The organism is Methanosarcina mangrovi (assembly GCF_052057765.1).
Taxonomy (GTDB): domain Archaea; phylum Halobacteriota; class Methanosarcinia; order Methanosarcinales; family Methanosarcinaceae; genus Methanosarcina.
This window is the reverse complement of the sequence record NZ_CP195120.1, coordinates 3054120-3284805: the sequence shown is the minus strand read 5'-3', so window position 1 is coordinate 3284805 and position 230686 is coordinate 3054120. Positions and strand designations below refer to the sequence as shown.

Sequence of the window (230686 nt, the reverse complement as noted above, 5' to 3'; positions counted from 1 at the left end):
AGATATTCTCCATATAGCTCGTTTTATTCATTTTTTATTTTTTTATGCTACACCTGATATGGGTATAAATTAATTGCTACATGTTAAGTTCAAATTATGAAGTAAAATGCATAAATATTAATATTTTGTTAATTATGATGATACATAGTTAGTAGTGTCATAAATAGTAATACGATCTAATATTACAATCTTACCCTGCGAAAGATAACATCAAAAATTGATTTTGAATTACTGAGATGGAAAAGGCAATGTAACATGAAAAAACGTATCAGAATGTTCAGGATAGAGGTAGTCTGATGCCAATTTTACTTGAAGGACAGAAAATGAAAGATAAAGTAGTAGGACAGAAAATGAAAGATAAAATAGTAGAATACTGGAACTTCAGAAGTTCTGATTATCACACAGAATATGCTCACTGTATGGATGAGGAAATGGATGTCTGGAAATCCATTTTTTCTGAAATTCTGCTAACGGATAAAAAAGTCCGTGCAGTGGAAGTTGGAACGGGTCCCGGGATTCTTGCTATCTCTCTTGCTACCATGGGACACGATGTAACAGGTGTTGATTTGTCGGAAAATATGCTTGAAAAAGCAGCTGCAAATGCTCGAGAAAAGGGAGTAAATATCCGGTTAGTGCAGGGAGATGCAGAAAAAATTCCTCTTCAAGACGGAGAGTATGATTTTGTTTTTAGCAAGTATCTTCTCTGGACTTTGCTTCAACCGGATAAATTTCTGGATGAACACTCCCGGTTATTAAAAGACGGGGGTCTTATGATGATAATCGACGGTATGTGGTTCCAGAACCCTGATGGAACAGAGAAGATAGGCAGTCGATTCGCTCGGTTTGAAGAGTTGTATGCCGATGTTAAGCCGAATCTGCCCCTTGCGAAAAACAATACTCCTGAAAGGATAACCAACCTTGTACAGTCTCATGGATTTGAGGTTGTTTCATGGAGGTTTTTGGACGATTACGATGCGTTTTTGGAACGAAACGATCCGTCCGTTCATGCAGCAGCGTATATCCAGCCTCCGCATATGATTCTTGCAAAGAAAAAAGTCAGATCTGATTAAATCTTTCTTAATCTTTTTACCTGGCTCTTCGAAGGTTCGTGTGGGTAAGTTTTTGGCGTGAAGCTTTAGACTTCTATTTTAGACTTATTAATTACTCTGTTTTATTCTGGAGATTAACTTATCCATATGATGCAGCGAAAGCCTGAAGATCAATTTCCGAGCTAAGTAAACAAAAAATTTACTTCAAATTCATAGAACTTTAGCTATACTGCGGTGTGGTGGCAGTAAGTAATTTGATTTACACCCCCTATCAAAAGGAACGAAATATTCTCAGGAAGGGATTTTCATTACTGCAACTATTAACAAAAAAATCACCGGGGCAATAACCGGACATTTTCTCATAGATCTCTATACTCCTATACTTCCGATTATCCTCCCGATCCTGATTGACACGATGGGCCTGTCCTATTTTCTTGCGGGTCTTATTGTCACCGCGTTTAATGTGGTATCCTCAATAACCCAGCCGTTTGTCGGTCTCTACAGCGATAAAACCGGATGGCGTGCAAGTGTTCCGCTTTGCGTTTCAATTGGCAGTCTAGGTATCTGTCTTACCGTTTTCACAAACAATTATTTGCTCCTTCTCATGCTGGTAATGGGAGCTGCAATCGGTCATGCGTTGTTCCATCCATCAGCGATGGACCTGGTTTACCGGTTAAGCCCGCCGGCAAAAAGGGGGATGTACAATTCAATATTCACAACCAGTGGCAGCATCAGCTACTCTATTGGACCTTTTATTGCAGGAGTTTTGATTGAATTTGCCGGTCTTCCGTCGGTAGTATGGATGGTGATTCCGGGTATTATAGGAGCGGCGTGGATTTACCGAAATGATCTCAGATATCTGGATGAAAAAGTTTATGAAAAGCCAGAGAAGAAGGTTATAAGTCATCCGGTGGAGAGAAAAAAATTCTGGTGGATTCCTGCAGGGCTGGTTGTGATAATCTGTTCTCTTCGCGCCTTGGCATATGTAGGACTGATCACCTATCTGCCGACACTTCTAACTCTTGAATCTCAGGAGTTTGATACGGTGACTACATCTCTGATTATAACTATTATGTTGTTTTTTGGAGTTGGGGGTCAGATTGCAGGAGGGTATTTTTCAGATCGTTTCGGGCGTAAACTGATGCTGGTTCTGGGTCTTTTGCTTGCAGTGCCGCTTTTTGCTCTGATTTTTCTTGCTGACGGCTGGCTGATGTACTTTGGGATCATGATGTACTCTTTTTTTGCCTGTTTCTGCTATGTGACATCGGTTACAATGACGCAGGAACTTCTCCCTGGAAACGTCGCTTTCGCATCAGGCCTTATTCTCGGGCTTTGTATGGGTGTTGGAGGAGTGGGAGCCGCGGTTATCGGGTGGGCTGCTGATGTAATGGGTTCGCTCTCTGATGCAATGTTTCTGTTGATTATTCCTACGATATTATGTCCGATTCTTGCATTGTTTGTCCGGTATCCTGCGGGAAATTAAATAAATCATAATTCATAATTTGAAATTCGAGAAGGGCAGCAGACCCGAATCACAGTTTGACAGGGCATCTTTTCGATTTTTTCTATAAAATCATGTATATATAAATCCGAATCCCATTAATTATGCTATGGGAGTGAAGAAACATCTTTTGTGGTTTTTTTTAGTTTTTATTGCATCTGTATTTCTTTTTTCAGCTTATATGCCTCACTATCCGGATGGTATTGTTCAGGCGAATGTGTCCGGCAGTGAAATGAACCAGGCCGGATCGGATCCGGGAATTTCTGCGGAAATCCCGGCTGCAAACCCTCTGAGATTTCCTGTTTCCGGAGCAGCTGAAGCCGGAGGGGATCTGGAGCTTACTATTTATGAACAGGGGTTCGCCATGGTAAAAGAAACACGCGAGGTTGAGCTTGAAAGCGGGGCCAACCGGGTGGAATATACGGACATTGCTTCCGGAATTATCCCTTCCTCGGTTCTGGTCGAAGACCCTGAGGGTGGCGAGGTGACCGTGCTTGAACAGAACTATGAGTATGACCTTGCGAGCAGTTCCGGTTTGCTTGAAAGGTATCTTGGCAGGGAGATTACAGTAACGGGCATAAATGGTGAAGTGTACACAGGCAGGCTGCTCAACCACGAGGGAAAAGGGATCGTCCTGGAGACCGAATCAGGCGAAGTTATGGTACTTCAGGAAGTCTCCGGGATAGAGCTGCGGAACGCTTCCGAACTTTCAACGAAGCCGACTCTTGTCTGGGAAATTTATTCGCCTGCTTCGGGAACTCGCAAACTCCTGACGTCCTACCTGACAGATGGCATAGGCTGGAGCGCAAATTATGTCCTGAAAAGTAACGCCGACGACACCGAAACTGACATCAGGGGCTGGGTGAATATCGACAACAGGGCAGGGATGACCTACGAGAATGCAGTCCTTAAACTCGTTTCCGGAGAAGTAAACCTCGTATCTTCGCCGGTACGGCCCTTGCCTGCTGGTCGTGCCAAAGAAACCGCAGCTGAAGAACAGGCAGCGCCGGCCTTTACGGAAGAAAGCCTTTCCGAATATCATCTCTATACTCTTGACAGCCCGACAACTCTGAAAAACAATCAGGAAAAGCAGATTTCACTTTTCTCCATAGACTCCGTGCCTGTGAAAAAGGAGCTTATCTATGACAGTGCGCTGGGCGAACGGGTCCGGATTTCCCTCACCTTCGAAAACTCAAAGGAAACCGGACCTGGTATGCCTCTTCCGGCAGGGGTCGTAAGAGTTTATAAAGCCGACTCTGCAGGAGAACTCCGGTTCCTCGGGGAGGACGGCATAGGGCATACACCCCTGGGCGAGGAACTGAAAATAACCGTTGGTTCGGCTTTTGACCTTGCAGTCACACGAACCAGGACTGATTACCGGCGCATAAGTGATAACGTGGAAAGGGTAAGCTACGAGATCGAAATTAACAACAGCAAGTCCGAACCACAGGACGTGACTGTCGTTGAACATCTTTATGGGGAATGGAAAATCCTTGAAAACTCAGATGAATATGAAAAAACCGACGCTTTTACCATTGAATTCAGAGTAACGGTCCCTGCAAACGGTACGAAAACCATTACATATACCGCAGAAAATCGTTTTTAACCGGAATCCGATTAGAAGAAACCGAAATTAAGAGGATGGAATAAATCCGAAATAAATTCTAAAGTGAAAGCTGAAGTAAAACTCTGGGGAAAAGAAAAATCCGAAGAAAAAAGCACAGAAGAAAAGCAAAACAGCATATTTTGAAGAATATTCCGGCTGGCTGAAGAAGCCCTCACAGGGATAGCCGCCGGCAAATTCTCAAAAAGTGGATAAGTAAATATTCAGAAATAACGAAGTGAAAAGGAATTGCAAGACCGGGTACAGAGTTTTTCTGTAACCTGGCATTTTTTGCATTTATCCTTCGAGCACGATCTCGATGTTTATGTCTTTTGGGACCTGGATTCTCATGAGCTGGCGGAGTGCTCTTTCATCGGCTGCGATGTCGATGAGCCTCTTGTGTACGCGCATTTCCCAGTGGTCCCAGGTTGCAGTCCCATCACCGCTCGGACTCTTCCTTGTAGGAACGACCAGCTTCTTTGTGGGCAGCGGAACAGGCCCTGAAATGTTTACTCCTGTCCTTTCCGCAATTGACTTTACCTGGTTGCAGACTCCGTCCAGATCCTTGGGGCTGATGCCTGACAATCTTATTCTAGCTTTTTGCATAACCTTTTTTCTCCTTAAAAAATGAAAAAAGGAGAGTGTTATTTCTGCTTAACACTCATGCACATGCCTGCGGCAATTGTCATACCCATGTCACGGATAGCAAATCTGCCGAGCTGTGGAATTTCTTTTACGGGCTCGATAACCATCGGCTTTGTTGGTTTGATGGTAACGATTGCTGCATCGCCGGCCTTAATGAAGGTCGGGTTTTCTTCCTTAACCTGGCCAGTCTTCGGGTCCAGCTTCTTGTCAAGAGAGATCAACTGGCATGCGATCTGGGAGGTGTGGGCGTGGAAAACAGGTGTGTACCCTGCAGTGATAGCGGAGGGGTGCTGGAGAACCACAATCTGTCCTACGAATTCGTCAGCAACCTTTGGCGGGTTGTCAGTATGACCACAGACGTCTCCTCTGCGGACGTCGTTCTTGCCGATACCACGGACGTTCCACCCGATGTTGTCTCCGGGGTATGCCTGTGGAATTTCTTCGTGGTGCATTTCAATGGACTTAACTTCACCGCCGGCTCCGCCGGGCATGAAGACTACCTTGTCGCCCTTCTTCATTACACCGGTTTCAACTCTGCCTACAGGGACAGTTCCGATACCGGAGATTGTGTATGCGTCTTCGACAGGGATTCTGAGAGGGAGAGTGGATGGTTTTTCTGGTTCCTTGAGGTTATTGAGAGTGTCCATCATGGTGGGGCCCTTGTACCAGGGAGTTTTGTCGCTGTGTTTTACAATGTTGTCGCCATAGAATGCAGAGGTAGGAACGAAGGGGATTTCGCTTGGCTTGAACCCGATCATTTTAAGGATACCGGATACCTGCTCAACGACTTCCTTGTATCTGGCTTCACTGTAGTCTACTGCGTCCATCTTGTTGACTGCAACAATAAGCTGGGTGATACCAAGGGTCCTGGAAAGGAAGATATGTTCCTTGGTCTGGGCCATGACACCATCAGGGGCTGCAACGACGAGAACTGCAGCGTCAGCCTGGGAAGCGCCTGTAATCATGTTCTTAACGAAGTCACGGTGGCCTGGGCAGTCCACGACTGTAAAGTAGAATTTGTCTGTGTCGAATCTCTTGTGAGCGATGTCAATTGTGATACCTCTTTCACGCTCTTCCTTAAGAGAGTCCATAACCCATGCGAAGGCGAAAGATTCCTTGCCCTTCTGTTTTGCTTCTTCTCTAAACTTATCGATGATGTGTGGAGCTACAGCTCCTGCATCATACATTAAGCGTCCTACGAATGTTGACTTACCGTGGTCAATGTGACCAATCACTGCTAAATTAAGGTGTGGTTTGTCTGCTGCCATTTATTATTCTCCTTTATAAATTATGGATGAGTTTCAATGCTATATCAGATTATAGTATATTAATATTAGGGCAGATCTCGTAATGATTAGACCTTCTCCGGTCTTCTTTCAACCATTACTTACAATTTTCCCGTTTTGAACTTTATCGGGTCAGCGTAATTTGAATTTCCAGAGGCCTGGACTGTTTTCCCCAATATAGGCATACCTTCTTTTAAATCTTTCCCATTGACTAAACCCTCTGAAGATTTCTAAACTTTTCTCCTTCGAATTCGCAGAGAGTTTTGCCTTGAAGCTTGTGCCTTAAATAGGGAAGAGAAGCGGAAAAATTCCGCTTACATTGAAAGGAAGTCAGAAGCTTTTGGCAGGTCCTTCTTCAGGCCCTTCCTTTCTCTGATCTGGCCAACGATTTCGTTCAGGATGCTTGACGGTACAACGTCAAAGCCTCCGAACTCCGTGCTCCACATTGCACGTCCTTCGGTTGCGGATCTGATCTCTCCGGCAAACCCGAACATTTCAGCCACAGGTACCCTGGACTCGATAATTGCCAGGTCACCCTCAGTGGTCATGTTAAGGATAATTCCGCGGCGGCCCTGAAGTTCTTTTGTTGCACCGCCCATTGTTAGCTGGGGCACCTGGACAAAGACCTTCTGATAGGGCTCGAGCAGGCTGTCTTCTGCCATGAGCATACCTGCCTGAATTGCCTGCCTTGATGCGGGGATGATCTGGGCCGGACCTCTGTGGATTGCGTCTTCGTGGAGTTTTGCATCTACGAGCACACATTTCATGTTTGCTACAGGTTCTCTGGTAAGGGGGCCTGCCCTCATAACTTCTTCAAACCCGTCAAGTACCAGTTCCATTGTTTCGTTGAGGTACTGGATACCTTTGGTCATATCGATGAAGATATTGGAGTTGAAGATGCCGGTAATGCCTTTTGCTTCTTCTTTCTCCATACCGAGGTCGATGAGTTTCTGCCTCCTTTCAAGCTCAGGCATGTTCATGCTGACCTCCCCTTCTTTGATAGCACTGACAATCTCGGTATCAAGGGGCTCGACATAGATATAGAATCTGTTGTGTCTGTTCGGAGACTTTCCTTCAACAGCATCAATCTTCTTCTTGATGGTTTCCCTGTAAACGACAATTGGCTTGCTTGTGGTGATTTCCACGTTCTTGTCCCTTTCGATCCTGTGGGCGATAACTTCGAGGTGAAGTTCTCCCATACCTGCCATCAGGTGTTCCCCGGTCTCCTCGTCCAGAGTAATCTGGAGGGTCGGGTCTTCCTTTGCAACCTGTCTGAGAACCTCAATGAGTTTGGGCAGGTCTTTGGTGTGCTTGGCCTCTACGGCTACAGTGACCACAGGTTCGCTTACGTGCCTGATGCTTTCGAAAGGAGTCATGCCATCAAGAGTAGTTACGGTGGACCCTACGATTGCGTCCTTTAAACCTGTAACTGCGGCAATGTTTCCTGCAGGGATCTTGTCCACTTCAAGCCTTTCCGGGCCCATGAAGATGCCTACCTGCTGAACCCTGCTCTTCTTTGCAGTGCCCGAGGTGTAGACTTCCATACCGCGGGTAAGAGAACCACTGAAAAGCCTGCCTGTTGCGACTTCTCCTGCGTGAGGGTCAACGGAGATGTCCGTTACCATGAATGCGAGGTCTCCCTCTGCATTTGCGCTGGCCATGGACTTTCCGACTTCGGAGCTCTCGTCTCCGTGCCAGATAACCTTTACTCTGCCCTTCTGGGCTTCAAGCGGGTTTGGCAGGAAGTGAATAACCATGTCAAGAACAGCTTCGTGCAGCGGGCACTTTTCTGCCAGGGCCTTCATGTCCTCGGCTTTACAGTAGTCATATACGTCTTTAAAAGAAACCCCGGTCTTCTTCATCATAGGCACGCTGATTGCCCAGTTGTAAAGGGCTGACCCGAAGGCTACAGTACCGGCTGAAGCATCGACTTTCCAGCCTGCCTTGAACTTCTCGGGGTTCATGTTCTTGATGAGCTTGTTCACGTGGTCAATGACCTTTCCGAGGCGGACCTGCATTTCCTGGGAATCGACCTGCAATTCATTGATAAGCCTGTCCACCTTGTTAATGAAAAGTACGGGTCTGACGTGTTCTCTCAGGGCCTGCCTCAGCACGGTCTCGGTCTGGGGCATCGTGCCCTCTACCGCGTCAACTACCACTACCGCACCGTCTACGGCTCTCATGGCACGGGTAACGTCCCCTCCGAAGTCAACGTGTCCGGGGGTGTCGATAAGGTTGATCAGGTAGTCTTCATTATCAAATGTGTGAACCATGGAAACGTTGGAGGCATCGATTGTAATACCTCTTGCCTGTTCCTCTTCATCGGAGTCCATGAACAGCTGTCTGCCGGCAAGTTCCTTGGAAATCATGCCTGCGCCTGCTAACAGGTTGTCCGATAATGTGGTTTTACCGTGGTCAATGTGTGCAACGATTCCGATATTTCTGATCCTCACGGGATCATTCATGAGCGTTGTCACACGCTCGACCATTTTCTTTCTTCGTCCCATGCTAATACCTTTTAAGCGAGATGTGAATGGTTATATATTATTTTTCAAAAGCGGGCGGGCCCGCACAATTAATTAGCGTGCTGCCTTCGCAACTCTTTCCTTTGCATCCTTTCTGTTGATGGAGAAGGATTTGGTATCGCGGTTTGCGGCGCCTATAAGTTCGGTTGCCAGACATTCTGCGACAGAGCGCTTGGATTTGAAGGCTGCGGCATTTGTTCCCATGCTGATGTAGCGCAGGGCAGTGTCAACGCGCCTCTGGGGTGCAGTGTCAACTGCTTTTGGTACGGAGATCCCGCCGTACTTCAGCCTGACCACTTCTTCTCTGGGGCCTGCATTGGCGATGGCATCCACGAGAATCTGGATGGGGTTCTGCTTGGTCTTCCTGTTCACAATGTCGAAAGCTTCTTCAACTGCGCGGAGGGTCACCTGCTTCTTTCCGCTGTTGACTTCCGTCCTCATCAGGTTGTTTGCCAGGCGTTCGACAATCGAGATTTCGGATTTGTTGAACTGCTGCCTTGCATGTTTCCCGCTGCTGTGAGGGACGATTACGGGGGTAAGGCTGACATAGCGCTTAATTCCGAGGTCTTTTACCTCTACTTCCGCTGGGTCCCATTTGCCAAAAATCTTGTACAAAAAAATCATCTCCTGGGCTTTTCCAATCTGCCGATGACCAGCTGGTTCAGGGACACGTTGTTTACGGCAATTACCTTGAAACGTACGCCGGGAATGTCACCCATAGCACCGCCCATGCGGCCTCCGATCCTTTCTACGGTAACTTCATCGTGTTCATCAATGAAGTTTACTGCACCGTCTCCGGGACAGAATGCGGTTACCTGACGCCCGTTTTTAATGAGCTGGATTCTTACGCATTTTCGAATTGCGGAGTTCGGCTGTTTGGCTTCGACTCCTACCTTCTCTAATACAATACCCCGACCCTGCGGTGCACCACCAAGGGGGTCGGCTTTCACGTTCAGTCCAAGAACACGCCTGCCGTAGTATGTATCTTTCCAGCGGGCATCTTTCCTGGTTTGTTTGAGAATATTAGCTGCATATTTTCCTTTAGCCATTGTAAATTTCTCCAGTTAAAATTGATCACAGTTTCCTATTGTGGCATTAAATGCCAGAATTGTCCTTCAACGCCGGATTAATGGATCAACATGAATTAATGGGATATTACTGCAGGATCACGTCTTCTATAGTGTGGTGACGACGGGCAAGCATCTTCACTTTCTCTATGTTCTTGCCGTTGCGACCGATGGCAAGCCCCTTCTCTTTATTGGGTACCTCTACATAAGCTAATCGCTTGCCATTTTTGGTTGTAAGGTTTACTGAACTTACCGATACCGGTCCGAAGGCATTCTTTATAAAGGTAACAGGATCCTCTGAATACTCCACAAGCTCGATGGGTTTGTCCAGGGCTTTTTTGACACGGTTTATATTCTCTCCGTTTTTGCCTATTGCAAGCCCCATATCGCCCTGCTTTACGACATACACGAGCCTCTCCTCTTCCGGGATACAGTCAAGTATCTTGGCTCGAGTCATGTTTTCAAACAATGCAATGTACTGGATGCTTTCTGCAGTAAGTCTTATTTCGCCCAAGACGTTGCAACTCCTTTTATCAAGCTGTAGCTGCCAGGATATCCGATTCCCCTGCATCGAGGATTGCCATGGCTGCAATCGTGAAGGGCTTTCCGCATACAGGGCCGAGTTCTACACTTGTGCCTTCGTACTCCAGGACCGGAATGTTTGTTGCCTGAATTTTCTTTTTAATGTCTTCTGGGCAGTTCGATGCCAGGACTACCATTTTTGCAGAGCCGTTTGCTGCTGCATCCACGGTCCGGTTGGCTCCAACTATTACTTTTCCTGTTTTCACAGCCTTGATAAGAGATTTATCAACATTGATCTTCATTTTCATCAACTCTGTCTCAAATTAGCTCGTCTACTCTGTCTCTTTCTCAATAAAGATTCCAAGCTCGGTGAGTATATGGTACTCTAAATACCTGATGCCTTATATCAATTTTCTGGTTATGAGCCTCGCGGACTCAAGTTTCTGCAGCAGGATCCGATGAAATTCATAAAGGTAATGTATACCTGATGAGAACTGCTGTCCTATAAGGGTATATATTTAAATAATTATAGGTTAAAACCGGAGTTTTTCCCTTTTATGCCTTCATTCTTCCTCTGCTTCAAGCTCTTCAGCTTCAACTTTTTCAACTCTTCTGCTGATCAGGTGCACATCACCCGTGCCCATGCGAATAGGCTGGCCGACAATGATGTTTTCCGTAACACCCTGCAGCTGGTCCACATCTCCGCGCATGCCTGCGTCCAGGAGGTGGTTGACAGTAACTTCGAAAGCTGCACGGGCAAATACACTGGCCTTTTCACCTGAAATTCCATGCCTACCGATCTGTTTTACTTCTCCGTCACAGGTCATGAGGTCTGCCACAAGCATGATGTGCCTGATATCCACAGTCAGACCCTGTTCACGCAGGGTATCCGTGGCTTCCTTTATAATGGCATTTCTTGCAGCCTCGACTCCCAGCACTTCGTAGATTTCATTGATGTTGTTTGTACTGGTTCTGGTCTTGTCCACACCATCGAACTGCAAAACATCCCGCAGAGCTGAGCCTTCAGTATAGAGGGTATACTCTTCACCCTCCTTCCTGACCACCACTCGCTTGATCCCTTCGATACCTTTAAGGGTTACATTGTGGATGCTTTTTGCAAGCTGGAGCAGTTCTCTGTAAGATGGCTCTCCGGGGGTGATGACAATCTGATTATCGATATCAGGGGAGATGCTGACCAGTACGTTCAGTTCTTCGTTGAATTTATCTTTCACCTGGTCTATGGTAATATTCCTGCCTTCCATTGCTTTTTCGTGCAGGTCTATTATAAGCTTCATCTGAGAAAGGTCAGTGGTCACATCGGCGATGTGGTCGATTTTGGTTGCCTCAATCTCCCATGCCAGAGCTCTTGTCTTTTCCCTGTCGTAAGCGTAATCTTCAGGGTGCTCTTTAGAAAGGGCAATTGTCATCATAGGAGTGCTCGGAATCTTCCTTGCATCCACGATTTCAATAAGGCGGGGAAGACCGAGAGTAACGTTAATCTCGGCCACACCGGCATAGTGGAAGGTACGCATCGTCATCTGGGTACCCGGTTCCCCTATGGACTGGGCTGCAACGACGCCCGCAGCATCACAGGGTTCAATGCATGAGGTAGCATATTCTTCCATCATCTTTTCTATGATCTCTTCCATTTCCTTCTTGCTTACCCCGGCTTTGAGAACATCTTCTCTGAGAGTGTTTAAGATGTTTGAAGGAAACGGCAGGTCCTTTATCATGCTGTCTATCGTAGCTTCACTGATACTCATCATGCCACCTCCCTGTTCACCACGGAACGGACAATCCTGTGGATGGTTTCGGGCTTGCTGAAGTCACTCTTAGTCGGGTTGATCCCGTCTTCTCCGTACTTGAACTGAACAAGCACACCTCTGGTGTCCCTGACAGTAAGGTCGTACTGGACTTCAAGGTCCTGAAGGGCGTTGACAAGCCTCCTCTGCAGGTAACCTGACTGCGATGTCCTGACCGCAGTGTCCACAAGCCCTTCTCGACCGCCGATTGCGTGGAAGAAATATTCCGTCGGGTTTAACCCGCTCTTGTAACTCGCCTTGACGAACCCGTGGGCATCCGAGCCCAGGTCCCCTTCCAGGAAGTGGGGGAGAGTCCTGCCTGAGTAGCCTCTGCGAATACGTTCCCCACGCACTGCCTGCTGACCTACGCAGGCTGCCATCTGGGTAAGGTTCAGGATGGAACCTCTGGCTCCTGAGCGGGCCATGATAACTGCCGGGTTTTCAAGCCCCATGTGGCTGTCTGCAATTCCACCGGTCTCGTCTCTGGCTTTTCCGAGCTTCTGCATGATGCTCATCTCGATTGTTTCATCGAGGGTTCTGCCCGGGAGCGGTTCGAGCTCTTTATTTATATAAGATTTGATAAGGTTCTGCACGGCATCTTCAGCTTTACCGAGGACTTCATTGATCTGGATCCTGGCTTCTTTCGGAATGTCTTCGTCAGCTATTCCGAAACTCAGCCCGGTACGCATTATTGCCCTGATTGCAAGCTTGGTCATGTCGTCAACAAAGCGGGCTCCGGCTTCAGGCCCTACTTCCTTGATGATTCTGTCCTGAACTTTTCCTTTGAATGCTCCGATGGCCGCTTCATCTATCGTGCCAGTAATCAGTTCTCCGTTGCGGATTATGACGTAGGCGTCATTCGGACATTCTTCTTTCTTGCAGGTGTCGCAGTGGGAGCAGACCTGGGCTGAGAATTCCATATTAAGGGTTTCAGGCAGGATCTGGCTGAAAATCTGTTTTCCTGTCCAGAAAGGTTTCCCGTTTTCGTCGTGACCTGCCGGTTCTGGCAGGTTGCGTGCGCGGCTTTTCCTCAGGATGTCGTAAGCCTCGTGACTGGAAATATGGTTTTCAAAACGGGTCAGCAGGAAAAGCCCTGATATGTGGTCGTGAATCCCGCCGATAATGGGCCCTCCGAAACGCGGGGAGAGGATGTTTTCCTGAACCTGCATGAGGATCTTTGCCTCGGCTCTCGACTCTTCGGTCTGAAGGGCATGCATGTTCATTTCGTCCCCGTCAAAGTCAGCGTTGTAAGGAGGACAGACTGCAGGGTTCAGCCTGAAGGTTTTGTTAGGCAGAACCTTTACGGAATGAGCCATGATGCTCATCTTGTGCAGAGACGGCTGTCTGTTGAAAAGCACGGTGTCGCCGTCTTTTAACTGTCGTTCCACAACCCAGCCGAATTCAAGTTTTTCGGCAAGGTCGTCCTTATTCATATTGGTTACCTTAATGCGCCTGCCGTCAGCTCTGAGCACATAGTTTGCCCCGGGGTGGATGTCTTCGCCGTTCCTTACATAGACCTTGAGCTGTTCGATGTTCCTCGGGGTTACCACTGCCGGCATTGTCAGGATCTGGGCAATGGGCATGGGGACGCCGACTTCATTTATACTCAGGTTCGGGTCAGGAGAGATAACGGTACGGGCTGAGAAGTTAACACGTTTACCTGACAGGCTTCCTCTGAACCTTCCTTCTTTACCCTTCAAACGCTGGGAAAGGGTCTTGAGAGGCCTGCCTGACCTGTGTCTTGCCGGAGGAATTCCTGAAACCGAGTTGTCAAAGAATGTAGTAACGTGATACTGAAGAAGCTCCCAGAGGTCCTCAATGATAAGCTGGGGAGCGCCTGCTTCCCTGTTTTCCTGGAATCTCTGGTTGATCCTGATGATATCTACCAGCTTGTGGGTCAGGTCGTCTTCACTGCGCTGCCCGGATTCAAGAGTGATCGAAGGGCGCACGGTAACCGGCGGCACGGGCAGGACGGTAAGGATCATCCATTCCGGTCTTGCATTCTTCGGGTCCATCCCGATAACCCTGATGTCCTCATCCGGGATGTTTTCGAAGCGGTCTCTGATCTCTGTAGGGGTCAGTTTCTCGCCGTTTTCCAGGTATTCGCTGGGCTTTTCGAATTTGATTTCGAGCTGTTCCTCGTTACAGTAAGGACAGCTCTTTACCTTGCTGGCTTCTTTGTACACCTCATTGATGAGGTCGTCAGGCATGTGCCCTATTTCTTCAACCGCAAGGAGCTGGTCCAGAAACTGCTGTTTTTGAGCCGGTTCCAGCAGGAGCCTGCTGCATTTTCTGCAGGTTGCCCTGAGAAGTTTTCGAATTACTTTGTTAAAACCTACGTGGACAACAGGGGCAACAAGTTCGATGTGCCCGAAGTGTCCCGGACACTCGCCTGCCCTGCCGGAACAGGTTTTGCAGCGAAGCCCGGGGTCAATTACCCCGAGTTTTGTGTCCATAAGCCCCATGTCAATTGGAAATCCGTCATCATCGTAAGTGTCAGCCGTGATAATAGGTGTTGCACTCATCTTACGGATTTCTTTCGGGGACATTAAGCCGAATTTGATAGAAGCAATTCTCTTTGGAATTGGAGGTACGTTTGCCATATGTCCACCTCACCTTATACCGCATCTTCCAGATTAAGCCTGGGAGCAACCCCGAGGGACTTAATCTCGTCCAGTAACAGCTTGAACGCGTAGCTCATCTCAACAGGGTAGATGTCCGTGTCCGCCCCGCAGGCCGAACAGAAAGAGACGTTCCGCTGCTTGTCGTACGTTGCAATCATTCCGCAGTGCGAGCAGACAAGTTCCACCACTTTGTCAGACTCGTCCAGCAACCTTTCTTTTAAGGACATGGCAGCTCCGTGCCCTACCAGCACGTCACGCTCCATTTCACCGAACCTGAGACCGCCTTCCCTTGCTCGACCTTCAGTCGGCTGGCGGGTGAGCACCTGCACAGGCCCGCGGGACCTGGCATGCATCTTGGAGGTGACCATGTGGTGCAGTTTCTGGTAAAGGATCACACCAACGAAGACATCTGCAGGGATCATCCTGCCTGTTGCCCCGTCATAGAAAACCTCTTTTCCTGTGTGGGCAAAACCGTGCTTTTTCAGAGCTTCTCTAAGGTCGTCTTCGTTTTCTCCTGAGAAGGCTGTTGCATTCACTCTTCTGCCTTCCATGGAACCTACTTTTCCGCCGATCATTTCCAGGACGTGTCCTACAGTCATACGGGAGGGAATTGCGTGCGGGTTAATCATCAGGTCCGGAGTCAGGCCGGATTCCGTAAACGGCATGTCAGCAATAGGGACTTTTAAGCCGATAACGCCTTTTTGCCCGTGTCTGGAAGCGAACTTGTCTCCGATGTCCGGGATCCTCTCATCCCTTACCTTTACTTTCGCAAGGCGGGTTCCGTTAATGGATTCCGTGAGAATGACGGTGTCCACAATCCCCGTTTCGTTGGAACGCATGGTAATAGAGCTTTCTCTCCTCTGTTCAACTGCAATCCCGAAGTCGGAAGGTTCTTCCAGGAACCTCGGAGGGCTCGTCTTTCCTATAAGCACATCGTTGGGACCTACCGGGGTCTCAGGGTTTACAAGCCCGTCGATGTCAAGATTTGCATACGCTTCGGCGCTGCGGGCTCCACGGTATTCGGAGTCGGGAATCTCAAACTTGTCTTCCTGCCCGCCGGGATACCTCCTTTCTTCCCCTTCAAAGGTCCTCAGGAAATGGCTTCTCCCAAGCCCTCTCTCTATCGAACCCTTATTGAAAATCAGAGCGTCTTCAATGTTATACCCTTCATAAGACAGAATTGCGACCACGAAGTTCTGGCCTGCGGGTCTGTCATCAAAACCGATTGCTTCGGAAGTCCTTGTCCTTGTAAGTGCCCTCTGCGGGTAGTGCAATACGTGGGCACGGGTATCGGGTCTTAACTTCTGGTTTGCTGTGGACACTCCGATGCACTGCTTGATCATGGCTGCACCCATGGTGTTACGCGGAGATGCGTTGTGTTCCGGATAAGGAACCATCCCGGTACAGATGCCAAGCATAAGTTCGGGGTCTATTTCCATATGGGTGTGCCTGGGAGTAATGTCCGACTCATAGAGTGCAATGTACGCGTTTTCTTCCTCTTCTGCGTCCAGATACTCCACACAGCCTTCTTTTACCAGGTCTTCATAGGTGATTTCTTTGTTTTTCAGTTTCTGTATATGCTCTTCCGTTACCTTCAGGGCTCCGTTTTCCACAACCACGAGAGGTCTTCTTGCCCTGCCCATATCGGAGTTAATAATTACTTCCCTGGTGTTGTCGTTAAGAGCTATATTGACTTGCCTGGATATGAACCCCTGCCGCCTCATTTTTCGGAGCTCTTCTGCGAGTTCCGCAGGGTTGTCATGGGTCCCGACAAGCTCTCCGTTTATGAATACTTTTGCTTTAGTCATCTGACATCAACCCTCAGTCCCCGAACATTGATCCGGAGTCGTCCATATCTGAATAATCGTAGAAGTCATCGTCTTTGTATTTGGTTTCGATTTCCGGAGTTTCTTCAAACTCTTCAATAATCTCTTCCCCGAACTCGTCGAGCAGGATTTCCTTTATCCTTGCCGGAATTTCGGGCACCCTCACAACTACCTTTTCGACGTTAAGATCATAGAGTATCTTTTTAATGCTCTCGGTTTCCTCTATTCCCGTGGAGAGTTCGACCATTTCGGCAAAGTTTTTCACGAGGCCACAATTGGGACCTTCAGGAGTCTCGGAAGGACAGAGCCGTCCCCATTGAGTTGCGTGCAGGTCACGAGCTTCGAAGTGAGGCTGGGCCCTGGAAAGCGGGGAAATTACACGGCGCAGGTGGGAAAGGGTAGAAATATAATCGTTCCGGTCAAGAAGCTGGGAAACACCCGTCCTTCCTCCTACCCAGTTCCCTGTTGCCAGAGGGTGTTGCAGGCGGTCGGTCAGGACGTCTGCCCTTACGATCGTAGCGACGTTAAGTTCCCTGTTCCTCATGTTTGCACGTTCAAGCTGGTACTTTATGTCCCTTGCAAGCCTGTTAAAGGATACTCTGAAAAGGTCTTCCATCAGGTCGCCTGCGAGTTTCAACCTCTTGTTTGCGTAGTGGTCTTTGTCGTCTTCGGTACGCTTCCCAAGTGCGAGCTCGAAGCAGGACTCAGCCATTCTTGCCAGGAAATGAGCTTTTGAGATCCTGTCTCTCATATCGTTTCCAAGGTGGGGGAAAAGATACCGGTCAATTACGTAGTTTGCTCTTTTTATCTGGTATTCCTTGGCCTGCCCGGCAGCAACCCTCGCCCCGATCTTTTCAATGGCTTCTTCCTGGGTCTCGACTTCGGCTTCTTCAAGGTTTTCCAGCATGAACTTGATGATTTCGGGATCACTTGAAACTGCATTTACTATATCTTCGTCAGTTACTATCCCGAGAGCCCTCATGAGTGTAATAAAGTATACTCTGCCGGATATGGAAGGGAAAGATACTTCAAGCAGGGACTTTCTCCCTCTTTCCACAATTACGAGTGCCCTGTATCCTCTTTTCTGGGAGAAGACCTTTGCGACCTCTATGGAGTCCCCGTAACGTTCTCCGTACTCAACAAGGATTTTGTTGGGGGCAAGGTCTTCAAGGGTCATTACTACCCTTTCAGTGCCGCCGATAATGAAATATCCCCCTGGATCAAGGGGGTCTTCTCCATAGCGAACTTTCTCCGGCTCGCTAAGGCCGAGAAGATTGCAGATCTTGGATTTGACCATGATGGGAAGCTGCCCGATCTTTGCCTCCATTACTTCGGATTCGATCCCTTCTTTTACGACACTCATCTCCAGGTAGAGGGGGCCTGAGTACGAAAGGTTTCTGAGCCTTGCTTCGTTGGGGTAAAGTTTTTCGATTGCCCCGTCCGCCTCCTTTACCACCGGATGCTCTACCCTGATCTTGCCGAGTTTGAGGTAGGTGTCTTCAATATCGGTTTCTATAATCTTCTGTTCATCAATGATCTTTTGCAGCCCGTAATCTATAAACTTGTTAAATGAGTCTATATGGTGCTGCACTATCTTGTCCCGTGTAAAATAAGCCTGCGACAGTATACTGCTTTCTAACGCGATGATAGCACCCTCTTTGCTTTGTTATAATGAAAATCAATAAACGATGATCCTCAGATCTTTATGCAGTCGTTGAATCTTTCCGTACGATGGTGCATGGGATTCGAAAAGATGTTCAGTGAAAAAAATGCGATCATGCAAGCGGTTTAAACTCCCCCCCGCTTACTCGATCACAAGTCTGTAATAATCTGCCTCCCCTGCAGTTTGACTTTTCCTCGTGATTTTCACAACATCTCCGACGACAGCTCCTATTTCTTTACTAACAGGATCCTGCACTTTAATTTTCGGAAGCTGTTCCTTTTCAATTAAATATTTGCTTAAAACAGACTTTAATTCGCCCTCTGAAATTATTTCATGTTTAGGGACTGACTCATGGTCGAGCAGGCTGAATTTTGTCAAATCCTTTCCTCCAAAAATAAAGCATCATAAAAAGACTTGTTAGACATTTCCTGCGGATGGCCTCTCCGCCGGTTGTAATAAGAACATGGCGGGCCCGTAGGGATTTGAACCCTAGGCCGACTGGTTAAAAGCCAGTCGCTCTGCCTGACTGAGCTACGGGCCCGGTTTGTTTATCTCTCAACCTCTGCATTTTGCACCACTGAAGGCTAATTTCTTAGCATGCAACCCTGCTGCCCCGCTGCATCAGGGAGCACCTCTTTCACCGGTGCAACCCTCTAATTATAGCTATACTATTTATAGTTAATGCTCCGTTTGCTTTTTTCCTTCAAAATTCTGAAAATTTTGGCTAAATTTTTTTACGACGTGCCATATTTATACAAATATTTTTTCTCATCTTCCGGAAAGATATATGTACGAGAATTTTCACTTTTTAAAAAGTAAAGTCAAAATCAATTTGTTTCTCCACATGTTCGGGTTATACGGCAACTTTTGCCCCGATTTTAAACCACTCGCCGCTTTCCCGACAGTCACCCTCCAAAACTAAAGTATTTAATCAAACTTAATCTCAATAATCAAACTTAATCTAAATTTCTGAGTTTAAACATTTCTAACAAATGTAAGTAAGGTAAATCCTAACTCCAATGTAAATCCTAACTCCAATGTAAATCCTAACTCCAATGTAAATCCTAACTCTAATGTAAATCCTAACTCCAATCTTTCGATCTTCTGTAAGGGCAAAAATGGATTTAAGTCGCTGGATAGGCTTGATAACTACTACAGAACTGCCAGTTGTGCTTAAGCATAGCAGCCTTGAGAATAAAAATAAAGGGTTATGTATATATTCTCAGGAGATATGCATACTTTTCAGTTAGCTTCGAGCTTATTAGTTTTCCAGCTCCAGCAGACTACATAGAACCCAACATGCCAATACTTATTTTTCAGATAGGTTCTAAGGAGATTATCTATATGGTCCTGGAAAGTAATGATCTTCTAGCCAATGAGACAATAGGTATAATTGGAGCCGGATTTCTTGGAATAACCCTTGCAGAGACATTTATCGAGCATGGAGTTCCCAAAGAAAAGCTTATGATTTCTTACGGAGGAAAGCCTTCGACTTTTGAAAGCATAAAAAAGGCAGGTTTAATTGGAAACATTACAGATAACAAGGTCATATGCCAGAAATCAACAATTATATTTATTGCCGTTAAACCTCAGTCCCTTAAGGAGCTTAAGGGCCTTCCTTTTACAAGCAATTCCCTTGTAGTTTCCTGCATGGCTGGCATTTCGTTAGCTTCACTGGAAGGAGCATTAGGCATTGATGTGTTCAGGATAATGACAAGCGGACCGGATACAATAAAAGGGAAGAAAGGTATTGTAGCAGTTTACCCTCAAAATGACATTTTAACCAATATCCTTTCATTTTTGAACTTAAGGGTTCATGAACTGCAAGATGAGGAAAATATGCATGTTTTTACAGCAGGAGTGTGTCTTCCGGCGGCTCTTCTGATTGCAAATAAAAAAGGGCTAAATATAGAAGATTCAATAAAAACAATTGAGAAAGAATATTGTGATTTTAGAGAGATTTATAACTGGGCTAAAAATGTTTTACCTGTTTTTGATTCTGAGAAGGCCCGGACAAATTATATAGAGCATATGAGTACAGAAGGCGGAATAACTGAAGCAATAGTTAATGGCCTTAACTCTGGAGACACATTTTTGGACTCATTAAGAAAAGGTATTGCAAGGAGCAAAGAAATTTCTACTTTTGCCAGGTTCACATTAACTGGGGACGATAAGAGTAATGATTAAGAGTGTCCAAAATTTTTAGTCTTGCTTTATCAGATTTGAGGAGTTGGACATTACATATCGGGATATCCAAAAGAAATAAGATTAAGGTACGTATCCAAAAGAAATAAGATCAAGGTACGTATCCAAAGGAAATAAGATTAAGGTACGTTAATTTCTCTAAGACAGATTCTTACTGCGTTTCTTTGATTGCGATTTTTATGATGAATTCGGTTCCGCAATTCCTTTTCAATTCCAGTTCACCCTCTAACTGGTCTACCAGAATGCTTACCAGCTGTAGCCCGAGAGTCTCGGTTTGTTCCAGATTAATACTTTCAGGCAGACCTACCCCGTTATCCGAGATTGTCATAACAAAATCGGTGTTCTTATTCTCCTCTTTTGTATTTTCAACTCCGTTATTGTCTACTATATTGCTTCTGTATCCTCCGTTTTCTTCCCTGTAAAGTTTTATTTTGACTACCCCTTCATCCCTGTCTGGAAATGCGTGCTTGAGAGAATTTGAAACGAGTTCGTTAACAATTATTCCTAACGGGACAGCCGTATCCATGTCAAAGAAAGTTTTTTCTTTTATTTCCAGAAGCAAATGGAATTCTGAATCTCCGGTATCGTAACACCTGAAGATATGCTCTAAGAGTTTTTGCATATATGCCGCAAAATTAAGGGTACCGGTCTCACCGGATTCGTATAGCTCTTCATGGATTAAAGCCATGGAAATAACCCGGTTCTGGCTTTCTCTGAATGCCTGCTTGACCCTTTCATCATCAAAATATTCAGCCTGGAGGTCCAGTAATGAAGAAATTACCTGCAGGTTATTCTTTATCCTGTGGTGGATTTCCTTTTTGCGGATTTTTTCCATTTTATTAAGGGACTCTTCCGCCATTTTTCTATCGGTTATGTCATACAACAGGCCCTGGTAAAGTTCTTTATTACCCGGTTCGGAAATATTCTGGGCAATTCCATGAATCCACCTAACTTCTCCGTCTTTTTTCCTGATCCTGTATTCATGCTTGACAGTCATATTGGGGGTATTTTTCATTTTTTGTGCTTTTTCCTGCAGTTCTGAACGGTCTTCAGGTTCCACGATTTCATGCCAGCGAATTTTTCCCGAAAGAAAATCTTCCTTCGTATATCCTGTGAGTTCCTCGATAGCCCCATGCAGAAATATCGGGACGAAATTTCCATCAAGCAGAACACCGATTCCCCTGAAGTTCTGAAGATATGAATGGGTGCGCTCCTCACTTTTTTTTAGTTTTTCCACCGCAAGTTTTTTTTCAGTAACGTCTTTGAGCACTCCAAGAACCCTGTAAGGCAGACCTGTTTCATCCGTAAGGCAAACTTCGCTATCTTCAGCATGGAAATAGGTTCCGTCTTTTTTCCTGAACCTGAATTCTCCCTCGTAGTTTCCTCCTTTTTTCCGGATCTTACACTTTTCCTCCAGTACAAATTCCCGGTCTCCGGGATGAATATAACCGGTCCAGGCTTCAAAGCTGAATTCCTGAAATTCTCGGGGAGAATACCCCGTAACTTCTTCTATATTGCCAGCCCAATTGATTTTATCGGTTTTCAAATCATGATCATATATGAGCTGGCCGGTATGCCCTGTGACGATCCTGTATCTTTCTTCACTTCTCTGAAGTTCTTCTTCTGCTCTTTTTCTTTTGGTTATGTCTCTTGCAATAATTGAAATAGCAGTCAGCTTTTTAAAGTCATTAAGAACCGGAGAAAGAGTTATTGAGACATTTATTATTATTCCGTCCTTCCTTAACCGTGAAGTTTCATAATGGCGGATTCTTTCTCCACGCTTAATCCTTTCAACCAATTCTTTTGTCTCTTCGACTAATAAGGGCGGTGCCAGGACGGATATATGTTTTCCCAGAATTTCCTCCGACGAATAACCGTAAATTCGCTCCGCACCTCTGTTCCAGCTAGTAATAACGCCATCAAGAGACTCAGTCATAATAGCATCGTCTGACGATTCCACTATATTTGCCAGGCCCTGAATTTTATCTTCCGCCTTTTTACGTTCAATAGAATATCGGATAGAACGGTTTAATAATCTGCCATCTACCTGTCCCTTGACCAGATAATCCTGAGCACCGCTTTTTACAGCATCGATTCCGATTCTCTCGTCATTCATGCCTGTTAAGATTATTATGGGGACTCGTGAATTTATTCCGTAAATCTCAAGAAAAGTGTCGACACCATCACTATCCGGCAACCTCAGGTCTGACAGTATAACATCAAAAGGATGCTCTTTAAGAAGGTTCAACCCCTCATTAAGGGTTTCAACGTTTTTGAGTTTATACGGGAAATCGGCGAATTCTTCGAGCATCTCTTCAATTAGATTCGCATCCCCGGGATTATCTTCAAAAAGTAATATTTCAACCTTTTTATCCATACCAAACCGTCCTATCCGGGTTACGTTGATCTTATTTTGGGGGTAACTTCACAACTTCAAGCCAGAAGTCTTCTATGGATTTAATTACCTTTATGAATTGATCAAAGTCGACAGGTTTGGCGATATAGGCATTAGCATGAAGGTTATAAGACCTGAGTATGTCTCCTTCAGCTTTGGAAGTTGTTAAAACCACTACCGGTATATGTTTAAGATTGTCGTCTTCCTTTATTTCTTCAAGAACCTCACGTCCGTCTTTTTTCGGTAAATTCAAATCCAGGAGAATTATATCCGGGTGCGGGGAATCTAAAAACTGTCCTTCACCACGTAAAAAGAGTATTGCCTCTTCTCCGTCCCCTACAACATGAAGATTATTCCGAATTTTTGCATCTTCAAAAACTTCTTCAATTAGTCCGACATCTCCTTCACTATCTTCTACCAAAAGAATTTCGATCGGTTTAGCGATTATCTGTTTTCTCATCTAAAAGACCTTCTGACTGGTAACAGTAAAATACAAATTTTGAACCTTCTTAACCTTTTAGAAATGGCTGGTTAAAGCTTAAATCAGCCTTCAAAATCAAATTTTGACCATGAAACATAGTTTCATGCCGTTTTTTGAAAGTTTATAGGTAAAGTGAAATAAAAGGTTGACCCCTTCTCCAATTCGGATTCTACCCAAATACACCCTCCGTGCCTTTCTATGATTTTTTTACAAATTGAAAGCCCAATTCCTGTTCCCGGATATTCTTCCTTTTTATGCAACCTCTTAAAAACTTCAAAGACTCTCTCCGAATATTTGGGATCAATTCCGATTCCGTTGTCCTGCACTGAAAATAGCCATTGACCCTCCTCTTTTTCTACAGAAATTTGAATTTTCGGCGCCTCTTTACTGCGGAATTTTATTGCGTTGCTGATCAGATTCTGAAATACCTGAGCCAGCTGGGTACCATCTGCCATTATTTCAGGTAAAGGATCATAAGATATGGTAGCTTCATTTTCTTTTATAGCGATTTCTAAATTAGCCAAAACCTGATTCAAAATGAATTCACAATCATTAGGTTCGAATTCTCTGGCTTTGGTGGTTACTCGAGAAAATTCCAGAAGATCATTTATCAGGCTTTGCATACGAGAACCCCCGTCCACAGCGAAGTATATGTACTTATCAGCCTTATCATCAAGTCTGCCCTGATATTTCCTTTGTAAAAGCTGCAAATAACTTACTATCATTCTCAGGGGTTCCTGTAAATCGTGAGAGGATACGTAAGCAAATTGTTCCAATTCCGCATTTGAGCGGGCAAGTTCTGCTAACTTCAGTTCTAACATTTCTTCTGCCTTTTTCCGCTCAGTGATGTCACGGGCCGCAGCAAAAACTCCAATGACATCCCCGGATTCGTCCTTATAAATTGAAGCGTTATATAAAACCTGTGTCACATTCCCATTCCTGTTCTGGATTTCAAGTGCATAATCCAGCACTGCTCCTTCCCTGAACACCTGTTGATATCCTTTTTTTGCTTTTTCCGGCTCGGTGAAATAGTTCGTAAAGTCGGTACCGATAAGTTCTTCCCGTGAATAACCGGTAACCATTTCCGTAGCTTCGTTTACGTCGGTTATTTTTCCATCAGGGCCGATAGTAACCAGAGGGTCCAAACTGGCTTCAAGCAGGCTACGATTATAAATATTTGACAGTCTCAGAGCTTCTTCTGCTTTTTTGCGTTCGGTTATATCTCTGGCAATAGCTGAAAGGGCCACAAGCTTTCCAGAGGCGTCAAAAACCGGAGAAAGAGTTATTGACATATTTACTACTGTACCATTCTTTTTTAACCTTAAAGTTTCGTAGTGACGAATTCCTTCTCCCTGTTTGATCCTTTCAATTAACTGTTTTACTTCTCCTTTAAGATCATCCGGTTCAAGTTTTGATATGTTTTCTCCCAGAATTTCTTCAACTGAATTACCGTAAACACATTCTGCTCCCTTATTCCAGCTGGTAATTTTACCGTCAAGAGACATAGTTATAATGGCATCGTCTGACGATTCAACAGCATTTGCAAGTGTCCTGATTTTTTCTTCTGCTTTTTTCCGCTCCGTAATATCACGTGCAGCTGCAAAAACTCCAATAACCTCGCCAGACTCATCCCGATAAACCGAAGCATTATACAGAACAGGAGTCGTGTGTCCGTCTTCGTGTCGAATTTCCAGCGGATAGTCTCTCACCATCCCTTTCCGGAACACCTGTTGATAACCTTCTTCTGCCTTCCCAGGCTCGGTGAAATAATCCGAAAAATGAGTGCCTATTAACTTATCCCGTGAATAACCGGTGACCAGTTCTGTAGCTTTATTTACGTCAGTAATCTTACCATCAGGGCCGATAGTAACCAGAGGGTCCAGGCTGGCTTCGATCAGGCTGCGGTTATATTTACCTGCAAGTTCCAATGCTTTTTCAGCCCGTTTGCGCTCGGTAACGTCCTGAACTGTTCCCTTCATCTGAACAGGGACATTTTTTCTGTTAAAAACAACCTCCCCCTGTTCGTGTACTATGCACTCCCTTCCATCAGCCCGGATAATCCGATGATCGATACTGTAAGTTTTTCCGTTGAAAGCTTCTTTTACCGTATAATCCACACGGTCCCTGTCTTCCGGGTGCACGTAACTCAAAAATGCATCGTAAGTCGCACCGAATTCCTGAGGACTGCAGCCGAAAATCCGGTAAATTTCATCAGACCAGTATAGTTTATTGCTCACAATATTCCAGTTCCAGTTTCCAAGGTGAGACATTTTTTGAGCTTCAGCAAGCCCTTTTTCACTTTCTCTTAATAATTTGTAAGCTTTCCTGAGCTTAAGGGTTCTTTTTTCAACCAGCTTTTTCAGGTCGTCACGTGCTTCTTTCAATCTGATTTCTGCTTCTTTTATGTCGGTGATGTCACGGGAAATGGCGAGAACGGAAGCAACTTCCCCGTCAACAAACTCGGGCACTATTTGCGTATTGAAATAGTATTTTTTTCCTTGAGGTGACGTATATTCGAATTCCATTGTTTCGGGCTTTCCTGTGGCAAAGACCTTTTCATGGTGTTCTTCCCAAAACTTTATCTGCTCAGGATCTCTTCCGAGTTCACTGTGAGTTTTTCCAATTACTTTTTCCTGGGGGTGACCATAAATTTCCACAGACACCGGATTAACATACAGGTGGCGGTTCTGTCTGTCAAAACGAGCGATCAGGTCAGGAGAATTCTCAGCCAGGGTCCGAAAACGTTTTTCGCTCTTGCGAAGTAATTCATAGGCTTCATTGAGTTCCTCGGATTGGGCCTGCAACTCCTCCGATTGGACCTGGAGATTTTCATATGTCTCACGCAAAGCCCCTTCAGCCCGCTTGCGCTCGATGGCCACCGATACCTGGTCGGCTACGGTTTTCATGAGGGCAAGCTCGTCTCCCGTAAAGTTCTTCCTGCTTCTTGTGCCAAAGGAGAGCGTACCTATCGTTTTCTCTCCTATATGGAGCGGTTGACAGGAATAAGCCTGAATCCTCATCGACCGCACAAGGTCTGCTCTTCTGTCCCCATTATGCTGCACATCCTCGGAAACTATGCGGTAGCCATCACGGGCCACACAACCACAGATAGCTACCCCCTTATCCAGCCATTCGATCTCTTTAGCTGCCTCCGCGCTTATCCCGCCGCAGGCGTTGAGATGAAGCCTTCCCCGTACCTCATCAAAAACGTAGTTAAAGAACACGTCACAGTTCAGGTGTTGCATCACCTTCTCGGCGATGGTCTGGATCGTGGCCTCGGGTTCTTTGCTCGAAAGGAGGAGGGCATTCGCTTCGCTCAGGAGCTCGAAGCGCCTTTCGCTCTCGATTAACGCTTCATTCGCTTCCATAAGTTCTTCAGCCTGAGCTTGTGACTCCTCATTTTGCATCCGGAGCTCTTCGGACTGAGCCTGTAACACCTTCGATTGCACCTGGATGTTCTCATAGGCTTCAAGCAGTGCTTCCTCAGCCTGCTTGCGCTCCGTAATGTCACGGGCGACATGAACACTCCCGATAAGGTTCCTTTTTGAATCATAAAGCGGCGAGACGCTTACTAAAAAACAACCTCCAAGGCAATCCTCACAGACCTCTGTTGTGTGTTCTAGCCCGTCCTGAAGCAACTGTTTGTGAGGACAAAAAGAGGGTGGGCTGTCCGTTCCATGTACCGCGTGATAGCAGGCCAGTCCTGCACACTCTTCCGGGGTCACCCCCAATTTTGCCGCCATGGCCCTGTTTGCACGGACGACCCTGTATTCGGTATCGATTATGGCTATCAGGTCCGGAACGGCATCAAAGGTATATTTCCAATCTTTCGCGGCTTGAAGAGCGGTTTCTTCTGCCCTCTTGCGTTTGGAGCTTTCAATCTGTTCCCATTTTCCTTCCCTTTTAATCAGGGCAAACTGGTGGTTGATGACCACGTCTACTATTTCAGTTGAATTACACTTCTCAAGGCAATAAGTACACAGTGCTATCATCCGGTAGTTACCGATGACCCTGTCTATTTCTTCTTCATAATCAACAAAATCATTCCAGTCCTTTTTTTCCAGCCAGAAAGTGTTCCCTGTCAATCTCAAACCGTCATAGCCGTTGGCCAGGGCTTTATTGAGTTTTTCGATCCACCCGTTCAATATTCTTTCCGAATCGAAAACACCCTCTTCTACATACCAGTGTGTGTAAGGAATAATTTCGATCTGCCCTTTCTCAAGGTAAGTATCAAGGTAGGGAACAGCTCTTCTAAGGGCTTCTTTTGCCTCTTCCACATCCAGAGGTCGGGATGTGACCCACATGCAAAATTCGTTATTTTCCAGCCCTGCCTTAAAGTAGGGAACCAGTACGTCCATTAAATCTTCTTTTGTCCGGTAGAACTGGCAGAAGTGTGTTCCCCAGGGAATATCCCCTATAATACCAATCCCGGACGTCCTTAGTTTTTCTTCCATTGAACACCTCTCCGTTCATTAAAAACAACTTTGAACTTCTTGTTTAGCAGGCTGTGAACAGTTTATCATCTGGGTCAGGAAAATTTTAAAATTCCCTCCCATATCAATGAAGGCATGTCCAACGACCTATTTTTCAGGAAAACAGCGATCTTCCTGGCAAAAAGATCCATTAACTCCTGGGTATGTCCCGAGTCGATTTGCACATTACACGTTATCAGTGTCTACTTTATGACATTTTTTTGATCAAGAATAGGCTGGATATCAACTACTCACTCTCCTTTTTCAACTTCAGGAACCCGAAAGTAAAATATTTGCAGGTTTTCAGGAGTATATCACGGTTCTTTACAGCCGTGATTTTACATAAATTCCGCTTCAACAGAAGTTAATCTAAAGATTGCCTAGAAAATAGAAATTCTGTTCACTATTTAAGCATTTTGAAAAGAAGCCATGTTTCAGTTATGTCTTTTAAAAGAATTGCTGGTTTATTAACTGTCTATATTATTTGTTAACAGTTATTATTTTTTACCCAACATAATTAAAAGTGATGTGTAGCAAACATTCCTGGTTCTCAAAAAAGGAAATTAAGCCCTTATTTACTGCACCCTAAGGTTCGGGAATATTAAAAATTCCCTAAATTATTCCCTGCGGGCTCTATTTTGATTATGTCCCGCACCCTCAGCCGTTCATGTATCATTCCTGTTCGGAAGTGAGTTCTGCAGTTATTTTTCCTTTCCTGATTCATGTGTAAAAAAATTTTCGATGTACGAAGAATTCAAAAATAATTAACCCCTTGAAGAGTCCTCGTTCTTCTTCTCGGTAGTTGCGAACTTCATGATAAATTCAGTTCCCGAACCCTTTTTCAATTCAAGTTCGCCATCCAGCTGGTCTACAAGGGCGGTTATCAACTGGATGCCAAGAGTATCGGAGTTTTCCAGGTTAAAGCCTTCGGGCATGCCCACCCCGTTGTCCGAAACTGCTAATACAAAATTGGTATGCTCATAACCCTCTTCTTTGCTTCCTGGCCTGCTTTTTCCAAATTCTCCGTTCCTTTTCCTGCTCAGTTTTATTTGAATAACTCCTTTGTCTTTGCCCCGGAATGCGTACTTGAGGGAGTTTGAAACAAGTTCGTTCACAATTAATCCCAGCGGGACGGCAGTATCCATATCAAAGAAAATGTTTTCTTCCATGTCCATATTTAAACTGATATCGACATTTCCAAGGGTGTAGGTCTGGAAAAGGTTTTCGACAAGCCTCTGGAGGTACGGCGAAAAATTCAATGTATCGTTTCCCCTGCCTTCGTGCAGCTCCTCATGGATCAGGGCAATGGATATTACTCTGTCCTGGCTTTCCCTGAAAGCTTTCAGGACTTCCGAATCCTCGACATATTCTCTGCCTCCGAACTTTTCAGCCTGGAGGTCAAGCAGGGAAGAAATTACCTGCAGGTTGTTCTTGATCCTGTGGTGAATCTCCTTTTTGCGGGCGATTTCGATGTTTGCAAGGGCTTTCTCTGTCTGTTTCCTTTCCGTAATATCTTTAATTACCCCGAGAATTCTGTTTACATTACCTTTTTTGTCTCTCAGGCAGACCCGGTTATCCTCAAGATAAATATATTCTTCATTCTTTTTTCTAAAACGGTATTCTGTCCTGTAAGCACCTCTGTCAGATCCCGAGTATTTTTTCTGACTTTCCTGAAATTTATTCAGGTCCTCCGGATGAACACGGGAAGTCCAGAAATTCAGGTTAACGCCTCTCAATTCATCAGGAGTAAAGCCTGTAAGCTCTTCGGTATTACCTGCCAGGCCAGCAATGTCTGCCTCAATATCATAATCGTATACAAGCTGTCCTGTCTGTTCGGTTATTATGCGGTATCTCTCTTCACTTAACTCAAGAGCTTTTTCAGTCTTTTTGCGCTCCGTAATGTCCTGAACTATCCCCTTTAATCGAACAGGGATATTCTGCTTATTCAAAATAACTTCGGATTGCTTATGGATCGTGCGTTCTTCCCCGTTAGCCAGGATAATCCTGTGGTCAATGCTGAAAGTTTTTCCATTTATAGCCTTCTTAATGGCATCAACCACATAGTCTCGGTCGTCGGGATGTACATAACTTAAATATTCATTGTAAGATGGTGCTAATTCTTGAGGAGTCCGTTCAAAAATCCGATAAATTTCATCAGACCAGTGTGCTTCATCAGTTACAATATCCCATTCCCACTTCCCGATATGAGCCATTCTTTGAGCTTCAGCAAGCCCTTTTTCGCTTTCTTTCAACGATTTATAAGCCTCTTCGAGTTCTGCTGTGCGTTCTTTAACCAGGTTTTCCAGATTGTCGAGTGTGTCTTTCAGCCTGGCTTCTGCTTCTTTTCTTTCGGTAATATCGGTAAGCATGCTCATAGAGCCGGTAAACTTACCTTCCTTATCAAAAAGAGCTTTAGAATTTACAAGGGCCCATAAAGGCAAGCCATTTTTACGCAGCAGTTTGAATTCGTGGATCTCATTGATACCCTGCCGCCTCTTTTTCATATTCTCCTCGAAAATAGTCTTACCCTCTTCATCGGTAAAATCCCGTACGGATTTGCCAATCATTGCTTCCCGGCTGTATCCTAACATCTCTGTCATTTTTTTATTAACGTAAGTAGTCCTGGCTTCGGAGTCAAGTATCCATTCAAGTATCCATATTCCTTCATTGGCTGTCTCCATGAGGTTGCGGTACTTTTCTTCGCTCTCGCGAAGCGCCTCCTCTACTTTCTTGCGCTCAGTTATGTTAATAAATGCGCCGACGCTGCCTCGCCCACGTCCGTCTGCATCGTGAAGCGGGCTGGCTGACCCGAGAAGTCCCTTCCATTCCCCACTGGGCAACAGTACATCAATTTCCACATTGCGCACATCGATGTCCTTCAGGGCGGCCTGTTGCATGGGCAATTCATCTGCGGTCAACTCGAGACCTTTTCGGAAGAAGCGCCGTGCAGGTGTAATGTTCGCAGAGACGTTTTCTCCGACTTCGGCTTCGTAGAGCTCGTTTGCCATCCGATTGCCAGTGATATTGCGACTCAGCGGGTCGTGCCCGATCCAGATGGCAACAGGCACAGTATCCATTACTGCTGCCAGCTCTTCGGCTCGCTGGCGGGTTTGTTCTTCCAGTTGCTTACGCTCGGTAATGTCCTGGACGATACCTGCCATCCGGCGCACACTTCCGGCAGCATCCACACGGTGCCGTCCGGCTGCCCAAATCCAACGAACCGCACCATCCACACGCAGGATGCGGCATTCGAAACTCCAGTCACTATGCGTGGCCGTGGCCTTGCGGAACTTCTCATCCACCATCTCGCGGTCCTCCGGCAGCACGTGATCAAGGAACATTTCATAGGTCCACTGCGGAAGCAGTTGTTCGTAACCGAAGATACGATCGTGCTCAAGTGACCTGTGGGCGGTATGATCTACCAGGTCGAGATCCCAGGCACCGGTGTGGCTGATTTCGAGCGCGAAGCGCAACAGTTCCTCACCCTCTCTCAATGCCTTTTCAGCCCGTTTACGTTTGGTAATGTCGCGGGCAACATGCACACATCCGGTGAGCTTTCCTCCCGAATCATGTAGTGGTGAGACGCTTACTATGAAATCGCCATCCAGAGAATCTTCCCTAACTTCTTCGGTGTGCTCAAACCCGTCTATAAGCGATTGTCCGTACGGGCAAAAAGAGGGAGGCTCGTCCGTCCCGTGAATGGCACGATAACAGGTCAAACCCACACATTCTTCCGGTGTTATGCCTAATCTCGCCGCCATTGCCCTGTTCGCACGAACAATCCTGTATTCAGTGTCGAGTATGGCTATAAGATCCGGCACGGCATCAAAGGTATATTCCCAATTTTTTGTGGCTTGAAGCGCTATTTCTTCTGCCTTCTTGCGTTTGGAGCTTTCGATCTGCTCCCATTTTCCTTCCCTTTTAATCAGAGCAAACTGGTGGTTTATGACTACATCAATAATCTCGGTTGAGTTGCATTTATCGAGAGAATAAGTACACAGAGCTATTACTCTGTGGTCACCGATAATTCCGTCCACTTCTTCTTCATAATCAATGAAGTCATTCCAGTCCTTTTTTTCCAGCCAGGAGGTATTCCCTGTCAATCTCAGACCTTCATAGCTATTGGCCAGGGCCTGATTGAGTTTTTCGACCCATCCGTTCAATACTCTTTCGGAGTCGAAAACACCCTCATTTATCTCATCTATATAACAGTGAGTGTCGGGAACAATCTCGATCTGTCCTCTCTTCAGATAAGCATCAAGATCAGGGACAGCCTTTCTTAGGGCTTCTTTTGCCTCTTCTGTTTTCAGAGGCTCTGAAGTGACCCACATACAAAGTTCGTTGTTTTCCAGCCCGGCCTTGAAATAAGGGACAAGTATCTCTATCAAGTCTTCTTTTGTCCGGTAGAACTGGCAGAAGTGCGTTCCCCAGGGCACATTCCCAATAACATCAATCCCAGACTTTCTTAGATGTCCTTTCAATTACCTATCTTCTCCGGGCTTATTCCAGTACTATCCTTATTTTCAAGGGTAAGTTCTGCAAATTTATGGCTGGACTTCAAGTGCGTATCTGGCTCTTTTGTTCATGGACTTACGTAGATTTCCTTTCAGTAAAAGTAGTTTTGGATATTTTCAGAAAATACGGAAATTTTATCCGCTAGTCGAATATTTTTATCAAGAATAGGATTACAAATATTCTCCTGGCAAGTATTTTCTTAATAGAGGGCCACCGGCTTGTAAAATGTTACTAAAAGTATTAGTAATTAGCTATTTTTTTATTTTAATTTATAATTCAAGCGCAGTAAATATTAGACCTTTTTCAAAGATGGAAAAGATCTGATATTTACCGCACTGAAAGCTCCGGGGAGTTTAAATATTGCTGAAAATATCTCCTGTGAGCTCTTTTCTAAATTACGTCCCTCACTCCCGGCCACTTATGTAACATTCCTTTTCGGAAGTAAGTTCTGCAGTTATTTTTTTTCCTTCCCGGATTCGCCATATAAACAAATTTTCTATATATGTAAATTCGAAAGAAAGCCTCTCCTTAAGGAGCCTTTTACTTTCTCTCTGTTATTGGAAATCTTATGATAAAGTTGATTCGTATTCTTTAGATGGGGCTTTTTATTCATTCAATAACTATGAAGATATCTGGAACTATTTGAAGGTCAATCCTGCAATATCAAATCCAAATTCGTTTGCAAATTAAGTGTGAGGTAAATATCTGTCAAATTAGAATGGAGGAAATGATGATCTAATTTGATTATCCCATAGGAACGGGAGTTCCTATTTGCAAATATTTATATGTTTGTATATTTATTGAAATAACTGACATCCCACGAAACGGAACAAAAACAGGGGCTGGTGTAAATGTGGAATTGATAAGATTTGATAACGTAAGTTTTTTCTTTGATGGAAATACCACTATTGAAAAGTTTAATCTGAATGTCATGCAGGGAGATAAGATCCCGCTCAAAAGCATATCAGGTGGAATGATATGAACGCAATTGATGAAACAATGAGCATATACCAGATCTTAAGTGAATATCCTTTTTTACTAAAAATATTCAAACAGTATGGAATGGGGAAATTTGAAAACAGGGAAGTTCTTGAAAAACTTGGTCCTTTACTAAAATTGAAAACAGCCCTCTCAATGGTATCGGTGAATGAAGACTCTTTTATTGAGCTCCTGAATCAGGCTGTTTCGGACAGTGAAACAAAAGGAGATTTTACCCTTGCAGATTCCCCGGAACGACAAAAAGAGCTGACCCTTCTTGCCCTGTTACCCTGCGGCATGAAGATGCCCTTTTCCCGTGCATTTGATGACTTTTCAACTGAATACAGCAGACAAATTAATAATGTGCTCCATTCTCTTGTAGAAGGAAATGTCAATCATGAGCTCTCCTATTATGCCTATATCGATCTGGTTACATCGATTGACGAACTCCCGGACATAATTGTCAGTTCCGATATTAACAGCTTCTACCACAAACCCTTCCAGGAGAATTTTCTTAATAAGGAGTATTTTGTAAATCTTAATTCATCCCCCATGAACATCGATTTTGAATCAATCGGTTTTGCCGATCCCCGTGGTCAGTTTACCATGATCTCAGCAAACCTTCTTGTCCTGGTTACAATAGATGAACTCATGGATAATACCAGACCGGAATCCTGGGAAGATCTCTTAAAAGCCGAGTACCGGAACAGGGTTATTATGCGGGGACAGGATGGCTTTTTCTGTAATGGAGTACTTCTCCCGTTTTACCGGATGTACGGGATGGAAGGAATTAAAAAGCTTGCTTCGTCAGTATATACGGGACTCCATCCATCCGAGATGGTCAAAATGATAGACAGCAAAAAAGATGACGTGCCACCCATGTATATCATGCCTTACTTCTTTGCTAAGAAAATTAGAGACAGGTCCCGGATAACAATCACTATACCTTCGGAAGGGGCTATCGTAAGTCCTGTGCAGATGCTGGTTAAAAAAAGTGGAGCCGAACGGGTTAAGGAGATCACGGATTTCCTATGTGGAAAAGAGTTTGGGGAAATCTCTGCCAGAGCCTTTTTCCCGACAACGAACCCTGAAGTTGATAATAAGCTTGGAGGTATCACACTCTATTGGCTGGGCTGGGACTTCCTGATGAATACCGACATAGGACCACTTAAAGAAGAGATTGAAGAGGTTTTTAGTCAGCAGTTCAAGGAGACCGGAGGTGTCATGTGAGGCTTGTTACGGTAGCAGGTCCTCCCTCATCAGGAAAAACCAGCATCATTATCAAGACCATCGAAGAGCTCAGACAGAAGGGTTTTTCAATCGGTGTGGTAAAATTTGACTGCCTCTCGGCTCAGGATGAGGCCCTCTATTCCGCTTACAATATTCCGGTCAAAACCGGGCTCTCCGGAGGGCTCTGTCCTGACCATTTTTTCGTAAGCAATATTGAAGAAGCCCTCAGGTGGGCCAAAGAAAAGAAGTTTGATTTTCTGATTACCGAAAGTGCCGGGCTCTGCAACCGCTGTTCTCCCCATATCAGGGATGTTCTGGCAATTTGTGTTATTGATAACCTGAGTGGGGTCAACACACCTAAAAAAATCGGTCCCATGTTAAAACTTGCAGATATCGTTGTTATTACTAAAGGAGATATTGTCTCCCAGGCAGAGCGTGAGGTCTTTGCATACAGGGTCAAACAGGTTAACCCGAGGGGAATGATAATTCAGATTAATGGGGTTACAGGCCAGGGTAGTTTCTATCTTGCAAAGCTTATGGAAAAAACTTCTACAATTGAAACCCTTCAGGGAGCCACACTCCGATTCACCATGCCCGGAGCCCTATGTTCATACTGTCTCGGAGAGAGAAAAATCGGGGATGACAGGCAGATTGGTGTTTCAAAGCTGGTAAATTTCAGAGGAGAAGAATAAATTGCGGACAGATTTGCTTCACATGACGATAAATGAACTCAGGAAGATGATGCCCTGGATAGAGGATTACTTTTCGGCATTTGCAATTGATCCTGTGCAGTTTGGGAACAAAAAACTGGAAGAGCTGGGTTCGATACCTGGCGAAGATTATTTTATCGAGATGGGAAGCAGCTCTCTTGCCTTTATTGAAGGCTTCTTTCTGTTTATTGAGCAGGCCAGGGCTCTTCAACAGGGAAACGGGTCCGCAGTCGAATCCCTGACCGTGCTCCCGGGACGTAATAAGAGAGGTGAAAAAGAAGCCTTTGCGGTAGAACTAAAAAAGGGTGGGGTGACAGCAATAGTCGGCCCTACAGGGTCAGGCAAGTCACGGCTTCTGGCCGATATCGAATCTCTGGCTCAGGAGGATACCCCCACCGGCCGCAAAATCCTTGTTAATGGCCGGGCTCCGGATGACGAGGAGCGTTTCTCAACCGAGGGGCGTTTTATCGCGCAACTTTCACAGAACATGAACTTTGTTATGGATCTCAGTGTCGAGGAGTTTCTGACCATGCATGCCGAGAGCCGTATGGTCGATGAGGTCTCCCGTATCGTTCAGAAAATATATGATACCGCAAACATTCTGGCAGGAGAACCCTTCAGCAGGGCAACTCCCGTTACGGAGCTCTCGGGGGGGCAATCCCGCGCCCTGATGGTCGCAGATACCGCACTTCTCAGTCCGGCATCTGTCGTCCTGATCGATGAGATTGAGAATGCCGGAGTCGACAAGGTCAGGTCTCTGGAGCTTCTGGTAAGTAATAACAAGATCGTTTTAATCAGTACTCATGACCCTCTTCTGGCTCTGTCGGCAGATCAGAGACTGGTCATTCAAAATGGCGGGATTTCAAAACTTCTAAAAACCACAGCGGATGAGAAAAAGTACCTGGAGAGCCTCGAAAAAATAGACCGCAAACTTACTTCTCTCCGAAATCAGTTGAGAATGGGGGAAGAAATCGACCTTAGAGACCTTCTGGTGTAGCTTGATTTCATCGGGATAACGAATAGTACAAAATTTCCATATTCCTGCTGTCCGATCGCATATAAGGGAATTATCACTAATTAATATTTTTCTTGTGTAATATATATTTAGTCTGAACTTTCAGAGAACTGAGATTTTTGCCTGAATTTTCAATAAAAACAAAAATAAGAGCAATTCCCACCATTCCAAACAAAGATATATGTTTTTCTATCGGATCGGTACTTTCTATTCGATACTTTTATGGGAAACTTCATTTTTTGGTATTTTTGGCAAGCATGAAAGCCAGGGTTTGGATCTTCTTTTTGGCAAATCATAAATATTTGATGACTGTCAAATTCCTCATTCGGAACCTGGTTATCCGGGACTACTGTAAGCAGGGAAAAAAGAGTAATCAAAAATTGGCGAAACAAAGATAAAAATTTACCCTTCAATAATGCGGGGGCTGCCCAGCCAGGTCAAAGGTGACGAAGATCCGGTATCGAGGGATTTCGTGAGTTCGAATTCCACTCCTCGCACTAAGTTTATGGGATATAGGTAAGTCAAAAAAACGCAACGCGTGTAGGAAGATCATGCACAACCCCTTATTTTCAAAAAATTGCCTTAGCTAAAGAGTTTATATCCATAATAATTCTAAATAAAAAAGTCCATTTTTGTACGTTAGTGCAAAGATAATGCATAATCTGCGATTTTTAGAAAGTCACACTAGATTAAGTTAATTTCTATATTTTATTGCCTGTTTAATAAAAGCGGTTTTTTATTTCTGAGAGCATTTATGTAAACATCTGCCTTCTCAAAGGATAGTTTTCCCATGAATTCTGCAAGTTCTCCATAATCTCCATCAACATAGTTACCCCATAATAAAGGAGCTTCCAGTTCAGCTACCACACTGGCAATAGATTCATAATTTTCTTTGCAATAATCATACCAGTCTGAGAACATAACGAACTTAGCCCATCTTGCTACATCTAATTCTGAAACTTCATTTCGCTTGTATTTTTCTAAAACACTTATTACGTGTTCTTTGCAGATAATCACCGAATCGGAATAATCAGGTGAAGCAAATGAATGAACATCAATAACCCTGGATAGCTCTTCAATTGAAATTGATAAATCTCTATATTGTTCAAGCATTTCTATTTCCATTAATTTTCACTCTTCCGAAAGTTCATACTTTTCGATCTCATCAGGTAAGAACACTACAAATCTCGGATTAAAAACATCTTCAGAAAACTCAACTTCATAAGCTTCATTTGGTTTTGTAAAAGCAACAATTATAGTACCAACGTCTCCTCTCCTTTTCTAATGCCTTCTTCAGGTATGTCTTTCTTTGTTCTCACAACTTCCAGTTCTGAAAATTTCACTTTTCCACCCTTATTTCATCTTATGCCAATGTTGCAAAACTGCTTTTTGTAATCCCAATTATCGGGCTTTTGATTCGTAGAAAAACACTCCATTCCTTTCTTTAATCCTGACTTAGAAAGTGCTTTGAAATTAATATTAAAAAAAGACTTAACCATTTTCTAAGCAAAATATTCCGTAGATTCTAGTAATTGCTTAACAATAGCTACACATTCTCCCATATACTTATGTAATTGTCCATAATCGCTGGTTCTTTTTTCATAAAGGAATTCATCCCAATTACAGTTCTTGACAATAACTATTCTGAATGAGCCAGAAGTTGAAAAAGCAGGATACCAGCCAACATCAATAGTATAATGAATATCTTCAAGATCGTAATTAACTTGAAATAAATCCTCATCCAAAAATTGTTCTTCGAGACATTTTCCTGGAACAAATTTTACCGGGTTATAGATATAACTTTTTGATTTGAAATCTACGTCGTCAAACATTAGACCACCAATGCAATACAAAGAACAACAATCACTCACAATTTTGATACTTGTTGTAATCGACCTTTAGAGCTATTCCCACTGCTTCAGGCATATTATCTTCAGCTATGGATTTCTTCATTGCATCTATTTCTTCTTCCCAGTCAGGACCACTTACAGGTTCTAAATAATATATAAATTCAAGTACATTTTCTTTTTGAGGTTGAAGTTCTATTAAACGTTGGTAAACCAGAAACATTAGACTTATTGGCATATCATATCTTTTTTTATCATCTTCAATAATAGTGATTAGCAATTTTGGGTCATCATTTTCTTTCAACTTAACCTTAAAAACTTCACTAATATGTAAATAACATGGCTCCATTCTTTTAACGTCATTTCGGTCTATAAACAATGTATTTACATTGTAAAATCTAAGGAGTCCATCTCTCGCTTGTAAGATATTCATTTTATCAAAAGGCATTAATTTGATAATGTTACAAAGCTGCTTTATGTTATCCCAATTATCAGGTTTTTTGTCAGGTGAAGACCATTTCCATCCATCTTTGATCCATTTGTCACGATATTCTTCGAAATAATAGCCTTCTTCATCAAATCCATATTCAAACCCACAACATGAACATATTTCATAAGATGGAACCTCATCTATATCATAAGGTGGCTCATCCAAGCCATCATAACCACAAACAGGACAGATATTGTAAAGAGTTGTAAAATGTGATTTATGTTTTATATTCATTTTTCAATCTCCATGATGCCGTTTTTACTATTTTATAGTAAAATTTACAATTTCTTCTGATACTGTTTTTCCATTTTACTTTGAAATTTACATTTTTTACATTTTACAGTAAAAGTATACACACATTTTTACTTTTGACTTGAAACCAATGCTTCCCACTTATGTACTCTTTCCAGAACATGAGCATTAAGAGTAAATGGTTTATCACTCTTGGCGTTCTGCTTCATATAATGCAATGTGCCTTTAGAAAACCCTAGTTTCTTCCAATCAACATAAGAAATATTGAGAATCTTTTGCCTTATATCATGAAAATCAATTCTCTCAATTTCATATTCAGGCTTAACAAAGTCCAGTTTTTCTTTTTTGCTAGTGAGATAATGAGCTAACTCTCTTACCTTCAAAAAGATAACGTAACCCCAGGTGCTTTCTTTTCCCTGGTAACTTACTTTTTAATTCAGCATATTGAAAAACTCATTAACAATCTTCCTGGCTCCTGTAGGTTTAAGCCTCAGATTCTAATTTTCAGTCCTTATGAAGTCTTTATTCTCCATAGCTCCACTTTCAATCAGGCTGATAACTGTCAGATCCACAAGGAACCTGAAAGGCTCCTGAAGGTCATACGCTAAGCTGTTCTTGCTTGGTGTCATTTCATGCAAAAGCCTACCTGAGCATACAGACCTACAGAATTAATGGCTCTCAAGCATTCAGATCCAAGCAGAGAATAACCATAATCGGGCATGGCGTTTATAATATCCACAGATCTACAGGTCTTCCGTACCAGTCCATCCCGAAACAAAAACCATATTCCCCCGGAACAGCCTTTGAAACCCCATCCCAGTATTTCCGGGCTAGGTCCCTCTCTACTCCCTATATTCAGCGTTATTCTGAAAACACGATAGTTATTTATGTCATTATGTTCGTTCGAACATAACGGTAAAAGCGTTGAAAGCTAATGGTCTTGCTATGAATGCAAAACGAGCTGATTTATGAAATTATATTGCTTCTGGCCCTGACATCGTGCATAAGCATGTAACCGACAGACCAGCAGTTACACAGGATAAGTAAAACGCTCAGGAAAATCCCGATGGTAGCTGTTGATGATTTCTTATCTCCACGCCTATGGCGGGAATCCCTGGTTGTGACAAGGCTTGACTTCTGTAGTCTACAGCCGGCTCAGATTCATTCATTGAGGGTTGCATGTACACGACAATAAATTGCTTGTAGGGGCGGACTCAATATGAACAGGAAACTTAAAGTTCTTTTCATAGTCATGGTGTTGGTGGCTGCAGTCTTTTTAAGTGGCTGCACGGACAGTGATTCGGCAAAGGAAAGTGATTCAGGTTCTGACGGGATCACGGAAAAAGGAGATCCTGTTACTGATTCTGGCAGCGGATATTCCAGTACTGGCGGTTCTTCACAAACAGGTGGTCCGGACGGTGCGATAGAGATTACTGACATGGCAAAAAGGACGGTGGCAATTCCTGCCCCTGAAAACATCACGAGAGTAAGTTGTCTGCATCCTATTCCCACATATATGACATGGAGATTGGCACCGGAAAAACTGATCAGTACAGATATGGTGTTCAATGCAAACCCTCGGCTGGTACCTGAGGACGCAAATGACACTCTGAATAGCCTGCCTGTCACCGGGGTATATTTCAAAGGTATGAACCAGGAACAGATGCTGGTACTGGATCCTGATGTGATCGTATCCATGACAAAAGATCCGAACCTGTATCAGGAACAGATTGATTATGCAGCACCGGTGGTTGTTATTTCTAAAGACAATCTGACAGACTACGAGCAGTCATTCAGATTAATGGGCGAGGTACTGGGTAATGAGGGAGAAGCAAACGAACTCGCAGATTACTGGAACAATTCTATCAAAAAGGTAACGGATATTACTTCGACGATTCCGGAGGACCAGTATGTGAAAGTTTATTATGCGTCCCATGACGGCCCGCTTTCAACGGTGGGACCGCTTACAGTAATGAGTTCGATAATCGACCTGGCAGGTGGTGTCGATTTGTACGATACGAACGTTTCGCTGACTTCGGCCCAGAAGGTTGATGAGCATCTTGCTGTTAACATCGAGCAGGTCCTCCTCTGGAATCCTGATGTAATTATTACAAAGACGGAAACAGAAAAGAATGCAATTCTAAACGATACCCAGTGGCAATCCGTCAATGCGGTGAAGAACAGCCGTGTATACGCAGCTCCCCGCTGGGAATCACTGGACGGAATTCAGTCAATTATGGGTCTGATGTGGACAGCGGAGAAGCTGCATCCGGATAAAGTAACGTTTGATTTCGATAACGAGACACGTGCGTTCTATTCAGAGTTCTACCTCTACGATAACATAACGGATGAGCAAATCGCGGAGACGGTAGCATGACGGATCAGGAAGTGTCCTGTGAAAAAATACTCCGTAAAGGCATGGATGAGCCTATCGATTACGATGAGGCTCTCTTTCTTTTTAAAGAAACTGAGAATTTTGCAAAAGCACAGGATATGTTCCGGACAGCTTTGGCAGTACGAAATAAAGAGATAGGCAGCATTTTCCGATGGAGCGGGGGAATTGCCTCGGTTCTTCCCTGCAAACTGCAGCCGCTGTGTTCATATTGCCCGTACTGGACCAAGGACACGACTCAGCCCCTGAACATTGATGAAATAAAGATTGGTGTGAAATACATTGAAGAGCAGGGACTGAAGGAATTTCACCTTAGCGGGGGCACAGACCGCCGCTCCGATGGCAGGGACATTGTTGAGATAGTCCGTGCAATCGTTCCCCTTACATCAGCCGACATAACGGTTAATGTCGGGGCTGCCATGTCAGAGGAAAGCATTCTGGAACTGAAACGGCTTGGTGTAAAACGTATCGGGGCATCCTTTGAAACTGTGAATCGTGACCTATTCCGAAAGGTCAAGGCAGGAGACAGTTTCGATGCCAAGGTGAAACTGGCGGAGATGATAAACGATGTAGGGATGGAGTTCGGTACCGGAATGCTTGCCGGGTTGACAACAGGACCTGAACGTTACAAAGATTATGTGGACTTCATGTTCTTTGTCCGCCAGTTCAGGAACCTGAAAAGTGTGTATGTGAGTCGCTTCTTCCCGGTGAGGGGAACACCCATGGAGGAACACCCGCGCTGCTCGACAATGGAAGGTTCCCGCATTATCGCAATCATGCGTCTGGTTCTGAGGGATATCGACATCGGACCAGCGGCGGGATGGAGCTATGATGACATTCCCATGTGGGTCATGGCTGGCGGAGGCAACCGCATTGGCGGTGTGCATATCAATCGTGTGCCGGGCTACAGGAACAACTGGTACCTGCACTCAGCATTGGAATATCGCGATCGTATGGAATATCGTAATACTATCGCTACTGCTTCGAAGCTTCTCAAAGAATCAGGTATTGAAAGAGTCATTTTTTGAGTGATGGCTGTAGCTCCGCATGAACTTCAGGACCTGCCTGAATACAAAGCGGGAAGTATCGAGGAGATGATGCAGATGCCCTGTATTGAAACAACCACTGAACCTAAGGTTTCTGTTTTCAGGGCTATTCTTAGGGTATGTTAATCGTGAAACGAGTAGAAATAGCCGGGCAGGAGAATGCGCATAACTCCAATGACGTTACTTTTAGTAGCAAGGCTAAACACAGGTTATATCCGGGTAAAGCATCGATAAACTTTATTTTGTTCCTGCTGCTGATCGGTGTTCTCATCACAGCCCTCTTCATGGGCAGATACCCTATTGATCCTGTTACTGTTGTAGTCATCGTAGCTGCCGGTATCCTGGAATGGGTCGGGGATACGATAGCAATCATTACCGGTGTAAAGATAGCTTTCTTCTGGTCGATACCTCATACCTGGTCCGCAGTCATGGACACGGTCGTCTGGGATGTGAGATTACCAAGGGCAGTCGCTGTCATCCTCGCAGGGTCCGGGCTTGCGGTTTCAGGTGCCACATATCAGGGTGTCTTCCGCAATCCGCTGGTTTCCGAGTCCATTCTGGGCATATCTGCAGGTGCAGGGGTAGGTGCGGCTCTGGCGATACTGATGGATCAGGGGACCGGTGTAATACAATTGTCAGCCTTCGCTTTCGGACTGCTTGCAGTGGGTATGACCTTTACGATAAGTCGTGTCTATCGCAGCAATCCTACATTGGTGCTCGTGCTGGCAGGAATTATTGTCGGCGGCCTGTTCTCTGCGATGATTTCGCTGCTGAAATTTGTGGCCGATCCTTATAGCAAGCTTCCTGATATCGTCTTCTGGCTTATGGGTTCCTTCGCCAAAGCTTCCAAAACTAATTTTATTCTGGTCATACCGGTCATTTTCATTGCCATGCTGGTAATTGTCCTGCTGCGATGGCATCTTAATGTTATTTCCATGGGGGATGAAGAGGCCAGATCACTGGGAATAGATACCAGACGTCTCCTTCCGGTGGTTATTGTCTGTTCTACTCTACTGACCGCTGCAGCTGTCTGCATCGGAGGGGTAATCGGCTGGGTGGGGCTGATAATACCTCACATTTCCAGAATGTTAGTCGGTCCTGATCATAGGGACATGATAATAGCATCCATATTGTTAGGAGGTTCCTATCTGCTGGCAGTCGATACGGTATGCAGGACACTGACGTCTGTAGAAATACCCATCAGCATAGTCACTTCGTTTCTGGGTGCTCCGATATTTCTATATTTGTTATATAGAGCTAAAAAGACGTGGTCGTGATGTGTGCAAGACTTGAAATAAAAAATGCTACCTTTTCCTATGATGGAAAAAGGAATATCTTTGAGGATCTCTCCTTCTCGGTAGACTCAGGGGATGTGTTTTGTATTCTCGGGCCCAACGGCACAGGCAAATCTACTCTGCTTCGCTGCCTCTGTAACCTGTATCCGCTGAATGCAGGAAATATCTGTATCGATGGAAAGGACATTTCATCGTATGCGCCAAAAAAGCTGGCAAAGAAAATAGGTTTCATTCCTCAGATCCATACTCCTACCTTTCCATATTCCGTACTGCAGGTTGTCATGATGGGGCGAACCCCTCACCTGAATACATTTGCTTCTCCCTCACACAGAGATAGAGAAATTGCGCTTGAAGCCCTCAGGACAGTGAATATCGAACATATCTGGGACAAGCCATACACAGAACTCAGTGGCGGACAAATGCAACTTGTGCTTATGGCCCGTGTGCTTGCCCAGGAGCCTGAGATTCTCCTGCTTGATGAGCCGACTTCTCATCTGGACGTAGGCAACCAGATTTACACAATAAAAATGATAAGAAAACTATCCAAAAAGGGATTAGCACTGGTAATGACCTCACATTTCCCGGACCATACGTTTCTTTCATCCAGCAAAGTTGGTATCATGAAAGATCGGAAGTTTCTGGCAATGGGTCCAGTTGAAGCCGTGGTTACTGAAGAAAACCTTCAGGACGCCTACGGAGTACCGATCAAGATTGTCCGCATAGATGGTGAGATTAAACGCAAAATTGCTGTGCCAGTAGTCAAGGATTAAACACTCCGTTCGAAAAAAGAGTTATATTTTTCCGGCAAAAGAAATAAAGAACAATTAACAATTATCAAAATAATGTACAGTAAATATCGCCCCTGCTATCGATGGAAAGAGCCGATATTCACTGCACTCTAAGGTCAGGAATTTAAAAACTGCTGTAAATTATTCTCTGCTGTTTCTTTTCCGATTACGTCCCGCACTCCCAGCCGCTCATGTAGCATTCCTGCTTGGAAGTGAGTTCGTCAATGCTTATGCCCATCGATTCAAGCTTCAGTTTTGCCACATAGGTATCAAGTCCTCTGGGGACGCTGTGGACTCCGTTCAAAAGGGTGTTTTCGGCAATGTAGCGCACGCAAAGGGCCTGGTTTGCAAAACTCATGTCCATAACTTCGGCAGGGTGTCCGTCGCCTGCAGCCAGGTTTACGAGTCTGCCTTCGGCTATGACGTTAATGCGCCTGTCGCCGATATCATACTCTTTGATATTGTGCCTGACAGTCCTGACGGATTTTGCAAGAGAGGCAAGAGCTTCCATATCGATTTCCACATTGAAATGTCCCGAGTTTGCAAGGACTGCCCCGTCCGGCATGACCTTGAAGTGTTCGGCGGTGAGGATATCACGGTTTCCTGTGGTTGTTACGAAGATCTCTCCTATCCTTGCGGCATCTGCCATTCTCATGACCCTATACCCGTCCATCCTCGCTTCAAGGGCGCGGATGGGGTCTACTTCGGTGACGATTACACTTGCGCCCAGGCCTGCAGCCCGCATCGCAACCCCGCGCCCGCACCAGCCGTAGCCTCCAACAACAACGTTTTTGCCTGCTACAAGGAGGTTTGTGGTCCGGTTAATCCCGTCCCAGGCTGACTGGCCTGTCCCGTAGCGGTTGTCAAAAAGATATTTGGTCATGGCATCGTTTACCGCAATTACCGGCATCTTGAGGGCGCCGTCCTTTTCCATGGCATGAAGCCTGTGAACCCCTGTGGTGGTCTCCTCGCAGCCTCCGAGGATTTTCGGGAGCAGGTCTGTCCTTTCTTTGTGGAGTTTGAATATAAGGTCTGCCCCGTCATCGATTGTGATGTCAGGTTCTATGTCAAGGACTTTATCTATTGCTTCATAGTACTCGCTGGTACAGCACCCGTATCTTGCAAAACAGCTGATATTTTTCCGCGTATCGAGAGCTTTTGCCACGTCGTCCTGTGTGCTCAAGGGGTTGCAGCCCGAAATAGCTACCTGTGCGCCGCCTGCAGCCAGAGTCTCGACAAGGACTGCGGTCTTTGCTTCCACATGAAGGGCCATTCCTACTTTAAGCCCTTTCAGGGGTTTTTCTTTCTCGAACTTCTCCCTGATGATCGCAATTACCGGCATATGATTTCTTGCCCATTCCATTTTCATGTTTCCGGATTCTATAAGTTCTTCTTCGGTCATGATGATCCCGTCATATCAGATAAATGCTTGAATTCTCAGATAAACGCTTGAACTTAACGACTAATAAGCTTGGATTCTCAGTAAACGCCTGAATTAAGTGATTAACAAGGTTAATACTTTGCTTTCTCGAAACCTCACATTGAGTTTACTCAAACTGAACTCTGCTTGCCGGCAGATTGAAGCAAACCTGTGCTTATGTTTGGTTTTCAGGTATTTATTATTCCTGTATGATAATACATCATACGTTACACGGCACGGCCCCGGGGGTTTCAGGCGTTTGCCCTTGCTACAAGCTCTTCGGCAGCCTTTTTGGCTTCTTCGATGACTTTTTCCTCGTCCAGCGCAAGTACCCTGTAATTGTCCATAAGGACTTTTCCGTCCACGATTGTTGTCCTGACATCGCACCCCTTTGCAGAATAGACCAGATGGGACGGGACATCGAAGCAGGGTGTGAGGTGCGGTTTTTTCATGTCCACTATAATTACATCTGCTTTCTTTCCAACCTTCAACATTCCGGTTTCCGTACCAAGGGCTTTTGCCCCGTTAACGGTTGCCATCTCAAGGACCTGGCGAGCCGGAAGGGCAGTCGGGTTGCCTGTGCTTACCTTATGCAGGAGGGCAGCGGTCTTCATTTCTTCAAACAGGTCAAGGTTGTTGTTTGAGGCGCAGCCGTCAGTGCCAAGGGTGACATTCACTCCCCTTTCCAGCATCCTGTATACCGGAGCAATTCCGGATGCCAGTTTCATATTACTTATGGGGTTGTGGGATACGTTAACTCCCCTTTTCCTTAATATCTCTATATCTCCGTCCGAAAGCCACACACAGTGGGCGGCAAGCACATCAGGGCCGAAAAAACCTATGTCTTCAAGCAGGTGTACGGAACATTTCCCGTACCTTTCTTTCATCTCATTCAGCTCGGCTTCGGTTTCCAGGACGTGGATATGGAGGCCTGCTCCGTCCCTGCGGGCTTCTTCCTTTACCTTTGTAAGGAATTCCTCCGAGCAGGTGTTAGGAGCATGGGGACCGTACATGGTTTTTATCCTGCCGTCCGCCGCTCCCTGCCAGGCCCGGACAAAGCGTTTTCCTTCCTTAAGGTCAGCTTCCCCTTTTTCTTCGTTCCAGAGCTCAATTAAGCCGTGGGAAAGGGAAGCCCGAAGTCCGGATTCCTCTACAGCCTTTGCTGTTTCGTCCATATAAAAATACATATCTGCAAAGGACGTTGTTCCGGATTTGATCATTTCCAGGCATGCGAGCAGGCTGCCCTTATATACATCTTCGGCCTTCAACTGGGTTTCGGCCGGCCAGATGTGATTCTCAAGCCATTCCGCAAGCTGGAGGTCGTCGGCATAACCCCGGAAAAGGGTCATTGCTGCATGGGTATGCGTGTTTGCAAGCCCCGGCATTACTACCGAACCCTTTGCATCGATCACGGTGTCGGCATTTTCTTTTGTATTCTCCCCGATCTCCGTGATCTTTCCGTCTTCGATAACAACGGTCCCGTTTTTAAGGTCTCCGGCATCGGGGTCCATCGTTAAAACGTAGGCATTTTTTATGATTATGTCAGCCATATGATCATATCCGTCAGTTTGAACTGCAACTTTATTTGACTGCAATTTTATCGGACTTCAACTTTGTTTAATTCAACTTGTTAGGTGCAACTTTGTTTGTTACATCCTTATTGAACCGCAATTTTTCAGATGCAACTTTATCGGCTACAACCTATTGAACTGCAACTTATCACGTAATGGACTCAAGTTTAAGATGTTATCCTAAAAAAAGTTGTCCTGAGAATTATCCCGAATTTCCTTGAATTCTCCTAAATTCTCCTGAATTTTCCTTTACTTTTCATAAAGTACGAGTCTTTATAAAGTGTGAATCTTTATAAACTGTTTCAGGCTGGTAAGGTGTGGAATTTTTAGGAGCTTGGTTTCAGGATCTCAGAAAAAATCCGGTTTTTGGAGCTTTGTTGGGAACATCAGGTTTTTCTCCTCCAAATCTTTAGCCTAAGTTTTTCTGCCCCATATTCTTAAAATTAGCTACCTGATAGGTTTTTTACTTACAGGTTTTTACTTACAGGTTTTTTATTTGCCGGCTCCGGTTTCCAGGTTCAGAGCTTCAAGGTAGAGGCGCATTATCTTCAGCCTTTCTTCTGCAATCCTCTTTGCCGTAGCGGTATTTAACTTATCGGGGATGGTGAAGGGCTTGTAGTGCATGTATTCGTTAAAGCCTTCGACAGGGTCCCTGACATAGACAGTCTTTTTTGAGCTGCCCTTATCAAGTCCTGTTGTGTGCTTCAGCATTCTGAGAGCCCCCATCGAAAGGATGGACCTGAAAATTCCGATTGCGCCCAGGGCATCAAGCCTATCGGCGTCCTGGAGGATCCTGGCTTCTATTGTTTCCGGGCTTTTTCCCCCGCTGAACCTGTGAGTCAGGATGCAATATGCCACAGCTTCGACAGTCTTTTTTTCAACGCCTGCCCTTCCCAGGAATTCGGTAGCTATTTCCGCACTGTAGATGGCATGGTCTCCCCCTTCTTCATGCTCTTTGATTACCCCTACGTCATGCAGAAGAGCTGCAAGCTGGAGAATGAAAAGGTCTCCTCCTTCTTCTTTCTGGATCTCCCTGCAGAGGGCTTCCACACGGGTTATGTGGGACATATCGTGGGAACTGGGCTCCCCTTCATGAAAAGTAGCCGCAAATTCCCTTGTTTTTTCTATAAGATCCATGTAAGTATCCTGCTTTCAGGTGAGTATCTTGTTTTCAGGTAAGTATCCTGCTTTCAGTATTCTATTTCTGCGGTCAGGGTCTTGAGGTGTTCCTGAATTTCGGAAATAGCTCCGGAAAGGGCTTTTTTGTTCTCGTAAGTGGTTATCAGCTTCACAAGTTCTTCTTTCCTCTCCTTTTTCATTTCCCGCGCGAGTTTTGTCATGTTTTCAAGAGCTCTTGTAAGGTTGTCCACAATTGATATCGTGGCGGTCCTGGAGGTCCGTGAAAGAGGGTTCAGGTCAATTGTTATGACGGTCTTTCCCATCTCTACAAGTTTCTCACAGCGGTCTCCGTCCTCCAGGGGGACGAGCACAACATCTGCCGTATAGATTCCCCTGCTTTCCACAAGCCGTCGGTCGTGGGAGAGTTCAAGGGTTGCGTCCGGGTTTTTTCCAAGCACTTCAGAAGCCCCATTAGCTTTCAGATGTTCTATTATGAGGTGTACCCGGGTTTCGGTCCTGTGGAAGAGGTTTACTTCAATCTTGGCTCCGGTAATGTCTGCCAGAGAAACTACTTTTTCGGGAGCCAGGGCTGCGACGTTCCCATTTACGGAAATAACCGGGTTTTTTGCCAGAAGCAGTGCGGCAACCGCCGCCCTTTCCGCATACAGGGCAGATTCCGTGCTACGCTCGCCTATGAGGTAATCAAAGCTCTCGCCTCTCCCCTGGGCAATAAGCCCCTGGATACTCGTAATTCCCATTTTTACCCCTGCTGCAACCTTTTCACGGGCGAGCAGGGATTCGTACCTCGGATGGTCTTGGGGTATATCGGTCATATCTGTCGCTTACCTTTTTTTATCTGATAATCGTTATCTGATAATTATTACTTAACAATTGTTATCTGGTGCTTTTCATCTGGTCCGGCTGAAAACATTCACAAAATAAAGAACTCCGCCTGAAGCTCAGTCATAAAGTAATCTCGGTACACAGGTACTGATACCGTATTCAAGGACCTGCCCGAATTCCTGAAGGGCTTCGTAGAGCGGGAATTCCTGGCTGTAGGGAGCAATTGCAAAAACCGTATCTCCAAGCATTGCCTGGGAAGCCAGTCCTCCGCTTGCATGTGCAGCCTCAATTACATCCTTTGCCGTACTGCTCATGAGGCCCGTACTGCTGGCAAAGCCTTTTGCCTGGTGCATAAAGTTTTCGAGAGTGGGTTTTTTAAGCAGTTCGGACATCGCAACTTTTCCTGCAGCGTTAATCTTTCCTGCTGTAACCTCGTCTGTCAGGATAGAATCCGTAGAAATCTCTCCGAGTGCAATACCGAAAACTCTGGCTTCGGGGGCCGGGATCCTGTCTATTCTCCCGAATTCGGGTCCTCCGGGCTGCAGCCGGATTACCACTCCACCATTGGACTGGGCAGCAATGTCCCCAAGCCCGCTGCGGTTAACGACTTCAGCTACATGGGCGTATTCGGTCAGGCTTTTTACGGTCTGGTTTAAGGAAAGCACCCTGTTCAGAGCGTAGGCAGCCCCGAGCGCTCCTGCCCCCGAAGCTCCGAACCCGCACCCGACCGGGATTTCCGCCCAGCTCTTTACTTTTACAGGCACATCGGCTAACATCTCTACCACTGTGCGGGTGGTCTTGCCTTCAACCTTCTTTCCATTGAGGAAGATCTCGGTCTTTTCGACGGATTTTCCAACCTTTACTTCGGTCGTAACTCCTCCGTTCAGAACAATTCCACAGCCGGTAGATCCCTTGCGGTGAGGGTCATTATGCTCATGAATCTGGAAAAACCCTGTGATATGCCCTGGAGCGTATGCTTTTGCTGAAAAGTCTGCCCCTTCACTCTCATATGTATACATATAAAACGCCTTTTTGTTGTTCAAGCTAATTTTCAAAGTTCATTTCTGTTTTGTAGGTATTGTGCAGGACAATTTGCAGGACCAGCCGATTGCAGGACCAGCCGATACGGCAGATCAGGCACTGTACCGGATCAGTTAGTTTGTTATCTTCCAATAAACCGGTCAGGTGCTCAGAGCCCCTGTCGTGAATTCAAAATTCCGGTAACCTCCTCAAGGATACAGGTTGCAAGTTTGCGCTTGTTTCCGCTTACATGCCTGTTTTCTCCTTTTCCTAGCAGGTAAAGCTCATTTTCTTCTGTACCCATTCCACCCTTTCCTACGTCGTTTGCTGCAATCATATCGAGTTTTGTTCCTTTTAGGGTTGCAGCTGCCCTTTTAAGGAGTTCTTCTTTCCCGACTCCTGTCTCGGCTTTGAAGCCTATGATCACCAGGTCAGGGTGCTTTTCCCTGCATTCCTTTATCAGTTTTCGAGTGGGTTTCAGTTTAAGCACAAATTCTCCTCCCGATTTGATCTTCTCGGGAGAAGGTTCGGCCGTATAATCCGCAATTGCCGCAGAACTGATCAGGACATCATACCCCTTTTCCAGTTCCGAGAGCACGGCTTCGGTCATTTCCGCAGCGCTTTCGGCAAAGACCTCTTTAATCCCTGCAAGCCCGAGCCTGTCCCTGTGCACAAGGGTCACATCAGCTCCGCTGCGGTAAGCTTCAAGGGCAAGTTCCCTGCCTGTCTTTCCGGAAGCCCGGTTGGTAAGGATACGGATAGGGTCAAGGCTTTCGGCGGTGGAGCCGCCTGTTATGAGCACTTTTCGGTTTTCAAGGCTCCGGTTCCCAAGAGCCCTTTCCACCTCGAGCACTATTTCTTCGTTTGAGGCAATTTTTGCAATGCCTTCTGCGAACTTCGGGCCCACCATGGAAATGCCCCAGCCTTTCAATTTTGCCACATTCTCGACAACTGCCGGGTGCCTGTACATGGACTCGTGCATTGCGGGGACAACCATAAGTGGAATATCGGAACCGAGGGCTGTTGTCGCAAAAGAGGTAACCGTGGTATCATCTATTCCGCATGCGATTTTTCCGATGGTATTCGCTGTTGCCGGGGCTATCAGGAGGAGGTCTGCCCTGCCCTTGAACCCGCAGAACTCCACGTGTTCCACCCTGCCTCCGAGTTCCGTAATCACAGGATTTCCGGTGGCGTAGTGCAGGGCATCAGGGTGCAGGATGTGCTGTGCAGCCTCCGTCATAACTGCATGGACCTCGGCCCCGTTCCGGATCAGTTCCCTTGCAAGTTCGACTACCCTGACCGCTCCGATACTTCCGGTAATACCCAGGACAATCGTTTTTCCGGCAAGGGAAGAACTCTTCTGTCCCTGGATCCAGAGGGTGGGGTGAATTTTTTCAGCCTTTGTCCGGGCAGGATTTTGCCTGTCCGTCCAATCCCTTAACTTTGCTCCATCCGGTCCGTTTTGACCTGAATTTTCAGGTTCCAGCCCGGAAACGTCTGGATTTTTCTGGCCAGGATTCATTTGATCCTCCTGCTTTTGAGACTCCTTCAATGGTTTTTTCATTCAGGCACCGAAATAATCGATAAGAATTATGTATGGAAATGAGCTCTCTTTTTTTAAAAAAAATCCTGAAATCACAGTGACATTAAATATGATATTCTTAAAACTTTCGAAATATAAGGACCGGTAAAATCCAATAGTGGCTCCATTTTGTTAGTAAGTACCACAGGAAATACGGTTTCCACTATCGGGTAGAGCCGGGAGTTTAATTCTCTTCCTGAGTCATAAGTTCCGTATTAATCGTATGATATTTTAACTACTGTTCTCATCATTTCACTACCATTTTCACCGTTCACTACCTTTTTCATTGTTTAATTACCGTTTACCCTATAAATGCCCGGCTGGCCTACAGTGCCGGTACCTTTATTCGCATACTTAATAAGGTATTGCTAATATTATACAGTCAGTTGCTTTTGGGAATTTCTTTTATTGTATGGGAAATTAAGAGAAAGGGCAGGAAGGCAGATGACCGATAACAAAGCTGCAAAAAGAGAAGTTACCGCAGATGGGAAAAAAGGTTTTGGCACCATTATAGGAAAGCTCTCCGGAAAAGAGCGGCTGGAACTTGAGGTTGACAGGCTGAATTCCAGAATAGCCGAACTCGAACTTGCCCTTCGGGGTACAAAAAACCAGCTTGAGAAGAAAGAAACCCTTGCAAGACAGGCAGTTGCGGACAGGCAGGAAGCCGAATCGCGCTTGAACCAGGAACTTGTCCGGACCCAGACCCTTTCTCACGAACTCGAAACCCTGAGGGAGGAGTCCCGGGGCAAGCTGGAGTTCCGCGGGATTGAAACCCTTAGCCCTGCCGCTATCAAAGCTTATCTGTCAAAACTAAGCTCTCTTCATTCCCCTGCAAATGACCTTTTAACCGTTTATCTGCCCTACGGGACTCACCTTTCAGCCGTGCTTCCCGAAAAAACTCTCGACCTCATGGAAGAAGAAACCCGTTCCCTGCTTGACCGGCTTGACCCTGAGACCGGCCTGGTCTTTTTCTACGACCTGCACCGCATGATTTCCGAAGCCATAGTCCCCCCTATTCATGTTTCCCTTCCAGCCTGGCATCTTAAGGACAGTTTTGAAACTTCCCCCCTTGAAGAAATCCTGAACACCGGCTACCGCATGCTTGTCATTGTCCTGCACGCAGGCGAATCCTTCATAGGCTTTGCTCCGGATGCCCGGGCCTTTGACAAAGAAGAGTTCATCAAAAGCAGCGTCAAAGAAAAACACAGCAAAGGGGGCTTTTCCCAGCGCCGTTTCGAACGCCTCCGAGAGGAAGATATTGCCCACCATATGGACAAGTTCTTTGAAACCCTGGATAAAGTCCTTGAGGAAAACTCCCCGATTGACTGCGTTATTATGAGCGGGGACGCCCAGCTCATAAAGGAAGCCCAGAGGCGTTTGCCTCTCAACCTTGAAATCATCGAAAAACCGACTGATATTAAGGTTGAAAAAGCGGGTGGGGAGGAGATTCTCAGAACGGTTTTAAATTCCAGAAGATATCTGCTCTAAGCCTGATTTACCTGATTGAAAGAGGATTTAATCACAAAATCTACCCATATATCCATATTTGCTATACTGAGTTTTTCTTGTTTCGCTATACTGAGCCTTTCTTGTCCCGGCAGAGTTGCACCACCCGAGTTTCGCTTCGGGAGCGAGAGGTCCTTTTCGGTCGCTTCACTCCCTCAAGAGGACTACTTGATGTTTAAAACAATGAACTAAGCTCAAGTAGACTATCTTTGGGAAAAAGTGAGCTTCGCTCAAGCGGACTAACTTAAAAGCAATGGTAAAGTATAGACGCAGGAGAGCGGTCTTTCCAGAAAGAATAGAGAATATTCCAATATCAACGGGAGACTCGTGATTATTTTTGATGATCAGAAACTTGACTTACCATTCCAGCTTGAGATTCGGGTAATTAATTTTAATTTTTGGGGCCAGTTCAAACATAATTTCAAACAATTATTTTCTTACGCGTCTGATCAGATGTGCTTTAACCAGCATACTGGCATCCGTAGGAGATATTGGAATTGGTTCGTCTCTCGTCCATAGTTTATAGGGCATTCCTCCACGGCTTTTAGTACCGCTAATTGAGATATACACATCATCACTGATCCATTTCCCAACTATCTCCTTTTTCTCGGGTCCTCCGTACGACCTGATAACCTCTGAGGGTTCACCGGTTTCAAAATCAGCAGCCCTCATTCTCCATTCCGATTTTACACTTTTCCCGGGTTTTCTTGCATTGTACGTCATAATAACTTCATCTAATTCAATGACTAAACTTGTTCATAAATTCTGTCAATTGATTATATATGAGCAAGTCGTGGGGTGAATATTTTAAGCTTGTATCGGAACTGGCATGCTAAACATTTATATCTACAGGTTAAAAATTTCCTCGAACATATGTTAGAAGACGTCAGTTGTCAAATCCGATTCAGAAGCATTATCGTTTTGTTTATTAGCCTGTAGAAAAAACTGCAAAATTAAGTAGAATGTTTCTATAAGGTCATGAATTAAGTTTTAATTTTTTCGACATATTCTCCGTTGTTTTTTAATAACACGGAGAGCCTATGGCAGTGTACCGAAAGTTCTGTAAAATATGATTGACTCTGTATCCTTTTTCTTCACCACAAAAAAACAGGATGCAGAGTCAATGGTAGATTTATTCTCACTCATAAAAGATTATCTTTTCGATCAGGAAGATGGAATTCGCCAGTTAATTACCTGGTTTTTAAACCTTGTAATGGAGGAGGAAGCCCTCCTCCAGGCTGGTGCAAAACGTTATGAGAGAACTGATTCTCGCAAAGCCAGTAGAAACGGTTACAAACCCCGTACTCTCCTTACCAAGTATGGAGAGCTTGAATTATTAAAGCCTCAATTCCGTGAATTTCCCTTTGAAACAGAGGTTTTTGAGAAATATTCTCGAGTTGAACAGGCCATCTTATCCGCTGTAGCCGAATCTTACTTGCAAGGTGTTTCCACCCGAAGGGTGGATAAGGTTATGACTTCCTTAGGAATTAAGGGAATCTCAGCCTCTTCTGTTTCCAGAATTACAAAAGAGCTTGATGAAAAGGTTTCTGAATTCCTCTCAAAGCCAATAGAACAAGAAATTCCTTATCTGTTTATCGATGCAACCTATTTGAAAGTAAGAGACGGACTTCATTATGAAAATAAAGCTCTCTTTATAGTTGCTGGAATCAGGGATGACGGTTATCGTGAGATTCTTGGAACAAGATTGGCAGATAGTGAAGACTCCCTACTCTGGCAAGATCTATTCGAAGACCTGAAAGAAAGAGGTTTAAGAGGTGTCAAGTTAATTGTTTCTGATGGTCATAAAGGAATACAAAAAGCAGTTAGAGAATCCTTTATTGGATCAAGCTGGCAGATGTGCCATGTACATCTGACAAGACAAGCTCTAAAAAAGGTTCCAAAAAAAAAGCAAAAAGAAGTAGCAGAGAAGATAAAAGAAGCATTGGTAGACCGTCAGAAATACAGCGATTTGATAAGGGAACTGGATAAGATGGGATATAAAGGCGCAGCTGATACCCTTGAAAGGTTTCAGTATGATGTAATGAATTATATGCAGTTTCCAAAGAGTCATTGGAGAAGAATAAGGACAACAAATATCATGGAAAGAACTAACAAGGAGATAAAAAGAAGAAGCAAGGTGGTAGGGGCATTCCCTAACCAGGAATCAGTATTGAGACTGATTGTCTCAATACTGATCGATATTAATGAAGATTGGATCACAGGAAATAAGTATTTAATAATGGAACAGTAATCAAAAAAGAAGACTAAAAGGATATAGAGAGAATTTTACAGAAAAATTGGCACACTGCCGAGCCTATCCGGAAACCGATTAAACGTGAGAAATAAACTTCTTTCATTTTTAAATAACAATAATTATATATTTATTTAACCAATTTATCTTAATTTGATTTAAATTTCCTTCTTCCTTTGAGATCGGTAAATTTAAGATCAGGAAATAAGACTTCTGCGCAAGCTATATCAGCTTTCAGTGCGGGAAGGTAAGCAATGGCAAGAGATAGAAGAGATTATTATTATCATCAGGCAAAAGAGGAAGGGTACCGGTCCAGGGCTTCCTTCAAGCTCAAACAGATTAATGAGAAGCATAATGTTATCAAGCGGGGAGACTCGGTTGTTGATTTAGGTGCGGCTCCGGGGGGATGGCTTCAGGTTGCAAAAGAGCTTTCCGGTGGGAAGGTTCTGGGTGTGGACCTGCAGAGGATAGCTCCGATAGAAGGAGTTGAGACCATAGTGGGCGACATAAACGCTGACTCGACAATCAAGAAGATTATCAAGACGGTCGGAGAAAAAGGGGCAGATGTCGTACTCTGTGATGCAGCCCCCAACCTGTCAGGAAACTGGTCTTACGACCATGCACGGTCAATCGAACTTTCTACCTCAGCCCTTGAGTGTGCAAAGAAGATCCTTAAGCCAAAAGGTAACTTTGTGGTCAAGGTCTTTCAGGGCGACATGTTCAACGATTACCTGGACAAAGTCAGGGATAATTTTGTCCACGTCAAGGCTTATTCCCCGCAGGCCTCAAGGTCGCAGAGTGCGGAGATCTACGTTATCGGGAAAAAGTTCCTTACGGCTCCCCTCAGGAAAGGCGACAAATTCGTTGTAGATATCGAGAATCTAGGTTCAAGCGGAGACGGGGCTGTCCTCATCGAAGGGTTCGTTGTCTTCGTAAAGGACGTTGAAGTCGGAGAAAAGGTCCGTATTAAAATAGCAGATGTCAAACCTAACTTTGCTTTTGCCGATGTTGAAGAAAGGCTTGAAAAGGCTGAAAATCCTGAAAAGTCCGGAAATTCTGAGAAAGCCGAGTAAATCCCTGGAATTGTAAGAATACTTAATAAACCCTTATCGTGAGAATACTTAATAAACCCTCATCGTGAGAATACTTAACAAGTCCTTATCATGAGAATATGAAAAAACCTTATCATCAGAATCTGAATAAACCCCTTAATAAGTACCAGAAATATACCTTGTGAGGAAAGTATATATCTTTAAGGGAAAATCTATATAACAATGGGAAAAGCCTGAGTTTTTTCAAACACGGTGATCCAGTTGATTGATCTTCATACTCACACTATTTTCAGTGACGGGGAACTGCTCCCCAGTGAACTTGTCCGGCGGGCTGTTATCCACGGTTACGAGGCTATTGCAATTACCGACCACGCAGACTATACGAACCTCGAACAGCTTCTTGATGCTGCAAAGAAAGCAAAGTACCTGGAAAATGAATGGGATATCCGAGTCCTGCCCGGAGTCGAGCTGACGCACGTCCCTCCGAGAAAGATTGCTCCCCTGGCAAAGAAAGCAAAAGAGCTGGGTGCAGAAATCGTGGTCGTGCACGGGGAAACCATCTCCGAACCGGTTGCCCCCGGGACAAATGCAGCGTCAGTTGCCTGTGAGTACGTTGATATCCTTGCCCACCCCGGCCTGATCTCAGAGGAAGATGTCAGGACTGCGGCAGAGAATAACGTTTTACTCGAGCTCACTGCAAGGAACGGGCACAACAGGACAAACGGCCACGTTGCCAGGCTTGCCCTCGAATTCGGAGCAACGCTTGTCGTGAACACCGATACCCATGCCCCCGAGAACCTGATCACCGATGAAACCGCCCTGAAAATTGCAATGGGAGCCGGGCTTACCGAATCAAGGGCAAAAGAAGCGTTTAAAGCCTCGAAAAAGAAGGTATCAGAGATAGTCTGAGCTGACGTTTTTATTCCTAAATCTATCATTTTCTATTTTTAAATCTTTTATCTGTTTTTAAATCTTTTATCTGTTCACAGATTGGAATGTAACTACCAATGGCAACAAAACTCCGGGAAAATTGTATCAATAAATCCAGTCCTCATGCCTGACAGGCAACTGATTCAGCTTATCCCTGCAAAATTGCCATTTTGGCATAAACTGGTCCATTAACGAAATAAAGTGAGAATTATGCGTTGGTTCCAGCAGATGTGTCATTTCATGCACGACTGTGTATTCGAGACATTCTTTCGGTTTCTTGGCAAGTTCGGTATTGAGCCTGATGTTACGTGCTTTATGGTTACAGCTTCCCCATTTTGTTTTCATCCGCTGCACAAAGAACCGCTCCACCTTCACCCCCAGCAGCGGTTCCCACCTGGCAATTAGCGGGGGCACAGCTTTCTTGAGCTGTTCGCGATACCAGGCATCAACAATAGCCTGCTTCTTTTCATCATCTGTTCCGGGACGCACTCGCAGGATCATCTTGCTGTGTTTTAATTCGACTGAAGGTGCTTCATCGACTTCGATCACCTTGAGCAAATAGCGCTTTCCCCACACGTAATGGCTTTCAAGGTCAAGGTACTCACGTGGGGTTTCACGTTCCTGTTCCCGGAACTTTTTCTGCTGCTTCCTGATCCAGCCCAGCCTGGAAATGGCAAAAACACGAATAGTATCCATATCCATTCGCAGGGGAGCAGATATTTTGACCCTGCCGTTGGGCGGATACACACTCAGGTGAATGTTTTTGATATCCTTGAGCACTACGTCTACCGTGATATCCCCGAGTTCTATCTGCGTGGTCATCAGTATTCCTTTTGTGCCTTGATGATTATGAAGATACGCTCTACTTCGGCGATGTCATGTAAGATGTCGTACAGGGCTTGCTTGATCGCCCTCTCCCGAGGCTCGACACCGCGCCAGTCATCAGACCGCACTTTCTTTACCGTTTCGTCAATCTTCAGTGCCAGGTTAAGGACCTGATCGCTGGGGGTTATGTATTCACCACTGCTTTCTTTTTCCTGATATTCGGAATATCTTCCGTCGCTTTGCAGGTTGTTGTAGAGCGCCCTCAGCGCAGGTTTTGTCTTAAGTACTTCGAGGATATCGTCTTCATGTCCGGCTTCTACCTGCTTTACCAGGTCAGCAATCCGTTTTAAATATTCTTCATACTCGATAGCTTTAGCCTTCCTGGCAGCTATAATCTCATCCAGCAGAGCAGACATTTTCTCATAGTAGGCCGGGTCGTTCAGGTGTTCTTTGATTATTTTGCTGCGGACATTGTTCTCGATAATCTCTGCGACAGCGTTTCTGTTACCCTTCAATCCGCCGAGCTGGGTTACGATAGCTTTGTCAATGCCTGTTTTTACTATCATTTCAAGCAGAGGCATATCTTCAAAAGAGGAGACTTTTCTGGGCTCGGCTGCCTCTATGTAGGTGTCGATAAGATGACGCATGTCTGCCTCGTAAGCTTTCAGGTCGAGGCTTTCCCCACTGGCCTTACGGATGATCTCGCGGATGTTGAGATAATGCTCCAGCAGCCGCTTTATGCGTGAGATGTCCGAACTGCCGTATCCTGCTTCTTCCAGTTCGTCGGCAATGTTGGCGTAGGCACGAACCAGGGAAGCAGTAGCCTTGTAGAGGGCAGCACGTTGTGTTTCGTGTTCCTGAAGGTCGGTTGGGATTTCAGTATTGCCGCAGAAGTAGTGGATGTGCTCAAGTTCGCCTTTCGGCGGCTCGACAGGTTCGCACAGCAGGGCAAGAGCTTCCAGGGAATTATCAAGGCGTTCCCTGCCTTTTTTCAGGCGGTCATGCATCAAAACATCCGGATCGACACCGCCTGCGCTGCGGTCAAGTTCGGAGGAGTAGACCTGAAGCGCTCCGGTTCCTTTATCGTTGACCAGGTTTTTGAACAGGTCTTTGTAGTCTACAATATATCCGAAAACCTTGTCCTCTCCGTCCAGCCTATTAGTACGGCAGATAGCCTGGAAAAGGCCGTGATCCTTCATTGACTTGTCAATATACAGGTAGGTACAGGGAGGGGCATCAAAGCCGGTAAGCAGCTTGTCCACAACTATAAGCAGCTTCATGTTAGCCGGCTCTCTGGTGAAAAGGGTCTTTGCTTCCTCTTCGTAGGTCTCGGTCTTTGTCATTCCCGGATTGGTTTCGATGTCTTTGAGCAACTCCGTGTAGGTGTTGTAGATGAACTCTTTTTCAGTTTCGGTATTTGCGCCTGTGTCCTCTTTTGTTACGTCCTGAGCCTGCGGGTTGTAAGAGGTTACCACGGCACATTTGCCTTTGAAAGGTGTCTTCCGGAAGAGGGTGAAGTACTTGCAGGCTTCGTAGATGCTTGATGCTACAAGAATGGCATTTCCGCGTTCGCTGGACAGGCGGGGCTGTACGCTGAAATCGAAAACGATGTCATTTACCACCCGGTCCATGCGAGAACGTGAACTGAGCAATTTCTGCATGGTGCCCCAGTGTTTCTTAAGTTCGTCCTTCTGCCAGTCGTTGAGGCCCTTGGTCTTTGCCTCGAACCAGGCATCGATTTTTTGCTCGGAACCAAGACGCTGATCAATGTCACGTGCTTCATAAACTAGGTCGAGGACCACTTTGTCTTCTACTGCCTCGCTGAATTTGTAGGTGTGGATATATCCGCCAAAGACTTCCAGGCTGGTCTGTTTATCTTTCTTGAGCAGTGGCGTGCCGGTAAAACCAATAAAGACCGCATTTGGCATGATCGCCTTCATAGCCCGGTGCAATTTCCCACTCTGGGTGCGGTGGCACTCGTCCACGAAGGCAAAAACCTCGCCAACGGTTTTGCCGTGCTGGGATTCCAGATCCTTTATGAACGCATCAAAATTGTCAACACCCTTGCGCCCGAATTTATGGACCAGGGAACAAAGGAGGCGCGGGTTAGCCTGTCCGAGACAGCTCATCAGTTCTCTGCCGCTAGTGGTGCGTTTGATCTCCTCCCCTGCATCATTGAATATGCCTTTGATCTGTTTGTCCAGCTCGTCGCGGTCGGTGACTATAACCACGCGGGCGTTGGGGTTGTTTTCCAGAATCCATTTGGCAAGCAGCACCATAACAATACTTTTGCCGCTCCCCTGGGTGTGCCAGATGATTCCTCCCCTGTGCTGCCGGACATATTCCTGTGCTGCTTTGATAGCAAAGTACTGGTGAAACCGGGGGAGCTTTTTCACACCGCCGTCAAAGAGCACGAAATCGTGCATCAGCTCTATTAGCCGGTTTTTGTTGCACATCTTGAGCAGGTATTTGTCGAGCTTGAAGCGGCTGTCATCCTCTTCGTCTTCTTTCCACTTGAGGAAATACTTCTCCTGCGTGCCGATAGCGCCATACCTCAAGCCTTCGGAATCATTGCCTGCAAAGATGAATTGTACGGTGCTGAAGAACCATTCGTTAAACTCAGGCTGCTGGTTGGACAGGCTCTGGCGGATGCCGTCCTCTATGCTTACGCGGCTGTTTTTCAGTTCAAGCACGCCGATTGCGATGCCGTTTACATAGAGCACGATGTCGGGACGGCGTTCTCTTTTTCCCCTTAGGGTTACTTCTTCGGCAATTGCAAAATCGTTTTTCTCCGGTTCCTGCCAGTTTATGAGCTGCACGCTATCTGTGACCTTACCGGCTTCGGTCTTCACGGGGACACCGTAGCGCAGCAGGATATAGACTGCCTGGTTGTTGTTGTAGAGGCTGCGGCTGTGGTTGTTCGCTTCGATGTCCAGCTTGTAGAGAGCAACGCCTATCTGGGTGGGGGTGTAGCCGCTTTTTGCCAGGTAGGCTTCGAGCAATCCTTTTTCTATGTTGCTGTTCCCTTCACGGTCAATCCAGTTCCCGAGGTAACGGTAGCCAAGCTCGTCATGAAAAAGAAAGATTATTCGGTCCTGGGTGGCTCTTTCGGGTTTGCCGATTGTCATGAATTGAAACCCTCCACAGGAATGTATTCCTGCTCATCAATTTCATCGCCATGCACATCCCATTCTATCAGAGCTTCAGGCTGCACATCTGCCAGAGTCTGAACCTTCAGAACCTTCTTCAGCTCAAGTCTCAGTTTCTCTTTGCGTTGCTTAAAAAATTCCATAAAATTCTCGAAACCTAACCCGATATCAGTTGGTAAATAGTTGTTTTTGGAAAACGCTGTTCGCTCAGCTTCATCCATTTGCATGAACCACTCTTTAAAAGGTGTTGCGTTTTTACTGTTGTTCTGTCTGCCAGTCATCAGTTGAAGATTGGGCACACAGTCACGGAGGCTCCACCATTCTTGCCATTGCTCCTGAGGTATATCCATCTCTCTAAATTTCTCCTCCGTGAAGCCAGCTGCTGGATGTATATGGTCCTGATGAAAAATCACTTCATTGAAGCGTAATTGGGGGTGAAGCAGTGAAAGAACCCAAAAAGATGCCGGACTTTTCCTGTACAGCAGAAATCTCTCTATATCTTCCTCTGTCACTGCTAGAGACATTTGTTGAGGAAGTTTTATTTTTAAAACCTCTTCAAAGGAGAAGTTTGCGTAGTGTCCTTGGTAAGCAGTTTTTCCTGTTTCTGTTTTTATGTCTTCACGGAAAGCCTTGCGCAGTTCAGTTATCACCTGATCCTGTGCACTACCATAAATACCATTCAACAGTGCATGAATCAAATACTTCTGTATGCCTTCCTTTGATTCTTTGTTGAGGTTACCGCCCTTATAAATATAGTAGGCTATAATAATTGTCGCATTTTGCGATGAAAGAACACTACCATTGAAGCCGAATTCTACGAGCAGATCGACTGTTTTCTCGATGGCTATAGCAATAAGCGACCATTCACTTCTAATCTTTTCTACATTTTCGGATTTGAATGAGTTGACCTTGTAAAGTACTGGTCCGTCGCTTAAAACCAGGCAGCACCTCATTATATACTCATTTCCAAAGTTGAAACCATCTCCCTTCTCGTTGATTCGTTTGAGCAGGTTTTCAATCTGATCCCGTCCATCATCCCACGTTGCTACAATCGTTGAGAAGAGAAGATCTGTCTTGCTTAACACTGTGCCCCCACTGTTCACCCGAACGAAAATCTTTAAAATGTCTTCCAGGTCATCTTTGGCAACTTCAAAGTAGTTGATAAGTTCATCCCTATGTATCCGCCTATGCAGAGTGTCTAACCCACGCTTGATAAGACGTTTATTCTGTAAAATAGCATCTACTTGAGCTTCTTTCTGGCATTGTTTTTGATAATCGTCAACAATTTTGTCAAACTCTGGCTCATTTTTCCATGAGAGGACCTGTCCTACTTTCATCCAGAACATGGGCTCGTCTTTGCTGGAAGTTCCATCTTCGCTTGTCACCTTGCGAGTTACACTGTTTTTTGCTCCTCCCTCAGTCAAAAAGCGGAACTCAAAATTCGTCTCTTCAATTGTTGAGATATTATCTTCTGCATCAATATAATAGGGGAGAGAAAGCAGGTTAAGATAAAGGCACATCTTTTCATAAGCATTCGGATTTGAACTGCGCTTATAAGGAGCCTTTTCGGTATGTGTCCCCATGAGTCCTATATACATGGAACTAAGGCGTTGCTGACCATCCAGAACACCGACAATCTCTTCATGCAAGAACGCTCCCGTCTTACGGCGATTGTAAGGGTTTCTCTCATCGTATTCTTTGAGAAACTCATAAAAAACATAGCTTTCTGCCCTTTCCCTATGCAATCTCCAGAATAAAAATGTTCCAAATGGGTAGTTACGCATCAGAGAATCGAACAGAAGTTCTATCTGGCGCTTACTCCAGACAAATTTCCTTTGGAGAGCAGGCAAATAGATCTTATTCTGATCAATGTCCTCAATTGCCTTTTTGATAGTTGTCTTCTGGTAACTCATATCAATCTAATCCTCCCTGTAAGCAGTTCCTGCATCATGCCCTGCTTGATCTGGCGGGCTTTGGCAAGTTTCTCTTCCAGCGCGGTGATTTCGGAATCCATATCGGAGAGAATGGTGGCAATGGCAATTTGTTCATCGAAGCTTTTGGGTAGTTTGATAAGGACATCCGAAATAGGGCCCAAGTTTATCTTCTTTGGGATTGCAGATTGGAGAGAATTCAATTCAATTTCCTTTTTGAAAGCTGTTGTTTTAGAGTAGTGGCAAATAAATTCTGCAGAATAGCTTTTTCTTATCTTTAGCAATGCTAAGCTAACGTAAAAACTGGCATCCACATTCCAATCAATGAATTTACAATCACCAATAGACCCAATTCTTGTCATCAAGATATCTCCTTTTTCTATCTTGAATGACTTCGTAAGAAAACGGTGCTCATTTTCGGAAATGAATTTGGTATTGGTGAAATCGCCACTTGTGACATTTTCAACGCTGAAGAATGGAATCCCGCATTCTACGTATTTCGGCGTTTGATGAGTACCGTCTCTGATTTCAGCAATATCACCTAAACGCTTCGTTTCCCATTCTCCACTAAACCCCGGCAGCCTTCTCTTCCCAGTCAACAATTCCTGCATGGCGCCCTGTTTGATCTGGCGTTTCTTGGCGATGAGCTGCTCCAGAGATTCTATTAGGGCATCCGCATCGGAGAGCGCTTCAGCGATGGCTTCTTGTTCGGCTTTGGTGGGTAAGACGACCAGAACCCGTGACAAATCTTGTTGGCCGATGTTAGCTCGAACGGCACCTTGCCCACGTGCCATAATTTGCGACCTAATAGCTGGAGAACGTAGAACATAGGATGTAAAAATAGAGTATAAGCTGCTGTCTTTCGGCCTTGCACGAATTACAAATCCTCCAAACACCACAACTTCATTTCCAATGTAGACAGACGTGAGCCCAACTTCCTCTTGGGTCTCAGAAGTTCTGTTGAATAGAATATCTCCTCGCTGAACTGTAAAAGCACTAATCGCCTGTGCCGATAAAGAAATTTTCCCCGGAATTTTGTCCTCTGTGATAGTAGAATGAGTAATAACTTCCAGAACATTGATAAAAGGAATTCCGCTTCCATATGACGATTTATCAGCGTTAACCCCATTCTGGAAGGTGAATAACTCAGCCATAGGCTTCACCTTCCAATCTTCAGGTATAACTCCCACCTCAGTCTGTTTGTAGCCGGGAGGGATATTATCAGATCTGCATTCTGCACTCATGGCCTTTCCTCCTGTTTCGATTCAGGATGAAACAGCTCTGCCTGAGTTTTAATCCCGTCGAATTCGACGGGGTTAATATGGAATCTGGGCAATTGGTCAGCAGACTGCTGACTGATCATATCCTTGGTGAGTATGGAGCAGTAAGTGCAGGTTTGAGAGCCAGAAGCAGTTTCAGCCTTATTCATACCTGCCACTCTCCAATTCTTTCTCTATCTTTTCCAGCTGTGTTTTCAATTCTTCCTTGGACGGCAGGTAGAGCTGGTATTTCGGAGCGAAGATGTTAGCGTTTTTCGGCAGGGTCAGTTCGACCAGTGCTTCATTCTTGCGCCGGCAGAGGATGATGCCGATTGTGGGGAGTTCGTCAGCAGTTTTCACGCATCGGTCAAAGTAGTTCACATACATCTGCATCTGGCCGAGGTCCTGATGGGTGAGCTTGTCCCGCTTCAGGTCTATAAGGACGTAGCAGCGGAGGAGCCGGTTGTAGAAAACGAGGTCAATGTAAAAGTGGTCGTTGTCGAAGGTGAAGCGCTTCTGTCGGCCCTCGAAGAGAAAACCTTTGCCGAGTTCCAGCAGGAAAGTCTCAAGCCTGTCGATGATGGCGGATTCCAGATCGTTCTCAGACCAGCAAGGCTTCTCTTCCAGGTCAAGAAATTCCAGAACAAAAGGGTTTTTGATCAGGTCTGCCGCTTTTTCAACCACAAGCCCCTGTTCGGCAAGCCTGCGGATCTCGTCCCGGTTGCGACTCAGGGCCAGCCGTTCGTAGAGCGAACTCGAAATCTGCCGCTCCAGTTCACGCACACTCCAGTGGTTCTGTGCGGCTTCGATTTCGTAAAAACGGCGTTCATCAGGATTTTCTATTGTCAAAAGAGTCACATAATGGGACCAGCTAAGGGAGAAACGCTTGAGCAAACTTGCCACAATATCCTGCCATCCGTTTGCTTTTATCCCCATGCCTCCGGATACCGCAGACACTGCCTGCGATATTGGCAGGTATCCTTTCGGCAAAAAAGTTTCGCTGTCCGGCCCGGATTCCGCAGACATTGTCTGCGGAATTTGCTTATGCGTCAGGTAGAACTTGCGGCACTGTTCAAGGGACCGGGCCGAAAAGCCTCTACCTAGCTGTTTTCCCAGCTCATCCGATAACCTTTCGATCAGATAAACCCCATATTCAGCCCTGTCGAATCCATTTTGCTCATACTCTACAACATAGCAACCAAAAAGCCAGTTGCGGACCACGAGATGGATATTAACGGAACGGCCCGCCCGCATCTGCATATCCTGATGTGTCTGCGTGCAGAGATTGACAAGTTGTTGAAAACCGTAATTGTTCCCGGTGTTCATAATTTGAACCCCATCCTCTCCAGATGACGGTTTACCTTTGCCTCCAGCCCAGCCACACGGTCAGTCATCTGTGGCATCGGGGTTTCATAGCGTTCGGCCAGTTCCTTCACGCGCTGGGTAAGGGACTGGCTTATCCGGTCCATCTCGCCATGAATGGCTATATCCAGTGAAGAAAGCCATTTATCTTCCACAACCAGCGTTTTGATATCGTCCTCAGTAAGTTTTGGATAATAGTGATGGGCTTTTGAATCGAGTAAAGTCTCAGCATCCTTCAGGCGCTTCTTGAGATTTGCTTCCTCACTGGCAAGTCTCAGCCAATCGTTGAGGACAGCAGCTTCTTCCTTTGCTTCCCTGTCACCTTTTACATCCTTCAAGCGTGCAGTGACATTTACCTTGTTCACCTTATCAAGTTCGGAGAATGCTCCTTCTTCACCACCCTGTTCCTCTTCCAGCTCTGTCATATTGGCAGTGATGCTTTCCAGCTCAGCAGATAGCTTATCGATAGCTTCCTGCTCTTTGGCGAAGTAACGGGCAACAGTAAGGGGCTTGGGCACAAGGTCGCAGGTCCATCCCTTGTCTTTCTCCTTTCCCTTCTTATCCCTCTCGATAATACGGAAAGTCTTTGCTTTCCACCCCTCGTCCGCAATAAGGTAGCAGTCGTCCTGCATCGTCTCAGTCCAGTAGTCCATCAGGTGTTGATAAATATCGTACTGGTTGATGAGCGGCTTATCTGCATAATGGGCAAGCAGGTTTTCGGAAAGCCCTGCTATGATTTCCTTCGGGTAGAAGCCGGGTTCTAATTGCCGGAGCATAGCAGAAGTAGTCGCACGCCAGGCAGCGAAATGTGCATTCATGCCGGCGGTAAAAGCTGCAAACTCGGGGTGCTCGTAAATAGCGGATTTGATAGCTGTCTTGTCAACGGCAAGTTCCAGATAGCCGGGACGAATCTCAGTGAACAGCGCCTGCCTAAGCTGAGGACAGACCTTCCAGTAACGCTCAAGAGCATCAATATCCGCACACGGAATTCCTCCGTGCAGGTGGCCCTCGATGTCCTGAAGGTCTTCAGCCTGCTGGCTGTCGATGTAGCGTGGGAGGTTGAGGTTGAATTCGTTCTTTTCGATCTCCTCAAAACTTACCATCTTCGAGTATTTCGGGACATCAGCCTGCTTTGTGAAAACATCAACGATCTTATGGATATCCTGAGCCCGGAGGCGGTTCTTGGGACCGTCTTTCATGAAACCCGTGCTAGCATCGATCATGAAAATGCCCTTGCGGTTTTGAGCCTCTTCCTTGTCAATGACAATAATACATGCAGGGATGCCGGTACCATAGAAAAGATTGGCTGGAAGACCGATAATTCCCTTAATGTATCCCTTGCGCACAAGGGCACGCCGGATATCGGCTTCGGCATTGCCCCGAAACAAAACACCGTGTGGCAGGATACAGGCTCCTTTGCCTGTACTCTTGAGCGAACGAACAATATGCAGCAGATAAGCATAATCTCCCTGCTTGGCAGGTGGAACTCCAAATGGCTTAAAACGCTCGTAAACATCTTTAAACGGGTCAAGTCCTGTGCTCCATCGCTTGTCGCTGAAGGGAGGATTGGCAACGACATAATTAAAAGTCTTGAGTGTTTCCCCGTCCTTGAACTTGGGATCTGTAAGGGTGTTGCCCTGCACGATAAGAGCTTCAGGGTTGTTGTGCAGGATCATGTTCATGCGGGCGAGACCGGATGTGGTTGAATCTTTTTCCTGGCCGTACAGGGTTATCTTGGTCCTTGCTTCGTCTGCAACCTTCAAAAGCAGCGAACCGGAGCCGCACGTAGGGTCGTAGGCCGTTGTGGAACTTGTGGTATTCGCATACCGAATTCCGAGTATCTGTGCTATAATCCGGCTGACTTCGGCAGGTGTATAGAACTGCCCTTTGCTTTTTCCACTCTCGGTTGCGAAGTGACGCATCAGGTATTCGTAAGCATCACCCAGGATGTCATCGTCTTCGGCGCGATTCTTTGAGAAATCAAGGGCAGGATTTTCAAAAATAGCAATGAGATTAGTGAGCCTGTCCACCTGTTCCTTACCGCTGCCGAGCTTGTTAGCGTCATTGAAGTCCGGCATATCGGACAGTTTGTTGGCGTTGACCAGTGGAGCGATTATTTTCTTGTTAATTTGATCGCCGATATCCGGTTTGCCTTTGAGTGCAACCATATCCCTGAAGCTCGCACCCTGGGGGACGTTAATAGGTGCAAAAGGCATGTCAGCGTATTTGTCACTGATGTATTTGATAAACAATAGGGAGAGTACATAATCCTTGTACTGGCTGGCATCCATTCCGCCGCGAAGTTCATCGCAGCTGGACCAGAGAGAAGAGTAAAGTTCGGATTTTTTAAGAGCCATTTCATACCACCAATGAATGTTTGCTCAGGGACAATCGGCTGAACACGAAATAGAACCTTTCCAGATTGAAAATATTGTTAACGAATTTCAGGTAGTTCGGGACAACACCGGTATTACGTTTCCTGCTTTCTGAGTCCCTTATGCGGGCTGAAATGTGTTTTCCGTTTTGGTTCATGCATTTTCATCTTCTTATTATAGTAACTATCCAACGATCACAGTCAAAAGTAATAAATTTGTTCCTTTATACTTATCAAAATTCGGAGCAACGCTTGTCGTGAACACTGACACCCATGCTCCCGAGAACCTTATTACCGATGAGACCGCCCTGAAAATTGCAATGGGAGCCGGGCTTACCGAATCCGGGGCAAAAGAAGCGTTCAAGCATCTAAAAAGAAAGTAGCAGAGATAGTCTGAGCTTCACTTCGCGTTCTTTTTTCTCTTTTCGTCCCATTTTTTTCTTAGTTTTTCCTGTCTCTATTTTTTCCTATTTTGCGTTTACTCCAGTTTTGAATCAAAGCTAGTAAGTAGCAAAAGTCAGAAGGAATTTTACTTATTGAATTATTATAGAGGCCGTAGTCTGGTTATTTATAGAATGTGTAATTAATCATAAATATAATTCACATTTAAAGAATTGTGATATTATTAATTCTAAATTATCTAATTAAGTGGGTAAGTGAAACAGATAGTATAGTATGTACTACTCTATCTTCGAAAAATAGAGTCTACGTGGGGGAAATAAAGTGAAGAGTAAAACTCTATTCATAGTTTTTACTTTGATATTCCTGGTGGGAGTACCATCTACAGTATCGGCAAGAGATATTATAGTGGGCAACGGAAGTGGATCATATTCTACAATACAGGAAGCTGTAGATGGTGCGGAAGCCGGAGATGTAATTATAATAAAACCTGGAACTTATGTTGAAAACATAAACGTTTCAACAGCAAGGCTAACAATTAAACCGGAAACAAATGACGTGTTTATTGAACCGGCAGACAGCACAAAGACAACTATTCTTCTAAGCAATGTTGGGATAACACTAACCGGTTTTGATATCAATGGTAGTGTTTATGTTAATAACGCGTGGTTAGGTAATAGTGAGTATTATCTAAACAATATGAGCCAGATAACAAGCAACGTTATTGAAAATGGTGGTATTGGCGTAGGATCTGAGAGTTCCGGTATTCTCATATCCGGAAACAAAATCACTGGTGGTACTGGTATAGACGTGGCATGTTGTGGCGATTACAATGAAATAACAAATAATGAAATTTTAAATTGTTCTACAGGAATTTATGTTTATGATGAAAGAAATGTACCGCCTATCAGTGGTAACAAAATAAACAACTGTGATGTCGGAATACATGTTTCTGGCTTATCTTATGATCTCGAAAACAACGAAATCACAAATTGTGGGGTAGGAGTAGTAGCCGGAGAAACCGGTGGTGCAAATTTAATTGGAAATAAAATAATGTACTGCTCAGACTGTGGACTCAAAGTGGTTGGTTCTTTAGAAGCTAAAGGAGCCTATAATAATTATTTCAACAACACAGTGAATGTAAAGTTTGGAGACTTTGAAGACACATATACCTGGAACACCTCCCTCACTGACGGTACAAACATAATTGGCGGATCATATCTTGGAGGTAATTATTGGGCAAAGCCGGATGGAACCGGGTTCTCTCAGACTGCTATTGATGCAAACGGAGATGGTATTGCAAATTCGGCTTATGCAATATCTGAAAAGAACTATGACTACCTGCCACTCACAGCTAAGTATAACTCAGTATTACCTGCTTCCGACTTCACAGCCAACGTAACCTCCGGGACTGCTCCTCTGGTTGTGTTATTTACTGATACCGGCAGTGGCGGAACTCCAACATCCTGGCTCTGGGACTTCGGGGACGGGATTACCTCAAAGCATGCCCGAACGGCTACACACACATTTACGAATTCGGGGGCCTATAATGTCAGTTTGACAGTAACCAACGCTGCAGGCAGTAATAAGGTGAATAAACCAAATTATATTACTGTTACTCCTCCACAGGCCCCGGTAGCGGACTTTTTTTCTCCGGAAGTAAATAGGTTCAGTGTTTTTGGAGATTCGATTCCCATAAATGAAACCGTGTCATTTACCGACAATAGCACGGGGTCACCCACATCCTGGCTCTGGGATTTTGGGGACGGCGCCACTTCAACCGCCCGGAACCCTGAGCATGCATACAGTGCCAGGGGCGGGTATACCGTCAACTTAACGGTAACTAATTCTTTTGGCAGCAATACGACAAGCAAATACGGTTACGTACTCGTCGGGATCATAGACGCACCTGCAATCCCTGCATATTTCTCGTCCGATGTAAGATCCGGAAATGCCCCGCTCACGGTCACATTCGTCGACGACCTGGATGCTGAGTTACCAAATTATCCGATCTGGCGCGAATGGAATTTCGGCGATGGAGTCGTTCAAACTTATGTGGTAGATGATAACGAGTCGGCGACACCATATGCAACGCATGTATACGAAAATCCCGGTAAGTACACCGTAACACTGTACTTGGATAACCGCGGTGGGAACTCTATCATAACGAAATACCATTATATCACGGTCACAGACCCCAACGCGACGGTGACAGATTTCTCTGCGAATGTAAGTTCCGGCCCGGCTCCTTTAGTTGTATTATTTACGGATACCAGTACCGGTCCGGCTCCTAGTTCCTGGCTCTGGGATTTTGGTGACGGTATAAATTCAAAACACCCCATGAACGCAACACATACTTTTGCGGAGCCAGGAAATTACACAGTCAGTCTAACTGTGGAAAATTCCGCAGGTAACAATACGGTTACAAAGACAGATTATATCGTTGTCACAGAGCCGGTTGTTACCAGTTCCAGTGGAGGAAGCAGCCACAAGAGCAGCGGTGGAAGCAGTGGTGGCGGTGGAGGCGGCTCTCCCGAACCTGCGAAAAACGTTGAAGCAAAGGAACTTTCCCAGGTCTTCATTACGAACGGAAATGAAGTGAAGTTTGATTTCACAAAGAATGCGACCTGTGTCGTGTATGTGGGTTTTGACGCAAAGAGGACTCTGGGTAAAACCGCAACAATCGTCGAGCAGTTAAAAAACAGTTCTTCACTTGTTTCCGAGCTTCCTGAAGGCGAAGTCTACAAATCTTTTAATATCTGGGTCGGAAACGGCGAAACTGCGAGCTCAAAGAATATAGAAAACCCGGTCATCGGTTTCAAAGTTGAAAAGAGCTGGATACAGGATAAAGGGATAGATCAGGCTTCTATCACCCTGAACCGGTATAACGACACAAAATGGGAACAACTTCAATCCAGCCTTTCAGGAGAAGATGATAAATTCCTGTATTTCACGGCCGAAACTCCGGGATTCTCTTCATTTGCTATTACAGGGAAGGCAAAAAGCACCGGTGAAGGAACTGAAACGGGAGCAAATCTCGGATCTGAGACTAGAGCGGTTGATGAAACTGATGAGGGTAACAAAGGACCTGAAGCTGAACAGGAAGCCGACCCGAAAGAAAGTGCAAGTTTGCCGGGCTTTGAAATGATTTACGGAGTAGTCGGTCTGCTTGCAGTGTTCCTGTATAAAAGAAAGTAAAAGGTGGAATGCCTGATTTTATGTGAAAAACAGACAGGGGAATTAATCCCTATCTTATTTTTCTTGTCCTTCCATCTGCTCTTTTTTTCTTATCTTCCATCTGCTCTTTTTTTCTTATCTTTCATCTGCTCTTTTTTCTTATCTTTTCGGCTGCTTCCTGACTCTTCCGGTTTACTTTTCAGCCATTTTCCAGTTAACTATTTTCTCTCACACCATCCCGCTAAATACAACCCTTGAAGCCGCAGCCGAAACAGCAAAGATAAGCACTGTAATCGGAAGCATGCAGGCGAGGTCGTATTTCAACTGTGCTCTATCCCCTCCGTATTCTATAGCTCCTGCAAAGCGGGTAAGGATTGCACTGATTATTATAACGTAAGCCCCTATTGCAAGCATAAACTGGTCAGGAGGGATGGACTGTGAAAAACTTTCAGGGTTGATCTCTACAGGCATTCCGGAAAGATCAGCAGGGACCCTGCTTACCCTTTCTGCTACCTGGTTCAGGATTTTCGTAATTACTTCTGAGAGGGCAAGGGTAATTCCTGCAATAAGAGGGGCAAAAATTGCAGCAGTTGAACGCATTGTTGAGGTGACGTCATAGAGAGAATGCCTGATCCTCTCTTCTACGGCACTGAGTTCTTTTAAGTGGTCGGCAAGTTTGATTATTGAAGCTCCTGCAGCTTCGTGGTTTTTATGGACGCTTTCCGTAAAGAGGAGCATCGTGTTTCTTATCCTCTCAGAATATATGTGCCTGAAAGCCCCGATTTCTTCATCAAAGATAGCATCCCTGAGATTTGTCCTCACGCTGAGCAGATTCATGGAAATCTCTTCAAAGGCCTCCCCGATTTTTGAGCCTTCCATGGTCCTGGAAGTGTGGGCAAAGGCTTCTTCCGGGGCCTTTCCTTCCGAAATCCTCCTGCCGAGCACAAAGAGAGAATCTGCAAATTCCAGTTCCATCTGTTTTATCCGGTCTCTTATTTTCCTATACGGAATGGACGAGAAGTACAGGTAAATCGAGATTCCGGCAGTTCCTCCGACAACTAAAGGAAGGGTAGGGGGAAGATACCCGCTGAGGGGTTCGGTTGAAACTATTTCTCCCGGGTTTCCGATCAGCAGCAGAAGGTATCCTGAAGGAGCTATCAGTAAGAAGGCCAGGACTGAAAGCGTTATGGCAACCCTCTTCTTCTGCCTGATGTCCGCAAGGTCAGGGTGGGAATCCGGGATCTGTTTGGGGATAAAGGCAACAGGCCTCTGCATCAGGACATACTCCGAATATACCGCTGCAAGGACGGGAAAGACAAAGTCGTAGAGGAGGATCAGGTCCGTAATCTCGGGTTTCATCCCCACAACCGTGACCGCAGGCAGGAGAGCGACAAGGGCGAGGGGGATCAGGATAAAAATAGAGTAGAGGATGTAACTTGGGGTCTTCAGCTTTTCGGCAAAAACCTCCATAAGGCTTTCAGTCCCTTCAAGGCTGACGTCAAGGGCGCGGTTCAGAGTGATGACTCTCTGGGCTTCGTCGGGCTCTGCTGTTGAACTCTTTATCAGGTGCAGGGAACGTTTGAAGTATTCGCTGTTCCTGCCCCACAGGTCGGCAAAAGAAAGGAGAGCATCGTCCATGCTGCTGTAGAGCCTCAAATTCAGGTCCCAGGTCAGCTTTTTCAAGTCCGTGGCAAGCGGCCTCTCCGAGTTCCGGGCAGCAAAAAGAACAGCATGTTCGAGGTTGGGGACCAGCTTCATTGACATGATGATATAGCTCAGGATTTCCGGGATGTCCCCGAGAGAAGAGATTTTCATAAAGCTGGCCTTTATCTTCACATATTCGCTCAGGTAGCAGAGAACTATCAGCGGAAGGATAAAGGTCAGGGTTCCCATTATGAAAAGAGTCCTGGGTTCAAAACTCCGGGAAAGAAGAAGGAAAAGGTCTATCCCTAGCAGTAAAATTAAGGTTATAAATGTCCCCACGTAAGAAAATAAAACTGTCTCAAAGGCTTCCAGGTCAAAACCTGTAAACCGGAGGGCATCTCTGTATTCAGGGCTCACGCTTTTTTCACATTTCCGGCTGAAGGCCTCAGGGTCCGGGACAGCCCACACCCACTGCTTTGCAGTGGTTTTGCAGGCTCTAACGTACCAGCTGCTTACTTCCATGCTCCGTTCCTCTCAGGCAGTTATTTTTGTTTCTTGCAGCTGTTTTTCCTTTTCCAGTAGTTTTTCCCGTGTCAGTTGTTTTACTTCTGCTGTTTGTTTTTCTTCTATCGGCCGTTTTTCCTGTACAGTTAATCTTTCTTTAGCTAGTTGTTTCCCTGTTCCTTTTTTTCCGATCCCTTTTTTCTCTGCTCCTGTGCATACCCTGGAAAAGTTTTCAAACCAGGTTTCCCACTGTCTGTAAAGCTCTTCAGTTTCATCCCTTGAAGCCGGTTCGTTGTCAGTTTCAAATCTTCTACTACCTGCTTTTATGGAATCCGAAAGCAGCCAGAACATATTGTTTGCCTCGCTTACGGCTTCGGCTTCAAGCAGGAATGGCCTGTGAATCCCTTCAGCTGCAATTCTTTCTTTTATCCTTGTCCGAAGTTCGATATTTTTCAGGGCGCTGTCAATGGAAATCCCCCATTTTCGTGCAATCTTCCCTATAAGTTCGGACTGCCCCTGCTCGAGCACCTCTCCTGCAAGCAGACAGTCCTGAGCAGCATCATAATACATGATATCTCTGAAGAGTTCCGAAGGTTCGGGGTCTTCTATCGACGTGCCGGTCACCTCTGCAATCCGGCTCACCCGTTTCAACTTTTTCATGCTCCCCCCGGGCCTGATTCCCGAACATATTATTACCGCATCGGTTGCCTTGAAAGAAGCCGGAGGAACCCCAAGGGTGTGCACGACTCTCTCATAGATGTTTTCAACGGACGAACCGTGGATGGTCCCTATAACGGAGTTTCCGGCATTTCCTACCTGCATGGCTTCGTAGAGCACTTTAACTTCCGGTCCCCGGACCTCTCCCAGCACCAGAGAAGAACTCCCGAGCCGCAGGGCAGCCCGGAGCGCGGTTTCAGGACTCATTTCCGCCCCGGACTTCAGGACTGAAGAGTGGGAGCTCATCCCCTGTACTTTCCAGCCCAGTTCCTGGAGTTGTTCTGTCGGGAGTTCGTGGGTGTCTTCGATTGTAAGGATCCTGTATTTCTGCGGGATTTCAAGCAGCATTGCCGACATAAGCGAGGTCTTCCCGGCTCCCACTTCTCCGGCAACAAGGACCGAAGCCTGCCCGTCCATGAGGAAACTCAAAAACCCGGCGGCAAAAGGAGAAATCGAACCTGTATTGATTAGTTTCGGCAGGGTCCAGGGTGTTAGGGAATGTTTTCGGAAAGCATATGCAAGCCCGTTTGCACTTAGCGGGTCTCCTATTACGGAAACCCTTACCCCGAAAGCCTCAAGATTGAGCTCAAGCACAGGGACAGCTTCTCCAAACGGCCTGCCGCTAATTGTCCTGAACCTTGAGACCAGGGAGTCAAGGTCATCCTGCGAGAGAAAGATGTTGCTTGTACATTCCTCCCCTTCCAGCACAACATGCACCGGGTTTGTATCGGCAGGGGCATTGATATATACGTCCGTTATCCTTGAATCGGAAAGAAGGTCTTCTACAATCCCGAGCCCGTTAGTATACTTTGCAAGCAGGTCGGCATAGCTTTCAAGCTCATCCGGGTTGCAGGCTTTCCCGCTTTCGAGAAGTTCTTCCCCCAGCAGGTCTTTTGCCATGCATTTGAAGTACTCCCTGGCTCCGGTGGGGTCTGCAAAAGCAAGGTCTTTTGGCCTGTGCCGGATCATTTTTCTCCTGACTTTCTCAAGGAACCTGAGTTCCTCCTGCTTGAGGTTGTACTCTGGAGGCCGGATCATGTAAAGTCTTTCCGGTCTGTCGGTGTAGCGGTAAATGGTGACCTCAAGGTTTCTTCCTTCCCCGCCCCTTATGTCGTAACATTCGAGAAATTCGGTATTTTCGGGAGCTTCGGTGTAAATTCTCGAACTGGAAAAAGGAGGCCTTACATGAGATTTGATCCTGCTCTCGTAGTCGAAAAAATTATCATCCGGCTTTTCATTCTCCGTTCTTACGCTCTCGCTTCTTTTGTTCCCTGGTCTCTGATTCTCTGATCTACGATTTTCCGATCTTTTATTTTCTGATTTCCGGTTCTCAGGGCTTTGATTCTCCTGTCTGCTGTTCTTCTGTTTTTTTCCAGCCACTGGGAATGAGAACGAGATTATTCTTGAGAAAAATGCAGGGGTTATTTCTCCCGAAGTGTTTTCTATCAGGTTCCCGATTTTCTTTCCTGGTTTTCTACCAGTTGTTATCTTTACCTTTTTCCCCGATTTTTCTTCGAAACCTTTTCTGTTTTCCTTTCTACTTTCTAACCAGCTCGCTGCCGAACAGTAACCCGATTTTTTGGTAACCGGGACATCAGGAAAGCAGGACATTTTTTCTTCTATTTCATTCAGGATGCTGTAGAAACACTCCGAGCACGCAAGGCAGATAGGAGTTGCGTCCGGCTACCAGCTGTTTTTCCGTGGATAAGCTCCCTCAGCTCCAGCCGGGCTTTTAAGGGATCGGTTTCCACGTTTTTGGCAAGAGAAGCAATTATCTCTCTTCGCTCAAGGCTGCACTTCTTTTTTTCGGGCCGAATACATGCTTCAGGCACAACTTCAATGCTCCTGTAAGCTGCAATGGTTCTCTTGAAACCTGCCAGTTCATAAAGCAAAGAGAGGGCTCCTCCTTCATAGTCCCGTTCATAAAGCCTTGAGAGTACAAGACAGTCGGCATGAACCTCCTTCCGGAGGATGCCGAAGATGTTTTCCCTGCAGCGTGGATCATTAATTGAAGACTCTGCTTCGCATTCCCTGCAGTTGATAACAATTGTTTTCCGGTTTTTCGTCTGCTTTATCCTGCACGGACAGGTTTCATCTTCCTCTTTATTTTCCATTTGAAGCAGGCCAGGACTGAAGCTTCTAACAGTGTCCTGCAGGCCGTTAGCAGCATCCTGAAGTTTTAGCATTATGTTCAGAATTTAAACCCCCATGTCCCCAGATTACTTTGAAATTTATGTTCAACTGTATTAAATGTTTCCTATTAATCAACCTATATGTCTTTTTATATTGAACTATGCCAACTGGTGTGAAAGTAATCTCCGCTTAATTGCTGATCTATATTCTATTATTCACGTTCAAGAAAAGCTAGAAAATCAAAAGTGGACGCTCAAATCCTCTACCTGCCTGAGAAATACTTCTTCTGGACTTGGATACTGTGTTTTTATTAATTATTAACAGGACGCCACTCCAGCCTGTCTGTTGGCTCTTAAAAAAAGAAATGAAAGTGAAAGTTAGGCTTGAAAATAGTTGCTATTTATTCTATTTGTCTCTATCTTGAGTCTATTCATCTCGTTTTTTTGCTTCATTTTTACTTTCTGTCTTTTATCTTTGGTCTTTTTCTGCCTATTTGCTCTTTGGAAAAGACCGCTCTCCTGCGTCTCTTTATGTCTCTTTATTTTACTATTGTTTTTAAGTTAGTCCGCTTGAGCGAAGCGAAAAGGATGGCGGGCTCCCAAATCGCAATTCGGGCGGGTCAGAAATTCTTAGTATTCAAAAACATCTTCAAGTGACAACTCTGCCAGTTTCAGCACATTTTCTCTAAAAGCAAACAAATTCTCAAAAACGGCTGAATTTTGACCCCTCAGGAGTTCTTGCTTAACCCTTTTTCCCACGATATCATCGCTCCCTCTTATCAGCCTCAGGACAACCGAGCCGGGAAAGATTTTTGTCTCGCAGGTGACGTTATCGCAGTCTCCGTCTGTGATTCCAATGATCGGGATTCCGAGCCTGTAGAGGATATCACCTGCTATGGCTGTGGTGTCGTCTCCGACGGTGACTGCAAGTTCGGCTCCGGAAGCCAGTTCATAGGAGTTTTCGGCGGCATGGTCTATAAGCACGACTTTTCCTGTCCCGGGCCCGGAAAAAGAGCCTGATTTTCGGGTGCTGGCATTTTCTTTCCTTGCACCCGGGGGGAAGGAACTGCTTCTCCGGATCTCCCCGCTTTTTACCCAGGCTCCGGCAAGGTCAACAGGGTCCATTTTTTCGTAATTATGGAGCTTTTCTATCCCGTGCCCCTTTATTTCTCCGCCTTCGATTGCGGTAATGAGGCCGTTTTCAGCAACGATTCGGACTCCGGAAGAGAGGGCTTTTCCGATCACGATTCCGTTTACAAGGATATTTTCTCCGGGAAAAACTCCCGAGATTTCGCGGATAGTCCGGGTTTTGCCGGTTTGGGGACAGGTTTCCAGGCAAACCGAGTCTTGAAAAGGGAGAGGGGTTTCGGCAGGCAGGCCGAAGATTTCTGAGAGTTTTTCCAGATGAAATACGGCTTTTTTATTGAGGGGGATCAATTTTCCGCCGGGGCAGTTTGGGCTTTCGATCTGGATAAGTGGTTTCTTTTCAGGCTCTTTGAGACGCGAGGCAACAATTGCTCCGAATACTTTGCCGGTTTCAACTGTTTTTCCTCTGTTCAGGAGGCATACGAGGTCTGAGCTTTCAAAAAAAGATTCGATGCAGGCGCTCGGCTTCAGGTGCCGGCTTATGTCTATAATATGTTCAAGCCCTGCATCAAGGACGGCTGTCTTTCCCATGGCTCCGCCAAGCTCTGCTTTTACTTCGCCAAGGCAGGAAAGTTTTTGCAGGACTGTTTCCGCTTCTTTCGAATCAATTACTTCGGGGCCGTGGATTGCCAGGCCGATCTTCATTTTCATCCGATTATACTCAAGCATTCTCAATTGATTACACTTAAGGGCACATATTAATATTACCCTGTATTCATTTTCCGGTGTGCTCCTGATATCAGTCGGAACAGTGTGTTGTATAATAATTATCCGGTTATTATAGAAAATTACATTACGCATTGTTACGTTCTGACAAAAACATAAGGACAAGAGGCAAAGAGATGGCTGACTTAAAAATAACCTGGCTTGGGCATGCTGCTTTTTTGCTCGAAGCCGAAAAGAAATTACTGATCGACCCGTTTATTTCCGAAAACCCGAAAGCTCCCTGTATCCCTGAGGATCTGGGCCCCGATATCATAGCAGTGACCCACGGCCACCGTGACCACCTGGGAGATACCATCGAGATCGGAGCCCGGACAGGCTGCCGGATCATCTCGATCCATGAGGTTGCAAATTATATTAAATCAAAAGGAGTCTTTGCCGAAGGTATGAACAAAGGCGGGACCATGGACGTCGAAGGCGTCACCCTGACCATGACTCAGGCACTTCATTCCTCCTCGATTGACGCTTCATGTTTCAGTTTCGATGGAGGCAGCCCGGCAGGGTTTGTGATAGGCATTGGCGGACATTCCATTTATCATGCCGGCGATACGGGGGTTTTCGGGGACATGCAGCTTATCGGGGAACTCTACGAACCCGAAATCGCTCTGCTGCCCATAGGAGACCGGTTTACTATGGGGATAAAGGAAGCTGTAAAAGCCGTAGAACTGATCGAACCTAAGATTGTTGTGCCGATGCACTATAACACCTTTGATGTCATCAGGCAGGACCCTGAAGTGTTCAAAAAAGCCGTGGAAGCAAAAGTTGACACGAAAGTAATTATTCTGGAACCGGGAGAATCTATAGAGCTTTGATTTTTAAGGTTCCGGTTCGTTTAGCTTAAAAATAGAAAGTAAAAGAGGTCAAATAAAGCTGAATTTTTTAGACCTCTTTTTTTCAGGACTCCAATTCTTAATATCCTGTTCTCAAATCCTGTTCTCAAATTGCTCTCAAATTCCCAGCTTTTTTCTCTTCTCCATTATATGCTGTTCTATCCCGTCAGCTGCTTTTATTGCATCCTTTTCTACATTCAGGACTCCGCCCGTAACTTCCCGGCAGTCCTCGGTCAGCAGTTTGACCAGGTCGGGTGCTCCGGTGACGGTCGGGACAGGGTTTACATAGGTGTAGAGCCCGAGGGCCAGGGCAAAGATGGCGTCGATCGTAGCTTTTTGTTCCATGTATTCGGGAGCTGCGGCAGCAACCGGGAGCTCAGGGACAGGGGCTCCCAGGACTGCGGAGATGGCTCCGAGAAGGTCGGCAAGCCTGCCTGTGTCGGTACAGGTCCCGTAGCTGAGCACAGGAGGGACTCCAAGGGCTTCACAAACTGCTTTCAGGCTGTCGCCTGCAAACTCCCTGGCTTCGGGGGAGCAGAGACCTGCCACCTGCATAGCCCCGTTTCCACAGCCCAGGGACAGGACAAGGATATTTCTCTTGATCAATTCTTTTACTACGGCAACACTGTGCACATCCTGCCCGTAGTCCCTTAATGTGGTGCAGGAGACCATCCCGACCACTCCCTTAATCGCACCGCTTTTTATAGCATCAAGGAGCGGGTCAAGGGTACCTCCCAGGGCATCAAGTATGCTCTCGGTTGAAAAACCGACGACTGCTTCTTTTACCGGAAGATTTAATACAGGCTCTCCCGAGCTTTTTCGGTTTTTGAAATTTTCGATTGCCATATTCAGGAGTTTTGCTGCCTGTCTTTCAGCCTCCACAGGGTTATAGTTCAGGCGTTCGGTGATGCCTTCAAATGCTATGAGTTCGCTTACGGGCATGAGTTTGAACCCGTATTTTTCGGCATAGAGAGGGGCTACAGGAAGCGAACAGTTCATGTCTGCGGCAAAAAGGTCCACACTTCCGCTTGCAAGCACCGCCTCCTGGGAAATCCAGTTGCCGGTAAAACCGTAAAAAGCATCATCTTCTTCCCACCTCTGGATCATCTCCTGCCCGGTTTCTATACTGGCAATGACCCTCAGGCCTTTTGCTCCGGCTGCTTTTGCTTTTTCCTGCCATTCGGGCTTTCTTGCAAGCTGGACCATGGCAAAGCCCAGGAAAGGTTCGTGCCCGTTAGGAAGCACGTTTACATATTCAGGGTCAAGCACCCCGAGGTCAACCCTCATCTTATGAGGTTTTGGGATTCCGAAAAGGATATCCTGGCAGTATTCGTTTACGATCTGGCTCTGATATGCCATTGCAATCCCAAGGCGCATAGCTTTCAGGGCCAGGCTGGCATAGTATCCGTCAACGTTTGTCAGGCAGGAACTTGTTGAAAGCATCATCTCCCCGTAGATCCCGCCTGGGAATATATCCAGCTCTTCCCACCTTTTCTTTCTTTCGGGAGGGGCAAGGATCTCAACAATCCTGCTTGGTTCGTATGCAGGCCTGTTAAAGTCCTTTTCCACAAATTCGCACAGGTGAAGGGCAATTTCGGAATCACTTCCGAGGGTTTCTATCCCGAGCCTGCCTGCAAATGTCCTCAGTTTCTCAGGTTCTCTGATGCTGTAAGGGGTTTTGCCCTTTGCGGTTTCCCTCAAAGTCCGGATGGTCTGGTCGGTGTGGTAGTGGTAGGTCGAAGCCCCCATTACATTCCTGAGAAGCATCATCCTCATTGCCATTCCGTCGGCTGTGATCCCGCAGACTCCCCTTTTGTTCTTTGCAGCATCCGAACGGCAGGGGCCGTTGGAACACAGGTCGCAGCGTGCTCCTGCCATACAGAAAGTGCATCTCCTGTCCGGAACTCCGCCTATTCCCTGAGCCTCATAACGGTCCCATACATTTGTCATATTATCTTTCTTTATCCGCTCATACATTTTTTGAACGGATTCGTGATAGGAAATCCTTTCTTTGTCCATGTTTATTACTCCCCGGTTAACTGCTACTCTTTTCTCCTTTTTGTCCCCAGGTCAGGAGATCCCCTCCAGGCTGTACTGTATGAACATTTTCTTATGAGGCGGATCTCCATCAGTAAGCCTGTTTGCAGTTATCAATAATATCAGCACAGGAATTATTTACAATTAATTCAAGACATGGTAGCTGTCAGGGAACTACGCTGATTGCTGGAATATGGAATGTGTCGATTGTTATGCTGAATTACTGTATTTGAAGGAAAGAAATGGAAAAAAGACTAACCCTGAAAGGTACAATGATAAAAAAAGCTAACATGGAAGGCACAATGATAAAAGAAATAACATGGAAAGTACAGTAATTAAAATACTTACCGTAAAAAGAAAAGCTAACATGGAAGGCACAATGATAAAAGAAATAACATGGAAAGTACAGTAATTAAAATACTTACCGTAAAAAGAAAAGCTAACATGGAAGGCACAGACAGATACAATGAAGTTATACCTGCCTTCGTTTTATACCCGTCTTCGTTTTATACCTGCCTTCGTTTTTGTGCCTTAAGTGGCTGGAGTTTTATACATTACTCAACGCTGTTTATATGCACCTTATAATTGTGGTCGTCTTCAACCCAGAAATTAATTGACCGGTCCTGTTCGGTTTCATAATCAAGGTACTTTTCTAGGGTAGTGTCGTAGACCTGTGTGTCGTTCCCTGCGGTTATGTTTACGTTTACAAAGGCTTTGAAACCATTTGTCCGTGCATCGAATGAAAGCAGGTTCTCATCGTACTGCAGGTTTTCAAAGCTTGCATCGTATGTATTGCGGCTTATCTGGTTGTATTCATAAAAAGACACTATGGTCATGTTGTTTGCGTAATAGTTGTCAACCCATTCCCGGAACTTTGAGCGGCTGATTGAGTATTTAATTGCGGGTTCCACATCGAGTTGATGGGAGAACACCGGATAGGACATACCTGCTTTTGATGCTGGCTCCCACCATTCCCATGTATCATCGTACAGGTTTCCTACGTCCCTTTCTGCATGAATTGCTGCGTCTCCGTTTCTCCAGGTCATTCCCAGGTTTTCATATGCATAGATCGCATGCGTAAGGTTATCCCGATTTCTCAGGCAGCACCAGCTTGTGGGCGGCTGACCTATTTTTTTATCCACATATGAGTATTCTTCGTCCATTACTCCGTATGCTTCTTCAAGTGGAAGGCTGTTTAACTCCTTTGTATAGTGTATGCCAACCTCCCAGGAATCGTTAGCAACCAGGTCTTTCAGGTAAGCTACGTATGTATCATTTGACTTCTCAAACATTCCTTTGTCAAACCACATCGTGCCTCTATACCCTTTGCTGTTCAGGTACGCGATCCCTTCTCCGGTTGTGTTCATCGGCAAAGGTCCGTCAAGCCCGAACGGGATTATCTTGCTGTCCCCTATTGCAGTTATGAGTTTTCTCTCTGCAGTCTGGTTTATGCTGTAAACATCAACGTCAAAGTAGGTTCCTTCTCCAAGGATAAAAGTGGTGAACTTGATATACCCACTTGAAAAATCTATATAGGGAAGCTGTTGCCTGTCAAGATTATAGAATGGGGTAACTATGGAACTGCCGTCCCGGGCGTAAATTGTGTTTGTTTTATTGATGCCGTCAAAGATTATTTTGAAATTTGTTTTTTCTGACGCATCGCCAAGAATAATTTTTTGGTATTTGAGTTCTCCGGAAGAGTCTCTATAATAACTTTTAAGTAAAGTCTGGCCCTCATTTTCCTGAATTAACAGTCTTGAACCCGGGCTATTCAGTTCAACAAAGCTCTTCGGGTCATCTGCATATACGTCTATTGAGATTTCATAGGCACATTTCACCATTGGTGTGAGATTGCATATATACAGAGCCCCTGCCTGTCTTGGTTCCTCAAGATAGTGAATTATCGGGACAGAGGTACATTGACAAAAAGTAAAAATATCCAGGTTATTTCTATAATGTCCCAGGTATTCATTGATTCCAAAACAAGAGATAAGGTCCATACCTGGAAGCAAACTGCATGGAATTAGAGGAGAGTCTCTTATATTCGTATACTCCAGCCCTTTTGAAGTGTTATTGAAACAAATTTCCGATTCCTGGGTTGCATATATGGTGGAGTATATTTTATCGTAAGGCTTTTCTTTCTGAACCCTTGCGATGAAAATATTAGCTGGAAGATTATTTGTTTCAGAGTAGTTCTGTGAAAACAGGACCATACTGCCCTGATAAATATTCTCAGTCGTTTTTGAGCTCGCTGTAGCAGGGGCTGCGTATGCACCTCCTATCCACAGGTAACTTGATATAAGCAGTATGAATATAACCATTTTTAGACTACTGAAATTTTTCACTAAATCACCAAAATTAATTTATATTTATCCCTACACTCAGCTGTAACTTTTATAGCTTTTGATTCGCAGGCTTTTGAAAGTTCTTCCACAAGCTCTTTGCATATCTTTTTTTAAAGACTTATTCGGAATTTCCAGGTCCTGTTGACGAATATAAATTCTTCCATTCTCCTAAACTTCCATATTCCGGGAGAAATTCCAACTTATCTACTACCACCTGTAAATTAATGTTTTGTTTTCGTATCATATTCTGGAAAAGGTTTGATTTTATTACTTGGATTTATAGCGATTATTTATATACTGCAAAATACTCAAAAAAGTATTAAATGAGTTAAGTTTTAACCTTTGGAATATTTCTGCCCTTTATATCTAACATTACTTTATTATCTGTGAATGTCCCTTCCGTTGCGGAATTTTATAAGTTGCATCCTTTTTGAGTAATATCTGGCTCCACAAGATCCGGACTAAACAGTCCGGTCGAACATCGGGGCTATTGGAACAGCCACTGAAAGTCAGGGATAGCATTTCCTGGATATTTCCTGACTTTCCAATAACTGTCTGAAACCGGAATCTAAGGCGCAGATTTCAATTGTAATTAAAACATAGTTTTACTATTGTTTACCTATACGGTTTTATATTATCAATACGAACTCACCGGCATGAACATGATGACAAATATAAAAAAGATCCCACTTGCTTTCGGAAGCGGGGTTTTTGAGCTGAATATCCCGGAGAAAAATGTCTCCAGCTTTATCCTGCCTTCGGAACCTGAAAAAAAAGAGGATGGGGCTCTTTTAATCCGGAAAGCTCTTGAAAACCCTATAAAAAGCAAGAGACTTTCCGAGATTGTAAACCCGGAATCCAGAATTGCAATTATTGTAAGTGATGTTACGAGGCCCACCCCTACTGCAAAAATTCTTCCTCCTCTCCTTGAAGAACTGTATCTGGGGGGGGCGAAAGATGAGAACATCACGATTATCTTCGCTCTCGGGCTTCACCGCCAGCAGACTGAGGAGGAGTCAAAGAAACTCGTCGGGGAGGATATCTACAAAAAAATCCGGTGCATCCAGCACGACACTTCCAGGTGCAGGCATATCGGGGAGACAAGTTTCGGGACTCCGGTTGAAGTCTTTGAGGAGGTTCTGGACGCAGACATGATTATCAGCACCGGAACGGTGGAATTTCATTATTACGCGGGTTATGGTGGGGGAGGAAAGTCTATCCTTCCGGGAGTCAGTTCGGAAAAAGCCGTACTTTCATTCCACAGCCATTATAGCAAACTCTTCGAAGGCGAACCCCTTTCGGGCAGGGCCGACAGCCCTGCGAGGAAGGATATCGAAGAAGCCGCAGGAATTGCAGGCCTTTACTTTATCCTGAACGTAGTGATCAATAGCAGGAAAGAAATCGTTGCTGCCGTTACCGGAAATTTCATCCGGGCTCACAGGGAAGGGGCAAAATATGTAGATTCCATATACAAAATAAAGGTTGAGCCTGCAGATGCAGTCATCGTTTCCTGCGGTGGCTTCCCTAAAGATATCAACCTCTACCAGGCAACAAAGGCTCTGGAAAATGCCATCCCTGCTGTAAAAGCAGGAGGTTCAATCGTACTCGTGGCCGAATGTGCGGAAGGAATCGGAAACCAGGTCTATGAGTGCTGGAACAGAGAGTGCAGGAGCCCTGATGATGCTATAGAACGCTTCAAGCAATTCTTCGAGTTTGGAGGGCATAAGAGTGCAATAGTTGCGAAGGCTGCAAAGCAGTTCAGGCTCTATATCGTTTCAAAACTTTCCGAGGAAGAAAGCAGAAGAGCGTTCTTCATTCCTGCAAAAAGCGTACAGGAAGCCCTTAAAGCTATTCTTGCCGAAAATCCCGATGCGAAAATTCACGTGATGCCTGATGGAGGATGGACCCTGCCTGTCCGGAAATAAGCGATAAGATCAGTAAATCAGTAAAATAAATGAAAATAGCAAAAGAGAATTTCGAACACCTATTTATCTATTGTTTACCTATACGGTTTTATATTATCAATACGAACTCACCGGCATGAACATGATGACAAATATAAAAAAGATCCCACTTGCTTTCGGAAGCGGGGTTTTTGAGCTGAATATCCCGGAGAAAAATGTCTCCAGCCTTATCCTGCCTTCGGAACCTGAAAAAAAAGAGGATGGGGCTCTTTTAATCCGGAAAGCTCTTGAAAACCCTATAAAAAGCAAGAGACTTTCCGAGATTGTAAACCCGGAATCCAGAATTGCAATTATTGTAAGTGATGTTACGAGGCCCACCCCTACTGCAAAAATTCTTCCTCCTCTCCTTGAAGAACTGTATCTGGGGGGGGCGAAAGATGAGAACATCACGATTATCTTCGCTCTCGGGCTTCACCGCCAGCAGACTGAGGAGGAGTCAAAGAAACTCGTCGGGGAGGATATCTACAAAAAAATCCGGTGCATCCAGCACGACACTTCCAGGTGCAGGCATATCGGGGTAACCAGTAGGGGTACGCCTATTGATATCTTTGAAGAAGTGCTTGATTCCGATTTTGTTCTCGGAACCGGAGGAATCGAGTTCCATTACTATGCAGGGTACAGCGGAGGGGCAAAGTCCGTCCTTCCCGGTGTAAGTTCCGAGGAGGCTGTACTCACCAACCACAAAATGATGATCGAAGAAAATGCGGTTTCCGGAAGGGTAGACAGCCCTGTCAGGCAGGATATGGAAGAAGCCGCAAAGATCTTCGGCCTTAAATTTATTCTTAATGTTGTGCTTGACAGCAAAAAAGGGATAGTTGCTGCCGTTGCAGGTGATTTTATCGAAGCCCACAGGAAAGGGGTCGAGATTGTGGACGCCATGTATAAGGTGCCCGTTGAACCTGCAGACGCCGTGATAGTTTCCTGCGGAGGCTATCCCAAGGACATCAACCTTTACCAGGCAAACAAAGCCCTGGACAATGCAACCCAGGCTGTAAAAGAGGGCGGCTCGATCATCCTTGTAGCAGAATGTTCCGAGGGGATAGGCAACCAGGTCTATGAGTGCTGGAACAGGGAATGCAAATCTCCGGAAGATGCGATCGAGCGCTTCAAACACTGCTTTGAGTTCGGAGGGCATAAAAGTGCAATTGTTGCAATAGCTGCAAAGAAGTTCAAGCTTTACCTTGTCTCGAAGCTCCCGGAAGATAAAGCAAGAACCGCATTCTTCACTCCGATGGCAAGTGTGGAGGAAGCCCTGTCTGCAGTCCTTTCAGAAAACCCTGATGCAAAAATACACCTGATGCCTCACGGTGGGCAGACCCTGCCCGTCAGAAAAGAAAATTGATGGCCTAAAGAGATCCTGCCGTTAAAAAGATCTATCAAAACAGGATCTTTTTTATTTGTTTCATTTTCTTAATCTTCATTCTTTTTTCTAAATCGATTACTATTCTTCATAGCCCGAAAGCCACCGATTTTCTATTCGCCCGAATTGCGTCTCGGCAGAATTGCGGCTCTGCAGTGCGCTGTCCTTTTCGCTACGCTCAAGAGGACTAACTTAAAAATAATGGTAAAATAAAGAGACGCAGGAGAGCGTTCTTTTCCATGAAAAAAAGAAGAAAAAAGAAAGAAGAAGAAAAACCCGGGAGCAAAACCGACTGATGATGTTTGTGAATAAAAACGAGAACAAAGAGACATAAGAGGACGAAATTTCGCTCTTTATTTCTCTTTCATTTATTCTTTCTTTTTTTTGGGAAGGGCCGCCAGACAAGCTGGCGGAGGCGCCTATATTTACCTGTGAATTAAAAACTTATTTCTGGGCTTAAGGAAAGTATTCTCTCAGTCCGGGGACATTTCTTTAATTTTATTGTCTCTCGGAATTGCAGTACTGGCTTGTAAATTACTTTTCATCTGACTGGCAGGCCGGTTCCAGTCTCGTGCGGCGAGAAGAGATAGCTGAAAAATATTCTCCGGGATTCCGGAACAGATCGACCAGTTGATCAGGGAGAACCAAAGCGAGAAGAAATAGAAAAAGAAGTGGCGCATAAAAATATGCGCCTGATATTTTTATTGAAAACAGACTTAAACGCCTGTGGAATCGATTGTCTTGTGTGATGCAGGTTCTGGAACATCCTCTTCTTCGTCTTCAAACCTTAACCTGAAAGCTTTATTCAGGAATTCGGGTGAAAATTGAGGTGTCATAAGGCTTACCGCGACCAGGGTAAGGATAGAGAGAGGAGTTGCGATCAGGATCGGGTCTACAACGGTCCAGGTACCTGAAAGTAAAGTTGCCTTTCCGAAAATTGCCTGACAGATCCCGAGAGGCACTGCTTCTTTTGCATGGACGAAAGTCAGCCAGAAGAGGCTACTTAAAGATCCTATTACAAGGCTTGCAGTTGCTCCGGCTTTTGTCGTGCGCTTCCAGAAGAGTGCTCCGATAAACAGGGGCAGGAAAGCAGCCGTACATAGGCCCATGAACATGGCAGTAGCTCTGGCAATAATACTTCCGGGAAGGATATATGCCAGAACGACTGCAACCAGGATGGTGAAGGCAATTCCCAATCTTGTGACATGGACGGTCGCTGTGGACTTGCCTTTCATAAGGCTCTGCTGGTAGACGTCGTACCCTATGGCTGTACCCATTGTATGGAACTGGGCAGCTGCAGTGGACATTGCCGCTGCGAGCAGGCTGAGCATGAAGAGCGCTACAAACATTTCAGGCATTGCATGGTTCAGGAAGGTAGGCATTATAAGGTCGGTGTTTCCATCCGGCACGACCTGAAGGGAAATCATGCCTGTAGTCCTGTAGAAATATACGTTGGAAAGAGCTCCTACAACATAAGCGACTCCTGCCATCATCAGGATAAAGGGGCCTCCAACGGCGACTGCTCTTTTCAGGGAACGGTCGTCTTTTACGGTCATGAACCTGACTGCGAGCTGAGGCTGTGCAAGCACACCTATTCCGACTCCCAATATGATTGTGGAAATCATTGTCCACCATAAAGGAGATCCGGATGCGGGCATTGAAGTCCAGCCTTGATGTCCCTGGTCTACAAGGGCCTGGGGCACAAGGTTTGCCATACTGGTAAGGGCCTGGTGGGCTTCAACAACTCCTCCAAGCTTAACGTAAGTAAAGACAAGCAGAAAACCCATTCCCAGCAGCATCAGGACAGCCTGCATGGCATCCACATACATTACTGAAAGAAGGCCTCCCTTAATGACATAAGAAGCAATTATGATAGTGAAGATTATAAGGGCAATATTGTAATTGATCCCGAGAGTTGTCTCAAGGAATCTTCCGGCTCCTATGATAACGCTTGCAGCGTAAAGAGGCATAAAAATGCCGATCAGAAGCCCGGAAAAAGCCTGAATGAACTTTGACTGGAAGCGTTTTCCTATAAATTCAGGATAAGTTATGGCTCCAAGATTCAGTCCCATGCGTCGTGTAGGGGGACCAAATACAACGAAAGCAATGAATATCCCGAAAAAGATATTCATAAATACAAGCCACAGAAGCCCCATTCCTAATGAAGCGGCTACTCCTCCGAACCCTATTATTGCAGAGGTACTGATAAACGCAGCTCCGTATGAAAGGGCCATAACTGCAGGATGCACCCCTCGACCGGCGAGCATATACCCTTCTGTCTTAGAATTCTTCCTGTATCCCAGGTAGGCAACGTAGAAAGTGGCCGTAAGGTAAATGATAACAAACAGGATAAGAGTTGAAGTACTGACTGCCATAAAAATCATTCCAGGATAGTATTAACTGCTGTTAATTGCCGTCTTTACAGACACTATCAAAAAAGTCGGTTGAAGCGAGATATAAAGCACGATCAAGGCCGGTTTTTACTGGTCCTGAACCGCTGTCCTCTGAGTCCCGCTTTTGACTACCTGTTCTTCTTCCCCGCCTCTCCAGTTCAATGCCCCGTAAACCATGCATCCGAGTGCGCTTAGTACGCAAAATACATATGCAAGCCAGATCTGTGTATCCTCAATTCCTAGTACCAACATCTACACACCTACCGATAATTACCTGCTATCAGCTAACATGACACTTGTTAACACAGTACATTATAGCTTTTTGTTATTTAAATATGTTGAGCGGGGTAAAATTCACATTAAAGTTAACTTTAGAATATGTGCTCTTTGTTCAGGGAGTTCCTGATTTCTTTCTCCTCCTGCAGCCGGGATTGTTCCCTATCTTTTTTCCTGCATCCTGTGAGGCTATAGTCGGCCTGCCAGCCAGATAATTATTACTTGTCGGCACTTGTCGGTTTACCTGAATCCCGAGAGAATTTGACTGACAAAAAAATACTCTGCCCGGTAAAGAAATACCTCCTTTGACCTGGAAAATCCTTTTTCAATCAAAAAGCTATAAAAGCCCCCAGAAAGCTCATCTTGAAGCTCCTTAAAAAAAGAAATAATATAGTTTGGAGAGATATGTAGAGAGTGTTTTTCAGGTAGTATTTTTGGATAGGTCTATTTTCGATCTTATTTTCGATCTTATTTTCGATCTTATTTTCGATCTTATTTTCGATCTTATTTTCGATCTTATTTTCGATCTTATTTTCGATCTTATTTTCAGATAGCATCCAGTCCTGTTTTGTTTACAGGAACATTATCTACTCTCACAGTCTCCTCAGTTCATTTTCAACGGGTGGGTTTTTTATGGGCTTTTTCTTTTCTTCGAAAGCCCGATCTTTTCCGGGATTTTTTTATTTCAGCGTACACTCAGTAATTTCTCCGCTGAGGTCTTCCCTGAGCATGTCGGCAGCTTTTTCAAAATCATCGGTCTGGCCAAGTACCCACATAAGTTTCACAAGGGCGGTTTCGGGAAGGGTATCTTCTCCTTCGATTGCTCCGGCTTTCAGCATGTCTCTGCCGGTATCATAGACGCGGTCGCAGATCCTGCCGTTAAGGCACTGGGATGTAACTATTACAGGCATTTTTGCGTCCGTGGCTTTCCGGAGCAGGGGGATCCATTTTGTGGAAATATGCCCCAGGCCTGTCCCTTCAACAACAAGCCCTCTGTAGCCATTACTTATATAATAGTCAAGGACTGCCGGATCCGCTCCCGGAGTGAATTTCACAAGGGCACATTTCGGTTCCATTCCGGGCTTGAATTTCAGGGCTTTTTCTCCGCGCCGGGTGTAATCAATAAAAGTCTTTATTTCCCCTGTGCTGTAGTCTACGGTCCCTACAGGTAGGGAGTTTACGGACTTGAAAGCGTCCCTGCGGGAGGTATGCAGCTTCCGGACTTTCGTTCCGCGGTGGATTTCGCAGAAATCGTCAGAGGTTGTGCCGTGCATAACCACCACGACTTCGGCAATCTCGCTTATGGCAACCCGGGCTGCACAGATTGCGTTCATGGCGTTGTCACTGCTCGGGCGGTCTGCGCTCCGCTGGGAACCCACGAGAACGATAGGTACGGGCGTTTCGATCATAAAGGAGAGGGCTGCTGCCGAGTACATCATTGTGTCTGTCCCGTGAGTGACGATTACTCCATCAGCTCCGGCTTCGATTTCTTCGACGACGGCTTTTGCGAGGTTTTGCCAGGAGTCGGAGTCCATATTTTCGGAGAGGATGCTTGAGATTACTCTGCCTTTGAAGTCCGCAATTTCCTTAAGTTCCGGGATTGCGGCGAGAATATCGTCAGCAGTAAACTGGGATGTGACTGCACCTGTACGGTAGTCGATCTTGCTGGCAATTGTCCCGCCCGTAGAAAGGATCGCGATTTTCGGGAGCTTTTTCCCGGCTCCGGGAAGTTTTTCTCCGCCCGTTTTACAGCCTTTTCCGCCGTTTCTGCCTCCGTTTGCATTTTCTCCGTTATTTTCCAGAAGGGTTATCCTGACTTTATCAATGGAAAAACCGGCGTTATACCCGCTTTTCATTTTTATTGTGATATATCCTTCCATGGAAGGCATTACTCTGCCTTCATAGACAGTACCGTTCTTTTCAATGCGTACCCAATCGCCCTGTTTGAATTCCATGAATAATCCCTTTTCTGTTGGTTTTTGAGATGATGTATATTGTGTGACACTAAGAGGTCTAAATAATATTAAAGTTAAATGTGTTATTGAAACTAAATGGGTTTTCAAAGTTAAATGTGTTCTCAAATTAAATGTATTATTGAACTTGCATGAGTGTGCTTTTTACTTTTAGCTCGATATGATTCGGATTTTCCCGTATCTCTGATTCATACTTTCTTCAATTCCTTCTGCCCTTTATTTCCCAGATATTCCGTATCCGAATTTTCCTTTATTTCCCAGATATTTCGTATCCCGGATTTTCCGTATCCGAATTTTCCTTTATTCTCAGGCTTTCCCGTATTCATCGACAACTTCAAGCAGGGCTTCAAAAGCGGAGTCGATAGAATCTTTGATGGTTGCAATCTCCTGCTCGTTCAGTTCAAGTTCGGTCTGCCGCCTTCCAAGGTAATGCTGCATTTCTTCCGGAGCAGGTCCTCCCTCAATCTTTCTCCTCTTTATGTTGGAGACCGGGTTAAGGGCTTCCTTTACCATCTTTTCCGTCAGGCCCTTGCTTGAAAGCGATTCTCCGAGCACGACTTCGGCCGCGGAGTCAATTTTTTCTATTGTGGGTTTTTCTCCTTCCCTTGCAAGCATCCCGACAATCTGGTGAGCCGTTCTGAAGGGGATTCCCGTCTCCCGGACAAAGGTATCCGCAAGCTCGGTAGCTGTTGTAAAACCTGTTACGGACCGGGCTGAAAGCACGTCCGAATGGATCTTCATGGTCCTTATCATTCCTTCCATTATCCTTACCGATGCCCTTACGGTTTCCACCGAACGCCAGATGTTGGGTGTTGCTTCCTGGAGGTCGCGGTTATAGCTCAGGGGCAGGCCTTTACAAATCGTAAGGATGGACATGAGGGCTCCCACTGCCACTCCGGTTTTTCCGCGCATTAGTTCGGCAGTATCCGGGTTTTTCTTCTGGGGCATAATCGAGGAAGTGGAGGCATATGTGTCGTCCAGCTCGATGAAGTTGAACTCGGATGAAGACCAGACTACAAGTTCTTCAGCCATCCGGCTCAGGTTTATCATGAGGTTTGAGAAAACCGAGGCGCACTCGATGAGGAAATCCCTGCTGCTGACAGCATCCATCGAATTTTCCAGCAGGCCTTCGAAGCCCAGAAGTTCCTGAGTCCGTTTCCTGTTCAGGTTAAAACCGGTAGAAGCAAATGCAGCAGCCCCAAGCGGGCAGAGGTTTACCCTGGAAAAGGCGTCCTGCACCCGGTCAAAGTCTCTGCCGAGTGCCGCTTCGTGGGCACAGAGGTGGTGGGCAAGGGTGGTCGGCTGGGCGTGCTGAAGGTGAGTAAAACCGGGCATGAGGGTTTCGGTGTGTTTTTCTGCAAGCACGACAAGGGTTTTTCGGAGGGCAAAGAGCTCTTCGAGCAGGCCGGTAAGCTCTTCTCTCAGGGCCAGCCTGATGCAGGTTGCAACCTCATCGTTTCTCGAACGTCCGGAATGCATCCGGCCTCCGACATCTTCTCCAACCATGTCGATGAGCCTGGATTCAAGGGAGATATGGATGTCTTCGTAGCTGAAGTCGAGCTTTTCCATTCCTTCTTCCCGGATTTTCAAAAGCCCGCTGAGGATTTTGCTGCAATCCTCCGCACTTATAATGCCCTGTTCTTTCAACATTACTGTGTGAGCAAGGTCCACTGCTATGTCAGCACTAAAAATCCACCTGTCAGCCTCCATTGAAGAGGTGTAACGTAAAATTTCCTCGTCCGGGGCTGCTTCCAGCCTTCCTCTGCGTAAAATATTGCTCATCGGTTTTCCTCGGTGTAATTATGAAGTAAGTTATATTGTGAGAGTCTTTATGTAATAAAGGATTCTGTGAGATAAATGATACTATGAGCTTGCCCTGGACATCTATCAGTCTATTTTATCTTAATTTTCCAGGTATGCGAGATATGAATAATCCGCAGCGTGGTATTATTCCGAACACTTAAATATGAATCGGTTTCAGGGAGTTTTCCTCCAGGGTAATCGAATACCGCAGACGTTTGCTATTTTTAGTAAAAAATCAGAATCAGTACCCAGTTAATTCCAATTTTTCATAAACTATGTCTCTTGGCAACCTTGGATGCGAAGAAAAACTTGAAGTGGATTTTCCACCTGGCACCTATCGAGAGTATTATAAATATCTGGTGAACAACCCTTTGGAAAGAGTAAAAGTAGGGAAATAACCGGGAAAAGGGTCGGAAAAAGAGTCTAGAAAAGAATCGAGACAATAACCGGGAAAGAGTGGTGAGGATATGAACAATAAACTGATTATTATTTTGTTGCTTGCAGCGGTAGCTCTGATGGGAGCCCCTATGGCTTCAGCTAAATCCAGCTATCTGGCATCTTTCAATCAGCACTATGACACTGGAGACACAAGGCTTGATTCGTGTTCGACCTGTCATACCGGAGAAGCCAGAAATCCTTATGGTAGAGCATACGCGGGAAGTGGAAGAAATTTCAAAGCAATCGAAAATCTTGATTCGGATGGGGACGGGTTTACAAATCTGGTTGAAATAAATGCCTTAACTTTTCCGGGAAATCCGGATGATTATCCGCAAAACACATCCGAAACTCTGTCTGAAACAACCGTTAACGCAACTGAGTCCTCAGCAAGTGCAACGGAACAGACAGCCACCGAAGTACCGGTAAACAATACAACCGAAGAACAATCAGCCACCGAAGTGCCGGTAAGCAATGCAACTCCGGAACAGCAAGCTACCGAAGAATCAGGCAACACAACAGAGAAAGAGCAGACTCCGGGATTTGGAGCTATTCCTGTGCTTGTCGGATTATTAGCAGTCGTGTGCCTGAGGAGAAGAAATATCCGGAAATAAAGCATAAATTTGTTTAATGTCCGTGGTCTCAAAGTATAACCTAATTTCTGCGGTCTACGATCTCATGGAGGCACCGATAGAGATTTTCCTGTACGGAAAGTGGAGAGAGGAAGCTCTTTCAAGTCTCAAAGGCAATGTTCTTGAAGTAGGGGTATGGACAGGAAGGAATCTGAAATACTACCCGGAGGGCGCTCAGGTAACAGGAATCGATATTAGTGAAGGGATGCTCGAAAAAGCCCGTGAGAAATCCAGAGGCAGGCAGAATATTACTCTTCTCCATATGGATGCCGAAAACATGGGATTTCCGGACAATACCTTCGACTATGTTGTCACAACTTTTGTCCTCTGTTCAGTTCCTGAACCCGTGAAGGCTCTAAAGGAAATGAGGCGCGTCCTGAAGTCCTCAGGGGAGTTGATTGCCATTGAACACATGCGTAGCAGTAACAATCTTATTTCCATATTTGAAACTTTAATCAATCCGATTATGTTTTCCATTATCGGAGATGAAGTGATCAGGGATACTGTGGGGAACATAAGAAGGGCTGGATTTGCTATCAAGGAAGAAAAGAATCTGGCTTTTAAGGATGTTTTCAAAAAAATTCGGGCAAGCCATAATGTTTTTGAGCCAGAGTAATTGATTAAAATGTCTGCAATCCCAAAGATGTCCGCGGCCTCAAAGTACAATCGGATCTCCCCAATCTATGAGCTGATAGATTTGCCTCTGGAACTTCCCTTTTTCCGGAGGTGGAGAAAAGAGGCACTTTCAGGTCTGAGTGGAAAAGTTCTGGAAGTCGGAGTGGGGAGTGGAAGGAATCTGAAATATTACTCTTCGAAAGCTCAGATTACAGGAATTGACAACAGTGAAGGGATGCTCGAAGAAGCCCGAAAAAAAGCCAGGGAAATGAAAAACGTCAACCTTCTCATTATGGACGCAGAGTACCTTGAATTTCCGGACAACAGCTTTGATTATGTGATTACGACTTTTGTCCTCTGTACAATCCCTGATCCTGTAAAAGCTCTCAAAGAAATGAGGCGTGTCCTGAGGTCCTCAGGCGAGCTGATAGCCCTCGAACACTTGCACAGCAGTAACCCGATTATTGATCTTTTTGAGCACCTGATTGATCCTTTTCTGTTTTTCCTGCTCGGGGACCATACGACCCGGCATACCCTGAAGAATATAGAGGATGCCGGCTTCACCGTTCTGGAAGCAAAAAAACTGGCATTTGACGACGTTTTCAGGAGGATAAGAGCGAAGCCGTAAATTTTTTTTATTCTCTTATTGGCTATCGAGTTGTATAATTTATTCCATTAGACGCAGATTAAACGTTATCGAATTAATTGTTGTAGGGCCGGGGCTTACGCTTGATTATATTCTGTTACGGTGAATCTTATAGTGAATTCCGTCCCATTGTCCCTTTTCAGTTCAAGTTCGCCATCTAACTGGTCTACAAGGTAAATTACCAGCTGAAGCCCAAGGCTACCAAGATCTTCAATATCAAATTTTTCAGGAATGCCTCTACCATTGTCTGAAACGGTCAGAATAAAACTGGTACTCTTATTGCCTTCTTTTTTGTGTTCATCGTTTTTTTCTCTAAGAAGTCTAATTCGAATTTCCCCTTCATCTCTTCCTACAAATGCATGTTTGAGGGAATTGGAAAAAAGTTCGTTGATGATTATCCCCAGAGGGACTGCGGTATCCATATCAAGGAAAATGTTTTCTTCCAGATCCGTATTTAAGCTGATATTCACATTTCCGAGCCTGTATGTCTGGAAAAGATTTTCAGTAAGTTCCTCAATATACGGCGAAAAGTTAAGTGTGTCGAGCCCTTCACTTTTATGCAGTTCTTCATGGATAAGAGCCATGGATATTACTCTGTCCTGGCTTTCCCTGAAGGCTTCCATAACTTCTGAATCCTTAATGTTCTCCCGGTTTTTGAACTTATCAACCTGAAGGTCAAGAAGGGAAGAAATAACCTGCAGGTTATTTTTGATCCGATGGTGGATTTCCTTTTTACGGGCAATTTCGATATTTGCCAGAGCTTCTTCTGCCTTTTTCCTCTCGGTAATGTCGAGAACAAAGGCTACGCCTTCATTGCACGCCTTATCGAAGGTAGCTACCCCGACAATGACAGGTACACGCGAGCCGTCTTTGCGGATGTACTCCTTCTCGTAGGGCGTATTCACACCTACGGCTTTCAGTTCCGCGACGGCGTGCTCATCCAGTTGACGGTACTCGGGTGGAGTCATCTTGTTCCAGTTAACCCTTCCAGCCTGCAAGTCCTCATGTGTGTAGCCGACTATCTCCAGTAACTTGTTGTTGGCATCGATTACCGAACCGTCCAGGTTATAATAAAATACGCCGAGAATATTCGATTCGTAAAACCGGCGCAAGCGTGCCTCGCTCTCCCGTAGCGCCTCTTCTGCCTGTTTACTCTCTGTAATATCTCTGGTAATCGCTGAGATAGCCACAAGCTTTCCATAAGAATCAAAAACCGGAGAAATAGTCAATGAAACATTTATCGTTGCTCCGTCCTTTTTCAACCGTAATGTTTCGTAGTTCTTGATCTTTTCTCCTTGTTTGATCTTTCCAATAAACTGGTTTACTTCTCCTCTAAGATTATCCGGTTCGATTATTGATACGTTTTTTCCCAGAATTTCTTCAGCTGGATAACCATAAATCTGCTCTGCACCCTTATTCCAGCTAGTAACAATACCTTCAAGAGATTCGGTTACAATAGCATCATTCGATGATTCTACAACATCCGCAAGTATCCGAATTTTCTCTTCAGCTTCTTTACGTTCAGTAATATCCTGAACTATTCCCTTCAGTCTAACAGGTAAATTTTTCTCATTAAAGATAACTCTGGACTGCATATGGACTGTGCGTTCTTCCTCGTTAGTCAGGACAATCCTGAATTCAATGTTGAAAGATTTGCCACTCAGAACATTCTTATGGGCATTGTCCATATCTTCTCTATCGTCGGGGTGGACATAACTTAAAAACTCATCGTAAAGTGGGGCCGATTCTTGAGGACTGAGTCCGAAAATACGATACATTTCCTCAGACCAGTATGCTTCATCGGTCTCAATGTCCCATTCCCAATTTCCAATGTGAGCTATTTTTTGAGCTTCGGAGAGTCTTTTCTCTTTTTCCATTAATGAATTATAAGCTTCTTCAAGTTCAGCTGTGCGTTCCTTAACTTTTTCCTCCAGATTTTCATGTGCTTTTCTTAGAGCTTTTTCTGCTTTCTTGCGTTCAGTGATGTCACGAGCAGCAGCAAAAACCCCAATAACCTCCCCATTCTCGTCTTCGTAGACTGAGGCATTGTACAAAACAGGAGTAATAAAACCGTCCTTATGCTGAATCTCAAGAGGATAGTCCCTAACTTCACCATGTGTGAATACCTGCTGATAGCCTGCACGGGCTTTTTCAGGCTCAGTGAAATAATCTGAAAAATCGGTCCCTATTAACTCTTTTCTGTGATATCCCGTAATCAGTTCTGTAGCTCCATTTACATCCGTAATCTTACCATCACGCCCAATGGTTACTAAAGGATCAAGGCTGGCTTCAATAAGGCTGCGATTATAACTATTTGACAACCTGATAGCCTCCTCTGCCTTCTTGCGCCCTGTAATGTCTACGAATGCCGAAACAGATCCGCGTGGGTTGCCCTGCTCGTCAAGCAGGGGTCTGGCATTGCCCAGTACATGTCGAATCTCGCCGTCAGCAGATACGATATCCAGCTCGCAGTCTTTAATCTCTCTACCTGCAGCCGCCATCTGCGACGGCATATTTTCAGGAGGGATCTCCCTTCCGTCCTTGAATAACTCAAACATTTCGGGCCTCTCTCCTTCAGGAGCGGATTTGGAAAAGTTTGTACCCACGGGAACCCGTAGCCATTCATAGGACAGGCGGTTACCGGTTAGCTGACGCACCTGGGGATCGTGTGCTATAAACACGGCAACAGGCACGGCATCCAATACTGCTTCCAGTTCATCCGAACGAGCTTGCTCACGTTTCTCGCTCTCCCGCAGCGCGCCCACCAGTGCATCATGTTCCGCCAGCGACCGGGCCAGCTTGATATTGCTGTAACTTAGCTTTGAGAACATGTTGGCAAGCTTCATGAAGAAAGCCATGCTTGTATCCACAGCTTCCCTGCTTAGCCGGGGAACTTTTTCAAGCGCTGCTATATATTCCTCTTCATTGAAACCGTATTTTCTGGCCTGAGCCCGGAAAAGCTCGTAGTCCAGAGTTTCGTCTTCAAAAAAGAACTGACCGGAGAAGATATTGCCTACATGCTGCCTTCCGACCACGATAGGAGTTGCAATGTCCCACATATTGTTCTTGCACCTGTACAGCTTAAACTCTCCAGGGGCAACACCTGCGGATAGCTTTGTGTCGCTTTCTATACAGTGCCTGCAGGTTTCAGGATTAACCCTGTGGAATTCGGTGCAGATATCCTGCCATCCAACACTTACCAGAATATTGCCCTTAAGATCGATCAGGCTCATGGGAATGTGAGCAAGCCTATAAAATTCATTCATGAGGGACTGGATCGCCTGGAAATCAACAATATCAGCAAGCTCCAGGTTAGCCACCTCCCTAGCAGGCGAGAGAATGCTCTCCAACTTCAGCCTGACGCGCTGCTCACTCTGGCGCAGAGCCTCTTCTACTCTTTTTCGCTCGGTGATGTCAGTAAACATGGCCAGGGAGCCTGTAAACTTGCCTTCCTTATTAAAAAGGGCTTTAGCACTTATAAGCACCCATAAGGGAGAGCCATCCTTACATATTAATTTAAATTCATAGACCTGGTTGATACCCTGCCGTCTCTTTTCCATATTCAGTTTGAGGATATCCTTACCTTCTTCATCGGCAAAGTTCCATGAAGATCTGCCAATAAGCTCTTCCGGACTGTATCCGAGCATCTCGGTAATTTTCTCATTAGCGTAAGTAATCCTGGTTTCAGCATCAACTATCAATATACCTTCATTGGCGGTTTCCACGATATTGCGGTATTTTTCTTCGCTCTCTTTAAGCCTCTCTTCAACTTTTTTGCGTTCGTTGATATCACGAGCGACATAAATACTCCCAATGAGTTTTCCCTCCGAATCATGTAGTGGCGAGGTACTTACTACGAAATAACCCCCAAGACGATCCTCGCAAACCTCTACGGTATGCTCAGTTCCGTTCTTGAGCAACTGCCGGTGCGGGCAAAAGGAAGGAGGCTCGCTTGTTCCGTGGATAACACGATAGCAGGTTAACCCTGCGCATTCTTCCGATGTCATCCCCAATTTTGCCTTCATGGCTCTGTTTACATGAATAACTCTATATTTATCGTCGATTATGGCTATCAGGTCCGGCACAGCATCAAAGGTATATTCCCAATTTTTTGCAGCCTGAATAGCTTCTTTTTCCGCCCTTTTCCTCCCGGAATTCTCTATCCGCTCCCATTTTCCTTCCCTTTTTATTAAAGCAAATTGATGGTTTGAGACTACATCAATAACCTCGGCCGTGCTGCACATATCGAGATAATATGGGCACAGAGCTATCACGTGGCGTTTGTCGATAATAGCGTCCACTTTGTTTTCATAATCAATAAATCCGTTCCAGCCTTCCTTTTCAAGCCAGCGATTGTCCCCTGCAGCCCTAAGTCCATCATAGCCTCTTGCCAGAGCCTGATCGATTTTTTCAACCCAGCTATTTACGACTCTATCCGGGTCGAAAATACCCCCTTTCAGATACCCGTAAGTGTAAGGGATGATTTCGATCTGCCCTTTCTCAAGGTAAGTATCAAGGTCGGGAACAGCCCTTTTCATGGCTTCTTTTGCTTCTTCTACTTCCAGAGGTTGTGATGTGATCCACACGCAAAGCTCGTTATTTTCCAGTCCCGCTTTGAAATAAGGAACCAGTATGTCCATCAGATCTTTTTTTGTGTGGTAAAACTGACAGAGATGTGTTCCCCAGGACACATCTCCAACAATATCAATACCGGAATTTCTCAGTTTTTCTCCCATTCCGCATTTCTCCAGGTTTGAGGATATGATGGCAAGAACTCATTACTTCCAGGGTGCTCGGTTCTATTTTTTCATACCTCTTCACTTATATCGACCAGATCCCACCTTTTGCAGGTCACGAGAAGATTTTCACAGCAATATTCAGTCGCCTTAAGTAAAGTAGGTTCTATAATCTCTTTTCCAGCAGACCAGCAATTTGGATGGCAGAACTTTCGTTTACTCCTGGTTAATCAATTTATTGGTTTTGTAGCGACTGCTGTTATTACGCTATTGCAAAAAGCCTGTCTTTCCGTGATTTAGCCAAAGTTGCAGGCTTTGTTTCATTTCTAATATACATATTAGCATCCCAGAACCAATTTTATTCCCATGTCAATAAGAGTCTCTGAACTATTTCCTGATCACAACCTCGATTGATTATTCAAAATTCAAGGTTTGGAGATGTAATTTTGAGTTTTGGGATCGGTTCTCTAAATATCAGATTGTATTAAAGAAGTGCCTCTTACTAATTATTATATTTATCTTATATATATTATTGATTATTAAAAGCAGTGAATTCTATTTCTCACATAGCTAAGAACTTCCGCCAAAAGAATAAATGACAGAAATTATGGTTGTTATCTAAGTGGACTCATAAAAACCGTATATATACTGTTGTCGCACCTGCCGAATGTAAGATCTAGAATGTAAGATATAAGTACAAATGTTCGTGATGCAGGAAGTACAAATGTTCGTGATGCAGGTTGATGACTTACCCAGCTCTTTTTTCTAAGTATATCCTCTAATCATCGTTCTAAAATCAGTTACTTTTTAAATTTATTTCTATATCATTATGGAAAATCATGAACTTTATCGAAAACAAGCAAAAGAAGGTTACTCAAATTTTACTGATCCAGTACAGCGCAGCTCTAAATGCTCCTGTAATCTGTGGAAAGTCGGGCTATATTGCCTCATGTGTTGTTCAGCTCGTCGGCCTTTGCCTGCGCCGCTTCTTCTGTTTCGAAGATCTCGATGAAGGGATAAACATAAAGATACACCCCATCAGTAACCTTCACGGTTCGTGTATGAGAGTGTATACAGGTTTGTCCATGCCATCTGCGTTCAGATAGCGGATTTTATGCTCACCGAAATTTACCGGTGCATATTCTAAGCCGTCCATTACTATTGTCTCAGGAAATTCCACACCATCAAATACCTGTTTCCCGACTGAAAAATTCAAGTCCTTATGTAGTAATATCGGTCGAACAAACACTCTTGGAAGCTTTGATTCTTCATCTTTATCTGAAAAATATGATAAGTCCACTTTCTTTTCTGGATAGTCAGAAAAGTTCGCGTTTTGAGACGCATATTCTCATACTGATTCATACATTTGTACAACGATTCCATTGATCTCTATATGAGTTGACATAAATTTCAACCCCTGGTTATATAGGTCGTCCATATATCTTCAGGTTAAAAAATATATGGATATTTAAGTTATTTATTTTTTAACAAAATCGGGATTTTTTCAGCAGTGGCTATTAGCATGGTATTATCATTACGAATCAGAGATATCGTTATTGCACCTTCGATCATTAATTGAAGAATTAAGCTTAGTTCTTTCGCTCCTTCTGAGGGAAATCCACTACTGACTAATTTTTGATAATATGTATCCGTCCACAGGTTATAGACTTCAACACAGGTTTTTCGTAAAGACTCGCTTATTGAGACCGTCTCTAATGCCAGCAAACCGATAGAAAAACAATTTTCCGGGTCTTTTTCATTAAATTTCCGTGCTAAATCCAGAATGAACTCCTCGATGGCTTGAACCGGATCGCTATTCTTTGCTAATTCTTCTTCTATATCGTGTTGAATTTTATCTCCCATCAATTTTATGGTGGCTTCCGCCAATTCCTCCTTTCCGTTTGGAAAATAATAATACAATGATCCTTTCGGCGTTGCACTTTCTCTAATAATCTCATTTAACCCCGTAGCATGATAACCGTTTTTTTGAAATAAAAAAGCAGCCGTAGTAAGGATTTTTTCACGTGTATTCATTTTGGATTCCACAAAATCTTTTGATTATAGGCATGGTTATTGGAAAACGTAATTCTAGAATATCTTATTATTTATTTCAAATAATCCTAAAAAAACTTCTTATGCCAGAATTTAAATATTTTTGATATTTTTCAGCATTTATTAATGAGCCTATCCCAAAAGTCACCTTTATTCTTAATCATTGGGAATTTTCAGAATTGTTTTCATGATCATGAGCTTGATTGATTACTCTAAATACGAGGCTAAAGAAGCAAATTTTGAGTTTTGGGATGAGCTCAATATTGATTTTCGATTCCAAACTTTTTAATATTTCTGTTTTTACAGTTCTGTCAATGTTCGGTTGATAGAACAAGACGCGGGAATCTTTAAGAACGGATCATGTTTTAGAGGCCTATCTAATAAAGAAGTCCTAAGTTGTCCAGCTGTGTCTTGATGACCCGCAGGCCCTCTTCGCAATCCTCCGGACATTTTCCACCTGTGATTACCAGTTTGCCGGTTCTGAACACAAGCACTGCCACCTTAGGAACCTCAAGCTTACAAACAAGCCCGGGAAATACCTCTGGCTCGTACTCGACGTTTTCCACGCCAAAGGCGCTTAAAACGGCGTTCAGGTTTAAATTAGTCCTTAAGTTTGCGGAGGCTACGACATTTTGAACATGAATCTCAGGCTCCAGATCTATTTCTTTGTAACCGATGGAATTGAGCTTGTTAGCCAGATTGAATAGAGCTATGCGGCTGTTTTCGACATTCTTAGTTCCGGTGCATACCACTTTTCCGGAGGCGAAAATTAGAAAAGCAGCCTTCGGATTCTCAATTCTGTATACGAGACCCGGAAACTTAGTTTTGTCATATACTGCGCCTTTGAGCCCGGTATCCAGTAATTTTTGCAGGTCGAAATCTTCTGCCAGCCTGGTAGATGCCACTATGTTCTCTATAGTTATTGTGGATTCCATACAACATCCCTGGAAGTATTGGCGATGAGTGTGAGTTATGGAAAAACGTAAGCAAATAATATCTTTCAATTTTTTCAATCAGGGGAATGTAATCTTTTTTGAAATTGATAAGTAGCTCACGGACATGACCAAATTATTCTTACAGCTATTATAGTGACTGGTCTACATATTATTTAAGTTTATTGATACTATCATGTCAAGCCGATTTTTCCCATCAGTGTCTCATTTATGAAGAAATGACCAAAGTTCTGATCCCAGTTAGTTGCATCGACAACTATATATGACCTAAGGTGGTTGTATGCGCAACCAATATGGTTGTGTTTGCAACCATTTTTGATATGCAATATGGTGAGTAATAAAATGAGTGCGATTGAATTCGATGAAAGCTCACATGCCAAAGAGATGTGCGGTAAGGAATTCATTGGAAAGCCAATCTCATATCTCTACAGATATGAACAGATCTTCATTGGGAAAAAAATTGAGCTTTATGGCATCGGAAGCGGGCAGTTTCCTTTTCTTATGAGACTGTATCATGAGGATGGGATCAATCAGGAGAGCCTTTCCGACTATCTAAAAATTGACAAAGGAACTACTACAAGGGCTATACAGAAACTTGTTGATGAGGGTTATGTTTTCAGACAGAGGGATGAGAAAGACAGGCGATCATACAGGATTTTCCTCAGCGAGAAAGCGAAAAAGCTGGAACCTGATATGAGAAAAATAGCTTCGGAGTGGGAGGATATCCTTTTCTCCGGTTTTGATGACAATCAACGAAGAGAGATCAGGAACTCACTTGAAATTATGTTTGAGAATGTATTGAAAACGATGTGAAATAATGAAACAGGATCATGTAATTTAAAAACGAGACGGGATCATGCAATTTAAAAATACTCATCTTCTAATGCTCTGTACCACTACATATTTTGCAATGGCAGGAGGCTCTCTTTTAGCACCGGTATTGCCGGATATGGTAGAACCTCTGAAGACAACATCCCATGAAGTAGGACTGTTGATATCGACATACGCTATCTCAACGGCTATTTTCGCACTGGTAATCGGACATTTCATCGACCGTGTGAACCGTAAGGAGATACTTGTTCCCTGCCTTGTGATTTACGGTCTAATGGGACTTGTAAGTTATTTTACTTCTGACCTGCAATCACTTCTTATCTTGAGATTCATACAGGGTATCGGGGTAGCAGGGATGATGTCTTTGCCCATGCTGGTTATAGCGGATGTGTACAAAGATCATAAAAGTTTGTATTCCATGAATAAGATCAGTATGGCTCTTGCCATTGGCTCGGTATCTGCACCTCTTATAGGCGGAGGACTGGCAAATTTGGGATGGAACTATCCATTTCTTTTCTATGTACTTTCACTTCCGCTTGCTTTTGTTGTGATGGCCTTCCTTCCGGAGACAAGGATTCGGAGGGGCAATGACGATCACAAAGGTATATTAAATGGGTTTAAAGCACTCAAGGAATTGAGAATATTATACACGGTATTCCTGAGCTTTGCGGTTTTCTTTATACTATATTCAGTGCTCACCTACGTCCCCTTTATGCTTAAGAATGTATTGGGCTATACTGCAACGGAAGCAGGACTTATATTGGCTTTTCAGGGAATAGCTATCATGTTGATGGTACCCCGCGTGAAGACTTTAGCTCGTAAGCATTCAACGATACTAATTATTGCTACTGGTTTTGCGCTTGACGGACTGGCAATATTTTCCATTTCGTTTGCATATTCAATTGTCACGGTTCTTCTTTTAATATTGCTATTCGGAGCAGGTTTTGGACTTGCTCAAACCGCAATTGACGCACAGATAGTTCGGATCGCCCCTTCAGAATCGAAAGGTGGTGTGTTATCTATTCACAACACCATGAAGTACATTGGTCAAAGTCTTTCTCCCATGGTACTTGGTATGGTCCTGCTGCATTTTGACCTAGACACGGTTTTTATGCTATCGGGTTCCTTTGGGTTGCTTGTTGCTCTGATGACGTATCTAATGAAGAATTCTTTTGAAAACTCAGGTGACGAACACATAAAAGAGGCGAAAGAGACGAAAATATCGTTGTCGCATTAAAAATTTGTTGAGCTGTTAGATGATATGGTGCAAGAGCTCATCCCAAAACTTCATCTAACCTTATTATTGCTGCTAATATTACAGTTCCAGGGTATGATATTTCTTTTATTCCATATTCTGGAAATACTTTCTTGCATGACTCTATCCAGCTAAAGAATCTCTCTATTCCCCTCCTCTTTTTGTATCTTCATAGTCTACTTTTATTGGTCTTGCTCTCTTCTTTTTCTTATGATTTCTTTTGTTGTTATTTCTTAGATTTATTGCCTGGCTAATACGGAAAATTATGAATCTTTACGAAAATAAGCAAAGAAAAGACTTCACTTAACTCTTACTGATCCCATACAGCGCAGCTCCGAGTGCTCCCGTAATCTGCAGCTCGGGAGGCACGTAGAGCGAAATACCCAGTTCTTTTTCCAGAAACACCTTAATGCCTGCGTTTTTTGCAACTCCGCCCACGAAAGCAACGTTTTGTTTTAACCCTACCCGGCGGGCCATAACCGCAATCCTTCTTGCAATACTTTCAATGAGGCCTGCCGCTATATCCTCTTTTTTAAAGCCTCTCGCCCTTAAAGCTATAACCTCGGATTCGGCAAATACGAACGAAGGAATTTTTTGATATGAAATGGAAAGGAGTGATTACACCTGGCAGTTTTCTCCTTCATCAACTTATTTTTACTTTAAAACACCATTAAAATGACTCCTGTGATCCCCACCATTACAAAGATCCTGAGGGTCTGGGAGATCAGGATGGTTTTCATCCCTATTTTGGGTCCGAAGATCCCCACATAGTGCGGGATATAAATCCTCAATGTTCCGAGGCTCGTAACTATATTGCCGACCAGGAGGACGATTATGACTTCGATGCCGCTTAAAATTCCCTGCTCCATGAGGTTTGACGCAAGAGTATAGGCTGCAAGGTGGCTTGCAAAAAGAGCTGCAATTACCGGGAGCCCTTCCACGGGCACAGGGAGGTATTCCGAAATAGGTTCGAGATATGAGCCAAGGGAATCAAAGACTCCCAGGTCTGTCAGAACAAAAACCAGGACTGTTACGGGGATCATCACCTTGAAAATCCTGATTATGGTTTTCTTCGAAGTCCCGAGGCTTTCTTTAAAGGCGGTTTTTAACGCCGGAGGTTCTTTTTTTTCAAAGTCTTCAAAACGTACTTCTTTTTCTTCAAGCAGGAAATGTCCGGCAATAAGTACTATCAGGGTTTTTACAAGCCCCACTAGGGTTATCAGGCCCACGTAGATGATCCCTGTTGTCCCGAGCAGAGGCACGAGTATCGGGAGCAGGGTCCTCCAGTGCATGACAATTGCAGGAAAGGAGTTCAAAACCGAAGCTATGATCAGCTCATCTTCCTTTATGATTCCTCCATCATACATGCTTTTAAGTGAAGCATTGGCTGAGGATGTGGATGCAAAAGCCGTAAGGAACCCCACTCCGCATTCTTTTCTGAGATGAGCGTAATTTGTAATCGGCCTTACCAGGAAATCAAATTTATAGAACCAGCCGAGGCTTACCAGAAGTTCGGCAAGGACAACTCCAAGGATTATTGAGGGACCTGTTTTTAAAAGGTATTCAGCCGAGTGTATGAGGGAGGCAGGTAACATTCAATGGTATTGAAGTATCAAAGTTTATTAATTTATCTAATATAATTCATAATAATTTTTCAATGACAAAACAGGATAGTTAATTTATCCAGCCTTTCAAAAGCAAAGAATGGTATGTTCCAAAATATGCTCAAGTATGTTCCAAAATATGCTCAAAAGTATGTCCCAGGGTGTATTTCAAGAAACTATATTAAATAATAGTAGCTAATTTCTGAAGAATGCTGGGGAAAACAAAGCGCTATCTCGAGGTCATAAGGGTCCTTTTGAAGTACAACCTTATCCCGGAACTCTACCGGGAACTGCGTACGGATTATATTTCAAATACGGATTGTACCTGCGCTTTTGATGTTGAGAACCGGCAGACGGCGGTAAAACTCAGGCAGGCTTTCGAAGAGCTCGGACCTACTTTTATTAAGATGGGGCAGACCATGAGCAAGCGGCCAGATCTTGTGCCCCAGCCTTATGTTATGGAGATGGCGAACCTTCAGGACAGGGTTAAGCCCCTGCCTTTTGAGGAAATGGCCGAATCTCTTGACCTTGCCTGCATCTGCGAGTATGTCTCTCCCGAAGACAGGAACAGGAAAAAAACTGAAGAGGAACTGAAGGCTTCAAGGGAGAGGAGAGCCAAAGCTTTCATTGAAATTTTCGATAGTTTTGATACAAATCCTATAGCCTCCGGTTCGATTGCACAGGTTTACAGGGGCGCCATCGAAGGCAAGCCGGTGGCTGTCAAGATTCTTCGTCCGAATCTCATTGATACTATAAATATCGACCTTTCTATCCTGGATGACTTTAAGCCTGTTATGAAAAAAGTACTCGGAGTAGGAAAGAAATTCGATTTTGATGCTTTTTTACGGAAAATCCGGGAGATGCTTACCCGGGAAGTTGACCTCAGAATCGAAGCAGTCAGTATGAGGCGTTTTGAGGACAATTTTAAAAATGTGAAAAACGTTGCCGTGCCGAAAATCTATCCCGAATACTGTTCGGCCAATGTCCTTACAATGGAATTCATTCAGGGGACCCAGATCAAGGACATCATTGGCATGCCTGTGCCTCAGAGCAAAAAAGCGGAATATACGCGCACGATTACCAAAAGTTACCTGAAACAGGTCTATATCGACGGTTTTTACCATGCAGACCCTCACGGCGGAAATATGCTGGTCGAGGAGGACGACACCATTGCTTTCATTGATTTCGGGGCTGTCGGCAGTATCGATGACGAGCTCAAAAAGAATATGCTTGAATTCTACTATGCTATCAATAACAGGGACGTGGAAGGGGCAACCCAAGGCTTCCTCAGGATAGGGGATGCGGACCCCAGAGATGTGGATGTCCGCAGACTCAGGAAAGACATGGACGCCCTCATTGCAAACCAGAACTACGGGCTTGAAGGCAGGCAGAGCGACAACTACGCTAAACTAGGCCTGAAGTACGACATCCGGCTTCCCGGAGAATTTTCAACCCTGCAGAGGGCGATCCTGCTTATCGAAGGGGTCTGTCTTGAACTTGACCCGCGGTACAACATTAAGACCATAGCAATCCCTGTCCTTATGGATGCCTACAAGAAACTCAATTCCTCCGGGGGAACTGCACTTCATATCGAATTTTCTACCGAGCCCGTGGACGAGAAAGCCGAATTAAAAGCTGCAATCAGGGAACTTGCCGATAAAATGGAAGACATGGGAGACAGGTTCCTCGAAGGAAAGCAAAAAGAAAGCAAGCGCAGTGTTTTCTCAACGGAATTTTTCCTTGCTGTCCTGCTCGTTGTCTCGGCTTATATCCTGTTAAACGGAGATGCTTTTTCCTGGATAGGACTTCTCGGGTTTGGAGGTACGGTCCTGATAGCTCTTATTATTTCGTTGCGCAGGAAGTGAAAGAAAGTTAACTCTTCAATACAAAAGTTCTAATAAACTGGAATTAAAATAATACTGTACAGAATAATAGTTGCTATATCGGTTCTGCTTTATAGAATCGGCAAAACCGGGTGAGTCAAAATCGGGATCTATTAACAGGGAAGGGGGTATTTTCTCTGGTACAGGAAACCATAAAAATTGAAGGTATGGAATGCGATCATTGTGTAATGAGAGTGGGGGGAGCTATTGCTTCCGTGGAGGGGGTAGTGGAAGTTGATGTGAGTCTGGAAAAAAAGGAAGTAGTTGTGGACTTTGAGGACAACAGGACAGACTCCGGAAAAATAAGGGATGCAATCCGGGAAGCCGGGTACGAGCCCCTATGACCCAGTTTTTTATGTTGATCTATATTTTTCTGTTTGGCTTGGTAGTAGTAAAAAACTTCCAGCAAACTTAAGTCCCGGGGTCAGTTACTGAAAATCAGGTTAAAGAGAAGATCTGTTCTCATATCCGGCTTAATTTAAGGAATGGGATCCTCTATTGTATTGAGAATTAAGCGGCAGGTCTTTACGCGCCTATGGGTATATATAAAAATACGTGAATAATATTTCCAAGGACTATTCGGAGAGTGGTTAAAATAAACGGATTTATGGACAATTACGGTTACGGCATGATGGGGTATGGAGGTATGTTTTTCGGGCTCCTTTTCTGGATTCTTTTTATTGTGGTAGCTTATTTGCTAATCAAGTGGCTTGTTGAACAGAATAAAACCCGCGGTGGTGAAGAGAAGTCTGCACTGGATATCGCGAAGGAAAGGTATGCTAAAGGCGAAATTACCGAAGAAGAATTTGAAGAAATGAAAAAGCGCCTGGTATGAGACGGAAACGTGGGTATCGAATCGATTCCTGACTTTCACAAGCAGCGTTGAAACCTGTTTAACCAAAAATATGTGGGGATATCGGGGATATTTGCCAGGGGCAAACATAAAATATGCCTGGTCACCTGGCGTTAAAGGGTTGAGGAGATAGGCAGATGGTTAAATGATTGAAACTTTGGGTCCTCCGGAGGTTGCACTTTTTTAATTCCCGGTGCAACTGTTAACAGGCGTAAGAATGTGATCCGTCTATATGTCAGGATGGAGGATACTGCCGGACCTTAATAGATCTGCACCTGGTAACGGGCTTCAGTCTGATTGTGCTCGTGCTTGCGCATATTTCTATGAATTCATGGTGGACGAAGTTCGGTTCCGATTCTCAATAGTTTGCGAAAAGAGTAGTATTCGGGGTTAAACAGATTCGGCTTTGAAAATGGATTAAAAACTTTCAGGTATAAATTGTTACGCGCTGAAAGAGAAAAATTAGTCCGGTAAAAATCTTTTATAGAAACCAGCAGATTTGCTGCTTATGCATCCCATTTGAATATTTATGAAAACACATGAGAATTTGGACGGAACCAGAAATGAATAGATATGAATCAAATAGTCTAACTCTTACTGGTGCCGTATCTTTGGGTACCGGTGTTATGATCGGTGCAGGTATTTTTGCACTGCTGGGACAGATCGCCGAACTGGCTGGAATGTTATTTCCAATCATATTTCTTATAGGTGCGGTTGTAACTGCCTTCAGCGCATATTCTTATGTCAAATTTTCCAACACTTATCCTTCAGCCGGAGGAATCGCCATGTACCTGGAAAAAGCATACGGAAAAGGGGTAATGACCGGTTTTGGTGCGTTACTGATGGCTTTTTCCATGGTGATCAACGAAAGTCTTGTTGCGCGTACTTTTGGGACTTATACAATACAACTCTTTAATATGGATGAGGGCAGTTTTCTTGTACCGCTTTTAGGTGTTGGGTTACTGGTCTTTGCTTTTGCAGTTAATATCTCTGGCAACCGTGTGATTGAAAAATTTTCTTTCTTTATGGCTTTAATAAAAATAACCGGTATCGCTATCTTTGGAATTGTTGGCTTATGGCTTGCAGACTTTTCTTTTACTTACGCGTCTACAGATGCGATGGCAACCACAACGGAAGAATATTTAGCAGCCGTAGCACTGGCCGTACTTGCTTACAAGGGTTTTACAACAATCACTAACAGTGGCTCGGAGATTGTTGATCCTCATCAAAATGTGAGTAGAGCAATAGTTATTTCCATAGCAATCTGTACAATTATTTATTTTTTAGTATCTCTGGCAGTGGCAGGCAGTCTTACTCTACCTGAAATCATTGAGGCAAAGAATTTCGCACTGGCAGAGGCAGCAAGACCGGTTTTTGGGAATTACGGTTTGTGGTTTACCGTAGCATTAGCGATTATCGCAACAATTTCCGGGATAATTGCCAGTGTCTTTGCAGTGTCCCGCATGCTTGCCATGTTAACGGACATGGATTTAATACCTCACAGGCATTTCGGTATGCCGGGTGATATCCAGAAACATACCCTTGTTTACACGATTGTCGTCGCTATATTGTTAACAATCTTTTTTGATCTGAGCAGGATTGCCTCTCTTGGGGCAATTTTTTATTTAGTTATGGATATTATGATACACTGGGGGCTTTTACGTAATATGCGTGAAAAAATTAAAATAAGATCTTATATCGTCATTACGGCAATCATTCTTGATGCTGCTGTGCTCAGCGCTCTTTTGTTGACAAAAGCATCTACCGATACTTTATTGGTAGTCATATCCCTGATAATGATGTTACTTATTTTTGCTGGAGAAAAACTGTTTTTACGTTCACACCCGAATCAGGAATGACCACAAGCAGACTTAATATTGAACCTGGCTTTACATGTGGAGCTCTTCCCAAAATCACTTTTTATCTTTATATCAGTGAGGTGTATCAGTGAGGCTTTAGAACCTTTTTCATGGTCAGGAACTCTGCTGATTGTACCAAATTAGAACTTGGAAGAGGCGTTTTAGTTTTGGGATCAGTTCTTCAAAAGCTATTAGTTTTGGAGCAGGCGCATTAAGAGAAAATTATTAAGCTTAATTTATATTTACTTAAAGCTCTCAATATGTAATAATGTTTGAAAAAGTAAATAGATATCTTACCATTTCAAAAGTATTTTTTAAGTATAATTTGTTTCCCCTTTTGTACAAAGATATTCACAGAGATTATATCTCAAACAAAAAATGTACATGTTCCATTGATTTAAAAAACCGCAGTAACGCTGTAAAACTTCGCCTTGCTTTTGAAGAACTTGGTCCCACTTTTATCAAACTTGGCCAGACATTGAGCAAACGTTCCGATCTGCTTCCTCCTATCTATATCCAGGAACTGGAAAAATTGCAGGATAAGGTCCCACCTCTTGATTTTGAAAAGATGCGAGAATCCTTTGAAGCCGAATGTATTTGTGGAATCTCAGGAGGGGAACACGAACATAGCCCTGTTTGTTACCACTGCAATGACATACTGAACATATTTGATAATTTTGACACAAAACCCATTGCAAGCGCATCAATAGGACAGGTTTACAAAGGTACTTTGAAAGGCAAGAAAGTTGCCGTAAAGATTGCCCGTCCGAATCTTATTGATACGATCAATCTGGATCTTGCTATTATCGAGGATATGAAACCGATTCTGGTTAAAATAATCGGAACGGGTGAAAATTTCAATTTTGATGCATTCCTATATGAATTTAGAGAAATGCTGCATCGAGAACTTGATTACAGGTTTGAAGCCATAAATATGAAAAGGATGAAGGAAAACTTCAAAGATATTAGGGATGTGATAATTCCGGATGCGTACATGGATTACTGCCGCGAAAGTGTCCTGGTCATGGATTACATAGAAGGCACTCAAATTAAAGATTTAACTGGTGTTGATCAGGAAACAAAGTCAAGGTACGCACAGCTCATAGGTTCGAGTTATCTAAAGCAGGTATATCTGGACGGGTTTTATCATGCTGACCCGCACGGCGGAAACATTATAGCTCAGAACAGGTCCGTCGCATTCATTGATTTCGGAGCGGTTGGAACGATTGACGGCGAATTAAAGCGGAATATGTTGAATTTCTTTTATGCCGTATACAAAAAGAACGTTGATATGGCAACCAATACGTTTTTAAAAATTGGTAATCTTACCGAAGAAGACGTTAACGTTCATAACCTTAAGCGAGATATGGATGATCTGATAGCAGATCAGCATTATGGGGCAGGGGGGCGAAAAAGCGACAGATACGCAATACTCGCTTTGAAACATGATATCTCTCTGCCGGCTGAGTTTTCCACGCTTGAACGTGCTGTTTTGCTTATTGAAGCTGTATGCCTCAAACTTGATCCTGACTATAGTATTATGAATGAAGCAAAAACATTAATCGCTGAAGCACTGAAAGAGCGTTACTCTCCTGGAAAAATGGTGGAAGGTATCCAGTTTGAAGCTGACGAGTATGCGAATACGCTTAAAAATATCCCTCTCGGTATCGATGATGTTATCAAAACCATACGCGGATACAGGATAGAGAAGCTACAGGGCAAAAGCGATGTTATTAAAAAATATCGCTTCCTTGATGAAATGTCAAAAAATCTATTTTTAGCTGTAGTAATTATTTCTTCCGCATACCTGATAATCAGGGGAGAAGGAAACATTGTTTTACTGGGTATTCTTGGATTTGCCGGCGGGCTTCTGGCAGGGATATACTCGATTATTCGTTCCTGAATTTTACTTGGTCACTTACTTTACCACTTACTACCAAAAGTTCTCATTTCATCTTAAGATCACATAATAATTCTAACCGGGGAAACTCTTTACTTCGTTGATCTCATTCATGGCGGATGCCGCGGTGATGGTATTGGCAGTGGATGCGGATCAGGAACGTGGATGTCGACTGGCATCGCAGTTTCTATAATAATCATAATAAATAGAATTCCTTGGCAAGTTAAATACGGATTGAGACCTCAAGTTATGAAACTCTTACCTACATCCGGGTCAAGCAAATTTATTATAGAATATCCCGAACAAGTATGCGAAAATAAAAGAAATGATTGCAGCTTCGATCATTCCAGCAATTATACCGGTTAGAGTTAACGAGAAAAACATATGCCACTGTCTCATCATCTCAACAGCACCCATGTAAATCCCTAAATTTCCAAGTATCCCGAGCAGACCCATGATTATTGCAGAAACGATTGCTGCAGCTAAGCCAAGTGCTAATGGTTTTAATTGCTGTTCCATTTATTTCACCCCACTTTTAACTATTATAGTCATCTGGATTAATGAAACATAAAGTTTCTCAGAGTCAGGTATTTTCAATAGGCTTCTCCGTTAGTGTTTTTAATAAGCCCGAAGACTACTACTGCTAACGAGGAAACGGGTTCTGGGATGAGATCATTATGGATGAGCTCATTATTAATCAACATATGATCCAGATAGACCCTATTTGTGGAATGCCTGTAGACACCGAAAAGGCACAGTTCAAGGCGGAAATCAGGGGCAGCTCATATTACTTCTGCAACGAGGAGCATAAACGCAGCTTTCTGGAGAGCCCGAGAATCGCCTATTTCTCCATGGAAGCGGGCCTGAGGAGTGAAATGCCCACCTACAGTGGTGGACTTGGCGTGTTGGCAGGAGACACTATAAGATCCGGCGCAGATCTGAAAATTCCTCTGGTCGCGGTCACTTTACTGAGCCGAAAAGGGTACCTGAAACAAAAGATAACGGATAGTGGCGATCAACTGGAGTACCCGGAAGACTGGGACCCATCGAGATTCCTGAGACCGTTGCCGGAAACAGTGAATGTCAGGATTGAAGGCAATGAGGTGAAGATCAAATCATGGATCTACGACTATCAGAGCCCCACCGGTGGACTGGTTCCAGTCCTCTTCCTGGATACAAATTTGCCGGAAAACTCTCGAGATGACAGGGAGATTACCAGCTTCCTCTATGGAGGCGACAACAGATACAGGCTGAAACAGGAGATAGTCCTGGGCATCGGAGGCGTGAGAATGCTCGAAGCCCTGAACTTCAAGATCCGCAAGTATCACATGAATGAAGGACATTCGAGCCTGCTCACCCTGGAGCTTTTGAAGAGAAACGGCATGGACGCGGACAGAACCAGGGATTTATGCATTTTCACTACCCATACGCCGGTAGCAGCTGCTTTTGATAAGTTCTCTTACGCAGATGTACAAAAATTACTGGGAGAAGAGTTTCCTCCGGAGAATATAAAAAAATATGCAGGAGTGGATAATCTAAATGCTACGTATCTGGCCCTGAATCTGAGCAAATATGTGAACGGTGTGACCAATGCGCATATGGAATATTCCAGAAAGCTCTTTCCCGGATACCACCTTCGGGGAATAACCAACGGAGTTCACCCCTGTAGATGGACATGTGAGTTTTTCAGGGAGCTCTTCGACAGGTATGTCCCAGGCTGGGCGAATGAGCCGGAACTTCTGGTAAGGGTGGATGAGGTCTCGCATGAGGAGATCTGGAACGCTCATCTGAAAGCCAAGAAGGCTCTATTAGACCATATCGCTGAGAAAACCGGCTTCATTATGGATATCAACGTCTTAACTCTGGGGTTTGCCCGCCGAGCCACTGCTTATAAACGTGCTGCAATGTTATTTTCTGACCTGGAGAGGTTAAAAGAGATTAACCGAACTGGAAAGTTGCAGCTTGTATTTGCGGGCAAGGCGCATCCTAAAGATGATGCCGGAAAGCGTGTCATTAAAGAGATTTACAATTACATGACCGGGCTGAGAGGAGAGATCGAGGCGGTTTACCTGGAGAATTATGATCTGGATCTGGCGGCAAGGATGGTTTCCGGCGTGGACGTGTGGCTGAATACGCCCCTGCCCCCAATGGAGGCATCGGGCACAAGTGGGATGAAGGCCGCCTGCAACGGAGCTATCAATTTCAGCATCCTGGACGGCTGGTGGATAGAGGGCTGCATTGAGGGCGTCAACGGCTGGGCCATCGGGCCTTATCCCATGGTACCCATAGGAGAAAATGAAAGGAGAAGAATTGAGATTAAAGATCTTTACAATAAGATGGAATATCTGATCATCCCCAAATTTTATCATGACAGGGACGGGTGGAGAGAGATGATGAGAAGTTCTATTTCCAAGACCGCCTATTATTTCAACAGCCATAGAATGATGCGAAGGTATATCACCGAGGCATATCTTTGAAAGTGAAGAGCTTAGTTTAACTAAATTTTATTTTTGTTATCCAAGGATGCTCAACTTTGGAACCAAAAGTCCCTTGTTCCGCATTTATTTCCCTGTATTCATCTCCGAATTGTTCTGTCACATTATCCATTCACTATTAGCCTGATAAGGGGCGCAAGGTCACGAAAAATGCACAGGAATCATAAACAAAAGGTACTATCAAGCTATGGAAACAGCACCAGCTTCAGGCCCAATAAAAGTATGAATACTGCTACAAAGTTCCTGAATTTTCCCTGGGGTATTTTTTCAACTCCTTTTTTCCCGATCATTGCCCCGATTAAAGATGCGGGTATGAAGATCAGAAAACCTGATAAAATGACAGGGTCCAGCTCGGTACCTCCTTTGATATAGGTTGCTATCCTTGTAGAGTCGATCATGAAAGATATGGCACCTGCAGTTGCGATATAAGCAGCTTTCTCGAGGTTAAAAGTGCTTAGAGCTACCGCATTTATCTCCCCGCCGATGCCGAAGATACCTGCAAAAAATCCGGCAAGGGCTCCACCGGACATTGCTACCGATAACCTCTGGCTAAGCTTGAAGGTCCGGTTGAAGATGATGAAAAGAACATAAGCCAGGAGGAACAACCCTAAAGCTCTTGAAAGGACCTCCTGGGAGATTCTCAAGGATAAAGATGATCCTATGAAACTTGTGAAGATTCCGGGAAGGCCGAAGGTAAGGAAAAGCTTCCATCTTATGCCTTTCCGGAATAAGATCATTTTCCAGATGTCGTTAAACCAGTGAATTATGCCCACCAGAAGCAGGGTCTGAGGCAGAGGAAATACCATCAGAAGAATGGGCACCATAATTGTGGATATCCCGAATCCGGCCAGAGTCCCGATCACGCTTGCCAGCAGCGTGAGCAGAGCTACGAAAATAGTTTCCTCATACGCAAGCATACTTTTGTTATATTGACTGCGTTAATGCATTATGTTTTCGGGATCGGATCCAGATCTGAAAGAAGTGCCCGTTGAAATCCAGGGCTTTTTTTAAATGATATAATAAAGTAATATTATACTAATTATAATATTTATTATAATCATATTTTATTATGACTGTATTTTTTCGAAAAGGGTGTCCGTGAAAGAGTTCGTTGGGGCTATTCATGTTCTAAGGCATCATTAAAGGAGATCTCGCATGTGAACAGTTTTTTAGAAAAAGCGGTTCCGAATATCGAAGAATTCTTCTGACCAATCAGGTCTTCACCTTGTGTGATTTGGTTTTAGACCAGAACCGGATCCGGTTAGGGTAACTGAAATAGCTGAGGAGCTTTCAAAATAAGGCAGTATTGGGGGGTTCTAAATTTCTGAAGAATCAAACCGAAGATCAGCAATATCGGATATATACATAGGTCTGGTTTTGCTTTCAATTATTGGTGGTATTGCTCTAGTGTATGAGAGCTGGGTGGGTCATGCCCTGATAGCTATCATTAGCCTGGTGCTGATGGTCTATACTCTTACAACCGGGGCCATGCTTAGGGGAAGAATAAAGAGAAGCCGGGGTAATATTTTTAAGCTTCATAAAAGGGATGGCATTTACTTTGGAACCTTCATGCTTGGATCGTTTATCTACGGTTTGTTGATAAAGTTGCAGCACGGAGAATCGATACTGTCATCCGTTCACGGAAAGCTTGGTTTGATCCTCATCTTAATCATAGTTCTTCAGATTATCCCAGGTCTGGTTTTAAAAAATAGAGCCTGGTACAGAGGATTGCACAAAATAGTGGGCTACTCCCTTGCACCAATCCTGGTTATTGATGCCAGCTGGGGACTGTACAATGGTGTTGTTGCCGGGACAAAGAGTAGTCTTGTCCTTTTGCATTCGATATCTGGAGGCCTGGCTGCCCTTGCTCTTGTCTGGATATTTCTGGAAATACTATATGCAGCAGATAAGTCACTTGCCAGGGCCAGGATAGCAAGCTATTTTACAGCATTTCTGGTAACTGCAGGATGCTGGATAGCAGGAGGCTACAACTATCTAACTGCCTATGGCTTTCGGGTAAAACCTGTGATCCTTGCAGGGCCGCACCCCTGGGCACATGAGATTGTGATGGAGGCAAAAGAGCACATCTTTGTTTTCCTTCCCATAATCGTTTTTGCTCTTTCCATTACCCTTCACATCTTCGATAGAGATGCTTTCCAGGGTGAAACCAAGTCCAGGCGCGCCCTGACGATGGTTGCCTACCTGGCGCTCTTCATGGTGCTGCTCATGTTCCTGATGGGAGGGATTATATCCAATGCCGGAAAGACGGGAACGGAGGTTTGAGATGAAAGAATCAGCAACTTTCATAGCAGCGGCTGTAATTACCATATTTTTAACCGGCTGCATCATCATCACCCATGATTTGTCAACCGGTTTTAGACAACCGTTGGCGGAGCTTACGGGTCATCACTGGATATCCGTGAGCATAATAACGATAATATTATTCGTGCTCTCTTCCGGGCTGCTGCTGGGCTCGAAGAGTGTGAGAAAGTCCTTGAGGGTTTACGATGCAGGTTTGTGGTCGACTGCACTGATGGTCGTGACCCTGATCCTGATTCTTGGAATCCTTGCAGAGTTGACCGTTCGCTTTCTAATGGAGTGAGATCCAATGTTTTCATGCTGGTCTGGAATTATTTTTTTCGGAGGTAAGATGTGAGGCAAAAGGGTCTGGTAGAGTCTGGATAAGTATAATCCCGGCTGTATGGCTGAAACTCAGAATTTATCCCGTGCTCTGGATGATTTGAGAATTCCGACTTTATGGTTAAGCATCGGGTGATAAAATAAAAATAACTTGACGCATCTTAAATCATTGGGGGTTATTATGACGGTAGTTGATCCTGTTTGTAAGATGAAACTGGATGAGAAAGATGCAAGGTTCAAGAGTGAGTACAAAGGAAACACGTACTACTTCTGTGCCCTTTCGGATAAAAAGAAGTTTGATGAAAATCCGGAGAAGTATATCGAGTTCTGAGGGTGGCAGGTATGAGGAACCTGGAACCGGGCAAGATGGGATGTGAAAGCAAGTTAGCTATCTTCAGGTCAGAGCACAAAGGCAGAGCGTACTGTTTTTTCAGCTTTTCCTGCAGGAAGTTTGACGATAATCCTGTGCAGTATTTTAATTCCCGGGGTGGCGTATGAAGATAGTAGTAGCAGACCCCATATTCCTGACGGAAGAGTACAAAAAGCGGCTCGAAGCGTTGGGCGAACTCGAAATTTACAAAAATGTGCCTTTCTCTCATGACGAATTCATTGAGAGAATAAAGGATGCTGAAGTTGTAATAGTAGGAAGATACGGAGTTGACGCCAAGGCTATAAGTTCTGCGCCCAGGCTAAAGCTTATCTCTCTGTGGCAGACGGGCTTCGATAATGTAGATCTGGAGGCGGCCACTGATAACGGAGTGATTGTTTCGAACGTCCCCAGTTATGCCTTCGAGTCGGTGGCGGAGTTTGTCTTTGCTTTAGCCCTTAATCTGCACAGAAGAGTCCATCTGGCAGATATGAACCTGCGAGAAGGATTATTCGATTGGAGGTACTATGTGGGCAACCAGCTCATGAGCAAGACCATAGGCGTGCTGGGAACAGGTGAAATAGGTAAGAGGGTGATACAGATCGCACACGGGTTCAACATGAATGTGCTCTCTGTAACGGCTCACCCCAGTCCTGAGAGGGCAAAGGCTCTGGGAGTAAAGTTCGTCGATCTGGGCACTCTGCTCTCAGAGAGCGATATAGTCACACTGCATGTGCCTCTTACACCCGAAACAGAGCATATGATAGGTGCGAGAGAACTGGCAAAGATGAAGCCAACTGCTATATTGATTAACACTTCCAGGGGAAAAGTGGTTGATGAAATAGCACTCATAGAAGCTCTTAGGGAAAAAAAGATTGCCGGAGCAGGGCTGGATGTCTTCGAAAAAGAACCTCTACCAATGAATAGTCCGCTTCTAGTGATGGATAATGTAGTCTTGACTCCGCATATTGCATTTTTGTCTGAAGAATCTCTGGATGAGTGCACTTATGTCAGTATTGAGAACGTGGAGATGTTTGCGAAGGGAAAGCCCCAGAATATTGTGAACCCCTCGGTGTTAAAAGGTTAAGGAGTCTGCAGATGGCCAAACAGCTCAAGCTCCAGATTCTTAACGTTGCCCTTTTTCTCTTCCTCACGGTGCAGTTGTTACTAGGCATAAGGTTATGGTTCGTCGATTTGTTCGGATGGGAAGATTCAAAGAGCTTAATGAACTTGCACCTGATAACGGGCTTCAGTCTGGCCGTACTAGTACTTGTGCATATTTCCATGAACTGGTGGTGGGTGAAGTCTCAGTTCGGATTCTCAAAATGAGACCGAAAAACTGAGTGTGGTTTCCCTCTGTTACCAGGAGTAGAGGTTCCGGAACAATGTAAATGTAGTGTCACAGTTAAGCAAATATTCCATGCACATTATTCTTATAGCATTCAGTAAATTTATTAGATAGAATAATCTGGATAAATATTGGAGTTGAAACGATTACTCAGAAAACCATAAAAGTCGAAGGCATGTCCTGCGGGCACTGTGTAATGAGAGTCAAAAAGGCAATTGAAGGTGTACAGGGCGTACAGAAAGTAGATGTGAGTCTTGAGAACAAACAGGCTGTTGTCGAGTTCGACGAGGGAAAGACCGATGTCGAGAAAATCAAAGCTGCGATAAAAGAAACCGGGTATGAGCCCTTCTGATCTTGAATGAGGCGTTCGACCCTCTAAATAATGAGTCTTAAACGACTCAATTTTTTGGGTTCGAGGAATTCATTATATAGTAAAAGGTACAGACTTTTATAACATGGGTAAAGCGTTTATTTTAAAGCAGCTGATGGTCTGGGGGTGAATTCATCGGGGAGACAACGCTTGTAGTGGACGACATGATTTGCAGGTATTGCAGAGACACGGTTACCAGGCTTATAGCCTCTATTAATGGGGTTTCTCATGTAAACGTAAACGTCCCTGAAAGAACGGTAAATGTAACCTATGACAGCCGGATAACTGATGCGCATGTCATAAGGATGACCCTGCTTGAAGCAGGTTATAAAAATATCTGGGAAACTGTAAAAGCTTTTTGAGCGGACAGGCAGTCTGAAAACTCTGGATAGGCGGCATATCCGATGAAAATTACGCCAGGAGTTTGCAGCATGATCTGTGGTCACTGCCAGAAAAGGGTAGCAGATGCTATTTTTTTCATGAAGATGTATATTTTGGGGGTAAATAAGAGTTAGAAGGTGTAATTGTTAATTGACCCTCAAAAAGTCAGTCTGAAGATATAACTAAGGCTATTGATGAAGCTATTTGAAAGGCTGATGTTTGCACGATATTGAAGAAAATACCGGGATAACTACGTGTTTTCCTGATGTATGTCATCCCGATTCTCGACCCATTGTATCAAAGGAATAACTGCCTCACAAAGATTTTTTCCATCTTCTGTCAAATAGTATTCAACCCGTGGAGGTACCTCGGCAAATGCTTCCCGGTGGATCAAGCCTTCTTTCTGAAGTTCTTTTAGCATATCCGTGAGTGTCTTGGGACTGATCCCTTCAAGAGCGCCCATGAGGTCGTGGAATCGCAACCTTTCATGATGTCCGAGGGCGCTGATAATGAGGATAGCCCACTTTTTGGATATTGTGGTGATAATTCCTTCGAGAGGGCACAGGCAAATCCCATTACTATTCTTTTTCATAGTTACTTCATCACTATAAACTTGATATTATTAATACTATCAAAATTATTGTGATTATTAATAATAAGTGCTATTATTTAAAGATTTTTTATTATTGTTTACCTTTTTGAAAAGGCAAAAAAATAAAATTTTTTATAGAGGTGACTGGATGAAAGTTCTTATATGTGGTAAAGGAGGTAGTGGCAAGAGTACGATCACTGCCATGCTTGCAAAATCTATGGCTAAAAGAGGTTACAACGTGCTTGTAGTGGACAGTGATGAATCAAACTTCGGGCTTCACAGGCAGCTTGGAGTTGGAATGCCCGAAGATTTCATGAATTATCTGGGGGGAAAGAGAAGCCTGGGAGAAAAATTGATGGGGGCATATCAGAGAGGCGATACTTTAAGTCTTTTTGAAAATAAGTGGCAAATATCCGACATTCCTGAGGCTTACACTGTAGAAAAAGAGAACATAAAAGTAATGGCTATCGGCAAAATTCACGATTTCGGGGAAGGTTGCGCCTGTCCTATGGGCGCACTTGCAAGAAATTTACTGACTAATATTGAAACTACATCCGAAGACCTGATACTTGTGGATACGGAAGCAGGGATAGAACATTTCGGAAGAGGGGTTGAAGAGGGATGTGACATTGTATTAATGGTACTTGATCCGTCTTACGAATCTATCCGGCTCTCCGAAAAAATAAGAGAACTTACGGAAAAAGCCGGAAAACCATTCTATTTTATTCTTAATCGTGTGGATGAAGTGGGAATTCAGTTAATGATGAAAGCTTTGGGCAAAACTAATCTCCTGGCTTCAATTCCATCGAGCCCGGAAGTTTTTCAGGCGGGCTTTGCTGGAGACGAGTTAAACGTTGAACTTCCGGAAATCGAATCAATCTCAGATTTTTTAGTATCAGGACCCCAATCTTGAAAAAAAGAAGACAATTACAATAAGTGAATATTATTAATTGATTTCTTAGAAATATAGGACTTACAAAGTTGAACTGAAATATTGAGGGCTTTAAACCATTAAATGCCTAGATGCAGTGTTTTAAATTGCAGCGTTTACTTATGTGTTTTTTTGCCCGGTGCGTAAGTCCTATTTTAAAAGTTTTAATAGCCTTATTTCAACGATTTAAAAGCTATTCTTTCACGGTTTGGGATTGAATTTTCTATCCATTTTATTGGATTAATAATACTGTTTGAAAAAAAATATTAATTTTGTTAACTAAAGTTCGATGGAAACTGGTGGTAATATGATATTGGAAAATTTTAAGAGAGAATCGCTGATACCCTTGCCGGTGGTATTTATATCCACTATCAGTGAAGACGGTATTCGAAACATAGCTCCATATTCTTGCGTTATGCCTGTTTTACGCCCACTGGATTTAGTTTGTGTTGCTTCAGCGAAAATGAGAGACACATATGCTAATATTAAAAGTACGGAAGGGTTTGTTCTTAATATGCCTGGCGTTGACATGGTGGATAAAGTGATACCAACAGCCATGCATGTTTCTTTCAATGTTGATGAATTTGAATTGGCCGGTTTAAAGGAAAGACCTTCAAATAAGGTAAAAGCACCGGGGATTGAAGGCTGCTATGCATGGATGGAGTGCAAATTGCATAGTATACATGAAGAAGTATACGGTGGCTTCCCTTATCTCCTGATTCTTGGTAAAGTAGTACACCTTGAGGTGGAAGATACTATATATAACAAGAAAGACGGTTCGTGGGATATAGAAAAGGCTAAACCCTTGATGATGACAGGATCAGACCGTGGGATGCATTTCAGCACTGCCAGCGATATAGGTAAATTTGAGCCTTTTGGAGCTATGTTTGAGGACGGTAAAGATCCATTATCATGGATGCATAAAGAAAAGGAAGTACAATAATACAGGTAGAAGTTGTTGTGTAATTATTGGGGATTAGAGTCTTTTGCATTCAGGTTAAAGCTCTATACCTGTAAATTCTGGCTTTCTGGATCCATCCATCGTCGTGGAGCTCCATTCAGGTTGAAGCTTTCATTCAGGTTGAAGCTTTATACCTGCAAATCCCCGCTCTATACAACGTCTACTTGTATAATTTTCATACTATTTTTATGAACTCAAAGTTATTGTTTCTAGCATATAATTGTAGATAGAAACTTTGAATCAATAAACTATAAAGGTTGAAGGAATATCCCGCAAGAAGTGCGTGATTGGAGTTAAAAAGCAATTGAAGTCTTTGAAGGCGTACGGAAAGCGGGAGTGAACTTTCTGAAAAAACAGATTATTGTTGAGTATGATGAAAAGAAGGCAGAGCTGAAGAAAGTTAAGGCCGCTATTCGAGAAGCCGGATACGAATCCTTACAATTATCATGTAACTTATATATATCATCTGTTTCAAAGACTAATTATATTGAAAGGCACAAATTCTAATTATATGGGTGAAGCCCCTGTTTGAATAAGTTGGTTATAAATTAGTTGTGTATGAATAAATATTGGAACCCGGAGAAGTTATATAACTCCAAGAGTTCCTAAAAAAACAGAGTAGGCGGCATATCCGATGGAAGTTACGATAGGAGTTTATGGCATGACCTGTGGTCACTGCCAGAAAAGAGTCGCAGATGCTATTTCTTCTCTCAAGGGCGTGGAGTCTGTAGATGTCAATCTCGACGCCGGGAGTGCAACTGTTATTTTTGATCCTGGGAAGGTAAGCCCTGATGATATTAAGGCGGCTGTCCAAAAGGCCGGGTATTCTACAGAACCCGAAGTAGAAACTGAAGAGGAGACCCAGGTAGAAACCACAGAACCTGCCTGGGGAGAAGCACCTGCAGGGCCGGTTTCAGAATCTTCTGAGGGGGATTTAGAAGGATCGGAAACGGGTGTGGAAGAGGGAACGGAAGAGAGGGCCGAAAAGGGAGAGGAAGAGGAAGTCGAAGAATCCTCTCAGACGTGCCCTCTGACAGAAACGTGCCCCCTCCCCCTGGTAGAAGAAGCAGAAAAAGAAGTATCCCGCGCTTCAGGTCAAAAAACAGGTTTAAAAGAAATCACCCTTGGAGTTTCGGGGATGTCCTGCTCGGCCTGTGCCCTGAACATCGAGAAAGTCCTGAAGAAAAAGGAGGGCGTGGACTCCGTAGCCGTTAATCTGGAACTCGGCAGGGCAAAGGTCAGCTTTGAGCCTTCCCTGATCTCTCCTCAGGAAATTGAAGAGGCTATCGAATCCATAGGATATAAAGTTGAGAAAGATAAAGTAACCCTGAACCTCCAGGGCATGAGCTGCGCCTCCTGTGCTGCAAACATTGAGAAGGTCCTCAATAAAACCGATGGCGTAATCTCGGTTTCCGTAAACTTCCCGCTTGAAAAAGCTTTTGTGGAATTTGACTCCTCCCGCATCTCTGTTCGGGAAATAATTGCCGCAGTTCAGGGAATAGGGTACGGAGCCTCTGTCCAGGCTGAAACCGTGGAGTACGAAGACAGAGAACAGGTGTCAAGGGAAGCTGAGATTCGCAGGCAGAAAAATAACCTGATAATTGCTCTTTTGCTGGGCATTCCTGTCTCCCTCGGAAATATGAGCATGATGCTTCCCTTCCTCTCCTTCGTGCCCTCAATCTTTTCCAACCCGATAGTACTTTTTGTACTGGCTACCCTTATCCTGCTCTTTCCGGGCAGACAGTTCTTTGTCGGGACTTTCAAAGGCTTCAAGCACGGCGTAACCGACATGAACCTGCTGATTGCTGCAGGGACCGGGTCAGCTTATCTTATCAGTGTAGCGGCAACCTTCCTCAACCTGGGTCCGGGCTATGACGTTCTCTATTATGACACGGTCGCTTTCCTGATAATTTTCATAGTCTTTGGCAGGTACCTTGAAGCAAAAGCCAGGGGCAGGACCTCAGAAGCCATCCGAAAACTGATGGGGTTAAGGGCTAAAACCTCCCGGATCCTTGTGGACGGCGAGGAAAAAGAAGTCCCTGTAGAGGAAGTCGTTGTCGGAGACATCGTTGTGGTCCGCCCCGGAGAAAAGATACCTGTTGACGGGGTTGTAGTTGAAGGAAGCTCTGCAATAGACGAATCCATGATCACCGGGGAGAGCATCCCTGTTGAAAAAGGTACAGGGGACATGGTTATCGGGGCTACCCTTAACAAAACAGGCTCTTTCAGGTTCAGGGCTACAAAGGTCGGAGCCGATACAGCCCTTGCCCAGATAATCAGGCTTGTAGAAGCAGCCCAGACAAGCAAGGCCCCCATCCAGAGGATCGCAGATGTTTTTGCCGGCAACTTCATCGTAGCCGTCCATATAATTGCCCTTCTGGCTTTCTTCTTCTGGTTCTTCATCGGTTACTGGCGTTACGGGGTAGGAGAGTCCGCAGGTCTCGGAGGGATAAGTCCCTTCCTTTTCTCCCTGCTTATAGCTATCACCGTCCTTGTAATCTCATGCCCCTGTGCAGTTGGGCTCGCAACCCCCGCAGCTATTATGGTCGGAACCGGCAAAGGCGCGGAAAACGGGATTCTGATCAAAGGCGGGGAAGCCCTTGAGCGGGCGCATAAACTTAACACTGTCGTGTTTGACAAAACCGGGACCCTGACCGAAGGCACTCCGAAACTTACGGACGTATTTGCAGTTTCCGGTCGCGAGGAAAGTGAAGTGCTTTTCATTGCCGCAACGGCTGAAAAAGGATCCGAGCACCCACTGGGAGAAGCCATCGTAAGAGGTGCAGAAGAAAGAAAGATCAGCCTTGCCGGGGCAAAAAACTTCCGTTCGATTCCCGGAAAAGGAATCGAAGCCTATCTTGAAAACCGGAAGATTCTGCTCGGAACCCGCAAACTCATGGAAGAAAACTCAATTCCTTTTGGGAGCCTGGAAGCTGAGATGCTCAAATTTGAAGAGCACGGGAAGACCGCAATGCTTGTAGCCTTCGGAGGCGAAGCCATAGGGCTTGTTGCGGTTGCCGATACTCTGAAAGAGAACTCTAAAGAGGCAGTCGAGACCCTGAAGAAAATGGGTATCGAAGTGGTCATGATAACCGGAGACAACGCAATCACAGCCGGGGCAATTGCAGCTGAAGTCGGGATCCCGAGAGTGCTTGCCGAGGTGCTGCCCGAAGACAAAGCAAACGAAATCAAAAAGCTCCAGACGGAAGGCAAACTCGTCGGCATGGTAGGCGACGGAATTAATGATGCCCCAGCCCTTATCCAGTCCGATGTGGGAATCGCTATGGGAGCGGGTACGGATGTGGCAATGGAATCGGCAAAAATAGTGCTTATAAAAAATGACCCTCAGGATGTGGTCGCAGCGCTTAAACTGAGCCGGCTCACCATTAATAAGATCAAGCAAAATCTGGCCTGGGCCTTCGGATACAATACTATAGGCATCCCTATTGCAGCAGGGATTCTGTACCCGATTTTCTACCGGATTCTGATTACGCCGGAACTTGCTGCCGCTTTCATGGCATTGAGTTCGGTTTCCGTAACAACCAATTCCCTGCTGATGAAAAGAAGCAGGATTAAATAAGTTCAGGGCAGATATTTTTGAAGCTGAATAATTTAATTTAGAGCAGATTTGAATAAAAGAAAAGCCAAAAAACGCATGCATGAGAGATATCTTACTAACTTTTCTGCATGCGTACTTTCAAAACTCCTCCGATGAACCTGTTAAAGGTTAAGTTTTCGGGAATTCCGAACATGCATTTATTGATGGTGAATTCTATGGTAAAATTCGGATCCAAAGACAAAAGGGCCAGACTCGTGTTAATCTCAAGTATTGCTACCTCGCTGGTGCTGATGAACCTTTTTCTGCTTGGGACTCTGTTGGCTAACATGTACCGGGGAGAAGTAGCCTACACTATGGTAGACATCGCTGCGGGTTCTATTTTTGTTTTAGTGATCACCATGATAATCTCCCTATCCCTCTGGCCCAGGATAATTGACAGGCTTGAAAGCAGAGAAAAAAAGAAGTAATGAACATCAATTTTTTGAGATGGACTGAAGAAGAAAGACCACTCGCCTGCATCGAGCGCGACAAAAACGACCCAGTACAGCGAATAATGTTACGGGTCAGAACTATTTTTTATTAGTCCTCTTGAGCGCAGCGAAACGGACCGTGCACTGTTGCGATTGCACCACAAATTTTGAAAAATCTCCGATTTCCTGTGATCTCGAGGTGCAATTCGGGAAGCTTAACTCGGACGGCTCAACGCGGATAGTAACCCAGGATATTACCATGTAATGAGGGGCAACCTACTGATTTATATAACAACGAATTTACCTACTGCCATGAACAATGGCAGTATCAGAGCAAATATTAAAGAAGGACTAAATGTAGGAATTGTCTTAAAACAGGATCAGAGAACCGGAAAAATTACCCGGGGCATTGTAAAGAGAATTTTGACCAATTCTTCAACCCATCCGCACGGGATAAAAGTTCAATTAGCTGACGGGCAGGTTGGAAGGGTTAAGGAAATTTATTAAAAGAGTTGTGATCCATTTCTTTCTAAACATCATATGTTGACTCATACTTGTAGAAAAACTATTCCAAACAGGCGAAATATGCATGTCAAATAACCTTCCTTAGTCAAGATCATGCTTATAGCTTCAGGGCCAGCTTCGTAAATGGCAAGAGTCTCTTCACGCGTAAGCATAATAACGAAACAAAAAGGATTCAGTTTATATCCTATTTTCCTCGAAAAGAGGAAGAATTGTAATCTTTGAAAAGCTACCCTCTCAGCCTACGTTTGTTTTATGAAAATGCAGCTCTAAAAAAGCTGCTATCCTTTATACGAGTTACAAAAGAACATTACAACTGTAATATCATACGTGCTGAAAGAATGTATGAGGCATTTAGTATTGCTTCTCCTACAAAAACTCCCAATAGGCACTTAAATATATTTACTCTTAAGGTAGATCCAACATAAATTATTAAGTCTGTTGGGACAAGGGGAAAAAAACTCCAGGCTACAATGATCGGAATCTCATGGTCTTTGAATCCATTTCTTATTTTTTTAATGTATTTGTCATATCTGATTTCAAAATATAAATCAAAGCCTATATACCTAGAAAAATAATATACAAGAGTAGATGAAACCAGTATTCCTAGCATGTTTAATATAAAAAGCTCGATAGGGTTGAATATAATAATTCCTGCTAGTAGAAGAGGAGTAGAGGGGATCATAGTAAGCCCTCTAAAAGATAATAAAAGGAAATATGTTATAAGAACAGCTAGGTAATGATCTTTAACTAAGTTTTTAAGGAAAAGTAGATTAATTTTATCTGGAAAAATGACGTATAACATCATTCCTCCTATAACCACAAGTATCCAAATAAAAAAGACAGTTTTTTTTTGTTTCGTATTAGGGTTATTTAATTCTATTTTCATTTTTCAGACCTCTATTTTGGCCTTCTCTGACTGATTATACTGGCAGATTGGTCGTCTTTAAGAAGTCTGCTATTATTTTCAACGATTTGATTTTCTTTCCAAGTAATCGTAACGATGCAGTCTTGATTCTGAAATATTCCATAAAACGTATGGATCGATCGATCCTGAGGATGCAGAATATCATAGACGACAAATGTGACATCAGAATCTTCAAGACCGTAGTAATTCTCATAGAGTGAAATCAAGTCATCATGAGAAGTTAACGAGCTATTAAGGTATCCTGAAACAAATTCCTCACTTGAATAAGTGCGTAAATTAAAAATTATTGAGTTGTTTATCTCACCTTGAAACATTAAACTAGATGCGTTTAAATTAGATGAGCTGTTTTGGGAAATGATTCCATAAAAAGTAGAGCTCGAGTTATTATCAGGATTTTTTAGTTTACTAAATGTAACAACCCGAATGTCAGAGTTTTTAGCCACATAATGAGTTTTGAAAAGTGAAATAAAATTGTCTTGCGGAGTTAGCGTTGTATTAAAATGTTTTGCTGCAAATTCTTCTTTTGAATAAACTTGATAATCAAAGTTATTAGATTCAGATCCGCTCCACTTAAACAATAAATGGGCATAGGTATTTAGAAATATAGGAAAGGATACTATAAAAAGACCAGTTATAAAAACGAGTAACGAAATAATTAAAAATGTGTTGATAAATGTTTTTAGGGCTTTTTTCATTTACTGATCTTCCAATTGACTGATATGGTTCTATACTCGTTGTCACTCATTATTTGAAAATAGCATTTAAATTTTTCCGTTTGTTCGGTTAAGTTGTAAAAAAATTATGAAAGGGGCTCATTGAAATTGGCAGAAATTAAAAAGTCATCATAACCAGTAAATCCCTCTTCTTAAAATGCCCTAAAAAAGTTATGTTCCATTTCTTTCTAAACATCATCTGCTGACGTTATATTAATCAAAAAGCTATTCCAAGCAGGCGAAAAATGCAAAAAAAGATAATTGTAGAAGCAAACACGCCAATTGTAAAGTATAGTAAATTTTTTATTTTTCCGGGCAGATTTTCAGTGTTGCAATTATCTATTATGAATTCCAGAAGGGACGGGCCAGCAGGATACATCCTTACTTTGAAATTTTCTCAAAGAACTTAAGATTTTTGTTTTTAATATGACTTTTCGATACCAGACCAGATTCTGCAACATCCGGCGTCATTTTCCTGAGTTTAGCAGCTTGAACAGGAAATAATAGATTCTGGTTTAATCGAAAAATGTTAAGAAGCGTGAAAATCCTTTCCACGGCTTCTTAAGATCATTTTTTCTTTATTTTTGACATCACATTCTGTTTTACCAGTTGCTCGTACTTTTTCCAGCTGTTTTCATCTATTTCGGGCATTGAGATAATGTGAGCCTCGCTTCTTTTCTCCCTGGCGCAGGAATCAATCGCCTTCTGGATGGTTGCAGGGTCTTTATTTCCCACAAGGTCTATGACTTTTATCTCTCTGAGAAAGCGAGAGATTGCAGTCATTGGGATTTCGTTTAAATAGGGAAGGGGAGAATTTGAGCCGGCGATTTTTCTTGAACCCGCCATTGTTGAAACTCCGTTTTCGGCAAGTGCTATCAGGGACTGGCCGGCGAAGTGAGCGCTTTCCGCTCCGCAAACTACCAGGCAGTTTATGTTCGGGTTTGCAAGTACATTGGTTATGATCTTTTCAATCCCGAAGTTTTCAGTGAAACAGGTTCCGCAGATTGCATAGTTTTTAAGTCCCCATGCCGTGTAGTCAGATGAAAGAGTTACCACAGCTACGTTCGAATTCTCATCTCCTGTTACGTAGTCTCCGGGGGTCACAGGCCATTCCATATTTTCACTCCTAAGCTCGTTAATTGTTCAAAATAAACCGGTTTTCTACTTTCGATCAGTTACCAGAATTTATTCTCTGGGTTCTCATTGAAAATAGTTTCTTTTTTTATTTTATTAATTTGAATATTTTCTTGAATCAAAGTTTGCGAACATATTCTGGGTATGCTAGTTTTCTCAACTTTAATACTCAGGAAATTTCCGAGTACTCTCCTTCTTACAGTGCACGGAACTCAAGAATTCAATCAAATTCTCATCGGCATAAGATCAAATTAGAATCTGAACCCAAGCAAATTCCAGTTATTGAGCCACCAGACAAATGCCAGCAAAGCCATGACCACCAGACTGTAATGAATTCTTTCAGGATAACTCCAGTAGTTATCTTTCCATGCAAGGACTGCGAATACGACAGATCCCAGCGCCAGAATTGCAGCTATCAGGGCGATTGCCAGCAGGAGTATCAGGAAGGTAGAGACAGAGTATATAAATTCTATATTTGCCAGTTTATCCTGGAAAAGGAATTTTAACCCTGTCAGGAACAGAAGGTTAATCATGCTGGCTCCGCCTGCAAACAATCTGGCGGCTCTGACAGGTTTTTTGGGCTCTCGAGGAGAGTGCCTGATAATCAGGCTTATCGGCCAGATGAGCGTCGATAAGAAAAGGAGAATGCAACTTCCCAGCAGGAAAAGGTTAATGCTGAGATCATCTTGCCAGGGCACTTTCTCATAGGCTGCTGTGGGATCCAGTTTTATGAAGAGATAATTTATGTGGCCCTGGCTATCTTTGCCAAAGACCAGGCCGTCCCGGGAAGGCAGACCATCAGCCGGACTGAAGGTCAGCGGTTTTATTTCTACCCATTCTTTTGACCCCCCGGTGATCTGAGAAATTATGAGGGTGCTGTTCGGGCCCGGAGATATCCGTATCCTGTCGGAGAGAGAAGTTAATTTTTCAAAGTTAGTGTAAGCGTTCCTTGTTGGGCGATAGTTGCCAGCAAAAAGACTTGCATTCTTTTCAAAGCCGGAGATGGGTTCTGGGACAGGGGGGGGTGGCATGGGGTAGTAATGATCCATAAAAGTCTGCAGTAGCTCAGTGGCTGCAAATTCGCTATCTTCTTCGTTCAAGGAGATAAAAAGGCCAAGTTTGCTTTCTGGTATTAGCGCCAGCTGGGTGTGGAACAGGATAGTGTCGCCTCCATGCCCTATAACTCTCGGATTTTCCGGATTTATCTCCAGGAATCCGTAAGTTACACCGTTGACCCCTGGAGCGTTCGTGAAGAGGCGGCTATGCATTTGCTGTGCTGTAGCCTCCTGCAGTATACGCTTATCGCCATACCTTCCGTTTTGAAGATGGGCAATCATGAATTTCGCCATATCCTCAGAGGTGGAACTCATAGAACCTGCCGGCCAGACCTGCACGTATTCAAATGGCTTGGCTGTGTAAGCGTTATTCGAATAGGCATATCCGATGGACATATTCGAAGCCAGTCTGGCCGGCAGGGGCTGGTCGAATGTCGTATTGTTCATATCCAGCGGAAGCAGGATATTCTCTTCCACATACCTATCAAAAGGCATTCCAGATACCTGCTCAACAATATATGCAGCCAGAGCGGAGCCATAGTTAGAATAGGCGGTTAGTTCTCCGGGAGGGCGCACTCGAGCAGGCATTCCCTCTTTCAGGTACTCCTCGAGCGGCATAATGTCAGTTGAGTTGTGCACAAAAAAGCGTCCACTGATAGCTAAATCTTCGAAACCCGATGTATGGGACATAAGGTTCTTGAGAGTAATAGGCCTGGAATAGGTAGAAGGGACCTGGAAGTCCTTGAGATAAGTGTTAACATCGGCATCAAGGTCCAGCTTTCCCTGTTCAGCAAGCTGCATCACTGCCGTCCATACGAAGAGTTTGCTGACAGAGCCCACACGGAAAAGAGTTTGATTTCCAACGACCGGCTGGCGTTTATCAATGTCGGCATAACCATAGCCTTTGGCAAAAATGATCTGGCCGTCTTTGACCACAGCCACGGTTGCTCCGGGAATATGATTGGCATTGAGCTGTGCATTTACAGCCCCATCCATGAAAGCTTCCAGCTCTGCTGAATTTGTTGGCCCGCTGGCGTTTGAGGTAACATCCGAATTTATAGGAGAAGCGGATGCTGCACTGAAAGTCAGGAAAACAACTACCAGACCAAGGGTAAAAATGAATGTTTTTCTTCCCGGCCCGATTGCTGAGCACCCTGATGAATGAGTAATCGAACTTATGCTGCGGTTGTGGTAATTCCGATGCTTCATCATCCTGCACCATCTGGTAATTTATATGCTCAATTGTTTCTGGAAGTATCAGCTGAAATTTTATCAACTACTACTTTATCAACTACTATTTCCTTCGACTCCGGCTTTTTCAATTTTAACGAGCCTGAGTGAGAGGAAAACGACCAGATATATGATTGCAGCTGCGATCAGGAAAGCTATAACTCCAAGCTGCGTATAAAGCAGGCCTCCTGCAAGAAGGCCGATTATGCTTGCGAGACTGCTCGCGCTCATCGCAAAGCCCTGAACCGAACCCTGATATTTTTTTCCTGCGAATTTTGAGAGGATAGAGAGGATGGAGGGCCACATGACCCCGTTCCCGAATGCAAAACAGACAGCTGCCAGATATAAGAGGGCCAGGTTTCCGGGGATTATCAGGATGAACTGCAAGCCCAGAATAAAGCCGCCGACTACAACCAGGATCGACTCCGGATATCTTTTTGCAAGTTTTGCGAGGACCGGGCCCTGCACAAAAGCCATTAGTATGCTGATTACGGAAAAGTAGATCCCCAGTTCGGCAGGGTTCCATTCAAGGGCAACAACAGCAAAGACCGGGAATGCAGTATAATAGATATTGAAGCCCAGAAAGATAAGAAAGTAAACAACCAGCATAAAAGGAATGTATTCAAGCCTGAAAATCTCACGGAAGGTTACTTTGTTTCCCGCCTCAACCTGATAACACTCTTTTTGTTCCTGTCCGAAGACTTTTCTTATGCCCGTGGGTTCCGGGTATTCTTTAAGGGTGCAGGACCGGGAATCCGGAAGCAGAAAAAGCACGATGAGAGTCCCTACAACTGAGATTAGCAGGGCTACGGATACGGGTAAGAGTTCGCCGTAGACCGTCGTTCCAAGGACTCCTGCAAGGGCAGGGCCAAAGACGTATCCCAGATTTGAGGCAACAGACATCCTGCCATAGTTTTTATTTCTCTCTTCTTCGGGAGTAAGATCTGCGAGATACGCATTGGCAACAGATACATTTCCTCCTGTAATGCCGTCAAGAGCCCTCGCAAAAAAGAGCGCTAGCAGGGGAAGGGTAACCGTAAAAACGCCCAGCAGGTCAGAACTGACGTCTATCAGGGGGGTTACGGGAAAGAACAGGGCGACAAAAAAAATGACCCAGGCAATAAGGGTCCCGATCTGGCTCAGTAACAGGATCTTCTTCCTTCCGTAAAGGTCTGACCACCTGCCAAGGATGGGGGCTCCAATAAGCTGAAAAGCCGGGTAGGTGGAGGCAAGTATGCCATAGACAAGGGCATTTCCTCCGTATTTTGTCACAAGGAATACAAGAAAAGTAAGTATGATGCCGAACCCGAGGGTTCCGATAAACGTTATGGTATACAGAGGAAAAAGTGCCTTCCCATCTACAAAGGGAGTTTCCGCATCCGATTCCATTACAGAATACTATGCTGGTTCTATGCCTTATAGTATTTCTTTTCCAGAATTTGGAGTTTTTGATCCCGGTCCGTTTTAAATCTACTGCAACAACATAGCTTCAGTTTACAGAAAAAGGGCTGTTTTGAAATTTTTGAAGCCTTCCGCAAGTCTTCTGCAATTTTTCCGCAGTATTCTCACTTACCGCGAATTATCCCGGGTGTAAACAGCTTGGCAGGTTTTTCAGGGTTTTAAACCCGGGAATAGGAATTTAAAACCTTTTAAAACACTTAAAAGGCCTTCATTATCCATAAGGCTCATATTACATCTTTTACAATGCATAAAAGAGTAATAAAGGATAAATGTCTGCTTATATTTAACTAAAATCCCTGTATGTATAATAAAGGAGCTCATATCTGCCCTTTATGGAATCTGAATTTCACAGATCTTTTATCAAGGAAAATAAAGTATTATCAAGTTTTAAAAGTATCAATTCTTTCCGGTAATAAAACTATTGCAAAAAGTATACTTATATTCTAATTTTACAATATGAAGTACTAACCCAAATTGTTTTTCAGGCACAATGAAAGTCTTTGAAACAATCCCTGGGAATTAAAAGATCTTTAAGAAAGAAGGAAATAAAGGTCTTTAAAAACTCGAAGGAATAAAGGTCTCAAAAACAGAGGGAACTAATCTCCAAAAAGTAAGTACTCCAAAAACATTGAGAGAAACCTGAATGTTAAGGGCACATCATCCTGAAACGGTGGCATCTGTTGCATCCATATTGATGTCAACGATCCGATCCTTCCGGAACCTCGCAGCAGAAGCCGCCCGTTATCCCGTAAAACAATATTTCTCGCACCTGGGCAGGTTGTCACAGGGCAGTTGCGGGATTAAAACCCTTAATTAAGCGGTCTTAGGCGGTGTCAAAGTCCGGTTAACGGGGTTAAACCCTTAACAATAAGTATTTTTCAGGCAACACCTGTAGGGCGGATTCAGGGGTTGCCTGGAATATCTTTATTTCTTTATTTATTATTGCTTCACTTATTATTGCTTTACTTATTATTGCTTTACTTATTATTGCTTTACTTATTATTGCTTTACTTATTATTGCTTTACTTATTATTGCTTTCTGACTTCCTTATTGCTTTACTGACTTCCGGATGATCATCTACTCCAACATTTTTATTTTTTCCATATCTTTTGTTTTCTCTACTTTATCTTTCCATTTTTGTTTTCCGCTTCTTTTATAACTCCTCTCTTCCAGATTTCATATTATCCATTCTTTCCTTTCAGAATGCAAAATATGAAATTTTCAACTTTTTTCCGTTTTCAGTGAGGACTGAAACCGTTCTCCCGGCATGCAGGATACAGAAAAGGCAAAATGATGTAGAGGGTGCAGTTCAAAGTATTTTATTGATTTCGAAATCTTCTTTATCCTGAAACCTGTATTTGCTTCTCTATGCCAAAGTCATACTGGGAAACGGTTCCCGGAAAGAACATACCTTCAAGCCTTGAGCTTTATCCCGTAGTTTACAGCTATCTGCAGGAAGGCTATAAAATTCTCGACATCGGATGCGGTTTTGGAAAAATTAGCCTTGAACTTGCTTCTTCTGGATATTCGGTGACAGGGATAGATATAAACTCTGAAGCTGCCAGGCTTTCAAGAGCTGTTGCAAAAAGCCTGGAACATGATCGAAAGATGGAAGGAATGACTGAATTTGTGGTTGCGAATGCTATTGATCTTCCTTTTCGAGGCTCAAGTTTTGATTTTGCAGTCATGCAGGCCTTTTTGACCTCTGTACCGGACCCGCAGGCAAGAACCAGGATCATTCAGGATACTTTCCGAGTTCTGAGACCCGGAGGTTATCTTTACCTTGTGGAATTCGGCCAGAACTGGCACCTTAAGCTTTACAGAAAGCGCTACCTTCAGGATTTTCCGGTTACAAAAGAAGAAGGTTCTTTCCTTGCCCTTAACCCTGAAACAGGAGAGGTTGAATTTATTGCACACCATTTCTCCGAAAAGGAGCTTGTGTTCTTGCTGGTGAACTGCGGGTTTGAGATTGACTATTTCAGGGTCGAAGAGCTCAAAACCAGAACAGGTAACAGAATTAACGGGTTTGTAGTTGTGGCTAAAAAGCTTTGAACCTCGGGATACCGGTATTCTTTCTCCCGGGTACAAAAACTTCATAGTTCTGTTTGCACAAACCCATTTCAAGCGGGGTAATCCAGGCATTCGGGTCGATTATGTGACTCTATCATGTGACTCTATCGCTCAGGTGAAGCCCGATAACTCCTGCAATTACAACAATAAGAGAAACCATTTTAAAGGCGTTGGCAGGTTCTTTGAACCAGAAAATTCCGACGACGGTGATAAGAGCAGTCCCTAGCCCGGCCCATATTGCATATGCTATGCTCACATCTATTCCTTTAAGGGCAAAAGTAAAGAGAAAGAAACTGATAGCATAGAACACAAAAATCAAAATCGAAGGGAGCAGTTTCGTGAAGCCTTCGGATAATTTCATGCAGGTGGTCCCGCACACTTCAAATGCTATTGCCAGTAGCAGCAGGTAATAGTAGTTCATCAATGGATTATTTTCTTCTATTTATTAATCAGTTCTCTGGTTCATTATATCTATCTTCCAACTATTTGCTTTCCCAGGTCTGTAGCTTTGTCTATCTATGTCGTACCTGTTATCGGATATGTCGATATGTAGAATATGTCAAATATGTCGATTTGTCGGATATGTCGGATACTAATATATATTCTTTTGAAAGTATGTCGGAATATCAAAATATATTCGAGATTTCAGGCATAAATAGGGGAAATCAGGCACAAATCAGAAAGATTTAAGGTTCAGTTTATTTATCCCGAAAAAAGATTGAATTTAAGGCGGAATGGGGTTTTAGAGGGCTTGGAAGGATTTTTCTCAGACTTCTTCTCACTTGAGATAGATTTATATATTATAATGTCTTGGGTCATATTTGCAGTAAAAATAAAGAATCATATAATCTGTTATTAAAAACTTCATTTTTGTTTTTAATAAAAGAATGTATAGGATCTTATTTTTATAGCAACTAAGAGGTTATCCGCTATAAGCGGAGGTGAAACAAGAGTGAGTTTTAATGACAGAGGGAATTCCTACCGGGGGAGAGACAGCAACCGGGGAGGCAGAGACGGCGGCAGCCGCGGAGGTTTCAGAGGCGGCAACAGCGGTCCCAGAGAGATGTACCCAGCAGTTTGTTCCGACTGCGGTGTAGAGACCCAGGTTCCGTTCAAACCGACTGAAGGAAGACCGGTTTACTGCAGGGACTGCCTTCCGAAACACAGGAAGTTCTGAATTCCATAAATTCTAAAATTTTCTATTTCAAGCTTTATATCTGGAAACCTGCTGGTAATCGGGTTTCCAACTTTACTCATTTATTTTCGAGTCAAGTTTTTAATTTCAACCTCTGTCTTTAAGGGAGATAGATCCCTGTTTCCTGAATTCTGCTGATTAACTTTATATATCATAAAAAGGTTGTAGAACTAGTAAAAATAATGAGAAATATAATCTGTTATTGAAAACTCCATTTTTGTTTTAAATAATAAATTATATCCAATCATATTTTTATGAGCATGTGTACCGCTGAAAGCGGAGGTGAAACAAAAATGGGTTTTAATGACAGAGGAAACTCCTACAGAGGAAGAGACAGCAACCGCGGTGGCAGCAGAGATGGTAACCGCGGAGGTTTCAGAGGCGGCAACAGCGGCCCCAGAGAAATGCACAAGGTCGTCTGTTCTGACTGCGGCGTTGAAACTGAAGTCCCCTTCAAGCCAACTGAAGGAAGACCGGTTTACTGCAGGGACTGCCTTCCAAACCACAGAAAGTTCTAAATTTAAATTTCTCAATACAAGGTGTTGTTCTGTAAGATCTTACAGCAACACTGCTCCACTTTTTAATCTGTGTTTTTTGCCTTATACTCCAGGTGAAGGGCATCGGAATCCTCAATTATCGTGAATTTGTTTGTTGAGTGCCGAATTACTTAAAATTGTCACTCAGATGTCAATCAAAAATTATATATCAGTTAAAATTTATTAATACTTATAATCTGGATAATTTTTAAACCTCTTTTATTCAGAGGATCACGGATTGGGTCGACGAGATCTCTGAAAAGTAGTTTTTGAGGTCTCAGATTTATGTTGAATTTCAGGCATTTTATGTTTTTTTATAGGTTCTTAACTTCCTATCCATTTATGAACCTGCAAACCAAAATGCCTATCGTGAATCGATAATTGTAGAAGCTTTCACCTCACCCTGAGGGTGTCATAGAAGAAATTAAGGTCGATAATTAAAACCGGCGTCTAAACCCGGGGAATTCAAAATCAAAAATTCAAAATCAAAAAATAAAATCAAAAATTCAAATCCAAAATAAACAAACGAGGAATCAACCTGGCTAATTATAGAAGCAATATGAGAAAGAGAAGAGAAGGATCAGCTGCACCCAGTACTCAGGAAGTAACAAGGGTACGCACTCCACGCAAGGAGAACCATGAAGTACTGGCAACGGTAGGAAGCCTCTTAGGTTCAAAGAGGGTCAATTTACAGTGTATGGACGGCGTTGTCCGAATGGGCAGAATCCCCGGATCCAAGAACAAGAAGATGTGGATTCGTGAAGGGGATGTTGTAATTGTCACTCCGTGGGAAATTCAGGATTCCAAAGCCGATGTCATCTGGAAGTATACAAGACCTCAGATTGAGTGGCTTGAGCGCAAAGGCTACCTCAGGTAACTGACTAAATAATTGTACTAACTAATAAAAATAACTGCCCTGATAAAAATTGGTTTTAACCAGCGAAACGGTTAAACCTCTCATTCCCCTTTTCAATAATCGAATTACTAAGAACTACCTCCCGAGTTCACTATCTTTTCACATCCTGTTTATCCTTTCCCGTTTTTTCGGCAATCCTTTTTATCTTTTCTCAGATTGTACTGTTTTACTAATATGCCAGTTCTACTTGCTTACAGGGTTTCTATTCCATTTATTACCCCGGATTAACACGACGCATTACGCTCTCCTACAGATAGTACCACTGCCTACTATGGGAGGTTTTTTCTATTAGTCCTGCTTAAAATCAGAAGGTTTCGTTGAAAAAATATTAAATCATGGAGAGATTGCGTGAAAAAATTTGAATACAAATGTGTCCCAATTCTGAAATTAGGCAGAGGAACTACGGAAGACCTAAACAGATATGGGGCTGAGGGCTGGGAGTTGGTTTGTGTATGGGCTTTCTGGCACTACCTGAAAAGAGAAACTGAGTAATTAAAGAAGCCAGGTTCCATTATTTCCTGAAATGTAACTGGTCAAAAAATCTGTGGAGCTTAAATCTCAATCATTTGCTCTCAGTAAGGAATCCGGACGACTTGGTTTAAAAACAGACGGCTTCAGATGAAAAATATTTTTATAATTGTTTTTAATTTTTATGAGTAAAATTTATATAATTTGACTGTATACTAGGAGCATTAAAAATAAAGAGACGTATAATCTGTTATTAAAAACTAATTTCTGTTTTTAATCAAAGAGCTCTATACAATCTTATTTTTAAGCAAATGACTATCCGTTGTAAGCGGAGGTGAAAAGAAAATGGCTTTTAATGACAGAAATTCCTTCCGGGGAAGAGACAACAACCGGGGAGGTTTCGGAGGCCCGAGGGAAATGCACAATGCAACCTGTTCCGACTGTGGCGCTGAAACTCAGGTTCCTTTCAAACCTGATCCCGACAGACCGGTCTACTGCAGGGACTGCCTTCCTAACCACAGGAAGCCCAGAGAGAACCGCTACTAAATCCGAACTTTATTTCGGAATTCTTACTTTTATAGAGTGTGTCCGTCCTGCCTGCATGAGGAGGCAGACGGATCGATTCTTTTTCCATTACAAATCTTTTAAAGTTTTCAATCCTTTCAGATTTACTTTCAATTGTTACTTTAAGTATGATTTTTAGTTGTTACTTTAAGTATACTGTTTGAGCAGGGGAGTTTTAGCCTAATCAACATACTGAAATTTTCTTTTCTTTAATCTCTTCTTTTTATGAAAACATTTATATAATTTGAATGCCATGTTAGAACTGAAAATAAGGAGACGTATAATCTGCTATTAAAAACTCGTTTTTGTTTTTAATCAAAGCGCTCTATACAATCTTATTTTTAAACTGATGGATCTCTGCTGAAGGCTGAGACGAAATAAATTTGCAGAAAATGCTTCCTTAGCCACAGGAAATTCTAAAGATAATCTGCGTTGAGTTTTTTGCAGTTCAGTTTGCATAATACTCAATTCACTTTTCACTTTTATCTTTCGTCTTTTGTTCTCGCTTCATTTTTCTGCGAACTTGCCCCGAATCAAACATCCGACATCCAGCTGAAATGGTGTTATTCGGTTTGAATGGTTAAGGATTTTCTTTTACCATGTTTCCGGAAGGAAACGTAGAGGGGGCTGAAAGCAAGGTCTTTCACGGTAATAAATGCCAGGATGGAGGATGATGATGAAACTGGAAAAAGTGAGAGAACTAAAACAGGCAACTAAAACAGGCTAGAGAAACCATCAAAAAAAATTATAGAATAAACATAGGAGGAATTAATCTGGCTAATTATAGAAGTGTTATTAGAAAAAGACAATCAGGATCAAATAAGCCCGTAAGCTCGGGAGATAACCAGGAAGTAACAAGAGTCCGAACGCCACGTAAGGACAGAAATGAAGTCCTGGCAACGGTAGCAAGTTTACTCGGCTCAAAAAGGGTCACGCTGCAGTGCATGGACGGGGTTGTCCGCATGGGCAGAATTCCAGGTTCCAAGAAAAAGAAAATGTGGGTCCGTGAAGGCGATGTTGTGATCGCAAACCCCTGGGAAATTCAGGATTCCAAAGCCGATGTCGTCTGGAAGTATACAAGACCTCAGGTGGACTGGCTTGAAAGAAAAGGGTACCTTAATTAAGGTCACCTCATAATTCTTTTACTTCTTTACTTTTCCGAACCTTTGATCTCGAAGAGTCTCGATGATCACAAAAAGCTACTAACTCATAAATTAGAAGCTTTACTGGACTTTCCTTTGTTTTGTCTTTTCTGTTCCCTGTCGCCCTGCTTTTTGTCTTTTCTTTACTTCAATTGTTTTACTCTGTATTTCTTCGCCGAATCTCAGAATTTACATACAAGGTTTCCGAGCTCTATAGAGAAAGTTTCATAATTTACAGAATAATCAATAGGGCATTCGATGACCACCAATTTGTTTAAAGAAAAGGCTTTTTCGAGAACTTCCGAAAGATCATCGCCTTCCTTTACCTTCAAGCCCTTTGCCCCGAAACTTTCGGCAAAGAGGACGAAGTCAGGGTTTCCGTAGTCCAGGGCAAAGTCTTCAAAGTGCATTTTCTTCTGCTTCCACTTGATGAAGCCGAAGGCATTGTCATTCAGTATGAGGACAACAAGAGGGATCCCATAACGGATTGCAGTTTCAAGCTCCTGACAGTTCATCATAAAGCCCCCGTCTCCGCAAACGGAGAGTACACGACGCTCAGGGTGGAGAAGTTTTGCAACAAGCCCCGCTGAGAACCCAGCCCCCATTGTGGCGAGGGCATTATCAAGCAGCACGGTATTGGGGGCAAAAGCCTTATAGAGTCGGGAGAACCAGAGCTTGTATATTCCGTTATCAAGAGCGATAATGTCTTCTCGCCCGAGCACCTTTCTCACGCTCTGTACAACTGCCTGAGGTAGGGGCGGGTAGCCTTTCCTGAAAGGAGAATTAACTTTTTCTTCAATGAAGATCCTTGTGTTTTCAAAAAAAGGAAAGTCCCTCTTTTCCGGAATTCTTGCGGCAAGCTGCCGGATAGAAGAGGCGACATCGCCTATTACTTCCACCGAAGGGTTGAAATACCTATCAGGTACGGAATCTACGAAATCTAGATTTATGATCTTTTTATCCAGATACCTGTTCCACAGGTAGGGAGGGTATTCTACGATATCGTAGCCAACCGTTATTATCAGGTCTGCCCCGTCGATCCCGCAGTTTACATAATCTCTTGCATGGATCCCGGTAGCAAAGAGACTGTAAGGGCAGTCATCAGGGACAACTCCTTTTCCCATCTGTGTATGTACAAGGTAGATGCCGGTCTTTCTTGCAAAATATTCGAGCTCTTCAGCGACCGCCTTTCGGTTAGCTCCAGAAGAAACGATGATTAAGGGGTTTTCAGCTTCACGGATCATGTCTGCTGCCATTTCAACAGCTTCAGGGTCAGGAGAGGGAGTTTTGATCTCGCTCCGCTTCTGCACAACTGCGTCGGTCTCTTCGCCAGCCACGTCCTCAGGAAGCTCGATATGTACAGCCCCCGGCTTTTCGGCTTCCGCATGTTTGAACGCATTTCGGATTACGGTGGGGATCATCCCCGGGTCGGAAATAGAGACTGCCTTTTTGCAGAGCGGTTTCATCATCCTTACGACATCTACAAGCTGGAAACGGGCCTGCCAGTTGTCTACCAGCGCTTTTTGTCCGGATATGGAGATTAAAGGAGCTCCTATAAGCTGCGCCTGGGCAACGCCTGTGACGAGGTTTGTTGCTCCCGGGCCGAGGGTTGAAAAGCAGACCCCTGCTTTCCCTGTTAGCCTTCCATAAGCTGCAGCCATAAATGCGGCAGCCTGTTCATGCCTTGTTATAATCAGTTTGATATTCGAGTTTCGCAGAGATTCGAGAAAGGCAAGGTTTTCTTCCCCGGGGAGTCCGAAAACATATTCTACACCTTCCTCTTTTAGCTGGGCAACGAAAAGGTCCGAAGCTTTCATAAAAAACCCCTATTTATTAATATATTCAAAATATTATTGCATCTCTAATATCAATCTTTACCCTGTTATCAATTTCGTTTCAGCTACTGCTAAACTCATATCGCTGCTGAATTCACATTACTGCTGCTAAATGCATATGCTGCTGAACTTCTATAACCTGAAAAATAACATGAAAATTCGGGTTTTCTACTTATCAATTATTATTTGTTAACCACGACGGTTTTTATGTTTACAAATTGCTTAAGCCCGTAATATGAAAGCTCCCTTCCTATTCCGGATTTTTTGACTCCCCCAAAAGGCAGCCTCGGATCGGACTTTACCATCCCGTTGATGGTTACGAAACCCGCCCTGATCCTTTTTGCCAGCCTCTCGGCTCTCTCCAGGTCTGCAGACCAGATCTCGGCTCCGAACCCGAATTCTGTGGAGTTTGCAATCTCCACAGCTTCATCCTCGTCCTTTGCTATGATTACGGGTGCAATTGGTCCGCAGACATCGTAATTGCAGGCTTTCATGTCCGCACTGGCAGCCGGGATAAGCGCTGGCCTGAAGAAAAAGCCTTTCGCATGTTTTTCTCCATACACATGAGGTTCTGCCCCTTTTCTTTTTGCATCCTTCAGGATCTTTTCAAGGATGTCGACACACTCCTTTTTTGCCACCGGCCCGATGTCAGTTTCCTCGTCCATCGGGTCTCCGATTTTCAGCTCCTGAATATGCAGTTCGAAGGCCTCGATGAAATCAACGACAACATCTTCGGTGACAATGAACCTCTTGGCGGCAATACAGCTCTGTCCGGCATTGAGGAAACGGGATTCTATCGCAAACTGCGAAGCCCGGTCTATATCCGCATCTTCAAGCACTATGAAGGGGTCGGATCCTCCAAGTTCCAGCACGAAAGGCTTGATCATCCTTCCGGCAAGCTCTACTATTTCAGGTCCGGCTCCCTGGCTTCCGGTGATCGAAACCCCATCCACAAGATCCTCGTCAATGATTTCCATGGCGGTTTTTGAGTCGATCAGCAGGGTCTTGAACACATTATCAGGCAGTCCGGCTTCGGTAAAGACTTTTTCAACCTCAAGAGCTGACATGGGTACGTTTGATGCATGCTTTAGCAGGCATACGTTTCCTGCAGTCAGTGCGGGCACTGCAAACCTGAAAGCCTGCCAGAAAGGGAAATCCCAGGGTGCGATCCCGAGAATAATTCCTAGGGGCTCAAAGGTGACATAGCTCTTTTCGGCTTCTGTTTCCACAACTTCGTCCTTCAGAAACTCTGCCGAATTTTCCGCATAATAGTCGCAGAGACATGCGCATTTTTCAATCTCTCCAAGTGACTGCCTGATTGGCTTTCCCATTTCCTTCGTAATAATCTCGGCATACACCCGTTTGTTCCGCCTGAGTAACTCAGCCACCCGTGTAATATACCCTGTTCTTTCCTCAACCGAAAGCGAACTCCAACCCGAAAAAGTAGCCCTGGATTTTTTGATCTGGTCTTCGCAGTCCCCAAAAGATAATGCATCGTAAGTCCAGTTTACTTCTTCAGTATAAGGATTGACAGATTTGATTTTCATGACCTCCCCCCGAAAAAGAGTCCTTTAGTAATATTGAGATTCCCGGTATTATAATTTAAGGACCGGTAATACTCTTAAACGGAAGAAATGCTCTGAATCGCCTTCAAGTTCCTGTTTCAGGAATGAACTTTCATGCTGTCTGGCAGAGTAAAAAATGAACTAAATAACGAAACTGTGTTCAGAAGCTGGCAGTAATAGTTATAAAACCAGAATATTAATTATAAAGCACTCAATTTTAAATGGGGGGAAAATATGAGAAAAGCATTACTTGTTCTAATGGTTATTTTTGGCGTATTCCTGGCAATAGGATGTACAGGTACCGAACAACCGAATGAAACAGGAACTCCAACTGAAAAGATAACTGAAACCGAAGAGATGGCTGCAACCGAAGAGATGACTGCGACCGAAGAAATGGCTGCAACCGAAGAGATGACTGCGACCGAAGAGATGACTGCGACCGAAGAAATGGCTGCAACCGAAGAAATGACTGAAACTGAAGGGATGACAGAGACCGAAGAGATGGCTGCAACCGAAGAAATGACTGAAACTGAAATAGGAGGCGCAGAAGAAGAGGAAATTCTAGCTGGAGAGGAAATAACAGCCGCAGAGGAAGAAGAGAACGAAACTGAAAACGCTACAGAAAGGACCGGAGTAATCCACGTAACTCCTAACAAATGATGAATTATTTGAGCGATAATTCAGGATTCTGCCTGATCCATTAACCTTTACGCCGTACTTCGGTATTACTGTGTAAGCTCTCTAATTCATGGCGAGAGTTGCAATGCTTTAGTTCAACAACCGGAAATGAGAAACACAAGTTTACGTTTCCCGGATCAGAAACTCTATCTTCGTACTCGATTAACCCTGCAGTACAGGGTATAACAGTGAAGGAGTAAAGGTCATTACAAAGATGAACGGCAATCTCGAGATCTGAAATGCCGGAATATGCTGGGATATACTGGAGTATACTGGAATTGACCGGAAATCTCACTTCAACGGGAATGCCTTTAAAAACGGTTTTATTTATCAAATTTTGCTTCATCAGAATTCTGTTGTAGAGCAAAAGTTAAATCTACTCTTTTTCAGCTTTTTTATCCGTAAAACTCTGCATAACAGGTATTTTCACCTGCGCTCTGCCGCATTTTTCATTTAATGACTCATTACAATCGTTGCAAATACAAATCACCTCAATAGGGATCTCTAAAGCACCTGAGACAACCAGTATACCTGATTCTATATGTGGAAGACAATGAAAAAAGAATTGTTTATTTTACTCATTTACTCTATAGAGACTCCTCTGCATGGGAAAAGAACTATGCTCAGAATTTTGTAGGAATTATTATAAAATCAAAATATTAATTATAAAGCATCTATTCTACATGGGGGAAAAATATGCGAAAGGAATTGTTTATTTTGCTGGTATTATGCAGTGTATTCCTTGCAATAGGATGCGCAGAGAATGGCACTGAAGAAGCTCCAACTCCAGCCGGGGAAGTAACTCCAGCCGGGGAAGTAACTCCAGCCGGGGAAGTAACTCCAGCCGGGGAAGTAACTCCAGCCGGAGAAGTAACTCCAGCTGAAGAGATAACTCCAGTTGAAGAAGTAACACCTCAAACAGGAGGGGAAGGAGAAACACCTCAAACAGGAGGGGAAGGAGAAACCGTCGAAGTTTCCATTCAGAATTTTGCTTTCAACCCGGAATCGGTTACAATATCACCAGGTGATACCGTCAGGTGGACGAATATGGACTCGACTGCCCACACAGTGAGAGGGTCTACTTTTGAGTCCGACAGACTCGAAGAAGGAGAATACTACGAGTTCCTGTTTACGGAACCGGGAGTCTATGAGTATGATTGTTCTATTCATCCTTCTATGAAGGGAACCGTAATAGTGGCGGAGGAAGGGTGAAGTAGTAGCGTAAGAAGAGTGAATTTCTAGAGACCTTGATGGAATTCCAGGACTCGGGTTTTTGTTTTTCCGGGTCTCCGTTCAAATAAAGAGTTTTAAAAATAGTCTGAGAAGATTTTTAAAAAGGTTCTTTATTTTTTAGGTAGAATCTCTTCGCTGTCTTTGAATGGGGGAAAATCAATGAGAAGAGAACCTGTTATTTTCATGACCTTGTTCGGGCTACTCCTGTCCGCAGGCTGTGCAGAAAATGGTGTTGAAGAACCCGAACCAGCTGTAACTCCTGCCGAAAAGCCCGTAGTTCCGGCTGAAGTGCCTCAGACTCCGGCTGAAATTGTCGAAAATCCGGAAAATAACACTTCCAATCAAACAGCTGTTGAAAACATGACAGTTCCGGAAACTGAAATCCCGGCCGAAACCCTGGCTGAAACAGCTGAAACTCAGGCCGAACCCAAAACAGTTGAAGTAAAAATCAAAGACTTTGCCTTTAACCCTGATTCGATTACGATATCTTCCGGGGATACGGTCCGGTGGACAAATCTGGATTTGTTTACTCACACGGTAACAGGCCCTGATTTCTCTTCAGGCACACTAAGGGACGGGGACTCTTATGAGTTCACTTTTACGCGAGAGGGTACCTACAGGTACTACTGTTCAATTCACGCCTCGATGGAAGGGGTTGTGATAGTTGGGGGGTAAAGCCGTAAAAAACTGGTCCATTCTAAAGGTGCAGGAATCGTAAAATTCTTTCATGCTGTTGGGGCAATTTTTGAAAATTGTATTTCACTTTTTTGAGAACCTCTAAAGAATGTCAGATCAAAGAATCAACCTTCACTTTTTCTCTCACTTTTTCCCTTATAAAATCATGAATCATAAATCATCCCTGCAACATTAATTCCGCAGCATTCTTCTATGCCTTCGAAGCCGAGAGAAGAGTTAGCTTCGCAGACTTTGAAATGGTCGCCGTCGACGAGTAAATAAATTGATTTTTTCCTGTTGCGATTTCACAACAAAGTAGATATGTTAATACTTGTTTTTATTTTAGTAACACTATTTCTTCGAAAATAGAGGTTAACCGAGGTTGTAATATGGATTCAGATGTCATTGACTGGAACGAAGTCTGGAAAGAGACGCTGGAAAAACAGCTAAAATCAAACAGGAATGTAGATTGCGCGACTATATGGTACAGCAAGGAAAACGCCATGCGCTTCTGGAGGATGTTCCAGGGTGAGAGATCAAGGGAAATAACCGCGAAGAGAATAGAAGGCATGAAGCTTTCTCCTGACTCCAGGGTCCTTGATATAGGAGCCGGGCCAGGGACCCTTGCAATTCCGATTTCACAGCGTGTCGCCCATGTAACCGCTGTAGAGCCTTCGGAAGGTATGATGAATGTTATGCGGGACAACATCAAGGAGTACGGAATCGAAAATATCGACCCCGTACATAAAGACTGGGAAGCCGTTGATGTCGAGTCCGACCTTTCCGCTCCTTATGATGTGGTTTTTGCTTCTTATTCCCTGGGCATGAAAGACATACGGACTTCGGTTCAGAAAATGGTGGACGCTTCTTCGAAATACGTCTATCTGTACTGGTTTGCAGGGGAAACTTCCTGGGACATGCATTCCCGGAAACTCTGGCCACTTCTTCACGGAAGTGAGTACCAGCCAGCCCCCAAATGCGATGTTCTCTACAACGTGCTCTATGACATGGGAATCTACCCGAATGTAAGCGTTTTCCCCTTCGAGCACGTCCACAGGTTTGCAACCCTTGATGAAGCTGTCGAGGATTTTATGTCATACTACAACGCAAGCTCCGATACACAGAAAGCCATCCTCAGGGATTATTTTGAAGGTGTGCTTGAAACAGACAACGGAGCCCTTATTCAGAGGGGGTGGTCTACAAGGGTAAAGATGTGGTGGGAAAAAACAAACTGAACGGTCAAAACAGGCATATCGGAAAAAAACCGAACAGATCAAGCCGAGCAGGTCAGAAAGATTAAGCCGCTAGTAAAAAACTTCATATCTCACTTTTCTCCCACCTTTTCCCTCACAAAATCATAAATTATCCCTGCAACATTAATCTCGCAGCACTCTTCGAGGCCTTCGAAGCCGGGAGAAGAATTAGCTTCGCAGACTTTGAAATGGTCACCGTCAAAGAGGAGGTCGATGCCTGCAATGTCGAGCCCGAAGGAACGGGCGGTTTCGGTTGCAAGTTGTTCTATTTCCGGGGTCATGTCGAATTTGCGGACTGCTCCACCTCTTGAGTGGTTGGACTTGAAACTGCCGGCTCGAGCTATGCGTTCCATGCAGGCAACTGCCCGGCCTCCGATTACGAGGACGCGGAGGTCTCTTCCGAGGCTGGATTTGATGAACTCCTGAAGGATTATGTTTGCATTGGGATTGGTTACATGGATCAGTTCCATGAGGTCCCGGAAATTGTCATGGTTTTCCGAGAGGAAGATGCCTTTGCCCATGGAGCCGGAGAGGGCTTTTACTATGAGAGGGAAACCGAGGTACTTTTCAACCAGGTTTATGTTGACCGGGTTTTTGGCAAGCATCGTATTGGGAGAGGAGATCCCTCTTTCTGCCAGGATCTGCTGGGAATAGAGCTTGTCCTTGACGGTGTCAATACTCTGCGAAGAGTTAAAAACGCGGACTCCAAGGCGTTCCAGGTGACGGATAACCGCAAGTGCGAAGTAGGTTGTACCTGCCCCCATTCTCGGCAGAAGAAAGTCCGGAAGAGGGACAACTTCCCCGTCCAGAAGAATGCTTTTCCTATCATCCCTTGTTACAATCAGGTCGAACTGGTCGGGTTTTACGACTCTGAGTTCTATTCCCTTTTCACTCGCAACCTCAATGAAGCGGTGAATTTCGTACAGGTCGGGCCTCAATTCGGCAGCCGTATTCTTGTAAAGAATCCATCCTTTCATTCTTTCATCCGCTCTGCCCTGTGGGAAGTGTTTCTATATTTATAGAAAGAGATCCATCTATTTGAAAAGCGTTTCCGGTATATAGAGCTGTGCTTTTCGTTTCAGAGCCCTGCTTTTTACCGGCTTTTCTTTTTAAGATTTCCGGATTTTCTGGTTTTGTTGGTCATTCCAGTAGTCCCTCACACTCCAGTAGTCCCTCATTAACCGGTTGATCTATTCCTGAACCCGGAGAAGATTTTTCAGTTTTCTCTCCCTGCGCCGTCCGGGAATGATGCCGGGCTGCCAGCCAGATAAAAGTAACCCGAAAGCCGACAACACAAGTTCCGAAAACCAGGAAATGAATATAAAAAAGAGCTACACGCTGTAATCTTGCTTATTTTTCATACCGTAATCCAGCTAATTTTCATAAACAGCAAATACTAATTTTAGTGCAGGTTACAGATTAAAAAAGGAAAAGGAAAGTAAAATCAGGAGGGAAAAGATCTCTCCGTATTTATTGAATGTTCCCTCTCGGATTTACTGAATGTCTCCTCCGATCTCAGCATATCTGGGGTCGATTTCCACAGCTTTTCTATAAGCGTCCTCAGCTTCTTCCTCACGTCCGAGGAAACTCAGGCAGACAGCTTTTCCAAACCAGGAATCGGCCGCTCCCGGGTCGAGCTTAAGTGCTTTCTCGTAGGTTTCCAGGGCTTCTTCAAAGCGTTTGAGTTGAGCCAGCACAAAGCCGAGGCTTGAGTAGGCTTCCAGGTATTCGGAGTCAAGCTGAGTAGCTTTTCTGTATGATTCGACAGCTTCTTCTAGCCTCTGCACCTGGCTGAGGGTAAAGCCTTTGTTGTACCAGACATCGGAATTTCCGGAGTTAATCGCGATCGCTTTATCAAAAGCATTGATTGCTTCCTCATACTTTTCCAGGTTTTCCAGGTCTATTCCCATATTATTCCAGGCATCGTCATTTTCAGGGTCAAGTTCCACGGCTTTTTCATAGGCTTTCAGAGCCTGCCTGTAACTGCCGAGGCTATCAAGGTCCACTCCTTTGTAATACCAGGCTTCAAGGAAATCAGGGTCAATTTCGATTGCTTTATCATATGCAATTATTGCTTCGTCGTAGTTCCCCATCTGTCCGAGAGCTATACCCTTTCCTGCCCACGCCTCTTTATAATCCGGATTTTCTTCCAGGACTTTTTCATAGGCTTCGATAGCCTCTTCATATTTTCCTACCTGGCTGAGATTCAGGGCTTTTCCATACCAGGCATTGGGATAGTCCGGCCTGAGTTCAAGAGCTTTCCCATAGGCTTCGACTGCTCTTTCGTATTCCCCCACCTGGGAGTAGGAAAAAGCCATGTTATTCCAGAGGTCTGCATCTTCGGCATCGATCTCAATCGCTTTTTGATAGAGTTTGAGAGCTTCCTCGAACCTTCCAAGGCTTTCAAAAACTGCAGCCTTATTATTCAAAAGATAGATATTCTTCGGGTCTTTTTCAATCGCCTTATCAAAGGCGACTATTGCTTCATTGAACTTGCCAAGCCTGAGAAGATCAAGGCCGCACTCATTAAGCTCGGCTGCAAGGATTTCGTTGCTGACTTCCTCCGTTGCCACACTCTCCGAATCATCCATTACATACGCATCCCCGGAAACAGCTCCCTCTTCTGTTTCGGTTTTTTCTTCTTTTTCTTCTCCTGCGAAAGGTTCGTCCTTTTGTTCTCCAGAGTTCATATCCAAATTTCCTTTATTGTCTTTTACGATTAAGACCCATAATTTTTCAGGTACTCGCGTTCGTTACCTACTTAAGTCTATTGTCCGCTATAACCTATACATCTGTCCTTTATGGCTTTTATAGCCTCTCCCCGAAAAGTAGTCTGAAATGTCTGGAAAAGGGGAATGGAAAAAGAAAAAGATCAGAAAGATCCAGAAAACATATTGTGAATCCGGAAAATACGGATCAGGAAAAAATGAAGGATATCAGGGAAACTATGGAAAGTGTTCGGAAGAATGTACAGCTAAATGACCCGCAAACTCTGAAAGCTGTTCTCTTTGATATGGACAATACTCTTTTTGATTTCGTAGCCGTAAAACTCATAGCGTGCAGGGAAATCCTTTCCTATCTCGGAGAAGGAGGCAGGAACCTTAAGAAGGACCCTGCAGAACTCTTCGGGTATTTCCTCAGGGGAACTTACGGGTTTGAGGACTATGAAAACATAAGGGACTACATGCAGGAAAGAAAACTTTTCACAGAGCAGGCGTACATGCAGTGCCGTGAGATTTATGACCGGGAAAAACTGAAAAACCTCAACCTGTATCCCGGGGTAAGGGGTACCCTCAGGGAGCTGAAGAAATTTGGACTAAGGCTTGCAATAATAACCGACGCCGACAGGTATCATGCCCGTGCAAGGCTCACGAGGGTCGGGCTTCTTGATTCCTTTGAACTCCTGGTATCTGCGGATATGACAGGTACGAAAAAACCTGACCCTGCTCATTTTCTCTTTGCTCTTGATGCCCTCGGGATAAAGCCGGAAGAAAGCCTGGTTGTGGGTGATAGCCTCAAAAGAGACATTGCTCCTGCCCGCAGGCTAGGCTTAAAAACAGCATATGCTTCTTATGGGGACTGGAGACCCTCAGAGAAAAGTGAGTCGTGCTTTGATTTTCAACTCAACACATTTCCGGACCTGATAGGATGTATTGGCAGCCTTAACGGGGCTCATGTGCAGGCTGATTCACAAAACAAAGGCTAAGTCGATTAGCAATTAAACACCGGTCAGAAATAAATGGGCTGAAGAATAGACGATAAAATGGTTGAAGAAAAAGATATTTAAAAAATGTTAAGGAAAAAGATATTTAAAAAATGTTAAGGAAAAAGATATTTAAAAATGTTAAGGAAAAAGATAATTTCAGCCGCTATGCCTCTCAATTCCTGAATGGGTTTTCTGGCTAACGGCTTTTCAGTCTGTCACAAGCCCTGCTACTTCTCTGAAAAGGTCTCCCTATAAAAGCTGCTTAAACAAGGTCTGAGTACAGAGGGTTTATATCGACTGCCCTTTCGTAAGCTTCCATTGCTTTCTGGTGTTTCTTTACTCTGTCGTATACTATTCCTTTCCCAATCCAGGCTTTTGTAAAGCTCGGGTTGATATCTATAGCCTTTTCAAAAGCATCCAGCGCTTCTTTGTATCTTTCAAGGTCTCTCAGGGCAATCCCCTTGTTGTACCAGAACCTTGCGTTCTCGGGATTTGCTTTGATCTTGCTGTCAAAAACCTCCACGGCTTTCTCAAGATATAATTTTGCTTCTTCGTTTTTCCCAAGCCAGCGTAGAGCCACTCCTTTGTTGTAAAGGGCCTTTCCGTTAGTCGGGTTTAACTCAAGTGCCCTGTTGAAAGCATCAAGAGCTTCCTGATAACTCTTTATTTTGCAGAGTCCCATTCCTTTCTTGCACCATTCGCTTGCACTCATGGAGCTGATGTCGTAGTTCTTTGAATAGAGCCGGATAGCTTTCTCGAGGTCATCCATTGCGTCTTCGTATGCTCGCATCTCCCTGAGAGCCATTCCCCGTCTGTACCAGACTTCTGGGTCTTCAGGAGCCAGGGATACAGCCCGGTAAAATGCATCAAGAGCTTCCTCATACTGCATAATCCCAAGGAGAAGCTCAGCTTTGAAGCACCAGGTTTTAGCATCAGCAGGGTTGATCTCAAGTGCCCTGTTGAAAGCATCAAGAGCTTCAGCGTACTTCATGAGGTTTTTGAGTACAATCCCTTTATTAAACAGGATTTTTGGATTGTCAGGGCTTATTTCCAGAGCCTTATTGTATGCATCCAGAGCTTCTGTATACCTTTTTAGTTCCTGGAGCGCAACGCCTTTATTATACCATTCATTCGAAGTCATAATTTACCACACCTTTTTTGAGCTACGTTTTTCACCAATTTACCACATCTACCTTGAACAACAATATTATATGCCTTCAGAGCATTAAAGCGGTTTCGTGCTTTAGTTCCTTATCAAAAATAAGGACGGATAAACAGTTACGCATAATAATTTACGTTTTATTCTTTTTTAAACATTTTGAAATAATCATATACATTATTATTTTAAAAATAGAGTTTTTAAAGTTTCATCAGGGTCAAAGTCGATTTTTAGTAACCCTTTGATATATGATCTAATAAATCAATATAATATAATGAATCAATCTATTTTTATATTAGTTGGGTAAAATATTCTCGGTCTATACTTTTTATACTCCTATTTCTTTTCCATGGTGGCAGATTCTGCTTCACCAGGAAGTTCTTCCCGAAAAGTAAATAAGTAAATTCCAGGCAGACATCTTCCGATTAGAATCTTGTCTTCCGGATAAGAATCTGATTTTTACGCACGGCATGTACGGAGATCATTACTGGGAACTCTGGTCTTTAAGTCGCGGCAGATTTCTCAGAAAACTTTCAATAAAGCTATGTAATTTTTTACGGAAAATCCAATTTTTGCGGATAAATTTGGTTTTGCCGCGGATGTAATTTTAAAAAAATCCGCGTTTTTAATGGAACGATCTCTTTTTAAGAGTGACATTACATATTAACAACGGTATGTCTTTTTTAAAATAATTAAAAATTAACGCAAGTATGTCTCAAAGACTCTCTTTCTAAATTGTTTATGACGTCCCCCTTTCAATTTTTAAGTATAAGTAATAAACCGAATTAGTGAGCATATTTTCAGGAGACAATTAAAGAGGGCATCTCAAGAAATGTATAAATAAATATCTTAAGATGCCCCAGAAAATTTGAAAAATTACAAATCCCGGAACAGCCTTTCTGAGTTTGCAGGACCTGAAAAGGAGAAAGAAAAGAAATTCTACCTTTAAAAGGTCTGATTTCCTTAGGGGTATTCTTGCTTCTTTGAAAGTAAACTTACCCCATGCTTCAAATCCGGTTACGTCTCAGGACCATCCCTACTCTTGCCTTCAATTCAAGAGGATTGAAAGGCGCAGCAATGTAATCGTCAGCTCCTGATTTAAAGGCTTTGACACCGTCTTCCGCTCTATCCCTCTCACTCAGCATCATAACTGAGACCCACCAATGCCTTGGGCTGGCTTTGAGCTGTTTGCAGATTTCAAAGCCATCTGTATCCGGATAAGCCGTATCAAGCAGTACAAGGTCTGGTCTTTCCTCATTTACTGTTTCAAGGGCTGAAAAGCTGTCCGAGGCGCTGACAACATTGTAGTTTTCAGCTTCAAGGACTTTCTGAAGGTTACTGTGGACATTGTGCCCAGTCCTCATAATCAGGATTTTTTCTCTGGTATCATGAAGGTTCGAAATCCGTAATTTTACTAGCTCTTCCGAAACCGAAAGAGTGCGGGAAATCTCTCTTTCACTGATCTCAGGTTGTTCTTCTATAAGCTTTAAAATTTCACGGTCAAGATTAATGTTATGCATTTCCCTCCACCTCATACAGTATATATTTTCTTAGGTATTAAACATTTCTCAAAAATTAAAACGAAGGTATTCACTAAAAATATACACTGTGAAGCGGGAGAGAGCGGAGTTATCCAAATATTTAGAAGATTTCATATGAATCGTCTGACTACCCAATACGGAGATAAGTTTATAACCGTAAATAGCAAGTTAATATTGGAAATAAGAATCACTTACGGAGAACAGCCACCTCTGAGATGATAGCAATGGATCCACTTGAAAAAATCTTTGGAAAAACTGCACAGATGACCGTACTCAAGAATCTGATCGAGCACCAGAACGAATCAACCTACCTATCGGGGATAGCGGAAGAAACCGGTCTGTCTCATTCCAGTGTATCAAGAGTCATTACCCCACTAATAGAGTCGGGTATTGTCATTGAAAAACCTCTTGGAAAGCAGATCCGGACCTTCCAGCTGAATATGGAAAGCGACGCGACAAGATTGATTATAGATTTTTACAATAAAATTAATCAGATGCTGGAATAAGCCTTAAAGTGAGTTCCTGCATGCGCGAGCCGGGGTCAGAGCAAGGGTCAGGGACAGGGTAATCTTACTGTCCACTTTTTTAATTTTGCTTGGGTAGTGATGACTTTGCGATTTTGACGGGAACAAACATAAAGAATTAGAAGATTTGATCATAATTAGAACCAGAAGATTTAATAGGAACCGTATCCGAAGAATTGACGGGAATCAATTAAGAAGAAGCGTGACCAGAATAACCCATCTTGAGTTTATTCCGGCCAGAGAAGCAAATTTTCGGATTTTTCAGTCAACCTGCTTCTTAAATGTTTTTTCCAGAAAGAGTTCTGTTTCAAGCCTATTGCGTTTTTTATTTCAGGCTTTCAATATATTCGTTTGCAGCTGTGGCTGCGATTGCTCCATCTCTCACTGCTGCTACAAGTTGCCAGATTGGGGTGTCGCGGCAGTCCCCTGCGGCATAAATTCCTTTCTCCGAGGTTTCCATCCAGCGGTCAGTCTTGATAAAGCCTTCATCGTTCTTTTCCACATTAACGAATTCGGTATTCGGCTGGATGCCAACATAGATGAAAACCCCATTGGTTGAAAGTTCTCTTAATTCTTTGCTGTTGAGGTTTTGCAGGATAATTTTTTCGACCTTCTTGACCCCTTCCCGGCTCCCTACTATTTCCCGGACAAAAGTATTGAGGATAAACTCAATGTTCGGAGTTGCAAGCGCCCGGTCCTGAAGGACTTTTGCAGCCTTCAAACGGTCCCGCCTGTGGATAAGATATACCTTCTGGGCAACCTTTGAAAGAAGAAGAGCGTCAGTAACAGCTGAGTTGCCGCCTCCTACCACAACTACAGTTTTGTTTTTGAAAAAAGGCCCATCGCAGATTGCACAGTAGGAAACACCCTTGCTGATAAATTCCTTCTCTCCCGGCACGTCCAGGTGCTTTGGATTTGCACCTGTGGCAATAATTAAGGCTTTTGTTTCCAGGTCCCCACTGTCCGTCGAGACGATTTTTTTTGCTTCCTCGGTCCGGACCGAGAGAACTTCCGTAATTTTAGTCTTAACTCCGGCTTCCTGAGCATGGGCTCTATATTTTTCCATCAATTCAAGTCCGGAAATTGACGGAAAGCCAGGATAGTTTTCTACAATATCTGACATGGAAATCTGGCCACTGATTTCACTTTTCTCCAGAATAAGGGTGTCAAGCCCGAAACGTACAGCGTAAATTCCCGCTGCAAGCCCTGCAGGTCCCCCTCCTATGATTATCAGGTCGTACATATTTACCTCCCGAAAACAAAAATGGGTTCAAGAAATAAAGTTTTTACTTACCTTCAGGTAATGCGGGCTATAGCATCGGCTTTTTTAGGAAGACCCGTAAATGCAGGCTCTCCATCGATCAGAGTTGTAGGGACGCCGACAATGCCGTGCTTCTCGATAAGAGCCTGGCCTTCGGGGGTTTCGACGTCAATTTCCTCGTACTCAAAATCGTATTCCGTTTTAAGGTCTTTCCAGAACCTGCGTGTTGCCGGACATGCCGTGCACCAGGTAGCGTGAATTAGCGTAACCTTTGCCATAAAAAAACACCTCTAAAAACTACGAATGTAAACCTCATTCCTATTATTAATTTATAGATATAAATACGTTGAGCGTCTACGTAAATCGTAAAATAAATCCATGGATTCTTTGAATAAGCCTGCGGCGCCAAAAGCTTTAAACCAATAAACTCCTAAAGCGGGGTATGCTCACTTTTATAGGGCTGGGCCTTTTTGACGAATACGATATTTCCTTAAAAGGACTTGAGGCTGTCCGGGAAGCTGATCTTGTATATGCGGAGTTCTATACTTCCTGCCTAATGGGAACAAACCCTGAAAAAATGGAAAAGCTCTACGGAAAAAAAGTACATTTGCTCTCAAGGGAAGATGTAGAACAGCAACCCGATTGGCTGGATGAAGCAAGAGATAAAAACGTAGTCTTCCTCACAGGCGGGGACACAATGGTCTCCACAACTCATGTTGATCTGCGCCTCAGGGCCGAAACGCTCGGGATAGAAACCCGCCTGATTCATGGGGCGTCCATCGCTTCAGCCGTCTCGGGGCTTACCGGGCTTCAGAACTACCGCTTCGGAAAATCCGCAAGTATCCCATATCCCTATGAAAGCCGGCGAGGAGCCCGGATAATTTCGGAAACTCCTTATGATACCATAAAACAGAACTCCGAACTTGGTCTCCATACCATGGTCTTTCTGGACATCGATAAAGATAAAGGGTATATGACCGTCAACCTTGCGCTTGAACTCCTGCTCGAGGTTGAGAAAAGAAGAGGGGAAAGGGTGATGGATAGGGCTGTTGCTGTGGGAATAGCAAGGGCAGGCTCTGAGAAACCTGTGGTAAAAGCTGACTACGCAGAAAATCTGAAGGATTTTGATTTTGGAAAGCCTCTTCATATCCTGGTTGTTCCCGGAAAACTGCATTTTCTCGAAGCTGAAGCCCTTGTGAAACTTGCAGCCGGGCCTGAGGAAATCATGGAAGAGATGGAATAGGTCGAATTAAATACCGATCGAAAAAAACATGATCAAATAAAAAACCTATGTAAGAACAGTTGCTGAAAGGTTTCTCAGGTGGTCAAGATGCCTGCCGATTTGAATGAAAAGGTCAACCGATACGAGAACATGTTAAAAAGGGCCCTGCAGAAAGCAAAGTATGCTCCGATCCCTAACTCCCATATGCACGCAGTAGCAGAGGATTACTACACAATGGCAGAAGCCTACTATAAAGACGGGATCTACTTTCTTGAGAATGGGGACCCTGTAAACGCCCTGGCTTCCTTCAGCTATGGTCATGCCTGGCTTGATGCCGGAGCAAAACTCGGGGTCTTTGCAGTGGATGACGAGACTCTTTTCACAATATAAGCCTTTTTACCAGTAAGAACTCTGAAATAATCGGGTTTGAATGAAATAATCGGGTTTGAATGAAAGGATCAAAAGAATCGAAAATATGGTAACCCTTACATATCTTCAGGAATAAGAAGGTAAGAATCTTGAAAACGAAACCTGAAAGGTTAAAACATTAATAACAAAACATAAAAGTTAAAATTAAGCTGAAAAATAGAACACTTAAATTAAGCTGAGTATGAATTATAACATAAAGCTGAAAAATAAATGTTGAGATTAGGCTGAAAAATAAACACTAAAATTAAAAGCTAAAAAATTAAAGGACAACTAAATTAGAAGGTTAAAACTCATAACTGAAAATTGAGAATTTAAGAGCTTAAACTGAAAAACCATATAATAAGTAAAGTTTATAAATACAAACGCTCATTCGAAGCCAGAATAAGTAATTACTTTACTCTATTCTTTAGATTTTGTGATATTTTTCCCTGCTCCGGGGATATTCTTAATTATATATACTGAATAATTGCGGTGGATAAATTATGAAGAACTTTCATGTGGTACTTGAAGCAGCTTGGTTGGTTAGAGATGTAAAAACAGCTGATGATGCTATAGGGGTTGCGATTTCTGAGGCTGGAAAGCGCCTAAACCCCAAACTGGATTTTGTAGAGGTTGATGTGGGAACTACGTCCTGTCCGGCATGCGGTGAGCCTTTTAGCAGTGTTTTCATAGCGGCAAATACCGCGCTTGTAGGGCTTATTTTTGAGATGAAGGTTTTTGATGCCGAATCTGCGGAACATGCGGAAAGGATCGCAAAATCTGTCATAGGCAAGTCTCTCCGCGACATCCCGTTGACTGTTGTAGAAGTCACGGAATTCGAAAGGTCAGGCGAGAAAGGCGAACAGCAGCAAAAAGGCAAGGCAAACAAATAAAAAGGTTTCCTTCCTTTAACCTGTTCTAATGCCGGGGCAGAGGAAGGCGTACCTGTATGGCTTCTTACAAGATAGCTCTTCTGTAGCCAGGGTTTTAAGAACCCCTGGCTAAAAAAAGAAGCATCTTTCACGGCAGAAATGGATAAATCAGTAATTTTATCTTTTCCTGAGTTTTTACTTTACTTAACTTTTAACAGTATATTTTATCCCAAAAACTCCTGGGTTCCTCCCAGACCCGTAAAAAAGAGGAAACTGCATGGACAGAATTATTTCCGTGGTAGGGCATACTGCCCTTGATTACATCGTCGATGTTGAAAAAATAGCAGGAAAAAACGAGTCTTCCCCTGTAATCGACTATGAAGAATATCCTGGCGGAGGGGCTGCAAATATCGCAGTTGCCATTGCAAAGCTGGGAGGAAAAAGCCAGTTGATATCTCCTGTCGGAATGGATTTTGCAAGCTCTGGATATGAGCAGCTTCTTAAGGACGCATGCGTTGACCTTTCCCGCCTCTACAGTATTGAAGCCCTGAAGCTTTCCAAGGCTTTCATTTTCACGGACAGAGAAGGCAACCAGACCACCTATTTTTATTGGGGGGCGTCCTCAAAGTTCAAAGAGCTTGAGCCCGAGCCTGTGGATTTTGTTCACCTGGCAACAGCAGATTGTGTCTACAATGCAAAGATAGCGCAGATTGCCGGTTTTGTTTCCTTTGACCCGGGACAGGACCTGGTGACTTATTCAAAAGAAAAACTCGAGACAATCCTTGATCACACTGATATTCTCTTTGCAAACAGGCATGAGATTAAGCGGGTTTCAGAGATGACCGGAAAAAGCTTCTCCGAGCTCAGGGCTATGATTGACGTCATTGTTATAACATACGATGCGGAAGGCAGCAGAATTTATGCTGGCAACGAAGAATGGAAAATTCCCGTAGTTACTGTAAAGGCCGTAGACCCTACAGGTGCAGGAGATGCTTACAGGGCGGGTTTTCTGCTGGCTTACACCCGGGGATATCCCCTTCCAACATGCGGAAAAATAGGGTCAACTGTGGCGTCCTTTGCCGTACAGTCCCGGGGCTGCCAGACCAGCCTTCCAACCTGGGAAGAGATGGAATCCCGCTATGAAGCCAGCTTCGGAAAACTGGAAGCAGAAAGCTGAGGTTGCAAAAGTCCATGTAAGCAGGCTGAAATCAGAAAAACATATAAAATATAATATAATGACTTAAGAACTATAATCCGCGAATTATAACCTGGAAGTACGAAAAAATAGAATTAAGGAAGAGGATGCAGATGAAACTCGCAGCACTGATTTCTGGGGGCAAGGACTCGATCTTTGCCATCCATAAAGCCCTTGAAGAAGGGCACGAGGTCACCCACCTCATCAATATTATTCCCGCAAGGGATGACTCCTACATGTACCACTCAATCAATCTCCATATGGTCGAACTGATCTCTGCCGCCAGTGAAATCCCGCTGATCCAGCAGGAGTCCAGCGGAATCAAGGAGCTCGAGCTGGATGACCTTACTCTTGCTCTGAAGAGGGTAAATGTGGATGGGGTGTCTGTAGGCGCTATTGAGTCGCAGTATCAGGCGAGCAGGGTGCAGAAGATCTGCGATTCCCTCGGGCTTAAAGTCTATGCCCCTCTCTGGCACAGGGACCCTGAAGAACTTCTGAATGAGATGGCAAAAGTTCTCGATATCAGGATTGTTCGGGTTGCAGCCGAGGGTCTTGATAAGTCCTGGCTTGGTCGCCCCATCAACGTGACGTCAATCGAAAACCTCAAAGCCCTGAACCGCAGGTACATGGTCCACATGGCAGGGGAGGGTGGTGAATACGAAACCGTAGTCCTTGATGCTCCCTTCTTCAAAAAGCGCATAGAAATCGTGAAAAGTGAAGTCGAATGGGAAGGCGACTCCGGCTCTTTAAAGATCCTGGATGCAAGACTGGTCGACAAGACCTGATTTTTCGCAAGTAACTATTTTCTCATAACTGACAGAAACCCGAAGCAGTCTCACTCCTGCATTCGGCCCTCCCTGTCCAGGCTAACCTGTGCAGACCGAGATTTTGTGAAAACCTGTACATCTTGATAAGCATGTTTTTTCCTGTCTGATTGAAAAGCTGCTGTATGCATACATAACAGATGATACTGTTTTTATTTTTTTGGTATTTCCTCTATTTAGATATCCGAAAAGTGGTTACCTGCTATAAATTTCACAATATGCAATATGCAAAACCAGAACGGATACTTTGATATTATAGACCTATTGTGACTTCTCAACATGCATTACTGACTTTTCGGATAGGCTCTTAGTCGGTCTGATTTATCGCAATTCTACAATATGACATTAATTTTATATATGTGTAAGTATATTATTCAACTGGCATCTGAGGAACTGTGTCCTATAGAAAGATCCCTTCTCCAGATATTTCTTCAGACCAGATTTCCAAAGCCAGATGCCTGTTCATGCCACATTCTTTTATTTTTTTTCTTTTTTATATTTTTCATCCTTTTTTCAGTGATCTCTGATTAACTGGCATGATTAATTGTTTTATCTGCCCCGGCATCCCTGGGAAATCTTTTCAGTTTTCTCTTTCTGTACACAAAAGGCTTAGCACCGCCTGCCTGTCAGATAAAAAAGTGATCCGCAAAACAACGTCACAATTGGGGGGAAAAATATACTGAAGAGATGTCCCCTGGTTCAAGAGAATACTATCCTTAATCCCGAAAATCTCTTTTCAATTCACAGGTAAATATAAGCCCCCCTGCCAGCCTGTATGGCGGCACCGAAAAAAGCAGAAAAAAAATCTTTTTTCGGATATTGCTTTTACTTTTGATCTTTTTGTGGGAAAGACCGCTTTCTTGCGTCTCTTCATTCGACCGTTGTTTTTAAGTTGCCCTTTTGAGAGAAACTAACTGTAAAACCAATCAGGCAGTCCGCTTGAGCGAAGTTTCCGATTTTAACCTGCAAATTAGTCTGCTTGAGCGAAGTTCACTACTATATCCCAAAATTGGCCCTCTTGAGCGAAGCTTCCGATTTTAACCTGCAAATTAGTCTGCTTGAGCGCAGCGAAACAGACCGCGTACTGTTGCGATTACATCGCAACTACAAGAAAAATCATAGATTTTTCTGTCCCGAGGCGCAATTCGGGCTGTAGAGCCGCAACTCTGTCGTGAAAAATATCGGTACTGCAAAAATGTCCTGAAACCCAGCAGTATACCTCTATTTTTATATATTATGGCCTATATTTATTATATAGGGCATCTGAGAAGAAAAAATCTTTTCTCGCTGTAAACCTCAGCCGACTCTTTTACCCCCTATATCCCCCCACTCCCAGACTCAGATGCCCTATCCCCCCAACACAATTTACTGATGTTCCATACCTTTTTTCTATTCCCTTTTCCATCCATTTCGGAAATGTCATGTTTGTTTTTACTCATAAGGATCCGCTCAAAAGATCTTCCTCAAAAAGAGTTCCCAAAAGCGCCTCTGTTTAGTGGTGGGATCAACTCTGAAAGGTGGAAAAAACAAAATATGAATTAATATGGAAAAATATGAAAAAATAGGTTTCAGGAATCAAATTCCTGCAGTAACCAGCTTAAAATTAAAATTCTTTAACATTAGGGGTTTTCGATCAAATCCAGAATTCTAAGGGCAAGATATGCCCCATTCGCTCCATTATCAATTCCCACGCTTCCAACAGGTACACCCGGGGGCATCTGGGCTATGGAGAGAAGGGCATCAAGCCCTCCGAGTTTTGCGCTCACAGGTACGCCTATTACAGGTTTCTTTGTCCTGGAAGCCACAACTCCGGGGAGGGCTGCCGACAGACCGGCAATTGTGATAAAGATTTTTGCATCCGAACCTGAAATATAGCTATCAAGTTCATCAGGGTTTCTGTGTGCAGAGATAACCATTACTTCGTAAGTGTATTTGCTCTTTTCAAGTACAGCTACCGCGCGGTTGGCGATTGATCTGTCGGACTCAGAGCCCATAATCAGTGAGATGTCGACCATTTTTTGCTCCTTTGAGGCAAGTCAGGGCAGGTTTCCCTTTCCGCTTAATTCGTTCTGGCGTTCGATACTCATCCTGATCAGAACTTCAAAAATTTCCTTTATCGATCCTACATCCAGGTTGAGTTCGGTTGCAGCGTTTAATGCCCTGTTAATAACAACCTCGTTTTGCTTACGGTCATTTATGGAAGTTCCATTTATTCTTTTTGATTCAAGAACTCTCTCGGCAAGGTTGACCCTTTTATCAATGAGGGAAAGGATTTCCCTGTCAATTTCCTCTATTTCTTTGCGGACTGCTTCAAGTTCACTCAAGAGTAACCCCTCCCTTTAAAGGATACTGCATCTCTGTTATTTATACTGGTTTCTATGACCTTTCCTTCCATACCGCAGCTTTCCCAGGCAGATTTAAGCTCTTTTACCTGCTCGGCTTTTACAAGAGCTGCATAGGAAGGGCCGGTTCCGGAAAGGCTGACTCCCGTTACTCCGCATTCCAGGGCCCTGAGCATGTATTCCGTATCAAAACCAAGGGCTCCGCAGTAGAGAAAGCCATTAAGTGTCATTGCGCGTTCATATTCCCCTTTGAGGGCAAGCCCATATGCCATTTCTACATATGGTGCGATCAACCGGGAACGTTTCACATTTGTGTCCGCACTGAAAGCTTTTTTTGTCGGGGCAAATATCAGGACTTTTGAGTCGGCTTCTTCGCGTCTGACAAGCTCCATTTTTCGGTTGTCTGTAACAACAATCCCGCCTAAAAAGGAGGCACAGGCATCGTCAAAAGCTCCTGTTACCGTAACTCCCACTTCTTTTGCAGCTCTTACGCCCAGTTTTACGATCTCAAGAGGGGGTAGAGTCTCATCAACTGCACGGAGGGTTGCAAGGACCGAAGCGTTTGCTGCAGCACTGCTGCTCTTGAGTCCTCCTGCAAGGGGGATTTCACTTCCCGTCCTTATCGTACCTTCGAGTTCAAGCCCGAACCTCTCAAGGACGAGTTCTACGCAGTGTTCTATAAGGCGCGTGTCTCCTTCAGGCATTCCTTCAATTGAGCCTACAATGCCCGATTTACCCTCGGAGAGCTCCACCTTTGCAAAGGTTTTTAAGTCTATCCCGAATGCTGCGCCTTTCCAGGTAGCTATGGCGTTTATTATGGTTCCAGCTCCGAAAGCGCAGGCATGCCCTTCAAATGTCATCAAGTCCAGAATGCTCTGCTCTTTAATATTTTTAACCTCTATTCCGGGCAGGTAGACTTCATATGGGGTTCCGGAATTTATCTGCCAAAAAGAAAGAAGCCTCCGAATATAAATAGTAAAGCCAAATTGTATATATATTAAGTCGTTATCTACACACTAATAAATACTATAAATATGAAGTGAGCATCCTCTAACTTCCAGGCCTGGCCTGAGCAACCAAAAACGGGGAATCCACATAGAGACCAGAAAAGTACAGCAGACAGGCGGATCCACTTATATCATTTCTCTCCCGAAACAGTGGGCCGAAAAAGTAGGAATTGAGACAGGGACGAGAGTATCCATTCAGGCTCAGCCAGACGGAAAACTGTTAATTGACCCTATTCTGGAAGGGCGCACGATCAAGACGAAAAGGATCGATGTGACAGGTTATGAGGCAAGAGCCCTGGAAAGGGATATCATTGCTGCATACCTTTATGGCTATGACAGGATGGAGTTTGCCTCAAAAAGAATACTTGCCGAGCAGAAACAGGTCATCAGGAAGGTCTGTTACAAGCTCATAGGCCCTGAAATCATCGAGGAAAGCTCAAACTGCGTGGTCATTCAGGACCTTCTTAACCCCAATGAACTTCACATTAAAAAAGGTATACACAGGATGTTCCTGATTGCAGGCTCCATGCAAAAGGATGCCATACGAGCCCTCAAAAATGTTGACCACGACCTTGCTCTCGATGTAAGTCAGAGGGATGATGAGGTCGACAGGTTGTGTCTCCTGATTTCCAAACAGTTCCGTTCCGTCCTCTGCGGCGGGAGAATGCCCGATTCCTCGGAAACAAGTATTGAGGAATACCATGACTTCAGAATGGCGGCAGGTCCTATCGAAAGAATAGCAGACCATTCGCAGAGGATTGCAAACGTTGCATCCAAAATGCAGGGGCCGGTCAGAGAAGATGTAATGGAAGTCGTAGAAGATCTCAGCAATGCCTACATGGAACTTGTTCAGCAGGCGGTAGATTCTCTCTATGACGCTGACACTACTCTTGCAAATAAGGTAATAGACAGTATAGATGGTATGCGTCTGCGTGTGAAGGAACTTCATGCCTCCATTCTCAAACTTGAGTCCCATGAAATCATGATCTCCCTTGGGATGATAGTAGACAGCCTCTCAAGAATAGGAGACCTTGGTTCTAACATCGCCGAGATTGCCATAAACTCCGCGATAAAAAACAAGTGAGTCTCCCGGGAAAAAGTTCGAAGTCCCTTAGAATCCGGGTATTCTCAGGGTGTTCTTATTCAGGATTTCAATTTTCAGGACTTCAGATGTGGAAGCTTCAGGCTTCCTATCCCCGCACTTCAGGGCTTCAGTCGGCCTGTCCGTCAGATCAAAAACTTGCTTTTTTCTGGCGGCGCCTCCCAAAAAGGAATAAATAGGATTTGAAAAAGGCCGTTACAGGTAGAAATAAATAACTTTTCCTTTTTATGAATAAATTTCTTTTTTGCCCTGATGAATATGAAATAATCTTTTTTCAATATCAAGAGAATGAAATATTTTATCTGTTGTTAATATATATTTATTTAAATAAATAAAATAAATATATAACTACATCCTTGAAACTACGGCAAGCGATCAGCCTTTAATATCCCTGCCTGTTAAATCTGCCTTATTTCCGGTAACCGGCACCCGGGGGGACTTTTCCTGGGGGATTTTCGGAGGGTTAAAAGGAAAATGTTAGAGTAACAGAACAGCGTTTAACGTACGAATGCGGTGAGTCTGACTAAGAGCTGAGGTTCAGCAGCTCAGGTTTTTTGGAATACGGTAGTAAAAGAGACAGGGAAACTAAAAGGAAAGCCAGTCTGCTAATTCCTTCGTAGGATAAAAACCATTTATATTTTTAAGATATGATGAATAAAAATAGGAAAAAATATAAAGGAAAGTACAGAACATCAGTACAAACATAAAAATTCAATAGAAAATGAAGAGAGTTAACGACAGAATGAAGTTCTTCTTTATAAAAAAGCTTTTTGTTAAATATGTCCGGGAGTCAGGCGATAAGAAGTAATTTATTTATATTCTGGTGTTATTTCACGGAGGCACTTTCTATTCTCACATAGAGATGCAAGGTTTGCTATTTATTCCAGGTATGTCAGGAAGGAGATGTTATTATCTCCAATTTCTCTGATTCCCTCAGCTTAACAAATGGAAATTATTTATATGCAAGGATCAATTAAATAAAAAGGTCACGAAAACACCAGTAAATCTATAAAGGAAAGCAATCCGAGAAATCCTTTGGTGTTATGCTTTTCCCAATGGAGGGAAGCCATGAATATGATAAAACGATTTAAGGTAAGCTTTTCAAAAATGTTTAACAAGCTGTTCAAGAAAAAAGGAGCATGCATAGGTATCTACGGTCCCCCCAATGCCGGCAAGACAACCCTTAGCAATCGCATTCTCCGGGACTGGGTCGGAAGCGAGGAAACAATGGGCTCAGTTTCACATATCGCCCACGAAACCAGACACGCAAAAAGAAGAAACGGACTCACCATCGAAACTAACGGGCATACTATCAGCCTTGATATTGTGGATACCCCCGGGCTTGCAACAAAGATCGACTTCCACGACTTTATGGAACAGGGAATGAGTGACTCAGAGTCAAAGAAAAGGTCAAAAGAAGCTACAGAAGGCGTGATTGAAGCTGTCAAATGGCTGGACGATCTTGATGGAGTCATACTGGTGATGGATTCCACAGAAAATCCCTATACTCAGGTTAACGTAACCGTGATAGGGAACATGGAAGCCAGAAACCTGCCGCTTCTCATCGTAGCAAACAAGGTAGACCTTCCTGATGCGGATCCCGGAGTCATAAAGGAAGCCTTCCCTCAACACCCCATGGTACCGGTCTCGGCACTCGAAGGAGTGGGAATGGACTCATTCTACGAAGCTCTGGCAAAACAGTTCGGGTGATCAAAATGCAGGGAATCCAACTTGATCTTATATCCGAAGCCAGGATTTCTCAGATGGCTTCTATGGAAAAAGTCCGGTACATAATCGATGAGGTGCGGAAGGGCAAAATCCTTGTACTTGAAAAGGGGCTCAACCCTATGGAGGAAGCAAAACTCATTGAGATGACAATGTCAGCAATTCAGCCGGACGTGTTTTCAGGAATCGAGATGCAAAGCTACCCTGCAAACGCAGATGCTTCTTTGCTGGGTAAGTTATTCAAAAAGCAAAACAGCAAGAGACTTACGGTGATAGGGCCCGCAAACCAGCTCAAAACCCTTAAAAAGGACAGGAATCTGATCAGTGCACTTGTCTCTGCAAGTAAGTAAACGAAGTGGAAACAATGTGTGCCCAGAAGACCCAAGACTTGGAAGCAAAAATATCCCCTCCTCAGTCCCTAGGCTCCTTTGAGATGGGCAGGAACGACGTTAACGTAGTCTGTACCTACGGAAAAATTGCAGTATGGTTTGGACGAAAGGTTCCTGATTATATTATAGCGCAGGTACTCATAGGAATCTCAAAGGTAGACCCGTCTACTGTTCACGAATTTGAGATCATCTGCGACTTTGATGAGATCACGGAGTATGAAAGCAAAGGGTACATACTGGTTTCCTATGGTAAAACAGCTGGCGGCTATCGTGTAAACTACAGTATTCCTTTTTCCAACAAAAAAGCCCTGTTCCATCTGTCCAGGTTCGTACTTGAAGAACTCCAGAAAGGAGAGGTACGTAAGGACTTTTACTGGAACGGGAGTGACTGTGATATCCAGCGGCTCTACAAGGAGTTCAGAAACAACATTGACAGCTGGGAACTAAAAGCTATTAATTATAAGACCGAGCCGCAGACAAACCGATAAACTTCCGGCAAGAACGGATTAAATGGAGCTTCCAGAATTTTATCCTGAAATCCTTACCAATAAGTTTAAGTCAATGAAAAAAGTTATCCGGAAGGATTTCAGGAATTAAATTCGGTATTTACATTCCGTACTTACAGGCGGTATTACGGTAAGTATTTTATATGGCATGTATTTACGGTAAGTATTTTATATGGCATGTATTTACGGTAAGTATTTTATATGGCATGTATTTACGGTATGTATTTACGGTATGTATTTACGGTAAGTATTTAAAGTACGTATAGTCTCAAGATCTTTACCGACATTTTGGGATTATTATCAGTTATCCGGTAAATGTAAGTAAATTGAAAGTTAAGCACTTATTATTTCTATTATTTATTGAGAACTCAACTCAATGCTTTTTGGAGAACTTGTATGAAAAATGATCAGGTAAATGACTGTAAAGATGTAATATTATCAATGGAACTTATGATAGACAACCTCGATGAGGTTGTTAAGATGCTTGACTGTCAGGCTATAATAAGCATGCTTCAGAAAATTATGGAAGGGGAGAGGATTTTTGTAATGGGAGCAGGTCGTTCCGGGCTTGTTGCCAAAGCTTTTGCAATGAGGCTGATGCATCTCGGGTTTAGTGTGTATGTCGTAGGCGAAACCACAACCCCTGCAGTCCATCCACAGGATGCCGTTATTGCTATTTCAGGGTCTGGAGAAACCCGTTCCATAGCAAATCTCGGGAGAATAGTGAAGGATATCGGTTCAACTCTCATAACCGTCACCTCCAAAAAGGATTCGACACTCGGAAAAATCTCTGATATAACTATGGTCCTTCCTAGCAAGACCAAACACGATCATGATGCAGGTGGCTCCCTTGAAAAAAATATGAGGGGAGATTACAAGAATTTGCCTCCGTTGGGCACTGCTTTTGAAATCACTTCCCTTGTCTTCCTTGACTCGGTAATTGCCCAGCTGATAACTCTTAAAGGCGTTTCGGAAGCAGAACTCAAGTTAAGGCATACAAATATCGAATAACTGACTGAGCATCAAATAATTACCTTAAAATATCCGTTGAAATAAAGATAGTGAGTAACTTCAAAAGAAGCAGGATTTTTTTAAAGGTATAATTTGAGGATATAAGGAGGGCGTAACTTGAAGAAAATTAGTTTTTCAGAAAATGTATCGCGGATCGATACTTCCGGGATCAGAAAGATTTTCGAAGCTGCAGGTTCAAATGCTATCAACCTCGGGCTCGGGCAGCCTGATTTCGATACCCCCGAACACATAAAAGCCGCAGCAATCAAAGCCATAAATGAAGGTTTTACGGGCTATACCGTAGGTCCCGGAATCCCTGAACTGAGAGAAGCCCTGAGCCAGAAATTCCAGGAGGAAAACGGGTTTTCGGTCTCTCCCCAGGAAATAGTTGTAACCTCAGGTGCATCTGAAGCCCTTACCATTGCCCTTGCCGCCCTCCTTAATATCGGAGATGAGGTCCTGATCTCAAACCCCGGATTTGTATCCTACAACGCCCTGACTGAGATCCTGAACGGAAAGGTGGTAAGCGTCCCCCTTGCAGAGGATCTTACCATGAAACCGGACGCTGTTCTTGAGAGGATCACTCCGAAGACAAAAGCCCTTATCCTTAACTCTCCGTCAAACCCCACAGGCGCGGTTGCAAGCAGAGCAGATATCAAAGCTCTTGCCGAGATTGCAGACGATCACAACATAACCATAATTTCTGACGAGGTTTACGAATACTTCATCTATGAAGGCGAACACGTAAGCCCTGCCAGCTATTCGGATAACGTGGTCACCGTAAATGCGACTTCAAAAAGCTATTCCATGACAGGCTGGAGGCTCGGGTACCTCGCGGGCAGAAAAGAATACATAGCCCAAATGCTCAAAGTTCACCAGTACATACAGGCCTGTGCGAACTCAATTGCCCAGAAAGCCGCCTATGCCGCAGTTACCGGTCCAAAAGACTCGGTCAATGCAATGCGCGAAGAGTTCCGGAAACGCAGGGACGTACTCGTAAAAGGGCTCAATGATCTGGGGATGGAATGTGCTCTCCCGAAAGGGGCTTTCTATGCCTTCCCGAAAGTCGAAAACTCGGCTGAGGTCGCCTCAAAAATGATCTCAAACGGTGTTGTTGTTGTCCCGGGGACAGCCTTCGGAAGCGAAGGTGACGGCTATATAAGAATTTCCTATGCAGCATCAATGAAAGATATCGAAAAATCCCTGAGCATTATGGAAAAAGTGCTCTGAGATTAAATGAGAAAGGCCTTTTCCCTTCTCTTTTCCCTTCTCTTTTCTCTTTTTTCCGGCTTCGTTTTTTGTTCAACTTTTCCTTCTATTTATTTTCTTCTTTTCCATTTTCTTTCTCTTTTATTCTTCTATCCTTTTCTCTTTATTCTTCTATCCTTTTCTCTTTATTCTTCTATCCTTTTCTCTTTATTCTTCTATTCTCATTCCTTTCTCCTGTTTTCGGAATAACACTGTAAACTTTGGGAATATTTATATTAGGGCATCCCGATACCTGATATAAGGAAAAGAGCCTGTTGCAACCATTCCACCGCCTGCTAAGCAATATTATTTTGCAATGGGTTTTTTCCCGGCGATGTTCCCAGAACATTCCTGTCTATTGAAAGTATGCACTGAAAGTTGCCTGTATCAAAAGGTATGCGTCACGTAAAGGGGAATTTCTGGATGTTTCCACAAAAATAGCTTCCAAAGAGAGGCATGAAAGAGCGATCTATGTGCCTTATGCCAGTAACTAAAGGAGCCCTTGCATTCATATCTATTTTCTTGTTACTGAGCCCTGCTTCCGGTTCGGACATTTCGGCTGCAAACAGGTCAAATGGCTATTTTTACGAAAGCTCAAATTCAGTAGAAGTCCTCCTGCTGGAAACCATCGAACCTCCTGCCCTGTTTTTCATCCCTGAGTCCTCAGATCCTTTCACAGGAAGCAGAGACGGAAAAAATAACCACCTTGAGAAAATGAGCCCTTTCTTAATCCTGGCAGCGGGCATCCTTGCAGGTTTTAACCCCTGCTTGCTTGCAGTAATGGCTTTCCTGGCTTCTGTCACTCTTGCCCAGACAGGGGGAAGAAAAGAGATGCTCAAAATCACCATGGGCTTTTCTGCAGGCATTTTCACTATGTATATGTTTGCGGGAATAAGCATTTTGAGTACTGTAAGTTTTCTGCCGGAATTCCGGAGTCATTTTACGGCAATTACGATCCTATTGACTGCCCTGCTAGGGCTCTGGCACATTTATGATGCTTACTGGCTGAGAACACATGCAAAATCGACTTTCAGAACCCCGAAATCCCTGAAAGACTTTATGAGCCGAATGGGTGAAAAGAACCTTCTGCTTCTGTCCTTCCTTGCAGGAAGCATGTTTTCTCTGGTCAAAGCTCCCTGCGTAGGGGCAATTTATCTCTCAATCCTGAGTATGCTGGCAATAAAAACCGATATATTAAGAGGAATAGTATACATGGGGATATACAACCTCGGCCTTCTGCTACCTGTAATGTGCCTTGGACTTTTGCTGTCCTTTGGGTTGAGCCCGAAAAAAGTCACCGAATTCAGAGAAAAAAGAAGGGTAGAGATAAGACTGATAACAGGGTTGATACTTATTGTTCTTGCCCTGCTGATGCAGCTAAGGATACTCTAATGAAAGATACTCTAAATAAAAGTATAAGGAATCAAAGAATGGATTCATCATCCAGATCTTCTGCTGAGGATTCTGTTGAAGACTCTTCTGAATCCCGAAGGCGCTTTTCCTCAATCATTTCCAGAAGCCTTTCCATTACTTCTTCGATCCCTTCTCCGGTAATTGTGGATATGTTCAGCTCGACCTCGTCCATTCTCCTGAACTCCGGCCTGTCAGCTTTGTTAGCAACCACAAGCAGGGGAAGGTCAAAGTTTTCCCTGATTTCGGCAAGCAGGCGTTTCTGGTCTGCAATCTCATAGCCACAGCTCTCACTCGGGTCGATAATGAACATTACAACTGCATCCAGGAAATGGATTGCGGTAATTGCCTGGCGCTCGATATCGTTTCTCTCAGCCATCGGACGGTCAAGGAGCCCGGGGGTGTCCATAACCTGATATCGGACTCCGTCCCGTATGAAGTGGCCTATTGTCACTCCTTTTGTTGTGAAGGGATACGGAGCAATTTCAGGGGTTGCACCGGTAATTTTCGAAACAAAACTTGACTTCCCTACGTTTGGATAGCCCGCAATTACAATTGTTGGTTCGTCCTGGACATCCGGGAGTTTCCTCAGAATATTTCTGGCTTCGTTTAGAAAGAGAAGGTCCTTATTAATGGACTTGACTATGGAGGCAAGCCTTCCGAAGGCTTCTTTCCTGACAGGATCGGGGATATCGGCATCCCTCATTTTTCCTACATAGCTTCTTGCAACCTCATGTATCTTCCCGCTTGCCCAGTCTACGGAAGCCAGAGACATCTTGAGCTTTTCTACGCCTACAAGAATGTCGGTCAGTTCATAATAGAATCTGGGCAGCTGTTCAAAACTTGGAAAGCGCCGGACTATGTTTGCAAGGTTATCCGTGAAAATGTTGGCAGCCGTCAGCACCATGGATTCGTTGGCTCTGAGCCGGCTTTCCCTCCCCTCAATAGTTTTCCCGGACATTGCTCTTGCTGCCCGTTTGAAAGCTTTATTGGTTAACTCCTCGGAAGTAGGAACTGTGTGAATTTTTTCAAATATCATCATTTTCTAACCCTCTGGGGGGTCTGTTAATCTATATAAAGGTTTTTCTGAGCGAAGAAGTTTAACAGAAAAACCTAAAGTCCGTAAGCAAAAGTTTCGCAAAAGTTCCTGAGCGGAGTTTCTTTACTTTTCTTATCCGGATCCTCTGAACAGCTTCTTTCCAGGTTTTTCTGCCCAAAACTTATACAATCCCGGAAACTGCCCGGAAAAATAATCAAGCTCTGGGTTTCATAGCACACGAAATTTTAATATAACTTTAAGGTATACTTGTTTCCTTCTCTTAAGCTCGATCTGGAGCAGTACTCGAGAACCGTATAATTACTGTTTAATTTACATTTATATGTTGCCTGCTCAATAATCGAATTACAATTCTGGTTCTATCAGAGTTTAGTTCTAAATTATTATAATAACCTTAAATACAGGCAGGAAAACGGCTGTATTTTTAAGTAGAACCGGACTTTATTTATATTTGTAATTGTAATTTGTATTATGAATTTATAATCATTAATTATGGTAAATTAAGGTATACACTATTCTCGATGTATGTTATACTTCATCCTGATACAAGGTATATGAAATTGATGGTGGTAGTATGGAACTCACTCCGATTCAAAAAGACATTATTATTGCATTAATCAACCTTCAGCGGCAAAAAGACAGGGCAATTAAAGGGGAAGAAATTGCCGAAGTTATCCAGCGAAACCCTGGTACGGTCCGCAACCAGATGCAGTTATTAAAGGCTCTGGGACTGGTTGAAGGGGTACCCGGGCCAAAGGGGGGTTATAAACCAACAGGGGCAGCATATGATGCTTTACGCATCCAGCAGTTGAAAAACGAATCTGTTGTTCCCATCTACAGGAACAATGTGATCGTTAACGGTGCAACAGCTGCAGAAATAAGCTTCACGACCGTCAGGAATCCCGATGCCTGTAACGGGGTAATCAGAGTAATAGGAAACATCAAGGACTTTGTAATGGACGATAAGCTGCAGGTAGGGCCAACCCCCGTAAACCGCCTCATAGTCCGGGGAGAAGTTACGGGAAGGGACGACACCAATAACTCAATCCTTTTTAACATTACAGAAATGATCTCCTTGCCCAAAAAACATGTCAAACATTATATGAAATATCCTCCGCTGCTCGTGAACCTCAATGCAAGCATCCAGGAAGCAACACGGCTTTTTATCCGGAATAACGTACACGGAGCCCCTGTGGAAGACAAGGGAAAAATCGTAGGGATAATTACCTATACCGATATTGCACATGCCATTGCCCAGGGAAAGCCCAATGTCAAGGTTAAGGACATAATGACAAAAGAGCTGATAACGGTTGACGGGGACATGCAGCTCTATGATGTGGTAAAGCTCTTCCACAAATATAACGTGGGAAGGCTTATTGTAACAATCAACGGAGTTCCCAAGGGGACACTGTCAAAAACCGATGTGCTGAACGAACTTGCAGTATATTGAAAAGGGAATCAGCTTTTTAAAACTGGATCAGTTTATTGAACTCCGGGTTCAGCTAGTTAAAACTGGTTTCCTATATCGAAACCGCAATCATCTGGTTGAAATTGTAATTTAACTGAGGGAACGCCTGATCGGAGGAAAGGAGTCCGGGTTTTCAACCCCTTCTCTACCTCTTATAAAACCTCTCTTTAGCTTCTTCGGTTCTTATCCGGGCGCTCTCCAAAAGTTATCGTTTTTAAAATCTCTTTCTATTGTTTTTAATCTTTTTATTCAGTCTCTTTTCATTTTTTCGTGCCTGGCACTGAGCTCGGCTGCAATCTCGTCAAGGGTAACGTTGTTTGCTGCAAGCAGTACCAGCAGATGGAAAATCAGATCCGAGCTTTCCGAGACGATTTCTTTATGGTCTTCATTCCTGACCGCAAGGATGGTTTCAATGGATTCCTCCCCCACTTTCTCAAGGATTTTGTTCATGCCCTTGCGGTGGTTCAGGAGTTTACAGACATATGAATTTTCGTCATAGTTCTCTTTCCGGTCCAGGATTATCTCATACACCCTGTTTAAAATTGATAAGTCAGCCTCCGGCATTCTAACACCTGTTCAAGATAAATAACAGTTATAATAATTCTGAAAAATAAAAAGAAGTAAAAACAGGAGGGTTTTCAAACCTTCCTGGGGTCGGTAATTTCTCCTGTAAGGGCGGATGCTCCTGCGGTTGCAGGGGAAGAAAGGTACACGAATGATTCGGCGCTTCCTTCTCTACCCTTGAAGTTACGGTTAGAGGTTGCAAGCCCGACTTCTCCCGGGCCTAGCAGGCCGAAAGAGCCACCCATACAGGGTCCGCAGCAGGGAGCTTCTACGATTGCGCCGGCATTCATGAGTTTTTCAACATATCCGGCTTTTAACAGTTTCATATATTCGGTTTTCGAAGCAGGCACAACAAGGAGACGCACATCTTTTGCTACAGGTTCGTCGCCCATGATATCAGCCATTATCTTTATGTCTTCAAACCTGCCATTCGTACAGGAGCCCATAAAGATCTGGTTAAGCTTAGTGCCTTCAACTTCACTTACCGGCTTTACGTTATCGACATTGTGAGGGCAGGCTACCTGGGGTTCAAGGTCAGAGACATCGTAGTGCCTGATGTCCAGGTATTTAGCCCCTTCATCGGACTTCCAGTAAGGGTCAAGTTTGTAGCCGGGAATCCTTTCCCGGAGGTATGCTTCGGTAACCTCGTCGGCTTCAATGATTCCTGCCTTTCCTCCCATCTCGATTGCCATGTTGGAGATGGTCATGCGCTCAGGGATGGAGAGGGAACGGATGGTAGGACCTGCATACTCGGCTGCCATATACCTGGCACCTTCCACGCCTACATCCCCGATAAGGTGAAGGATAAGGTCTTTGGAGTAAACGCGCTCTGGCAGTTTGCCTTCTACTTCAAAACGGAAGGTCTCGGGAACCCTGAACCAGAGTTTGCCTGTAGCAAAAACGGCTGCCATGTCGGTGGACCCTATGCCGGTAGAAAATGCCCCCAAAGACCCGTATGCGCAGGTATGGGAGTCAGAACCCACAATCAGGTCTCCGGGCAGTACATGCCCTTTTTCGGGCAGAACCTGATGGCAGACTCCTTCATAAACATCGTAGTTTAAAATGCCCTGCTCTTTTGCAAACTTCCTGAGCATGATGTGGTTTTCTGCGGCATTAATCGAGTCTGCAGGGACCTGGTGATCGAAAATGATTACAATTTTGCTGGGGTCCCAGACTTTTTTTTCTTCTTCATCTCTCATGATTTCGTAAAAGCCCTGGACTGCCAGCGGACCTGTGATGTCGTGGGTCATTGCCAGGTCTATGTTTGCCAGTACGAAATCCCCGGCTTTCACGGGAGTTCCAGAGGCCTTCGAAAAGATCTTCTCCGAAACGGTCATCGGACGTTTGTCACTACCAGACATTCCGGTCATGGGGAATAACTGGAGCTTTCTAATAAATAAATTTAATTGCTGAACCGGAATAGAAATGAGGTTCAGGACAGGAATAATAGGTTTTTCAAAAGAGTTTTTCTTCCCTAGTTTCGCTTCTGTCCCGCTCGACGAAGGAGAGCGGTCGTCTCAAAAAGACGGAAAAGAAGAAAAATGAGAAAAAGTCTTAACGCAAAAACGACTGATGGCACCCGTAAACTGCCATCTAATAGTGATCGGGGGGCCGATAACTCCTGCTTCTTTTTCTTTTTCTGATTTTTGCAGGGGCGCTAGGGAAGCTGGCGTGGACATCCTATCTTTGGTTTTGAATTGAAAATCGGTCTCCAGGTTAAAGGAAGTATTGACTTCAAGCCCAGGGCGTGTTTCTTCATCATCTTTCCAGTATATCTCTCTTAATTGTGGGGTTGGTTTGCCGGTTATTTTTTATCTGGGCGGCGGGCCGGTCCAAACCCGCGCGGCGCAGGGAAAGATAACTGTAAGATTCCCTCAGGCTTCCGGAATAGATAAACCAGTTAATTCTGGACTTCCAGTTATTCCCTAAATCCGTGCTTAATCGATCATTTTCGTAATTCCTCTGCTGTCGTGAACTACATAAACGCATGTGCCTTTTCCCAGATTATTTCTTGCAATCTCCACCCCTTCTTTCCCTTTTTCAAAATCCTCGTATTTTTCGTACATAGCAAGCGTGTCCTCAAGTTCCGCGATATATCTGGAGAGCAGGACCTCTGCAAGTTTCCGGCTCTCTTCCGGAGAAATGTGCCCTCCAAGCCCTTCACATTCGCAGGTGTACAGTTTAAGCCCTTCAATGTAAAAAGGATAGGTGCTGCAGAGCATCGGGCGCACGGGATAAATCCTGCACCTGTTTGTGTCCTTTTCAAGGAAAATGCAGTCTCCATTCCTTTTTCGCCTGAGCATCCAGCCGTAGGCATGGATATTGCCCTCGGAGTCGATGTCCTCTTTCAGGAGCTCAAAAAACTGAGGAGATTTTGAGAACGCTTCTTCATCTTTTTCTGGTATTTCCGGTTGTGCGGAAGAAATTTCTCTATCAATTTCTCTATCTCTATCTTCTTCCTCGTTTCCGGTTTCTTCGGGCTGGCAGGTTTCGGGGATAAGGGGGCCTGCAACTTCAAGTTTTGAAAGCCCTGTATGCTTCTGGATTTTCTCAATCTCCGGAGGAGTCAACACTACCCGGTTGTCCCCAAAAGCCCGCCGGCAGCACTTTCCGCAGTACTGGCAGGAAAAACCTGTTTTTTCGATCTCGGATGCAAGCTTTTCAGGGTCAAGCCTGCGAGCCATCTCAATTTCTTTTTTGAGGGCGGCAATTAGAATGAGCTGATACTTTGTTTTTTCGGGTTTTTGCGGACTGCCTGAACTGGATTCTTCCATATACAGGTTCCTGTCCTGCAGGTAGATCAAACTAACGCAACTAACGTGGGTGGCGATTGCTAGCAGAATAAGAGTGTCTGAAGGATACAGGTACGGAAAAATAAATCTTCATGCTCGGCATCAATCAAATAACTATCTTTATTAAAACAGTTGAAGCATAATAATTAATGAGGGTGGGGCAGTGACCTCCAACGGATTTTTGCTTTTTTCCTGTTCTGTCCTTGCACTGATATTCCCCACCTGCCTGCACTTACAGATGAGGAATACACAGTGTTGCAAGTTTATTCATCGATTTAGGAGGCGTTTTTTTATTTTTTGTCTGTTCGCATAGACATATGAATGTATGATAAGCTTATATTTAATACTTTTCATAACTTTCATAATATTTGATGTTATTATATTTGATATTTGTATTACTCCACGGAAGAGACATTCCTTATTGTGGGAAAACAGATTTCATATCGAAGATGTTTTTAACATGAATGTTTCAAGACTCAATTTAATCATTTATTCTGTTGTCTGTCAGTGATATCTCTTTTTTTTCCCGCCACCACACTTTTTTATTTTAGTTCTTAAGTGAAAAAAACATATATAGTAATACGTATAATGACTTATGTAGTACTACTCAGTTAAATTTGAAATTACCGGTGGGTGATATGATGGAAACAGAACTCATGAGGATAGGGGTTTCCCTTCCTGATATCCTTCTTGGTGAATTTGATGAGATTATCGGAAAAAGAGGTTATTCTTCCCGCTCGGAAGGCATAAGAGATGCCATCAGGAGTTATATTTCCTATTACGAGTGGATGAATGACATTAAAGGCCATCGAGTCGGAACAATTGCATTTATTTACGACCACACAAAACGCGGGCTTTCAAATGCCCTGACCGACATACAGCACCACTACTCGCACCTGATCAAGTCTTCAGTACATATTCACCTTAGCCACGAAGAGTGTTTTGAAGTAGTTGTTCTGAACGGGGACGGCAAAGAAATAACGGAGCTTTCCGAAGCTATGATGGCCCTCAAAGGGGTAAAATTCTCCAGGCTCACAACCGTAGCTTCAAATGAAAATATCTGATTTATTCAGATATTCGGTCGCTGAACATGTTCTTAATTTCAGGTCGGTTCCTACTGATATCTGAGAACATTTGTGGAAATAAATACAATCTATTTACCTCGCGGCTCTGGGTCCAATCAGCAAGCTTTATATTCGGAGACTCAATTAAAAGTTAGTTTGTATGTGGCAGGCACTACTTAATAAGTTCGAAAAATACCCGGCACAGGCAAAAGTACTTAAGTTACTTTTTGAACGCGGGTTTCAGGTGAACGAGGAAGGAAAGGTAACTTCCGGAAGCATCGAGATTGCACACACCCAGCTTGCAAAGGAAGTGGGGGTTGACCGGCGGGTTGTTGACGCGACCACAAAGACCATCATCTCCGACGAACTCCTGAGCACCATATTCAAAAATGTCCATTCAATCCCTTTTCTCAGAGACGTGGCCCCTGCTCTCGGGCTCGGGGTAATTATCATCATCCCTGAAGATGCCGCCCACATTGGCATCCTTGCAGAAGTTGCAGGCCTGATTTCCAAACACAATGTAAGCATCCGCCAGGCTGTCTCGGATGACCCGTACCTTACGGACAACCCCAGGCTCACCATTATTACCGACCACAAAGTTCCCGGTGACCTTGTTGACGATATCCTTAACCTACCCTCGGTAAAAGGAGTAAGCATTTACTGAAAAAAATTCCATTTTTACAAAATCAGAGTTTAATGAAAGCTGGACTGGGATTGCAGCTTTTTGAAAGTACCAGCCCGAATGGAAAAAAGCAGAGGCTTGAAAAACCCATGTAGTAATTTTTTTCCATCTTTTAGTTTTACCACCCTATCCGCAGTCCTGGTCATTTCATGCCTGCGGGTCGTAACAAGAAAACGTACGTCCTGTTTCCGGCTGACTTTTTCATAAGATCCGTAACCATTTTTCCGATGCCGGAAATGTCAAATTATATAAGCGTAAAAGATATGAGTAAAAAATATTACAGACTGCAATATTTCATAATATCATATTTAAACTGCTTAACATTAATTATGAATATACGACTTTTTTGATCTTTGAAAAAATCCTCTCTGAATAAAAGCCTATGCCGGAAGTCGCATATATTTCTCTTCGGACAATCCCGGATGAAATTATCAGACTTCTTCAAGCCTGTGTACTGGCTAAATCTTCTGCTATCTGCCAGAAACTTGAATGATATGGAAGAGGATATAGAAGAGGATATAGAAGAGGATATCTCCAAATGGTTCGGAAGAATGACAAAATTATTAACACAAAATCAATTCGGTGAATATAATTAGTTTGACTATGTATGTTTTATATGTATGAAGATCGGAATTGTGATTCATAACCTCCAGCTTGTGGATTCTCCACAGACGGTAAAAGATGTCCTTACTCTTCTTTCCAGGGATAATTGCATAGATGTCTGCCTGTGCGGTACTATGGGAAAAGTTGCGGCGATTGATGCCGGTCTTGAAAACCTGATCGAAACGGAACAGTTTCTGAAACCCAGCGCCTGCATCGAGGCTCTTTTCGGGTCAAATGACCTGGTGTGTCTCCTGAACCATGGTCGTGAGCTTCAAACAGGCCGGACTTTCGGAAGGATCGTGGTTTCGAATATAAAAAATCCTGATGAGAAACCCCTAATCCAGATTGAAAGGCCCGGTTGCCTTGATGGTGAACTCATCCCGTGGAACCGGGCTGCAGATTCGCATGCAAAAAAACTTTCATGTCTTCTTAACCTTAAAATTTCCCCTCCTCCGCTTCCATTCAACAATATAGAAATTACCAACCAGGGAAAACGGGTCCTGAGGAGAATCTCAACCTTCCCGGGGGCAAACATAATGGTTGAAGGGATCGTGATTGGAAAAGCTACTTCTTCTGAGGTCATCCTCGTGACCGAAAACGGTTTTCTTACTTCAATGGAAGGGGGAACCATAAAGGAGCAGGGTATCGAAATCCTCCATAAACATGGAGAAAGAGTACCTGTAGACCTGGCAAGGGCATGGGTAAAAACCGCAGCTTCCCGAAAAAGTCCAGATGGCTGTAAAAGCCTGATGGAAGGTAAAGCTGAAGGGATGGCGAAAAACACCTCTTTGAAAAAGATTTTTTTACAGGAGAAGACTCCGGAAGGCGGAGTCAAGGTGGTTCTTATAGACCACTGCGCAGAGCGTTCATTTGAGCTGATAGAAGGGGCAGAGCTTGCCATTACCGTTGGGGATGACACAACAGAGCTTGCAGGAAGTATCCTGTCCAGATTTGGAATCCCTGTTCTGGGGATTACGGACGGGGACTGTGACGAACTTGCAACTGCAGTGAACTATGCTCCGGGGTCCCTGATCCTTCATCTAAAGCCCGGAATGGATGATGATTTAGGGGGAATTCTTCAGCAGGAACTCTTTTCAGGGAAATATTCTGCGATTTTTGAGAATCTTGGGGACCTGAAGCGGAAGATCATAACTCTTGCAGAAAATTCTCTGGAATCCATCTCAGAATACTGAACTTTTGCTTGCACCTTTCAAAAAGCGGGGAATTCTCACTTTGCAGTAACAGGTAAGAAATCAGATGAAGTTAATAAGGATACGGGGGGGTGGTTCCAATTACAAGGGCAGGTGAAAAGTTGAAGGATTCTGCTGAACACCCGGAGACAACTGCAATCAAGAGCCTTGAGGAGAAAGGTTCCGACATCCTGACAGAAATAGAAGGCTATGATGAAAAATTTCGAGAGCTTTTACATGGATTTGATCCGCTCCTTACAGGCAAAAGGCTGGTTCTCTCAGGATTGATCAAATAGGGATATAAAACTAATTTCCGGGAAACTTTGGAGTTCTCCAGTATCTGGAAAAAAGGTCCAGTCTGAAATAAAATCCGGATATCGGCGTAAAGCTAAGGTCCATTACCCGGATAAATAAATATAACTCAAAAAAAGTGTTTTTATTTATGTCGCTTCCGCCTAATAAAATTTCCACAAATGGATGTCTCCCATTATCTCTTCTTTTTCAGGCGGAAGCAGCTCTCCGATAACATTTTCATTGAATGCGGAGCAAGGCTAAACCAGAAAAGTATTCTGTGTGTTGTTGGGCCGGAACCTCTGACAGGAAGGTCATTTGAAGAAGAAGCAGGAAAAGAAATTGTGCCGGAAGAAAAACAGAGCACCTTTGACTTTTTTGGCTTTTATCCGTTTTACAGGGTATTCGTACCAGTTTACTAAATCTATGTAGCAATCTGTGTCAAGCTACCTTTTTCGGTTCGGCCGTTCAACTCCTCACTGAAAAGTTCAGGACAAAGAGAACTGTAAGGGAGGGCCGTATTTGAAAGGATCCACAGATCTCTCTATTGCTGCCCTTTTCCTCAGTTACTCTTTTCCTCAGTTACTCTTTTCCTCAGTTACTCTTTTCCTCAGCTGCCCTTCGCATTCCCTTTGTCGCTATCCGTTACACTGCATCTGACCAGTTACAGTAATCGCACTTGTAATCAAAGTAGTTCGCCGAACAGAACTTGCAGACCCTGGCCGGAGAATGTGCCTGCTTCTTGTGCAGTGCAATGATGTTGGTCATAAGCGTTGCAGTCACGGGCTCGCTTGTCAGGAGGCAGGGGAAATCTGCCAGGCGCATGAGAGCCGAGAAACGGACCGTGATCGCACAGGCCGGATAGGTATAACGCTGCGGATTTTGCAGGACTTCGTTCCTGTCGATGGGGCTGAGGTCGATAGGCACACCCTGTACAATGCAGCCGGCACCCCTTGGAATATGGTCGATAATCCGTTCACCCTTTTCAATCAGGTCGATAAAATCCACGTTATGCAGCTCAGCTGCCGCTCCGCGTCTCGGGTTTGTCAGCACAAGATTGTGGAAGCGTTTGACCAGCAGGTCAAGCACCATCATGGTAGTAAACCCGTCCATCCAGAGGATCTTGGTGACTGCAGCAGCTGTTGCATCCGTGCCGATGGTCAGAGGTGAGTATTCGTCCCTGAACCTGCCTTTTGCCCGGTTCATAGTGCTCTCAAGGACATCAGTAACAGCGTTGATGACTGCCAGTACGACGTCGTCCTTTGTCATGTTGTACATGGATTGGGAGATATGGTGGGCTACGTCACCTACGCCGTAAGCGGGGACTGTCACAATGTTCCCGTAGAAAATGTCGGCGTCCATGGCAGCCTTTACGGTTTTTCGGATCCTCTGCTTATACGTCTCCATATACTTCTTGGTGTCAAAGGAGGTATGCCCTGCTTCTTCCATGAGTTTTACCTGAGCATCCACTGGAGACTCGTAGACCATCTTGAGCATATCAATTTCTTCTTTTATGGCTTCCGACGGAGTTTTTCCATCTTCGACCGCGATCTGGAACTTCCCCCCAATTCCGTAGGACGTGTTCATCCCCCAGGACTTTGAAGACAAGATCGCACGCTTGTGTTCCACAGGGATGTCCATCTTCTTGAGAATCCTGTTTACAACATTGCTCGTGCTTCCGGGCACAAAGGCAAAGTCCACGACACAGGTCGGCCCGTAGAAGCCCCCGTACCGTCGGATTGACTCTTTTCCGATCAGGGCTTCGGATTTTCCTATTTCCTCCACGAACTTCATGACGGATTCATGGAAAGCCGGGTCTTCTTCATAGAGGATCTCAAGGATAGGAGGGGTCTGGTAATGCTCTACAAAAGGATCATCTTCAGGCCTGACCGTGTCCGTAAGGCCTGTGAGGGTTTCGTAATGGGTGTTTACGGAATCGATGTGCAGGTCGAAGACCTCTTTGGACTGCTCTCCGACCGGCTTCATTTTGTTTACCGCGTCGACGTAGGGTTTTGCATCTGTTACTTTGAACTCGCTACCCCTCTTTTTATTAATCACTCCCACAACGGCTTTCTGGGCCTCTACAGCCTCGTCTGCCATTTTATTGTACATTTCCTGAACATCATCTTTAGGTTCCGCTTTCATATTCACTCCCCAAAATCATTTTAAAGTTGTCAGGATATCTGCGAGGGATTAATACCCTTAAAAATCCAGAAATTCAGACCTTAAAAGCCTGAGAACTTAAATTCGATGACCAGATTTAACAGAAATAAATCCCCCATACTAAAAACCAAAGATACCCTATCCAGATAATTTCTGTTATTGTTCTTCTGGATTCTACAGTTGTAATATATGCTAAATTTTATACTATGATTCTTTTTTATTCTATAAATAGTTTGATTTAAAGAATAAAATTTGGTTTAAAGATCCGGAATCTGATATCCAGGGCTCAAATTGATAACTATTATTAAAACGCTGAAATAAAGAGGGTAAATTTGGTAGCAATTGTTATTGATGATAAAATCAAAAGTTAATTTGATAACTACTGTTTAGGCTCGGATCTTAAATGCTCATAAAATATCTTTTGGCGAAAAATTTACTTTTCTTGTTTTCTATTTTTTCCTTTTTTTCGGAATATTGAACCCGCTTTTTCCCGGAGCCCTGATAATTTCAATTTCATTTTTTCAGCACTTTATAACCCTTATTTTTTCCAATAACTTCGAAATAATCCGCAGTCAAAGCCAAATATAAATAAGACAGTGCCGTACTTTCTGTTACGATGCTAAATAAGTTTTTTTCGGGCTTATTTCCGAATTCCGGCATGAAAATGCCACAGATAATTTGTTCCTGTTCACAGAATTAAAAAGAGGGGGGATTTCATATAGAGAACCAGATCAAGAGAATCTTTATTGTCTGCCTGGTTTTGCTGGCAGCTTCTCAGGCAGGAGCAGCCAGCCCTGTTGCAGAGTACCTGAAGCTCAGCACGGACGTAAACAACGGGTATGCTACTACTACTGTTGAAGAAAAGCTTTCCAACCCGACTGATACGGTAGTCGAAGACAGGTTCAATTTCCTGATCCCGGAAGAGGCTTTCATTTCGAGCTTTTCCCTGACCATTGACGGAAAAGAATACACAGCCGAAGTCCTGGAAAGAGAGGAAGCTTCCCGGAGGTTCGACACTGCAGCCTCGGAAGGCAGGACTGCAGGGCTGCTTGAAACTGAAGAACAAAATCTTTTTTCCTACGCCCTTAACTTTGAACCCGGACAGAGCATTACTGTCAAGCTGACCTATGAACAGGCTCTCAAGAAAACTCTCGGGGAATACGAACTTGTTCAGTTCCTGGGAAGTGGAAAGTCAGCAGGTAACCTCTCGGTAACCGTAAACATCAATTCGGAAAATCAGCTCACCCGCCTGGAAGCTCCGGATTTCCCGGCAGCTGAGGTTGAGTACCTTTCGGCAAAAAGCGGACAGGTGAGGTATAAAACGGATTCTCTCCCCCCTTCGGAACTCCGGGTCGTGTTCGAGACTGAAAACCCTCCCCTGAACGGGAACATGCTGTTTTACGAAAATGGGAGCGAGGGATACTTCATGCATATCTTTTCTCCGGATGAAGCAGATCTCGGGACTTCAGCTATGGACAAGGAAATAATTTTCGTGCTCGACAAATCCGGTTCTATGGAAGGGTACAAAATCGAGCAGGTAAAGGAAGTTTTCGGAAAAATCATTGAAGACCTCCCCCCAGGGGATTATTTCAACATAATTTTCTTCGATTCCACGGTACAGAGCTTTTCCGGGACCCTGATGGGAGCGAATTCGGAAGAAAAGGCAGGAGCCCTGGACTTTGTAAACAAGCTTGAAGCAAACGGGGACACGAACATCAACGAAGCCCTGCTGACGGCTCTCGGGATGTTCGACCCGGAGAGTGAAAGGGTTCCGATCATAGTCTTTTTGACCGACGGGGAGCCCACCGAGGGCGTTGTTTCCCCTTACGCAATCCGCCAGAACATAAAGGATGCGAATTCCGCACAGGTCTCGATCTTTTCAATCGCCTTCGGGATCGATGACGAAAGCAACTACCACTTCCTGAAGGCTATGAGCCTTGAAAACTACGGGACTGCGGAGTGGTTCTCCCCTGATGCCAACGCAGCCGAGGAAATAGGCAGCTTCTATGACACGATCTCAACTCCCCTTATCACGGATATGAACTTCTCCTACGGGGGCGAGGTCTCGGAGCTTGTGAACACCGGGGAGAAAAACCTCTTTGCAGGTTCGGATGCGATTGTCCTGGGAAAATATAGTACAGGAACAGGGAGCACCCGTGCGGACGTTTCCGCAAGTACCAGGGTGGGAGACCGGGATTTCTCAGAAGAATTTACTGTGGTCCCGGAAGCTGCAAATTCTTTCATTCCCCGAGTCTGGGCTTACACGACCATAAATTCCCTTCTTGACAGGATTGAAGTCGAAGGAGAAAACGAAACCCTTGTATCTGAAATAACAGGACTTGCTCTGGAATTCGGGTTTGTGACTCCTTACACATCTTTATTCGTGGAGCTACCCGAACTGGCAGATCCGGAACCAGATGATACCGTAAACGAAGAAGTTACGGAAGAAGTGATGGAAATGTCTGTAGAAAAAGATCTGGCTCTTGGGGAGGAAGCAATGCCTGTCTCTTCTGCCGGTCAGCAGAGACCTTATAGTTCTTCGTCCTATGACAGGAATGAAGCATATGAAGGAGGGCTGGCTGAAGAACCTGTTGAAGAGGAAGCAACACCCGGGTTCGGGGCTTTCCTTGCATTGATCGGACTTTTCGGAGTCGCATTCTGTTTCCGGAAAAAGTAAGAAAAGGTGAAAAGAAAAAAGTGAAGATTAAGGCTCCCGCCGGATGAAAACTAACTTTATATGATCGAGGCGTCAGATGCCGGTGGGAGCGGAAGCAATATAGAAAATGCAGTTTAATTATTTAATTCGGATGATCAGACTAACGATTATTAGCTTTCGGGGGAAAAAAGAAAAATTCAGGTCATCTGTTCTTTTTCGACTGCCCTGCCAAGACACCTGATTGTCCGGCTTGTGTTCTTATGCAGGATACCCGTCCCGCCTGCTTCTTCCCACTCGCGGATATTATCGGAGTTGTCATCGATCAGGACCCTGGAGGCTCCGGACTGGAGGGCTTTTTCCGGGCGGAAACAGAGGATTGCATTGTTTGCGTATGGAGTCCCGAGTTCCTTTTTCAGCCACTCTATTTTTCCTTTTCTGGCGTTAAGCAGGGCAGCCTTTCGATCCGGATTAGGAAGGGCAGAAAGGATTGTAGGATGTAAGCCGGAACTTCTTAGAAAGCAATGAAGTTCCTTGCCTCCTTCCAGCCAGGACATGTCTGACCAGAAATCGGCTCCTGCAGCTGTAATGTGCCTCCAGAAACGTTCCTTGTCGGTGGTGTACCAGAACATCATGTGTTCGCCCAATCGCTCGCACGCGCCTGTAAAATCCGTGAGGACTCCGTCCATATCCAGAAAAACCTTCAGCCCTGAATCCTGTATGGAAAAGGGCGAGTAAGGAGTATCATCTGGAAGGGTAGGGTGAAAACTAAGGGAGTTACCCTGGACCGGACTGCCCCGAACAGGATAACCCTGAAAGGAACCATTTTGAGCCGGGCTACTCTGGACTGGATTACTCTGACCATTATCAACAGGAGTTGAGTTGTCCTTTACGGAACTTTTCCTTGTAAACCTGCGCTGATCAACATAAATGGACATGACAACCGTTCCTTACCTTTTCTGGCGGAAAATAGTTTCCTACTTATTATAGGAGGAATAATAAATATATTTACTCTTCCTAAATAATATAATTAACTGAAGGGCTCAAAAAAATGCCAGTAGCGCAAAAAATAAGGCTAAATGTAAAGACGGGAGGAAAAACGAAAAAAAGAAACAAAAAAGGAAAGTAACTATTCGGGGTATAGTTACGTTTCATATTTTGTTTCGTATTTTGTTTCGTATTTTGTTTCGTATTTTGTTTCGTATTTTGTTTCGTATTTTCCTAATCTGGATTAGTTTTTTTAAAAGGGTTGCTTTATTAAAAGAATTTATAACTGTGCCCTCTAATTAAAAGGAATATTTATAACTGTTACAAAACTAATTCAGATCAATGAAAGGAAAAATGAAAAAATACCTGAAAATTATCGTTTATACCTTTCTAACCCTATTCGTACTTATTTTCGTATCAGGTATTCTGGTTTTTTCCAGCCCCTTTTTCATGAATACGCACGTCAATTTGCTTGTTAAGCACAGCGGGACCGACCCTCATGAATTTAAGTTTGAGACTTATACAAAAGAAGAATTCGCGCTGGAATACTTCAATGTCTCGTTAAGCCCGGAAGACGACTTTATAGAGCTTTTCGAGAGCCATTATGGCACTGTAAATAAAAAAGATGAATTTTTGATGGTTACTTATGATATCCCTGACCCTGGGAACAATTCCACCTATACACTCTACGGGATAAACAAGTATACCGATCTCGTCTATGTAAGTACCAGAAGAGCACACCGGGCCAATGAAAAAAGAGACGGAGCTCTTCGTAAGGATGTAAAACCTCCGGAAGATCCGGGAAGAGGATGAGCGAGAGATGAACTCGAAAAAGCTCGCTTTTTATCTCTGGATGCTCCTGGCAATAGGAGGTATAACGGCATACTTCCTCTACCCGGGTGAAATAAACCTCCTTTTCCTGGAAGACCTTTCCGAAGAATACCATTATGTAGCCTTGATTATCTATTTCCTGCTTCTGTCCGCCAGAGGCCTTACAATGATCCCTTCAACCCCCCTCCTCCTGGCAGGAGTATTGATCTTCGATCCCCTGGAACTCTTTATCGTAAATATGACAGGAATATTGAGTTCTTCTACCATAGTATACTATTTTTCAAAATTTCTGGGCTTTGATTCTTATTTTGAAACAAAACACGGAAAATATGTCCGAAAAATAAAGAGAGGCCTCACCGACAAAGAGCTCCCGGTAATTGTCGGCTGGAGTTTTTTCCCGCTTGTACCTACGGATTTGATTGTTTATGTCGGGTCAAGCCTGAAGATACCTGTGCTCAAGTGCCTGCTGGGCGTTTTCGTGGGAGAATCCATACTCAATGCATTTTACATTTTTTCGACAAACTTGATCCTGAAGCTTTGAAATTTTTTAATCCTGGCAAGAGTCGGCAACAGGATTTCCTAAATAAATTCAATTCTGCATGAAGCCCATGAAATCACACTAATTCGGGGTAAGTAATTGTCAAATCAACAGGTTTGTCAAATCCGCATATTTGTCAAATCTGCATGTTTGTCAAATTAACAGGTAATTATCGTATCAGCAAGTAATATGTCAGAAAGTAAGTAATTGTCAAATAATATTCCTTTTATATCTCTATCCGGAGTAAGCGAAACTCAAAGGACGTGAGCCAGTGAAAAACCATTCAGTATCCTCAATACTTCTAATTATTATTTTTATTTTTGTCGTTATTTCCGGCTGCACTGAAAGTAACGGAACCGTTTCCGATGAATTCAATGAAACTTCGGAAGAGGAAAGCCAGCAGATTGCCGAAACCTATGTCATAAACCTGGATTCCTACAGGGAATATAACTTAACCGAACCTACTCTTGTCGAAACCGTGCCCCTTCGTTGCCCTTATTGCTGGGAGTTCGTCTACAGGTTCGATCTTATTTCTGAAAAAGATCCGACTGTAATCGATACAGCTACAGTAAACGTCACAGTTATCGAAGGTGAAATTGTCGATTCGGTTTATGCGCAGGGGAGCAAGGAGTAAGTGAAATTCAAGTTAATTCATTTCGCTCAAGTGGACTAAATCAAGATTTATCTGATCCGTACAACGTTATTCGCTATACTGTGTCGTTCTTGTCCCGGCAGATTTGCGGCTCTGCAGCCCGAATTTCGCCTCGGGAGCACGAGATCTGTTTCGGCAGATTTGCGGCTCTGCAGCCCGAATTTCGCCTCGGGAGCACGAGATCTGTTTCGGCAGATTTGCGGCTCTGCAGCCCGAATTTCGCCTCGGGAGCACGAGATCTGTTTCGGCAGATTTGCGGCTCTGCAGCCCGAATTTCGCCTCGGGAGCACGAGATCTGTTTCGGCAGATTTGCGGCTCTGCAGTACGCTGCCCTTTTCGCTTCGCTCAAGAGGGCAAATTTGGGGATATAGTAATGAGCTGCGCTCAAGCAGACCAACTTAAAAACAACGGTAAAGTAAATAGACGCAGGAGAGCGGCCTTTTCAAAAAAGACTTTAAGGAACAGAAAGTGACGCTGCTGAAGAGACGCTTATGAGTAACAACAGAACCAAACTGCCAAAAGAAGATGAAACTTCGGTCTTTATTTCTCTTTCATTTCTGCCTTTTTCCTTCTGTGAAAGGCTGCCCGACAAGCTGGCGGAAGCGTTTATATTTACTTTCTAACTAAGAAACGATTTTTGCAGTTAAGGACGAATTATCCTGGCTACCTGGTATTTCTCCAAGGTATTATTTCTATTAATTGCGGTGCAGGTTTTTGGATCGCTTTTTGTCGGACTGACGGCTGTCCCGGTCACATACGGCGCAGGGAGAGAAGCCGAGAGATCTCCTCCCGGATTTCGGAAAAGATAAAACAGTTAAACGGGATAACCAGAATGAAGAATGAGAATAAATGAAGAGGTTAAAAGAAAGATAGGGAAGAGCATAAGGGAAGAAAAGCAAGTAGTGAAAATAAATTTGAAGAAGACATCTGCTTCTTCATCCTTTGTCTCACCTGTTTCTTCTTAAAAATTATCATTAGATTTTATCCATCAGCTTTTTGATATCTGCCTTGATATCCGAGGCAAGCTTTTTCGCACTGTCTCCAGTCGTGTCAACCAGTTTTTCAACCTTGACGGTAATGCTCTTTACCTCGTCTTTTACATCAATGGACTTTATTTCCCCGGACAGTGATTTTATTTCCCCATTTATGCTTTTTGCAAGTTTTGAAGCTTCATCTCCTGTCTTTTTTGCAAGACTGTCAACATCATCCCCTAGCTTTCCAATTTTTTCCTGGATATTGAAACCTTTTTTACCGGTTTCTTTTGTTTCGGTTTCAGCTGATTTTGCCATATAAACCCCTTGAATGTTCGATAATGATAATAACTTTCTCTCGTGAGGAGAACTTGTTTTTAAACACTTATATATTAGCATCCAGAATTATAACATTATCCCTGGAAGTTAAGGTTCTCCAGAATTTATAAAAATTCATTTTCGGATAAGAAGCCAGCATGATGGAATTTGGAAACATAAGCTCAACCTGAGACATCTCAATTTCTTACATACAAAATAAATTTATACTATCTGAACCAAACCTCAATCCGCAATTTTTGCAATTTTCAGTCTTTCTCAAGTCAACGTTGTAAAACCAATGATGGTCAAGGCTGGTTTTTGAAATAAACTCCATTACGCTACAAGCTTATAAACTATAAATTAAAATAGTATGCTTGTAAAGAGTAAGGAAGTTCAACAAATTCAAAGTGTGTATCAGGTCAGGCAGAAATTCCCGGAAAGAAGAGGAGAGGATCCGGTAAATATAAAAATACGGCTCCTGTAATGTATCCCCCTGCAAGCTGAGAAATAAGAAGCCTGATAATAATACATTTTCAGTAGAGAACTGGATCTCCGGGACAGAATATCTCCATAAAAATGATAGAGGAGACATGCAGACCTTAGTTATATGCATAGACAGGGATAACGACCTGGGCGAAAAAGCAAAAATGGAAACTCCCATAGTAGGGAGGGAGGCAAATGTTCGGGCAGCAGTTGCACTCGGGATTGCTGATCCTGAGGATTCGGACACGAATACTATTTTCGGAGGAATCCGGATCCTTGACGAACTTCGGGCAAAAGGAGTTGATGCTGAGATCGTTTCTTTCGCAGGGGATAAGAATGTCGGCGTGATTTCCGACCAGAAGATCGCCGAGCAGCTCGAACTCTATCTCCAGATGAATGAGGTAAAGCGAGCGGTCTTTGTCTCAGACGGGGCGGAAGACGAAACCCTTGTCCCTATAGTGCAGTCCAGAATGAAAATTGACTCCGTAAAACGTATTGTCGTTATGCAGAGCGAAAATCTGGAAAGCACATATTATATACTCAAACACGCCTTCAGTGACCCCAAGATCTCTCAAACTTTTTTCGTGCCTATAGGTCTTGCTTTTCTTATTTATGCCATCTTCCTGCTTGCCGACTACCCCGAAGGGGCGGTTATAGGAATTCTTGCGGCTGTCGGGCTTTACATGCTGTACAGGGGCTTCGGGCTCGACGATATAGTTGCCCTTGAAAAAGAAAGGCTCTGGGATGCTTTCCTTGAGCAAAGAATGGTTTTCATAAGCTACACTGCTGCCCTGCTTACCAGTCTTGTAGCCACCGTATACGGAGCTATGCAGGTCTGGAAACTCTACTCCGCAGAAGGAGTCTGGTACCACGGGACCTTGACCCTGATCTCGGTCTTCATCAATACCTCTGTCTGGGGGTATGCAGCAGCTCTCCTGCTCGCGGACCTGGGAAAGATTTTCGACTTGAGGATGGACGGCAAGCCTATATACAGAAGTATCTCTATCTCCCTCTTCGTGATCGCAACCGGAATGCTCTTCTGGGGAGCAAGCACCTACATCCTGGCTGAAGCTTCCATTTCCGGCGGTTTGTTAAGTGATCCTTCCATTGCGCTTCAGTACTTCGTATATTCGGTCATAATTGCCGTGCTCATTGCCCTTGCAGGGATAAAGTACTCCCTGTCAAACCAGACTTCGGAAAACGAGAACAGAGTGAAAGGGGAACAAAGTAAAAAAGCCTCATGAACTTTTGAGAGGCAAATCATTTGAAAATTAACAGGTTCAGTATTAAACCGCGGGAAAGGAGATCTAAAAAATGGATAAGGCAGATGAAGTTGCGGAAATTGCAGTACTTGGCGGAGTGGGCTTTAACTCCTACAGGGACTGCGAAAGCCAGCCAGTAAAGACCCCCTATGGAGGGGTTACTGCATACCTGACCAGAATAAAAGGAAAACACATTGCAATAATTCCCAGACATGCCGAAGAAATCCACATGCCACCACACAGAGTTAATTACAGGGCAAATATCTGGGCTGTCCACTCCCTCGGGGCAAAGCGTGTAATCTCCACAAATTCGGTCGGGTCAATGCGCGGGCATCCGGCTGGCAGTTTTGTCGTTCTTGACGATTTCATTGATTTTACTCGCAGCAGGCCTTCTACCTTTTATGACGATAAAACCGTGCACGTTGATGTCTCCGACCCTTACTGTCCGGAAATAAGGGCAGCTCTCAAATCTTCCCTGGAAAAAAGGGGGATTTCCTATACCGAGGGAATTTATGCCTGCACTGAAGGCCCCCGTTTTGAGACAAGGGCTGAAATCCGAATGATGAGCCAGTTTGCAGATGTTGTTGGTATGACGGGTGTGCCGGAAGTGGTTCTTGCAAAGGAACTCAGTCTCTGTTACGCTTCCCTTGCTATCGTTACAAATCAGGCATGCGGGATGACCATGCAGAAATTAACTGCTGACGAAGTCACGGAAGTTGTCGGGAAGGCTCAGGATTCAATCTTCGAAATTCTCTCGGATGCGATCGGAAAAATTCCAGAGACCATGAACTGCATGTGCAGATTTGCAAAGGAAGGAGCTTGCCTTTAACTTTTCAAGAGCAAATGGGGACAGTAGCTGAGGAGACTAGCAACTGAAGTCATAATTTACTCTCTTCCAATATATCCTCCTCAAATCTGCTCTCTTGAAACATACCTCCTTCAACATATTCTCTTCAGCCCAACCTCTTTATCCGGTCCGTCTACTGCTTAAATGAACTTTCCCATTTAATCCGATCTCTTTGTTCCACTCATATTCAGTTCTATTTCCTGTTCCGCTGAACAAGTTTCCCAGCTGGATCCTGATCCTGTATTCTGTATATCGGGATTTTTGTTCACATGAAACAAACCCACACGATTATTATATAATAATTAAGTGATAAAATATAAATACGATAGCTGCTATATACGAAGATACTATGGATACGTTCTGAGGAAAGTCTCAGGAAGGTATGCCCTGCAGAAAAAATCGGGTGATATGCCCTGAAAAATGCTTTCACTCCGGAAAACATTACCGAAAAACGTAACTGCATGTTTTAAACGTAACTGCATGTTTTCATTTCAATTTTCAAAGGTGCTACTGCAGTCTTCGACGGCAAGACGGAACATAAGGAAGGCAGGATACCATCATTTTTCGAACGCCAAAGGAAGCTTACTTATATTATTCACATATCAGGATAAACAATGACGCTCTGGGCCCTAAGCTATGCTGAAAAATCAAAAATTGTAGTGATGACTATAAAGGACCGGATGAAGCAGCCGCTTTCCATGGCTGAGCTCCATATAAAAGACAGTTATAAAGGTCCACGTCCTCATAAAATCAGGGTTCTTACCGGGAAAAAAAATGAGGAATTCATCCCTCCCCAGCAGTTCATAGAGCTTTTGCGCAGTGCAAACAGGATTATGCTTGCAGAAGGAGGGGACCCTGCAAATGAAGAGGCTTTTCTCGAAATGCTTAAGGGCTTTCAACTCAGTGCGGATAGGGTAAAGATCTGCAAACACTGCTGGTTCAACAGGCGTTTTAATTTTGTAAACAGCAAATCCATCAAGTACCACGATGAACTCATCTGTGCCGACTGTGCAAAAGAAGAACTGCTCCGCGCAGTCCGTTCGGCAGGCGCCCAGTACGGGGAAAAATCGGTTGATTTTCTTGAACGGGTCCTCCACAAAACAAGAGACCTTGACAGAACAATCCGGATGCTGAGCCCTGAGAGGCTGGATCCCGAGTTCACGCGTTATGATACTATCCGGACAAATCCTGCTGAAGCCACGGTCAGGGTAAAAAACCTCCCCCTTGCAAAGAAGTTTAAAGAAATGCTGCTCCAGAAATCCGAAACCCTGCTCCCCGTGCAGGCGCTGTCTGTGGAAGCCGGGCTTCTGGAAGGGAAAAACCAGTTTGTGGTTTCCGCAACCGCAACCGGAAAAACTCTGATTGGGGAAATGGCAGGGGTCCAGAACCTGCTGGATAAAAAAGGAAAAATGCTTTATCTGGTTCCCCTTGTCGCCCTTGCAAACCAGAAATATGACCAGTTTACGGAACGCTATTCAAAGCTCGGGCTTACAACTTCCATTAAGATTGGCGCAATTCTCATAAAGACCTCTCAGCGCGTGAAAATGAATACAAGCCCTAATGCGGACATAATTGTGGGAACTTATGAAGGCGTAGACCATATGCTCCGCTCAGGAAATGCCGATTTCCTTGGCAAAATAGGGACTGTCGTTATAGATGAGGTCCATACGCTCGAAGACCTGGAAAGAGGGCACAGGCTGGACGGGCTTATAGGAAGGCTCCGCTATGTGGCACCTGAAGCCCAGTTTATCTATCTCTCTGCAACCGTTGCAAACCCTGAGGCCTATGCAAAGAAACTCGGAGCCCGGCTTGTCCGCTATGAACACAGGCCGGTGCCCATAGACAGGCATCTCCTTTTCTGCCAGGAAAACGAAAAGGCAAAACTGATTTCCCAGCTTGCAAAAGAAGAGTATTCGATGTGCTCTTCAAAAAAGCACAGGGGACAGACAATAGTCTTCACGAATTCAAGGAGAAACTGCCATAAGCTTGCAGGAGCCATTTCTATCCGGGCTTCCCCTTACCATGCAGGGCTTTCGCAGTATGAAAGGAAAAAGGTGGAAACCCTTTTTGCAAAAGGGGAACTTCCGGTAGTTGTGACCACTGCCGCCCTTGCAGCAGGTGTTGACTTTCCGGCGTCCCAGGTTATATTTGAATCTCTTGCAATGGGCATAGACTGGATTTCGGTCCAGGACTTCCTGCAGATGAGCGGAAGGGCAGGTAGACCTGATTACCATGACCGGGGTGTTGTCGTGCTAATGCCCGTTCCAGGGAAGTCTTATTCAAGCTCCCAGTCCGATACCGAAGAAGAGGTTGCAATCAAGTTACTGCAGGGGGAGATGCTTTCTGCAGGTGTCGAGTACGGGGAAGCCGAGCAGCTTGAGGAGGTCCTTGCCTCGGTTGCAGTTACTTCTTCAATCCCGGATTTAAGGAATATCCATTCCCTTATGTTCGGGGGTTTTGACCTGGATAAACTGGTTTCCCGTCTCCAGAGCTACAGGTTCCTTGAGAAAAAGGGAAATAAAGTATCACTTACCCGTTTCGGAAAGATTATTGCAGCCCATTTCCTGCCGGTCTCCAAAGCTTTCCTTATTCGAGATGCCGTGCTTGCGGAAAACAGTCCTCTGAAAATTGTAACCAACCTGGAATTTTTCGATGCTGCTTACTTCAAGTATGCAAACCAGATCGGAAGCTCTCTGCATGTGAACATGCCTTCGAGGGTTTTTCAGGGCGCAGCCCTTGATATTATCTTTGACGGGGAATCTCTCTCCCATCTGGACATAAAAATAAGAGAACTTATGCTGAACTTTGCTTCGGATTTTTTAACCTGCACCTGTAGGGATTCCCCTTACTGCGGGTGCGCAGAGCAGAAGTTTTCGGAGAAGATTATCCGGCTACGTATGGAAGGGCTGGACCCTACTCAAATAATTCAGAAACTTGAGGATAAATACGGCATCTCCGCATACCAGGGCGATGTTTTCGGGTACCTGGATAATGCGGTACGCAACCTCGATGCCGTGGAACTGATTGCAAGGGTTCATTCGAAAAAGGAAGTGGCAGAAGAAGCAAAGAAGCTCAAGAAGAAAGTCCAGGGCTGAACAACTCACAGCGTTATGAAAACCAGTGATTTATAAGTGATGAAGAGGTAAATTATTCCTGTTATACCGGAGAATTGTTTGTAAGAAAGCTGTCAGTATTATGGATAACTGGCAAATACCGGAGCCCGGATCGGGATTCCTGTGAAATCAAAGTATAGAGGTAATTTTATGGCTGAGGATGTTGAATCCAGGGAAAATGTTGAAAGCGCAGCTTCAAAAAAAAGTAAAAAGAGTATTACGATTGAATTTGTAAAGCCTGAAGACTTCCGGCAGATATATGCAATAGGAGCTGCAGGCGGGCACAGCCCTTATGATTTCAGAATTGGTTTCTACAACGACACCCCCAAGATGTTCGGGGATGCCTCAGAGTCCAGGGTTATTGAAAGGCGCGTTGAAGCCGAAGTGATCCTATCTCCGGTTGCAGCTCTTGAACTGAATCGCTGGCTGACCCAGCATATCAATGAGTACGAATCCGTTTTCGGGCCCATTGCGAGAGCAATCCCGCGGCCACTTAGAAAGGAGCCTGCAAAGTCCATTGACGAAAGTACGGATATTCAGGGTTATATCTGAGTAGGGATTCCTATTGAGGTCCGGGACCACAGTTACTGAAAAGTCTGAAGAAGGAACCTCATCAGTCTGGAAGCAGAGTGCCTGTAGAATGTCCTGCTCAGAGAGTCGGAGTTTTAAAGTGTTTAAGGCTGCATAATCTCTGAAAATATGAAATCTTGCCTAAATTTAAGAAGGCATAACAAATATAAATGCAGCGCTTAACCTATTTTAACTTACTTTCTTTGTAATGCGGTTTTAACTCCGTTTTAACTTATCTTAATTCCTTTAAGGTTTGAAAGGCTTATAAGGCTCCCCTTACACTCCCGGACATCGATGGTTATATATCTCTGAAAAGGGTATGTAATTTCAGTTTTCTTAAAAGCCGGTGGAGTGACGATTCGGAATGGTTTTTCAGTTGCTGGCAGGAAGCAGCTGATAAAGGCAGCAGGCTTATTGTAAATGCGTATATTGCCCTGACACAATTTGTTCTGCGCACCGGCTTTGGAATAAATGAAGCAGGAACCCGGGAGTACGGGGAACCGAAAATCCAGAAGAAATCAGCGAGGGTTTAATTTTGTTCCCAAATAAAAAAGTTCAGAAAATCGTTGGATCAAGGATCCAGGTAGAAATGAAAGGCGACCTTAATTTGCTTGAAGGCACTCTGAAAAGTGTGGACGACTATATGAATCTTCATCTTGTTGATACAATGGAGATAGTAAGAGGGGAAAAAGTCCGCTCCCTTGGTTCTGTAGTGCTTCGGGGCAATAATATCATACTGATCACTCCTGTCGAAGACTGAAATGTCTGAAGAAGGAACCTCATTAGTGTGGAAGCAGTCATGGATCTTGAAGAAGAAGCATACAATATAATTCGAAGACATAAAGACGGCGTTTTCCAGAACGTTATCTGGAAAGAGCTGGATATCGACAGCAGGAAATGCTCCAGAATCATAAAAAAGCTTCTGGACAAGGACCTGATTATCCGTGAGGTGGGAGTCTCAAACGGAGCACGGACCTACCTCCTTAAAGCAAAGGAGGAAGTTAAGGAGAAATACGATCTTCTGCTCTCCAGAGATCTGTTCTCGGCCTGTACTGGCTGTACCGGGGACTGCGAGCCCGAGTATTGTGGCAGACTCAGCGAATGGATCGGAAACCTTATGGTAGAAGAAGCTGAGAATTCTGAAGAAACCCCGGATCTCGAAGCTGAAGATGAGGATGAATTTGAAGAAGATGTCTGAAAGTATCTTAAAGAAGAGTTAAAGCAAATTATAGATTTTAAAATCTGAATAATTTGTAAAATCTTAAGAGGCCCGGAAGGTCTAAAATGATCCGGAAAGGTCTCGAACAATACATCCTCATAAACTCTCTATAATAGATAACTATTTATACGAGAAACCCTTATTGAAGAACCCCTTCAATAAGGGTAATAAAGTCCATCAAGTACAGGCAAAATGCTCCGGTAGTGTAGTCCGGCCAATCATTCCGGCCTTTCGAGCCGAAGACTCGGGTTCGAATCCCGGCCGGAGCACCATACTTTTCTTATTGAAACCAGATGAGTTCTATTTTTGTAATTTCCTGTTTTATGGTATCCGGTTTTTGTAGTTTTTGTTTCAAAATGTTAATTATTTCCATAATTTTTTCAATGTATTTGTTTTCACAGATAGGTCCTACGGTTCTTTTCTGTTTTATCTTGATTTTCTGGATTTATTAATCGAGGTTTTAAGGCACAATCCGATACCTAAGCCATACCAGCACACAGCCTTTTCCAGACTTTCACATTGAAGTTTGGGGATTTAATTTATTTGCCTGCATGGACAGTTTTAAAATAAGTATGCAGAATGATTGTGCCAGAGTTTGCAGATCGAAGGTAAACTTCAATATAATATCTTTGTAATAATATATCTCAATATAGGTATTAAAATTTTATGAAGTTGTATTTTATGTTATATTTTATTTCTCTGAGTTTTGAATCCTTGGGAGAATATTAAAACAATGATTGGAACATAATAAGTCTAAGCAGCCTTTTTTAAACTATTCGTATCAAAAAACCTGGTTGATCTCTATTCGAAATAATAGAACCTCATTAGATGTATAAAATAGATTTAACCTGGTATAAGTGGTTAATACATATTTTTGGCAATTTTAAGGGTTTTTAAAGTTTTTTAAATCTTTTAAAGCTTATTTTCTTTAATTCAAGTAAAAAACTTATGTGTTATATTATTACGAATTTTCTTGTAGTTACTGAGCTAAAATAAGGAAAATTGTTTCTTTTAAACTTATATTATATATAGTATATTATAAAGTAAAATAAAAATTAATTGTACTGTGAGTGCAACTAAAAAATGGGGGATACACTTGAAGAATAAACTTTTAACATTGGGAACTATCGCAGTACTTTTATGCACTGTATTCATGGTATCGACTGCCTCGGCATCGCCAAAAGGAATCGACCTTGAAGGGTGTCATTACAATCTGAATATCATCGGGAAGAAAGTCGACTGGAATGGCGGAGGAAGTTACGACAATCCTGACAGGCACACAATTTTCGTACCCGAAGATACTGCCGGTTTTTCCATCCCTGTTTATGATGAAGGGGTATATACAGAAGTGCCGGGTGTCCAGATACGGATGAGCCAGGGTGAAGAATTTGCCGTTCTTGATGGAAATGCATTTGATGATGGAGTTGCTTCATTCCAGCTTGCCCCGGGGAAGTACAAGGTCTATATCACCGCCAAAGGTAAACCCGGTGGGTCCACGGACGTTACTGGCTGGGTCAAGTGCAATGAAACCTATTACTTTGATATCGGGAGCTTGACGGTTAGCAAGAAGCCTGTTTGGGATGATGCCACAGACCTCTTCTATGTGAACGCAAATGAAGAACCGGGTGCTATCGACCTTGTCTCTGGAGAGCCTATGTGGGTATTCGATTATCTTGAGGCACTGTACAATTACGACGCAATCTTATATCCGGACCCGCTTTACTTATGGCAGTATGACAACAACGGCAACAAGCTGGTCCAGGTTCGCTTCTATCCTGTGTAATAAACTTCCTTACCTTCAATTTTTTTACTTTTCTTCTTTTTAAATCTTACATTCTGTTCAGAACTAACTAAAGTCACCATTTTTCGTATTCTTCAAGTAAAAACTCTTAAAAACTCTTATCATTTATAGAGTGTACAGGAATAAAACCATCTTTTTTTATTTTAGTAGTTGGTGTACAGGTAAGTTTCCTAAGAAATTTAAAAAAACATTTTTTCATGAAGGGACAGATTTATATATTACAAGGTATATTGTTGGTCTCGCTGTGAGATGCGATGTGCTCCGGTAGTGTAGTCCGGCCAATCATTCCGGCCTTTCGAGCCGAAGACTCGGGTTCGAATCCCGGCCGGAGCACCAAATCCCAGATCTCTTTTTTAAGACTTTCATCAGGATTTTTTGATCCCCTTTCCAATATGTTTTTTGTAATGTGAAAAATATTTTTTGATATTTTCATTGTAATAACTCTTAAAAATTATTTAGTCTATGCTCTGCCTGTTTCTCCATATGGAAGGCTGCGAAGTTGAAACTATTTCTTAAAAACCGTTTTCTACGCGCCTTTATTTTGTCAATAAACTCCCGCTCAGTTAACTTCTTCTAAGGATACGCCTGTGGAATTCCTTTATTTCCTGAATTCTTTCCAGGTTCTGTTCTTCATCAGGGATTCCTGCGGTACTCAGGGCTTCCAGTGCCAGTTTCCCTGCAGCAACCGCAGTTTCCATCTCATATTCCAGTGCAAGGATCCGGAGGGTTTCCAGAGCCCATACTGTCTGGACAAGCGCATTTTTAGAACCCTGCCGGAAAAGCTCCTTTCCCAGCTTTTCAAGGGCCTCGATCACAACCTTTACCTGAGGTTCATTTCTTTTCCTTGCAGCAGCAGTACCCAGTTCCTCAAGGAGGATTGCAGCCCCGACCGAACTGTTCTCCATTTCCTGCCCGTCTGAAGAAGCCCCTATTTCCGCAAGGTAGTTTACGGCGGAAGCCCAGGTCTCGGGGAGGTTTTCATCCATTGCCTTCCCGGCTAACTGCATCAGATAAGTCTCGGAAAGACTTGCCAGAACCTCCATTTTTGCCTTTGAGGACTTTTTCCCCAGGTTTCCCAGGGCTTCGGCTGCATTTCTTGCCGCAGCATCCATACCTTTTCCTGCAAATTCCAGGGCAAGCCCTCCAAGCCCGGAAAGTGCTTTTAAGGCAAGAGACTCTCTTCCCCGGTCGACAGCCTCAACTGCCACCTCTCCAAGAGAGCGGATTGAGGCTATGGATGCGATCTCCATTCCTTTTTCGGCAGTTACCTTGCCTATGTCCCCCATAGCAATTATCAGAGCTTTTGCGTCGATCTCATTTTCTGCAGTAAGATCCATATGTATCAACTGCACTGCAAAATCCCTCAGGCTACTGAATGCATCTGCCACCCCTTTGGCATCTCCGTCGTAGGCTTTTCTTAATCCCTCTTCAATCATCCTGACTTCAGCCAGTTCACGTTCATCTACCGAAGACACACAATAACCCCAAAAAGTCCTAGTCCAGAATAGTCCTTGTTAATCTGATCTCGTTTAATTTTACGTCCTTTCCCATGATCAGTTTTCCTATCAGAACTATTTTTTCCTGTGAAAAACTCTTCAAGGCTGTAAAAAATTTCTAAGGGGTATATCGAAACCCTGAGCATTTTAGGGTCGGATAATGGAAGCCCCGGGGAAATAAGCGCAAAAGTAGTTAATAAAGCGTAAAGTACATATACTAATGTACATAATTATGCTTTGTTGTACTACAATGTATAATTGGTTTGTTATGTCTAATCAATTTGCTATGTTCAATTGGTCGTTGTGTTGAACTGATTTGTGGTATTTATGAACTCAGGAAAGTTCTCCTGAAACATGATTCGGGAAGATGATTTTTATGAAATCTCAGGATATTGCTATTGTTGGAATTTTACTCGCAGTAGGTGCGATTGTTCGTTACTTATCCCTGGTAATTCCGGGACCTATCGTCTCAAATCTCGTTATAGCCTTTTACTGTCTTGCCATTATCCTCGTCGTACCAACATTTACCGAGGTAATAGGGATAGGGGTCGTAGCAGGAATAATATGTGCTCTCCTAAGTCACTCTATTTTCCCGCCGGCAAACCTTATCAGTGAACCTGTCGGGGCAGTGGTTTGCCTGGTTACATACAAATCCCTTATGAACAGGCTGTCACTTTCCCCCGCTATTGCAACTCTGATCGGGACTCTTGCCAGCGGGATAACTTTTGTGCTTGTTGCAATGCTTCTGGTTGCTTCCTCCATCCTGACCAAGTATGCGAACATGGGAGCTTTTGTAGTAGCTATCATCCCGATTGTGGGGTTAACTGCAATTGCCAACTCTAGCATTGCCCAGATTCTTTACGTACCTGCTTCAAAGGTACTTGCCCGGGGGAAAGCATAAAACATGATTGAACTCAGGAATTTCTCGTATACCTACGGAACAGCAGCAAGCCCTGCGTTAAAAAATATAAATCTGGAAATCCGGAAAGGAGAACTGCTCCTTGTTACGGGGCACAGTGCAGCCGGAAAAACCACTCTTGCCCTTGCAATGGCAGGCATTCTCCACCACGAAATCGGGGGCAAAACTGAAGGGAGCATAAGCTTCCAAAACAGGGATATAAAGGAATTTGACGGCATAAAGGAACTGAGCCGGCATATCGGGGTGGTTTTTGACGATGCGGAGTCCCAGCTGATCTTTACAACCGTTGAAGAAGAAATCCTTTCAGGACTCGAAAACCGCGGCCATCCTGAAAACGAGGTTGTACGGAGGTTAAAAGAGGCCATGGATTTCTGTGAAATCAGCCATCTGAAAAACCGGGCTCCCCACATGCTTTCCGGAGGCCAGAAGCAAAAAGTTGCCCTTGCAGCAACCCTTGCCCTGGATACGGAAGTCCTGATCCTTGACGAAGCTACTGCCGAACTTGACTCCCAGGCAGTCCGAAAGGTATTTTCTGTCCTGAAGAGGTTGAAAGAAGCCGGAAAAACGATTATAATCGTAGACCACAATATCGAGGACTTCCTTGAAATTGGAGACAGGGTCGTACTTCTCGAGAAAGGGGCGATGAAGGCTATAAAAAGCCCCTCGGATTTTACCGCAAGTTCTTCGGATCTAACTTCTCCAAATCTTACTTCTACTTCAGTTCCCACAACTTCTCCAAATCTTACCTCTACTTCAGCCCTTCCAGCAAACCTTCCTCTTTCAAGAACAGGCGGGCAGCCGATTATTTCCGTAAAGAAGCTCACTCAGCGCTATGGAGAAGTCCTGGCGCTTGATAGCATTGACCTTGAGCTTCACCCCGGGGAGCTCGTCGCCATCCTGGGAGAAAATGGCTCTGGTAAGACTACACTTGTGAAACACTTCAATGGCCTCCTACACCCTTACTCCGGAAATGTGATCGTAAAGGGGCTCGAGACCTCCACAGTCCCCATAAATGAGCTTGTGAAGCATACCGGGCTGGTCTTCCAGAACCCGGACAACATGCTCTTTGAAGATACCGTTGAAGCCGAAATCAATTTCGGGCTGAATAATATCGGAATAAAAGGGCCTGAAGCAGCAGGAGAAATCCTCCGTTCCCTGGAGCTCGTAAACCTGAGTGATAAGCAAAAAGTCTTTCCCCGCCATCTCAGCCGCGGAGAAAGGCAGAGGCTGGCTGTTGCTTGCGTGATCGCAATGAAGCCTGAGCTGATAGTGCTTGATGAGCCCACCACAGGCCTGGACGCCGAAGAATCCGACCGGATGATGCAGCTCATGCGAAAGCTCCAGCAGGAAGGCCACACTATAGTCATGGTGACTCATAACCTGCAGATCGTAAGGGACCATGTAGAAAGAGTCATCCGTATGGAGTCAGGAAAAATTGTGGAAGATTCGGTTAACAGGAAATTTTCCGACAAAGGATCTGTCGATGAAGAAAATGTCTACGGAGAACGTGCCAGTAAAGAATGTGTTAGAGGAGGCACATGCACATGAAAGAGATTATGCAGTACATAAACAGGGACAGCTTTTTACACCGCATGAACCCGCTTTCGAAGATCGCTGCAGTAACGGGCATAATAGCCCTGAGCGTGTTAACAACAAACCCTGTGGTCCTGGCCTTTATGGTGTTCGGAATTTTTCTGGCTTCCTTGGGAGCCGGGCTTCAGCAGGAACTCCTTAAGCAGGTAAAGCTCCTGGTTTTCCTGAGTATCAGCCTTATCCTGCTCACCATCTTTACCCTGAAAAGCGGGGAAACCGTAGGCTACCTTATCCCTGCCGGCACCCTTACGGCCGGAGGGCTTGTCCCGGTCACAACCGGAGCTCTTGACTTTGGTATCGTTCTTTCCCTTCGTTTCTTTGCAATGCTTTTTGCCTTCCAGCTCCTTGTGGTCACTACAAAGCCAAGCGACCTCATGAAAGCCCTCCTGGCAATCCACGTCCCTGTGGACTACGTGCTCATGTTCGTAATCGCCCTCCGCTTTATCCCGAGCCTCCAGGTGGAAGGCCAGCGTATCCACGAAGCTCAGCTGGCAAGGGGCTACAACCCTGGGACCGGCCTCCGCGGAAAAATAATGAGTGTAAAACCGATCCTTGTACCCCTGGTCGCCAACTCCCTCGGGAGGACCCAGGTGCTCGGCCTGACTATGGATATGCGAGGTTACAGGAGCCGCCAGAGCGTTGAGAAAAACAAGCTTACCTGGAACAAGACTGATGTGGCAGCTGTAGGTTGTGTGGCTGTTATGGGACTGGGAGTGGTGTTGGGTGGGTTGATGTAAACTCTCCCAAGCTTCTTCCTGTGAGCATCTAGAACTATAATAACTCTGCAAAATATGAACGAAATTGCAAAAAAGAAGAATTCACAACTTTAGGTCGTTCATCTTTACATGGTTGATATTTTTGAGAAAAACAACCTGGACTCAAACTCCTGGGTTCTGACCCATACAACCACGTTTGCTATGTTATGTCGTTCCTGTCCCGCCCGAGCTTCGCTTCGGGAACGCAGGAAATCGGAGATTTTCTTGTAGTTGCACTGCAAGTGCAATAGCATGCGGTCTGTTTCGGCAGAGTTGCGGCTCTGCAGTGCGCTGTCCTTCCCGAATTGCGCCTCGGGAGTACGCGGTCTGTTTCGCTTCGCTCAAGCAGACTAATTTGCAGGTTAAAATCGGAAAAAGTACAAGCAACATCCGAAAAAAGATTTTTTTTCTGCTTTTTTCGGGGCCGCCAGGCAAGTTGGCTGAGGCGTTTATATTTACCTGCGAGTTTTAATTAGGCCTACCGGATCAAGATATAAAATTCGCTTGTTCATTTTTTTGCGTTGCAGAAGAGAAAAGTTCAGCCCTGAAAAGAGTAGAATCAAAAAACAAAAGATCTTAGTTTCAGATATAGGAATAATATCAACTGATTGATACAGGACCACCCAACTTTAAAAAACCCAAAAAAAGAGAAAAACAGGAAGTGAGTCTTAATTTCGCTTCCTTGAAATCGCATAGCCAGCCAGAATTACTGCAGCAAGTATGCTGATTACCAGCAATCCTTTTTTCATGCTTCCCGAATTATTCTCCCCGGCTTCCGGATCGGCGACACCAGATTCTTCTTCACCTGATGTTTCGGAAACTGCCTTTGGGTCCTTATCCTCTATGGAACTCTTCAGGGACAGGGATGTACCTTCCTGGTCTTCTTCCGGATAAAGGGCCATTATTGAGAAAGAAGCGAACCCTGGTGTGTCTGCCTCATAATAGACGTAGTCGTCGTCTTCATCGGTCTGGCTGGTAGAAAGTTCAACCCAGCTTCCGTCTTCAAACTTCCAGAGCTTTACAGAAGACGAATCCACTCCGTTTGAATTAATCCAGGTTTTTTCGACTTTGAAACCGACAACTGCGTTTTCAATGTTCTCCGGACTTGCAGTCCCTTCGTTTCCGACCCAGATATTCGTGTTTTCGTAAACTTTCCCTGAGGGCAGTTCCGTCACAAGGGTGGATTTTCCTTTAAGCGTTTCGACAATGGTTGTGGTCTTCCCGATGGTCTTTTTCGGATCGAATTCAATGTAAGCGATTGGGGTTACATTTTTCGCGAATACGAATTTAGCATGGTTACCATTACTGACAAACTGCTGGGAGAGTTCTTTTACCTCAACATTGCTGGCAAGTTCGGGAGAGCCGCCGGCTCCTCCACCGGAACCGGATGAAGAACTGGACGAAGACGGACTCGAAGAGGATGGAGTGGAGGATGGAGAAGACGAAGAAGGGGATGACGAGGTCGTGTAGCTTATCACTTCAAGTATCCCTGTTTTTTCGTTATTCTCCTCGGTAAACTCAACAAATTGGCCCTCTGAATCCACAACTACCTTCAAGTCCATGCTTCCAGAACTGGTCGGGACCCAGTTGAATGTAAAGGAAGTTGCTGAACCGGCTTCAAGTCCGGAAACCGTGGAAAAAGAGATTTCATCTCCATTCAGATAGCATTTTACACTGCAATTTCCGGATGATGCAAGCCCCACATTCTTCAGTGTAACTTTGAATGTTACGTTTTCGTTTTCATAGGGATTTTCCGGTTCCCAGGAGATATCCTCAATTATCAAATCGGGAGGGCCGGATACTACAAGCGAATTTTTGTAAACGTACCAGCCCTGCTGGTCCACATCGCTCGAATCACTCAAAATTCCGGGATACCACACATAATCCCCTGTTGCGTCATTCTTCAATGCTGCCCTGACCAGGTATACAACCTCCTCAGAGCCTTCATTAGGCTTGACCTTCAGGTTGAGAGTTTCGTTTTCCCCTGTTTCCCAGCCGTACTTTACCAGGTCGACAAAAAGGTATTCCGATGAATCAATTTTTGTCCCGTCTTTGGTCTCAATCGAACTTCCGCTTGGATAGATTTCTACGCTGTCTCCGCCTCCTTCCATACTCAAGATTTCCTCATTATTCGGAAGCGCGACAATAATATGACCTTCACTTGATTCATCTCCTTCGTTTTTTGTTGTTACGGAGATCATAGCGTATTCATTATTGTAAATTTTTCCTTCCATGTAGATAGATGCACCTATGATTTCGGAAACCAGAAGATCTGCAGCATCTGTCCCGGAAGGGTCTATGTTTACGTCGGCAGGTGCGGCATCTGAATTTGCTTCGGATGCTGCGGCATTAAATGGCGTCAACAATAAGAAAAACACCAGCAAGAAACACAATGTTGTTATATTTGTTCTCATAACTTCTTCCCCCCAAATACATAACCAAAAGATCCAGTATTAAGAAGATTCTCAATGTTTCATTAGTAAATAATATTCAAACAACCATATAATTTAATGGAAATGTAATTTCTAATAAAAATTATGAAACTAAAGTTATCCTACTAAAAAAATTATAAAAATAATTTTAAAAAAAAGAAGAACTGCTAATGAAAACCACTGCTATCTAAAATAGCTGGTAATTAGAATAGCTGGTAATTAGAATAGCTGGTAATTAGAATAACTGGTAATTAGAATAACTGGTAATTTATATTTCTCTTTATTCATCTCTCCTTTTTACAGCTTTTCCGGTCTCACAAAAGTACAGGTTTTGAAGCCTGTATTTGCTATAGATGGGGCATGTCGGGCAATTGCAGCTTTTTTTTGAGATCTTTTCAGGAGAACACCCCCGCGCGCAGAAAAGAAATGGTTCAGGTGGAAATGGCAGGCTCGGGCATGTGCCGCAGTGTTCCATACAGATACGGAGGTTTTCAGGAGTGTCAGCTACCTCCTGCCGTATTTCCCCGGTCTCGCTGATTTGAGAAGCCTCCGGAGGCTTTGATTTAAGCTGTATCTTCTGTTTATGTGATGTTTCCTGTTGTTTGTGTGTTCTGTTTTGAGCAGTTTCCTGAAAACAGAATGCTTTTCCACATTTATTACCTGAGACCATAATATTCCCCATAGAAAAATTAGATTGATAATAAATAAAACCGCTGGCAAAATTCGATGTCAGCGTTAGAAGTCAAAACTTGGAATAAGAATTCAATATCACTGAGTATACCAGAATTCGATAGGTGAACCGGAGATCAGGATAAACGTTTATTGATAATTTAAAATACGAGCTTGAAAGCTATTGAAACAGAATAAAAATAATCGAAAATGATCGAAAAATAAGCATTAGGTGAAGTTTACATAATGCGAAGTTTATATACTAATTTAGTATGAAATCTCTCTAACTGGTCAAGATATCAAAGAACTTATATATCATAGAATAGTAAAGTAAAAATAGAAAGATTTAGCAGGGGTCAGACTAAAATTAGGGGAAATCCTATAACTGAAAACTCTATTAATAATGGGTTTTCTATTCCATATGATCTGTCATTTGTTTAAAAAAGTGGCTGAAATATCAGTGGTAGTGATTGATTGAGAGCCCTTTATTATGGTCCTTTGGGCTCTCAATCGGATGAAACCCCCTTTAAAGAATACTCCCACATATTCTTTACACAATTGTAAGAGAAGGTAATAAAGATTTGCTGGTGATTCTGGTGATTGACTGAGAACCCTTTATTGTGATCCCTTGGGTTCTCAATCGGATGAAACCCCTGTAATGAATACTCCCCAAGTATTCTATTTACAAACATGCACCAAAGTGCTTCTCTTACAATTACAGTCTTTTCAATGCTTAAATTCTATATATAATAAATTCCGTCAAATATTCAATGGTTTATTAATTTTGGTTGCTTAGTCATATTTGACCGAAGCATTATTTTATCAACTACTGAAAATTATAGTTAACTTCCAAAATAGAGATAACTTCTAATTTTTTAATTGCATTGAAATTTTCAATCCAAGCAAAAATAAAGGCTGGTTAAATTTCAATTCCAATAATATTATCCAGGTTGAGATTTAAATATCCAGCGATTGGCCTGAGAAATGAAGCTCACCAGCCAGAATTTTTCGTAAGTTATGGAGCTGCAGGAAAAATTATGTCCAGGCAGCTGCTGGACAAAATAACTCTCATTAAAACTAAAACTAAAATTAAAACTAAAATTAAACTAAAATTAAAACTAAAATTAAACTAAAACTAAAATTAAAACTAAAACCAAAAATCAAGAAACCATCGACCTGAAGGTCGATAGTATTGAATTAACCTTCACTTTCCTCTCTATTCTCAAGAAGCTGCACAGCCAGTTCCCTTAGCTTGTATTTCTGGATCTTGCCACTTGCGGTCAGAGGATACTCTTTTACTATGAAGACATGCTTCGGAACCTTATAGCGGGCGATTTTGTTCAGAGCATAGTCCCTGATATCGGCTTCTGTTAGATCTGCACCTTTTTCGAGGATAACAAAGGCTCCTACGATTTCCCCGTACTTCTTATCGGGTATGCCGACGACCTGGGCATCTCTGATTCCGGGCATGGCGTGCAGGAACTCCTCAATTTCCCTGGGATAGATATTTTCCCCGCCCCGGATGATCATGTCCTTTATACGGCCTGTAATCCTGTAGTAACCGAGGTCGTCACAGGTCCCAAGGTCCCCGCTGTGCAACCAGCCGCCTTCGTCGATAACTTTTTTCGTTTCTTCCGGCATATTGTAGTAACCCCTCATGATATTGTATCCACGGCAGCAGATTTCTCCAACAGTATCCGGAGGTACCGGCTCATTTGTGGCCGGGTCAACCACCCGGACTTCAACGCCGGGGAAACATTTGCCTACGGTCTCGACCCTGAGTTCTACGGGGTCATCGACCGTAGTCTGGGTCATGCCTGGAGAGGCTTCCGTAAGCCCGTAGACGCTGGTTATCTGATGGCAGTGCATATCTTTTACGACCTTTTTCATGGCTTCCACAGGGCAGGTAGAACCGGCCATGATCCCTGTCCTCAGGGAAGAGAGGTCGAACATATCAAACATGGGATGGGTGTACTCGGCAATGAACATTGTAGGAACGCCGTAAAGGGCGGTACACTTCTCTTTCTGGACTGCGGCAAGCACCAGGAGCGGGTCAAAAACCTCAAGCATAACAAGCGTTGCCCTGTGGGTCAGGACAGCCATAACTCCGAGCACGATTCCAAAGCAGTGGAAAAGAGGCACAGGCAGACAGAGCCGGTCTTCATGGGTGAACTTCTGGCGGTCGCCGATGGAAAGCCCGTTGTTCAGGATATTTTTACTTGTCAACATAACTCCTTTCGGGAAACCTGTAGTCCCTGAGGTATACTGCATGTTGATTACATCATCCCCGTTAACACTTGCCAGAATTTCTTTAAGCTCGTCATCCGGATAATGACTTCCAAGGAGCATCAGCTCGCTGGTGTTGTACATTCCCCTGTGCTTTTCCTGCCCAACATAGATTACGCTCTTCAGGAATGGGAATTTTTTACTTTTCAGGCGCCCTCTTTCCGAACTTTTTAGCTCAGGGACAAGTTCGTTGATAATTTCGAGGTAATCCACTTCCCTGAAACTATCGATAAGAGCGAGGGCTTTCATGTCTGACTGCTTGAGCACATACTCAACTTCATGGCTCCTGTAGGCAGTGTTTACCGTTACGAGCACCGCTCCTATCTTTGAGGTTGCAAACATGAAGGTAAGCCAGTCAGGTACGTTCTTTGCCCAGATCCCTACATGGTCTCCCTTTTTTATCCCGATTGCAAGCAGCCCTTTTGCAAGGTTGTTGACCCTTTCGTTGAACTGTCCGTAGGTAAAGCGAAGATTACGGTCTGGATAAATGATAAATTCATGGTCGGGGTCGATAGCTACCTGTTTTTCAAAGTATTCTCCTAGAGAATCTTCTATAAGATGCATGATCTCAGCCTCTTCTTCTGGACTACTTTCAGAAACTGCCAGCTTATGGATGGGGTTTTTATCCAGGCCAGTCAAGGGCGTTCCTGAAGTGTATTCAAATCGAGCAGGGAGAGTCCGTATCAGTTTCTGCGTCCACTGGAGAGGATTCCATTGAAGGGAACATGTGCCTTTTCAGGATCTCGCGGATAGAGTCCGGAAGGGGGATCGCTTTCTGGAGTTTGAAGTCATAATAGACAAGTACTGCCTGGCCCCTGACCTTGAGTTCCCCTTCCTGCCAGGCCTCGTGCCCGACTGTAAAGGAACTGTTTCCGATCTTTGCAACGAAGGTCCTGATCTCAACATCGGATCTGAAATACATCTGGCTCAGAAAATCAAATTCGGTTCTGACAAGGATCAGGTGCCACACATCAGGGCTGAGGTCAAGGTCCGGGGAGAAAAGCCTGAAAATAGCATTTCTTCCTGTTTCGAACCAGACCGGAAGGACTGTGTTATTTACATGCCCAAGACCATCGATATCTCCAAAGCGCGGACTAACATTTATACTGAACATTTTGGATTCCCTAACTCTTAGTATCTGTACTTAATTATCAAATTTTAATCTAAACTTGCATTTAATCACATTTTTACTCTCTCACCCGGCCCGCCGGGGCTCTCAGAGAGGTGCATAGACTACAGCCATTATTCGCGCGTCCTCTTTTCCTGCTGCATGGACGTCATGGGGGACGATGGAATCGTAATAGATGCTGTCTCCGACACTCAGCCTGTGAACGTCCTTGCCGTAGAAAATCTCGATTTCTCCGGAAAGGACATAAATGAACTCCTCCCCTTCGTGAGAAGAGAGTTTGTGGCTTTCCTCGGGGGAAGGGTGAATATCGATGATGAAAGGCTCCATGTGACGGTCTGCTTTATCCGAGGCAAGGGAATAAAACTCAAGAGCGCTCTTCTTTGGCTGCTCAGTCTTCCCGGAAAAACGAACTACGTTTTCTGACAGTCCTGCCCTTACCACTACAGGCCCTTTCTGGGGCGCATCGTCCAGAAAAGTACCAAGGCGGACACCTAAAGCCCGGGCAATTTTTAAAAGAGGGGTCAAGGACGGAACAAGGGCTCCGTTTTCTAACTGCTGGATTAACTCCACGCTGCTCTGACTGGCTTCAGCCAGTTCTTCAACAGTCATATCCTGGGCTTCTCTAAGATGACGTATCTTACTGCCGACACGGTTCTCTTCTGACATTATTCTGTTTCCTCACACATATTTTTCAGGTAGCGGACCCGGCAGAAAAATGTAAACCAGAGTCCCTGCAAACAGCCGTTAAAGCTTATCTCTTTTGTATCCATCTATTATAAAAAATGTACGTTAAGACCCGCTTTTTCAGGTAATGATTAAAGAAGAATTGTAAACAAAAAGCAAAAATCAGTTAGAAGAAAAATAGTAAGATATCAGAAAAAGTGAGAAGAAAAAAAGTTAAATTGGAAAAATAGAACGCAAAAAATTCGAGTGAAAAAAATGGAACATATAAAATATGAATGAAAAAAATAGAGCGCAAAAAATGTGATAAAACTGGAACATGAAAGCTTAAGAAAAAAAAGAAATTGGAAAAAAAGAGAAGATCAGGGTTTCAATCAAACTCAAAATTGCACCTGACACCTTCTGGATCAAAGCAGAGGTTGCAGGACACGCACCTTGCTTTTTTTATTGTGCCTGACCTGAGTTTCGGGATAAAGTCAGGTTCGCTGATAAACGTCCTGCTCATGGAGATCAGATCCGCGCATCCGTTTTCAAGCAGGCATTCCATAACGGAAAGGGAACGGATGCCGCCCACCAGAATTACCGGAACGTTTACGGTGGCTTTAATCATTTTTGAGTAGTTTTTGAAATATGCCTCTTTTGCAGGTGAGTTAATTGCAGTTTTTATGGTCACTCCGCCTGCTTCGCCTATCCCTCCGCTGACCTCTATTGCACAGACCCCGGCCTTTTCAAGAACTTTTGCAATTTCCACACATTCAGGGGCATCGAGGCCCAGTCCTGCCTTTAAGGAACTTGGCAAAAAACCATCCGTTGCATTCATTTTCACAAGAATCGGGAAATCGTTTCCTGCTTCCTCTTTTATCCGCTTTATTATCTCCGTGACTATCCTTGTCCGGTTTTCGACAGAACCTCCCCACATGTCAGTCCGCCGGTTTGTGTAGGGGGAGATGAAATTGCTTAAAAGGAAGCCATGGGCACAGTGGAGCTGGACTCCGTCAAAACCTGCCGCCTTTGCCCTCACAGCCGCCCTGGTAAAAGCCTCTACCATGTCCAGGATTTCCTGTTCGGTCATTTCCCTGGGGACTACTGACGAATGTCCGTTTTTGACTACTGACGGGGCAATCGGAACCGGATAATCGTCCGAAACGTCTGCCTGCCGCCCCCCATGCACTATCTGCAGCACTATCTTGCTTCTGTACCTGTGTACCCTCTCGGTTATCTTCCGGTACGGCTCGATGAAACGGTCATCATAGATGCCCTGCTGCAAATTATCACTCTGCCCGCCGGGGAGGACATAAGAATAACCAGTTATGATCAGCCCGACTTCATTTATTGCAAGCTCTTCATAGAGGTCTCCATGCCTGGAAGTGGGGGTCCCGTCCTTTTCTGCCATAAATTCATGGGTTGCGGACCTCACAAAGCGGTTCTGGAGTTCCAGATTACAGACTGTGATCGGATCAAAAATCATAGGAAAAAATAGGTGAGGGAAAGGTAAATAATTATCCCGGATTCCTGGAAAAAAGGAAGAGAAATTAGTTCAGACACAAAACTTCCCTTAGATGCACAGGAAAAGAAATGAAAGGAGAAAAAAGAAGAGGGAAGGAAAGGAAGGAATTTAAATCAAGCAATCTCAATCATTATTTCAATCGGATATTCCGGATTATCTGTTAGATTAATGTGCAGTTTTTCTGAGGAACAAAGATTAGTAGCATGATCTGCCTGTACTTTCTGTTTAAAAGTAGATCTATCATCCAGAATAATTTCATATTTGTATTGTCCCAGTTCGGCATCTATTTTCGGGGAGGATATCTCGTCTCCGGGATTCATAGTGTAGGTTTCTTTGAATACGGATTTATTATTGAAATCAAAAATCTCGATAGACATCACATGTTCCCTAGAATCGCTATTTATCAGGAAAAACTGCAGAGGGTCGATCCCCAGCTGTTCAATCCTTTTCCTTTCTTTTTCCCAGTCTATCATAAACACAACGTGGACTACTTTCCCATCATATCTTTCATCGGTGCGTGCGATGTTGTATGTAACGTTCCAGGGTTCTCCCGGTTCAACGGACCCGCTCAGATTCTCTCCACTCACGTACAGGTCAGCTCTTCCCTGTTTACTTCCGGCAATGGACCCTGTGTAATAGTAAGCGTTTTCCCCTTTTAGCCTGGACTTTTCCTGAATTTGAATCTCAAAATCTTCTCCCATTACGTTAAGGGTCACATTTCCTTTATCTGCGGCTTTTCTGAGCTTCTCGGTGTCTACAATAACGGTTTCAAAACCGTCCCACTCTTCCGAACCTTCGAGAAAACTGCTGTTATTGACCTCTATTTTTTGAATTATATTCCGGTCATCCGGTACATTCTCGGTGTTAAAACCGGAATATACCGAAAAAGTCACTATCCCCAGCAAAATAAACCCTGCAGTAGCCAGAATTTTAAAGCGCATAATCTTCCCTCAAAAATTAAAAAATTATTTTCTATATCTGGTGGGATCTATATTTACATTGTGCAATTTATATAACGCAATTTGAAAAAAAGAAAAAGCAGACTGTCAGAAATCAGGCTTCTGATCCGGCAGACTGGCGCGCGTCAAGTTCCTCTCCCATCTTTTCATTCTGCACTTTTATAGAAAAGAGGGTCAGGAAGAGCAGGAAATAAGCTATGAAATTGACAAGGAGAGTCAGTTGAAGTGCCGTCCCTTCAAGTCCTCCTCCGCTTCCGCCGGTGTTTCCTCCGAACATAAGGGGATGAGCCGAACGCCAGAGCCGGATTGAAAAAAAACTCAGAGGCACGGACATGAAACCTAAGATCCCGAAGACTGCCGAGAGCCGGGCTCTTTTCTCAGGCTCTTCGAGGGCTTTTCTGAGCATCATGTAGGCGAGGTAAACAAGGAAAAGGACAAGGGAGGTGGTCAGCCTGATGTCCCAGATCCAGTACCACCCCCAGGCATCCTTTGCCCAGATCGAACCCGTTACCAGCACAAGGAATGCAAAAAGGGTTCCCACTTCTGCAGCCGAGCGGGCATAGATATCCCATTTAAGGGCTTTGTCCCGGAGGTAGAGGATACTTGCGGCAAATACGACTGCAAAAGCCAGATAGGATATAATTGCTATTGGCATGTGGAAGAAAAAGATCCTGAAACTTCCACTCAGGACTTCGCCTGCTTCGTCTTTAATCGGAGGCAGGTAGAAAAAAATCATGTATGTCGCAAGAAGCATTACACCGGCAGTTGCAACTGCCAGCACTCCGGTTTTTCTGGAATTTGATGCCATTTTGTTCACGTATCTTGATAGGTTCGAATTAACGAAAGTTCAATAATATGTCTCGGTATCGATTCGATTTACTTCTTTATTACTGATTCTATTTATTTCGTTTTTTATTGATTCGATTTACTTTGTTTGGTTTACTTCGTTTTTCCGTCTTTTCCTGTCCGAAAAATCCGGTTCGGCCCTCAGTCCGAAACTACATATTCGAAGACAAGATGCGAGATTACGAAGAACACAAGGTCGTAAACTGCGAGCAGCCTGATCTCCGGAACCAAATTTCCGATGCTGTTTCCGGCAAGAACTCCGGCAGTTGCTTCCACTGCAGGGATCAGGACCGGTAGGAGGACCGGCAGGAGAAGGACCGGCAGGAGAAGTTCCCTGGTCCGGGTACCGAGGGTAAGGGCAGAAAGCAGGGTCCCGACAGCAATAAACCCAAAAGTCCCGAGGAAAAGAATGAACAGGAGCAGAAGCAGGGTTCCTGTCCCAAGGCTGTAATTGAACAGGATGATAAAGAAGGGCAGGGTTACAGCTTCCATAAGAAATACAATCGCAAGGTTAGAGAGGATTTTTCCGGTATAAATCGCACCCCGGTCCACAGGGCAGAGCATAAGGGCTTCAAGACAGCCGTTTTCGGTTTCCATTACAAAGGTTCTGGAAAGCCCAAGCATTCCGGCAAAGGTGAAAGAAATCCAGAGCACGCCGGGAGCAAGTTTTTCAACCTTTGCGCTATCCCCGAGAAAATCCCCGAAAGAAACGCTGAAGACCACAAGCACCAGAAGCGAGTAAATGAACATCGAGTTAAGCATCTGTTTTGTCCGGAACTCGGCTTTAAGGTCTTTTGCAGCGATATAAAAGCTCCGGATCATTTTTAAACTCCTTTTTCACGTTATCCGTTAATCCTATTTTATTTCAATAAATTCAAGCCTGATTCCAATAAGTTCAAGTCTGATTTCAATAAGTTCCATCCTTACTTAACAAGTTTTATCCTGGTTTCAATAAGTTCTGTCCTTATTTTAATAAGTTTACCCTGCTTCGATAAGTTTTATCCTGATTTCAATACTTACTTTTATGCCTGCATTTTTCAGTTTTTGCGTTTATTTACGGTTGTTTTTTTCCTAATTTTCGGGCTCATGTGAGCATGGAGCCGCATTTTTCTCTGAATTCCTTAAGCCCTGAAAAATTTTCCTTAAGGCCGTCATATACAAACTTTCCTTTATTAAGGATAAGGAGCCTGTCGCAGAGGGCAAAACCTCGCTCAAGGTCATGGGAAACCATTAATTTTGTGCTCCCCTGGAACTCGGGGCTTTTGAGAAGATTTTCGAAAACCAGGGAGGCTCCGGGGTCAAGCCCTGTGTAGGGTTCGTCCAGAAGGAGGAGGGAAGGCCTGTGAAGCAGAGCCCTTGCAATGGAAAGCCTCTGTTTCATGCCTCTTGAAAAGGTGCTTACCCTTTCGTCCGCTTTTGTTACAAGCCCTACCTCACTTAAAAGCTGTGATATCCTCTTTTCGAGTTCCTGACCCTCGATTCCGTACATTTTCCCGAAAAAATGCAGGTTTTCTTTTGCAGTAAGTTCTCCATAGAGGTAGGAATCGTGGGAAAGCATCCCTATTTCTTTGCGGACCTTTTCCGGCTCTTCGTTTACGTTAAACCCGGATACGAAAACGGAACCTCCGGTAGGCTCGAGCAGAGTTGAGATCAACTTCAAAAGAGTGGTCTTTCCAGCCCCGTTAGGGCCAAAAATAACCGCAAACTCGCCTTTTTTAAGGTCAAGGTCAAGGGCTTTCAGGACAGGAGTTTTCCCAAAAACTTTTGATAGTTCCCTTATGGAGACCGCGTTTTCCATCGGAACTACTTTGAGAATCCCTCTAAATTAACCTTTTTATATGGTCTGTGCCGCATGACCTTCAGCTTTGCACCGGATTACGGCTCTTCATTAATTTTTTATTATACGCCCCTATCCACAGAGCTTTTACAAACCTATCCACAGAATTTATCTTCAGTAGTTATTTTTTAAAACTCCTGAAGATATTCTGCAGGAACCCCTTCTTTTCGAAGTACTGCTGGTGATAGTCTTCTGCCATATAGAACTCAGAAACCGGGACAATCTCGGTTACAATGGGATTTTTGAAAACTCCTGCCTTCTCACGTTCTTCTTTTGAGGCAAGAGCAGCAGCTTTTTGCTCCTCGTTGTGGTAAAAAATCACGGAGCGGTATTGTTTCCCTACATCCGGCCCCTGCCTGTCCTTTGTGGTCGGGTCATGGATCTTCCATAAAACATCCAGCAAAGTCTTATATGAAACGACTTTCGGGTCGAAAATAACCCTTACAGCCTCTGCATGCCCTGTATTAAGGGTGCAGACCTGCTCGTAAGTAGGTTTTTCAAAGTGCCCTCCGCTGTAGCCAACCGCAGTTGCAACCACACCTTTGACCTGCCGGAAAGCCTCTTCAATTCCCCAGAAACAGCCTGCTGCAAAGGTTGCCTTTTCAAGGTTTCCTCCGGGATTTTCAAATATATCCGTATTCTCTTCGAGTGCCGCGTTTCTCTGTTCGGCTTTTTTATTCTCTTCCACTATCTTCCCCCCTCGGTCTTCATTGTAAAAGGGTCTGCCTCGTGATCAGGATTCAGGTCTACTTTATGACCTGCATATATCTTATAACAAAGCAGTCCGATTAATAAAGATATGTCGTATTCGGGATAGATCTCGAATTAGATCTTTTTTCTCTGATAGATCGTTTTTCTCCGATCAGGTTCTGCCGTATTTTCCCATAAGTTCCCCTTCACCAATGATGTGCCCTACCATTTCTTTTTCGAGTTCCTTTCTTCCGGCTCCCGCTTTGAGCTCAAGCTGCCTGTCCAGTGCATAAACCCTGAAGAAGTACCTGTGTGTGCCTGAGGAAGGGCATGGCCCACCATAACCGATTTTCCTGAAGTTATTAATTCCCTCAATTCCAGGGATGCTATCCTCCTCTATTTTTGCCATAGGTTCGATATTCCAGACGACCCAGTGAGTAAACGGATTCATGGGAGCATCAGGATCGTCCATGATCAGTACCAGACTTTCAGTCTCCTCCGGAATGTTTTCTAATTCCAGAGGCGGATTTATGTTTACCCCGTCACATGTATATTTCCGGGGGATAGTACTATTAGATTCAAACGCGCTGCTAAAAACCTTTATAATCTGGATGTCCATATTCTCATCCCCTTTACCAGCATCGGAAGTCTCTGACTGTTCATCTGCAGGGGCCTCAACCCGCTCATTTTTAATACATCCCGAACTCAGAAGCACTCCTGCAAACAGGAGCACCAGAAAAACTGCTCCGGCTTTTCTATTCATGTACAGCCCCGGTCCCTGCGCTCAGAGAAACTTACTAACACTATAATATTAAGGCTAAAGAGATATAACTTTAAGGATTTTATTTCAGAGCTCAACTTAAAATACTTTAACTGAAAGCCCATGGCCAAAACCAATTCGAAATTCGGCCTTAAACCTTGACCTCGAAACAGACTCTCAAAAATAACTTGAATTTCCAGAACTTTATCTCCCTAACAGTTTAAGTCCGGCTCCGGGTTCCAGGGCTGCACTCCTGAGATCTCCGCTTCCGGTAACCTGAAAAGTCCAGGTAAAAAATAAACTGCAGCCCAGGATCTCCTTTAAAGCCGTTGACTGTAAGGCGAAAGTTCTGGAAGGCAGACTCTTCAATCTTCTACTTCAAGAGCCTGAATTATATCGTTGACCGTACCTTCTCCTCTACCTACACGCCTTACAAGCGGGTAGATAAAAGAACAGTCATCAATTGCTGCCCAGCGAGCTTCGCCTACGCGTCTTATAACATCGTTCATTATTTTGCCGCATTCGTCACAGTATCTTGCATCGCTCTCTTTTCCGCATATTTCGCAATTCATAGAAAATACCCCAATAACTATGGGGCTGTCGAAAATAAATAAATTTTGGTGATATGTAAGCATAACTGCACAGCCATTGAAAACGGGAGCCAAAATCTATGAACTGAAATCTATTGAACTGACTTATTAACTGTCTACTGAACTGATTTATTGACTGGCTACTGAACTGATTTACTGACTGGCTACTGAACTGAAATCTATTGGAGGTGCGGGAACCTTCTCCTTTAAAGCCGAAAGGTAACGGACAGGTCAGGCAAGGTTGGCAATAATCTCATTTATCTCTTCTATCCCGGAGCTTTTGACCGTGATCTCTTCTTTGCTACTCACCCCCATTCCCAGTTCCACAGCTCTTTTAATCTGCGGCTGAGCCCAGACCGAGTTCATCTGGATCTTGGGAACCGTTCCCAGGGTTTTCAGAAGGGCAAGTCCTGCAACATCGTTTGCAATCACATCCGGGCTTGCCAGGACAATTCCCGGTTCCCTCAGGGTTCCTACATTCGGGCCGTTGGTTACAAAACACTTTGTGGCATCCGATATGTAGAAATCAGGCTTATAAACGAGGTTGGACTCGGCAATCATATGCCCAAAGAGTATATCCATCCCCTGCCCGTGGGGGAGCTGTCTCCTGTCCCGGTCTGAGGTTATGCTGATCTGGGACTTAAGCCCCATAGTAAACGTTGCAGTCCAGTGAGTCTTGATTACCGGAAGAGCAATCGTATAATCTATCGACTTCAGAAACTCAGGCACATCAAGTCCTCGCGGCCAGGAATAAGCCTTCTTGGGCTCCACATGCTCGCGTTTCATGCGGTCAAATGTCAGGATTTCATCAACTCCCTCAGCCTCCGCAGCCTGCCAGAGCCCCAACTTTTTGAGCACCTCTTCCGTATCCAGTGAACTCATTGACTTCTCGGCCACAATTATTTTTCCGGGGTCGTATTTTTTAACTTCCCTGATAGCGCCCCTTAACACCTCCGGGCTTGTCGAACCCGGGGCCGGGTCTGCAGTATTTGCGTTCGGCCGGATCAATACAGTTTCCCCTTCCTTGATCCCAAGCCCGCCTGCCAGCTCCACAGCTGTCCTGACGGATTCAAGGGTATCCTTATTTCTTGAAAATCCAACAAGTACCATATCAAACTCCAAAGAGTAATTGTAACCAGAGGTATAAAAATCAGAAATAAAATAAAAAACGAAGAAGAAAGAAGATATAAAAAAAGAGATCAGAAAGGTTATTTTTTTAGATCGAATTTAATTCTGCCTTTTTTGGTAATGACTTCTCGTTTTGCACTCTTCTATCTCTTTTTTGTAAAACAGCTCTCCTGAATCGAGTAGTTGTACCAGTGTTTTCGAATTGGTCCGCTTGAGCGAAGCTTACTGCTAAAATCCATAAGTTAGTCTGCTTGAGCGCAGCTCACTACTATATCCCAAAATTGGTCCTCTTGAGCGAAGCGAAAAGGGCAGCGTACTGCAGAGTCGCAACTCTGCCGAAACAGACAGCGTACTGTTGCGATTACATCGCAACTCCCAGAAAATCTCCGATTTCCTGTGATCCCGAGGCGCAATTCGGGTGCCGAAGCGAAACTCGGGTTTTACTGGCGTAACTTGCACTCGCACATCTCGATGAGTGCCCCTTCTCCGATCCTTGAACCGCGGGCAATGAGCATATCTCCTGCCTGGACAACGGTGTTGCCTTTTGGGGCATAGACCCAGCGTTCAGCTCTCTTGATTGCCATTACATGTAGCCCGGTTTCGGTTTCGAGTCTCAGTTCCGAGAAGGTCTTGCCAACTATTGGAGAGCATCTCTCGACCTGAAGCCTTGTGATCACTTCTTCGGAGTTCCGCACTGCAAGGGTAATGATCGGGTGGAGTTCGATATCCCTGAGGACAGTATCTGCAATCCCGTATGCCGCATCCGAAATTGCTTCCGAGGCGCTGGCAAGATGCAGGATTCCTCTGAGCACGTTTACGTCTTCAACGTGTTTTGCGGTTTCAAGTACCCAGTGCTGGAGTTCGTACTTCATGGAATCCATTTCGGACTCCAGGGCACTGACTTCGTATGCGATATCTTCGTTATCGAAGAGGATAGCAGAGTACGCAAGCCCTACCGAGAGTTCGGACATGTTTTTCATGTCCACTATTATATCCACGGCATGTTCAAGGTCTTTTAAGACTTTATCGTGCTCTATTTCCCTCGGAATAAATCTCCTTGTCGTTGCCATTTCAAAGAAGAGCGGAACCCCTTCGTCGTGTCCTCTGGCAATCAGAACGTCTCCCTGGCGGATACGGGTTTCCTTATCAGGGTCGTAAATCCAGTCCTCACTTCTGCGGATTGCAATTACCCACATCCCGGTCTCGATATCAAGTTCGAGGTCGCCAAGGGTACGTCCGGTCATTACGGACTCTGCAGCAACGGTCGCCCTGACAATGGTTTCTTCTGCTTCCCTTAGGGCTACTTTCAATTCCATAGGGATTCCCATGTTCATGAGAACAATTTTGGCAATGTCGCCTGCAGCATTTGCTATATTTTCCGAGGATGCAGCAACCTTCAGAACTCCCAGGAGCTCTTCAGCTTCGTCAACCCTGCGGGTGCTTAACATTGCAGCCATCTTCATATGATAGTCGAGGGTATCCATTTTATCTTCAAGGTTAAGCACCTCTTCTGCGATGTCCTCATCATCATAGACCATCGCAGAATACGCCAGGTCTACCATGAGTTCGGAAGTATCCTTCATCTCAGTCAAAAGGTCTATAAGATTCCTTGGACTGTATCTGAATTCTTTAGGGAACATGGTCTCTGTATCAACTCTACCTTATTGTTGGTGTATGAAGTATATACCTCATAGTAATTATTAATTTTCGAATTATTCCGAATTAGACGGCTTAATAAATTAAATAAAAATGTTATGGGTAAAAATGTTACTATTGTCACATCCTATTTAAATAACCTCCAGGAAATGCAGGGCTATGAAGATCCCCATAACTCCCACGAGGTCCCCCAGACTTGCTATAAAAGGTATTACAGTATCGTCGGGATCTATCCCAAAGCGGTGAGAAGCAAAGGCGATGGCAACTGTCGCAGAGTATACAACTATAAGTTCTATAACAACTGCAATAAGGCTGATTTCAAGCAGGGTGAGGAAAGGCATGCCGAAACCCATAAAATGGCTTGCAAGGAAGACCAGCACACTGACAGAAATCGAAGAAACAAAGCCCACGATTGAGGCGGCAATTACGCTGTTGTGTACGACAGGGTTCCTGTAAATTCTGTCTCCGAGCCCCATATGGAAAGCCGAGGAGAGCCTCGCTCCCAGCATGCTGCCGGTGTCCCCGCCTATCTTGATCAGGGCCGGGATAAGGATAAGGATTGCAGGCATGGAAAGCAGGCTATTTTCTCTGGTGTTAAGGACCTGCCCTACAATGATGCCTATTACGCAGGTAATCGAAAGCACGGGAAGCCCGCGCTTGACAATTCCCTGCACGGTGTAATAGCTTGTCTGCTTCCCGGTTTTTCTCAAAGCATCACCACCAGTTTTGCCGAGAGGAAAAGCATGAACATGGAAACGATATCCCCGATAGTTGCAATCGAAGGCGTAACAACATTATCGGGGTCAAAGCCGAACCTGAACATGCCTATGGCAAGCAGGACCGCAACAAAAGAGAGGATTACTCCGGAAGTAAGGGCGGAAATCACACAAATGAGGATAAGCTTAAAGGCCCCCGCACTTTCAAAACCCAGGGCAAGGGTGACAAAGTGCCCCAAAAACCCTAGCAAGATCGCCATAATAAAACCCAGAAGGAGGGACCCTGAAATATTATTTGTCAGCTCAGGGTTGTTCCTGTCGATGTCAGTGATAAGCCCCATGTGGATTGCACTGCCGAGCCTTGAGCCGAGGGTCGAGGAAATGTTTCCGCGCAGTCCGAGAACACCCGGATAAATAACGATCAGGCCGGGAATCATCTCAAGTTCGCTGGTCATTCCTGAAAAAATGATCCCTGCAATGACCCCCCCAACAGTCGCCAGAAGTTCAAAAGGCAGCGCCTCACGTACGATTGACGAAACACTCGCGTATTCGCTGAGGTACCTGTCTATAAACTGGGATTCGAAGATGTCTTCTTCCCTGTGCGACTCTGGGGGCATGCGACTGTATTATACGCTGATAATATTAAAATAATGGGGAACTCTTGAAAATTGAGTTTGTGAAAAAGTTCTATTTCAAGTCTGTAAAAAATAATGGAAAAAAATCAACCTTAGTCATTAAAGGTGACAATTTTCCCGACATTATGAAGAATAAGGTTGGATAAATCCCAATCTTATATTTCACCAAATTTTGAAGTTGTTGTCGTTTTTTCCGTCACTTTGTAATCAATAGAGCAGTTCAGGGATAAATTTCTGAATTTCCAATGAGAAAAAGTTTTGATATGGTAAAATTCGGACTGTTTGGGGGACGTGAAGCCTGCAAACTGTCTAAGGTGGAGTGATTTACAGGCTTGTGGAGGAAAGCAGGGATAGAGAACAACAAGCCTTCGTGCGATCTCCTTGCCACAGGTCTGTGGGGTTTTCACAAATATAATTTAAAATGAATCCCTTTCATGCAATTCTCATTTTTATATAATTGTGTGAATGCGAATGTAGGAATGCTCAAATATATAGTTTCTGACCACGGTCTTTAACAATCAACGTTCGGGGAAAATGGCAGGCTCAAAATGAGTCTGAAGAACGAATAGTTTGATGATATGGCCAGAAAACTTATCAGGAGTTAGATAAATGGAATTTATGGAGTTCAAAAGTATTTCCCGTACCATACGAACTCCATAAAATACGCCCTAAAAGGCAGTGATTATGTTAGCTTTGTCTGTATTTAAGCTTGCCTGATCCTGCCTCCTAAGGGAAAAACAACTTAGGAGAAAGACGAATGATTAAGAACAAAATTACGATAAGCATACTTCTTTTGGCAATGTTGACTGGTATGGCGTTGATACCATCAGCAATGGCTTCCACCGAAGAACAGCAAACCAACCTAACTAAAGATCCTGTTCAGTTAAAAATTGAGGCTTTGGAAGCTGAGATAGGTGAAGAAGGAATGAAGGAAGTTGCAGATTATCTGGAGTTACAGGCTTCTTTGCCAGATGTTGTGAAACGGATGCCATATAGAGGACTTGCTTTTGCTGCTACAAATTCTGAAAGTCAAGCCATTAAAATGGGATATATTGATAACTTCGATGTTTCTGAAAAGGAAAAAGAGAGGTATAAAGCTGGACTGCAAGACATATGGGATAGGTATCCGGATAATATCACAAAGGATGACTATGCTTTCATGAGTGAGTTGGGTCCAATGATCGAGAAAGAGGGTTTTAAAAAATATAAAGGTGAGGATATTGGCGTAAAATGGTATAGCAATAGTCATAAAGATTTTGCTTACTATGCTTGTGACGGGTCTGCTTATGCAAGTTATGCTCGAGATGCAGCTGACGACCCGGATGCTTCTGGCTTTGAGCTTCCGGGATATCGGTACTATAATCATTACTGGGATGCTTACTGGCATGTAGGAGGCGCACCAGGGTGTTGTGATGCTTATGCAGGTGGTGCGCAAATCTGGGCTGATAATGGACGTATGGCGGACGCACATCACGACTTTGGAATTTCCAGTCACTATTTATCGGATGCTGGCAATCCGTTCCATTCAGCTGGAGCAGTTGATCAGGCTGGGAATTTCTTGGCTAATCTGTTCACCAGTAATAACCATGATTTGTATGAGCAATACATCTCTGATAATTGGATTTCAGGGGTTAATTTCCGTAGCTATGTCAGTAGTAATACTCAATCTATTACTGTGACTGATCCAGAACAGGCAGTTAAAGATAACGCTGATTATAGTGCTCAGTACTATGACTTTATTTGGGATAAGGTGAATAATTATCCTAATACTTTTAGTTCATATTTCTACGTACAGTACTATACTCTCCTATGTGTCCAAAAAACAGCAAAGTATAACCATGGTTTGTATGATTATATCATGTAAAGATTGACATCATCTGAAATAGAATTTATATTTAAGAAGATGCCTTCAAAGGCATCTCTTTCTTTACTACTATTTTTCCCTATCATGGACAAGAAACAAGTTATTACCGTGGTTCAGTAAGTTGTCAAATTTATGTTTGATTTAGATCCTCCCCAGAAGTGGATCAGGTGATGAAATATGAGGCCTCGTTACAAAATAATTGTACTATTACTGATCATTTCTGCCGTGTTGCTATCTGTCTGGTGGCAAGAGCAGAAGGAGAGGATATATGAAAGGAATCACATGAGTAGTTATAATTACTGTGTCGAGTTGACTACGGATTCGACTCTGAGCAATGTTACTCTTTACCTTCCGCTCCCGGTGATAAACAACACATCATCCGTAGGCGCAGATATCGTAGAGAATCATTTCAATGACTATGATCGTTCGTGGAAATATGCTCTTGTGGATACGGAGCACGGACTAATGCTTTCTATAAATAATGAGAAAATAGAGCCAAAATACGCTACCAGAAGTAGAGATTCAAAGCAGATTCTGCATCCAAGTATTTTTTGTATGGCCTTATTCACTAACCAGACCATAGATACAATGAACCCGCTGGGCAATGAAATGGTTCTTATGCCCAAATACAATCTCACGCAGAATGTCACCAGAAGGCCTTATCCACCGGCATCTGAGATATTTGATTATGAAAGCAAGATGTATGCCCACTATGATACCTCCTCGAATGCAAACGTCAGCATTTCCATTTACCTGCACGGAAGTAATGGATGGTGGATCGGAGGATGGCTGTATAACAGTTATTGGGAAGATATAAATATTATGTTGTCCGGACCTCAGGATGGATGGACAACAGTAAATGGTCAACTTTTTACAGGAGAAGGAACGTACTATTAATATGATGCGTCTCCTGTTTTAAGAGGCTTCTTCCTTATTTATTACCTGTTATGCCCTAATCAATCCTAACATTTTACTTGCAGAATGTGACATCTAAGAAAAAGGTCAAATTAACCCTGGTTTGAAAAATAGGGTTTTTTAAAGTTCTTTATGTGTGAATATTCTGTCTTCCTGCAGGTCGAATATCAAAATACCAGTTAATTTGGCTTTTCCGGTTCTTTTATTGGGTCTGTTTCCAAGCTATGAACCCTAAAAATCATCTAAAGTACCTTACCTATGTACCTTATTATTTGAGATTGTGTGCATATGTTAGTTCCAGAAAAGATGTCTTTTGGAAAGTTGGGTTGTCAATCCTATAAAAACGGATTTTGAGGGATTAAACTCCACAACTTCTGGAGTGGTTGATATGAGCAAAATCAATAAGGAAATCGTGATTTTTATCATTTTTCTAACTCTTTTAACGTTTTGGGGGTTATCTGTAAAAACACCGGTAGAGGATACGAAAACACCATATCCTGAATCAAAAGTAGGTGGTATGACTATTCAATTTAAAGATGGAATTTCTGAGTCCGAAGTAAAAGCCATTCTTCAACACTATAACATGACTCGGAACTATAGACTAACATATGACACTAATTATTCCGATATGGATTACTACATAATGGCAGACAAAGATAACTGGAGTGACATCAGAAGCGAACTTGTAACAGAGATGAAAGAGAATAATAAAAAAAATTGGACTCTATCCATACCTGCTCAAGTTATGAAAAAAGAAGATTATTACGTTCTTCCGGTCTCTGAACAAGCAGTAAAGGATGAAAAATTTCTTGCAATACTGGACAAATATGATATTAAGGTGAAAAAATTTATCTGGTGTAAGATTCGTTTTCTTTATAGTGATGGTCCCCGTACTTATTGGATTCCGGAAGAGGATGCAATAAAAATAAAAAATGAAATGGAACAAAATGAAAATATTTTTTCGGTCCAGCTTAGTTACCTTTTTCCCTAATTTGACAGAATTGTAACTTAATGTCACCTATTTGATTTTTTTCCATAATATATTATAATATTAACATAATATGTAACTCTTGAAAATTAGATCTGTATAAAATCTTTCTATTTCAAGTCTGTACAAAATAATAGAAATAAACTCAACCTTAGTTATTTAAGGTGGCAATTTACCTGATATTACGAAGAATAAGGTCGGATAAATCCCAATCTTATATTTCACCAAATTTTGAAGTTGTTGTCGTTTTTGCCACTACATCAAAAAAAATAATGCAGTCGGGGGAAAAAATTTCTGAATCGACAAAGAGAAAAAGTTTTGATGTCGCGAAGTCTGGAATGTTTTTGAGCCAGTCCTGTGAACTGTATAAAGTAGAGTTATTTACAGGCTCATAGGATGGAAGAAAGAATGACCCCATTCATGCTATTCTCGTTATTATATAATTGCTTGAATACGAATGGAGGGATGCTCAGATATATAATTTCTGACCACGGTCTTTAACAATCAACGTTCAGGGAAAAATTGCAGACTCAATATGAGTATAAAAGGTAGATTGTTAGATGGTATGGTCAGAAAACTTATAAGGAGTTAGATAAGAGGAATTTATGGAGTTTGGAAGTACTTTCCAGGTAGCCCCAGCTCCATAAAATATGCCATAAGAGGCATTGATTATGTTAGCTTTGTCTGTATTTAAGCTTGCCTGATCCTGCCTCCTAAGGGAAAAACAACTTAAAGCAACTTAGGAGTTAGACGAATGATTAAGAACAAAATGGGAATATTTCTTTTGGTGATGTTGATTGGTATGGTGTTGGTACCGTCAGCAAGTGCACAGGAAGAATTAACAGCAAGTGAAGAGCCTTCTGAATGGGAACAAGGTCTAGTAGATGCTCTCAACTCTAATACAAAAAGCTTGTCAACAGATGATTTAATTTTGAATTATTGCGAAGCAAATGAAGACAAAATTTCAATACTGAAGAAGAATACTGCTTCAGAAAAAAGTAATTTAAGAACATATGAACTAAAAGATGGATCAGATATAACTTTCACCAATGAAAATTTCTTTTTCGTTACTAACATGACGGAAGAACCAAATAATAAAACAATAACTCAAAGTACTACTGTAGCAACAAGTTCTGTTAATCTTGATTATACTGATACGATAACAGCATCACAGAGTTTCTATAATATTATGGGAGGGAGACTGTTTACTATCTATGCAAAAGGATATTATGGGTATAGTATATCTCCTGCTATTGTAGAAGCTCATTATATAGATGCATGGTACACATTAGGTACTCCAACTATATTTCAGGTGAGTAACTGGCAGGAAGGGGCGAGTGATAATACTGTCACTCATATATCTGAAATTTATGGCAGTGGACATTTCCATTGGGGATTTGAAATCGCTGGTGCTGGTTTAGTTCTCTATGATAAGAATATCAAAGTTTACTCAACGTGTGATCAATTTGGAAATGTCCATCGCACCTATGAAATGACATAATGAAATAACTTAAAAATATAGATCTACGATGTAAAATATTGGATTGTGAAATAGTTGTTGAGAATTTTAAGCACAAAGTCCTCAATAACTATTTCCAAATATTGAAGGGCAGCTTTTATTCAAAGGTTCTGGAACTTCTACTATAAGGACAACTAAAATTTCTGCTGACACTAAAATGAAAGAAATTGTAAACAAGGAAATTAATTCAGTCAAACCAAGAATTTATCAGTAGGGATGGAATTTATAATGAAAAAATCAAGTTATGGAATATTATTTATCGCTTGCTTCGCTTTTTTTTTAGTTTTTAATTCGTTCTTTGTGATTGTACCTGCTGATTTATCAACTATTATAAGTGTAATTGTTGGAACTTTTATCGAATCTCTCATCGTGTACTCAATCATAATCATGATTATATATATCGTAAATCATTACAGGTCGGCTTAGATTCTCTACATTTGTATGAGCAATCCATCTATAATAAGTGGAATTCAGGGGCTAATTTTGGTAGCTATGTCAGTAGCAATACTCAGTCTATTACTGTGATGATCCAGAACAAGCAGTTAAAGATAACGCTGATTAGAGTGTTCAGTACTATGACTATTTGGAATAGGTGAATAACCATCCTGACACGTTTGGTTCATATTACTTTGCACAGTACTATACTCTCCTGTGTGTCAAAAAAACTGCAAAGTATAACCATGGGTTGTATGATTATATTATGCATAATCTGAAATGGGATTTATATTTAAGAAGATGCCTTCAAAGGCGTCTCTTTCTTCATACTATTTTTCCCTATCATGGACAAGAAATAAGTTATTACCGTGGTTCAGTAAGTTGTCAAATTTATGTTTAATTTGGATCCTTTCTCAAGAGTTGAATCCGGTGGCGAAATATGAGGACTCGTTACAAAATAATTGTACTATTACTAATTATTTCTGCCGTGTTGCTGTCTATCTGGTGGCAAGACCAGAAGCAGAGGATGTATGATAGGAGTCTCAGGAGTAGTTATGATTACGATGTGGTATTAACTGCAGATTCTACTTTGAACAACGTGACTCTTTACATACCATTTCCAGTTATAAACGACACATCATCCGTGGGCATGGATATCATAGAGCATCACTTCAATAACCATGATCCTTCATGGGAATACTCTATAGTGGACACGGAACACGGACTC

Annotated in this window: 197 protein-coding genes, 3 tRNA genes and 3 pseudogenes (1 of these 203 running past the window's edge); 101 read left to right on the top strand and 102 right to left on the bottom strand. The window is 44.0% G+C overall.

Annotated features, from left to right (window positions below):
• Positions 1 to 323: 323 nt before the first annotated feature.
• The 3 genes from ACSAZL_RS14565 (at position 324) to ACSAZL_RS14555 (ending at position 4156) form a co-directional block, all read left to right on the top strand.
• Positions 324 to 1070, top strand: coding sequence for a class I SAM-dependent methyltransferase (locus ACSAZL_RS14565; RefSeq protein ID WP_440945347.1), 747 nt, complete (start codon positions 324 to 326; stop codon positions 1068 to 1070).
• A gap of 280 nt (positions 1071 to 1350) precedes the next feature.
• The gene (locus ACSAZL_RS14560) at positions 1351 to 2532 is read left to right on the top strand and encodes an MFS transporter (protein ID WP_440948864.1); all 1182 of its coding nucleotides are present in this window, start codon (positions 1351 to 1353) and stop codon (positions 2530 to 2532) included.
• Positions 2533 to 2731: 199 nt separating this feature from the next.
• Complete coding sequence (locus tag ACSAZL_RS14555) at positions 2732 to 4156, top strand: DUF4139 domain-containing protein (protein ID WP_440945346.1); 1425 nt, start codon at positions 2732 to 2734, stop codon at positions 4154 to 4156.
• 294 nt (positions 4157 to 4450) lie between these two features.
• Here ACSAZL_RS14555 and rpsJ read toward each other — a convergent pair whose 3' ends face one another.
• The 13 genes from rpsJ to ACSAZL_RS14490 form a co-directional block, all read right to left on the bottom strand.
• A complete protein-coding gene (gene rpsJ, locus ACSAZL_RS14550) occupies positions 4451 to 4759 on the bottom strand; it encodes a 30S ribosomal protein S10 (protein WP_011021276.1) in 309 nt (102 codons plus the stop codon).
• Positions 4760 to 4797: 38 nt separating this feature from the next.
• Positions 4798 to 6066, bottom strand: coding sequence for a translation elongation factor EF-1 subunit alpha (tuf, locus tag ACSAZL_RS14545; protein ID WP_440945345.1), 1269 nt, complete (start codon positions 6064 to 6066; stop codon positions 4798 to 4800).
• A 332-nt stretch (positions 6067 to 6398) separates the two neighbouring features.
• A complete protein-coding gene (locus ACSAZL_RS14540) occupies positions 6399 to 8591 on the bottom strand; it encodes an elongation factor EF-2 (protein ID WP_440945344.1) in 2193 nt (730 codons plus the stop codon).
• A 72-nt stretch (positions 8592 to 8663) separates the two neighbouring features.
• Positions 8664 to 9233, bottom strand: coding sequence for a 30S ribosomal protein S7 (locus ACSAZL_RS14535; protein WP_440945343.1), 570 nt, complete (start codon positions 9231 to 9233; stop codon positions 8664 to 8666).
• Positions 9230 to 9658, bottom strand: coding sequence for a 30S ribosomal protein S12 (locus ACSAZL_RS14530; protein ID WP_011034194.1), 429 nt, complete (start codon positions 9656 to 9658; stop codon positions 9230 to 9232). The genes ACSAZL_RS14535 and ACSAZL_RS14530 overlap by 4 nt, the downstream gene beginning before the upstream one ends.
• A gap of 106 nt (positions 9659 to 9764) precedes the next feature.
• Positions 9765 to 10190 carry a NusA-like transcription termination signal-binding factor gene (locus ACSAZL_RS14525; protein ID WP_011021281.1) on the bottom strand — a complete coding sequence of 142 codons (426 nt, stop codon included), beginning with the start codon at positions 10188 to 10190 and terminating at the stop codon, positions 9765 to 9767.
• Between the two features lie 19 nt (positions 10191 to 10209).
• A complete protein-coding gene (locus ACSAZL_RS14520; protein ID WP_440945342.1) occupies positions 10210 to 10506 on the bottom strand; it encodes a 50S ribosomal protein L30e in 297 nt (98 codons plus the stop codon).
• A gap of 255 nt (positions 10507 to 10761) precedes the next feature.
• A complete protein-coding gene (gene rpoA2 / locus ACSAZL_RS14515; RefSeq protein WP_440948863.1) occupies positions 10762 to 11931 on the bottom strand; it encodes a DNA-directed RNA polymerase subunit A'' in 1170 nt (389 codons plus the stop codon).
• A gap of 29 nt (positions 11932 to 11960) precedes the next feature.
• Complete coding sequence (locus tag ACSAZL_RS14510) at positions 11961 to 14603, bottom strand: DNA-directed RNA polymerase subunit A' (RefSeq protein ID WP_440945341.1); 2643 nt, start codon at positions 14601 to 14603, stop codon at positions 11961 to 11963.
• A 14-nt stretch (positions 14604 to 14617) separates the two neighbouring features.
• Positions 14618 to 16432, bottom strand: coding sequence for a DNA-directed RNA polymerase subunit B (rpoB, locus tag ACSAZL_RS14505; RefSeq protein WP_440945340.1), 1815 nt, complete (start codon positions 16430 to 16432; stop codon positions 14618 to 14620).
• Between the two features lie 13 nt (positions 16433 to 16445).
• On the bottom strand, positions 16446 to 18041 hold the full coding sequence (locus tag ACSAZL_RS14500) for a DNA-directed RNA polymerase subunit B'' (protein WP_440945339.1): 1596 nt from the start codon (positions 18039 to 18041) through the stop codon (positions 16446 to 16448).
• A gap of 213 nt (positions 18042 to 18254) precedes the next feature.
• Positions 18255 to 18491, bottom strand: coding sequence for a DNA-directed RNA polymerase subunit H (locus ACSAZL_RS14495; RefSeq protein ID WP_440945338.1), 237 nt, complete (start codon positions 18489 to 18491; stop codon positions 18255 to 18257).
• Positions 18492 to 18577: 86 nt separating this feature from the next.
• Positions 18578 to 18654 (bottom strand) — tRNA-Lys (locus ACSAZL_RS14490).
• Positions 18655 to 19301: 647 nt separating this feature from the next.
• Between ACSAZL_RS14490 and ACSAZL_RS14485 the strand changes: the two genes are divergently transcribed.
• Positions 19302 to 20300 carry a pyrroline-5-carboxylate reductase family protein gene (locus tag ACSAZL_RS14485; RefSeq protein ID WP_440945337.1) on the top strand — a complete coding sequence of 333 codons (999 nt, stop codon included), beginning with the start codon at positions 19302 to 19304 and terminating at the stop codon, positions 20298 to 20300.
• A 169-nt stretch (positions 20301 to 20469) separates the two neighbouring features.
• Here ACSAZL_RS14485 and ACSAZL_RS14480 read toward each other — a convergent pair whose 3' ends face one another.
• From ACSAZL_RS14480 to ACSAZL_RS14465, 4 genes are all read right to left on the bottom strand, one after another.
• Positions 20470 to 22695 carry a PAS domain S-box protein gene (locus ACSAZL_RS14480; protein ID WP_440945336.1) on the bottom strand — a complete coding sequence of 742 codons (2226 nt, stop codon included), beginning with the start codon at positions 22693 to 22695 and terminating at the stop codon, positions 20470 to 20472.
• Positions 22696 to 22726: 31 nt separating this feature from the next.
• On the bottom strand, positions 22727 to 23173 hold the full coding sequence (locus tag ACSAZL_RS14475) for a response regulator (RefSeq protein ID WP_440945335.1): 447 nt from the start codon (positions 23171 to 23173) through the stop codon (positions 22727 to 22729).
• 122 nt (positions 23174 to 23295) lie between these two features.
• On the bottom strand, positions 23296 to 27648 hold the full coding sequence (locus ACSAZL_RS14470) for a PAS domain S-box protein (protein WP_440945334.1): 4353 nt from the start codon (positions 27646 to 27648) through the stop codon (positions 23296 to 23298).
• A 782-nt stretch (positions 27649 to 28430) separates the two neighbouring features.
• Positions 28431 to 32147 carry a PAS domain S-box protein gene (locus ACSAZL_RS14465; protein WP_440945333.1) on the bottom strand — a complete coding sequence of 1239 codons (3717 nt, stop codon included), beginning with the start codon at positions 32145 to 32147 and terminating at the stop codon, positions 28431 to 28433.
• A gap of 1012 nt (positions 32148 to 33159) precedes the next feature.
• On the opposite strand from ACSAZL_RS14465, the gene ACSAZL_RS14460 reads away from it, so the two are divergent.
• The 4 genes and pseudogenes from ACSAZL_RS14460 to ACSAZL_RS14445 form a co-directional block, all read left to right on the top strand.
• On the top strand, positions 33160 to 34389 hold the full coding sequence (locus ACSAZL_RS14460; protein ID WP_440945332.1) for an ABC transporter substrate-binding protein: 1230 nt from the start codon (positions 33160 to 33162) through the stop codon (positions 34387 to 34389).
• Complete coding sequence (locus ACSAZL_RS14455; protein WP_440945331.1) at positions 34386 to 35081, top strand: GTP-binding protein; 696 nt, start codon at positions 34386 to 34388, stop codon at positions 35079 to 35081. The genes ACSAZL_RS14460 and ACSAZL_RS14455 overlap by 4 nt, the downstream gene beginning before the upstream one ends.
• Before the next feature lie 22 nt (positions 35082 to 35103).
• On the top strand, positions 35104 to 36096 hold the full coding sequence (locus ACSAZL_RS14450) for an ATP-binding cassette domain-containing protein (RefSeq protein ID WP_440945330.1): 993 nt from the start codon (positions 35104 to 35106) through the stop codon (positions 36094 to 36096).
• Positions 36097 to 36233: 137 nt separating this feature from the next.
• A pseudogene (locus tag ACSAZL_RS14445) lies at positions 36234 to 36394 on the top strand (IS1634 family transposase); the annotation flags it as partial.
• A gap of 428 nt (positions 36395 to 36822) precedes the next feature.
• Here the strand turns inward: ACSAZL_RS14445 and ACSAZL_RS14440 are convergent.
• From ACSAZL_RS14440 to ACSAZL_RS14415, 6 genes and pseudogenes are all read right to left on the bottom strand, one after another.
• Positions 36823 to 37239, bottom strand: coding sequence for a hypothetical protein (locus ACSAZL_RS14440; protein WP_440945329.1), 417 nt, complete (start codon positions 37237 to 37239; stop codon positions 36823 to 36825).
• A gap of 6 nt (positions 37240 to 37245) precedes the next feature.
• Entirely contained in the window at positions 37246 to 37368 is a 123-nt protein-coding gene (locus ACSAZL_RS14435; RefSeq protein WP_440948862.1) for a hypothetical protein, read from the bottom strand.
• Positions 37369 to 37616: 248 nt separating this feature from the next.
• Positions 37617 to 37946, bottom strand: coding sequence for a hypothetical protein (locus ACSAZL_RS14430; RefSeq protein WP_440945328.1), 330 nt, complete (start codon positions 37944 to 37946; stop codon positions 37617 to 37619).
• A gap of 31 nt (positions 37947 to 37977) precedes the next feature.
• On the bottom strand, positions 37978 to 38685 hold the full coding sequence (locus tag ACSAZL_RS14425; protein ID WP_440945327.1) for a hypothetical protein: 708 nt from the start codon (positions 38683 to 38685) through the stop codon (positions 37978 to 37980).
• A gap of 128 nt (positions 38686 to 38813) precedes the next feature.
• A complete protein-coding gene (locus ACSAZL_RS14420) occupies positions 38814 to 39086 on the bottom strand; it encodes a hypothetical protein (protein WP_440945326.1) in 273 nt (90 codons plus the stop codon).
• A gap of 114 nt (positions 39087 to 39200) precedes the next feature.
• Positions 39201 to 39424, bottom strand: a pseudogene (locus tag ACSAZL_RS14415) (CRISPR-associated endonuclease Cas1).
• Between the two features lie 498 nt (positions 39425 to 39922).
• Between ACSAZL_RS14415 and ACSAZL_RS14410 the strand changes: the two are divergent.
• From ACSAZL_RS14410 to ACSAZL_RS14390, 5 genes are read left to right on the top strand one after another with little or no spacing between them, the layout of a single operon-like run.
• On the top strand, positions 39923 to 41080 hold the full coding sequence (locus ACSAZL_RS14410; RefSeq protein WP_440945325.1) for an ABC transporter substrate-binding protein: 1158 nt from the start codon (positions 39923 to 39925) through the stop codon (positions 41078 to 41080).
• Positions 41077 to 42123: a radical SAM protein gene (locus ACSAZL_RS14405; RefSeq protein ID WP_440945324.1), complete on the top strand. Its 1047-nt coding sequence runs from the start codon at positions 41077 to 41079 to the stop codon at positions 42121 to 42123. The genes ACSAZL_RS14410 and ACSAZL_RS14405 overlap by 4 nt, the downstream gene beginning before the upstream one ends.
• 3 nt (positions 42124 to 42126) lie before the next feature.
• Positions 42127 to 42267, top strand: coding sequence for a hypothetical protein (locus ACSAZL_RS14400; protein ID WP_440945323.1), 141 nt, complete (start codon positions 42127 to 42129; stop codon positions 42265 to 42267).
• Positions 42268 to 42269: 2 nt separating this feature from the next.
• Positions 42270 to 43418, top strand: a complete 1149-nt coding sequence (locus ACSAZL_RS14395) for a FecCD family ABC transporter permease (RefSeq protein ID WP_440945322.1) — start codon at positions 42270 to 42272, stop codon at positions 43416 to 43418.
• The gene (locus ACSAZL_RS14390; RefSeq protein WP_440948861.1) at positions 43418 to 44206 is read left to right on the top strand and encodes an ABC transporter ATP-binding protein; all 789 of its coding nucleotides are present in this window, start codon (positions 43418 to 43420) and stop codon (positions 44204 to 44206) included. The genes ACSAZL_RS14395 and ACSAZL_RS14390 overlap by 1 nt, the downstream gene beginning before the upstream one ends.
• Positions 44207 to 44390: 184 nt before the next feature.
• On the opposite strand, the gene ACSAZL_RS14385 is transcribed toward ACSAZL_RS14390, so the two are convergent.
• The 6 genes from ACSAZL_RS14385 to coaBC all read right to left on the bottom strand — a co-directional run bounded on the left by ACSAZL_RS14385 (position 44391) and on the right by coaBC (position 51719).
• On the bottom strand, positions 44391 to 45626 hold the full coding sequence (locus ACSAZL_RS14385) for an adenosylhomocysteinase (protein WP_440945321.1): 1236 nt from the start codon (positions 45624 to 45626) through the stop codon (positions 44391 to 44393).
• Between the two features lie 269 nt (positions 45627 to 45895).
• The gene (locus tag ACSAZL_RS14380; protein WP_440945320.1) at positions 45896 to 47194 is read right to left on the bottom strand and encodes an amidohydrolase family protein; all 1299 of its coding nucleotides are present in this window, start codon (positions 47192 to 47194) and stop codon (positions 45896 to 45898) included.
• Between the two features lie 513 nt (positions 47195 to 47707).
• Positions 47708 to 48352, bottom strand: a complete 645-nt coding sequence (locus ACSAZL_RS14375) for an HD domain-containing protein (RefSeq protein WP_440945319.1) — start codon at positions 48350 to 48352, stop codon at positions 47708 to 47710.
• 53 nt (positions 48353 to 48405) lie between these two features.
• Positions 48406 to 49167 (bottom strand): 4-phosphopantoate--beta-alanine ligase, encoded by a 762-nt coding sequence (locus ACSAZL_RS14370; RefSeq protein WP_440945318.1) that lies wholly within the window; start codon positions 49165 to 49167, stop codon positions 48406 to 48408.
• Between the two features lie 126 nt (positions 49168 to 49293).
• Complete coding sequence (locus ACSAZL_RS14365) at positions 49294 to 50196, bottom strand: pantoate kinase (protein WP_440945317.1); 903 nt, start codon at positions 50194 to 50196, stop codon at positions 49294 to 49296.
• Positions 50197 to 50366: 170 nt separating this feature from the next.
• Entirely contained in the window at positions 50367 to 51719 is a 1353-nt protein-coding gene (gene coaBC, locus ACSAZL_RS14360) for a bifunctional phosphopantothenoylcysteine decarboxylase/phosphopantothenate--cysteine ligase CoaBC (RefSeq protein ID WP_440945316.1), read from the bottom strand.
• A 504-nt stretch (positions 51720 to 52223) separates the two neighbouring features.
• On the opposite strand from coaBC, the gene ACSAZL_RS14355 reads away from it, so the two are divergent.
• Complete coding sequence (locus ACSAZL_RS14355) at positions 52224 to 53267, top strand: Vms1/Ankzf1 family peptidyl-tRNA hydrolase (protein WP_440945315.1); 1044 nt, start codon at positions 52224 to 52226, stop codon at positions 53265 to 53267.
• Positions 53268 to 53714: 447 nt separating this feature from the next.
• On the opposite strand, the gene ACSAZL_RS14350 is transcribed toward ACSAZL_RS14355, so the two are convergent.
• Positions 53715 to 54008, bottom strand: coding sequence for a hypothetical protein (locus ACSAZL_RS14350; RefSeq protein ID WP_440945314.1), 294 nt, complete (start codon positions 54006 to 54008; stop codon positions 53715 to 53717).
• A 350-nt stretch (positions 54009 to 54358) separates the two neighbouring features.
• Between ACSAZL_RS14350 and ACSAZL_RS14345 the strand changes: the two are divergent.
• The 3 genes and pseudogenes from ACSAZL_RS14345 (at position 54359) to ACSAZL_RS14335 (ending at position 57497) form a co-directional block, all read left to right on the top strand.
• Positions 54359 to 55536: pseudogene (locus tag ACSAZL_RS14345) on the top strand (IS256 family transposase).
• Positions 55537 to 55790: 254 nt separating this feature from the next.
• Positions 55791 to 56609 (top strand): 23S rRNA (uridine(2552)-2'-O)-methyltransferase, encoded by an 819-nt coding sequence (locus ACSAZL_RS14340; protein WP_440945313.1) that lies wholly within the window; start codon positions 55791 to 55793, stop codon positions 56607 to 56609.
• 240 nt (positions 56610 to 56849) lie between these two features.
• Positions 56850 to 57497, top strand: a complete 648-nt coding sequence (locus ACSAZL_RS14335) for a histidinol phosphate phosphatase domain-containing protein (protein WP_440945312.1) — start codon at positions 56850 to 56852, stop codon at positions 57495 to 57497.
• 126 nt (positions 57498 to 57623) lie between these two features.
• Here the strand turns inward: ACSAZL_RS14335 and ACSAZL_RS14330 are convergent, their stop codons facing one another.
• The 7 genes from ACSAZL_RS14330 to ACSAZL_RS14300 all read right to left on the bottom strand — a co-directional run bounded on the left by ACSAZL_RS14330 (position 57624) and on the right by ACSAZL_RS14300 (position 68576).
• Positions 57624 to 58340, bottom strand: coding sequence for a M48 family metallopeptidase (locus tag ACSAZL_RS14330; RefSeq protein ID WP_440945311.1), 717 nt, complete (start codon positions 58338 to 58340; stop codon positions 57624 to 57626).
• Positions 58340 to 61471 carry a type I restriction endonuclease subunit R gene (locus ACSAZL_RS14325; RefSeq protein WP_440945310.1) on the bottom strand — a complete coding sequence of 1044 codons (3132 nt, stop codon included), beginning with the start codon at positions 61469 to 61471 and terminating at the stop codon, positions 58340 to 58342. Before ACSAZL_RS14325 ends, ACSAZL_RS14330 begins: the two co-directional genes overlap by 1 nt.
• On the bottom strand, positions 61468 to 63405 hold the full coding sequence (locus ACSAZL_RS14320) for a DUF262 domain-containing protein (protein WP_440945309.1): 1938 nt from the start codon (positions 63403 to 63405) through the stop codon (positions 61468 to 61470). Before ACSAZL_RS14320 ends, ACSAZL_RS14325 begins: the two co-directional genes overlap by 4 nt.
• On the bottom strand, positions 63402 to 64667 hold the full coding sequence (locus ACSAZL_RS14315; protein WP_440945308.1) for a restriction endonuclease subunit S: 1266 nt from the start codon (positions 64665 to 64667) through the stop codon (positions 63402 to 63404). Before ACSAZL_RS14315 ends, ACSAZL_RS14320 begins: the two co-directional genes overlap by 4 nt.
• A gap of 177 nt (positions 64668 to 64844) precedes the next feature.
• Complete coding sequence (locus ACSAZL_RS14310) at positions 64845 to 66008, bottom strand: PDDEXK nuclease domain-containing protein (protein WP_440945307.1); 1164 nt, start codon at positions 66006 to 66008, stop codon at positions 64845 to 64847.
• Positions 66005 to 68401, bottom strand: coding sequence for a type I restriction-modification system subunit M (locus tag ACSAZL_RS14305; protein ID WP_440945306.1), 2397 nt, complete (start codon positions 68399 to 68401; stop codon positions 66005 to 66007). Before ACSAZL_RS14305 ends, ACSAZL_RS14310 begins: the two co-directional genes overlap by 4 nt.
• 1 nt (position 68402) lies before the next feature.
• Positions 68403 to 68576 (bottom strand): hypothetical protein, encoded by a 174-nt coding sequence (locus ACSAZL_RS14300; RefSeq protein ID WP_440945305.1) that lies wholly within the window; start codon positions 68574 to 68576, stop codon positions 68403 to 68405.
• A 99-nt stretch (positions 68577 to 68675) separates the two neighbouring features.
• Between ACSAZL_RS14300 and ACSAZL_RS14295 the strand changes: the two genes are divergently transcribed.
• A complete protein-coding gene (locus tag ACSAZL_RS14295; protein WP_440945304.1) occupies positions 68676 to 68801 on the top strand; it encodes a hypothetical protein in 126 nt (41 codons plus the stop codon).
• Positions 68802 to 69141: 340 nt separating this feature from the next.
• The gene (locus tag ACSAZL_RS14290; protein WP_440945303.1) at positions 69142 to 72015 is read left to right on the top strand and encodes a PGF-pre-PGF domain-containing protein; all 2874 of its coding nucleotides are present in this window, start codon (positions 69142 to 69144) and stop codon (positions 72013 to 72015) included.
• Between the two features lie 207 nt (positions 72016 to 72222).
• Here the strand turns inward: ACSAZL_RS14290 and ACSAZL_RS14285 are convergent, their stop codons facing one another.
• The 4 genes from ACSAZL_RS14285 to ACSAZL_RS14270 all read right to left on the bottom strand — a co-directional run bounded on the left by ACSAZL_RS14285 (position 72223) and on the right by ACSAZL_RS14270 (position 78788).
• The gene (locus tag ACSAZL_RS14285; RefSeq protein ID WP_440945302.1) at positions 72223 to 74160 is read right to left on the bottom strand and encodes a hypothetical protein; all 1938 of its coding nucleotides are present in this window, start codon (positions 74158 to 74160) and stop codon (positions 72223 to 72225) included.
• A 12-nt stretch (positions 74161 to 74172) separates the two neighbouring features.
• The gene (locus ACSAZL_RS14280; protein WP_440945301.1) at positions 74173 to 76470 is read right to left on the bottom strand and encodes an ATPase, T2SS/T4P/T4SS family; all 2298 of its coding nucleotides are present in this window, start codon (positions 76468 to 76470) and stop codon (positions 74173 to 74175) included.
• Positions 76471 to 76487: 17 nt separating this feature from the next.
• On the bottom strand, positions 76488 to 77045 hold the full coding sequence (locus tag ACSAZL_RS14275) for a hypothetical protein (RefSeq protein WP_440945300.1): 558 nt from the start codon (positions 77043 to 77045) through the stop codon (positions 76488 to 76490).
• A gap of 576 nt (positions 77046 to 77621) precedes the next feature.
• The gene (locus tag ACSAZL_RS14270) at positions 77622 to 78788 is read right to left on the bottom strand and encodes a DUF2117 family protein (RefSeq protein ID WP_440945299.1); all 1167 of its coding nucleotides are present in this window, start codon (positions 78786 to 78788) and stop codon (positions 77622 to 77624) included.
• Between the two features lie 191 nt (positions 78789 to 78979).
• Here ACSAZL_RS14270 and ACSAZL_RS14265 point away from each other — a divergent pair, with 191 nt between their 5' ends.
• Positions 78980 to 79672, top strand: a complete 693-nt coding sequence (locus ACSAZL_RS14265; protein WP_440945298.1) for a metal-dependent hydrolase — start codon at positions 78980 to 78982, stop codon at positions 79670 to 79672.
• Positions 79673 to 79807: 135 nt separating this feature from the next.
• Here the strand turns inward: ACSAZL_RS14265 and cooS are convergent, their stop codons facing one another.
• Together cooS and ACSAZL_RS14255 are read right to left on the bottom strand one after the other, a co-directional pair.
• Positions 79808 to 81709: an anaerobic carbon-monoxide dehydrogenase catalytic subunit gene (cooS, locus tag ACSAZL_RS14260; RefSeq protein ID WP_440945297.1), complete on the bottom strand. Its 1902-nt coding sequence runs from the start codon at positions 81707 to 81709 to the stop codon at positions 79808 to 79810.
• Between the two features lie 572 nt (positions 81710 to 82281).
• Positions 82282 to 84048 carry a hypothetical protein gene (locus tag ACSAZL_RS14255; protein ID WP_440945296.1) on the bottom strand — a complete coding sequence of 589 codons (1767 nt, stop codon included), beginning with the start codon at positions 84046 to 84048 and terminating at the stop codon, positions 82282 to 82284.
• Positions 84049 to 84734: 686 nt separating this feature from the next.
• On the opposite strand from ACSAZL_RS14255, the gene larA (ACSAZL_RS14250) reads away from it, so the two are divergent.
• Both larA (ACSAZL_RS14250) and larA (ACSAZL_RS14245) read left to right on the top strand, forming a co-directional pair.
• The gene (gene larA / locus ACSAZL_RS14250; protein WP_440948860.1) at positions 84735 to 85997 is read left to right on the top strand and encodes a nickel-dependent lactate racemase; all 1263 of its coding nucleotides are present in this window, start codon (positions 84735 to 84737) and stop codon (positions 85995 to 85997) included.
• 121 nt (positions 85998 to 86118) lie between these two features.
• Complete coding sequence (gene larA, locus ACSAZL_RS14245; protein WP_440948859.1) at positions 86119 to 87378, top strand: nickel-dependent lactate racemase; 1260 nt, start codon at positions 86119 to 86121, stop codon at positions 87376 to 87378.
• Between the two features lie 734 nt (positions 87379 to 88112).
• Here the strand turns inward: larA (ACSAZL_RS14245) and ACSAZL_RS14240 are convergent.
• From ACSAZL_RS14240 to argH, 5 genes are all read right to left on the bottom strand, one after another.
• Positions 88113 to 89771: a sodium:solute symporter family protein gene (locus ACSAZL_RS14240; protein ID WP_440945295.1), complete on the bottom strand. Its 1659-nt coding sequence runs from the start codon at positions 89769 to 89771 to the stop codon at positions 88113 to 88115.
• Between the two features lie 105 nt (positions 89772 to 89876).
• The gene (locus ACSAZL_RS14235; RefSeq protein ID WP_440945294.1) at positions 89877 to 90041 is read right to left on the bottom strand and encodes a symporter small accessory protein; all 165 of its coding nucleotides are present in this window, start codon (positions 90039 to 90041) and stop codon (positions 89877 to 89879) included.
• Between the two features lie 704 nt (positions 90042 to 90745).
• Positions 90746 to 92020: a Glu-tRNA(Gln) amidotransferase subunit GatD gene (gene gatD / locus ACSAZL_RS14230; protein ID WP_440945293.1), complete on the bottom strand. Its 1275-nt coding sequence runs from the start codon at positions 92018 to 92020 to the stop codon at positions 90746 to 90748.
• A gap of 206 nt (positions 92021 to 92226) precedes the next feature.
• Positions 92227 to 92364: a hypothetical protein gene (locus ACSAZL_RS14225; protein ID WP_440945292.1), complete on the bottom strand. Its 138-nt coding sequence runs from the start codon at positions 92362 to 92364 to the stop codon at positions 92227 to 92229.
• Positions 92345 to 93820, bottom strand: coding sequence for an argininosuccinate lyase (gene argH, locus ACSAZL_RS14220; RefSeq protein ID WP_440945291.1), 1476 nt, complete (start codon positions 93818 to 93820; stop codon positions 92345 to 92347). The genes ACSAZL_RS14225 and argH overlap by 20 nt, the downstream gene beginning before the upstream one ends.
• A 488-nt stretch (positions 93821 to 94308) precedes the next feature.
• On the opposite strand from argH, the gene ACSAZL_RS14215 reads away from it, so the two are divergent.
• From ACSAZL_RS14215 to ACSAZL_RS14205, 3 genes are read left to right on the top strand one after another with little or no spacing between them, the layout of a single operon-like run.
• On the top strand, positions 94309 to 94890 hold the full coding sequence (locus tag ACSAZL_RS14215; protein ID WP_440945290.1) for a PGF-CTERM sorting domain-containing protein: 582 nt from the start codon (positions 94309 to 94311) through the stop codon (positions 94888 to 94890).
• A gap of 16 nt (positions 94891 to 94906) precedes the next feature.
• Positions 94907 to 95524, top strand: coding sequence for a class I SAM-dependent methyltransferase (locus ACSAZL_RS14210; RefSeq protein ID WP_440945289.1), 618 nt, complete (start codon positions 94907 to 94909; stop codon positions 95522 to 95524).
• A gap of 9 nt (positions 95525 to 95533) precedes the next feature.
• Positions 95534 to 96151, top strand: a complete 618-nt coding sequence (locus tag ACSAZL_RS14205) for a methyltransferase domain-containing protein (RefSeq protein ID WP_440945288.1) — start codon at positions 95534 to 95536, stop codon at positions 96149 to 96151.
• Positions 96152 to 96246: 95 nt separating this feature from the next.
• Here the strand turns inward: ACSAZL_RS14205 and ACSAZL_RS14200 are convergent, their stop codons facing one another.
• The 4 genes from ACSAZL_RS14200 to ACSAZL_RS14185 form a co-directional block, all read right to left on the bottom strand.
• Complete coding sequence (locus tag ACSAZL_RS14200; protein ID WP_440945287.1) at positions 96247 to 100905, bottom strand: PAS domain S-box protein; 4659 nt, start codon at positions 100903 to 100905, stop codon at positions 96247 to 96249.
• A 1048-nt stretch (positions 100906 to 101953) separates the two neighbouring features.
• The gene (locus ACSAZL_RS14195; protein ID WP_440945286.1) at positions 101954 to 102121 is read right to left on the bottom strand and encodes a hypothetical protein; all 168 of its coding nucleotides are present in this window, start codon (positions 102119 to 102121) and stop codon (positions 101954 to 101956) included.
• 257 nt (positions 102122 to 102378) lie between these two features.
• Positions 102379 to 102939 carry a TetR/AcrR family transcriptional regulator gene (locus ACSAZL_RS14190; RefSeq protein WP_440945285.1) on the bottom strand — a complete coding sequence of 187 codons (561 nt, stop codon included), beginning with the start codon at positions 102937 to 102939 and terminating at the stop codon, positions 102379 to 102381.
• Positions 102940 to 103334: 395 nt separating this feature from the next.
• Positions 103335 to 103892: a TATA-box-binding protein gene (locus ACSAZL_RS14185; protein WP_440945284.1), complete on the bottom strand. Its 558-nt coding sequence runs from the start codon at positions 103890 to 103892 to the stop codon at positions 103335 to 103337.
• 360 nt (positions 103893 to 104252) lie between these two features.
• Here ACSAZL_RS14185 and ACSAZL_RS14180 point away from each other — a divergent pair, with 360 nt between their 5' ends.
• Both ACSAZL_RS14180 and ACSAZL_RS14175 read left to right on the top strand, forming a co-directional pair.
• Positions 104253 to 104723: a MarR family winged helix-turn-helix transcriptional regulator gene (locus tag ACSAZL_RS14180; protein ID WP_440945283.1), complete on the top strand. Its 471-nt coding sequence runs from the start codon at positions 104253 to 104255 to the stop codon at positions 104721 to 104723.
• Positions 104724 to 104766: 43 nt separating this feature from the next.
• A complete protein-coding gene (locus ACSAZL_RS14175) occupies positions 104767 to 105978 on the top strand; it encodes an MFS transporter (RefSeq protein WP_440945282.1) in 1212 nt (403 codons plus the stop codon).
• Between the two features lie 321 nt (positions 105979 to 106299).
• Here the strand turns inward: ACSAZL_RS14175 and ACSAZL_RS14170 are convergent, their stop codons facing one another.
• The gene (locus tag ACSAZL_RS14170) at positions 106300 to 106518 is read right to left on the bottom strand and encodes a BadF/BadG/BcrA/BcrD ATPase family protein (RefSeq protein ID WP_440948858.1); all 219 of its coding nucleotides are present in this window, start codon (positions 106516 to 106518) and stop codon (positions 106300 to 106302) included.
• Between the two features lie 137 nt (positions 106519 to 106655).
• Positions 106656 to 107591 carry a nucleoside recognition domain-containing protein gene (locus ACSAZL_RS14165; protein ID WP_440945281.1) on the bottom strand — a complete coding sequence of 312 codons (936 nt, stop codon included), beginning with the start codon at positions 107589 to 107591 and terminating at the stop codon, positions 106656 to 106658.
• Between the two features lie 218 nt (positions 107592 to 107809).
• Here ACSAZL_RS14165 and ACSAZL_RS14160 point away from each other — a divergent pair, with 218 nt between their 5' ends.
• The 5 genes from ACSAZL_RS14160 to ACSAZL_RS14140 all read left to right on the top strand — a co-directional run bounded on the left by ACSAZL_RS14160 (position 107810) and on the right by ACSAZL_RS14140 (position 114098).
• Positions 107810 to 109465, top strand: a complete 1656-nt coding sequence (locus tag ACSAZL_RS14160) for an ABC1 kinase family protein (protein ID WP_440945280.1) — start codon at positions 107810 to 107812, stop codon at positions 109463 to 109465.
• Positions 109466 to 109650: 185 nt separating this feature from the next.
• The gene (locus tag ACSAZL_RS14155; protein WP_440945279.1) at positions 109651 to 109827 is read left to right on the top strand and encodes a heavy-metal-associated domain-containing protein; all 177 of its coding nucleotides are present in this window, start codon (positions 109651 to 109653) and stop codon (positions 109825 to 109827) included.
• 242 nt (positions 109828 to 110069) lie between these two features.
• The gene (locus ACSAZL_RS14150) at positions 110070 to 110318 is read left to right on the top strand and encodes an SHOCT domain-containing protein (RefSeq protein ID WP_440945278.1); all 249 of its coding nucleotides are present in this window, start codon (positions 110070 to 110072) and stop codon (positions 110316 to 110318) included.
• A gap of 581 nt (positions 110319 to 110899) precedes the next feature.
• On the top strand, positions 110900 to 112195 hold the full coding sequence (locus ACSAZL_RS14145) for an APC family permease (RefSeq protein ID WP_440945277.1): 1296 nt from the start codon (positions 110900 to 110902) through the stop codon (positions 112193 to 112195).
• Between the two features lie 337 nt (positions 112196 to 112532).
• Complete coding sequence (locus ACSAZL_RS14140) at positions 112533 to 114098, top strand: ABC1 kinase family protein (protein ID WP_440945276.1); 1566 nt, start codon at positions 112533 to 112535, stop codon at positions 114096 to 114098.
• A gap of 270 nt (positions 114099 to 114368) precedes the next feature.
• Here ACSAZL_RS14140 and ACSAZL_RS14135 read toward each other — a convergent pair whose 3' ends face one another.
• Complete coding sequence (locus ACSAZL_RS14135) at positions 114369 to 114614, bottom strand: hypothetical protein (RefSeq protein ID WP_440945275.1); 246 nt, start codon at positions 114612 to 114614, stop codon at positions 114369 to 114371.
• A gap of 158 nt (positions 114615 to 114772) precedes the next feature.
• On the opposite strand from ACSAZL_RS14135, the gene glgP reads away from it, so the two are divergent.
• Entirely contained in the window at positions 114773 to 116572 is a 1800-nt protein-coding gene (gene glgP / locus ACSAZL_RS14130) for an alpha-glucan family phosphorylase (RefSeq protein ID WP_440945274.1), read from the top strand.
• A 203-nt stretch (positions 116573 to 116775) separates the two neighbouring features.
• Here glgP and ACSAZL_RS14125 read toward each other — a convergent pair whose 3' ends face one another.
• Positions 116776 to 117507: a sulfite exporter TauE/SafE family protein gene (locus ACSAZL_RS14125; RefSeq protein WP_440945273.1), complete on the bottom strand. Its 732-nt coding sequence runs from the start codon at positions 117505 to 117507 to the stop codon at positions 116776 to 116778.
• A gap of 460 nt (positions 117508 to 117967) precedes the next feature.
• On the opposite strand from ACSAZL_RS14125, the gene ACSAZL_RS14120 reads away from it, so the two are divergent.
• The 8 genes from ACSAZL_RS14120 (at position 117968) to ACSAZL_RS14085 (ending at position 121677) form a co-directional block, all read left to right on the top strand.
• Positions 117968 to 118873 (top strand): hypothetical protein, encoded by a 906-nt coding sequence (locus ACSAZL_RS14120; RefSeq protein ID WP_440945272.1) that lies wholly within the window; start codon positions 117968 to 117970, stop codon positions 118871 to 118873.
• A 1-nt stretch (position 118874) separates the two neighbouring features.
• Positions 118875 to 119192 carry a hypothetical protein gene (locus tag ACSAZL_RS14115; protein ID WP_440945271.1) on the top strand — a complete coding sequence of 106 codons (318 nt, stop codon included), beginning with the start codon at positions 118875 to 118877 and terminating at the stop codon, positions 119190 to 119192.
• Between the two features lie 219 nt (positions 119193 to 119411).
• The gene (locus ACSAZL_RS14110; RefSeq protein ID WP_440945270.1) at positions 119412 to 119561 is read left to right on the top strand and encodes a YHS domain-containing protein; all 150 of its coding nucleotides are present in this window, start codon (positions 119412 to 119414) and stop codon (positions 119559 to 119561) included.
• 11 nt (positions 119562 to 119572) lie between these two features.
• Positions 119573 to 119728, top strand: a complete 156-nt coding sequence (locus tag ACSAZL_RS14105) for a hypothetical protein (RefSeq protein WP_440945269.1) — start codon at positions 119573 to 119575, stop codon at positions 119726 to 119728.
• Positions 119725 to 120684 (top strand): 2-hydroxyacid dehydrogenase, encoded by a 960-nt coding sequence (locus ACSAZL_RS14100; RefSeq protein ID WP_440945268.1) that lies wholly within the window; start codon positions 119725 to 119727, stop codon positions 120682 to 120684. The genes ACSAZL_RS14105 and ACSAZL_RS14100 overlap by 4 nt, the downstream gene beginning before the upstream one ends.
• A gap of 11 nt (positions 120685 to 120695) precedes the next feature.
• Positions 120696 to 120926, top strand: coding sequence for a hypothetical protein (locus ACSAZL_RS14095; protein ID WP_440945267.1), 231 nt, complete (start codon positions 120696 to 120698; stop codon positions 120924 to 120926).
• A 215-nt stretch (positions 120927 to 121141) separates the two neighbouring features.
• Positions 121142 to 121297, top strand: coding sequence for a heavy-metal-associated domain-containing protein (locus ACSAZL_RS14090; protein WP_440945266.1), 156 nt, complete (start codon positions 121142 to 121144; stop codon positions 121295 to 121297).
• A gap of 182 nt (positions 121298 to 121479) precedes the next feature.
• Positions 121480 to 121677, top strand: coding sequence for a heavy-metal-associated domain-containing protein (locus ACSAZL_RS14085; RefSeq protein ID WP_440948857.1), 198 nt, complete (start codon positions 121480 to 121482; stop codon positions 121675 to 121677).
• Positions 121678 to 121946: 269 nt separating this feature from the next.
• On the opposite strand, the gene ACSAZL_RS14080 is transcribed toward ACSAZL_RS14085, so the two are convergent.
• Positions 121947 to 122288: a winged helix-turn-helix transcriptional regulator gene (locus ACSAZL_RS14080; RefSeq protein ID WP_440945265.1), complete on the bottom strand. Its 342-nt coding sequence runs from the start codon at positions 122286 to 122288 to the stop codon at positions 121947 to 121949.
• 148 nt (positions 122289 to 122436) lie between these two features.
• Here ACSAZL_RS14080 and ACSAZL_RS14075 point away from each other — a divergent pair, with 148 nt between their 5' ends.
• From ACSAZL_RS14075 to ACSAZL_RS14050, 6 genes are all read left to right on the top strand, one after another.
• Positions 122437 to 123201 carry a nucleotide-binding protein gene (locus ACSAZL_RS14075; RefSeq protein WP_440945264.1) on the top strand — a complete coding sequence of 255 codons (765 nt, stop codon included), beginning with the start codon at positions 122437 to 122439 and terminating at the stop codon, positions 123199 to 123201.
• Positions 123202 to 123508: 307 nt separating this feature from the next.
• The gene (locus ACSAZL_RS14070) at positions 123509 to 124162 is read left to right on the top strand and encodes a flavin reductase family protein (RefSeq protein WP_440945263.1); all 654 of its coding nucleotides are present in this window, start codon (positions 123509 to 123511) and stop codon (positions 124160 to 124162) included.
• Positions 124163 to 124516: 354 nt separating this feature from the next.
• Positions 124517 to 124687: a hypothetical protein gene (locus tag ACSAZL_RS14065; protein WP_440945262.1), complete on the top strand. Its 171-nt coding sequence runs from the start codon at positions 124517 to 124519 to the stop codon at positions 124685 to 124687.
• A gap of 127 nt (positions 124688 to 124814) precedes the next feature.
• Positions 124815 to 127760, top strand: a complete 2946-nt coding sequence (locus ACSAZL_RS14060) for a heavy metal translocating P-type ATPase (RefSeq protein WP_440945261.1) — start codon at positions 124815 to 124817, stop codon at positions 127758 to 127760.
• A gap of 194 nt (positions 127761 to 127954) precedes the next feature.
• Positions 127955 to 128206, top strand: a complete 252-nt coding sequence (locus tag ACSAZL_RS14055) for a hypothetical protein (protein WP_440945260.1) — start codon at positions 127955 to 127957, stop codon at positions 128204 to 128206.
• Between the two features lie 315 nt (positions 128207 to 128521).
• Complete coding sequence (locus ACSAZL_RS14050; protein ID WP_440945259.1) at positions 128522 to 128716, top strand: YwbE family protein; 195 nt, start codon at positions 128522 to 128524, stop codon at positions 128714 to 128716.
• A 325-nt stretch (positions 128717 to 129041) separates the two neighbouring features.
• Here ACSAZL_RS14050 and ACSAZL_RS14045 read toward each other — a convergent pair whose 3' ends face one another.
• The 5 genes from ACSAZL_RS14045 to ACSAZL_RS14025 all read right to left on the bottom strand — a co-directional run bounded on the left by ACSAZL_RS14045 (position 129042) and on the right by ACSAZL_RS14025 (position 135180).
• On the bottom strand, positions 129042 to 129620 hold the full coding sequence (locus tag ACSAZL_RS14045) for a TVP38/TMEM64 family protein (RefSeq protein ID WP_440945258.1): 579 nt from the start codon (positions 129618 to 129620) through the stop codon (positions 129042 to 129044).
• Positions 129621 to 129631: 11 nt separating this feature from the next.
• Positions 129632 to 130354, bottom strand: coding sequence for a hypothetical protein (locus ACSAZL_RS14040; RefSeq protein ID WP_440945257.1), 723 nt, complete (start codon positions 130352 to 130354; stop codon positions 129632 to 129634).
• 585 nt (positions 130355 to 130939) lie between these two features.
• Positions 130940 to 131488 (bottom strand): tetrahydromethanopterin S-methyltransferase subunit A, encoded by a 549-nt coding sequence (locus ACSAZL_RS14035; RefSeq protein WP_440945256.1) that lies wholly within the window; start codon positions 131486 to 131488, stop codon positions 130940 to 130942.
• A 269-nt stretch (positions 131489 to 131757) separates the two neighbouring features.
• On the bottom strand, positions 131758 to 133770 hold the full coding sequence (locus tag ACSAZL_RS14030) for a serine hydrolase domain-containing protein (protein WP_440945255.1): 2013 nt from the start codon (positions 133768 to 133770) through the stop codon (positions 131758 to 131760).
• A 78-nt stretch (positions 133771 to 133848) separates the two neighbouring features.
• The gene (locus ACSAZL_RS14025) at positions 133849 to 135180 is read right to left on the bottom strand and encodes an MFS transporter (protein WP_440945254.1); all 1332 of its coding nucleotides are present in this window, start codon (positions 135178 to 135180) and stop codon (positions 133849 to 133851) included.
• 715 nt (positions 135181 to 135895) lie between these two features.
• On the opposite strand from ACSAZL_RS14025, the gene ACSAZL_RS14020 reads away from it, so the two are divergent.
• Together ACSAZL_RS14020 and ACSAZL_RS14015 are read left to right on the top strand one after the other, a co-directional pair.
• Positions 135896 to 136069 (top strand): hypothetical protein, encoded by a 174-nt coding sequence (locus ACSAZL_RS14020; protein WP_440945253.1) that lies wholly within the window; start codon positions 135896 to 135898, stop codon positions 136067 to 136069.
• Positions 136070 to 136621: 552 nt separating this feature from the next.
• Positions 136622 to 137305, top strand: coding sequence for a class I SAM-dependent methyltransferase (locus ACSAZL_RS14015; RefSeq protein WP_440945252.1), 684 nt, complete (start codon positions 136622 to 136624; stop codon positions 137303 to 137305).
• Between the two features lie 112 nt (positions 137306 to 137417).
• On the opposite strand, the gene ACSAZL_RS14010 is transcribed toward ACSAZL_RS14015, so the two are convergent.
• Positions 137418 to 137744, bottom strand: coding sequence for a DMT family transporter (locus ACSAZL_RS14010; RefSeq protein WP_440945251.1), 327 nt, complete (start codon positions 137742 to 137744; stop codon positions 137418 to 137420).
• Positions 137745 to 138275: 531 nt separating this feature from the next.
• Between ACSAZL_RS14010 and ACSAZL_RS14005 the strand changes: the two genes are divergently transcribed.
• The 6 genes from ACSAZL_RS14005 to eif1A (ACSAZL_RS13980) all read left to right on the top strand — a co-directional run bounded on the left by ACSAZL_RS14005 (position 138276) and on the right by eif1A (ACSAZL_RS13980) (position 142126).
• On the top strand, positions 138276 to 138500 hold the full coding sequence (locus ACSAZL_RS14005; protein ID WP_440945250.1) for a CxxC-x17-CxxC domain-containing protein: 225 nt from the start codon (positions 138276 to 138278) through the stop codon (positions 138498 to 138500).
• A 311-nt stretch (positions 138501 to 138811) separates the two neighbouring features.
• On the top strand, positions 138812 to 139036 hold the full coding sequence (locus tag ACSAZL_RS14000; protein ID WP_440945249.1) for a CxxC-x17-CxxC domain-containing protein: 225 nt from the start codon (positions 138812 to 138814) through the stop codon (positions 139034 to 139036).
• A gap of 577 nt (positions 139037 to 139613) precedes the next feature.
• Positions 139614 to 139931, top strand: a complete 318-nt coding sequence (gene eif1A / locus ACSAZL_RS13995) for a translation initiation factor eIF-1A (protein ID WP_440945248.1) — start codon at positions 139614 to 139616, stop codon at positions 139929 to 139931.
• Positions 139932 to 140318: 387 nt separating this feature from the next.
• Positions 140319 to 140462, top strand: coding sequence for a hypothetical protein (locus ACSAZL_RS13990; protein WP_440945247.1), 144 nt, complete (start codon positions 140319 to 140321; stop codon positions 140460 to 140462).
• A 321-nt stretch (positions 140463 to 140783) separates the two neighbouring features.
• Positions 140784 to 140984 (top strand): CxxC-x17-CxxC domain-containing protein, encoded by a 201-nt coding sequence (locus ACSAZL_RS13985; RefSeq protein WP_440945246.1) that lies wholly within the window; start codon positions 140784 to 140786, stop codon positions 140982 to 140984.
• 812 nt (positions 140985 to 141796) lie between these two features.
• Entirely contained in the window at positions 141797 to 142126 is a 330-nt protein-coding gene (gene eif1A / locus ACSAZL_RS13980; protein ID WP_440948856.1) for a translation initiation factor eIF-1A, read from the top strand.
• A gap of 200 nt (positions 142127 to 142326) precedes the next feature.
• On the opposite strand, the gene ACSAZL_RS13975 is transcribed toward eif1A (ACSAZL_RS13980), so the two are convergent.
• Complete coding sequence (locus tag ACSAZL_RS13975; RefSeq protein WP_440945245.1) at positions 142327 to 143961, bottom strand: acetolactate synthase large subunit; 1635 nt, start codon at positions 143959 to 143961, stop codon at positions 142327 to 142329.
• Between the two features lie 200 nt (positions 143962 to 144161).
• Positions 144162 to 145526 (bottom strand): NAD-dependent succinate-semialdehyde dehydrogenase, encoded by a 1365-nt coding sequence (locus tag ACSAZL_RS13970; protein ID WP_440945244.1) that lies wholly within the window; start codon positions 145524 to 145526, stop codon positions 144162 to 144164.
• 252 nt (positions 145527 to 145778) lie between these two features.
• On the opposite strand from ACSAZL_RS13970, the gene ACSAZL_RS13965 reads away from it, so the two are divergent.
• From ACSAZL_RS13965 to ACSAZL_RS13950, 4 genes are all read left to right on the top strand, one after another.
• Positions 145779 to 146204, top strand: coding sequence for a hypothetical protein (locus tag ACSAZL_RS13965; protein WP_440945243.1), 426 nt, complete (start codon positions 145779 to 145781; stop codon positions 146202 to 146204).
• A gap of 714 nt (positions 146205 to 146918) precedes the next feature.
• Positions 146919 to 147434, top strand: a complete 516-nt coding sequence (locus tag ACSAZL_RS13960; RefSeq protein WP_440945242.1) for a cupredoxin domain-containing protein — start codon at positions 146919 to 146921, stop codon at positions 147432 to 147434.
• A 180-nt stretch (positions 147435 to 147614) separates the two neighbouring features.
• Positions 147615 to 148130 (top strand): plastocyanin/azurin family copper-binding protein, encoded by a 516-nt coding sequence (locus tag ACSAZL_RS13955; RefSeq protein ID WP_440945241.1) that lies wholly within the window; start codon positions 147615 to 147617, stop codon positions 148128 to 148130.
• A 389-nt stretch (positions 148131 to 148519) separates the two neighbouring features.
• Entirely contained in the window at positions 148520 to 149365 is an 846-nt protein-coding gene (locus ACSAZL_RS13950; protein ID WP_440945240.1) for a class I SAM-dependent methyltransferase, read from the top strand.
• 89 nt (positions 149366 to 149454) lie between these two features.
• On the opposite strand, the gene ACSAZL_RS13945 is transcribed toward ACSAZL_RS13950, so the two are convergent.
• Positions 149455 to 150360: an ATP-grasp domain-containing protein gene (locus ACSAZL_RS13945; RefSeq protein WP_440945239.1), complete on the bottom strand. Its 906-nt coding sequence runs from the start codon at positions 150358 to 150360 to the stop codon at positions 149455 to 149457.
• A 516-nt stretch (positions 150361 to 150876) separates the two neighbouring features.
• A complete protein-coding gene (locus ACSAZL_RS13940) occupies positions 150877 to 152073 on the bottom strand; it encodes a tetratricopeptide repeat protein (RefSeq protein ID WP_440945238.1) in 1197 nt (398 codons plus the stop codon).
• Between the two features lie 206 nt (positions 152074 to 152279).
• Between ACSAZL_RS13940 and ACSAZL_RS13935 the strand changes: the two genes are divergently transcribed.
• Positions 152280 to 153089 (top strand): HAD family hydrolase, encoded by an 810-nt coding sequence (locus ACSAZL_RS13935; protein ID WP_440945237.1) that lies wholly within the window; start codon positions 152280 to 152282, stop codon positions 153087 to 153089.
• A 262-nt stretch (positions 153090 to 153351) separates the two neighbouring features.
• On the opposite strand, the gene ACSAZL_RS13930 is transcribed toward ACSAZL_RS13935, so the two are convergent.
• Both ACSAZL_RS13930 and ACSAZL_RS13925 read right to left on the bottom strand, forming a co-directional pair.
• Positions 153352 to 154230, bottom strand: a complete 879-nt coding sequence (locus ACSAZL_RS13930; RefSeq protein WP_440945236.1) for a tetratricopeptide repeat protein — start codon at positions 154228 to 154230, stop codon at positions 153352 to 153354.
• Between the two features lie 1025 nt (positions 154231 to 155255).
• Positions 155256 to 155768 carry a response regulator gene (locus ACSAZL_RS13925; protein WP_440945235.1) on the bottom strand — a complete coding sequence of 171 codons (513 nt, stop codon included), beginning with the start codon at positions 155766 to 155768 and terminating at the stop codon, positions 155256 to 155258.
• A 245-nt stretch (positions 155769 to 156013) separates the two neighbouring features.
• Between ACSAZL_RS13925 and ACSAZL_RS13920 the strand changes: the two genes are divergently transcribed.
• Positions 156014 to 156295 carry a MarR family transcriptional regulator gene (locus ACSAZL_RS13920; protein WP_048124988.1) on the top strand — a complete coding sequence of 94 codons (282 nt, stop codon included), beginning with the start codon at positions 156014 to 156016 and terminating at the stop codon, positions 156293 to 156295.
• Between the two features lie 343 nt (positions 156296 to 156638).
• Here the strand turns inward: ACSAZL_RS13920 and trxB are convergent, their stop codons facing one another.
• Both trxB and ACSAZL_RS13910 read right to left on the bottom strand, forming a co-directional pair.
• Entirely contained in the window at positions 156639 to 157556 is a 918-nt protein-coding gene (trxB, locus tag ACSAZL_RS13915; RefSeq protein ID WP_440945234.1) for a thioredoxin-disulfide reductase, read from the bottom strand.
• A 53-nt stretch (positions 157557 to 157609) separates the two neighbouring features.
• Entirely contained in the window at positions 157610 to 157852 is a 243-nt protein-coding gene (locus ACSAZL_RS13910; protein WP_440945233.1) for a glutaredoxin family protein, read from the bottom strand.
• A gap of 164 nt (positions 157853 to 158016) precedes the next feature.
• Here ACSAZL_RS13910 and dph5 point away from each other — a divergent pair, with 164 nt between their 5' ends.
• The 5 genes from dph5 to ACSAZL_RS13885 all read left to right on the top strand — a co-directional run bounded on the left by dph5 (position 158017) and on the right by ACSAZL_RS13885 (position 162056).
• Complete coding sequence (gene dph5 / locus ACSAZL_RS13905) at positions 158017 to 158817, top strand: diphthine synthase (protein WP_440945232.1); 801 nt, start codon at positions 158017 to 158019, stop codon at positions 158815 to 158817.
• Between the two features lie 87 nt (positions 158818 to 158904).
• Positions 158905 to 159186, top strand: a complete 282-nt coding sequence (locus tag ACSAZL_RS13900; protein WP_440945231.1) for a DUF357 domain-containing protein — start codon at positions 158905 to 158907, stop codon at positions 159184 to 159186.
• A gap of 521 nt (positions 159187 to 159707) precedes the next feature.
• Positions 159708 to 160097, top strand: coding sequence for a DUF555 domain-containing protein (locus ACSAZL_RS13895; RefSeq protein ID WP_440945230.1), 390 nt, complete (start codon positions 159708 to 159710; stop codon positions 160095 to 160097).
• A gap of 256 nt (positions 160098 to 160353) precedes the next feature.
• On the top strand, positions 160354 to 161253 hold the full coding sequence (locus ACSAZL_RS13890; protein WP_440945229.1) for a carbohydrate kinase family protein: 900 nt from the start codon (positions 160354 to 160356) through the stop codon (positions 161251 to 161253).
• A 131-nt stretch (positions 161254 to 161384) separates the two neighbouring features.
• Complete coding sequence (locus tag ACSAZL_RS13885) at positions 161385 to 162056, top strand: diphthine--ammonia ligase (RefSeq protein WP_440945228.1); 672 nt, start codon at positions 161385 to 161387, stop codon at positions 162054 to 162056.
• Positions 162057 to 163714: 1658 nt separating this feature from the next.
• On the opposite strand, the gene ACSAZL_RS13880 is transcribed toward ACSAZL_RS13885, so the two are convergent.
• From ACSAZL_RS13880 to ACSAZL_RS13870, 3 genes are read right to left on the bottom strand one after another with little or no spacing between them, the layout of a single operon-like run.
• Complete coding sequence (locus ACSAZL_RS13880; RefSeq protein ID WP_440945227.1) at positions 163715 to 164110, bottom strand: 5-(carboxyamino)imidazole ribonucleotide mutase; 396 nt, start codon at positions 164108 to 164110, stop codon at positions 163715 to 163717.
• A 21-nt stretch (positions 164111 to 164131) separates the two neighbouring features.
• The gene (locus ACSAZL_RS13875) at positions 164132 to 164419 is read right to left on the bottom strand and encodes a chorismate mutase (RefSeq protein ID WP_440945226.1); all 288 of its coding nucleotides are present in this window, start codon (positions 164417 to 164419) and stop codon (positions 164132 to 164134) included.
• Positions 164416 to 165297: a shikimate kinase gene (locus tag ACSAZL_RS13870; protein WP_440945225.1), complete on the bottom strand. Its 882-nt coding sequence runs from the start codon at positions 165295 to 165297 to the stop codon at positions 164416 to 164418. The genes ACSAZL_RS13875 and ACSAZL_RS13870 overlap by 4 nt, the downstream gene beginning before the upstream one ends.
• A 280-nt stretch (positions 165298 to 165577) precedes the next feature.
• Between ACSAZL_RS13870 and ACSAZL_RS13865 the strand changes: the two genes are divergently transcribed.
• Positions 165578 to 166528 (top strand): PhoU domain-containing protein, encoded by a 951-nt coding sequence (locus tag ACSAZL_RS13865; RefSeq protein WP_440948855.1) that lies wholly within the window; start codon positions 165578 to 165580, stop codon positions 166526 to 166528.
• 27 nt (positions 166529 to 166555) lie between these two features.
• Here the strand turns inward: ACSAZL_RS13865 and ACSAZL_RS13860 are convergent, their stop codons facing one another.
• The gene (locus tag ACSAZL_RS13860) at positions 166556 to 166711 is read right to left on the bottom strand and encodes a hypothetical protein (protein ID WP_440945224.1); all 156 of its coding nucleotides are present in this window, start codon (positions 166709 to 166711) and stop codon (positions 166556 to 166558) included.
• Between the two features lie 903 nt (positions 166712 to 167614).
• Here ACSAZL_RS13860 and ACSAZL_RS13855 point away from each other — a divergent pair.
• The 6 genes from ACSAZL_RS13855 (at position 167615) to ACSAZL_RS13830 (ending at position 172817) form a co-directional block, all read left to right on the top strand.
• A complete protein-coding gene (locus ACSAZL_RS13855; protein ID WP_440945223.1) occupies positions 167615 to 168256 on the top strand; it encodes an Era-like GTP-binding protein in 642 nt (213 codons plus the stop codon).
• Positions 168257 to 168261: 5 nt separating this feature from the next.
• Entirely contained in the window at positions 168262 to 168621 is a 360-nt protein-coding gene (locus tag ACSAZL_RS13850) for a DUF2073 domain-containing protein (protein WP_440945222.1), read from the top strand.
• Positions 168622 to 168635: 14 nt separating this feature from the next.
• Positions 168636 to 169148, top strand: a complete 513-nt coding sequence (locus ACSAZL_RS13845) for a hypothetical protein (RefSeq protein ID WP_048171760.1) — start codon at positions 168636 to 168638, stop codon at positions 169146 to 169148.
• A gap of 414 nt (positions 169149 to 169562) precedes the next feature.
• Positions 169563 to 170177, top strand: coding sequence for a 6-phospho-3-hexuloisomerase (gene hxlB / locus ACSAZL_RS13840; protein WP_440945221.1), 615 nt, complete (start codon positions 169563 to 169565; stop codon positions 170175 to 170177).
• A 117-nt stretch (positions 170178 to 170294) separates the two neighbouring features.
• On the top strand, positions 170295 to 171407 hold the full coding sequence (locus tag ACSAZL_RS13835; protein ID WP_440945220.1) for a pyridoxal phosphate-dependent aminotransferase: 1113 nt from the start codon (positions 170295 to 170297) through the stop codon (positions 171405 to 171407).
• A gap of 474 nt (positions 171408 to 171881) precedes the next feature.
• Positions 171882 to 172817: a cytochrome c biogenesis CcdA family protein gene (locus ACSAZL_RS13830; protein WP_440945219.1), complete on the top strand. Its 936-nt coding sequence runs from the start codon at positions 171882 to 171884 to the stop codon at positions 172815 to 172817.
• 31 nt (positions 172818 to 172848) lie between these two features.
• On the opposite strand, the gene ACSAZL_RS13825 is transcribed toward ACSAZL_RS13830, so the two are convergent.
• Positions 172849 to 173877, bottom strand: coding sequence for an NOG1 family protein (locus ACSAZL_RS13825; protein WP_440945218.1), 1029 nt, complete (start codon positions 173875 to 173877; stop codon positions 172849 to 172851).
• 589 nt (positions 173878 to 174466) lie between these two features.
• Between ACSAZL_RS13825 and ACSAZL_RS13820 the strand changes: the two genes are divergently transcribed.
• A complete protein-coding gene (locus tag ACSAZL_RS13820) occupies positions 174467 to 175342 on the top strand; it encodes a CBS domain-containing protein (protein ID WP_011021408.1) in 876 nt (291 codons plus the stop codon).
• Positions 175343 to 175609: 267 nt separating this feature from the next.
• Here the strand turns inward: ACSAZL_RS13820 and hisE are convergent, their stop codons facing one another.
• The 3 genes from hisE to ACSAZL_RS13805 form a co-directional block, all read right to left on the bottom strand.
• The gene (hisE, locus tag ACSAZL_RS13815) at positions 175610 to 175924 is read right to left on the bottom strand and encodes a phosphoribosyl-ATP diphosphatase (RefSeq protein WP_440945217.1); all 315 of its coding nucleotides are present in this window, start codon (positions 175922 to 175924) and stop codon (positions 175610 to 175612) included.
• Positions 175925 to 175998: 74 nt separating this feature from the next.
• Positions 175999 to 177261 carry a 3-isopropylmalate dehydratase large subunit gene (locus ACSAZL_RS13810; RefSeq protein WP_440948854.1) on the bottom strand — a complete coding sequence of 421 codons (1263 nt, stop codon included), beginning with the start codon at positions 177259 to 177261 and terminating at the stop codon, positions 175999 to 176001.
• 600 nt (positions 177262 to 177861) lie between these two features.
• Positions 177862 to 178698: a YkgJ family cysteine cluster protein gene (locus tag ACSAZL_RS13805; protein WP_440945216.1), complete on the bottom strand. Its 837-nt coding sequence runs from the start codon at positions 178696 to 178698 to the stop codon at positions 177862 to 177864.
• 659 nt (positions 178699 to 179357) lie between these two features.
• Here ACSAZL_RS13805 and nikR point away from each other — a divergent pair.
• The 5 genes from nikR to ACSAZL_RS13780 all read left to right on the top strand — a co-directional run bounded on the left by nikR (position 179358) and on the right by ACSAZL_RS13780 (position 182968).
• Positions 179358 to 179780 (top strand): nickel-responsive transcriptional regulator NikR, encoded by a 423-nt coding sequence (gene nikR / locus ACSAZL_RS13800; protein ID WP_440945215.1) that lies wholly within the window; start codon positions 179358 to 179360, stop codon positions 179778 to 179780.
• 160 nt (positions 179781 to 179940) lie between these two features.
• Positions 179941 to 180444, top strand: coding sequence for an amino acid-binding protein (locus ACSAZL_RS13795; protein ID WP_440945214.1), 504 nt, complete (start codon positions 179941 to 179943; stop codon positions 180442 to 180444).
• Positions 180445 to 181082: 638 nt separating this feature from the next.
• Positions 181083 to 182258, top strand: coding sequence for a DUF2117 family protein (locus ACSAZL_RS13790; protein ID WP_440945213.1), 1176 nt, complete (start codon positions 181083 to 181085; stop codon positions 182256 to 182258).
• Between the two features lie 89 nt (positions 182259 to 182347).
• Positions 182348 to 182551, top strand: coding sequence for a hypothetical protein (locus ACSAZL_RS13785; RefSeq protein ID WP_440945212.1), 204 nt, complete (start codon positions 182348 to 182350; stop codon positions 182549 to 182551).
• A gap of 177 nt (positions 182552 to 182728) precedes the next feature.
• Positions 182729 to 182968, top strand: a complete 240-nt coding sequence (locus ACSAZL_RS13780) for a hypothetical protein (protein ID WP_440945211.1) — start codon at positions 182729 to 182731, stop codon at positions 182966 to 182968.
• A 223-nt stretch (positions 182969 to 183191) separates the two neighbouring features.
• Here the strand turns inward: ACSAZL_RS13780 and ACSAZL_RS13775 are convergent, their stop codons facing one another.
• Positions 183192 to 184691, bottom strand: coding sequence for a DUF2193 domain-containing protein (locus ACSAZL_RS13775; RefSeq protein WP_440945210.1), 1500 nt, complete (start codon positions 184689 to 184691; stop codon positions 183192 to 183194).
• Between the two features lie 778 nt (positions 184692 to 185469).
• On the opposite strand from ACSAZL_RS13775, the gene ACSAZL_RS13770 reads away from it, so the two are divergent.
• Positions 185470 to 187386 (top strand): VIT domain-containing protein, encoded by a 1917-nt coding sequence (locus ACSAZL_RS13770; RefSeq protein ID WP_440945209.1) that lies wholly within the window; start codon positions 185470 to 185472, stop codon positions 187384 to 187386.
• Positions 187387 to 187562: 176 nt separating this feature from the next.
• Here the strand turns inward: ACSAZL_RS13770 and ACSAZL_RS13765 are convergent, their stop codons facing one another.
• Positions 187563 to 188300 (bottom strand): 5' nucleotidase, NT5C type, encoded by a 738-nt coding sequence (locus tag ACSAZL_RS13765; protein ID WP_440945208.1) that lies wholly within the window; start codon positions 188298 to 188300, stop codon positions 187563 to 187565.
• A gap of 391 nt (positions 188301 to 188691) precedes the next feature.
• Here ACSAZL_RS13765 and ACSAZL_RS13760 point away from each other — a divergent pair, with 391 nt between their 5' ends.
• From ACSAZL_RS13760 to ACSAZL_RS13750, 3 genes are all read left to right on the top strand, one after another.
• The gene (locus tag ACSAZL_RS13760) at positions 188692 to 189162 is read left to right on the top strand and encodes a hypothetical protein (RefSeq protein WP_440945207.1); all 471 of its coding nucleotides are present in this window, start codon (positions 188692 to 188694) and stop codon (positions 189160 to 189162) included.
• A gap of 7 nt (positions 189163 to 189169) precedes the next feature.
• Entirely contained in the window at positions 189170 to 189721 is a 552-nt protein-coding gene (locus ACSAZL_RS13755; RefSeq protein WP_440945206.1) for a VTT domain-containing protein, read from the top strand.
• Positions 189722 to 189989: 268 nt separating this feature from the next.
• On the top strand, positions 189990 to 190352 hold the full coding sequence (locus ACSAZL_RS13750) for a hypothetical protein (RefSeq protein ID WP_440945205.1): 363 nt from the start codon (positions 189990 to 189992) through the stop codon (positions 190350 to 190352).
• Between the two features lie 73 nt (positions 190353 to 190425).
• On the opposite strand, the gene ACSAZL_RS13745 is transcribed toward ACSAZL_RS13750, so the two are convergent.
• Positions 190426 to 190719: a hypothetical protein gene (locus ACSAZL_RS13745; RefSeq protein ID WP_440945204.1), complete on the bottom strand. Its 294-nt coding sequence runs from the start codon at positions 190717 to 190719 to the stop codon at positions 190426 to 190428.
• A gap of 490 nt (positions 190720 to 191209) precedes the next feature.
• Here ACSAZL_RS13745 and ACSAZL_RS13740 point away from each other — a divergent pair, with 490 nt between their 5' ends.
• Positions 191210 to 191335: a hypothetical protein gene (locus tag ACSAZL_RS13740; protein WP_440945203.1), complete on the top strand. Its 126-nt coding sequence runs from the start codon at positions 191210 to 191212 to the stop codon at positions 191333 to 191335.
• Between the two features lie 9 nt (positions 191336 to 191344).
• Here the strand turns inward: ACSAZL_RS13740 and ACSAZL_RS13735 are convergent, their stop codons facing one another.
• Positions 191345 to 191659 (bottom strand): hypothetical protein, encoded by a 315-nt coding sequence (locus tag ACSAZL_RS13735; protein ID WP_440945202.1) that lies wholly within the window; start codon positions 191657 to 191659, stop codon positions 191345 to 191347.
• A 590-nt stretch (positions 191660 to 192249) separates the two neighbouring features.
• Between ACSAZL_RS13735 and ACSAZL_RS13730 the strand changes: the two genes are divergently transcribed.
• The 9 genes from ACSAZL_RS13730 to ACSAZL_RS13690 all read left to right on the top strand — a co-directional run bounded on the left by ACSAZL_RS13730 (position 192250) and on the right by ACSAZL_RS13690 (position 201290).
• Positions 192250 to 193386, top strand: coding sequence for a DUF373 family protein (locus ACSAZL_RS13730; RefSeq protein WP_440945201.1), 1137 nt, complete (start codon positions 192250 to 192252; stop codon positions 193384 to 193386).
• A 70-nt stretch (positions 193387 to 193456) separates the two neighbouring features.
• Entirely contained in the window at positions 193457 to 194233 is a 777-nt protein-coding gene (mtnP, locus tag ACSAZL_RS13725; RefSeq protein WP_440945200.1) for an S-methyl-5'-thioadenosine phosphorylase, read from the top strand.
• 632 nt (positions 194234 to 194865) lie between these two features.
• Complete coding sequence (locus ACSAZL_RS13720; RefSeq protein WP_440945199.1) at positions 194866 to 197346, top strand: DUF5814 domain-containing protein; 2481 nt, start codon at positions 194866 to 194868, stop codon at positions 197344 to 197346.
• 168 nt (positions 197347 to 197514) lie between these two features.
• Positions 197515 to 197916 carry a DUF3467 domain-containing protein gene (locus tag ACSAZL_RS13715; protein ID WP_440945198.1) on the top strand — a complete coding sequence of 134 codons (402 nt, stop codon included), beginning with the start codon at positions 197515 to 197517 and terminating at the stop codon, positions 197914 to 197916.
• 553 nt (positions 197917 to 198469) lie between these two features.
• Positions 198470 to 198694, top strand: coding sequence for an LSM domain-containing protein (locus ACSAZL_RS13710; protein ID WP_048134347.1), 225 nt, complete (start codon positions 198470 to 198472; stop codon positions 198692 to 198694).
• A gap of 27 nt (positions 198695 to 198721) precedes the next feature.
• Positions 198722 to 199132: a helix-turn-helix transcriptional regulator gene (locus ACSAZL_RS13705; protein WP_440945197.1), complete on the top strand. Its 411-nt coding sequence runs from the start codon at positions 198722 to 198724 to the stop codon at positions 199130 to 199132.
• 215 nt (positions 199133 to 199347) lie between these two features.
• A tRNA-Glu gene (locus ACSAZL_RS13700) sits at positions 199348 to 199425 on the top strand.
• A gap of 824 nt (positions 199426 to 200249) precedes the next feature.
• Positions 200250 to 200936: a hypothetical protein gene (locus ACSAZL_RS13695; RefSeq protein ID WP_440945196.1), complete on the top strand. Its 687-nt coding sequence runs from the start codon at positions 200250 to 200252 to the stop codon at positions 200934 to 200936.
• A gap of 276 nt (positions 200937 to 201212) precedes the next feature.
• A tRNA-Glu gene (locus tag ACSAZL_RS13690) sits at positions 201213 to 201290 on the top strand.
• 227 nt (positions 201291 to 201517) lie between these two features.
• Here the strand turns inward: ACSAZL_RS13690 and ACSAZL_RS13685 are convergent.
• On the bottom strand, positions 201518 to 202429 hold the full coding sequence (locus tag ACSAZL_RS13685) for a hypothetical protein (RefSeq protein ID WP_440945195.1): 912 nt from the start codon (positions 202427 to 202429) through the stop codon (positions 201518 to 201520).
• 397 nt (positions 202430 to 202826) lie between these two features.
• On the opposite strand from ACSAZL_RS13685, the gene ACSAZL_RS13680 reads away from it, so the two are divergent.
• From ACSAZL_RS13680 to ACSAZL_RS13670, 3 genes are read left to right on the top strand one after another with little or no spacing between them, the layout of a single operon-like run.
• Positions 202827 to 203351, top strand: coding sequence for a tryptophan transporter (locus tag ACSAZL_RS13680; RefSeq protein WP_440945194.1), 525 nt, complete (start codon positions 202827 to 202829; stop codon positions 203349 to 203351).
• A 3-nt stretch (positions 203352 to 203354) separates the two neighbouring features.
• Positions 203355 to 204917 carry an ABC transporter ATP-binding protein gene (locus ACSAZL_RS13675; RefSeq protein ID WP_440945193.1) on the top strand — a complete coding sequence of 521 codons (1563 nt, stop codon included), beginning with the start codon at positions 203355 to 203357 and terminating at the stop codon, positions 204915 to 204917.
• Entirely contained in the window at positions 204914 to 205699 is a 786-nt protein-coding gene (locus tag ACSAZL_RS13670; RefSeq protein ID WP_440945192.1) for an energy-coupling factor transporter transmembrane component T family protein, read from the top strand. Before ACSAZL_RS13675 ends, ACSAZL_RS13670 begins: the two co-directional genes overlap by 4 nt.
• 686 nt (positions 205700 to 206385) lie before the next feature.
• Here ACSAZL_RS13670 and ACSAZL_RS13665 read toward each other — a convergent pair.
• The 17 genes from ACSAZL_RS13665 to ACSAZL_RS13585 form a co-directional block, all read right to left on the bottom strand.
• Entirely contained in the window at positions 206386 to 208131 is a 1746-nt protein-coding gene (locus ACSAZL_RS13665; protein WP_440945191.1) for a PGF-pre-PGF domain-containing protein, read from the bottom strand.
• Between the two features lie 298 nt (positions 208132 to 208429).
• Complete coding sequence (locus tag ACSAZL_RS13660; protein ID WP_440945190.1) at positions 208430 to 208819, bottom strand: DUF2769 domain-containing protein; 390 nt, start codon at positions 208817 to 208819, stop codon at positions 208430 to 208432.
• A 1196-nt stretch (positions 208820 to 210015) separates the two neighbouring features.
• Positions 210016 to 211668 carry an AMP-binding protein gene (locus ACSAZL_RS13655; RefSeq protein WP_440948853.1) on the bottom strand — a complete coding sequence of 551 codons (1653 nt, stop codon included), beginning with the start codon at positions 211666 to 211668 and terminating at the stop codon, positions 210016 to 210018.
• Positions 211669 to 211762: 94 nt separating this feature from the next.
• Positions 211763 to 212218 carry an acyl-CoA thioesterase gene (locus ACSAZL_RS13650; RefSeq protein WP_440945189.1) on the bottom strand — a complete coding sequence of 152 codons (456 nt, stop codon included), beginning with the start codon at positions 212216 to 212218 and terminating at the stop codon, positions 211763 to 211765.
• 102 nt (positions 212219 to 212320) lie between these two features.
• A complete protein-coding gene (locus ACSAZL_RS13645) occupies positions 212321 to 212899 on the bottom strand; it encodes a helix-turn-helix domain-containing protein (protein ID WP_440945188.1) in 579 nt (192 codons plus the stop codon).
• A 385-nt stretch (positions 212900 to 213284) separates the two neighbouring features.
• Entirely contained in the window at positions 213285 to 214382 is a 1098-nt protein-coding gene (locus ACSAZL_RS13640) for an NADH:flavin oxidoreductase (protein WP_440945187.1), read from the bottom strand.
• Between the two features lie 152 nt (positions 214383 to 214534).
• Positions 214535 to 215362: a hypothetical protein gene (locus ACSAZL_RS13635; protein WP_440945186.1), complete on the bottom strand. Its 828-nt coding sequence runs from the start codon at positions 215360 to 215362 to the stop codon at positions 214535 to 214537.
• A gap of 112 nt (positions 215363 to 215474) precedes the next feature.
• Positions 215475 to 216188, bottom strand: a complete 714-nt coding sequence (locus ACSAZL_RS13630) for a cytochrome c biogenesis protein (RefSeq protein ID WP_440945185.1) — start codon at positions 216186 to 216188, stop codon at positions 215475 to 215477.
• A gap of 179 nt (positions 216189 to 216367) precedes the next feature.
• Positions 216368 to 217048, bottom strand: coding sequence for a heme exporter protein CcmB (locus ACSAZL_RS13625; RefSeq protein WP_440945184.1), 681 nt, complete (start codon positions 217046 to 217048; stop codon positions 216368 to 216370).
• 262 nt (positions 217049 to 217310) lie between these two features.
• Entirely contained in the window at positions 217311 to 218024 is a 714-nt protein-coding gene (locus ACSAZL_RS13620; protein ID WP_440945183.1) for an ABC transporter ATP-binding protein, read from the bottom strand.
• Between the two features lie 160 nt (positions 218025 to 218184).
• Positions 218185 to 218751 carry a peptide-methionine (S)-S-oxide reductase MsrA gene (gene msrA, locus ACSAZL_RS13615; RefSeq protein WP_440945182.1) on the bottom strand — a complete coding sequence of 189 codons (567 nt, stop codon included), beginning with the start codon at positions 218749 to 218751 and terminating at the stop codon, positions 218185 to 218187.
• 174 nt (positions 218752 to 218925) lie between these two features.
• A complete protein-coding gene (locus ACSAZL_RS13610; protein ID WP_440945181.1) occupies positions 218926 to 219516 on the bottom strand; it encodes a YbhB/YbcL family Raf kinase inhibitor-like protein in 591 nt (196 codons plus the stop codon).
• 362 nt (positions 219517 to 219878) lie between these two features.
• On the bottom strand, positions 219879 to 220085 hold the full coding sequence (locus tag ACSAZL_RS13605; protein ID WP_440945180.1) for a hypothetical protein: 207 nt from the start codon (positions 220083 to 220085) through the stop codon (positions 219879 to 219881).
• Positions 220086 to 220334: 249 nt separating this feature from the next.
• Positions 220335 to 221213, bottom strand: a complete 879-nt coding sequence (locus ACSAZL_RS13600; protein ID WP_440945179.1) for a DUF362 domain-containing protein — start codon at positions 221211 to 221213, stop codon at positions 220335 to 220337.
• A 458-nt stretch (positions 221214 to 221671) separates the two neighbouring features.
• Positions 221672 to 222871, bottom strand: a complete 1200-nt coding sequence (locus ACSAZL_RS13595; RefSeq protein ID WP_440945178.1) for a potassium channel family protein — start codon at positions 222869 to 222871, stop codon at positions 221672 to 221674.
• Positions 222872 to 223018: 147 nt separating this feature from the next.
• Positions 223019 to 223597 carry a magnesium transporter gene (locus ACSAZL_RS13590; RefSeq protein ID WP_440945177.1) on the bottom strand — a complete coding sequence of 193 codons (579 nt, stop codon included), beginning with the start codon at positions 223595 to 223597 and terminating at the stop codon, positions 223019 to 223021.
• Positions 223594 to 224220, bottom strand: coding sequence for a magnesium transporter (locus ACSAZL_RS13585; RefSeq protein ID WP_011021452.1), 627 nt, complete (start codon positions 224218 to 224220; stop codon positions 223594 to 223596). Before ACSAZL_RS13585 ends, ACSAZL_RS13590 begins: the two co-directional genes overlap by 4 nt.
• Positions 224221 to 224995: 775 nt before the next feature.
• Here ACSAZL_RS13585 and ACSAZL_RS13580 point away from each other — a divergent pair.
• The 4 genes from ACSAZL_RS13580 to ACSAZL_RS13565 all read left to right on the top strand — a co-directional run bounded on the left by ACSAZL_RS13580 (position 224996) and on the right by ACSAZL_RS13565 (position 229506).
• Positions 224996 to 226102, top strand: a complete 1107-nt coding sequence (locus ACSAZL_RS13580) for a hypothetical protein (protein WP_440945176.1) — start codon at positions 224996 to 224998, stop codon at positions 226100 to 226102.
• A gap of 282 nt (positions 226103 to 226384) precedes the next feature.
• On the top strand, positions 226385 to 226999 hold the full coding sequence (locus ACSAZL_RS13575) for a hypothetical protein (protein WP_440945175.1): 615 nt from the start codon (positions 226385 to 226387) through the stop codon (positions 226997 to 226999).
• Between the two features lie 406 nt (positions 227000 to 227405).
• The gene (locus tag ACSAZL_RS13570; protein ID WP_440948852.1) at positions 227406 to 228008 is read left to right on the top strand and encodes a UPF0228 family protein; all 603 of its coding nucleotides are present in this window, start codon (positions 227406 to 227408) and stop codon (positions 228006 to 228008) included.
• A 751-nt stretch (positions 228009 to 228759) separates the two neighbouring features.
• Entirely contained in the window at positions 228760 to 229506 is a 747-nt protein-coding gene (locus ACSAZL_RS13565) for a hypothetical protein (protein ID WP_440945174.1), read from the top strand.
• A 260-nt stretch (positions 229507 to 229766) separates the two neighbouring features.
• On the opposite strand, the gene ACSAZL_RS13560 is transcribed toward ACSAZL_RS13565, so the two are convergent.
• Complete coding sequence (locus tag ACSAZL_RS13560; protein WP_264357970.1) at positions 229767 to 229892, bottom strand: hypothetical protein; 126 nt, start codon at positions 229890 to 229892, stop codon at positions 229767 to 229769.
• Between the two features lie 716 nt (positions 229893 to 230608).
• Here ACSAZL_RS13560 and ACSAZL_RS13555 point away from each other — a divergent pair.
• On the top strand, positions 230609 to 230686 hold the 5' end (the start) of the coding sequence (locus ACSAZL_RS13555) for a hypothetical protein (RefSeq protein WP_440945173.1). Its footprint extends 393 nt past the window's final position; the window shows 78 of its 471 coding nt (coding positions 1-78); the start codon lies at positions 230609 to 230611; the stop codon falls past the right edge of the window.

What these genes read in the sequence shown, in the direction of transcription:
- ACSAZL_RS14300 (WP_440945305.1), bottom strand. Translation starts at nt 68,576, where the DNA reads ATGAACCAAAACGGAAAACACATTTCAGCCCGCATAAGGGACTCAGAA.
- ACSAZL_RS14100 (WP_440945268.1), top strand. Translation starts at nt 119,725, where the DNA reads ATGAAGATAGTAGTAGCAGACCCCATATTCCTGACGGAAGAGTACAAA.
- ACSAZL_RS13735 (WP_440945202.1), bottom strand. Translation starts at nt 191,659, where the DNA reads ATGGCAAAATCAGCTGAAACCGAAACAAAAGAAACCGGTAAAAAAGGT.
- ACSAZL_RS14070 (WP_440945263.1), top strand. Translation starts at nt 123,509, where the DNA reads ATGGAAACTGGTGGTAATATGATATTGGAAAATTTTAAGAGAGAATCG.
- ACSAZL_RS14155 (WP_440945279.1), top strand. Translation starts at nt 109,651, where the DNA reads ATGGAATGCGATCATTGTGTAATGAGAGTGGGGGGAGCTATTGCTTCC.
- ACSAZL_RS14205 (WP_440945288.1), top strand. Translation starts at nt 95,534, where the DNA reads ATGTCTGCAATCCCAAAGATGTCCGCGGCCTCAAAGTACAATCGGATC.
- ACSAZL_RS13665 (WP_440945191.1), bottom strand. Translation starts at nt 208,131, where the DNA reads ATGAGAACAAATATAACAACATTGTGTTTCTTGCTGGTGTTTTTCTTA.
- tuf (WP_440945345.1), bottom strand. Translation starts at nt 6,066, where the DNA reads ATGGCAGCAGACAAACCACACCTTAATTTAGCAGTGATTGGTCACATT.
- ACSAZL_RS14320 (WP_440945309.1), bottom strand. Translation starts at nt 63,405, where the DNA reads ATGAGTTACCAGAAGACAACTATCAAAAAGGCAATTGAGGACATTGAT.
- ACSAZL_RS13660 (WP_440945190.1), bottom strand. Translation starts at nt 208,819, where the DNA reads ATGGTCTCAGGTAATAAATGTGGAAAAGCATTCTGTTTTCAGGAAACT.
- ACSAZL_RS14045 (WP_440945258.1), bottom strand. Translation starts at nt 129,620, where the DNA reads ATGAAAATAGAATTAAATAACCCTAATACGAAACAAAAAAAAACTGTC.
- ACSAZL_RS14355 (WP_440945315.1), top strand. Translation starts at nt 52,224, where the DNA reads ATGACCGATAACAAAGCTGCAAAAAGAGAAGTTACCGCAGATGGGAAA.
- ACSAZL_RS14535 (WP_440945343.1), bottom strand. Translation starts at nt 9,233, where the DNA reads ATGATTTTTTTGTACAAGATTTTTGGCAAATGGGACCCAGCGGAAGTA.
- ACSAZL_RS13920 (WP_048124988.1), top strand. Translation starts at nt 156,014, where the DNA reads ATGGATCCACTTGAAAAAATCTTTGGAAAAACTGCACAGATGACCGTA.
- ACSAZL_RS14010 (WP_440945251.1), bottom strand. Translation starts at nt 137,744, where the DNA reads ATGAACTACTATTACCTGCTGCTACTGGCAATAGCATTTGAAGTGTGC.
- trxB (WP_440945234.1), bottom strand. Translation starts at nt 157,556, where the DNA reads ATGTACGACCTGATAATCATAGGAGGGGGACCTGCAGGGCTTGCAGCG.
- ACSAZL_RS14190 (WP_440945285.1), bottom strand. Translation starts at nt 102,939, where the DNA reads ATGAATACACGTGAAAAAATCCTTACTACGGCTGCTTTTTTATTTCAA.
- ACSAZL_RS13810 (WP_440948854.1), bottom strand. Translation starts at nt 177,261, where the DNA reads ATGACCGTTTCGGAGAAGATCTTTTCGAAGGCCTCTGGAACTCCCGTG.
- dph5 (WP_440945232.1), top strand. Translation starts at nt 158,017, where the DNA reads ATGCTCACTTTTATAGGGCTGGGCCTTTTTGACGAATACGATATTTCC.
- ACSAZL_RS14400 (WP_440945323.1), top strand. Translation starts at nt 42,127, where the DNA reads ATGGCTGTAGCTCCGCATGAACTTCAGGACCTGCCTGAATACAAAGCG.
- ACSAZL_RS13955 (WP_440945241.1), top strand. Translation starts at nt 147,615, where the DNA reads ATGAGAAGAGAACCTGTTATTTTCATGACCTTGTTCGGGCTACTCCTG.
- rpoB (WP_440945340.1), bottom strand. Translation starts at nt 16,432, where the DNA reads ATGACTAAAGCAAAAGTATTCATAAACGGAGAGCTTGTCGGGACCCAT.
- ACSAZL_RS14255 (WP_440945296.1), bottom strand. Translation starts at nt 84,048, where the DNA reads ATGGTTATATTCATACTGCTTATATCAAGTTACCTGTGGATAGGAGGT.
- ACSAZL_RS13775 (WP_440945210.1), bottom strand. Translation starts at nt 184,691, where the DNA reads ATGAAAGCGGAACCTAAAGATGATGTTCAGGAAATGTACAATAAAATG.
- nikR (WP_440945215.1), top strand. Translation starts at nt 179,358, where the DNA reads ATGGAAACAGAACTCATGAGGATAGGGGTTTCCCTTCCTGATATCCTT.
- larA (WP_440948859.1), top strand. Translation starts at nt 86,119, where the DNA reads ATGATGACAAATATAAAAAAGATCCCACTTGCTTTCGGAAGCGGGGTT.
- ACSAZL_RS13880 (WP_440945227.1), bottom strand. Translation starts at nt 164,110, where the DNA reads ATGGTCGACATCTCACTGATTATGGGCTCTGAGTCCGACAGATCAATC.
- ACSAZL_RS13960 (WP_440945242.1), top strand. Translation starts at nt 146,919, where the DNA reads ATGCGAAAGGAATTGTTTATTTTGCTGGTATTATGCAGTGTATTCCTT.
- ACSAZL_RS13830 (WP_440945219.1), top strand. Translation starts at nt 171,882, where the DNA reads ATGAAAGAGCGATCTATGTGCCTTATGCCAGTAACTAAAGGAGCCCTT.
- ACSAZL_RS14310 (WP_440945307.1), bottom strand. Translation starts at nt 66,008, where the DNA reads ATGAACACCGGGAACAATTACGGTTTTCAACAACTTGTCAATCTCTGC.
- ACSAZL_RS14225 (WP_440945292.1), bottom strand. Translation starts at nt 92,364, where the DNA reads ATGAATACGGGAAAGCCTGAGAATAAAGGAAAATTCGGATACGGAAAA.
- ACSAZL_RS14075 (WP_440945264.1), top strand. Translation starts at nt 122,437, where the DNA reads ATGAAAGTTCTTATATGTGGTAAAGGAGGTAGTGGCAAGAGTACGATC.
- ACSAZL_RS13645 (WP_440945188.1), bottom strand. Translation starts at nt 212,899, where the DNA reads ATGTCAGAAGAGAACCGTGTCGGCAGTAAGATACGTCATCTTAGAGAA.
- ACSAZL_RS14085 (WP_440948857.1), top strand. Translation starts at nt 121,480, where the DNA reads ATGATTTGCAGGTATTGCAGAGACACGGTTACCAGGCTTATAGCCTCT.
- ACSAZL_RS14090 (WP_440945266.1), top strand. Translation starts at nt 121,142, where the DNA reads ATGAGAGTCAAAAAGGCAATTGAAGGTGTACAGGGCGTACAGAAAGTA.
- hisE (WP_440945217.1), bottom strand. Translation starts at nt 175,924, where the DNA reads ATGCCGGAGGCTGACTTATCAATTTTAAACAGGGTGTATGAGATAATC.
- ACSAZL_RS14330 (WP_440945311.1), bottom strand. Translation starts at nt 58,340, where the DNA reads ATGACCACGCAGATAGAACTCGGGGATATCACGGTAGACGTAGTGCTC.
- ACSAZL_RS13720 (WP_440945199.1), top strand. Translation starts at nt 194,866, where the DNA reads ATGACGCTCTGGGCCCTAAGCTATGCTGAAAAATCAAAAATTGTAGTG.
- mtnP (WP_440945200.1), top strand. Translation starts at nt 193,457, where the DNA reads ATGGATAAGGCAGATGAAGTTGCGGAAATTGCAGTACTTGGCGGAGTG.
- ACSAZL_RS14555 (WP_440945346.1), top strand. Translation starts at nt 2,732, where the DNA reads ATGCCTCACTATCCGGATGGTATTGTTCAGGCGAATGTGTCCGGCAGT.
- ACSAZL_RS13570 (WP_440948852.1), top strand. Translation starts at nt 227,406, where the DNA reads ATGAGCAAAATCAATAAGGAAATCGTGATTTTTATCATTTTTCTAACT.
- ACSAZL_RS14200 (WP_440945287.1), bottom strand. Translation starts at nt 100,905, where the DNA reads ATGGGAGAAAAACTGAGAAATTCCGGTATTGATATTGTTGGAGATGTG.
- ACSAZL_RS14510 (WP_440945341.1), bottom strand. Translation starts at nt 14,603, where the DNA reads ATGGCAAACGTACCTCCAATTCCAAAGAGAATTGCTTCTATCAAATTC.
- ACSAZL_RS14530 (WP_011034194.1), bottom strand. Translation starts at nt 9,658, where the DNA reads ATGGCTAAAGGAAAATATGCAGCTAATATTCTCAAACAAACCAGGAAA.
- ACSAZL_RS14470 (WP_440945334.1), bottom strand. Translation starts at nt 27,648, where the DNA reads ATGGAAGAAAAACTAAGGACGTCCGGGATTGGTATTATAGGGGATATT.
- ACSAZL_RS14175 (WP_440945282.1), top strand. Translation starts at nt 104,767, where the DNA reads ATGCAATTTAAAAATACTCATCTTCTAATGCTCTGTACCACTACATAT.
- ACSAZL_RS13585 (WP_011021452.1), bottom strand. Translation starts at nt 224,220, where the DNA reads ATGCCCCCAGAGTCGCACAGGGAAGAAGACATCTTCGAATCCCAGTTT.
- ACSAZL_RS14385 (WP_440945321.1), bottom strand. Translation starts at nt 45,626, where the DNA reads ATGACCGAAGAAGAACTTATAGAATCCGGAAACATGAAAATGGAATGG.
- argH (WP_440945291.1), bottom strand. Translation starts at nt 93,820, where the DNA reads ATGAGCAATATTTTACGCAGAGGAAGGCTGGAAGCAGCCCCGGACGAG.
- ACSAZL_RS13595 (WP_440945178.1), bottom strand. Translation starts at nt 222,871, where the DNA reads ATGTTCCCTAAAGAATTCAGATACAGTCCAAGGAATCTTATAGACCTT.
- ACSAZL_RS13945 (WP_440945239.1), bottom strand. Translation starts at nt 150,360, where the DNA reads ATGAAAGGATGGATTCTTTACAAGAATACGGCTGCCGAATTGAGGCCC.
- ACSAZL_RS13760 (WP_440945207.1), top strand. Translation starts at nt 188,692, where the DNA reads ATGAAAGGAAAAATGAAAAAATACCTGAAAATTATCGTTTATACCTTT.
- ACSAZL_RS13805 (WP_440945216.1), bottom strand. Translation starts at nt 178,698, where the DNA reads ATGGAAGAATCCAGTTCAGGCAGTCCGCAAAAACCCGAAAAAACAAAG.
- ACSAZL_RS13625 (WP_440945184.1), bottom strand. Translation starts at nt 217,048, where the DNA reads ATGATCCGGAGCTTTTATATCGCTGCAAAAGACCTTAAAGCCGAGTTC.
- ACSAZL_RS13765 (WP_440945208.1), bottom strand. Translation starts at nt 188,300, where the DNA reads ATGTCCATTTATGTTGATCAGCGCAGGTTTACAAGGAAAAGTTCCGTA.
- ACSAZL_RS13970 (WP_440945244.1), bottom strand. Translation starts at nt 145,526, where the DNA reads ATGAAAATCAAATCTGTCAATCCTTATACTGAAGAAGTAAACTGGACT.
- ACSAZL_RS14375 (WP_440945319.1), bottom strand. Translation starts at nt 48,352, where the DNA reads ATGGATCTTATAGAAAAAACAAGGGAATTTGCGGCTACTTTTCATGAA.
- ACSAZL_RS13655 (WP_440948853.1), bottom strand. Translation starts at nt 211,668, where the DNA reads ATGCATCTTATAGAAGATTCTCTAGGAGAATACTTTGAAAAACAGGTA.
- ACSAZL_RS13925 (WP_440945235.1), bottom strand. Translation starts at nt 155,768, where the DNA reads ATGCATAACATTAATCTTGACCGTGAAATTTTAAAGCTTATAGAAGAA.
- ACSAZL_RS14110 (WP_440945270.1), top strand. Translation starts at nt 119,412, where the DNA reads ATGACGGTAGTTGATCCTGTTTGTAAGATGAAACTGGATGAGAAAGAT.
- coaBC (WP_440945316.1), bottom strand. Translation starts at nt 51,719, where the DNA reads ATGAATCCTGGCCAGAAAAATCCAGACGTTTCCGGGCTGGAACCTGAA.
- ACSAZL_RS14040 (WP_440945257.1), bottom strand. Translation starts at nt 130,354, where the DNA reads ATGAAAAAAGCCCTAAAAACATTTATCAACACATTTTTAATTATTTCG.
- larA (WP_440948860.1), top strand. Translation starts at nt 84,735, where the DNA reads ATGATGACAAATATAAAAAAGATCCCACTTGCTTTCGGAAGCGGGGTT.
- ACSAZL_RS13605 (WP_440945180.1), bottom strand. Translation starts at nt 220,085, where the DNA reads ATGAATTGCGAAATATGCGGAAAAGAGAGCGATGCAAGATACTGTGAC.
- ACSAZL_RS13845 (WP_048171760.1), top strand. Translation starts at nt 168,636, where the DNA reads ATGTGTGCCCAGAAGACCCAAGACTTGGAAGCAAAAATATCCCCTCCT.
- ACSAZL_RS13780 (WP_440945211.1), top strand. Translation starts at nt 182,729, where the DNA reads ATGGATGTCTCCCATTATCTCTTCTTTTTCAGGCGGAAGCAGCTCTCC.
- ACSAZL_RS14425 (WP_440945327.1), bottom strand. Translation starts at nt 38,685, where the DNA reads ATGAATATAAAACATAAATCACATTTTACAACTCTTTACAATATCTGT.
- ACSAZL_RS14350 (WP_440945314.1), bottom strand. Translation starts at nt 54,008, where the DNA reads ATGACGTACAATGCAAGAAAACCCGGGAAAAGTGTAAAATCGGAATGG.
- ACSAZL_RS14270 (WP_440945299.1), bottom strand. Translation starts at nt 78,788, where the DNA reads ATGAAAATGAAGATCGGCCTGGCAATCCACGGCCCCGAAGTAATTGAT.
- ACSAZL_RS13900 (WP_440945231.1), top strand. Translation starts at nt 158,905, where the DNA reads ATGCCTGCCGATTTGAATGAAAAGGTCAACCGATACGAGAACATGTTA.
- ACSAZL_RS14030 (WP_440945255.1), bottom strand. Translation starts at nt 133,770, where the DNA reads ATGAAGCATCGGAATTACCACAACCGCAGCATAAGTTCGATTACTCAT.
- gatD (WP_440945293.1), bottom strand. Translation starts at nt 92,020, where the DNA reads ATGGAATTCAAACAGGGCGATTGGGTACGCATTGAAAAGAACGGTACT.
- ACSAZL_RS13950 (WP_440945240.1), top strand. Translation starts at nt 148,520, where the DNA reads ATGGATTCAGATGTCATTGACTGGAACGAAGTCTGGAAAGAGACGCTG.
- ACSAZL_RS13985 (WP_440945246.1), top strand. Translation starts at nt 140,784, where the DNA reads ATGGCTTTTAATGACAGAAATTCCTTCCGGGGAAGAGACAACAACCGG.
- ACSAZL_RS14370 (WP_440945318.1), bottom strand. Translation starts at nt 49,167, where the DNA reads ATGACCGATATACCCCAAGACCATCCGAGGTACGAATCCCTGCTCGCC.
- ACSAZL_RS13870 (WP_440945225.1), bottom strand. Translation starts at nt 165,297, where the DNA reads ATGACATTTGAAGGGCATGCCTGCGCTTTCGGAGCTGGAACCATAATA.
- ACSAZL_RS14265 (WP_440945298.1), top strand. Translation starts at nt 78,980, where the DNA reads ATGGCTGACTTAAAAATAACCTGGCTTGGGCATGCTGCTTTTTTGCTC.
- ACSAZL_RS13730 (WP_440945201.1), top strand. Translation starts at nt 192,250, where the DNA reads ATGCAGACCTTAGTTATATGCATAGACAGGGATAACGACCTGGGCGAA.
- hxlB (WP_440945221.1), top strand. Translation starts at nt 169,563, where the DNA reads ATGAAAAATGATCAGGTAAATGACTGTAAAGATGTAATATTATCAATG.
- ACSAZL_RS14055 (WP_440945260.1), top strand. Translation starts at nt 127,955, where the DNA reads ATGGTAAAATTCGGATCCAAAGACAAAAGGGCCAGACTCGTGTTAATC.
- ACSAZL_RS14050 (WP_440945259.1), top strand. Translation starts at nt 128,522, where the DNA reads ATGAACAATGGCAGTATCAGAGCAAATATTAAAGAAGGACTAAATGTA.
- ACSAZL_RS13825 (WP_440945218.1), bottom strand. Translation starts at nt 173,877, where the DNA reads ATGATGATATTTGAAAAAATTCACACAGTTCCTACTTCCGAGGAGTTA.
- ACSAZL_RS14095 (WP_440945267.1), top strand. Translation starts at nt 120,696, where the DNA reads ATGGCCAAACAGCTCAAGCTCCAGATTCTTAACGTTGCCCTTTTTCTC.
- ACSAZL_RS14215 (WP_440945290.1), top strand. Translation starts at nt 94,309, where the DNA reads ATGAACAATAAACTGATTATTATTTTGTTGCTTGCAGCGGTAGCTCTG.
- ACSAZL_RS13715 (WP_440945198.1), top strand. Translation starts at nt 197,515, where the DNA reads ATGGCTGAGGATGTTGAATCCAGGGAAAATGTTGAAAGCGCAGCTTCA.
- ACSAZL_RS14285 (WP_440945302.1), bottom strand. Translation starts at nt 74,160, where the DNA reads ATGGAAGTAAGCAGCTGGTACGTTAGAGCCTGCAAAACCACTGCAAAG.
- ACSAZL_RS13630 (WP_440945185.1), bottom strand. Translation starts at nt 216,188, where the DNA reads ATGGCATCAAATTCCAGAAAAACCGGAGTGCTGGCAGTTGCAACTGCC.
- ACSAZL_RS14275 (WP_440945300.1), bottom strand. Translation starts at nt 77,045, where the DNA reads ATGCTAAAACTTCAGGATGCTGCTAACGGCCTGCAGGACACTGTTAGA.
- ACSAZL_RS13740 (WP_440945203.1), top strand. Translation starts at nt 191,210, where the DNA reads ATGAGAATAAATGAAGAGGTTAAAAGAAAGATAGGGAAGAGCATAAGG.
- ACSAZL_RS13930 (WP_440945236.1), bottom strand. Translation starts at nt 154,230, where the DNA reads ATGACTTCGAATGAATGGTATAATAAAGGCGTTGCGCTCCAGGAACTA.
- ACSAZL_RS14325 (WP_440945310.1), bottom strand. Translation starts at nt 61,471, where the DNA reads ATGACAATCGGCAAACCCGAAAGAGCCACCCAGGACCGAATAATCTTT.
- ACSAZL_RS13885 (WP_440945228.1), top strand. Translation starts at nt 161,385, where the DNA reads ATGAAACTCGCAGCACTGATTTCTGGGGGCAAGGACTCGATCTTTGCC.
- ACSAZL_RS14105 (WP_440945269.1), top strand. Translation starts at nt 119,573, where the DNA reads ATGAGGAACCTGGAACCGGGCAAGATGGGATGTGAAAGCAAGTTAGCT.
- ACSAZL_RS14180 (WP_440945283.1), top strand. Translation starts at nt 104,253, where the DNA reads ATGAGTGCGATTGAATTCGATGAAAGCTCACATGCCAAAGAGATGTGC.
- ACSAZL_RS14165 (WP_440945281.1), bottom strand. Translation starts at nt 107,591, where the DNA reads ATGTTACCTGCCTCCCTCATACACTCGGCTGAATACCTTTTAAAAACA.
- ACSAZL_RS13670 (WP_440945192.1), top strand. Translation starts at nt 204,914, where the DNA reads ATGAAAGAGATTATGCAGTACATAAACAGGGACAGCTTTTTACACCGC.
- rpsJ (WP_011021276.1), bottom strand. Translation starts at nt 4,759, where the DNA reads ATGCAAAAAGCTAGAATAAGATTGTCAGGCATCAGCCCCAAGGATCTG.
- ACSAZL_RS14480 (WP_440945336.1), bottom strand. Translation starts at nt 22,695, where the DNA reads ATGGATAAAAAGGTTGAAATATTACTTTTTGAAGATAATCCCGGGGAT.
- ACSAZL_RS14000 (WP_440945249.1), top strand. Translation starts at nt 138,812, where the DNA reads ATGGGTTTTAATGACAGAGGAAACTCCTACAGAGGAAGAGACAGCAAC.
- ACSAZL_RS13795 (WP_440945214.1), top strand. Translation starts at nt 179,941, where the DNA reads ATGTGGCAGGCACTACTTAATAAGTTCGAAAAATACCCGGCACAGGCA.
- ACSAZL_RS14410 (WP_440945325.1), top strand. Translation starts at nt 39,923, where the DNA reads ATGAACAGGAAACTTAAAGTTCTTTTCATAGTCATGGTGTTGGTGGCT.
- ACSAZL_RS13975 (WP_440945245.1), bottom strand. Translation starts at nt 143,961, where the DNA reads ATGAAAGCTTCGGACCTTTTCGTTGCCCAGCTAAAAGAGGAAGGTGTA.
- ACSAZL_RS14430 (WP_440945328.1), bottom strand. Translation starts at nt 37,946, where the DNA reads ATGTTTGACGACGTAGATTTCAAATCAAAAAGTTATATCTATAACCCG.
- ACSAZL_RS14125 (WP_440945273.1), bottom strand. Translation starts at nt 117,507, where the DNA reads ATGCTTGCGTATGAGGAAACTATTTTCGTAGCTCTGCTCACGCTGCTG.
- ACSAZL_RS13910 (WP_440945233.1), bottom strand. Translation starts at nt 157,852, where the DNA reads ATGGCAAAGGTTACGCTAATTCACGCTACCTGGTGCACGGCATGTCCG.
- ACSAZL_RS13610 (WP_440945181.1), bottom strand. Translation starts at nt 219,516, where the DNA reads ATGAATAGAAAAGCCGGAGCAGTTTTTCTGGTGCTCCTGTTTGCAGGA.
- ACSAZL_RS13680 (WP_440945194.1), top strand. Translation starts at nt 202,827, where the DNA reads ATGAAATCTCAGGATATTGCTATTGTTGGAATTTTACTCGCAGTAGGT.
- ACSAZL_RS14475 (WP_440945335.1), bottom strand. Translation starts at nt 23,173, where the DNA reads ATGAGAAAACAGATAATCGCTAAACCGATCGAAATTCTTTTGGTAGAA.
- ACSAZL_RS13640 (WP_440945187.1), bottom strand. Translation starts at nt 214,382, where the DNA reads ATGATTTTTGATCCGATCACAGTCTGTAATCTGGAACTCCAGAACCGC.
- ACSAZL_RS14565 (WP_440945347.1), top strand. Translation starts at nt 324, where the DNA reads ATGAAAGATAAAGTAGTAGGACAGAAAATGAAAGATAAAATAGTAGAA.
- ACSAZL_RS14340 (WP_440945313.1), top strand. Translation starts at nt 55,791, where the DNA reads ATGGCAAGAGATAGAAGAGATTATTATTATCATCAGGCAAAAGAGGAA.
- ACSAZL_RS14035 (WP_440945256.1), bottom strand. Translation starts at nt 131,488, where the DNA reads ATGGAATGGCCTGTGACCCCCGGAGACTACGTAACAGGAGATGAGAAT.
- ACSAZL_RS13855 (WP_440945223.1), top strand. Translation starts at nt 167,615, where the DNA reads ATGAATATGATAAAACGATTTAAGGTAAGCTTTTCAAAAATGTTTAAC.
- ACSAZL_RS13575 (WP_440945175.1), top strand. Translation starts at nt 226,385, where the DNA reads ATGAGTAGTTATAATTACTGTGTCGAGTTGACTACGGATTCGACTCTG.
- ACSAZL_RS14305 (WP_440945306.1), bottom strand. Translation starts at nt 68,401, where the DNA reads ATGGCTCTTAAAAAATCCGAACTTTACTCTTCTCTCTGGTCCAGCTGC.
- ACSAZL_RS14405 (WP_440945324.1), top strand. Translation starts at nt 41,077, where the DNA reads ATGACGGATCAGGAAGTGTCCTGTGAAAAAATACTCCGTAAAGGCATG.
- eif1A (WP_440945248.1), top strand. Translation starts at nt 139,614, where the DNA reads ATGAGAAAGAGAAGAGAAGGATCAGCTGCACCCAGTACTCAGGAAGTA.
- ACSAZL_RS14115 (WP_440945271.1), top strand. Translation starts at nt 118,875, where the DNA reads ATGAAAGAATCAGCAACTTTCATAGCAGCGGCTGTAATTACCATATTT.
- ACSAZL_RS13895 (WP_440945230.1), top strand. Translation starts at nt 159,708, where the DNA reads ATGAAGAACTTTCATGTGGTACTTGAAGCAGCTTGGTTGGTTAGAGAT.
- ACSAZL_RS13820 (WP_011021408.1), top strand. Translation starts at nt 174,467, where the DNA reads ATGGAACTCACTCCGATTCAAAAAGACATTATTATTGCATTAATCAAC.
- ACSAZL_RS14280 (WP_440945301.1), bottom strand. Translation starts at nt 76,470, where the DNA reads ATGTCCTGCTTTCCTGATGTCCCGGTTACCAAAAAATCGGGTTACTGT.
- ACSAZL_RS14390 (WP_440948861.1), top strand. Translation starts at nt 43,418, where the DNA reads ATGTGTGCAAGACTTGAAATAAAAAATGCTACCTTTTCCTATGATGGA.
- ACSAZL_RS13850 (WP_440945222.1), top strand. Translation starts at nt 168,262, where the DNA reads ATGCAGGGAATCCAACTTGATCTTATATCCGAAGCCAGGATTTCTCAG.
- ACSAZL_RS14540 (WP_440945344.1), bottom strand. Translation starts at nt 8,591, where the DNA reads ATGGGACGAAGAAAGAAAATGGTCGAGCGTGTGACAACGCTCATGAAT.
- ACSAZL_RS14160 (WP_440945280.1), top strand. Translation starts at nt 107,810, where the DNA reads ATGCTGGGGAAAACAAAGCGCTATCTCGAGGTCATAAGGGTCCTTTTG.
- ACSAZL_RS13620 (WP_440945183.1), bottom strand. Translation starts at nt 218,024, where the DNA reads ATGGAAAACGCGGTCTCCATAAGGGAACTATCAAAAGTTTTTGGGAAA.
- ACSAZL_RS14080 (WP_440945265.1), bottom strand. Translation starts at nt 122,288, where the DNA reads ATGAAAAAGAATAGTAATGGGATTTGCCTGTGCCCTCTCGAAGGAATT.
- ACSAZL_RS14315 (WP_440945308.1), bottom strand. Translation starts at nt 64,667, where the DNA reads ATGAGTGCAGAATGCAGATCTGATAATATCCCTCCCGGCTACAAACAG.
- ACSAZL_RS13635 (WP_440945186.1), bottom strand. Translation starts at nt 215,362, where the DNA reads ATGCGCTTTAAAATTCTGGCTACTGCAGGGTTTATTTTGCTGGGGATA.
- ACSAZL_RS13650 (WP_440945189.1), bottom strand. Translation starts at nt 212,218, where the DNA reads ATGTTCAGTATAAATGTTAGTCCGCGCTTTGGAGATATCGATGGTCTT.
- ACSAZL_RS14210 (WP_440945289.1), top strand. Translation starts at nt 94,907, where the DNA reads ATGTCCGTGGTCTCAAAGTATAACCTAATTTCTGCGGTCTACGATCTC.
- glgP (WP_440945274.1), top strand. Translation starts at nt 114,773, where the DNA reads ATGGATGAGCTCATTATTAATCAACATATGATCCAGATAGACCCTATT.
- rpoA2 (WP_440948863.1), bottom strand. Translation starts at nt 11,931, where the DNA reads ATGATAAAGGACCTGCCGTTTCCTTCAAACATCTTAAACACTCTCAGA.
- ACSAZL_RS13580 (WP_440945176.1), top strand. Translation starts at nt 224,996, where the DNA reads ATGATTAAGAACAAAATTACGATAAGCATACTTCTTTTGGCAATGTTG.
- ACSAZL_RS14015 (WP_440945252.1), top strand. Translation starts at nt 136,622, where the DNA reads ATGCCAAAGTCATACTGGGAAACGGTTCCCGGAAAGAACATACCTTCA.
- ACSAZL_RS14020 (WP_440945253.1), top strand. Translation starts at nt 135,896, where the DNA reads ATGTTAAGGGCACATCATCCTGAAACGGTGGCATCTGTTGCATCCATA.
- ACSAZL_RS13755 (WP_440945206.1), top strand. Translation starts at nt 189,170, where the DNA reads ATGAACTCGAAAAAGCTCGCTTTTTATCTCTGGATGCTCCTGGCAATA.
- ACSAZL_RS14060 (WP_440945261.1), top strand. Translation starts at nt 124,815, where the DNA reads ATGGAAGTTACGATAGGAGTTTATGGCATGACCTGTGGTCACTGCCAG.
- ACSAZL_RS14135 (WP_440945275.1), bottom strand. Translation starts at nt 114,614, where the DNA reads ATGGAACAGCAATTAAAACCATTAGCACTTGGCTTAGCTGCAGCAATC.
- ACSAZL_RS14235 (WP_440945294.1), bottom strand. Translation starts at nt 90,041, where the DNA reads ATGTTGGTACTAGGAATTGAGGATACACAGATCTGGCTTGCATATGTA.
- ACSAZL_RS13675 (WP_440945193.1), top strand. Translation starts at nt 203,355, where the DNA reads ATGATTGAACTCAGGAATTTCTCGTATACCTACGGAACAGCAGCAAGC.
- ACSAZL_RS14460 (WP_440945332.1), top strand. Translation starts at nt 33,160, where the DNA reads ATGAACGCAATTGATGAAACAATGAGCATATACCAGATCTTAAGTGAA.
- ACSAZL_RS14185 (WP_440945284.1), bottom strand. Translation starts at nt 103,892, where the DNA reads ATGGAATCCACAATAACTATAGAGAACATAGTGGCATCTACCAGGCTG.
- ACSAZL_RS14240 (WP_440945295.1), bottom strand. Translation starts at nt 89,771, where the DNA reads ATGGCAGTCAGTACTTCAACTCTTATCCTGTTTGTTATCATTTACCTT.
- ACSAZL_RS13560 (WP_264357970.1), bottom strand. Translation starts at nt 229,892, where the DNA reads ATGAGAGATTCGATAAAAGTTCCAACAATTACACTTATAATAGTTGAT.
- ACSAZL_RS14380 (WP_440945320.1), bottom strand. Translation starts at nt 47,194, where the DNA reads ATGGCTGACATAATCATAAAAAATGCCTACGTTTTAACGATGGACCCC.
- ACSAZL_RS14365 (WP_440945317.1), bottom strand. Translation starts at nt 50,196, where the DNA reads ATGTATACATATGAGAGTGAAGGGGCAGACTTTTCAGCAAAAGCATAC.
- ACSAZL_RS13965 (WP_440945243.1), top strand. Translation starts at nt 145,779, where the DNA reads ATGAGAAAAGCATTACTTGTTCTAATGGTTATTTTTGGCGTATTCCTG.
- ACSAZL_RS13790 (WP_440945213.1), top strand. Translation starts at nt 181,083, where the DNA reads ATGAAGATCGGAATTGTGATTCATAACCTCCAGCTTGTGGATTCTCCA.
- ACSAZL_RS13890 (WP_440945229.1), top strand. Translation starts at nt 160,354, where the DNA reads ATGGACAGAATTATTTCCGTGGTAGGGCATACTGCCCTTGATTACATC.
- ACSAZL_RS13600 (WP_440945179.1), bottom strand. Translation starts at nt 221,213, where the DNA reads ATGGTACTTGTTGGATTTTCAAGAAATAAGGATACCCTTGAATCCGTC.
- ACSAZL_RS14440 (WP_440945329.1), bottom strand. Translation starts at nt 37,239, where the DNA reads ATGGAAATAGAAATGCTTGAACAATATAGAGATTTATCAATTTCAATT.
- ACSAZL_RS13940 (WP_440945238.1), bottom strand. Translation starts at nt 152,073, where the DNA reads ATGAACTCTGGAGAACAAAAGGACGAACCTTTCGCAGGAGAAGAAAAA.
- ACSAZL_RS14450 (WP_440945330.1), top strand. Translation starts at nt 35,104, where the DNA reads ATGACGATAAATGAACTCAGGAAGATGATGCCCTGGATAGAGGATTAC.
- cooS (WP_440945297.1), bottom strand. Translation starts at nt 81,709, where the DNA reads ATGGACAAAGAAAGGATTTCCTATCACGAATCCGTTCAAAAAATGTAT.
- ACSAZL_RS13565 (WP_440945174.1), top strand. Translation starts at nt 228,760, where the DNA reads ATGATTAAGAACAAAATGGGAATATTTCTTTTGGTGATGTTGATTGGT.
- ACSAZL_RS14145 (WP_440945277.1), top strand. Translation starts at nt 110,900, where the DNA reads ATGAATAGATATGAATCAAATAGTCTAACTCTTACTGGTGCCGTATCT.
- ACSAZL_RS14520 (WP_440945342.1), bottom strand. Translation starts at nt 10,506, where the DNA reads ATGAAAATGAAGATCAATGTTGATAAATCTCTTATCAAGGCTGTGAAA.
- ACSAZL_RS14025 (WP_440945254.1), bottom strand. Translation starts at nt 135,180, where the DNA reads ATGGAATCGGATGCGGAAACTCCCTTTGTAGATGGGAAGGCACTTTTT.